208 protein-coding genes and 1 tRNA gene (1 of these 209 cut by a window edge) are annotated in these 230,686 nt (G+C 59.2%); 105 read left to right on the top strand and 104 right to left on the bottom strand.

Annotation, left to right across the window (positions count from 1 at the left end):
- Together DHV10_RS18920 and DHV10_RS18915 are read right to left on the bottom strand one after the other, a co-directional pair.
- On the bottom strand, window positions 1-199 hold the 5' portion of the coding sequence (locus DHV10_RS18920; protein ID WP_162601670.1) for a hypothetical protein. 179 nt of this gene lie to the left of the window's left edge; the window shows 199 of its 378 coding nt (coding positions 1-199); its start codon is at window positions 197-199; the stop codon falls past the left edge of the window.
- 41 nt (window positions 200-240) lie between these two features.
- Window positions 241-615 carry a hypothetical protein gene (locus DHV10_RS18915; RefSeq protein WP_109487956.1) on the bottom strand — a complete coding sequence of 125 codons (375 nt, stop codon included), beginning with the start codon at window positions 613-615 and terminating at the stop codon, window positions 241-243.
- Here DHV10_RS18915 and DHV10_RS27270 point away from each other — a divergent pair.
- The 4 genes from DHV10_RS27270 (at window position 601) to DHV10_RS18895 (ending at window position 3,851) form a co-directional block, all read left to right on the top strand.
- Window positions 601-906 carry a hypothetical protein gene (locus DHV10_RS27270; protein WP_162601669.1) on the top strand — a complete coding sequence of 102 codons (306 nt, stop codon included), beginning with the start codon at window positions 601-603 and terminating at the stop codon, window positions 904-906. The genes DHV10_RS18915 and DHV10_RS27270 overlap by 15 nt on opposite strands.
- Before the next feature lie 606 nt (window positions 907-1,512).
- Entirely contained in the window at window positions 1,513-2,817 is a 1,305-nt protein-coding gene (locus DHV10_RS18905) for a pilus assembly protein TadG-related protein (RefSeq protein WP_162601668.1), read from the top strand.
- A 9-nt stretch (window positions 2,818-2,826) separates the two neighbouring features.
- Entirely contained in the window at window positions 2,827-3,396 is a 570-nt protein-coding gene (locus DHV10_RS18900; RefSeq protein ID WP_109487954.1) for a TadE/TadG family type IV pilus assembly protein, read from the top strand.
- Window positions 3,397-3,407: 11 nt separating this feature from the next.
- Window positions 3,408-3,851 carry a TadE/TadG family type IV pilus assembly protein gene (locus DHV10_RS18895; protein WP_162601667.1) on the top strand — a complete coding sequence of 148 codons (444 nt, stop codon included), beginning with the start codon at window positions 3,408-3,410 and terminating at the stop codon, window positions 3,849-3,851.
- Between the two features lie 33 nt (window positions 3,852-3,884).
- Here DHV10_RS18895 and DHV10_RS18890 read toward each other — a convergent pair whose 3' ends face one another.
- From DHV10_RS18890 to DHV10_RS18855, 8 genes are all read right to left on the bottom strand, one after another.
- Window positions 3,885-4,142, bottom strand: a complete 258-nt coding sequence (locus DHV10_RS18890) for a hypothetical protein (protein WP_109487952.1) — start codon at window positions 4,140-4,142, stop codon at window positions 3,885-3,887.
- Between the two features lie 644 nt (window positions 4,143-4,786).
- Window positions 4,787-4,857 (bottom strand) — tRNA-Glu (locus DHV10_RS27265).
- 21 nt (window positions 4,858-4,878) lie between these two features.
- Window positions 4,879-5,424 carry a peroxiredoxin gene (locus DHV10_RS18880; RefSeq protein WP_239461927.1) on the bottom strand — a complete coding sequence of 182 codons (546 nt, stop codon included), beginning with the start codon at window positions 5,422-5,424 and terminating at the stop codon, window positions 4,879-4,881.
- 180 nt (window positions 5,425-5,604) lie between these two features.
- Window positions 5,605-6,498, bottom strand: a complete 894-nt coding sequence (locus DHV10_RS18875; protein ID WP_109487950.1) for an LpxI family protein — start codon at window positions 6,496-6,498, stop codon at window positions 5,605-5,607.
- Window positions 6,499-7,269, bottom strand: coding sequence for an acyl-ACP--UDP-N-acetylglucosamine O-acyltransferase (gene lpxA, locus DHV10_RS18870; RefSeq protein WP_109487949.1), 771 nt, complete (start codon window positions 7,267-7,269; stop codon window positions 6,499-6,501).
- A complete protein-coding gene (gene fabZ / locus DHV10_RS18865; protein WP_109487948.1) occupies window positions 7,266-7,784 on the bottom strand; it encodes a 3-hydroxyacyl-ACP dehydratase FabZ in 519 nt (172 codons plus the stop codon). The genes lpxA and fabZ overlap by 4 nt, the downstream gene beginning before the upstream one ends.
- Before the next feature lie 243 nt (window positions 7,785-8,027).
- On the bottom strand, window positions 8,028-8,852 hold the full coding sequence (locus tag DHV10_RS18860) for a DUF2059 domain-containing protein (protein WP_109487947.1): 825 nt from the start codon (window positions 8,850-8,852) through the stop codon (window positions 8,028-8,030).
- Window positions 8,853-8,903: 51 nt separating this feature from the next.
- A complete protein-coding gene (locus DHV10_RS18855; protein WP_109487946.1) occupies window positions 8,904-9,704 on the bottom strand; it encodes an SDR family NAD(P)-dependent oxidoreductase in 801 nt (266 codons plus the stop codon).
- A 197-nt stretch (window positions 9,705-9,901) separates the two neighbouring features.
- Between DHV10_RS18855 and DHV10_RS18850 the strand changes: the two genes are divergently transcribed.
- The gene (locus tag DHV10_RS18850; protein ID WP_109487945.1) at window positions 9,902-11,176 is read left to right on the top strand and encodes a GAF domain-containing SpoIIE family protein phosphatase; all 1,275 of its coding nucleotides are present in this window, start codon (window positions 9,902-9,904) and stop codon (window positions 11,174-11,176) included.
- A 19-nt stretch (window positions 11,177-11,195) separates the two neighbouring features.
- Here the strand turns inward: DHV10_RS18850 and DHV10_RS18845 are convergent, their stop codons facing one another.
- Window positions 11,196-12,116: a hypothetical protein gene (locus DHV10_RS18845; protein ID WP_109487944.1), complete on the bottom strand. Its 921-nt coding sequence runs from the start codon at window positions 12,114-12,116 to the stop codon at window positions 11,196-11,198.
- Between the two features lie 607 nt (window positions 12,117-12,723).
- On the opposite strand from DHV10_RS18845, the gene DHV10_RS18835 reads away from it, so the two are divergent.
- The 3 genes from DHV10_RS18835 to DHV10_RS18825 all read left to right on the top strand — a co-directional run bounded on the left by DHV10_RS18835 (window position 12,724) and on the right by DHV10_RS18825 (window position 15,490).
- Window positions 12,724-14,463 (top strand): AAA family ATPase, encoded by a 1,740-nt coding sequence (locus tag DHV10_RS18835; protein ID WP_109487942.1) that lies wholly within the window; start codon window positions 12,724-12,726, stop codon window positions 14,461-14,463.
- Between the two features lie 86 nt (window positions 14,464-14,549).
- Window positions 14,550-14,933: a hypothetical protein gene (locus DHV10_RS18830; protein WP_109487941.1), complete on the top strand. Its 384-nt coding sequence runs from the start codon at window positions 14,550-14,552 to the stop codon at window positions 14,931-14,933.
- An 83-nt stretch (window positions 14,934-15,016) separates the two neighbouring features.
- Complete coding sequence (locus DHV10_RS18825) at window positions 15,017-15,490, top strand: nuclear transport factor 2 family protein (RefSeq protein ID WP_239461926.1); 474 nt, start codon at window positions 15,017-15,019, stop codon at window positions 15,488-15,490.
- 33 nt (window positions 15,491-15,523) lie between these two features.
- Here the strand turns inward: DHV10_RS18825 and DHV10_RS18820 are convergent, their stop codons facing one another.
- Together DHV10_RS18820 and DHV10_RS18815 are read right to left on the bottom strand one after the other, a co-directional pair.
- A complete protein-coding gene (locus DHV10_RS18820) occupies window positions 15,524-16,021 on the bottom strand; it encodes a TolB family protein (protein ID WP_109487940.1) in 498 nt (165 codons plus the stop codon).
- The gene (locus tag DHV10_RS18815; protein ID WP_109487939.1) at window positions 16,014-16,751 is read right to left on the bottom strand and encodes a winged helix-turn-helix domain-containing protein; all 738 of its coding nucleotides are present in this window, start codon (window positions 16,749-16,751) and stop codon (window positions 16,014-16,016) included. The genes DHV10_RS18820 and DHV10_RS18815 overlap by 8 nt, the downstream gene beginning before the upstream one ends.
- A 335-nt stretch (window positions 16,752-17,086) precedes the next feature.
- Here DHV10_RS18815 and DHV10_RS18810 point away from each other — a divergent pair, with 335 nt between their 5' ends.
- A complete protein-coding gene (locus tag DHV10_RS18810) occupies window positions 17,087-18,127 on the top strand; it encodes a ScyD/ScyE family protein (protein WP_204101468.1) in 1,041 nt (346 codons plus the stop codon).
- Window positions 18,128-18,352: 225 nt separating this feature from the next.
- Here the strand turns inward: DHV10_RS18810 and DHV10_RS18805 are convergent, their stop codons facing one another.
- From DHV10_RS18805 to DHV10_RS18795, 3 genes are all read right to left on the bottom strand, one after another.
- A complete protein-coding gene (locus DHV10_RS18805; protein WP_162601666.1) occupies window positions 18,353-18,973 on the bottom strand; it encodes an outer membrane beta-barrel protein in 621 nt (206 codons plus the stop codon).
- A gap of 320 nt (window positions 18,974-19,293) precedes the next feature.
- Complete coding sequence (locus tag DHV10_RS18800) at window positions 19,294-19,485, bottom strand: hypothetical protein (protein ID WP_109487936.1); 192 nt, start codon at window positions 19,483-19,485, stop codon at window positions 19,294-19,296.
- A 56-nt stretch (window positions 19,486-19,541) separates the two neighbouring features.
- Entirely contained in the window at window positions 19,542-19,997 is a 456-nt protein-coding gene (locus DHV10_RS18795) for an MmcQ/YjbR family DNA-binding protein (protein WP_239461924.1), read from the bottom strand.
- A 198-nt stretch (window positions 19,998-20,195) separates the two neighbouring features.
- Here DHV10_RS18795 and DHV10_RS18790 point away from each other — a divergent pair, with 198 nt between their 5' ends.
- Window positions 20,196-20,567 (top strand): PadR family transcriptional regulator, encoded by a 372-nt coding sequence (locus DHV10_RS18790; protein ID WP_109487934.1) that lies wholly within the window; start codon window positions 20,196-20,198, stop codon window positions 20,565-20,567.
- Window positions 20,551-21,609 (top strand): hypothetical protein, encoded by a 1,059-nt coding sequence (locus tag DHV10_RS18785; RefSeq protein ID WP_162601665.1) that lies wholly within the window; start codon window positions 20,551-20,553, stop codon window positions 21,607-21,609. Before DHV10_RS18790 ends, DHV10_RS18785 begins: the two co-directional genes overlap by 17 nt.
- Before the next feature lie 276 nt (window positions 21,610-21,885).
- Here the strand turns inward: DHV10_RS18785 and DHV10_RS18780 are convergent, their stop codons facing one another.
- A complete protein-coding gene (locus DHV10_RS18780) occupies window positions 21,886-22,650 on the bottom strand; it encodes a hypothetical protein (RefSeq protein ID WP_109487932.1) in 765 nt (254 codons plus the stop codon).
- Between the two features lie 243 nt (window positions 22,651-22,893).
- Between DHV10_RS18780 and DHV10_RS18775 the strand changes: the two genes are divergently transcribed.
- From DHV10_RS18775 to mqnC, 3 genes are all read left to right on the top strand, one after another.
- Window positions 22,894-23,475, top strand: a complete 582-nt coding sequence (locus tag DHV10_RS18775) for a c-type cytochrome (RefSeq protein WP_109487931.1) — start codon at window positions 22,894-22,896, stop codon at window positions 23,473-23,475.
- Between the two features lie 365 nt (window positions 23,476-23,840).
- Window positions 23,841-23,990, top strand: coding sequence for a hypothetical protein (locus tag DHV10_RS27260; RefSeq protein WP_162601664.1), 150 nt, complete (start codon window positions 23,841-23,843; stop codon window positions 23,988-23,990).
- A gap of 99 nt (window positions 23,991-24,089) precedes the next feature.
- A complete protein-coding gene (gene mqnC / locus DHV10_RS18770) occupies window positions 24,090-25,136 on the top strand; it encodes a cyclic dehypoxanthinyl futalosine synthase (RefSeq protein ID WP_109487930.1) in 1,047 nt (348 codons plus the stop codon).
- 176 nt (window positions 25,137-25,312) lie between these two features.
- Here mqnC and DHV10_RS18765 read toward each other — a convergent pair whose 3' ends face one another.
- Together DHV10_RS18765 and DHV10_RS18760 are read right to left on the bottom strand one after the other, a co-directional pair.
- Window positions 25,313-26,647, bottom strand: coding sequence for a M56 family metallopeptidase (locus DHV10_RS18765; RefSeq protein WP_109487929.1), 1,335 nt, complete (start codon window positions 26,645-26,647; stop codon window positions 25,313-25,315).
- The gene (locus DHV10_RS18760; RefSeq protein WP_109487928.1) at window positions 26,644-27,030 is read right to left on the bottom strand and encodes a BlaI/MecI/CopY family transcriptional regulator; all 387 of its coding nucleotides are present in this window, start codon (window positions 27,028-27,030) and stop codon (window positions 26,644-26,646) included. The genes DHV10_RS18765 and DHV10_RS18760 overlap by 4 nt, the downstream gene beginning before the upstream one ends.
- Window positions 27,031-27,204: 174 nt before the next feature.
- Between DHV10_RS18760 and DHV10_RS18755 the strand changes: the two genes are divergently transcribed.
- Together DHV10_RS18755 and DHV10_RS18750 are read left to right on the top strand one after the other, a co-directional pair.
- A complete protein-coding gene (locus tag DHV10_RS18755) occupies window positions 27,205-29,184 on the top strand; it encodes an outer membrane protein assembly factor BamB family protein (protein WP_239461922.1) in 1,980 nt (659 codons plus the stop codon).
- Between the two features lie 318 nt (window positions 29,185-29,502).
- A complete protein-coding gene (locus tag DHV10_RS18750; protein WP_109487926.1) occupies window positions 29,503-30,123 on the top strand; it encodes a hypothetical protein in 621 nt (206 codons plus the stop codon).
- Window positions 30,124-30,204: 81 nt separating this feature from the next.
- Here DHV10_RS18750 and DHV10_RS18745 read toward each other — a convergent pair whose 3' ends face one another.
- Window positions 30,205-30,660: a BLUF domain-containing protein gene (locus DHV10_RS18745; RefSeq protein ID WP_109487925.1), complete on the bottom strand. Its 456-nt coding sequence runs from the start codon at window positions 30,658-30,660 to the stop codon at window positions 30,205-30,207.
- A 372-nt stretch (window positions 30,661-31,032) separates the two neighbouring features.
- Here DHV10_RS18745 and DHV10_RS18740 point away from each other — a divergent pair, with 372 nt between their 5' ends.
- Window positions 31,033-31,521, top strand: a complete 489-nt coding sequence (locus DHV10_RS18740; RefSeq protein WP_239461920.1) for a fasciclin domain-containing protein — start codon at window positions 31,033-31,035, stop codon at window positions 31,519-31,521.
- Window positions 31,522-31,646: 125 nt separating this feature from the next.
- Here DHV10_RS18740 and DHV10_RS18735 read toward each other — a convergent pair whose 3' ends face one another.
- Complete coding sequence (locus DHV10_RS18735; RefSeq protein ID WP_109487923.1) at window positions 31,647-32,783, bottom strand: citrate synthase; 1,137 nt, start codon at window positions 32,781-32,783, stop codon at window positions 31,647-31,649.
- 438 nt (window positions 32,784-33,221) lie between these two features.
- Between DHV10_RS18735 and DHV10_RS18730 the strand changes: the two genes are divergently transcribed.
- Window positions 33,222-34,061, top strand: a complete 840-nt coding sequence (locus DHV10_RS18730; protein WP_109487922.1) for a hypothetical protein — start codon at window positions 33,222-33,224, stop codon at window positions 34,059-34,061.
- Here the strand turns inward: DHV10_RS18730 and DHV10_RS18725 are convergent.
- Window positions 34,048-34,653, bottom strand: coding sequence for a hypothetical protein (locus tag DHV10_RS18725; RefSeq protein ID WP_162601663.1), 606 nt, complete (start codon window positions 34,651-34,653; stop codon window positions 34,048-34,050). The two genes, DHV10_RS18730 and DHV10_RS18725, sit on opposite strands and share 14 nt — an antisense overlap.
- Before the next feature lie 138 nt (window positions 34,654-34,791).
- Complete coding sequence (gene polX, locus DHV10_RS18720; protein WP_109487920.1) at window positions 34,792-36,531, bottom strand: DNA polymerase/3'-5' exonuclease PolX; 1,740 nt, start codon at window positions 36,529-36,531, stop codon at window positions 34,792-34,794.
- A gap of 131 nt (window positions 36,532-36,662) precedes the next feature.
- Here polX and DHV10_RS18715 point away from each other — a divergent pair, with 131 nt between their 5' ends.
- On the top strand, window positions 36,663-37,340 hold the full coding sequence (locus tag DHV10_RS18715) for a hypothetical protein (RefSeq protein WP_109487919.1): 678 nt from the start codon (window positions 36,663-36,665) through the stop codon (window positions 37,338-37,340).
- A gap of 200 nt (window positions 37,341-37,540) precedes the next feature.
- Here the strand turns inward: DHV10_RS18715 and DHV10_RS18710 are convergent, their stop codons facing one another.
- Entirely contained in the window at window positions 37,541-37,774 is a 234-nt protein-coding gene (locus DHV10_RS18710; RefSeq protein WP_109487918.1) for a cold shock domain-containing protein, read from the bottom strand.
- Between the two features lie 189 nt (window positions 37,775-37,963).
- On the bottom strand, window positions 37,964-38,617 hold the full coding sequence (locus DHV10_RS18705; RefSeq protein ID WP_109487917.1) for an NUDIX hydrolase: 654 nt from the start codon (window positions 38,615-38,617) through the stop codon (window positions 37,964-37,966).
- Window positions 38,618-39,313: 696 nt separating this feature from the next.
- On the opposite strand from DHV10_RS18705, the gene DHV10_RS18695 reads away from it, so the two are divergent.
- From DHV10_RS18695 to DHV10_RS18685, 3 genes are all read left to right on the top strand, one after another.
- A complete protein-coding gene (locus DHV10_RS18695) occupies window positions 39,314-39,520 on the top strand; it encodes a hypothetical protein (protein ID WP_109487915.1) in 207 nt (68 codons plus the stop codon).
- 245 nt (window positions 39,521-39,765) lie between these two features.
- Window positions 39,766-41,367 (top strand): bacillithiol biosynthesis cysteine-adding enzyme BshC, encoded by a 1,602-nt coding sequence (gene bshC, locus DHV10_RS18690; protein WP_109487914.1) that lies wholly within the window; start codon window positions 39,766-39,768, stop codon window positions 41,365-41,367.
- 20 nt (window positions 41,368-41,387) lie between these two features.
- Window positions 41,388-41,636 carry a hypothetical protein gene (locus DHV10_RS18685; protein ID WP_109487913.1) on the top strand — a complete coding sequence of 83 codons (249 nt, stop codon included), beginning with the start codon at window positions 41,388-41,390 and terminating at the stop codon, window positions 41,634-41,636.
- Window positions 41,637-41,739: 103 nt separating this feature from the next.
- On the opposite strand, the gene DHV10_RS18680 is transcribed toward DHV10_RS18685, so the two are convergent.
- Window positions 41,740-42,093: a hypothetical protein gene (locus DHV10_RS18680; RefSeq protein ID WP_162601662.1), complete on the bottom strand. Its 354-nt coding sequence runs from the start codon at window positions 42,091-42,093 to the stop codon at window positions 41,740-41,742.
- 548 nt (window positions 42,094-42,641) lie between these two features.
- Here DHV10_RS18680 and DHV10_RS18675 point away from each other — a divergent pair.
- The 3 genes from DHV10_RS18675 (at window position 42,642) to DHV10_RS18665 (ending at window position 46,708) form a co-directional block, all read left to right on the top strand.
- Window positions 42,642-43,598, top strand: coding sequence for an alpha/beta hydrolase (locus DHV10_RS18675; RefSeq protein WP_109487911.1), 957 nt, complete (start codon window positions 42,642-42,644; stop codon window positions 43,596-43,598).
- Between the two features lie 438 nt (window positions 43,599-44,036).
- Window positions 44,037-45,149: an AI-2E family transporter gene (locus tag DHV10_RS18670; RefSeq protein WP_109487910.1), complete on the top strand. Its 1,113-nt coding sequence runs from the start codon at window positions 44,037-44,039 to the stop codon at window positions 45,147-45,149.
- Between the two features lie 278 nt (window positions 45,150-45,427).
- Window positions 45,428-46,708 (top strand): acyltransferase family protein, encoded by a 1,281-nt coding sequence (locus tag DHV10_RS18665; RefSeq protein WP_162601660.1) that lies wholly within the window; start codon window positions 45,428-45,430, stop codon window positions 46,706-46,708.
- Between the two features lie 37 nt (window positions 46,709-46,745).
- Here the strand turns inward: DHV10_RS18665 and DHV10_RS18660 are convergent, their stop codons facing one another.
- Window positions 46,746-48,185 (bottom strand): APC family permease, encoded by a 1,440-nt coding sequence (locus DHV10_RS18660; protein ID WP_109487908.1) that lies wholly within the window; start codon window positions 48,183-48,185, stop codon window positions 46,746-46,748.
- Between the two features lie 39 nt (window positions 48,186-48,224).
- Here DHV10_RS18660 and DHV10_RS18655 point away from each other — a divergent pair, with 39 nt between their 5' ends.
- The gene (locus DHV10_RS18655; protein WP_109487907.1) at window positions 48,225-51,107 is read left to right on the top strand and encodes a PIG-L family deacetylase; all 2,883 of its coding nucleotides are present in this window, start codon (window positions 48,225-48,227) and stop codon (window positions 51,105-51,107) included.
- A gap of 371 nt (window positions 51,108-51,478) precedes the next feature.
- Window positions 51,479-53,254, top strand: coding sequence for a hypothetical protein (locus DHV10_RS18650; protein WP_109487906.1), 1,776 nt, complete (start codon window positions 51,479-51,481; stop codon window positions 53,252-53,254).
- Between the two features lie 122 nt (window positions 53,255-53,376).
- Here the strand turns inward: DHV10_RS18650 and DHV10_RS18645 are convergent, their stop codons facing one another.
- From DHV10_RS18645 to DHV10_RS18605, 9 genes are all read right to left on the bottom strand, one after another.
- On the bottom strand, window positions 53,377-55,317 hold the full coding sequence (locus DHV10_RS18645; RefSeq protein ID WP_109487905.1) for an ABC transporter substrate-binding protein: 1,941 nt from the start codon (window positions 55,315-55,317) through the stop codon (window positions 53,377-53,379).
- A gap of 15 nt (window positions 55,318-55,332) precedes the next feature.
- A complete protein-coding gene (locus DHV10_RS18640; protein ID WP_109487904.1) occupies window positions 55,333-55,824 on the bottom strand; it encodes a Rid family hydrolase in 492 nt (163 codons plus the stop codon).
- Between the two features lie 14 nt (window positions 55,825-55,838).
- Window positions 55,839-56,975: a ligand-binding sensor domain-containing protein gene (locus DHV10_RS18635; RefSeq protein WP_109487903.1), complete on the bottom strand. Its 1,137-nt coding sequence runs from the start codon at window positions 56,973-56,975 to the stop codon at window positions 55,839-55,841.
- A complete protein-coding gene (locus DHV10_RS18630; RefSeq protein WP_162601659.1) occupies window positions 56,972-58,879 on the bottom strand; it encodes a YVTN family beta-propeller repeat protein in 1,908 nt (635 codons plus the stop codon). The genes DHV10_RS18635 and DHV10_RS18630 overlap by 4 nt, the downstream gene beginning before the upstream one ends.
- Window positions 58,876-60,546 carry a CRTAC1 family protein gene (locus tag DHV10_RS18625; protein ID WP_109487901.1) on the bottom strand — a complete coding sequence of 557 codons (1,671 nt, stop codon included), beginning with the start codon at window positions 60,544-60,546 and terminating at the stop codon, window positions 58,876-58,878. Before DHV10_RS18625 ends, DHV10_RS18630 begins: the two co-directional genes overlap by 4 nt.
- A gap of 1 nt (window position 60,547) precedes the next feature.
- Window positions 60,548-61,960, bottom strand: a complete 1,413-nt coding sequence (locus DHV10_RS18620) for an HzsA-related protein (protein ID WP_109487900.1) — start codon at window positions 61,958-61,960, stop codon at window positions 60,548-60,550.
- Window positions 61,957-62,838: a 3-deoxy-7-phosphoheptulonate synthase gene (aroF, locus tag DHV10_RS18615; RefSeq protein WP_109487899.1), complete on the bottom strand. Its 882-nt coding sequence runs from the start codon at window positions 62,836-62,838 to the stop codon at window positions 61,957-61,959. Before aroF ends, DHV10_RS18620 begins: the two co-directional genes overlap by 4 nt.
- Window positions 62,839-63,070: 232 nt before the next feature.
- Window positions 63,071-64,537 carry an amidase gene (locus tag DHV10_RS18610; protein ID WP_239461918.1) on the bottom strand — a complete coding sequence of 489 codons (1,467 nt, stop codon included), beginning with the start codon at window positions 64,535-64,537 and terminating at the stop codon, window positions 63,071-63,073.
- Window positions 64,504-67,968, bottom strand: a complete 3,465-nt coding sequence (locus DHV10_RS18605; RefSeq protein ID WP_239461916.1) for a CRTAC1 family protein — start codon at window positions 67,966-67,968, stop codon at window positions 64,504-64,506. Before DHV10_RS18605 ends, DHV10_RS18610 begins: the two co-directional genes overlap by 34 nt.
- Window positions 67,969-68,061: 93 nt before the next feature.
- Between DHV10_RS18605 and DHV10_RS18600 the strand changes: the two genes are divergently transcribed.
- The 9 genes from DHV10_RS18600 to DHV10_RS18560 all read left to right on the top strand — a co-directional run bounded on the left by DHV10_RS18600 (window position 68,062) and on the right by DHV10_RS18560 (window position 79,330).
- Window positions 68,062-69,258 carry a polysaccharide biosynthesis protein gene (locus DHV10_RS18600; RefSeq protein ID WP_109487898.1) on the top strand — a complete coding sequence of 399 codons (1,197 nt, stop codon included), beginning with the start codon at window positions 68,062-68,064 and terminating at the stop codon, window positions 69,256-69,258.
- Window positions 69,251-70,432, top strand: a complete 1,182-nt coding sequence (gene neuC, locus DHV10_RS18595) for a UDP-N-acetylglucosamine 2-epimerase (RefSeq protein ID WP_109487897.1) — start codon at window positions 69,251-69,253, stop codon at window positions 70,430-70,432. Before DHV10_RS18600 ends, neuC begins: the two co-directional genes overlap by 8 nt.
- The gene (locus DHV10_RS18590) at window positions 70,433-71,551 is read left to right on the top strand and encodes a DegT/DnrJ/EryC1/StrS family aminotransferase (RefSeq protein ID WP_109487896.1); all 1,119 of its coding nucleotides are present in this window, start codon (window positions 70,433-70,435) and stop codon (window positions 71,549-71,551) included. It abuts the gene before it with no gap.
- Between the two features lie 291 nt (window positions 71,552-71,842).
- On the top strand, window positions 71,843-72,178 hold the full coding sequence (locus DHV10_RS18585; protein ID WP_109487895.1) for a hypothetical protein: 336 nt from the start codon (window positions 71,843-71,845) through the stop codon (window positions 72,176-72,178).
- Between the two features lie 135 nt (window positions 72,179-72,313).
- Window positions 72,314-73,174, top strand: coding sequence for a 2,3,4,5-tetrahydropyridine-2,6-dicarboxylate N-succinyltransferase (locus tag DHV10_RS18580; RefSeq protein ID WP_109487894.1), 861 nt, complete (start codon window positions 72,314-72,316; stop codon window positions 73,172-73,174).
- Between the two features lie 5 nt (window positions 73,175-73,179).
- Window positions 73,180-74,169 carry a Gfo/Idh/MocA family protein gene (locus DHV10_RS18575; RefSeq protein ID WP_109487893.1) on the top strand — a complete coding sequence of 330 codons (990 nt, stop codon included), beginning with the start codon at window positions 73,180-73,182 and terminating at the stop codon, window positions 74,167-74,169.
- 97 nt (window positions 74,170-74,266) lie between these two features.
- A complete protein-coding gene (locus DHV10_RS18570) occupies window positions 74,267-76,471 on the top strand; it encodes an AsmA family protein (RefSeq protein ID WP_476703843.1) in 2,205 nt (734 codons plus the stop codon).
- Between the two features lie 191 nt (window positions 76,472-76,662).
- The gene (locus tag DHV10_RS18565) at window positions 76,663-78,480 is read left to right on the top strand and encodes a PAS domain-containing sensor histidine kinase (RefSeq protein WP_204101467.1); all 1,818 of its coding nucleotides are present in this window, start codon (window positions 76,663-76,665) and stop codon (window positions 78,478-78,480) included.
- A 181-nt stretch (window positions 78,481-78,661) separates the two neighbouring features.
- Complete coding sequence (locus DHV10_RS18560; RefSeq protein ID WP_109487890.1) at window positions 78,662-79,330, top strand: hypothetical protein; 669 nt, start codon at window positions 78,662-78,664, stop codon at window positions 79,328-79,330.
- Between the two features lie 113 nt (window positions 79,331-79,443).
- Here the strand turns inward: DHV10_RS18560 and DHV10_RS18555 are convergent, their stop codons facing one another.
- From DHV10_RS18555 to DHV10_RS18540, 4 genes are all read right to left on the bottom strand, one after another.
- Window positions 79,444-80,118, bottom strand: coding sequence for a response regulator transcription factor (locus DHV10_RS18555; RefSeq protein WP_239461914.1), 675 nt, complete (start codon window positions 80,116-80,118; stop codon window positions 79,444-79,446).
- 107 nt (window positions 80,119-80,225) lie between these two features.
- Entirely contained in the window at window positions 80,226-80,960 is a 735-nt protein-coding gene (locus DHV10_RS18550) for a response regulator (RefSeq protein WP_109487889.1), read from the bottom strand.
- Window positions 80,961-81,091: 131 nt separating this feature from the next.
- Entirely contained in the window at window positions 81,092-83,710 is a 2,619-nt protein-coding gene (locus DHV10_RS18545; protein ID WP_109487888.1) for a DNA translocase FtsK, read from the bottom strand.
- A 210-nt stretch (window positions 83,711-83,920) separates the two neighbouring features.
- On the bottom strand, window positions 83,921-86,203 hold the full coding sequence (locus DHV10_RS18540; protein WP_109487887.1) for a winged helix-turn-helix domain-containing protein: 2,283 nt from the start codon (window positions 86,201-86,203) through the stop codon (window positions 83,921-83,923).
- Window positions 86,204-86,457: 254 nt separating this feature from the next.
- Between DHV10_RS18540 and DHV10_RS18535 the strand changes: the two genes are divergently transcribed.
- Window positions 86,458-86,727 carry a hypothetical protein gene (locus DHV10_RS18535; RefSeq protein ID WP_109487886.1) on the top strand — a complete coding sequence of 90 codons (270 nt, stop codon included), beginning with the start codon at window positions 86,458-86,460 and terminating at the stop codon, window positions 86,725-86,727.
- A gap of 78 nt (window positions 86,728-86,805) precedes the next feature.
- Window positions 86,806-87,378 (top strand): hypothetical protein, encoded by a 573-nt coding sequence (locus DHV10_RS18530; protein WP_109487885.1) that lies wholly within the window; start codon window positions 86,806-86,808, stop codon window positions 87,376-87,378.
- Window positions 87,379-87,683: 305 nt separating this feature from the next.
- Here the strand turns inward: DHV10_RS18530 and DHV10_RS18525 are convergent, their stop codons facing one another.
- On the bottom strand, window positions 87,684-88,343 hold the full coding sequence (locus DHV10_RS18525) for a phosphatase PAP2 family protein (protein WP_162601658.1): 660 nt from the start codon (window positions 88,341-88,343) through the stop codon (window positions 87,684-87,686).
- Window positions 88,344-88,523: 180 nt separating this feature from the next.
- Between DHV10_RS18525 and pyrH the strand changes: the two genes are divergently transcribed.
- Together pyrH and DHV10_RS18515 are read left to right on the top strand one after the other, a co-directional pair.
- Window positions 88,524-89,228, top strand: coding sequence for a UMP kinase (gene pyrH / locus DHV10_RS18520; protein WP_109487883.1), 705 nt, complete (start codon window positions 88,524-88,526; stop codon window positions 89,226-89,228).
- Window positions 89,229-89,350: 122 nt separating this feature from the next.
- Window positions 89,351-90,445, top strand: a complete 1,095-nt coding sequence (locus DHV10_RS18515; protein ID WP_109488278.1) for an acyltransferase family protein — start codon at window positions 89,351-89,353, stop codon at window positions 90,443-90,445.
- Between the two features lie 63 nt (window positions 90,446-90,508).
- On the opposite strand, the gene DHV10_RS18510 is transcribed toward DHV10_RS18515, so the two are convergent.
- From DHV10_RS18510 to DHV10_RS18495, 4 genes are all read right to left on the bottom strand, one after another.
- Window positions 90,509-91,738 (bottom strand): lactonase family protein, encoded by a 1,230-nt coding sequence (locus DHV10_RS18510; protein WP_109487882.1) that lies wholly within the window; start codon window positions 91,736-91,738, stop codon window positions 90,509-90,511.
- Between the two features lie 98 nt (window positions 91,739-91,836).
- On the bottom strand, window positions 91,837-93,069 hold the full coding sequence (locus DHV10_RS18505) for a lactonase family protein (protein WP_162601657.1): 1,233 nt from the start codon (window positions 93,067-93,069) through the stop codon (window positions 91,837-91,839).
- Window positions 93,070-93,211: 142 nt separating this feature from the next.
- Window positions 93,212-94,531 carry a beta-propeller fold lactonase family protein gene (locus tag DHV10_RS18500; protein WP_109487880.1) on the bottom strand — a complete coding sequence of 440 codons (1,320 nt, stop codon included), beginning with the start codon at window positions 94,529-94,531 and terminating at the stop codon, window positions 93,212-93,214.
- 355 nt (window positions 94,532-94,886) lie between these two features.
- On the bottom strand, window positions 94,887-96,959 hold the full coding sequence (locus DHV10_RS18495) for a M13 family metallopeptidase (protein ID WP_109487879.1): 2,073 nt from the start codon (window positions 96,957-96,959) through the stop codon (window positions 94,887-94,889).
- A 220-nt stretch (window positions 96,960-97,179) separates the two neighbouring features.
- Between DHV10_RS18495 and DHV10_RS18490 the strand changes: the two genes are divergently transcribed.
- Window positions 97,180-98,499, top strand: coding sequence for a metal-dependent hydrolase family protein (locus tag DHV10_RS18490; RefSeq protein WP_109487878.1), 1,320 nt, complete (start codon window positions 97,180-97,182; stop codon window positions 98,497-98,499).
- Between the two features lie 114 nt (window positions 98,500-98,613).
- On the opposite strand, the gene DHV10_RS18485 is transcribed toward DHV10_RS18490, so the two are convergent.
- Together DHV10_RS18485 and DHV10_RS18480 are read right to left on the bottom strand one after the other, a co-directional pair.
- On the bottom strand, window positions 98,614-99,777 hold the full coding sequence (locus DHV10_RS18485) for an alkaline phosphatase family protein (protein ID WP_109487877.1): 1,164 nt from the start codon (window positions 99,775-99,777) through the stop codon (window positions 98,614-98,616).
- 185 nt (window positions 99,778-99,962) lie between these two features.
- Window positions 99,963-101,198: an EAL and HDOD domain-containing protein gene (locus DHV10_RS18480; RefSeq protein WP_109487876.1), complete on the bottom strand. Its 1,236-nt coding sequence runs from the start codon at window positions 101,196-101,198 to the stop codon at window positions 99,963-99,965.
- Between the two features lie 98 nt (window positions 101,199-101,296).
- On the opposite strand from DHV10_RS18480, the gene guaA reads away from it, so the two are divergent.
- Entirely contained in the window at window positions 101,297-102,847 is a 1,551-nt protein-coding gene (gene guaA / locus DHV10_RS18475; protein ID WP_109487875.1) for a glutamine-hydrolyzing GMP synthase, read from the top strand.
- A 251-nt stretch (window positions 102,848-103,098) separates the two neighbouring features.
- On the opposite strand, the gene DHV10_RS18470 is transcribed toward guaA, so the two are convergent.
- Together DHV10_RS18470 and DHV10_RS18465 are read right to left on the bottom strand one after the other, a co-directional pair.
- Window positions 103,099-103,494, bottom strand: coding sequence for a POTRA domain-containing protein (locus tag DHV10_RS18470; protein ID WP_162601656.1), 396 nt, complete (start codon window positions 103,492-103,494; stop codon window positions 103,099-103,101).
- 50 nt (window positions 103,495-103,544) lie between these two features.
- The gene (locus DHV10_RS18465) at window positions 103,545-104,120 is read right to left on the bottom strand and encodes a BamA/TamA family outer membrane protein (RefSeq protein ID WP_162601655.1); all 576 of its coding nucleotides are present in this window, start codon (window positions 104,118-104,120) and stop codon (window positions 103,545-103,547) included.
- A gap of 204 nt (window positions 104,121-104,324) precedes the next feature.
- On the opposite strand from DHV10_RS18465, the gene DHV10_RS18460 reads away from it, so the two are divergent.
- Window positions 104,325-104,912 (top strand): pyrophosphohydrolase domain-containing protein, encoded by a 588-nt coding sequence (locus tag DHV10_RS18460; protein WP_162601654.1) that lies wholly within the window; start codon window positions 104,325-104,327, stop codon window positions 104,910-104,912.
- Window positions 104,913-104,976: 64 nt separating this feature from the next.
- Here DHV10_RS18460 and DHV10_RS18455 read toward each other — a convergent pair whose 3' ends face one another.
- Entirely contained in the window at window positions 104,977-105,546 is a 570-nt protein-coding gene (locus DHV10_RS18455) for a DUF421 domain-containing protein (protein WP_109488276.1), read from the bottom strand.
- Window positions 105,547-105,712: 166 nt separating this feature from the next.
- Here DHV10_RS18455 and DHV10_RS18450 point away from each other — a divergent pair, with 166 nt between their 5' ends.
- The 4 genes from DHV10_RS18450 (at window position 105,713) to DHV10_RS18435 (ending at window position 108,512) form a co-directional block, all read left to right on the top strand.
- Entirely contained in the window at window positions 105,713-106,705 is a 993-nt protein-coding gene (locus tag DHV10_RS18450) for a type I phosphomannose isomerase catalytic subunit (protein ID WP_162601653.1), read from the top strand.
- The gene (locus tag DHV10_RS18445; RefSeq protein ID WP_109487871.1) at window positions 106,702-107,307 is read left to right on the top strand and encodes an HD domain-containing protein; all 606 of its coding nucleotides are present in this window, start codon (window positions 106,702-106,704) and stop codon (window positions 107,305-107,307) included. The genes DHV10_RS18450 and DHV10_RS18445 overlap by 4 nt, the downstream gene beginning before the upstream one ends.
- A gap of 117 nt (window positions 107,308-107,424) precedes the next feature.
- Complete coding sequence (locus DHV10_RS18440) at window positions 107,425-108,030, top strand: outer membrane beta-barrel protein (RefSeq protein ID WP_109487870.1); 606 nt, start codon at window positions 107,425-107,427, stop codon at window positions 108,028-108,030.
- 62 nt (window positions 108,031-108,092) lie between these two features.
- Window positions 108,093-108,512 carry a DoxX family protein gene (locus DHV10_RS18435; protein ID WP_109487869.1) on the top strand — a complete coding sequence of 140 codons (420 nt, stop codon included), beginning with the start codon at window positions 108,093-108,095 and terminating at the stop codon, window positions 108,510-108,512.
- Window positions 108,513-108,522: 10 nt separating this feature from the next.
- Here the strand turns inward: DHV10_RS18435 and DHV10_RS18430 are convergent, their stop codons facing one another.
- Entirely contained in the window at window positions 108,523-110,676 is a 2,154-nt protein-coding gene (locus DHV10_RS18430; protein WP_162601652.1) for a chymotrypsin family serine protease, read from the bottom strand.
- Between the two features lie 416 nt (window positions 110,677-111,092).
- Here DHV10_RS18430 and DHV10_RS18425 point away from each other — a divergent pair, with 416 nt between their 5' ends.
- Both DHV10_RS18425 and DHV10_RS18420 read left to right on the top strand, forming a co-directional pair.
- Window positions 111,093-111,617 carry an O-acetyl-ADP-ribose deacetylase gene (locus tag DHV10_RS18425; protein WP_109487867.1) on the top strand — a complete coding sequence of 175 codons (525 nt, stop codon included), beginning with the start codon at window positions 111,093-111,095 and terminating at the stop codon, window positions 111,615-111,617.
- A 54-nt stretch (window positions 111,618-111,671) separates the two neighbouring features.
- On the top strand, window positions 111,672-112,673 hold the full coding sequence (locus DHV10_RS18420) for an aldo/keto reductase (protein WP_109488275.1): 1,002 nt from the start codon (window positions 111,672-111,674) through the stop codon (window positions 112,671-112,673).
- Between the two features lie 59 nt (window positions 112,674-112,732).
- Here the strand turns inward: DHV10_RS18420 and DHV10_RS18415 are convergent, their stop codons facing one another.
- A complete protein-coding gene (locus tag DHV10_RS18415) occupies window positions 112,733-113,503 on the bottom strand; it encodes a DUF3800 domain-containing protein (protein WP_109487866.1) in 771 nt (256 codons plus the stop codon).
- 47 nt (window positions 113,504-113,550) lie between these two features.
- A complete protein-coding gene (locus tag DHV10_RS18410; RefSeq protein ID WP_109487865.1) occupies window positions 113,551-114,555 on the bottom strand; it encodes a zinc-dependent alcohol dehydrogenase family protein in 1,005 nt (334 codons plus the stop codon).
- A gap of 91 nt (window positions 114,556-114,646) precedes the next feature.
- On the opposite strand from DHV10_RS18410, the gene DHV10_RS18405 reads away from it, so the two are divergent.
- Together DHV10_RS18405 and DHV10_RS18400 are read left to right on the top strand one after the other, a co-directional pair.
- A complete protein-coding gene (locus DHV10_RS18405) occupies window positions 114,647-114,910 on the top strand; it encodes a hypothetical protein (RefSeq protein ID WP_239461911.1) in 264 nt (87 codons plus the stop codon).
- 134 nt (window positions 114,911-115,044) lie between these two features.
- Window positions 115,045-115,977 (top strand): hypothetical protein, encoded by a 933-nt coding sequence (locus DHV10_RS18400; protein WP_109487864.1) that lies wholly within the window; start codon window positions 115,045-115,047, stop codon window positions 115,975-115,977.
- A gap of 6 nt (window positions 115,978-115,983) precedes the next feature.
- On the opposite strand, the gene DHV10_RS18395 is transcribed toward DHV10_RS18400, so the two are convergent.
- Together DHV10_RS18395 and DHV10_RS18390 are read right to left on the bottom strand one after the other, a co-directional pair.
- Window positions 115,984-116,754, bottom strand: a complete 771-nt coding sequence (locus tag DHV10_RS18395; RefSeq protein ID WP_109487863.1) for an SDR family NAD(P)-dependent oxidoreductase — start codon at window positions 116,752-116,754, stop codon at window positions 115,984-115,986.
- A 93-nt stretch (window positions 116,755-116,847) separates the two neighbouring features.
- Window positions 116,848-117,729, bottom strand: a complete 882-nt coding sequence (locus tag DHV10_RS18390; RefSeq protein WP_162601651.1) for an NAD(P)-dependent oxidoreductase — start codon at window positions 117,727-117,729, stop codon at window positions 116,848-116,850.
- Window positions 117,730-117,971: 242 nt separating this feature from the next.
- Here DHV10_RS18390 and DHV10_RS18385 point away from each other — a divergent pair, with 242 nt between their 5' ends.
- The 3 genes from DHV10_RS18385 (at window position 117,972) to DHV10_RS18370 (ending at window position 120,543) form a co-directional block, all read left to right on the top strand.
- Complete coding sequence (locus DHV10_RS18385) at window positions 117,972-118,754, top strand: HipA family kinase (RefSeq protein WP_109487861.1); 783 nt, start codon at window positions 117,972-117,974, stop codon at window positions 118,752-118,754.
- The gene (locus DHV10_RS18380; protein WP_109487860.1) at window positions 118,732-119,118 is read left to right on the top strand and encodes a DUF3037 domain-containing protein; all 387 of its coding nucleotides are present in this window, start codon (window positions 118,732-118,734) and stop codon (window positions 119,116-119,118) included. Before DHV10_RS18385 ends, DHV10_RS18380 begins: the two co-directional genes overlap by 23 nt.
- Window positions 119,119-119,760: 642 nt before the next feature.
- On the top strand, window positions 119,761-120,543 hold the full coding sequence (locus DHV10_RS18370; RefSeq protein ID WP_109487858.1) for a hypothetical protein: 783 nt from the start codon (window positions 119,761-119,763) through the stop codon (window positions 120,541-120,543).
- 124 nt (window positions 120,544-120,667) lie between these two features.
- On the opposite strand, the gene DHV10_RS18365 is transcribed toward DHV10_RS18370, so the two are convergent.
- Window positions 120,668-121,795, bottom strand: a complete 1,128-nt coding sequence (locus DHV10_RS18365; protein ID WP_109487857.1) for a glycoside hydrolase family 18 protein — start codon at window positions 121,793-121,795, stop codon at window positions 120,668-120,670.
- Between the two features lie 133 nt (window positions 121,796-121,928).
- Window positions 121,929-122,351, bottom strand: coding sequence for a VOC family protein (locus DHV10_RS18360; protein ID WP_109487856.1), 423 nt, complete (start codon window positions 122,349-122,351; stop codon window positions 121,929-121,931).
- Window positions 122,352-122,525: 174 nt separating this feature from the next.
- On the opposite strand from DHV10_RS18360, the gene DHV10_RS18355 reads away from it, so the two are divergent.
- From DHV10_RS18355 to DHV10_RS18295, 14 genes are all read left to right on the top strand, one after another.
- Window positions 122,526-124,181: a ribonuclease J gene (locus DHV10_RS18355; RefSeq protein WP_109487855.1), complete on the top strand. Its 1,656-nt coding sequence runs from the start codon at window positions 122,526-122,528 to the stop codon at window positions 124,179-124,181.
- A gap of 52 nt (window positions 124,182-124,233) precedes the next feature.
- Window positions 124,234-124,512, top strand: a complete 279-nt coding sequence (locus tag DHV10_RS18350) for a type II toxin-antitoxin system RelE/ParE family toxin (RefSeq protein ID WP_109487854.1) — start codon at window positions 124,234-124,236, stop codon at window positions 124,510-124,512.
- A 21-nt stretch (window positions 124,513-124,533) separates the two neighbouring features.
- Complete coding sequence (locus DHV10_RS18345) at window positions 124,534-124,860, top strand: HigA family addiction module antitoxin (RefSeq protein ID WP_109487853.1); 327 nt, start codon at window positions 124,534-124,536, stop codon at window positions 124,858-124,860.
- A gap of 2 nt (window positions 124,861-124,862) precedes the next feature.
- Window positions 124,863-125,855: a threonine ammonia-lyase gene (locus DHV10_RS18340; protein WP_109487852.1), complete on the top strand. Its 993-nt coding sequence runs from the start codon at window positions 124,863-124,865 to the stop codon at window positions 125,853-125,855.
- 28 nt (window positions 125,856-125,883) lie between these two features.
- Window positions 125,884-126,900, top strand: a complete 1,017-nt coding sequence (locus tag DHV10_RS18335; RefSeq protein WP_162601650.1) for a tetratricopeptide repeat protein — start codon at window positions 125,884-125,886, stop codon at window positions 126,898-126,900.
- Window positions 126,901-126,957: 57 nt separating this feature from the next.
- Window positions 126,958-127,842, top strand: a complete 885-nt coding sequence (locus DHV10_RS18330) for an undecaprenyl-diphosphate phosphatase (RefSeq protein ID WP_109487850.1) — start codon at window positions 126,958-126,960, stop codon at window positions 127,840-127,842.
- A gap of 175 nt (window positions 127,843-128,017) precedes the next feature.
- Window positions 128,018-128,380, top strand: coding sequence for an ArsR/SmtB family transcription factor (locus tag DHV10_RS18325; protein WP_109487849.1), 363 nt, complete (start codon window positions 128,018-128,020; stop codon window positions 128,378-128,380).
- Between the two features lie 54 nt (window positions 128,381-128,434).
- A complete protein-coding gene (locus DHV10_RS18320; protein WP_204101466.1) occupies window positions 128,435-128,857 on the top strand; it encodes an SRPBCC domain-containing protein in 423 nt (140 codons plus the stop codon).
- A gap of 31 nt (window positions 128,858-128,888) precedes the next feature.
- Window positions 128,889-129,374: a GyrI-like domain-containing protein gene (locus tag DHV10_RS18315; protein ID WP_162601649.1), complete on the top strand. Its 486-nt coding sequence runs from the start codon at window positions 128,889-128,891 to the stop codon at window positions 129,372-129,374.
- Window positions 129,375-129,867: 493 nt separating this feature from the next.
- Window positions 129,868-130,494 carry a hypothetical protein gene (locus DHV10_RS18310; RefSeq protein ID WP_109487847.1) on the top strand — a complete coding sequence of 209 codons (627 nt, stop codon included), beginning with the start codon at window positions 129,868-129,870 and terminating at the stop codon, window positions 130,492-130,494.
- Window positions 130,484-130,876, top strand: a complete 393-nt coding sequence (locus DHV10_RS18305; protein WP_109487846.1) for a transcriptional regulator — start codon at window positions 130,484-130,486, stop codon at window positions 130,874-130,876. The genes DHV10_RS18310 and DHV10_RS18305 overlap by 11 nt, the downstream gene beginning before the upstream one ends.
- Window positions 130,877-130,930: 54 nt before the next feature.
- The gene (gene creD / locus DHV10_RS18300; RefSeq protein ID WP_275425929.1) at window positions 130,931-132,163 is read left to right on the top strand and encodes a cell envelope integrity protein CreD; all 1,233 of its coding nucleotides are present in this window, start codon (window positions 130,931-130,933) and stop codon (window positions 132,161-132,163) included.
- On the top strand, window positions 132,139-132,318 hold the full coding sequence (locus DHV10_RS28035) for an inner membrane CreD family protein (protein WP_275425928.1): 180 nt from the start codon (window positions 132,139-132,141) through the stop codon (window positions 132,316-132,318). Before creD ends, DHV10_RS28035 begins: the two co-directional genes overlap by 25 nt.
- Window positions 132,319-132,343: 25 nt before the next feature.
- Complete coding sequence (locus DHV10_RS18295) at window positions 132,344-133,084, top strand: di-trans,poly-cis-decaprenylcistransferase (protein WP_239461908.1); 741 nt, start codon at window positions 132,344-132,346, stop codon at window positions 133,082-133,084.
- 63 nt (window positions 133,085-133,147) lie between these two features.
- Here the strand turns inward: DHV10_RS18295 and tsf are convergent, their stop codons facing one another.
- The 8 genes from tsf to DHV10_RS18255 all read right to left on the bottom strand — a co-directional run bounded on the left by tsf (window position 133,148) and on the right by DHV10_RS18255 (window position 140,886).
- Entirely contained in the window at window positions 133,148-133,801 is a 654-nt protein-coding gene (tsf, locus tag DHV10_RS18290; RefSeq protein WP_109487845.1) for a translation elongation factor Ts, read from the bottom strand.
- A gap of 140 nt (window positions 133,802-133,941) precedes the next feature.
- Window positions 133,942-134,805, bottom strand: coding sequence for a 30S ribosomal protein S2 (gene rpsB / locus DHV10_RS18285; protein ID WP_109487844.1), 864 nt, complete (start codon window positions 134,803-134,805; stop codon window positions 133,942-133,944).
- Window positions 134,806-134,973: 168 nt separating this feature from the next.
- Window positions 134,974-135,369 (bottom strand): 30S ribosomal protein S9, encoded by a 396-nt coding sequence (gene rpsI / locus DHV10_RS18280; protein ID WP_109487843.1) that lies wholly within the window; start codon window positions 135,367-135,369, stop codon window positions 134,974-134,976.
- A 126-nt stretch (window positions 135,370-135,495) separates the two neighbouring features.
- Complete coding sequence (gene rplM / locus DHV10_RS18275) at window positions 135,496-135,927, bottom strand: 50S ribosomal protein L13 (protein ID WP_109487842.1); 432 nt, start codon at window positions 135,925-135,927, stop codon at window positions 135,496-135,498.
- 395 nt (window positions 135,928-136,322) lie between these two features.
- Window positions 136,323-137,459: a DEAD/DEAH box helicase gene (locus DHV10_RS18270; RefSeq protein WP_239461905.1), complete on the bottom strand. Its 1,137-nt coding sequence runs from the start codon at window positions 137,457-137,459 to the stop codon at window positions 136,323-136,325.
- 402 nt (window positions 137,460-137,861) lie between these two features.
- Window positions 137,862-138,716 carry a class II aldolase/adducin family protein gene (locus DHV10_RS18265; RefSeq protein ID WP_109487841.1) on the bottom strand — a complete coding sequence of 285 codons (855 nt, stop codon included), beginning with the start codon at window positions 138,714-138,716 and terminating at the stop codon, window positions 137,862-137,864.
- 116 nt (window positions 138,717-138,832) lie between these two features.
- Window positions 138,833-140,167, bottom strand: a complete 1,335-nt coding sequence (locus DHV10_RS18260; protein WP_109487840.1) for a sugar porter family MFS transporter — start codon at window positions 140,165-140,167, stop codon at window positions 138,833-138,835.
- Window positions 140,168-140,292: 125 nt separating this feature from the next.
- Window positions 140,293-140,886, bottom strand: a complete 594-nt coding sequence (locus DHV10_RS18255; RefSeq protein ID WP_109487839.1) for a helix-turn-helix domain-containing protein — start codon at window positions 140,884-140,886, stop codon at window positions 140,293-140,295.
- A 165-nt stretch (window positions 140,887-141,051) separates the two neighbouring features.
- Here DHV10_RS18255 and DHV10_RS18250 point away from each other — a divergent pair, with 165 nt between their 5' ends.
- The 5 genes from DHV10_RS18250 (at window position 141,052) to gltA (ending at window position 149,860) form a co-directional block, all read left to right on the top strand.
- Window positions 141,052-142,275, top strand: coding sequence for a DUF481 domain-containing protein (locus DHV10_RS18250; protein ID WP_109487838.1), 1,224 nt, complete (start codon window positions 141,052-141,054; stop codon window positions 142,273-142,275).
- A 446-nt stretch (window positions 142,276-142,721) separates the two neighbouring features.
- On the top strand, window positions 142,722-144,395 hold the full coding sequence (locus DHV10_RS18245; RefSeq protein ID WP_162601648.1) for a winged helix-turn-helix domain-containing protein: 1,674 nt from the start codon (window positions 142,722-142,724) through the stop codon (window positions 144,393-144,395).
- A 165-nt stretch (window positions 144,396-144,560) separates the two neighbouring features.
- Window positions 144,561-147,263 (top strand): glycoside hydrolase family 3 C-terminal domain-containing protein, encoded by a 2,703-nt coding sequence (locus DHV10_RS18240; RefSeq protein ID WP_109487836.1) that lies wholly within the window; start codon window positions 144,561-144,563, stop codon window positions 147,261-147,263.
- A 229-nt stretch (window positions 147,264-147,492) separates the two neighbouring features.
- Window positions 147,493-148,431 (top strand): sulfide/dihydroorotate dehydrogenase-like FAD/NAD-binding protein, encoded by a 939-nt coding sequence (locus tag DHV10_RS18235; RefSeq protein WP_109488271.1) that lies wholly within the window; start codon window positions 147,493-147,495, stop codon window positions 148,429-148,431.
- Window positions 148,424-149,860: an NADPH-dependent glutamate synthase gene (gltA, locus tag DHV10_RS18230; protein WP_162601647.1), complete on the top strand. Its 1,437-nt coding sequence runs from the start codon at window positions 148,424-148,426 to the stop codon at window positions 149,858-149,860. The genes DHV10_RS18235 and gltA overlap by 8 nt, the downstream gene beginning before the upstream one ends.
- A gap of 156 nt (window positions 149,861-150,016) precedes the next feature.
- Here gltA and DHV10_RS18225 read toward each other — a convergent pair whose 3' ends face one another.
- Genes DHV10_RS18225 through DHV10_RS18215 form a run of 3 tightly spaced genes read right to left on the bottom strand, consistent with a single transcriptional unit; the run spans window position 150,017 to window position 151,654 of the window.
- On the bottom strand, window positions 150,017-150,634 hold the full coding sequence (locus DHV10_RS18225) for a Spy/CpxP family protein refolding chaperone (RefSeq protein WP_109487835.1): 618 nt from the start codon (window positions 150,632-150,634) through the stop codon (window positions 150,017-150,019).
- A gap of 43 nt (window positions 150,635-150,677) precedes the next feature.
- Window positions 150,678-151,109 carry a hypothetical protein gene (locus DHV10_RS18220; protein WP_109487834.1) on the bottom strand — a complete coding sequence of 144 codons (432 nt, stop codon included), beginning with the start codon at window positions 151,107-151,109 and terminating at the stop codon, window positions 150,678-150,680.
- Window positions 151,106-151,654, bottom strand: coding sequence for an RNA polymerase sigma factor (locus DHV10_RS18215; RefSeq protein WP_204101464.1), 549 nt, complete (start codon window positions 151,652-151,654; stop codon window positions 151,106-151,108). Before DHV10_RS18215 ends, DHV10_RS18220 begins: the two co-directional genes overlap by 4 nt.
- Before the next feature lie 228 nt (window positions 151,655-151,882).
- On the opposite strand from DHV10_RS18215, the gene araD reads away from it, so the two are divergent.
- The 3 genes from araD (at window position 151,883) to DHV10_RS18200 (ending at window position 157,168) form a co-directional block, all read left to right on the top strand.
- The gene (gene araD / locus DHV10_RS18210) at window positions 151,883-152,587 is read left to right on the top strand and encodes an L-ribulose-5-phosphate 4-epimerase AraD (RefSeq protein WP_109487832.1); all 705 of its coding nucleotides are present in this window, start codon (window positions 151,883-151,885) and stop codon (window positions 152,585-152,587) included.
- Window positions 152,588-152,877: 290 nt separating this feature from the next.
- Window positions 152,878-155,730: an ATP-binding protein gene (locus DHV10_RS18205; RefSeq protein ID WP_109487831.1), complete on the top strand. Its 2,853-nt coding sequence runs from the start codon at window positions 152,878-152,880 to the stop codon at window positions 155,728-155,730.
- Window positions 155,723-157,168, top strand: coding sequence for a sigma-54-dependent transcriptional regulator (locus tag DHV10_RS18200; RefSeq protein ID WP_109487830.1), 1,446 nt, complete (start codon window positions 155,723-155,725; stop codon window positions 157,166-157,168). Before DHV10_RS18205 ends, DHV10_RS18200 begins: the two co-directional genes overlap by 8 nt.
- Window positions 157,169-157,200: 32 nt before the next feature.
- Here DHV10_RS18200 and otsB read toward each other — a convergent pair whose 3' ends face one another.
- Both otsB and DHV10_RS18190 read right to left on the bottom strand, forming a co-directional pair.
- A complete protein-coding gene (otsB, locus tag DHV10_RS18195; protein WP_162601646.1) occupies window positions 157,201-158,103 on the bottom strand; it encodes a trehalose-phosphatase in 903 nt (300 codons plus the stop codon).
- 13 nt (window positions 158,104-158,116) lie between these two features.
- Window positions 158,117-160,531: a trehalose-6-phosphate synthase gene (locus DHV10_RS18190; RefSeq protein WP_109487828.1), complete on the bottom strand. Its 2,415-nt coding sequence runs from the start codon at window positions 160,529-160,531 to the stop codon at window positions 158,117-158,119.
- 202 nt (window positions 160,532-160,733) lie between these two features.
- On the opposite strand from DHV10_RS18190, the gene DHV10_RS18185 reads away from it, so the two are divergent.
- The 6 genes from DHV10_RS18185 to DHV10_RS18160 all read left to right on the top strand — a co-directional run bounded on the left by DHV10_RS18185 (window position 160,734) and on the right by DHV10_RS18160 (window position 168,144).
- Window positions 160,734-161,576 (top strand): MlaE family ABC transporter permease, encoded by an 843-nt coding sequence (locus DHV10_RS18185; protein ID WP_338042628.1) that lies wholly within the window; start codon window positions 160,734-160,736, stop codon window positions 161,574-161,576.
- A complete protein-coding gene (locus DHV10_RS18180; protein WP_109487827.1) occupies window positions 161,576-162,415 on the top strand; it encodes an ABC transporter ATP-binding protein in 840 nt (279 codons plus the stop codon). The genes DHV10_RS18185 and DHV10_RS18180 overlap by 1 nt, the downstream gene beginning before the upstream one ends.
- A 30-nt stretch (window positions 162,416-162,445) precedes the next feature.
- Window positions 162,446-163,834: a zinc dependent phospholipase C family protein gene (locus tag DHV10_RS18175; RefSeq protein WP_109487826.1), complete on the top strand. Its 1,389-nt coding sequence runs from the start codon at window positions 162,446-162,448 to the stop codon at window positions 163,832-163,834.
- Between the two features lie 89 nt (window positions 163,835-163,923).
- Window positions 163,924-164,994 (top strand): DNA topoisomerase IB, encoded by a 1,071-nt coding sequence (locus DHV10_RS18170; protein ID WP_109487825.1) that lies wholly within the window; start codon window positions 163,924-163,926, stop codon window positions 164,992-164,994.
- A 103-nt stretch (window positions 164,995-165,097) separates the two neighbouring features.
- Complete coding sequence (locus DHV10_RS18165; RefSeq protein WP_109487824.1) at window positions 165,098-166,891, top strand: LamG-like jellyroll fold domain-containing protein; 1,794 nt, start codon at window positions 165,098-165,100, stop codon at window positions 166,889-166,891.
- Window positions 166,892-166,965: 74 nt separating this feature from the next.
- Window positions 166,966-168,144 carry an acyl-CoA dehydrogenase family protein gene (locus DHV10_RS18160; protein WP_109487823.1) on the top strand — a complete coding sequence of 393 codons (1,179 nt, stop codon included), beginning with the start codon at window positions 166,966-166,968 and terminating at the stop codon, window positions 168,142-168,144.
- Window positions 168,145-168,170: 26 nt separating this feature from the next.
- Here DHV10_RS18160 and DHV10_RS18155 read toward each other — a convergent pair whose 3' ends face one another.
- Window positions 168,171-168,413, bottom strand: a complete 243-nt coding sequence (locus DHV10_RS18155) for a hypothetical protein (protein ID WP_109487822.1) — start codon at window positions 168,411-168,413, stop codon at window positions 168,171-168,173.
- 124 nt (window positions 168,414-168,537) lie between these two features.
- On the opposite strand from DHV10_RS18155, the gene DHV10_RS18150 reads away from it, so the two are divergent.
- Entirely contained in the window at window positions 168,538-169,815 is a 1,278-nt protein-coding gene (locus DHV10_RS18150; protein WP_109487821.1) for a metal-dependent hydrolase family protein, read from the top strand.
- Here DHV10_RS18150 and DHV10_RS18145 read toward each other — a convergent pair.
- Together DHV10_RS18145 and mqnE are read right to left on the bottom strand one after the other, a co-directional pair.
- Complete coding sequence (locus DHV10_RS18145) at window positions 169,784-170,014, bottom strand: hypothetical protein (protein ID WP_109487820.1); 231 nt, start codon at window positions 170,012-170,014, stop codon at window positions 169,784-169,786. The two genes, DHV10_RS18150 and DHV10_RS18145, sit on opposite strands and share 32 nt — an antisense overlap.
- A gap of 21 nt (window positions 170,015-170,035) precedes the next feature.
- Complete coding sequence (gene mqnE, locus DHV10_RS18140; protein ID WP_109487819.1) at window positions 170,036-171,175, bottom strand: aminofutalosine synthase MqnE; 1,140 nt, start codon at window positions 171,173-171,175, stop codon at window positions 170,036-170,038.
- Window positions 171,176-171,436: 261 nt separating this feature from the next.
- Between mqnE and DHV10_RS18135 the strand changes: the two genes are divergently transcribed.
- A complete protein-coding gene (locus DHV10_RS18135; RefSeq protein ID WP_109487818.1) occupies window positions 171,437-172,438 on the top strand; it encodes an ROK family protein in 1,002 nt (333 codons plus the stop codon).
- A 75-nt stretch (window positions 172,439-172,513) separates the two neighbouring features.
- Here DHV10_RS18135 and DHV10_RS18130 read toward each other — a convergent pair whose 3' ends face one another.
- From DHV10_RS18130 to DHV10_RS18120, 3 genes are all read right to left on the bottom strand, one after another.
- Window positions 172,514-173,413, bottom strand: a complete 900-nt coding sequence (locus tag DHV10_RS18130) for a hypothetical protein (RefSeq protein WP_162601645.1) — start codon at window positions 173,411-173,413, stop codon at window positions 172,514-172,516.
- Window positions 173,414-173,935: 522 nt separating this feature from the next.
- Window positions 173,936-175,750, bottom strand: a complete 1,815-nt coding sequence (locus tag DHV10_RS18125; protein ID WP_109487816.1) for an OmpA family protein — start codon at window positions 175,748-175,750, stop codon at window positions 173,936-173,938.
- A 267-nt stretch (window positions 175,751-176,017) separates the two neighbouring features.
- On the bottom strand, window positions 176,018-176,593 hold the full coding sequence (locus DHV10_RS18120) for an NADH-quinone oxidoreductase subunit B (RefSeq protein WP_109487815.1): 576 nt from the start codon (window positions 176,591-176,593) through the stop codon (window positions 176,018-176,020).
- A 282-nt stretch (window positions 176,594-176,875) separates the two neighbouring features.
- On the opposite strand from DHV10_RS18120, the gene DHV10_RS18115 reads away from it, so the two are divergent.
- The 4 genes from DHV10_RS18115 to DHV10_RS18100 all read left to right on the top strand — a co-directional run bounded on the left by DHV10_RS18115 (window position 176,876) and on the right by DHV10_RS18100 (window position 180,329).
- Complete coding sequence (locus DHV10_RS18115) at window positions 176,876-178,258, top strand: ammonium transporter (RefSeq protein ID WP_109487814.1); 1,383 nt, start codon at window positions 176,876-176,878, stop codon at window positions 178,256-178,258.
- A 76-nt stretch (window positions 178,259-178,334) separates the two neighbouring features.
- Entirely contained in the window at window positions 178,335-178,673 is a 339-nt protein-coding gene (locus DHV10_RS18110; RefSeq protein ID WP_109487813.1) for a P-II family nitrogen regulator, read from the top strand.
- 205 nt (window positions 178,674-178,878) lie between these two features.
- Window positions 178,879-179,607, top strand: coding sequence for a cytochrome b/b6 domain-containing protein (locus DHV10_RS18105; protein ID WP_109487812.1), 729 nt, complete (start codon window positions 178,879-178,881; stop codon window positions 179,605-179,607).
- Window positions 179,604-180,329, top strand: coding sequence for a molybdopterin-dependent oxidoreductase (locus tag DHV10_RS18100; RefSeq protein WP_109487811.1), 726 nt, complete (start codon window positions 179,604-179,606; stop codon window positions 180,327-180,329). The genes DHV10_RS18105 and DHV10_RS18100 overlap by 4 nt, the downstream gene beginning before the upstream one ends.
- A 225-nt stretch (window positions 180,330-180,554) precedes the next feature.
- Here the strand turns inward: DHV10_RS18100 and DHV10_RS18095 are convergent, their stop codons facing one another.
- Window positions 180,555-181,712, bottom strand: coding sequence for a Gfo/Idh/MocA family protein (locus DHV10_RS18095; protein ID WP_338042627.1), 1,158 nt, complete (start codon window positions 181,710-181,712; stop codon window positions 180,555-180,557).
- Window positions 181,663-181,881 (bottom strand): hypothetical protein, encoded by a 219-nt coding sequence (locus DHV10_RS18090; protein ID WP_109487810.1) that lies wholly within the window; start codon window positions 181,879-181,881, stop codon window positions 181,663-181,665. The genes DHV10_RS18095 and DHV10_RS18090 overlap by 50 nt, the downstream gene beginning before the upstream one ends.
- A gap of 137 nt (window positions 181,882-182,018) precedes the next feature.
- On the opposite strand from DHV10_RS18090, the gene DHV10_RS18085 reads away from it, so the two are divergent.
- From DHV10_RS18085 to tgt, 4 genes are read left to right on the top strand one after another with little or no spacing between them, the layout of a single operon-like run.
- Window positions 182,019-183,605 (top strand): hypothetical protein, encoded by a 1,587-nt coding sequence (locus tag DHV10_RS18085; protein ID WP_109488265.1) that lies wholly within the window; start codon window positions 182,019-182,021, stop codon window positions 183,603-183,605.
- A gap of 27 nt (window positions 183,606-183,632) precedes the next feature.
- Entirely contained in the window at window positions 183,633-184,181 is a 549-nt protein-coding gene (gene folK / locus DHV10_RS18080) for a 2-amino-4-hydroxy-6-hydroxymethyldihydropteridine diphosphokinase (RefSeq protein WP_239461902.1), read from the top strand.
- A complete protein-coding gene (locus DHV10_RS18075; protein ID WP_162601644.1) occupies window positions 184,165-186,426 on the top strand; it encodes a TonB-dependent receptor plug domain-containing protein in 2,262 nt (753 codons plus the stop codon). The genes folK and DHV10_RS18075 overlap by 17 nt, the downstream gene beginning before the upstream one ends.
- 27 nt (window positions 186,427-186,453) lie before the next feature.
- Entirely contained in the window at window positions 186,454-187,554 is a 1,101-nt protein-coding gene (gene tgt, locus DHV10_RS18070; RefSeq protein ID WP_109487808.1) for a tRNA guanosine(34) transglycosylase Tgt, read from the top strand.
- A 57-nt stretch (window positions 187,555-187,611) separates the two neighbouring features.
- On the opposite strand, the gene DHV10_RS18065 is transcribed toward tgt, so the two are convergent.
- Complete coding sequence (locus DHV10_RS18065; RefSeq protein ID WP_109487807.1) at window positions 187,612-188,694, bottom strand: alpha/beta hydrolase; 1,083 nt, start codon at window positions 188,692-188,694, stop codon at window positions 187,612-187,614.
- 163 nt (window positions 188,695-188,857) lie between these two features.
- On the opposite strand from DHV10_RS18065, the gene DHV10_RS18060 reads away from it, so the two are divergent.
- Window positions 188,858-189,184: an antibiotic biosynthesis monooxygenase gene (locus tag DHV10_RS18060; protein WP_109487806.1), complete on the top strand. Its 327-nt coding sequence runs from the start codon at window positions 188,858-188,860 to the stop codon at window positions 189,182-189,184.
- Between the two features lie 64 nt (window positions 189,185-189,248).
- Here DHV10_RS18060 and DHV10_RS18055 read toward each other — a convergent pair whose 3' ends face one another.
- Entirely contained in the window at window positions 189,249-189,731 is a 483-nt protein-coding gene (locus tag DHV10_RS18055) for a sigma factor-like helix-turn-helix DNA-binding protein (RefSeq protein WP_109487805.1), read from the bottom strand.
- 876 nt (window positions 189,732-190,607) lie between these two features.
- On the opposite strand from DHV10_RS18055, the gene DHV10_RS18050 reads away from it, so the two are divergent.
- Window positions 190,608-191,138, top strand: coding sequence for a hypothetical protein (locus DHV10_RS18050; RefSeq protein ID WP_162601643.1), 531 nt, complete (start codon window positions 190,608-190,610; stop codon window positions 191,136-191,138).
- Between the two features lie 17 nt (window positions 191,139-191,155).
- Here the strand turns inward: DHV10_RS18050 and dnaB are convergent, their stop codons facing one another.
- The 16 genes from dnaB to DHV10_RS17970 form a co-directional block, all read right to left on the bottom strand.
- Window positions 191,156-192,544, bottom strand: coding sequence for a replicative DNA helicase (gene dnaB / locus DHV10_RS18045; protein WP_109487803.1), 1,389 nt, complete (start codon window positions 192,542-192,544; stop codon window positions 191,156-191,158).
- A 235-nt stretch (window positions 192,545-192,779) separates the two neighbouring features.
- Window positions 192,780-193,298, bottom strand: coding sequence for a TadE/TadG family type IV pilus assembly protein (locus DHV10_RS18040; RefSeq protein ID WP_109487802.1), 519 nt, complete (start codon window positions 193,296-193,298; stop codon window positions 192,780-192,782).
- 8 nt (window positions 193,299-193,306) lie between these two features.
- A complete protein-coding gene (locus DHV10_RS18035; protein ID WP_109487801.1) occupies window positions 193,307-193,810 on the bottom strand; it encodes a TadE/TadG family type IV pilus assembly protein in 504 nt (167 codons plus the stop codon).
- A gap of 9 nt (window positions 193,811-193,819) precedes the next feature.
- Window positions 193,820-195,205: a pilus assembly protein TadG-related protein gene (locus tag DHV10_RS18030; RefSeq protein WP_109487800.1), complete on the bottom strand. Its 1,386-nt coding sequence runs from the start codon at window positions 195,203-195,205 to the stop codon at window positions 193,820-193,822.
- Window positions 195,206-195,588: 383 nt separating this feature from the next.
- Window positions 195,589-196,011 carry a TadE family protein gene (locus DHV10_RS18025; RefSeq protein WP_109487799.1) on the bottom strand — a complete coding sequence of 141 codons (423 nt, stop codon included), beginning with the start codon at window positions 196,009-196,011 and terminating at the stop codon, window positions 195,589-195,591.
- The gene (locus DHV10_RS18020; protein WP_109487798.1) at window positions 196,008-196,481 is read right to left on the bottom strand and encodes a TadE/TadG family type IV pilus assembly protein; all 474 of its coding nucleotides are present in this window, start codon (window positions 196,479-196,481) and stop codon (window positions 196,008-196,010) included. Before DHV10_RS18020 ends, DHV10_RS18025 begins: the two co-directional genes overlap by 4 nt.
- A 13-nt stretch (window positions 196,482-196,494) precedes the next feature.
- On the bottom strand, window positions 196,495-197,754 hold the full coding sequence (locus DHV10_RS18015; RefSeq protein WP_109487797.1) for a TadE/TadG family type IV pilus assembly protein: 1,260 nt from the start codon (window positions 197,752-197,754) through the stop codon (window positions 196,495-196,497).
- A 432-nt stretch (window positions 197,755-198,186) separates the two neighbouring features.
- The gene (locus tag DHV10_RS18010; RefSeq protein ID WP_109487796.1) at window positions 198,187-198,630 is read right to left on the bottom strand and encodes a TadE/TadG family type IV pilus assembly protein; all 444 of its coding nucleotides are present in this window, start codon (window positions 198,628-198,630) and stop codon (window positions 198,187-198,189) included.
- On the bottom strand, window positions 198,627-199,175 hold the full coding sequence (locus DHV10_RS18005) for a TadE family protein (protein ID WP_109487795.1): 549 nt from the start codon (window positions 199,173-199,175) through the stop codon (window positions 198,627-198,629). The genes DHV10_RS18010 and DHV10_RS18005 overlap by 4 nt, the downstream gene beginning before the upstream one ends.
- Before the next feature lie 8 nt (window positions 199,176-199,183).
- The gene (locus tag DHV10_RS18000) at window positions 199,184-200,557 is read right to left on the bottom strand and encodes a pilus assembly protein TadG-related protein (protein ID WP_109487794.1); all 1,374 of its coding nucleotides are present in this window, start codon (window positions 200,555-200,557) and stop codon (window positions 199,184-199,186) included.
- A gap of 372 nt (window positions 200,558-200,929) precedes the next feature.
- Window positions 200,930-202,444 (bottom strand): aminomethyl-transferring glycine dehydrogenase subunit GcvPB, encoded by a 1,515-nt coding sequence (gene gcvPB, locus DHV10_RS17995; protein WP_109487793.1) that lies wholly within the window; start codon window positions 202,442-202,444, stop codon window positions 200,930-200,932.
- 2 nt (window positions 202,445-202,446) lie between these two features.
- Complete coding sequence (gcvPA, locus tag DHV10_RS17990) at window positions 202,447-203,796, bottom strand: aminomethyl-transferring glycine dehydrogenase subunit GcvPA (protein WP_109487792.1); 1,350 nt, start codon at window positions 203,794-203,796, stop codon at window positions 202,447-202,449.
- 121 nt (window positions 203,797-203,917) lie between these two features.
- Window positions 203,918-204,307: a glycine cleavage system protein GcvH gene (gene gcvH / locus DHV10_RS17985; RefSeq protein WP_109487791.1), complete on the bottom strand. Its 390-nt coding sequence runs from the start codon at window positions 204,305-204,307 to the stop codon at window positions 203,918-203,920.
- Window positions 204,308-204,422: 115 nt separating this feature from the next.
- Window positions 204,423-204,716 carry a muconolactone Delta-isomerase family protein gene (locus DHV10_RS17980; RefSeq protein ID WP_109487790.1) on the bottom strand — a complete coding sequence of 98 codons (294 nt, stop codon included), beginning with the start codon at window positions 204,714-204,716 and terminating at the stop codon, window positions 204,423-204,425.
- A gap of 31 nt (window positions 204,717-204,747) precedes the next feature.
- Window positions 204,748-205,257 carry a CcdC family protein gene (locus DHV10_RS17975; RefSeq protein WP_109487789.1) on the bottom strand — a complete coding sequence of 170 codons (510 nt, stop codon included), beginning with the start codon at window positions 205,255-205,257 and terminating at the stop codon, window positions 204,748-204,750.
- An 88-nt stretch (window positions 205,258-205,345) separates the two neighbouring features.
- Entirely contained in the window at window positions 205,346-206,734 is a 1,389-nt protein-coding gene (locus DHV10_RS17970; RefSeq protein ID WP_162601641.1) for a M48 family metallopeptidase, read from the bottom strand.
- 48 nt (window positions 206,735-206,782) lie between these two features.
- On the opposite strand from DHV10_RS17970, the gene DHV10_RS17965 reads away from it, so the two are divergent.
- The 3 genes from DHV10_RS17965 (at window position 206,783) to DHV10_RS17955 (ending at window position 210,808) form a co-directional block, all read left to right on the top strand.
- Window positions 206,783-208,615, top strand: a complete 1,833-nt coding sequence (locus DHV10_RS17965) for a TldD/PmbA family protein (protein ID WP_109487787.1) — start codon at window positions 206,783-206,785, stop codon at window positions 208,613-208,615.
- Entirely contained in the window at window positions 208,612-210,279 is a 1,668-nt protein-coding gene (locus DHV10_RS17960) for a metallopeptidase TldD-related protein (protein WP_109487786.1), read from the top strand. The genes DHV10_RS17965 and DHV10_RS17960 overlap by 4 nt, the downstream gene beginning before the upstream one ends.
- Window positions 210,280-210,625: 346 nt before the next feature.
- Entirely contained in the window at window positions 210,626-210,808 is a 183-nt protein-coding gene (locus DHV10_RS17955) for a hypothetical protein (protein WP_162601640.1), read from the top strand.
- A gap of 61 nt (window positions 210,809-210,869) precedes the next feature.
- Here the strand turns inward: DHV10_RS17955 and DHV10_RS17950 are convergent, their stop codons facing one another.
- Both DHV10_RS17950 and DHV10_RS17945 read right to left on the bottom strand, forming a co-directional pair.
- Entirely contained in the window at window positions 210,870-211,673 is an 804-nt protein-coding gene (locus DHV10_RS17950) for a septal ring lytic transglycosylase RlpA family protein (protein ID WP_109487784.1), read from the bottom strand.
- Entirely contained in the window at window positions 211,673-211,900 is a 228-nt protein-coding gene (locus tag DHV10_RS17945) for a hypothetical protein (RefSeq protein ID WP_109487783.1), read from the bottom strand. Before DHV10_RS17945 ends, DHV10_RS17950 begins: the two co-directional genes overlap by 1 nt.
- Before the next feature lie 472 nt (window positions 211,901-212,372).
- Between DHV10_RS17945 and DHV10_RS17940 the strand changes: the two genes are divergently transcribed.
- Both DHV10_RS17940 and DHV10_RS17935 read left to right on the top strand, forming a co-directional pair.
- Window positions 212,373-213,140 (top strand): hypothetical protein, encoded by a 768-nt coding sequence (locus tag DHV10_RS17940; protein ID WP_162601639.1) that lies wholly within the window; start codon window positions 212,373-212,375, stop codon window positions 213,138-213,140.
- A 233-nt stretch (window positions 213,141-213,373) separates the two neighbouring features.
- On the top strand, window positions 213,374-215,512 hold the full coding sequence (locus DHV10_RS17935; protein ID WP_109487781.1) for a radical SAM protein: 2,139 nt from the start codon (window positions 213,374-213,376) through the stop codon (window positions 215,510-215,512).
- A gap of 156 nt (window positions 215,513-215,668) precedes the next feature.
- Here DHV10_RS17935 and DHV10_RS17930 read toward each other — a convergent pair whose 3' ends face one another.
- Window positions 215,669-216,385, bottom strand: coding sequence for a hypothetical protein (locus DHV10_RS17930; RefSeq protein ID WP_109487780.1), 717 nt, complete (start codon window positions 216,383-216,385; stop codon window positions 215,669-215,671).
- A gap of 278 nt (window positions 216,386-216,663) precedes the next feature.
- Between DHV10_RS17930 and DHV10_RS17925 the strand changes: the two genes are divergently transcribed.
- Complete coding sequence (locus DHV10_RS17925) at window positions 216,664-216,828, top strand: FmdB family zinc ribbon protein (RefSeq protein ID WP_109487779.1); 165 nt, start codon at window positions 216,664-216,666, stop codon at window positions 216,826-216,828.
- 87 nt (window positions 216,829-216,915) lie between these two features.
- Here DHV10_RS17925 and DHV10_RS17920 read toward each other — a convergent pair whose 3' ends face one another.
- Both DHV10_RS17920 and DHV10_RS17915 read right to left on the bottom strand, forming a co-directional pair.
- Window positions 216,916-220,167 (bottom strand): alpha-mannosidase, encoded by a 3,252-nt coding sequence (locus tag DHV10_RS17920; RefSeq protein ID WP_239461897.1) that lies wholly within the window; start codon window positions 220,165-220,167, stop codon window positions 216,916-216,918.
- A 171-nt stretch (window positions 220,168-220,338) separates the two neighbouring features.
- On the bottom strand, window positions 220,339-222,279 hold the full coding sequence (locus tag DHV10_RS17915) for an MGH1-like glycoside hydrolase domain-containing protein (protein ID WP_109487778.1): 1,941 nt from the start codon (window positions 222,277-222,279) through the stop codon (window positions 220,339-220,341).
- A 230-nt stretch (window positions 222,280-222,509) separates the two neighbouring features.
- Here DHV10_RS17915 and DHV10_RS17910 point away from each other — a divergent pair, with 230 nt between their 5' ends.
- Window positions 222,510-222,872: a hypothetical protein gene (locus DHV10_RS17910; RefSeq protein WP_109487777.1), complete on the top strand. Its 363-nt coding sequence runs from the start codon at window positions 222,510-222,512 to the stop codon at window positions 222,870-222,872.
- On the opposite strand, the gene DHV10_RS17905 is transcribed toward DHV10_RS17910, so the two are convergent.
- Both DHV10_RS17905 and DHV10_RS17900 read right to left on the bottom strand, forming a co-directional pair.
- Window positions 222,847-223,446, bottom strand: coding sequence for an LOG family protein (locus tag DHV10_RS17905; protein WP_239461894.1), 600 nt, complete (start codon window positions 223,444-223,446; stop codon window positions 222,847-222,849). The genes DHV10_RS17910 and DHV10_RS17905 overlap by 26 nt on opposite strands.
- A 64-nt stretch (window positions 223,447-223,510) precedes the next feature.
- Window positions 223,511-224,497, bottom strand: coding sequence for a hypothetical protein (locus DHV10_RS17900; protein WP_109487776.1), 987 nt, complete (start codon window positions 224,495-224,497; stop codon window positions 223,511-223,513).
- Window positions 224,498-224,785: 288 nt separating this feature from the next.
- Here DHV10_RS17900 and DHV10_RS17895 point away from each other — a divergent pair, with 288 nt between their 5' ends.
- The 3 genes from DHV10_RS17895 to DHV10_RS17885 all read left to right on the top strand — a co-directional run bounded on the left by DHV10_RS17895 (window position 224,786) and on the right by DHV10_RS17885 (window position 229,003).
- Window positions 224,786-227,629, top strand: coding sequence for an ATP-dependent helicase (locus DHV10_RS17895; RefSeq protein ID WP_109487775.1), 2,844 nt, complete (start codon window positions 224,786-224,788; stop codon window positions 227,627-227,629).
- 70 nt (window positions 227,630-227,699) lie between these two features.
- Entirely contained in the window at window positions 227,700-228,398 is a 699-nt protein-coding gene (locus DHV10_RS17890) for a dienelactone hydrolase family protein (protein WP_109487774.1), read from the top strand.
- A 182-nt stretch (window positions 228,399-228,580) separates the two neighbouring features.
- Window positions 228,581-229,003 (top strand): DUF1440 domain-containing protein, encoded by a 423-nt coding sequence (locus DHV10_RS17885; RefSeq protein WP_239461891.1) that lies wholly within the window; start codon window positions 228,581-228,583, stop codon window positions 229,001-229,003.
- 37 nt (window positions 229,004-229,040) lie between these two features.
- Here DHV10_RS17885 and buk read toward each other — a convergent pair whose 3' ends face one another.
- Window positions 229,041-230,189, bottom strand: coding sequence for a butyrate kinase (buk, locus tag DHV10_RS17880; protein ID WP_109487772.1), 1,149 nt, complete (start codon window positions 230,187-230,189; stop codon window positions 229,041-229,043).
- A 121-nt stretch (window positions 230,190-230,310) separates the two neighbouring features.
- Here buk and DHV10_RS17875 point away from each other — a divergent pair, with 121 nt between their 5' ends.
- A complete protein-coding gene (locus DHV10_RS17875; protein WP_109487771.1) occupies window positions 230,311-230,511 on the top strand; it encodes a cold-shock protein in 201 nt (66 codons plus the stop codon).
- The last annotated feature ends 175 nt before the right edge of the window (window positions 230,512-230,686 follow it).

Below are 230,686 nucleotides of genomic sequence, written 5' to 3'. Positions count from 1 at the left end.
TTACATGCGAGAACAGCACCTCAACGGCTTTCCTGATCATGGAGAGGTCGTAGAGCTTGGGAACAGTGGTGGCTTTCTCACTCATGCCAGCTAATACGCCTGGGCCGCGAAAGCCCATCCTTATGTCGCCAAGAAATTTCGCCCACAACGAGCAACGCCCGGCATCGCAGCCGAGCGTCGTCGAGATAGACGGGATCACTTCCCTCTTAGCAGGTTTTAGGTTTGACCGTACTCCAGGGGTTACCCAATCTTGTTCTCCCGGTAACCCATGGTGAAGTCGAAGTCGATTTCCGACTCACCTTCCACGAGCAGTTCGCGGATGTCCTTGAAGTTGTCACGGGAGAGCTTCAACCAGCCGAGTTCCCACTTCGGTGGTGCGACCTGCTGACCCTCTGCGGGCTTCGGGTACTTGCCCTCGGCGGGATCGGCGTCCGTATACCGGACAGCGAGAGTCGCGAAGACAAGCTGCGCCTTCTGGTTCTCGTCGTTGTTCAGCTTCTTGCAGCACTCGGCAAGCTCGCCCACTGGGAGATGCTTGCGGTCGCGGACGGTCTGGCAGCGGTAGACGACTTTCTTGTCTTCGCCTGGCTTCTGGATAAAGTGCACCCAGCCCATCTTGGTCTTAACCACCTGCGTCAGGACGGCGCAGCGGACCTTGGAGTTCTTGTCGGCGGGCTGGGTACGATCCAGACCGTTCCAGTATGCGTTACGTCGAGATCGCTAAAGCCGGCGTCATCGGCGGCGTTGTTGGCGGTGGTTGCGGTTGTGACGGCGGCAGACGACTGGGACCTCAACTATTTCTTCGTCCTCGAATTGATTCACGATACCCATCGTTGTTGCCAGAGCAGCCTCGGATTTGATGACCTCACCTGCAACTACGCACGGGATGCCGAATCCCGTCCTTAACGCAGCAGATTTCTTCGGAGTCAACCTATAACCGCGTTGGTTGGTATGATCCCGCCGGACTCGTTGTCCGCCCAATCCCTAGAATTCGGGTCAGTGTCGCCTTCGCGATGTTAGCTGCTTCAGCTTCTCGATCAACAACTCTCTTTCCATTCTGTTGCGACGGGTAGTACAACTCGCCGTTGTACTCTCCACTTCCGGTCGGCGATGTAGCTGACGTCCAAGGCATGTGCTCAACGCTGAAGCGAGCATTACATTTTCTTTAGCAGGAACTTTTATAGGTTCAAACGAGAGACATCGAGTGTTTCCATCGAGCTACATTTAGAAAAACCGATTACCTAGCAATTACTAAAAGCAAGACTTAGACATGACTAGAAACAAGTTGACAGGCACCCATCTAGTCTTAAACTTGCCATCAACCACGGGCCACCCCGGAGCCTCGTTTCGAAGCTCTCTTTCCCTCCTGAAGACTCGGGCCACTTTCGCAGCTTGCCTGCATGGCGGAGCTGTGTTCGGGAAGGTGCCATGCGAACACTTGGCTGTGAGCTGAATTTCGCCCCGTACTCCATTTCCATCCACCCGCTGCCAAATGCCCCGCCAGAGAGGTGTATGAAGATTCGAGAGAGAGAGGGCGGCCAGGTGCTAGTCCTTACAGCTTTGTGCGCGGTGATCCTCATGGGGTTCCTCGCCCTGGCCATCGACGTAGGCCTGCTGTTCCGGGCCAAACGCAACGTGCAGATCGCTGCCGACGCCGCAGCCACATCCGCTGCGCTGGACTATTACTACAACGCGTCCACGTCCCGCAGCAGCATCGACACAGCAGCCGCATCGGCGGCTTCAGCGGTGGGCAGGACAGCCGCGCTGACGGACGGAATGGCGGCAACCGACACGATCACGGTCGACACGGCCTGGGACGGCGCATTCGCCGGGCGGGATGGGTATTTCGAAGCCATCATCCGGAAGCCTGTGCATGCCATGTTCATGGGCATCTTCACCGGCAACTTCGTGACGGTCGCGGCTCGCGCCGTGGCTGGTACGCCCTACGCCTCCAACTACTGCGTGTACGCACTGAAGTCTCAGGGCGACGTCGGTAACGGAGGCAATGGCAATGGCATTGGGAAGGGCACCTCAGGCTTCTACCTCTTCGGTTCGAGCACGGTCATCACGCCCCACTGCGGGATCGTCATCAATGGAAGGTCCTCTGACGCCCTGAACCTGCAGGACACCAAGGACAGGATCACGGCGGGAAGCATTGCGGTCACCGGGGGTTGCGATAGCAACAAGAGTACGAACTGCACCTCACTTCCGCTCACCACCGGCGTGGCCCCCGTTGAGGACCCATTGCAGGGTGTGGGCCAGCCAACAAAGCCGACCACACAGTGCACAGGCAGCGTCTGGAGCAACTGTTACATCGACAGCGGCAGCGATCCGAAGAAGCCGCTATCGGTGAAGGACAAGACCATGAGCGGCACGCTGTTTGTGACGGGAACGGGAGGCATTAGTCTCGGTGGCACCATTACGAGCGGCACCACCGGTGCGACGATCTACCTGCAGAGCGGAGGCATGACCGAAACCAGCGGGACGACTTTCGCCGGTAGTTCAACGACCGGAAACGGGATTGCCGGTTTTTCTGCTCCGGGCTCAGGCCCCTTGTCGGGCATCGCTTTGATGGCTCCGCCTTCGAACTCCAGCATCCTTGAATTCGCCTTCGGTAACTGTCAGGGGAGCTTCAACGGGATCGTCTACGCGCCGAATGCCGCTCTCTACCTGCACGACAGCGCGGGCAGCCTCACCGTGAACGCCGACCTGGTTGTCGGTGAGATCGATGATCAGGCCGCGACGCTCACCGTCAACAGCTACAGTGCTGCGAACCCCACCACGACTCCGCTCAAAGCGGTGGCCCTGGTCGAGTAGGAGATCACGATGAAAAATGAAGACGGACAATCCCTGGTCGAGTTGGCGTTGACGCTCCCACTCCTGCTCGTTCTGCTCCTGGGTGTGGCGGAACTCGGCCACATCGCTTACGCCTCCATCAATGTGTCGAACGCGGCCAAGGCCGCCGGACAGTATGCCGCCCAGAACACGAGCACGGCGGTTCAGACGGGAAGCATCCTGGCTGCGGCGCAGAATGAGGTGGCCACTGTCCCTGGGCTGGTTGGGTCATTGAGCCTCGATCAGCCCACGTCGATGCCCGATGGTTCGCCGCTGCCCACGGGAACGGTGTGCAATGCGTCGGGGAGTTCCTACTCCTGCTCGTATTGCTCGTGCTCGTCGCCGGACATCGATCCGCCGGGCACCGATCCCGCGAAGATGAAGTACCCGCCGTTCGCCTGCGGAGCCGGTGATGCGCTCACCAGGTGTGTAGGCAATTCCCACCTGGAGCAGAACATCATCATCGAGACCCGCATCGCCGTGAGCCCCGTTGTCACCGTGCCGGGAATGGATGGACCGATGAACATGTACGGCCACGCTGTTGTGAAGAGACTGCAGTAGGAGGAACGATCGTGAAATTTGGGAATGAAGAGGGTGGAAGCCTGGTGGAGTTCGCGATCGCGAGTCTCCTGCTTATCATGATGCTGTTCGGGATCATCGAGTTCTCGTTCGCCTTCTACGGCTATCACTTCACGGCGGAGGCGGCCAAGGAAGCGGCGCGGTACGCATCGGTGCGCGGCAGCAATGCCTGCACCACGGCCAACCCGAACCTGGCCGACTACTGCCTCACGGGCGCGGGGGACAACACGCGCATCACCGCGCTGGTGGCTGGCTTGGGATACCCCGGGATTAACAGCGCGAACACCACCGCGCAACTATCCCTGCCGGACGGGGACAACGCGGTTGGGCACAACGTGAAGGTGGACGTCTACTACACGTTTCCGATCGCGGTTCCGTACTGGAAGGCGACGCGGCTGCAAATGCACAGTACCGCACAGATGGTGATCTCGAATTAGCGTTCACGTGCGTTGCCGATCGCACATCCGGAATCAGGTGCTAATCCAACGACGTGCCGAGGTGATCCGATCTACCCGGCGCTTGTCTTGCGCGAATGAGCTGATCGCAACCACATCCTCAATGTAGAACCCCACGCTGCCCCAGGGTGGGTCCATACGCCGAGTCGCGGTCTCTAGCTGCATGCGTATTGCTGACTGCATGAACCGTTCGGCCTGCCTGCTCCGGTACGAGAAGAAGAGCACGCCAGCGATGAGCAGGGCTAAGCTGACGTTCATCACTGCGCGGGTCATCAGCAGTCCTCCTTCACATCCCTTGAAATTGGGCATGTGCACCGCACCTGATCCTGAGGACACCCACCGCAGACCACGTAGGGGTCGAGCCCAGAAAGCGTCGCCGCTCCGGCTTCGCGCCGGGGTTGTGTCTGTCGATCACCACAACCATGACAACATTCTTGTGCACATCGATTCCAGCGAGCTTGTAGGACACCATCCTCCGGCGTGGATACGGCAGGAAGCGTGCGCGAAGATAATCAGACACCGTCACGTGCTACCAGCAACCCGGAGGTTGGAGGCGCGACACAGATTGGTCCAAACACGCAACCCAGGCCAAACTCGGAAACGGCTTCAACTGATCCAGAGTAGCCACGACCTTCGCCGTCCACGCCGCCTCGATATCACACGCACTGCGCTGAACCGATTTTCATCCATATGGGTGGATCGAAGATCCATGCGTAACTCGGAACTATGCCGAATCTTCGCCTAAATTGCCTCGCCAAGCAGCCAGTATTTTCACATCGACGGTTACCGTCTCACCGTCGACTGTGCCACCGGATGTGCCACAGATTTCGCGCTCTGTGCCACAAACACGCGTTAGAACGTCTTCGTGGCAAAGGAAAAGCCCGCTGATTTAGCGGGCCTTAGCGTCAGATATCTCGTAGCGCTACCGGGAATCGAACCCGGGTTTTAAGATTGAGAATCTCAGGTCGTAATCCTAGACTATAACGCTACGTCTGCAGGTGGCAGCCTATCACCCCTTTTTCGACTGCTGAAGTGCTGTCAGCACCTCTTCGGAGTGGACCCGAGGATCAACTTTCGTCCAGACCTTCACGATCTTACCGCTCGGATCGATCAGAAATGTGTTCCGGTTTGCAATCGTCATCTCTCCGAAGTGGCCCAGCGAACCATACTCATCCACTACCTTGTGATCGGGATCAGCCAGCAGGTGGAACGTCAATCCATCCTTGGTGCAGAACTGCTTGTGACTGTCGACCGTATCCACGCTCACGCCCAGGATGACGGCACCTTCCGCCTCGAACTTCGTCAGATCTCTTTGGAAGTTATGCGCCTCCACCGTACACCCAGGTGTCATGTCCTTTGGATAGAAGTACAGCACCACCCACTTGCCGTGAAAGCTGTCCAGAGAAATCGGCTTACCCTCCTGCGATGGAAGAGTAAACGTGGGAGCCTTTTGCCCGGCAGTCGGCATCGCCGCATCATCGGCCGCATGCACCGTCAACTGCGGCGCCAGAAGAGACAGAGCGGCCACCGCAACACACAGAATGGACTTCTTCACCTCGAACCTCCTCATTTTTGGAAAACGGGGAACCTTTGCTTCGCCTCCGGGCCAAAACACCGGCGTTCATACAGACGGATCTCGACAGGGAGGAGACTCCGCCAGCCCAGTATAGTTCCCGACACCGGATCTATTGTCACCGCGCCGGTCTCAGACTTAGAGCATGCGTTCCCCTGGTACCTAATCCCCAGTTCCGCTTCCCTGTCTCTCCGCCGCCACAATCGCAATTCCCGCCTTCTCCGCTCGCCTCAGCAGTGTCTCGCGATCGAACAGCAGGGTCCGACCCGCTTCGACCGACAGGCAGCTCGCTCCTGCAGCGATCATCGTCTCGATCGTCTTGATCCCGATCACAGGTACGTCAAACCGCATGTCCTGATTCGGCTTCGCGACCTTTACGACAGTCAGCTTCCTTTCGAGCGTCGAGGCCGGCGACGCTCCGTCCTCCTCCAGCGACTTCATCAGCAGCCCTGCCCGCTCAATCGTCGCGTCCGTTCCCTCCATGGCCTCCACCGCCACGCACGCCTGCGCCGCCACCACGACTGTCTGTCCGATGTCGAAGCCCGCGACTGCCCGCGCAACGCCCAGCCCGTACTCGATGTTCTTCCGCTCATCTTCAGTCGGGCCTCGCCCGCCCATAGCCTCCGTCAGCCCTCCCTTCTGTGCCAGCAGCGGCTCCAGAAATTGCGTCGAGCTCATCAGTTCGATCCCCTCATCACTCAGCACCTTCGCTACGGCGCCGAGAAGCATGTCTGTATTGCGCGTCCGCAGGTTCAGCAGCAGCTTCGCCAATCGCCAGTCCGGCCGAATGCTCGAGAAAATCTGCTTATGCTTCACCTGGCCGGCCATTACCGCCGACTCTACTTCCTCTTTGTGGAAGATCTCAATAAGACGAGAAAGCTCCCCCAGCGAGAGCCAATGCACTGTAATCTTGTCGTCGTACGCAGCACGATCATTGATCTCGGGATCAGTCTCTTCGCGGATCGCGGCAACGGTAACGGCAAAGCCCTGCGCGCGCGCAGCATCAAGCAGCAGAAACGGAAACCGCCCATTGCCCGCGATCAATCCGAGCTTCATCTACTTGATAATTCCCCGCTGGCTCTTCTCGATAAATTCCGCCAGCAGCTTCGCATCCTCGCCTTCCATCCCGCGAATCTGCTCGAGCGCCTGCGTCGTATTCATCTTCGACGAGGTCAGGTAGCGGAACGCCTTCTGCAGTGTCTTCAGCCGGTCTTCAGAGAATCCACGCCGCGCCAGTCCGATCTTGTTGATGCCGAAGGCGCGGTTCTCGCGCTTCGCTGAAGTCAGGGAGAAAGGCAGCACGTCTTGCGTGACGATTGTGCCGCCGCCGATGAAGGCGTACTTCCCCACTGTGCAGAACTGATGCACCGGACTGAACGCGCCCACGGTCGCAAAGTCCTCGATGTTGACGTGTCCCGCCAAAGTTGCCGCATTCGCCAGAATGCACCCGCTACCCACCCGGCAGTCATGGCCGATATGCACATAGGCCATCAGCAGGTTTTTCGAACCCACCCGCGTAATCCCACCGCCCTTCACCGTTCCGCGGCTGATCGTCACGCACTCGCGAATCGTATTGTCATCGCCGATCTCCGTCTGCGTAGGTTCGCCGCCATACTTCAGATCCTGCGGTGCGATCCCAACCGAGCAGAACGGATAGAACACGTTCTTGTTCCCGATTCGCGTATGCCCATCCAGCACCACATGCGAAATCAGCCGGCAGTCTTCGCCAAGCACCACATCCGGCCCAATCGTCGAAAACGGACCCACCTCACAGGAGTCGGGAACCACCGCTCCCTCCGCGATCACGGCACTAGGATGGATGCTCACTCGTTCACCGTCGCGCTTACAGATGCTGCCTCCGCTTGTGCCTCTGCTACCGAACCCTCTCCATGCGCCTTGCGCTCCCGCTCCCGCGTCACCACAGCGCAGGTCAGTGTCGCCTCACAAGCCAGCTTGCCATCTACCGTTGCCCGGCCCTGAATCTTTCCCGCCCGCGTCCGGAACGACAGCACATCCACCTCGATCCGCAGCTGGTCTCCCGGCGTCACCGGTCGGCGAAACTTCGCGCGCTCGATCCCCGTAAACACCACCAGCTTCGAATGCCGATCTTCCAGCTCGTGCATCATGATGATGCCGCCCGCCTGCGCCATCGCCTCCACCACCAGAACGCCCGGCATGATGGGATACCCGGGAAAATGTCCCTGAAAAAAAGGCTCATTGATGGTCACATTTTTCAGCGCGACGAGCCGCTTCTGCGGCTCAAATTCGGTGATCCTGTCGATCAGCAGAAACGGGTAGCGGTGAGGAAGAAACTCCAGGATCTCCTGGATATCGAACGTCATTCTCTAGCTCCAGAAAGCGCGCAAACACGGCTCCCCGCGCTCCCTGTGGATTATAACGAAGCGTACTGAGAACCCAGCGCAGCCTTTCGAAGCTACGGCTGCTTCTGCTTCTGAAGCCATTTCGCGAAATCAGCCACTCGCGGTCAGCAGCATCGATGGCATAGCCTCGGCCGATCGCCATCAAGTACAAGTTTGATCTTTGACCAGGTCGACTCAAGGCTGAATGCTGAGAACAGAGAGGTGTTACTTCTTCACCCTCTTCGCAATCCCAGCTACATCCCAGTAGTCCGCCGGCAGATCCACGTTGTAGTGCACCTTATCGATATACATCTGCCGCACCGTCTCATCGTTGTGCATGCGCGTAATCGAGTACGCCGTAGGCAGGCCCTGCACATCGTGATAGTCCGCGTATTCCTCCAGCTCGGTGTTCTTGTCCTTGTACTCGGGATCGCGCCACTGGAAGCTGCGGCTCAGCGGCAGATGTGTCTGCACGTCGGCCTGAATCGTGATCGATTCATTCTCCGCCGAGATCAGCGTCACCTGGTCCGCCATGTGCCGCTCCGCCATCCGTTGGCCTTCGTACACGAGGATTGTCTTCGGATCCTTCAGCCAGACCTTCACCGCCATCTCGATGGAGTGATCGCGCCGCCGAAGGAAATCATCCAGCTGATCCTTCGGCAACTCCTTCGCGCCGCGATACGTCACCTCAGTTCCTTTGCGCCCGATATAGAACTGGTAGACGTCCTTGTGTTTCCCGTACTCGTATCTGTCGTGATCGGGCCACATGTGGCAGTCATAAAAGAGCAGTGTCCCTGGATCTGGATCGCCATGATGGAATGCCGCCAGATGCCCTTCGCGAACCGTATTCTTCAAATTGAGCCACGCGTCTCCGCCCAGCGCCTTCACCATTGCATCCAGCACCGCGCGCGCCTTCGCAGCATTCTTGCCCGCCGCCGGATCCACCGCCTGCTGCGCGTCCGCCGGCTTGCCATCGCTCTCCTGCGCCCTCAAGCCCAGCGGCACCGCCAGCCAGATTGCCACCAACGCTGCCGCGATAGTTTTCCTCATCCACATCTCCACGAACCCGCTCTTGTTAATCCCAGTTCCCTAATCCTGCCTTTACCCAACCAGCACCGCTCCTCCATTCACGTTCAGCACCTCGCCCGAGATGAACCCGGCCATCGGCGTGCACAGAAAGAGCACCGGCCCAGCGATCTCTTTAACAGAAGCAACGCGTCCGACCGGAATCCCCGCCCTGATCTTCGCACCCAGAAGCGGGTCGCCCAGCGTTCCAGCTGACATATCCGTCGCCACCCATCCCGGAGCCACACAATTCACGAGAATTCCGCGCGGGGCAAGCTCGCTCGACAGGCTCTTCGTAAGACTGATCAGCGCGCCTTTCGTCACGGCGTAGTCCGCATGCAGAGCCTCGCCCCGCTGCCCCGCCGTGGAGCTGATCAGCACGATATGCCCCTTCGGCCCGTCCTCAACTGTCGGTGGCGGACCTTGCAGCTGCATCTGCACCACCGCCGCCTGCACCAGCCCGAACACCGAGTCCAGATTGATCGCAATCGTGCTGCGCCATTGCTCCTCCGTCATGATCTCGATCGGAGCATCGTCGCTCGGCCAAACTCCATGGTTTACCACCAGCGCGTCCAGCCGCCCGAAAGCCTTGATCGCCGCTCCCACCAGCGCTCGTCCATCTGCGGGAGAACTCAAGTCCTGCTCGATCGGCACGCACCGGCTCGGCCCCCCGCACTCATCCATCAGCGTCAGCGCCAGCTCCTTCGCCTGCTTGTAGCTGAAGACCACCCGCGCGCCGGCGGCCGAAAACAGCCGCACCGTCTCGGCGCCAATCCCGCGCGATCCGCCCGTGACCAGCGCCACCTTCCCATCCATCGCTAAAGAAACACCAGCCATAAGCCCAACCTAAAACCTCACCGTCCCAGCTGTCCATTCGATGTATCCCTTGCCCCCGATCGGGCTCTTTAGCGCTGACAAACCCAAAAAGCCGCAAGCTCAGCCAACAGCTAGAAGCTGGAAGCTCGAACATTCTGCATCTCCCTTTCTCCCTCCCCATCCAATACCCAGCCCACCCCTGGGCAGAGGGAGCCTTTATGGCCACACTCCCAGCAACCGTCCAGGCCACGCACGCCTTTCCTCCTCGTGTGCAGTCTTCCTGCGAGTTCTCGCAAGTTCTCATGAAGCTGCAGCGCGCCACATACCTCGTCGCCTCCACACTCGATCTCGATTGCCTCCTGGACCGCGTCGTCAACGACCTCGCTACCTCGATCGGCAATGTCGAAGTCGACGTTTGGCTCCGTGATCGAAATTCGAACGAGCTCGTCCTGTCCGGCGTCCGTGGCTGCACCAAGAACAAGCTCGGCTCCCGCCTCAAAATCGGTAAGGAAGGCATGGTCGGACACGTCGCCGCAACCGGCAAAATGCGTTACGCGCCCGACGTCTCCAAAGACCCCTACTACATTCCCTGCGAACCTGAGACACGTTCGTCGGTCAGCATTCCCCTGAAAGCCGACGGCGAACTCATCGGTGCCCTCTGCATCGAACACTGCGAAATTGACGCCTTCTCTGATGACCAGCTCCAGATCCTTGAAGCCCTCGCCGGCCACATCGCCATCTCAGTCCAGAACGCGCGTCTTTTCAAAAACGAGCGCGTCGAACGCGAACGTCTCGAGCGCGAACACGCAGAAGCGCGAGCCATGCAGCGTGCCCTCTTCCTCAAACCTCAACCTCTCGTGCCCGGCTTCGCATTCGAAACCGCATGGCATCCCGCTGGAGCCGTCGCTGGCGACTGGTTTGATTTCATCGACCTCGGCAATCAGCGCTACGGCATCGCGCTCGCCGATGTCTCCGGCAAAGGCATGCCCGCCGCGTTGCTGATGTCCGCAACGCGTGCCCTGCTCCGCTCCATCGCTCCGCTTTACACATCGCCTGCTCAGACCCTCGAGCACTTGAACCGGTCGCTCACAGAAGACTTCCCTACTGGCAAGTTCGTCACCATGGTATACGGAATCCTCGACGCCTCGACGCGCCAGATCACCGTATCCAGCGCTGCGCACCTGCCGCCTCTTGTCATCAACGGCCATTGCGCCTTTCTCGATCTAGACACTGGCCTGCCCCTCGGCCTCGGTGCATCATCCTATCCCGAGACCACCATCACCCTCGGCCCCGGTACTCGGCTCCTCTTCTACACCGACGGCATCACCGAAGCCATGAACGCCACCAACGAAGAGTATGGCCCCGCCCGCCTCATTGAACACTTCGTTCAACCCGAAGCATGCGTCGACAGCCTCATCGCCGAAGTACAGAAATTTGGTCACGGTTCGCAGCACACGGACGACGCCACTGCACTGCTGATCCGCAGCCGTTGATCTGAACGCTTTCACTGCATCAGCGGCCCGGCAGCATCGGATCTGGCGGAGCACTCTCCCGGATCCATTCTTCATAGCGGCCGCGCGAAACCTTCACAATGATGTGAGAGCTCTGGCCTGCACTCGGCAGAAATGAGAAGGAGTGGCTGGCCGCCGCTCTCTCCCTTAACTCCATCTCTTCCGGAGCATCGCGAAACGGCGTCGTTCTCACGGCGATCTCGATCTTTCGCCCGAACTTGATCCCCCAGCTCAACATGCCCGGGCCGTACTCCACTGCGCCGAGCCTTTCGTCCAGCTTTCGCAAGGCGCCCTCTGCAACCCGCCGCCGATCCCACGCCAGCAGCAGACACCACGAATCATCCATCCCTTCGAGCCCGCGAAGCTGATCAGCAATCAGCGAGTCCGGAGTACTCTTTTCTACCCACCTGTCGACTTCGGCGCGCACACTCTCCGCCGATCCAAACACTGCTACCTCCTCATCGAGAATGGCCAGCCAACGTGTTTCCACGAACGACTCGCGTTCTCGCGCGAAGGGCGGCACCACCAGCACCGCAACACCTCGATAGCTCACCCGCTTCGCACCCGCATCGTCAAATCTGAAGATCGCCTTCTGATCGAAGTGACCACTCACCAGCAGGCTGTGCTCATTTTCTCCAGATTCGCCACGAGCACCCGACACAAACACCATCCCGCTCAACCGGCGTGACGCGTCCCCGCCCGTCAGGGCATAAAAATCTTTCAAATCAATCTTGTTCTCGGCCGTGAGCACCATAAAACTGCCGGTCGTGCCCTGTCCAGCCGCGCGCGAGGTCCCCGCCACCAGCCGGCTCTGCGGAGGAACAAGCTGCAGCAGCCGCGGATCGCTTCGCACTCCGACGGCAGCTTCAGCGCAAAACAGCAGAACAACGAGAACGCAATTGATGGCGCGTCGACCAGACATGATTCTCCTCCAGACGATCAATGCAGCAGCCACTACGTTACAATTCGTAACGTTACGCTTTGTAACGTTTGATTGCAGAACTGTTCTGACCCGTAAAGATGTTTCGAAAAAATTCGGATCGGGATCGCCTCTCGTGCGGCGATCAGGCTTGAAGCGGGTCAAGGAACTGCAAATCATCTTCCTTGCTCTTACAACGAAGATGACGTAACGCGGTTAACCCCGTTTGAGGAATCTTTGTGAAATGTGACGAGATTGCAGTAGCCTCACTCACGTTCTTATCCGCAGATCGTCGCAACTTCGGTTGCATTTGTTCCGCCGTTTCCGCTTCGCGGAACTTAAAGCGACCTTATCGATCAGCTCTCATCCAACATGCACTGCTTCATTCGATGTTGAGATCTGATCTTGGCGTCGAAGATATCCGTCACCATGAACTGTTCGTGTGAGGACACCAGTGTTCGGAAATGAACGCCGTAGGCACTTATTCTCCGTCTGCGGTGTCATCATTCACAGCAGTCAGGAGTAGTAGCGACTTCAGGGCCCGTTTCCAATTGGAAAGTCAATTGCTATTCGAAGTGTTGGAATTCACCTTCCCCGGGGTTTCCTGCTAATGAAGCGATTCGAACCGTTCGCGCTGGACACGGCTAACGAGTGCCTCTGGCACCAGGGCCGGCAGATTCCACTCGCCAGCAAGCCCTTCGCAGTCTTGCGCTACCTGGTCGAAAATCCTAACCGCCTCATCACGCATGACGAACTGCTCGATGCGCTCTGGCCTGAGACCTACGTGCAGCCACAGGTACTGCGGACCTACGTTCTCGAACTCAGAAAAATTCTGGACGACGACGCGAGACAGCCGAGATTCATCCAGACCGTCCCGAAACGCGGTTACAGCTTTATCGCAGCGGTGAACGACGGCCCAGCTCCATCCCCGTCTCCTGGCACGATTTCTACTGCTGCAGTTGATCTCTTCGGTCGTGACGACGAATTGCGCCGGCTCCTGACCACTGCTCGGAACGCTTCAGCCGGACAGCGGCAAGTTGTGTTCATCACCGGAGAAGCTGGCATCGGCAAAACCGCGATAGTCCAGAACTTTCGTAGCTTGTCTCCCATGTGCATGGTTGCCGGCCACTGTGTCGAGGGCGTCAGCGAAAAGGAACCGTACTACGCCATCATCGAAGCAATTGGGCAATCCATGCTGTTGCCCGATCACGAGGGCATATCGTCGCCTGACTCTACGCGTCCGCGTACATTTCACGACCGTCCGGGTGAGCTCTGCGAGGCTCTGGAAGAGTTCGCTCGCGATAAACTCTTCGTGCTCGTCATCGAAGACCTTCAGTGGGCGCATGAAGCTACCCTTCACTTGATCTCTGCTCTTGCCAGGCGCAGCGCTCCAGCAAAGCTGGTGGTTCTGGCGACCTATCGCCCTCAACACTCGTCAACGACATTCGCATTGAGGTCCGTAAAGCAGGATCTGCTCATCAGACAACTGTGCACCGAGATCGCGCTCGAACCACTTTCCAAAGATGCAGCCAGGCGCCTCCTCAGTCGTAAACTCGGTGAGTTGGATCCGCCTCCATATTTCAGCGATTTCGTCTATCAGCGCTCCGGCGGCAATCCGCTCTTCCTCAACGCTCTCCTCGACCACATGATCGCGGAGCGATGGATAGTACAGAGCGGCGACGGACGCGAAGTAAAGTGGCATAAGACAGGCTCCGTTTCCCATCTCGAAATCAGCTTTCCTCAGAACCTGGCGCAACTCATCGAATTAGAGATCGACCGGCTCAGCCCCCAGGAGCAGAGGGTTCTCGAAGCCGCCAGTCTGATGAGCGTCGCCTTCCCGGTGTGGTCCGTTGCTACAGCCCTCGAAGAAGATCCTGAAACCGTCAACGACATCTGTGACACCATCGAGCGTCGCACCGGTCTCGTGCGGCGCGCTGGTCACGACGATCTTCCCGACGGCACGCGCTCCGACTTCTATACTTTCGCGCACGAGCTCTATCGTGAAGTGCTCTATGCTCGGCAAACCACAAGCCGCCGCGCCAAGGGTCACACGCGCATCGCCGAGCGACTGAAGGCGCTCTTCGCGGGACGCGAAGGTGTCGTTGCAACCGAACTGGCAATGCACTTCGAGGCTGCCGGAAACTGGCAGAGAACCGTCTGCGCACTCCGCTTGGGCGCACTGCACGCGCAACAGAGATGTGCGTATCAGGAATCAACGCAGTTGTTGCATCACGCTCTGGGCCTCGCCGAAAATCTCCCAGAGCCCGATCGCGCCGCCGTGGTTAACGAAGTCAAAAACGAATTGCGTTCCCTCAGCGAGAGCGCGGCGACGCAGCAAAAAGCTGGCTGAAGATTTGACGTTATCTGGACGAAAGCTTGACGACTAAATTCTCTAGCATCGCTAACGTGTGAATACGGCAAGGAGGTTCACACATCATGCGATCGATTTTCCGAAAAGTTATCCTGGCATCGGCAGCTGGCGTCGCGGTGGCGCTCGCAGGCAACTGCGCCATGGCAGCGACAAGAATTAACGTGCCCTTCAATTTCAGCGTTGCCGGGAAGATGCTCCCCGCCGGCAGCTATCATCTCGTTCACGAGTCGAGCAGCGGCTTCGTCACCCTGAGTAGCCTCGATTCGAACCAGAGCTACACATGGCTTCTGACTCCCGGCCCTTCCGAATACGACAGGAAGATTGCGTTGAAGTTCGACGACCGTAACGGCACCCATGTGCTTCAGTCTGTCCAGTACGGATCGAAGATCACGCCCCGCATCGACCAGCAACGGTCCATCGATATGGAGCGCGAATCCGGCGGACAGTAGCTTCTGCCCTCCCCCGAGGCAGTGCAAACCGAACGGGCGGCTTCCGCTATTGGAGCCGCCCGTTCGCGCTGTATCATTCGCCCATGCGAAAGATGCATCTTGTTTCCGTCCTCGTGACGATCGCCGCTGCGCTCCAGTCCACCTTTGGCTTCGCCCAGCAAAGCCACTGGGCCTCGCCAGACGACAAAACCGCTCAGTACATGATCGATATGGAACGCAAATGGGCCGAAGGGGTCTGCGTGGACAACGGCGTCGTATCAGACCTCCTTGCCGATGATTTTCAGGGCACATCCACGACTGGCGCCCGCTTCACCAAGTCCGACGAACTCCGCGATGAAAAAGCACCCCGCTCAGCCCGCAATTGCGGACTCGACAAGACAACAGTGCGCTTCTTTTCCAACACGCTCGCCATCGTCTACGGCAGCGAGCACGCCACCGGTAAAGACAAAACTCGCCCCGACGCGAAGGTCTGCCAGATCTGGACCGATACATGGCTCAAACGCAATGACAAATGGCAGATCATCGCGTCGCAGGACAATCGCGTCAAATGCAATTAGTCATCGCACAGAAATGCCGCACATCCCACACCGTCATTGCGGGTCCCAGAACAAAGCGTAGATCTCTGTCTCAAGGGCGGTCTGTTGTCGGATCAGCGGCTCATCTCGCGGAGTAACAAATAGCGGTACGCCGACGGTATCGGAAATCTGCACCTCTTTAAGGCTCGCTACCTCCTGCTCTTTTTTGCCCGCTAGGGACAGGCGGAGTATGGCGGGGGTTGGCTTTTCTCTAATCACATACATGCTCCGGCTGTCATGCGACCAAGCGAGCCCGTTGACGTCATTTCTAACCTTGTTCCATGTGCTGCTCTTCCCATCAAACAACTTCAGCTCGCCATCAACGCTCAGAGCAGCCAAATGCTTCCCATCCGGAGACCACCGCGCCAACCATGAGCCCTCCGATCCTGGAACCACTGATGCTTGGCGAGTTTCGATATTGAATATCTCAAGGTGCGGGAGCGCCGGAGCTAGATCTGAAGTGAATAAGACCGATTTACCATCGGGAGACCAGCTTGCGTTGTAATCATTCATCAGATCTGTCCGGCGAAATACTCAACAGTTGCGCATCGGCAAATGGAAGCGGAAGAGCGACCGGTTCTCCGCCGGCCACCGGAACAGCCGACAATGCCCAATGCCCGTTCACCACCTCGGCGAAGTACACCCGCACTCCGTCGGTGGCCACCATGGGGAATTTCTCGCGCCCATCGCTCGTGAGCTGAAGACTGTGGGTAATCCGCATGGGTGTGAAGTCAGTCCGGTGCAGCCGGCCCGCAAACAGTGCGCCGAAGACAGACAGCAGTCCCATCGCCGAAATCCACCCCCAACGAGCCGACGGCTTCGGCACTGAAACCGGAGCAGCCGCCGGCTTCGGCACTAGGGCCTCTGGCGACGAGTTGGCATGTGCGATCGGCTCCGTCTGCTCTGACCGATGGGCAGTTTGTACTTCGCAATCTGACTCCACCGGCGCGATAAAACGGTACCCCATCCGCGTCACGGTCTGAATGTAGACAGGAATGTCCGCATCGTCCTTCAGCAGTTGCCGTAGCTTCCTCACCGCCGTGTTGATTCCGTGATCGGTATCCACAAACACGTCTTTCGGCCACAGCTTCTCGGCGATCTCTGCCCGCGTCACAAGCTGCGCCCGGCGTGTCACCAGCAGCATCAGCAATTCCATCGGTTTTCGCTCGATGCGCAGCGCGCGTCCTTTGCGCGAAAGCTGAAATCTCGCGCAGTCCAGTTCGAAGTCACCGAATTGAAACACGGGTCCCGGCACAAAACTCACTTGTTAGAAGTCGTCGAAGGGGAAAACCTAACCAACGGTGTACCACGGATCTGTAGGCTTTGAAAGGATTTCCGGGTTCACCCCTCCTTTATCTCCGCTTCACCTGTCCTCCATTGCCATCTCCGCCATGCTGCGCTTAGCTTCGCGCCATCTCCTTGCTTCTCAGGACGTTCAAACGAGCAGCCGAGTCTGCAATCTCGACCCAGCCCGTAAACTTCACCACCCGGTCCTCGGTGAGCAACAAATTCTTGTCAAAACGAGAGGTCGAGATGAGTCGGTTCTGTCGATTGAAAACATGTGCAGGTTTTGCCTTAATGGCGCTCGTGTGTGCGGTTCTCGCCGTTGCCCAGGGCCCTTCCCCCAACGTTAGCGTCTATGCCACAGGCTTAAACAACCCACGCGGCCTCACATTCGGCTCCGACGGTCTCCTCTACGTAGCCGAAGGCGGCGCTGCCGGGAAAACTTCCACGGTCGGCACCTGTGAACAGGTCCCGGATCCCATCGGACCTTACACGGGAGGCTACACCTCTCGGATCTCAAAGATCGACTCACACGGAAGTCGCATGACCGTGATCGACGGACTCCCCTCCAGCCAGACCAATCAGGGCAACCTGGTGAGCGGCGTAGCAGACATCAAGTTCATCGGGAACACTCTCTACGCAGTTACAGGCGGATCCGGCTGCTCTCACGCCCTCGAAGGCACAACCAACGGCATCTTCAAAATCAACTCGAACAACACCTGGACCATGGTTGCCGACCTCTCGGCTTTCCAGAAGGCTAACCCCGTTGCCGTCCCCGACCCCGACGACTTTGAACCCGATGGCACTTGGTACAGCATGGTCGCCGTCCGCGGCGCGCTCTATGCCGTTGAAGCCAACCACGGCGAAATTGACAAGATCTCGCTCGACGGAACGATTACGCGAATCGCCGACATCTCCGCTACGCAGGGCCACATCGTCCCCGCGGCAGTCGCTTATCACGGCAACTTCTATGTCGGGAATCTCAACCCGTTCCCCATCCAGGAAGGATCATCGAAGATTCTCAAGATCACGCCCAGCGGCCAGGTTGAGACAGTTGTCACCGGCCTCACCACCGTGCTCGGCGTCGCTTTCGATCACGACGGCTATATGTACATCCTGGAAAACACAACCGGCAATCTCTTCCCCACGCCCGGCACCGGCAAGGTTCTCAGAGTGGTTGACGGCAATCTGCAAGAGATCGCGACCGGCCTCTTCCTGCCCACCGGGATGACCTTTGGACCAGACGGCGCTCTCTATGTCTCGAACGTCGGCTTCGGCCCTCCCCCGATCGGCCTCGGCCAGATCGTCAGAATCACGGTGCCGCCCGTCGACTAGTCGACGACTTGACAGTCCTCCAAACCATGACGCGCTCTGCCCCAGAACGCACGAGCGCGTCATGGATTTTTTCGCTCGCGGCCTTCACCACGCCTCCACCGGGCCCTTTAACACCGCACAGCATCCTTGAACCCATGGTGGACGCGTGCACGTCACGTCGTACGGGAGAAAATGTTCACCGGTTGATTTCCCGAGAGCTGAAAGCTGAAGGCTGAGAGCTAGCCTCTAAAAGCGGAAATACGCCCCAATCATCGGCTGCGCCGTGTGCGTAAATCGATCGGTCGACGTATACAGCTTGGTCAGATCCGGCGCCTTGTAGAGATTTCCACGGTATTGAAACCGCAGTCCCAAATGCGGGAACACTCCCCAGTCCAACCCCGCGCCGTAAACGAACACGCCCTTCGTCGAGGTACTCGTGTTCGTCTGGCTGCTGTCCGGCTGATTCAACAGCAACCCTGCGCCGCCCAGAACAAAGGGCCGCAGATTCGCGACGTGCACCGAGACCAGCCAGTCCGCCGTGATCTCGTGCGCATTCGCCCTCACCGTTTCCGGCGTGCATGGCACTCCAATCGCGCACGTAGCCGTGCCTGCCGGACGTGAATACGTCTGGTTGGCGCGGTTATAGGAGTAGGTCGCCTCATACCCCACCAGCGGATTCGAGATGTGCCGCAGCTCGATGATGCCGCCTGCCGAGTTCGCCGGGCTCTCAACCGTTCCGTTCCCGGTCGTGCGTCCGCTGAACGCCCCGTACAGGCTCAGCCCCAAGTCCGTCTGCGCAGACCCCGAAAGGCTCATCATGCACAACCCGACAAGAAGCAGGAATGCTCGAAGAAAGAATGTCCGCATTTTCATCTCCTCTTGGATGCTTTTCTCGCGATCATGCGCGGAATAGGGGAGCGCTCGCGAGGGCCCGAATACGTGCCCGGATTGTCCAGAAACGTACCTAATCCGTATCCGGTCACGTGCCTTAACCCTCTATGGACGCAGAAGTCGTCCCAAGGTGGCCTGCAGAGGTTTAGTTGAGTGATTACCGACGTCCAATCTCAACCATCTGCGTCATGCCGGGCTGCCAGATTAGCGCGTGGCTGTGCCCAATTGACGGCCGATACTCTGCGCGTTCATCGCGCGGCCTCACCGCGCGATGAGTGGGCGTTTCAATATATGCCCTAGATCGCCCGCAGCATCCGCACCGGCAGGAAGATGATCGCGCTCACCAACTCCAGCACTCCGCCGACCGCGATCCCCACGATCCGAAACGGGATGAGCAGCAGCCACACGATCGGGTATGCAATCAGAGCCAGCAGCGCCAGGGGCCAGCACATTACCAGCAGAATGCACCACAACAGAAACTTGATCATAGCGTCCCCCAAACTCGGTCAACCACACATACGTCGAGTGGCGCCGTACAGTTCCGTTACTTCTTCACCGTTGCAGTCTTCTTGCGGCCGGCGGCCGCTCCTGACTTTGCCGGCTTCTCTCCAGTTCCCGCTCGCGCCGCCCTATGGTCCCGGATCACCCTCTTCCGCTCCGTTTCCACCAACTCAAGTAACGTCCTGGTCCGCTGCGGCAGCTTCTCAAGCGTCAGTGCATGAGCCCGCCTCAACTCCGCCTCGATCTCGCGCGGTCTCAGTGCATCCCACCGCTCCAGCATCACCCAGTGCGCTCTCGCCAGGTGAGGAGCCGGCACGACCCCATCGCTCTCCAGCAACTCGTGATACCGCTCCGCCCCGCAGTGAAACATCAGCACTCCCGCGCCCGTTCCATCAAGGTCCGTCATCGCGAACATCTTCCCCCCGATCTCCCGGTCTGCGGCCCAGTACACCAGGTAGTGCCCCCAGTTCAGCGTCTCCGCCACATGCGGCAGGCCCATGCAGATTTCTCTAACCCGCTCGTTATCCATGCCCGAGAGTGTAGCCCCGAACTGATGTCCGTCTTATGTTTGCTGCTCCCTTTTCTTGCTCCCTGCCCGATCTGAATCTGACCCTTATCTCTGATCCTTAATCATTCCACTTGACATCACACACTATGCGACATACAGTATGTGAAGTACAGTACGAGGGCGCAATTAATGTCCGCAGCCGAAAACACCTTTGAGAACCTCCGGCTCGAGCTCCGGCGCGGATGCCTTACCCTCGCCGTCCTCGCTCAGCTCCGGCAGGAACACTACGGCTACACACTCCGCAAAGACCTTGCCGAGCGGGGACTTGAAATCGACGAAAGCACTCTTTACCCCCTCCTCCGCCGTCTCGAAACCCAAGGGCTGTTGGTCAGCCAATGGCGCGAAGAAGACAAGCGCAACAAACGCTTTTACCGCCTCTCACCCGATAGCGAACAGATTCTCGCTCGCCTCCTGGACGAGTGGAACGCGATAAACGCCTCGATTTCCCGCATCCTCGACGCCGCTCAAGAAAAGGTCGCTCCCCATGCCGACAACCAGTAAGGACACCACTATGGAACTCCTCGATCGCTACCTGCAGGCCGTCAGAAAATACCTGCCGTTCCGCCGTCAGGACGACATCATCGCCGAACTCCGCGCCAACATGGAGTCGCAGATCGAAGACCGCGAGTCCGAACTCAACCGTCCCCTCACCCAGGGCGAGTTCGATGACTTCCTGCGCAAGATGGGTCACCCCCTCGTCGTCGCCTCGCGCTACCAACCCCAGCAATACCTGATCGGCCCGACGCTCTTCCCCATGTACTTCTACGTGCTGCGCCTCGCATTGCTCTGGGCCTTCATCGTCTGCATGATCGTTGCAGCCGTTGTCACGCCGCTCACGCAGTCTGGTGGGCAGGCTGTTATCGATGCGCTCTTCCGCACTCCCGGCATTCTCATTCAGACCGCCGCATGGATCACGCTCGTATTTGCCGCGTTCGACTTCGCCCGCAGCCGCTACCCAGAAACCTGCGCGCAGATCCCCGGCGTAAACCGCAACTGGAATCCCAGTTCTCTCCCCCCGCTCGAGAAAGCACCTCACTCCGGCAAGCCGCGATCATTCACGCAGATCGTCATCGAGATTGTGATGGGAGTTCTCTTCCTGGGCTGGCTGCTGATCATTCCCCATCATCCGTTCCTGCTCATGGGACCCGGCGCTGCCTACCTTGAGGCCGGACCGTTCCTGCTCGCGCCCGAATGGTGGACATTCTATTGGCTCCTCATCGCCGTCAACATCATGCAGATCGCATGGAAGTGCGTTGAGCTCGGCCGCGGCACCTGGCAATGGCCCTCGCGCTTCCTCGGCATAGTCAGCAAGGCTGTCGGGCTCATCCCCATCGTCTTTCTACTTTCGGTTACTGACCATCGCTACGTTCTACTCAAAAACCCTGTAACCGACCAGCTGCACTACGGTCAGAATCTGCACCAGGTCAACTACGGCCTGTACTTGGCCTTTTCCGTAGTGTGCGCAATCGTCGCCCTGCAGTTGGCCTTCGACATCGGCCGATGGGCAGTGGAGATCTATCGCAGACCTGAAGTGCGCCCCTGACCTGGCTCAGAAACTACCAGTCAAGAACCGAATCTTATTCGCAAACCTCACCTCACAGGAGGAACCATGCGCGCTCGAATCGTCCGCTACGTAGATGCACTCTTCCTTGGCATGATCCTTGGACTCGTTTTCGTATCGCTCGTACACGCATCCTAGTCACCCCCCACCAGACCAGCCCTTCTTCAGCTACATCAACTGGCACCCATGACAAAAGCGGCGCGCCCAGTGGGTGCGCCGCTTAACTGATCACCGAGAACTGATCGCTGACGACTGCTCTTACTGTTTCCCGAACCGATAAACCAGCCCGAACGTCGCTCCAAGATTGCGTTGGAACGAGCCAAATCCCGTTCCCATCGCCTCTGGGGCCAGCCGCAATGAGATGCTCGGCGTCAAGTTCGCTTCACCGATAATCGCAGCGGAAAACGCATAGGTCGTGCTGTCTGGATACAGCCGGCATTGCTGTCCTGGCGGGCAGATCCTTCCAAAACCGTTTGTATCCGCTTCAAAATTGCCCATCCCCGCGCCACCGAGCACCCGCCCCGCTATGGAGTACTTCGGCCGTAGCTTGAAGCGGTACACCGGGCCCGCCATGAAGTCGTAGGTGCTGATCGCCGGACGCGTGATGGAGCTGAAGTTCAGCCCTACAAAGGCCGTCCCGTAATTGCCTCGTCCGTCAATCGTGATCCCCAGCCGATCGTTGTACCACCGCGTCAGCCCGAGATCGAACGCGTACATCGTCGCGTTCTGCAGTGCGGGACCGGGCTTGAAACGCTGGTATCCAGATCCGATGAAGAGCTCGTATCGCTGCGAGTAGGTGTCGCGAATCGCCTGCACTCGCCGGGCTTCTCTGCGCGCGCGAATGCGCCCTTGCACGCTTACCGGGCCCGGCTTCTGACCTTCGCCCTGCGCAGCCGGCGCCTGCGGGGCCGGGGTCTGCTCCTGTGTCGGTTGACTGGTGCTGGAATCCTGGCCAAACGCTGCGACGCCAGAAACAAGCGAGATAAACGCCAGAGTTGCTACAGCACGGCGAAACGAAAACATCGAACTTTCCTTACCTCCAACACGGATGCCCTCGGATACTCATCCGTGGGGTAATACGCTGACCGCTCGAGCGAAAAACCCGAGCAAATTCTCGCGCGCGATTTTCCTGCCTTAATTATCGCAAACCGAACCCAAACCAACCTTTACCGCGACTGACTTCTTTTGGACGCACACCGGTGCTTTTTGCAGCCAACTCCGCCGTCATGCTCTACGATGAAATTCTGAGGAGGCGTTAACAAACGCATGCGCTTCATTCTTGGACTGATCATCGGGCTCGTTCTCATCCCCCTTGCCGTGCTGGTGTACTTGATGTATGGCAAGGTGCCGGTGGCCGTCGATGACCCGGCCTTCCCGCATGAGCGCCAACTTGTTCATATTCCCCTCGACGCCCGTGTCCAGCGCGAAATGGCTGGCACCCACATGGAGCCGGACGCACAGAACCTCACCGCCGGTTCCCGCGTCTACGTTGAACGATGCTCCGTATGCCACGGCCTTCACAACCATCCATCCGCGCTCGGCGCTCACATGTACCCCGACGCACCTCAGCTGCTCGAGCCGCATCGCAACAAGCCCGAAATCGTCGGCGTAAGCGATGACCCTGTTGGCGAAACCTACTGGAAGGTCGAGAACGGAATCCGCCTCACGGGCATGCCCTCCTTTAAAACCCAGCTCAGCGATCCCGAGATGTGGCAGGTCAGCCTTTTCCTCGCCAATGCCAGCAAACCCATGCCGCAGCCCGCTCTCGACATCCTGAACCGCGCCCCTTCTCCACCCAGCGAAGCGCCTACCCACCCCGGCACCGCCGAACCAGCCCACCAGGACTAGCGCTGGCTGCCCCATAGCCCGCCCTGAGCGTAGCCGAAGGGTCTCCCTCTTTTGAGACATGGGAAGCGAAGTGGAGAACCGGAGGGGACAGTGGCATTCATGCTACTCGGACAAACCAGTAGAAAAGGACATGCGGGCTTCAGCCTTAGATTTCTACACTCTGCGATACTCTTAATGAAGAACTCCCATGTCCCTTCTCGACTCATTCCGCAAAGGCTTCCGTTTCTTTCTCATGAGCTTCGGCATCTCCAGCTCAAAGAAGCCGGCCTCGAGTTCAAAACCCAATCCTCGCCCGTGACCACTAGCCGCAGAGCTGCACCCTTCCTCGTCCCACTGAATCTAATAGTTTGAAGAGACAGGATTGAATGGCTATTGAACCCAAATCCCGCTGGCGCGCATTCTGGGACTGGTTCGTCCTCTTCAGCGGCATCTCCACCGCCTCCAACCTCTCCCGCACCCGTCGCGACCCCGTTCGCCGCCGAGGCCTCTTCCTCTTTCGCAGCAATTCCAAGTAGTTTGCACGCGAGGGTCTCTACTCACGACTCACTAAGCTCTTCGGAATACCCGCATCCCCTCGACTGACAACTGAGAACTGACGACTGTAAACTGTCTCTATGTCGATCACGCGCGCCCAGGCCCTCGATTACTTCAACTCCCCTGACCTGATCGGCCTGGGGTTCGAGGCTGATGCCGTGCGGCGCCGCCTGCATCCCGAGGGCGTCGTCAGCTACATTATCGATCGCAACATCAACTACACCAACTTTTGCACCGAGTACTGCACCTTCTGCGCCTTCTATCGCCCCCTTAAGGGGCCTCGCGCTGACGAAGGCTACATCCTCGAGTTCGAAAAGATCTACGAGAAGATCGCCGAGACCCAGGAGATGGGCGGCACCGGCGTGCTGATGCAGGGCGGCATCCACCCCGACCTCAAGATCGACTGGTTCGAACGCCTCTTTACCGGCATCAAGCAGCGCTTCCCCAAGATCTGGCTCCACTGCCTCTCGGCATCCGAAGTCCTCGCCATCGCCGAGTACTCCGAGCTCGATCTGCGTACCACCATCGCGCGTCTTCGCGATGCCGGCCTCGATTCCATCCCCGGAGGCGGCGCTGAGATCCTCGACGACGACGTCCGCAAGCGCATCGCCCGCCTCAAGTGCCGCACCGAAGACTGGCTCAGCGTGCACCGGACAGCCCACCAGCTCGGTATGCGCACCACCGCCACCATGATGTTCGGCGTCGGCGAGACCTTCGATCAACGCATCAATCACTTCGAGGTCGTGCGCCGACTGCAGGAAGAGACCGGCGGATTCACCGCCTTCATCCCGTGGAGCTTCCAGCCCAAGTACACCGCTCTTGGCGGCCGCGGGTGGGACGAAGCTACCTCAGTCGAGTACCTCAAGGTCCTCGCCATCTCCCGCCTTTATCTCGACAACATCGAGAACGTGCAGGCCTCGTGGGTCACGCAGGGCCTCAAGGTCCTCGAGCTTGGCCTCCACTTCGGCGGCAACGACGTAGGCTCCGTCATGCTCGAAGAGAACGTCGTCAAGGCAGCGGGCACATCCAACTGCACAACGGAAGAAGAACTCCGGCGCATCATCCGCGACGCCGGCTTCAAGCCGGTCCAGCGCGACACCCTCTATCGCACCATGTTCCTCAACTAGCTAGAAAAAGCTCGGCCTACATCAGATCTGTCATCCTGAGTGCACGGGGCCCACGCGTTTTCTTCAGCGTGGGGGTGGTAAGCGAAGGATCTGCTTTTTCGGTTGCGGGTACTCTATCCTGACGGGTGCCCCAGGTCTCGCTTCTGAGACCTGGGAAAGACTCCGCTCGTGCACCCTCACTTCGCCAGCGAATAAATCACGTTGATATCCGTCGTCACCTCCACCGGATTCCCATTGACCGTGTACGGCTTATAAACCCACTGCCGCACCGCATCCAGCGACGACTGCTGCAGCTCCTTCGGCCCTGAGACCACCTTCAGGTTCTCGACATGCCCGTCCACGCCTATAACCGCGTTCAGCACGACCTTGCCCTGAATCCTCGCTGCCTTCGCCTCCGGCGGATATACCGGCGGGACCTTCGTGATCAGATTGTTCTGCATCTTCTGCGCCGGAACCGAAGTGGGAATGCTCTTGGAAGCCGTCTTCTCTCCCGAGCCCTTCTGATCCACGCCAACCCGCAACGCCACCGCCGAAGTTGCCGCCGCAACTCCGAGTACAACGCATGCGCCGAGTGCCATAACGCGGCGCGCGTGTCCGATCTCCATTTTCATCTCTGTCAGCTTCATAAGTCTCCTCTCCAGCGTGCTTGAATCGAACACTCCAATTGCATACGGAACTCGAACCGTCTTGCCCTGCAGCAGCAGCTCCGCCAGCCGCAGCAGTGATTGCGCGTACACTTTGCTTCCTGAAATCTCAGCCGCCATCGCGTCACAAATCATCTCGCGTGTCTCGGTCAGCCTCTGTTTCGTGAACCACACGGCGGGGTGGTAACTGACTGCAAGCGAGATGAGCTCATACGCAACATTCTTCGCGAAATCCATGCGCTTTACATGCGCCAGCTCATGGCCGATCACCGTTTCCATCTCGCCGTCCGCCAGGTCCGCAATCATCTCCGCCGGCAGCAGCACGCATCTCTTCGCAATCCCCATCGTCAGCGGCGCAAAGATATGTCGCGACGAGGCCAGTTCCACGGACGCCGCACCAATCCGCTGCACTCCGCGCTCCCAGGCGATCCCCGCAACACCGCTCAGCGAAACAGCCTGCGCGCTCTGTTGCAGGTCAGCAAGCCGCATCCATCGCCAGGCAAACCGCGCCGCAACATACAGCATTCCCGTCGCATACAGCCCGGTCACAGCAGCAACCAGCACAGAAGGAATCGCCATCCCACCCGACGCGGTGCCGCCGCCCACCTGCACCATCACGCTGCCTTGCTCCGCCTGCTGCGCATGGAGATGCCACGGCCACGCCACCTCCATGCTCTCCCAGGGCAGCAGCGAAATCGCCGGCACCATTGCCTCGCCCAGAAGCGCCGCAACCCACACGCGATGCTCCGCTCCCGGCCCCAGCGGCCGCACAACCCGCGCCGCCATCCACGCCGCCAGCATTATCAGCGGAACCTGCCAGAGCGAGTTCACAACATACGCCATCACAATGGATTCCGCTCCGTTCATTTCTCCTCCTCCGCGCCCCTGCTGAACTTCTCCGTCAGCTTAGCCAGCCGCTTCGCATCGATCTGCCGGCTCTTCAGCAGGCTCATCACCAGCTCCTCACTGGACCCGCCAAACATCCGGTCGATCATGTCGCGCAGGCTCTGCCCCACTGCCTTCTCCTCGCTCACCTTGGCGCGATACACATAAGCCCGCCCCTGCAGCTCGCGCTCGAGCTTCCCTTTCCGCTCCAGGATGTTCAGCATGGTCTGTACCGTCGTGTACGCCAGTGCCGGCTCCAACTCCTCTTGCACATCGGTCACCGTGCTGGCGCCGCGCCGCCATATCACCTGCATGATCTTCAATTCCAGTCTCGTCAGCCCGTTCTTTGCCGGCCTTCCGCCCATGCCGACCTCCTATAGTCTTAGGACATTACTCCCATTCCAACGCCGCGTCAACTAAGTTTTTAGGACCTTTCTCGAAATGAAGACGCCCCGGCCAACCCGCCAGCCGTCTGCCCCATTCCAAGTTCGTTGGATTACAAGGTTGAAGATACCTACTTAGTGATGAGGTCTCCTGGCGTGACGTCTCCCTTAAAGTTCTGCTCCCTCGCATCTCTGCTGTGCTGTGTCGTCTTCCTCACGTCGTGCGGGAGCTCCAAATCCGGCAGTTCCAACACCGGCGCGCCTTCCTCATCCTCCTCGCCTGACTTTTCACTGGCCGTCTCGCCGACCTCTGTAACGCTGCAAGCCGGGGGCTCCGGCGCTGACATTACAGTCTCGGCAAACGCCATTAACTCCTTCAGTGGATCGGTCTCCGTCGCAATCACCGGGCTGCCGCCAGGCGTAAGCGCATCTCCAAGCACAGTGAGCGTCACGCCCGCAGCGTCGCAGAAGGTCACTCTCACCGCTGCTTCCACTGCCTCCAGTGCAACCGCCAACATCACATTCACCGGTACATCGCCCGGCCTTTCACACTCTGCGACCGTCGCTACAACCGTTCAGTCAGCATCGCAGCCTCCGACAACAAATCCCGCGCCGGACATCACCACCTACCACGACAACAACATGCGCGACGGCCTCAACGCGCAGGAAACCACGCTCACTCTCGCCAACGTGAACTCCACCCAGTTTGGCAAAGTCGGCTTCGACACCGTTGATGGCCTCGTGGACGCGGAGCCGCTCTTCCTGTCTGGCGTCAACGCAGGCGGGTCCACGCGCAACGTCCTCTATGTCGCCACAGAACACGACAGCGTGTACGCCTTCGACGCCGACACCGGCACGCAGATCTGGAAAACCTCCGTCCTAGGCTCCGGAGAAACCACCAGCGACGACCGCGGATGCGGCCAGGTAGGCCCCGAAATCGGCATCACCGCCACTCCCGTCATCGACCGCAAACAGGGCCCGAATGGAACCATCTACGTCGTCGCCATGACCAAAGACTCAACCGGCAACTACCACCATCGTCTCCACGCGCTCGACATCACCACCGGCGCCGAGATCTCCGGCAGCCCCACAGAAGTCAATGCAACCTACCCCGGCAACGGCGACGGCTCAGCAAACGGCACTCTCACCTTCGATCCCAAAATGTACAAGGACCGTGCCGCCTTGCTGCTCAGCGGAGGCAACATCTACATGGGCTGGTCCTCGCACTGCGACTTCTCGCCGTACACCGGGTGGGTCATGGCCTACAGCGAGTCCACCCTGAAACAGACCGCCGTTCTCAACCTCACGCCCAACGGCGGCGACGGCTCCATCTGGATGAGCGGCGACGGCATCGCAGCTGACTCCGGCGGCAACCTCTTCCTGCTCGATGCCAACGGCAAATTCGATACTGCGCTCGACGCCAACGGATTCCCCTCGAAGGGCGACTTCGGCAACTCGATACTCAAGCTCAGCGCCGCAACCGGCAAAATCTCCGTCGCCGATTACTTCGCGCAGTACAACACCGTCTCGGCCTCCGGTGCAGATCAGGACCTCGGCTCAGGCGGCATCGTCCTCCTGCCCGACGTTACCGACTCCACCGGCGCCGCGCGCCATCTCCTCGTCGGCGGAGGCAAGGATCAAAACCTCTACATCGCTGACCGCGACAATCTCGGCAAATTCAACGCCGGCGGCACCGACAACCACAATCTCTACCAGGAACTCCCCGGCGTAGGTTCCATTTTCTCCACCCCAGCCTTCTACAACGGAGTCCTCTACCTCGGCACCGTCGGCAACCCCTTGCGCGCTTTCCCCGTCACCGGCGGCAAGTTCGCGACATCGCCGTCGAGTCAGACCGCGATCTCATTCGCCTACCCGGGAACCTCGCCCGCCGTCTCCTCCAACGGCACACAGAATGGAATCGTCTGGGCCCTCGAGTCCCACACCGGCTCGCCCGCCGTCCTCCATGCCTATGACGCATCCGATCTCACCAGAGAGCTCTACAACAGCAACCAGGCCACCGGCGGTCGCGACACTTTCGGTAATGGCAACAAGTTCATCACTCCGCTCATCGTCAACGGCACGGTCTACGTCGGAACTCCGAAAGGCGTGGCTGTCTTCGGCCTCCTAAGCAAGTGAAGAAAGGCGGAGCTGTGCCCGTCCATCGCAAAGCGATAAGCGGGATTGCACCGCTGTCGCTTCAGTGAAGCCGTTCGCCCCACGTCCCCCTTTGGAGACGTGCAATGCGGTAAGGCTCGCTTCATTGGCGTCCTTCCGAGAATCGTTGCTTCCCGGTGCGTTTCATGCCGTCCACAAAAAGCCTCAATCCTGCTCTCTCATGACCTTTCGGACGTTCTTTCTCTCCGCACTCAATCAATCTGCTTCTAACCAATGAGCTCACCCGCCGGACGCGAACATCGGCCGATGCAGCCAATCGAACCCAGGGAGAAGTCCGCTATGCGCATCGCCACCCGCCTGTTCCTCGCCGCTCCCGTTGCAGCTCTCGCTATGCTCGTCTCCGCGCACATCGCATCGGCACAAAACACGGAGACCGTCGAAGCCGGCCACACCATCGTCACGTTCAGCAGCGACTTCATCTCCGCACTTGGAGCACTCGACGTCGCCCCAGGAACAGTCACACCGACTCGTTGGCATGACGGAGTTGTCAGCTTCCCTATCAACTCAGGAGCCCTCGACCTCGATACCGCCGCGGGCCAATTGCTTCACTCAGGCGGCCTCACCCTCTCATCCAACGCCGATCAGACGAAAGTGACGCTGCAGAGTTTCATCCTCACCACCACCGGAACACCCGTCATCACTGCGCTGGTATCTGTGAATGAAAGACTTATCGGCCGCATGCCCCTGTTCCGTCTCACTCTGCCCGCCGGACTCACTCTCCCGCTTGCGCCATCCAGCGGCCGCATCATCCTCAACGGTGTTGGCCTCTCGCTCGAAAGCGGCGCTGCAACCACGCTCAACAGCGTCTTTCACGTTTCTGCATTCCAGGGCGGACTGCCGATCGGCACGGCTAAGGTCGTCATTCATCTTGCGGACGACAGCGACACAGACCACGAGTAGGCACTCCCCTCGAGTCCTATATCCCGCATAGAAAGGCCCTGCTTCCGGCCGAAAGAAGCAGAGCCTTCCACGTTTCCGATCTCATGTTCCGCTCGATATCGTCTCGCTCCCGGTGATCAACATCTGCAGAACGCTGAGGACTTCACTCCCTGCATCGTCGCAATCGATACAGGACGCATTTTCAAGTATCCCGTTGATTCTCTCCGATACCGTACCGTCCCGATCAGGCTCTGCATAGGCCATCGACCAGTCTGCAAAATTGCGCTTCGCGATAGGTCTGCAACTCAGCACGGAGATCTCTGTATGACGCGGGTCGCTACGAATCTTTTCAAGCGTCGACTGCACTGAGGTCAGCGACCCTTCGAGAACCTGTGCGAAGAACCCTCTCGAAAACAGAAGAGCTCCGGTCACTTCATATTCCGGGTTCTTTTTCCGCGCGCTGTCCAGGATGCTGCGTATTTCTGCATCAACCTTGCGAGGCTCAACCGTACTTCGGCTGAAGTAAACCAGTGAAAACAGTTCGGAATCTGTCCCCATCCAGAACCTCCGTCCTGGGTACGTGCCTCGAATTCTAGCCTGCTCCCACAGATCCGGTGAAGCGCCAGTCCCCTCAACAGTCTGCCAAGGCCCACCTCTCCTCGGCCGCAATTAGTTGCTGTCCTTACCGTCTTCCACCGCAATTTCACGCAATCGACAAAACCGATCAATTCTCCTTTCTCATCACGAGTGCAGTTTTCTTTTCGATTCCGTTGAAACTCGGTTGCCTCTAATCAACAGTGCTCATGCCGCTCCGCTGCTTAACCGACCTGCACGAGCACAACAGACCCTGTGAGGGCGCAGGCTGCACCTTCACGCGATCGCAACCAATCCATGACAGCAAAGCCGCTGATTCATGAACGGAGAACTCTAGTGAAACGAATCTGCATGATGATTTGTACTGCCGTGCTGCTCACGCTGACCTTCAGCAGCAGCGCCTTCGCCGCCGACGCCAAGGACATTGTCGACACCGCTGTCGCCGCAGGGAACTTCAAAACCCTTGCTGCCGCGCTGCAGGCAGCCGGCCTGGTCGATACGCTCAAGGGCGCAGGGCCGTTTACGGTCTTCGCACCGACCGACGAAGCATTCGCCAAGCTGCCTGCGGGTACCGTGGAAGATCTGCTCAAGCCGGAAAACAAGCAGAAGCTCGTCTCCATCCTCACCTACCACGTCGTTCCCGGGCAGGTGATGGCCAGCGATGTTGTGAAGCTGCATGAAGCCAAGACGGTGAATGGTCAGGAAGTGAAGATCATGGCCGAAGATGGCAAAGTGATGGTAGGCGATGCGAATGTCACCAAGGCTGACATCCAGTGCAGCAACGGAGTGATCCATGTGATCGACACCGTGCTATTGCCCCAGTAGAAAGACGCGGAGCCTTGCTGGTGGGTGCCCCCGGTCCCTCGCAGTTGGGGACCGGGGCTACCCTTCAACGCTCGCAGAAATGAAAACGGGAGCCGCAGCCCCAGCTTCCCAAACTGACTCAGCTTCTACCGTCTCTCGCTCATATCCACATACTTCGACGGATAGACCGGCCCGATATAATCCGCCCTTGGCCGGATCAGACGGTTGTCATCCAGTTGCTCGATCACGTGAGCAGCCCACCCCGCAATGCGGCTCACCGCGAAGATCGGCGTATACAGGTCGATATCAATTCCCAGCGTCGCATACGTAGACGCCGAGTAGAAATCGACATTCGCGTTCAGTTTCTTGTCCTTGTTAATATAGAGCTCGATCGCCCGCGACATCTCATACCACTTCGGCTGACCGGCATCCTTCCCCAGCTTCTCGCTCATGCGCCGCAGATGCGTCGCCCGCGGATCCTCTGTCTTGTACACGCGATGCCCGAAGCCGGAGATCTTCTGCTTCGCCGCCAGCATGTTCTTCACGTAGTCCACCGGGTCGGCGCCGGCTTTATCGATCGTCAGCAGAAGCTTCATTACGCCTTCGTTGGCGCCTCCATGCAGCGGCCCCTTCAGCGCGCCGATGGCCCCCGTGATCGCTGAGTGAATATCCGAAAGCGTCGCCGCGATCACACGGGCCGCAAACGTCGAAGCATTCAGCTCGTGGTCCGCATGCAAGATGAGCGCAATATCCAGAGTGCGGGTAGCCGTCTCTGACGGCTTTACTCCATTCAGCATCCAGAGAAAATTGCCTGCATGGGAGAGAGTGCGGTCGGGGGGAACAATGTCGAGCTTCTTGCGGATCCGGTCGTAGATCGCCACGAGCATCGCGATCTGGGCTGTCAGGTTGTAGGCCTTCCGGACATTCGCATCATGGCTGTTGTCCTTCTCGTCGGCGTCATAAAAGCTCAGTGCAGACACCGCGGTTCGCAGCACCTCCATCGGAGTAGCCGAAGTCGGAAAGGTCTTCAGCATCTCCACAATGCGCTGGTCCACTTCGCGCGCCAGCGCTAGCTGCGACGAAAACTCCCGCAGCTCCAGCTCGCTCGGCAATCGCCCATTCCACAAAAGGTATGTCGTTTCTTCGAAGTTCGACCGCTCAGCCAGCTCGTGGATGTCGATCCCGCGATACGCAAGCACGCCCGCGTCGCCATCAATGAAACAAATCCCGGAATTGGCGGCAACAATTCCTTCAAGTCCCTTGCCAGCGACAGCGGTAGACATAGGCCTCTTAAAACTCCCCTCTTTGGGTGGTTGGATGCGATCTTGATTCAGCATTCGCGCAGGCTCAAAGCGGGGCCAGGCGAAGAAGGGGGTGAACCCTCGATAAGTGCCTTTATAAATGGTCGAATCTAGGGTTGTCACTTGCCCACCCGGGCCCATGCCGCATCGCGCTATGACGGCCAGACGCTCGAACCCGTATTGCCGGTGCGTCGCGAACTTCTGCTCGACCTGAGAACTCCAGGCTGAAAGCTCAGAGCTGACAGCTGCCGTATTACCTCCATGGCTCCCGCTGCGCAGCAATTCCTCCTCTTTTCGGGACCTCTCCTCTATAGTCTCAGTAGCCTTCCACAAGCCTTCTGAGTTGTCGCGAATCTGGCCGGACTGCGTTCCGCCGATCGCGGCCGATACTCACCCCGCTGTTTAGAGGAGACTCGAACGATGAGCGACGACAGAACCACAGTCATTGAATCCACTCCGGCCTACAGCGGCGCGTTGCTTGCCGCAATCGCCGTCGCGGTCCTTGCCGCCATCGGCGGCCTCATCTGGACCTATACCCTGAGCGGCCGCATCGCTCATCAAGAAACCGCCCTGGCGGAAGCCAATCAGCAGAACGCCAAACTCGGGGCCGAACTCCGCGAAACCAACGCGCGCCTCCGCGTCGCTACCGATGAGCTCGGCCGCAGCGTCGGACTCACCCAGAAGCAGCTGGACGAACGCGCCCACGAGATCATTGCCCGCCAGGCAGCCGACGCTCGACGCCTCGAAGCCGAGCAGAAACAGACCGCTCAGCAGGTCAGCGCCGTCCAGTCCGACGTCTCCGGCGTCAAGACTGACGTTGGCGGCGTCAAAACCGACCTGACCAAAACCCAGACCGACCTCGCCACGGCCGTAAACCAGCTTCAATCCATGAAGGGCGACCTCGACAGCCACTCAAGCCTCATCGCCCGCAATCGCGACGAGCTAGAGGTCCTCAAGCACAAAGGTGATCGAAACTATTATGAATTCACCTTGGCCAAGGGCCAAAAGAAGCCGGTTGGCACCGTCAGCCTTGAGCTAAAGAAGGCCGATCAGAAGAAGAGCCGGTTCACCCTCTCTGTCTTCGCCGATGACAAGCAGTACGACAAGAAGGACCGGTACGTGAATGAACCGCTCCAGTTCTACGCCGGCAAAGACCCTGCACTCTACGAGATCGTCGTGAACTCGGTCACGTCGAAGAACGCGATCTCCGGCTATCTCTCTACGCCAAAGGGCGCACCGATACCGCCTAACGTTCAGTAACCGCGCCCTTCCAGTCGACGGTCAGCGCCGGCAGATACTGGAAGTTGAACGTGTAGCTCAGCGTTTTGTGCGTCTCCCAATCCGCTTTCGTCATGCGGTACGAACACACAAAGGTTCCTTCCTTCGTTTCGCCCGGCTGAATCGTCAGGTCGGGCGAAATCGGTGGCGTATGCCATTGCTGCAAAGCGGGGTAGGCCTTGAACAGGCGCTCATAATCGGACGGCGTTGCAGCGTAGCTCGAGTGGATTCCGTCTGGCAGCGTCAAATTCGCCAGCACCTGGTGCAGAAAGATCGGCTGCTTGCCCTGATTGTGCAGCTTCACATGCGTAAACAGCAGCACCTGATCGATCGACTCCTTGGGGATCTCCGCCCCGTTCGCGTCCCACCCAGAGGTCTCGGTATGCATCGGATGCGCCCACACTTCCGCAATCTCGCCGGTCGCAGCAGGCGGTTTCTCCCCGGAGATCACGTAAATCGTGACAGCCGCCGACACCAGCACCACCGCAATCACCGTGGCCATAATCACGTGGCTCGTACCCTTTGTGTACGACTCCCCCGCAGCCTCTCGCGATTCCTGTTGAAGCAGACTCATAGCGCCCCTATCTTAGCCCCACCGCTTGTGAACAATCCACCACTGCCATCGCCCACAGCGGTGCGGGTGCCCCAGAGCCTGCCCTGAGCGTAGTCGAAGGGTCTCGATTCTGAAACCTGGGATACAAGTAACTCAGCCCTACCTTTTCCGCAACGCCCCCAGAAACTCCCCCGCCCCATGCGTATTCAACACATCCTCCTTCGTCAGCCACGCCCGCCTCAACTGCCGAATCCCATACTTCCACTCCCCTACCACCCGCGTCAGATGTGCGTCGCTATTGATGACGATTTTGCAGCCGCACTCTTTCGCCAGCCGCAGATCCTTGTCGCTCAGATCCAGCCGCTCCGGAGCGGCATTGTGCTCGACGGCGACACCCAGTTCCGCACACCGCCGGATCACCGCCCCTGTATCCATCGCATACGGCTCCCGCCGCAGAATCTGTCTCCCTGTCGGATGCCCCAGGATCCGTACATTTTTGTTCTCGACGGCCCGCAGCACCCGCCCCGTCATCTCCTCCCGCGGCAGCCCGAAGTGACTGTGCACGCTCGCAATCACGACATCCAACTGTGCGAGCACCTCGTCATCCATGTCGAGGCTGCCGTCGGCAAGAATGTCCACCTCAAGGCCCGGCAAGATTCGGATCCGCCCCTCCATCTGCGCATCCACTTCGCGAATCCGCTTCATGTGCTCCAGCGCCCGCTTCTCGTCCAAGCCATTTGTCATCGCCAGATTCTTTGTATGCTCCGTGATCGCGATGTACTCGAGCCCGCGCGCAATTCCCGCCTCTGCCATATCCAGAATCGAATTCCGGCCGTCTGTCTCCGTCGTGTGCATGTGCACGTCGCCCTTGATGTCCCCCGCCTCGATCAGCCTCGGCACCGCACGTTTCGCCGCCGCTTCAATCTCCCCCAAGTTCTCCCGCATCTCCGGAGGCATCCAGTCCATCTCGAGCGCCGCGTAGATCTCCTCCTCCGTCGCCGACGCTACCACGCTCTCGTCATCAAGTCTCGATAACGACCACTCGTTCAGTGTGTACCCCATCTTCAGCGCCCGTTGCCGCAGCACCACGTTATGCGCCTTGGATCCAGTGAAATACTGCAGCGCCGCCCCGTAGCAGCTCGAAGGCAGCAGCCGCACATCTACCTGCAGTCTGTTCGCGAGATGGAAGCTCACCTTGTTCTCACCCTTCGCAATCATGTCGTGGATTCCCGGATACGCCGCCACATACTCCACCGCCGCATCCGTACACCCCTGCGCGCACGCCGGCCCTGTGACCAGCAGATCCAGATCACCCGCCGTCTCCCGTCCACGCCGCAACGATCCCGCCGGAGTCACTCGCTCCACTCCGCTCATCGCCATCAGGTACGAGGTCAACCGCTCCGCCGCATCCTCCGCCTCATCAATCCGGAACCGACCCACCTGTCGCCGATAGTCCTCGATTCCCTTCTTGATCTTCTCGATCTGCTTCTCGCCCATCCGCGGCAGGCCCTTCAACCGCCCCGCCTCGATCGCCTCCGCAAGCTCATCGATGTTCTTGATCTTCCCTGCATCCCAGAGCAGCGCCACCGTTTTCGGACCCATCCCCGGCAGCTTCAGCAGCTCCAGCAATGCTGCCCCATACTTCGTCAGCAACTCATCCCGCACCGGCAGCGATCCCGTCGCCACAATCGCCTGGATATTTGCCGCCATCGTTTTTCCGATCCCCGGAATCGCTAGCAGCTGCGCCACATCCCCCGACACTGGCGCCAGGTCCACCGTAGTCTGCTCCACCGCATCCGCCGCATTGCGATAGCTGCGCACGCGAAAGCCATCGGCCCCATCGATTTCCATCAGATTGGCTGTCTCATTCAGAAGACCAGCCATCCTCGCGTTATCCATCGAAAGACTCTCCGCGATCAGTATCTTTCATCGACCCACTTCACGAATCTTTACAAGTCTTGATCGACCTTTACGTACTGCGCCGTCTCTCGTTGGTCTACTGAAGCAATCCCATACCACCTGAGGCATCGATGATAGGCGACACCGTGACGATCTCAACCTCTCGATCCGCGAAGACTCTGTTCACATTGACAGCTCTTCACTTTCTTTTCTTCTTCGCGAGCCTCGTCGCCATTCCCATCCTCGCTCCCGGCTCAAGGATTCCCAACCCATTCGCCAACGACGCAAACACGCGCACATTCTTCTTCACCGCCGCTTCCGCCATTCGAGTCAGCGACTTCCTTCAGCTCGCGTCCGCGATATGTCTAGGTTTTGCCGCCGCTCTCTTCAGCAGCGCACTACCCCCAGTTCATATTCGGGATACATCGAAGTGGCTAACCGCCGTGGGAGGCGCAGGCGCAGCCATCATGCTGGCTCTCTCCTCTCTTTTCTCATGGGCTATCGTTGCGCCGGGAGCGGCCGATCTCGGGCCTGCTCTCCACGCTTTTCAGTTCATCCCATTTCTGCTTGGCGGACCCGGATGGGCCGGCTTCTTCACCGTCTTCCTTACCGGAATCACGATCGGGAGTCGCGACCTTCTGCCCCGCTGGCTACTTGTAGCCGGCTACTTCCTGACCTTCGTCTCGGCGGCGGCGACACCGGTGCTGCTCAGCATCGCCTTCTCGCCCTGCTTGCCGATCGCCCGCTTTCTGGGCTTTCTATGGCTCATCGCAGTCTCGATCTATGTCATTCGAGGTCCGAAGGTATAGGCGAGTAAGCTCTAGGCGCCCCGAAAAGGGAAAGGGCCGGGAAGGTACACCCTCCCTGGCCCTGTGAGTCCAGAATGAAAGCACGTGGAGAACCGAGCTTCGTGAGTTTAGTTCAGTTGAGCGAAAGCTGGGCCCGGAGCAACGTGCTCCCGCACCGCCAGTAAGCGGCTGGGGAAGAACGCCCCAGAGTCCCCGTACTGCTAGGCAGCGTTGTGGGTGGCCGCGTCTCTCTGACGTATAACCGCATCCGCCTGAGGACCTTTTTGCCCCTGGACGATGTCGAACTCCACATCATCGCCCTCTTTCAGAGTCTTGTAACCATCCAGTTGAATTGCCGAGTAGTGGACGAAAACATCTGGCCCGTCATCACGTCCGATGAATCCGTAGCCCTTGGCGTTGTTGAACCACTTGACTTTGCCTTTGTACTGAGCCACAGGGTTTGCCTTTCTTGCCTCTTAGGGGGTTGGTGAGCAAACAATGGGGAAGCCAGCCCACCCTATCGACTATGACGCTCAATCTTTGTCAAAGGTTTATTGACTCATCCACAAGTTTGACAAAATGATCGGGCCGGCGAATCTCGCCGGCCCCGTCCAAACCCCCTGACCAAAGGTACTTACCTTAGCTCACTTCTTGCGTTTTTTCTCGAGCTTCCTGGCGTACAGCAGCACGCTGCAAAGCGTCTTGCCGTCCTTGATCGCGCCCTTCTCGATCATCTTCACGATCTCGGAGAGCTTCACCAGCCGGAACTCGATCTCTTCGTCCTCCTCCGGGTGCGCGTCTCCCGCGATCAGACCCTCAGCCTGGAAAACCTTCATCGACTCACCCAGAAAACCGGGGCTCCCGTAGTACTCCACAAGCGGCTTCCACTTCTTCGCGCGATACCCGGTCTCCTCCTCGAGTTCCCGCTGAGCGCCCACCAGCGGCTCTTCCCCAGCATCCAGCTTTCCCGCCGGCAACTCCCAAAGATATTGCTTCGCCGCATGGCGGTACTGCCGCTCCATCACAATCCAGGGATCCTTCTTGCTCTTCGACTTGTCGATCGCCAGAATCACTACGCTTCCGTTGTGCCGGATCACATCGCGCTCGCTCTTCTTACCGCCCGGCTCTATCAGCCTGTCGTGCAGAACCCGGAACAGCTTTCCCTGGTACACCACCTCCGAGCTCAACAATTCCTCGGTCTCGGCTCCCTGCTTGCTCGCCTTCTCTTTCGCCGGAGGCGTGTGTGGTTTCTCCTTCGGTGCCTTCGACTTCTTCATCTTCGCGGACTTTTTCGCCATCGCAGGAAAGCTCTCCTTCTCCACTCATTCAAAGTATATGCAACACGATGGGCGGAGTTATGCAGACCGAACCGGGTGCCCTCTGTCGCTCGCACTTTGGCACCGGCGGTCCCTCAATCTATGTACCGGGCGACGAGCTCAATCGATAGAAAAGTTGTGCCCCATTCATCGCGCAGCTTCATCGTGCCATGAGTGGGAACGTCTCTCGAAGGAGAACCCAACATGATCGCACTGCGACAAATCACTTCCTATGCGCCGCAGACCAGGGCTCATGATGGTGCTTAATCCAGCTCGTACGCGGAAACACCCGCGCGGCAAGGACAAACACCAGAATCATCGCCGACAAAATCAGAATCACGAATGTACGACACGCCATCTCGATGGAACTCGATCTCTACTTTTTAGCCTTTATGACAAACCGTTCTTCTCGTCTAGATCGCAATCTTTTCGGTCGTCGGACGGACCTTGCGACGTCGCCTGATAGCCCTTCCGTCCATATCCACTGTGATGGTGAATCTCATAGAAAGGAATCCACACTCTTCTGGGCCTATCCCCTGCCCAAACAGCTCGTCAGGACACGAACCTGCCTCCTGTGCCCTCTCCAACTCGTTCATTCCCCGTTCGATACCAGCAAATCCCACTTCTGTGGAAAATCGAGCGAAGAAAACCGATTGACCGCCCAGCTACAATGGACTCATGTCGATCAGCGCACCGAAGCCGGAACTCGCCAACGAACTCCGCTACGCACTTGATGTCATGGAAGAGAATTCCCACCTCGGTCTCGACGACGAGGCCGCCAATAGGCTCCGCAATATCCTCCTCCGGCGCATCAAGCAGGCTGAACTGACCTCCCGCCCCGCCGAACCCGTCCGCCTCCCCGTTTCCGAAAAAGCCTACGCCTGAGCGCGAGTCTCTCTCTTCCAGCGTCTGCCGCGGGCAAGAGTTGGTTATTGCCTATTCCCTACCCCTGTTACCCGATCCCCTTCCCGCTTGTCACCTCGTCACCTAGTCCCCGTCTTCGTGCATCGAATCCCCCCTTCATGGCATCCTTAACCCAGCCGCCTTGCGCAGCAATGTAGCCGTCTCGCGAAGCCGGACCGGATCTGTCCCCAAGGGTCAGCCAGACGAATCCACTCAGAAGGTACGCGTTGCCGAGTTCCGACTGTTTCCCCATCGATGTCGTTCCCGGACAGAGTCGTCTCTTCCTCGACTACTGCGCCGCGGCACCCGCCGTTCGGCCCTTCTACCCATCTCTCCCTCGCGAAACCGGATGGCAGCAGCGATGTCCGCGTCCTGACCACTGGAGCGAAATCGTAGACATCCTCGCCACGCAGAATCCCTCCGCATCCGCCCCGATCGCTGCCCTCCGTGCCGGAGCCGCCACCGTACTCACCGGACAGCAGGTCGGCCTCTTCGGCGGGCCTCTCTACACGCCCTTCAAAGCCGCAACTGCTCTCGCCCGTGCCCGCCAGGCCACCAATGCCGGACAACCGCACGCAGCCATTTTCTGGCTCGCGACGGAAGACCACGACTTCGCCGAAATCAACCACGTCGTCTTTCCGTCTCGCAAAGAACTCCGCAAGCTCGTCTACTCCAAATCTCCCGCCGCTCCCGTCCCCGCCGGTGGCGTCGTCATCGATGAAGCCATCGAGCCCCTCGTCGATCAGGCATGGGAGCTCCTCGGCGCCTCTGACGCCATGGACGCGCTCGTCGCTGCGTACAAGCCGGGCCGCACCTTCGGTCAGGCCTTCGCCGACTTCTACTCCAGAGCCTTCGCCGACCAGGGACTTCTCATACTCGATGCCTCCAGCGCCGAGATTCACCGTCTGGGCTCGCCCGTCCTCAAGGCCGCCATCGAACGTGGCGACGAATTGCACGCGGCGCTCCTTGACCGGAACAAGGCTCTCGAAGCGGCCGGCTACCACGTCCAGGTCGCCGTCACATCCGAATCAAGCCTCCTGTTCCTGCTCGACGAGCGTACCGGCGCGCGCCTTTCGCTAAAGCGCACCTCATCCAGCACCGCCGAGCCACAGGGCCTATGGCAGGCTGGCCGCGATCGCTTCACCACCGCCGACCTCCTCGGCATCTTGGCCGCAGAGCCCCACCGCATCTCTCCCGCCGCACTCCTGCGCCCCATCTTCCAGGACTACCTCCTCGGCACCTCGCTCATCATCGGAGGCCCCGCCGAGATCGCCTACTTCGCCCAATCCGCGGTGCTCTACGAGCGTATCCTCGGCCGCACCACCGCAGCCGAGCCTCGCCTCTCAGCTACGCTGATCGAGCCGGCCATCGCAGAGCTCCTCCACAAGCATGACCTCGGCATCGACCGCATCTTCCGCGAGTCAGCCGACTCTCTTGCGCAGATCCTGGCCGCTCGCGCCATGCCCGTCGAAGGCAAGCAGAAGCTCTCCTCCGCCGGCAACGCTCTCGATGCCGAACTTCAGCCTCTTCTCGACTACATGCGCGCCATGGATCCCGGACTAGGCCGCTCCGCCGAAACCGCTGCCAGCAAAATGCGCTATCAGATGAACCGCCTCCGCCGCCTCGCCGCCAACTTCGAAATGCAGCGTGAAGGCTCGCTTCGCCGCCACGCCGATGCCATTGAGCGCGCGCTCAATCCCGGCGGAGTACTACAGGAACGCGTGCACGGTGCCGCCTACTACCTCGCGCGCTACGGGTTCGAACTCAACGAAACCCTCACCGGACTCGCATCTGATCCCTGTCCCGGTCACAAAGCCGTCTGGCTTTAAGCCTCTGATCTTCGCCTCTATTGACGGTCAGCGCGAATCTGGCTCTAATCGTGCGCATGGATTACCGGCGGAAAAGCAGGATCGCCGCCCTCAAAGCGCGGTTGGAGATCTGCGAAGAGGAGAGACGCAAGCTCCTCTCGATCCTAACGACCACCGGAGCAAATCTCGGAAAGATCTCCTGGCGTGCCGAGGAGCTCGAAAAGGAATACCGCCGCCTCACCAATGAGCTGAAGATTCTCGATATCGCAGATCCCGAAGACGAAAGCTGACCGAAGACGAGTTGCTCCTAAGTTGGGTCCCATTCATCCGCAGTCTCATCGCGGATGAGCGGGAGCGTCGGTGCTTCAACTCCGAAGCACTCTGTGACCGAACTTAAGTCGAGCTGGCCGCCTCTTCCAACGCGGCCAGCTTGACAGGAGGTCCCGTCAATCCCCACCCCGCATGGCCCCGATAGGTATCGGCAAAGAGCTGGAACTTCCTGCCGCACGTCGCGCACTCCAAGTTGTGCTCAACGATATCGGCGGGCCACTCTTCTTTAAATAGATCCTGCAGAGTGCACGTGCTCTCCAGCAGCTCCAGCGTTCCCGCCTCCGCCACCCTCAGCACTCTCAATGCAAACTCAAGGTACTCCCGCGGCTTCTCGAAACTCAGCCCGTCCAGGAACTCCTCGCATTGAGCGCACGGCAACACCCCACAAGTGTTGCACTGTCGTACATAGAACGTCACTCATGCCAAAGGTTCATAGGTAACGTTGACCAAAAGTCGTGACCCCGCCCGCAAAAGTAACGTCCCCTCCGATCAGCTTCCCTGATCCCCTCATCCCCTTGTCCCCTCGTCACCTCGCCCTGTGCCTCCCATCACCTTTTCCGTTGCAGTCAATTTCCACCCAGAAGCGCATACTTGGATCAAAGCTCGACGCAGCTCAATTCGCGGGCTCCGGATACAAGGAGGAACGATCGCACGAGGAACAAAACCTCTTACCTTAGAGACACTTACAGCTAAGTCCAATCCCTGGACACACTTGGAGCGCACGCTCTTGTGCAGGTAGAAGAAAACAGGACACTTGTTTACAAGCTGTATGGGAGGGGGCGGGGGCACACCAACCCAATTGAATGTCTGCTTCTGATCTCTGACCACTGATCTCTAATCCCTAATTCCTAATCCCTCGTCCCCTCGTCCCCTTGTCCCTTTGCTCTCTCGTCCCCTTGTCCCTTTGCTCCCTTGTCCCCCTGTTCCCTGCCTCTATAATTTCCGCCATACCGGAGTTCTCATCCATGAAGCTCTTGATTGCATTGCTGTTCTCCAGCGCCCTCCTCGCCCAGGCCCAGAAGCAGAACGCCCCCTGCGCAACTCCCGGCGAAAACAACCCCTTCCTCGGCGTGCAGACCATCCGCCTCTGGACCGGGGCCGCCCGGCAGTCGAAAGGCACCGCCTGCGAAGACGTCCCCACCCTCACCATCTTTGATCCCCAGCCCGGACACGAAAACGGCTCGGCCGTCGTCATCTTCCCCGGCGGGGCCTACGCCCATCTCGCCACCAACCTCGAGGGCCGCCAAATAGCCAATTGGTTCAACGCCCGCGGATTCCGCGCCTTCGTCCTCCGCTATCGACTCAGTTCCGATGGCTACATCCTCCCCGTCCCCCTACTCGACGCTCGCCGCGCCATCCAGACCGTCCGTGCCCGCGCACTCGACTATCACGTCGATCCCAACCGCATCGCCCTTATCGGCTTCTCCGCCGGCGGACACCTCGCCGCCCTCGCAGCCACCCAACCCGTCGATGGCTCTCCGGACTCAACCGACCCCATCGAGCGCGTCTCATCCCGCCCGGACTTCCTCATCCTCGGCTATCCCTGGATCGGCGCCATCTCGTCCGACACCTCCCACCTCAGCTACTGCAAGCTCTTTAACGTGATGGACCGCTGCGAAGACCTCCGCAAAGCCTACTCGCCGGATCTCTTCGTCACCGCCAAGACCCCACCCACCTTCTGGTTCCACACCGAGAACGACCAGACCGTCCCCATCGAACAGGGCCTCCGCTTCTACGAGGCCGAACTCAAAGCCGGAGTCCAGGCCGAAGCCCACGTCTTCGAAAGCGGCCCCCACGGCGTAGGCCTGGGCAAAGGCGATCAGGCCCTCGACCAATGGCCCATCCTCCTCGAAACCTGGCTCCGCGTGCACGGTCTCCTCACCGTCGAAAAGCTCCCGTCGACCACCGGCACAAGCCGCTAGCAATCTCGGCAACGTGAGAGGAAATCGCTGCCGGGCATCAATATCGCTCGCATTGTGGACGGCAAACTGGTGGAAGGATGGAATACCTGGGAACAAACTAAAGCAATCGGGAAGCTGAATCCCTCACTACTAAGCGCCCGAAGCCGAAGCCGGGTGCCCCACGTCTCGCTTTTGAGACGTGGGAACGAGTGTCCCAGAGCCTGGCTGAGCCTTGTCGAAGGGTCCCCTGCTTTTCGAGACCTGGATACAAGACAGCTCCGCCCCGTGGAGACCTGCGGTTCAACCGACTGTCTCTCCCGCACAACCCCCAGCCCGTCACAACCCTCCAACCCAAGACGATCCCGACCCGCAGCAGTCCATCATGTCCTGCAAGGAGAACCGGTGCCGCCCAGTCCCAAACCAGATGCTCAGTTAATCGCGCGGCGACGCGAACCCATCATGCAGGATGCTCGCCCCCCTTTCCCTCTCCGCCTCTGGCACTGGACCACCGCCCGCGTCCTCTATACCTCGGCAATCATCATCCTCATCCTCTACCTCGTCCGTGCCGCTCGCGAAACATTCACTCTCTTCCTCTTCGCCATCCTCTTCGCGTACTTCCTCGCTCCCCTGGTCAACCGCCTGGAAAAGCCGCTTCGCAGCCGCATCGCCGCGATCGGCGCCGTCTATCTCCTGCTCGCCGGAGTAATTACGGGCCTCATCTTCCTCCTCGCCCCCACGCTCTCTGAACAGACACGCGACCTCGCCGTCAAACTCCCCGAACTTCTCAATCGCGCATCATCGGGAGAACTCCTCCAGGCCTTCGCGCAGAAACACCACTGGCCTGCAGACCGCGTCAACGCAATCCAGTCGATTCTCCAGAACCACAGCGACGCGCTCTCGACTATCGGCGCCGACATCGGCCGCTCCCTCGCCAAACCTGCCACCCACATCTGGTGGCTCCTCCTCATCCCCATCCTTGCAATCTTTTTTCTCAAGGACGGCGAAAAGATTGCAGCCAACATCGGCGGCATCGCCTCCGACCCGGAAGACCGCATCCTCATCAATGGCCTCACTGCCGACGTCAACGTCATGCTCGGCTCTTACATCCGCTCGCAGATGATTCTCGCCCTGCTCACCCTCGTCGCCTACAGCCTCGTGCTCTCCGTCCTGCGCGTCCCATACGCCCTGATCCTCGGCCCACTCGCCGGCTTCCTCGAATTCATCCCCGTCGTCGGTCCAGCGATAGCCGCTCTCTGTGCCCTGCTCATCCCGGCACTCGCCGGCTACTCCCATATGCTGCTTCTCCTCGCCTTCATCGCAATCTGGCGACTTCTCCAGGACTATGTCAACGCCCCGCGGATCATGGGCAAGTCCCTCGAGATCAATCCGCTCCTGCAAATCTTCGCCGTACTCGCCGGAGGCGAAATCGCCGGCGTCGTCGGCGCGCTCGTCTCCGTTCCCGTCGCCGCCATCCTCCGCATCATCTGGCGGCGCATGCACCAGAACTCGAGAGATCAATCTTCGACTTCCTACCGCCAATCCTCGATCGCTCAACCGGCCGCATCAGACTGATCCTCACCAGCAATCAACTGAGACGTGCTGCCCATTTGAATCAAATCCGGCTCGCCTGCTAATGGATATCCCGTAACACCTTCGTGTGACCCAATACGACCACTTGGCTAGTTCATCGCGCCCGCGTTGAAGCTAAAGTGAGCAATGACGTTGATCCACGGCGATCATCTGCGGTTTTTCGTGTAAACGATCGCGATTCCATTGGCTGTTCATGTTCAGGAGTCGAGGGAACGCCTATCCGACGCTGCTTGACGGCGCTGTGCTGCACCGCGGACGGAATGGGTTTCAACACATCTATGCGCCAGGACCAGACGATCGATCCCAAAAGAAGATATCTCCCGTGCCTCGAAGGCATTCGCGGATACGGTTTTCTTCTGGTGTTCTGCGGACACTATCTGTCGCCGGTCAAAGAGCTGCGCCCCGACACCTTCCTCTTCAGGTTCTGCACAGCAATCCGATCCATAAGCGTCTTCGCCGTCCCGGCCTTCTTCGTGTTGTCGGGATATCTGATCGGCGGCATCCTGTATCACACACGCAATCGCGAAGGCTTCTTCAAGGTTTTCTATTTTCGAAGGATTCTGCGTGTCTTCCCCGTCTATTACCTCACCCTGACTGCAATCCTCTTGTTCTTCGTCATCCATCGCATGCAAGTCGATGGCTACTTCTGGCTCCACTATCTCTACGTACAGAATCTGTTTCCCGGCTACGAAGCGCGGATGAACGGTTCCGTCGGAATGACCCATTTCTGGTCGCTCGCCGTCGAGGAGCAGTTCTACCTTCTCTGGCCGCTGATTGTCTGGCGCTTCCGTGACAGAACCAAGCTCATCTGGATTTGCAGTGGATTGATCGCAACCTGCTGCGTCTTGCGGCTTGCGTCCCCGCTTCTCCCGATTTCCGTCGGCGATATGAGCTTTGTCACGTTCAATCGCGTCGATGCAGTGCTCCTCGGAGTGCTGCTGAACCTGGTGAGCGGCACAAATTGGATGCAGAAGTGCACTCCCCTCGCGAAGTGGGTTGTCATCGGCGGCGCCATCTTGACCGCCTCACTCGGCTTCATCAAGGGCGAGAGCTGGGCAATGTCGACCTATGCCGGCAAGGAAACCTGGATTACATTGGCCAACTTCACTGCGCTAGCCGTCGTGGTGGCCGTCCTCGAAGAGGGCAGTCTGCTGAACAGGATGTGCAGTCAAAAGTGGATCTGCATGGTCGGCGCACTGAGTTACAGCCTCTATGTCTTCCACCTGACATACGTAGACTTCTTTTTCATCAAGGTGAAAAGTGAACTGGCCGTCTACATGAGTCGACCGCTCGCGGCTCTGGCATCTGCGGGCATGGCCCTCTGCACGACCTTCGTGCTCTCGTATCTGACCTACCTATGCATCGAACGTCCCCTGATGAGCCTGAAAGGCCGCCTCAAGTACGGCGCCGACCGCACCCCCCAGCACCTCCCGAACCCGGAGCGAGCCGTCGCCTTCCATCAACACCTACCCGCCCCAATCCCCAGCCCGTACATCAAGAACCTCAACCTTGAAATCGCTCGCCGTCCTTCCAAGGATTAGCTCACCGCATCCCTCTGTCTCTCTGTCCCTTCGTCTCCTACTCCCGAAACCCTGCTTTAAACGGCCACTGCCCTATCCGGCGCGCCCGCACAAAGTAGATCAGCGTTCCGCTCACCGCGATCCCCGCCGCAACCGCCAGTCCCGTCAGGGCTTCGCTCCGGTTCACAAGAACAAACACAAATCCCGCCATCGCCAGCAGCGGAGGCAACGGATACAGCGGAATCCGAAATGGCCTTTCCATCTCCGGTCGCTTCACGCGCAAGATCATCACGCCCACATGCTGCAGAAAGAACTGGAGCAGAATGCGCGTGATCACCAGCATCGTAATCACCTGCTGCAGGCTGAAGAAGCAGAACACCGACGCCACGAGTCCCAGCGCCACCAGCGATCGGTGCGGAATCCCATGCTTGGGATGAACCGCGGCTAGGAACCGAAAATAGTTCCCGCTCTGCGCCGCCGCAAACGGCACGCGCGAGTAGCCCAGCAACAGCGAAAACACGGAAGCGAATGCCGTCCACATCACCAGCGCCGCCACCGTATACCCTGCCCACTGCCCAAAAGCCGACCGCGCTATCTCCGCCACTAACTGCAACCGTAGGATTGCGCTTTCCTTCACATGCACCGCTGCATCATGCATCGAAGGTAGCGCCGACAGATTCATCACTACGTACAGAGTCGCCACGAACAACACCGAAAGCAGAATCGCCCGCGGAATCGTCTTCTCCGGCTGCCGCACCTCGCTGCCCAGAAAGGTGATGTTGTAGTAGCCCCAGTAGTCGTACGTAGCAATCAGCGTCGCCTGCGCCAGACCACCTACAGCAGCCCCCGCCGCCATTGCTGGTGAAGGCGGCATGTGCCATCCGCCGCTAGCCGCTGCATGCGCAAATCCTGAAACGATCACGCCCGTCATCGCAGCCATCACGCCCACAAACAGCACCCACGCCGTTCCCGTCACCACACTCAGCCTGCGATACAGAAGCGCAGTCACCAGCAGGCACGCAGTCGCGGCCGCAAAGTTCGCATAATGCAATCCAGGTAGCCCCGCAATCGGCGCACCATTAATCCCCGGCCAGAACCACCCCAGAAAGCTCGACAGCCCAATGCACCCTGACGCAATCGACAACGGCGCCGAGAAACTTAGTTGCCATACATAAAGGAAGCTCAGCCAGCTTCCCGCACGGTCCGGCCCGTAGATCTCCCGCAGAAACGCATACGATCCGCCCGCTCGCGGAAATGCCGCGCCCAGTTCGGCCCACACCAGCCCATCGGCCACCGCAATCACTGCGCCCAGAATCCACGCCCACACCGAGAGCCTGTATCCGGCAGCCGCAATGATGAGAGGCAGCGTGATGAACGGCCCCACGCCGATCATCTCCAGCATGTTAAAGAGCACTGCCGATCGCAGCCCGATCCGCCGTTCTAGATTTCCGGATTGCTTCTGGGCTGATTCGCTGGAGGTCGACACAGGTGGGTTCATGAACCGCGGTGCTGCACGGATTGTACACTGACCACAACCATGTTCTTCGCCCCGGGAGTCTCTCGCGCCTCGGCCAAATACGCAGCTGCAGCATCGATTCTGGCCGCTCTGTTCGCTAGCCTGTTGCCGCCCCTTCCAGCGCAGCAACCCGCCCCCGCTCCGCAACTGCCCTCTTCAGAGCCGCAGCTCGTCGCGCTCCCCCTGCCCGAAGACCGCGGCGAAGCAAAGCTCGAGCAAACTCTCAAGCGGCTCGGAACTACCGCAAGCATGATGTTCATCGTCGCTCATCCCGACGATGAAGACGGATCTCTGCTCACGTATCTCTCGCGCGGCCTCGGAGTGCGCGTCACCTCCTTCACCCTCACCCGCGGCGAAGGCGGACAGAACGCCATGTCCGCCGATACCTACGACGCACTCGGCATCATCCGTACGAATGAGCTCCTCCGAGCCGACGAGTTCTACGGCGCCAAACAGCTCTGGGGAACCGAAGTCGACTTCGGCTTTTCCAAAACACAGGAAGAAGCATTTCAGAAGTGGGGCCACGATCGCGTCCTCTACGACGCAGTCCTCGCCGTGCGCCGCGAGCGCCCACAGGTCATCGTCTCTACCTTCGTCGGCGGCATCACCGATGGTCACGGCCAGCATCAGGTCTCCGGCGAGATCGCGCAGGAAGTCTTCAAAGCCGCGCCAGACCCCAACGTCTTCCCCGATCAGCTCAAGCCCGTCTCCGAGGGCGGACTCGGTCTGCAACCCTGGCAGCCGCTCGCCGTCTACTCCCGCACCCCCTTCGCGCCCGTAACCAGCAAAGGCATGTTCGACTACGCAACGGGCAAGTGGTCGCCCGCGAAATTCCGCAACTACATCACTGGCGAGTCCTCTTCCACCTCCCCCTCAAGCGATGCACAGCTTCCCGTCGGCTCATTCGACTTTACCCTTGGGCGCACGTACGGCCAGATAGCCCACGAAGGCTGGGGTGAGCAGAAATCTCAATATGGCGGAGCCGCCCCCCTGCTTAGCAGTCCCGCAACAGGCAACTACCATCTCTGGGCAGTCGCTTCAGGCGCGCAAACCGCGAACACATCACAGACCGCGACAAACAGCAGCCTTTACGCAAACTCCCGAGTTCACATCGACACTTCGATCTCCGGAATCGCCAGCTCCCTGAAAGAGCCGCCGCAGTGGCTCACGAGCAGCCTCAAGTCCATCGAAAACGACGTTCACCAGCTCGCATCCGGCTGCCCGTGCAACTCCGGACCTAAGACCGCCCAACAACTCGCCCCGATCTACCGCCAGACACTGGCCCTTCGGGAGAAGGTGAATGGAAGCGCTCTCGAGGCGCACAGCAAGGCCGGCCTCCTCTTCGAACTCGACACCAAGATCAACGAGTTCCAATCCGCCCTAGCCGATGCGCTCGGCCTCGACATGATCGCCTTCCGCAACAACAAGCCGAGCGCGCAGGGCGCTTCGGTCTTCAGGGGTGCCTCCGCCGATGAGAGCGCCACCAGCGTCTCTCCGGGGCAGGACCTTTACATCGAAGTTCACGCCTATCAGGCCACAACACAAACAAAGCTCGACAAGGTCTGGCTTGAAAGCCGCACCGGGGACACCTGGAAGAGCAGCATCACCGGAGGGTCCGTCAATCCTGCAGCTCCAACCTCCGACCCCGTCTTTACCGTCCACGTTGCCGACAACGCGGAACCGACCAAGCCCTATTTCACCCGCCCCGACATCGAGCAGCCCTACTACGACGTCTCCAATCCGCAGTGGCGCGGCCGCTCCTTCGCACCGTACCCGCTGGATGCCTGGGCGGAGTTTTCTTTCGACGGTCTTCCCATCCGCATCGGCAAAGTCGTCCAGGCCCTTCAGCACATCGCCGGGCAGGGCAGCTTCTACGAGCCGCTCGTCGTAACTCCCGCTATCGGTGTGAGCGTCGATCCTTCAGAACGAATTCTCCCTCTCGACGGAAGAACACTCCCCGTACGTGTCTCCATCCACACACAAGGCGCTGCGGATGGCACTGTCTCTTTGAATCTCCCGCAAGGATGGCGCTCCGAACCCGCGACTGCCGACTTCCACCGCAAAGCTGCCGGCGACTCCGACCCCATCGTCTTCTCCGTCACGCCCGCGGCCGCGCAGACGGGCGCGTACGCCATCAAGGCAGTCGCTCGATCTGCAGGACGCTCCTACGAATCCGGCTGGCGCAGCATCGGATACCCTGGCCTTCGCCCCTACAACCAGTACTCGCCGGCACAGCTCAAAACCAGAAAGGTCGACGTGAAGCTCGCGCCTGGTCTTCGCGTTGGATACGTGATGGGCCCGGGCGATCTCGTCCCAGAGGCCATGGTAGGCATGGGCCTCACGCCTCAGATTCTCTCAAAAGCCGACCTCATCTCCGGAGATCTCAGCAATTACAACGTGATCGTCGTGGGCATACGCGCCTACTCTGTCCGCCCTGAACTCACCACAGCTCAGCCGCGTCTCGACGAATTCGTTCGCAATGGCGGCACGGTCATTGTCCAGTATCAGAGCGGCGACTTCCCCGCCCCGCTGCCTCTCTCCATGAACGGCCGCATGCCCGAGCGCGTCGTCGACGAAGATTCTCCTGTGAAGCTGCTCGATCCCTCAAACCCGATCCTGACGACGCCCAACACGATCACATCCGCTGACTTCAGCGACTGGGTAGAAGAACGCGGACACGGCTTCCTTGACTCATGGGACCCCGGCTACACAGCCCTCACCGAAACCGCCGACCCCGGTCAGGACCCGCAGCGTGGCGGGCTCCTTGTCACGCGCCAGGGGAAAGGCACCTATATTTACGTCGCTTACGCCCTCTATCGTCAGCTCCCTGAACTAGTCCCCGGAGCCTACCGCATTTTCGCGAACTTGCTGAGCGCCGGCACGAGCGGAACACAAGCTCACTGACTTCCCTCACAGTAACTGAACAGCTCCTCGACACGGCGGCACGGCAGAAGAAGTCCTTTCTCTGCCGCGCCGAAAATGACGCGCATGTAAATTTACACCGCTTTAACATGCGCCGCTGCTGCCTCTCCAGTGCTGTTAAAAGTACGTGAATTCGTCAAATATTCATCAATATCTGCGAGGGTGAACTCAGAAGCACGAGGAACAGACCACACCTGTGTTGTCTTGCTCTTCTCAGAGAGCCTGACTCGTCGCTAGCAGTTCGTACCCGGATTACTGCTTCATCTTCATGTTGTTTGAACCCAGTTCAAAGGCGCGATGGATGCAAATGCGCCTGCACGTATCAACCAGTATTCGAGAGGAAACGACGCCCAATGAAATACCAAATGAAAGTGGTTGCCGCGGCAGTTCTGGCAGCCAGTCTCGTTGGCACTCAAGCTTACGCCGGTGATCCCCCCGCGGCTGCGAAGAAACATGCAGCAGCTAAGAAGCCGCCCAAGCCGACTGTCGAAGACCAGATCAATGCTCTTCGCCAGGAGATGCAAACCCAGATCGACGGCCTCAAGTCCGATCTGGCGGCCAAGGACGCGCAACTGAAGCAGGCGCAGCAGACCGCCGCTGACGCACAGACCGCCGCGCAAAAGGCCCAGGCCGACGCCACCGCGCAGCAGCAGGCAGTCACCGACAATGCGTCAGCCGTCTCTACCCTTCAGAGCACGGTGAATGACATCAAGGCAACAGACGTCTCGATCGTGAACAACATCTCCGACGAAACCTCTGCCATCAAGAAGAGCCTCAACAATCCAGATGCGCTCCACTACAAGGGCATCACCATCTCGCCAGCCGGCAGCTTCCTGGCTGCGGAAACAGTGTGGCGTCAGGGTGCGGTTGGCGGCGACATCAACACGCCCTTCACGTCCGTACCGTTGAACTCCGCCGACGCGCACAACCTAAGCGAGTTTTACGGCTCCGGCCGTCAGTCGCGTCTCGCCCTCAAGGCTGTCGGCAAACTCGAGAAGGTCACGCTGACCGGCTACTACGAGTTGGACTGGCTCAGCGCCGGCGTAACCTCCAACAACAATCAGTCCAACAGCTACACCATGCGCCAGCGGCAACTCTGGGCCGATGCGAAATTCACCAACGGATGGGACTTCTCCGGCGGTCAGGGATGGTCACTCGCCACCGAAACCACCGCGGGCCTCACGCGCGGAACCGAGATCCTGCCGCAGACCATCGATGCGCAATACACAGCCGGCTTCGTCTGGGGACGGCAGTACAGCTTCCGCGCGAGCAAGGATTTCGGCAAGAAGTTCTTTGCCGGCATCTCGGTTGAGAATGCTGAAGCCCTCTTCCCCTCAGGCTCCGGACTGCCCACGAATTTGCTGATCGGTTCGCCCGGAACGGGCGGAGGTCTGTACAACCTGAACGCGAACTACTCCTTCAACGCCACGCCAGACTTCGTCGCCAAGATCGCAGCTGAACCCGGCTGGGGACACTGGGAACTCTTCGGCATCGGCCGGAGCTTCCGTGACCGTATCTACCCGACCACCGGCTCACCCTACAACGACACCAAGTGGGGCGGCGGCGTTGGCGGCGGCTTCCGCGTTCCAATGGCTAAGAAGAAGCTTTCGGTCGGGCTCAAGGGTCTCTATGGCGAGGGCGTAGGTCGCTACGGCTCGTCCACCATCGCGGACATCACGCTCCGTCCCGATGCGACCATCCGCCCGCTGCACGGCTTCTCGGCTCTCAGCACTCTCGAGGTCAACCCGAATCCGCGCCTCTCCATCTACGCAAACTACGGCGGCGACTACATCGGTCGTGACTACGCGATTGTTGGCAACTCCGAAGTCGGCTACGGAACCTACACCACCAACATGAGCGGCTGCCGTGTCGAAGTGAAGGCCGGTGGATCTACCAGCCCCAGCAACCCGGCCAACTGCGGCGGCAATAACAAAGACGTCCAGGAGTTCACCGCAGGCTACTGGTACAACATGTACAACGGCCCCAAGGGACGTCTGCGCTACGGCCTGCAGTACGCATGGTTTGAGCGCGATCTCTGGTCCGGACAGGGCGGCACCGCCAACCCCGGCGGCCGTGCAAACGGAACAGACAACATGTTCTTCACCTCGCTCCGCTACTACCTCCCGTAAACACAAGCCACGGGCAGAACACGAAGGGGCGATCCACACGGATCGCCCCTTCCCTTTTAGGACATCCTGAGGGGCGACCGATGCGTCGCAGTACCCCTCAATCTATATCGCCTCTACTCTTCTCACTTCGGCTCACCGGTTGTGACGAACGCAACCCCCTCGATTTCACGGCCCGAAGCAAGCACCTCGCGAAGCCGATCTGCGCTGAGCACACCCTCGCCCGAAGCGGACCTGATCAGTCGCACTGCCTCTACCGGAGTTGCCGATCCCGGCAGGCGGAAAATCCAGGGAACATTGGTCGACGTGAGTCTCTTGTCATCGCTGATCGCGATCACTGGAACGAGTGCCTTCAACGCGAGTTGCTCGGCGAGATGAGCGGCATCGCGATCCAGCGCAACGATCGCCAGCGCATGCTCGTCATAGAGGTCGCGGACCAACTCCGTCGAAGCTGCGCCCCAGTTCTGATTGCTCGCAACCGGCAACAACTGGCAGCGGTTTCCCGCCGGAAGTGCCTTGCGCATCTCCTCCGATTCCACAACCGCTCTCGCCTGCTTGCCGAACACGATGATCTTCACACCCGCCAATCCCGTTCCAAGCCGGCGCGGACCGTTGTATTCCACCCCGTCTTCTCCGACGCGAGCATAAGGCATTTGATCCGGCCTTTGCTGCCCGGCTTCCGACGGGCGGCTCTCATCAACAGGGTGAACCTTCTCCATCGTGGCAGGCTTGTACGTGATCGCTCCATCATGAACCGTTCCCAGAAACATGTGTTCCACATTCTTCTGGTTTGGATCGAAGACCATATGCCCGGTAACGCCGTCGTACTCCTCAACGTCCGCAAGCGCGTCGTGAATGCGCGCGCGATTCAGCCCTGCCCTGCAAATTGATTCGAGCAGCGCGTTCATCGCGTCATACGCGAGCGACGCGAACTGCTCCGGCTTCTCCTGGAATCGAGATTCAAACCGCTGGTTAAACTCGAGCCACTTTGCATCTTTTCGCGTCGGGTCGTACGGAAACACAGCTTCAAACCCTTCTGCCGCCGGGCCCGCTTCTGCCAGAAGCTCCGGACCGAGCGCACGGTACGCACCGAATACGCGTTGCTTCATGCCCAGCGCCTTCATCTGCTTCAGGATGTTGGCAGCCGGAATCTCGTCGGCCCACAGCACAATCGCATCGGCGCGCGAAGATTGAATGATTTTCAAAGAACGCGTGAAATCACTATCTCCGGGCAGGAACTTCTGCTCGATCACCACCGGGTGCCCAAGGCGCCGCGAAGCATCGCGAAACTTGATCACACCGAAGCGTCCGTACCGGCTGTTCACGCGCAGCAGAGCCACCCGCTTAAATCCAAGCTCTGTATAGATATGCCGCGCTAGCGTCAGCCCCTGCACCCGATCATCCTGCAGAACCGTGAAGTACCAGGGAATATACGTCTCGGGAATCGTCGGATCTGTGGACGCAGAGTTCACGATCGGAATCTCCGCTTTCAGCGCAACGCGCAAAGCGATGTGCGTTGACTCCGAGCTGATCGATCCGAAAATCGCCCAGTCCTGGTCGTCGTACACCATCTTTACTGTCTCGTCGGACGCAGACCCCCAGATCGCAGCATCCGTCGGACGATCGGCGCCGGAGACCGTCATCGCCTGCCAGTTGTCGTAGTCATTGTGGATCATCAACTTGAACGGCTTGCCGCCATAACCGCCGCGCGCGTTCACCTCTTCCAGTGCCAGCTCCACCCCGTGCAGCATGCGCACTCCGAAGAGCTTCTCAGGGCTATGCTCCGCCGGTGCAAAGAATCCGATGCGGACCTCCGTCAAATCTTTCGGCTCCGGGATATCTCGTCCCGCACCGACATAGATATTGCGCTTCACGTAGTTCAGGTCGTAGGGCTGCGCAAACTTCTCATAGGGGCTCAGATCCGTCGGTTCGCCCGCGTAAGGCTTCACCACACGGTCTCGCGGGGGATCCGGTGGATTCTTCCCGCACTCGCAAGTCCTCGTCTGCTGAGCAGATGCGGTGCTCATCGCGGCAGCGACTAAGCCGATCAACAACTGTCTGCGCATGGCGCTGCTCCTTCGCTACTTCGCTGTCTTCTCCGTTCGGAACATCGCGATCGCTTCAATCTCGATCAGGAGTTCGGGACGGCAAAGATGGGCTTGAATCCCTGTCGAGGCTGGCAGAGGATCAAGGCCCTGCTCGGCAAAGAACTTTGTGCGCTCTTCGTTGAAAGCTTCGTAGTCGCGATCGATATCGCGCAGATAGCAGGTCGTCCGCACGATGTCATGCCAGGTGCAGCCTTCGCTTGCCAACAGGCCCGTAATGTTGTCGTACGTTCGGCGAAGCTGCGCGCGGAAGTCGCCGATGTGCACGCTTTGCCCATGCTCATCAATCGAAGCGGTCCCTGAAATCAGAAGAATGGTGAGGCCGTTCAGGTCGATGCGCATGCCGCGCGAAAACGAGCTCGGCTTCGCGTATGCGTACGCCTCGTTCAGTACTCCGTGGTTGGTCATGGCGCGCTTCTTGACTGGCGCCTTGGCGATGGTTTCCAGAACTTCTGCAAGATCGATCATGGCGTTATAGCTCCTTATGGTTGACGTATCCCGTGGCTTAAACCCTTGGCGGTAGCGACCCATATGTCGCTCCCCTGGAAATCAATTCCCAGAATGTAGTTGTGTGCGGGCGCGGTGCTCACCTCTACCGGCGTAACCTGCGCGTCTCTGTCTCGGACCGTCATCTCTGGCTTGCCGCTAGTGAGAGACGGCCGGTAAACGACCCAGTTCACGCCGTCGTAGTACGCAAGCCCCTTGTCGGTCCCGAACCATGCGTGATTCGCGTCCACTCCCTTCACCACGTTGGTGAAGTTCGAAGGCAGTCCGCTGTCCTTCGTCAGGAAGTTGTGCCAGTTGCGGCCGTCGTAACGGCTGTCGCCAAAGTAGGTGGCCACCCATACAATCTTGTCCTTTTCCAGATAGCTCACCGACGTCGTGATCTCGTGTATGAGGCCCTGATCTCTAAAGAGGACCATCTCCGTTTCGCCATCCGGATCGTCGTACTTGTCCCACGTCTTCTTCTGCTGGTCGTACTCCAGCAGTCCGCTGCCCCACACGGCGAAATACACCTTGCTCGGAGTCGCAGAAACTCCGTATACCCAGATCTCCGCCATCGGCGTATTGCGCTCGTTGAAGAGCGACCATGCATGGGTGCGGAGATCGAACATACAAGCGCCGGCAGCCGTTGCCACCCACACGTGCTCGCCCTCTACCGACACGCCGTACACAACATCGTTGCTGAGGCCAGAATTCAGTTGGTTGAAACTGTCAATGCGGCCGCCCGAGATGCGGCTCAGCCCCCCCATGGTGCCGGCCCACACGTCGCCTGTCCGCTTGTCGAGCGCCAGCGACAAAACAGCGCGATGCGCGAGCCCATCCTTCGTGGTGTACGTCTTCCACTTCCCGTTTTCATAGAGCCCGAGGCCGTTCTCAGTCGCAGCCCAGATGCGATCCCCATCCACCAGCACATTGAACACGTGATCGTCCGGCAGCCCATTCGCTGTCGTGAAGTTCTCAAACCGGAACCGCGGCATTGCCTGAACCTGCGGCTTGAGATCCGATGCCGCAGCCTTTTTGATCCGCGGAGCTCCAATATGCGCCTGCGCCTGAACAGCGATGGCTGTGGGCGCCAGCAGCAATAGGAACGTTGCGACTTTAACGAAAGCTTTCATCGCGTCCTCAGGTATTCGATCAGGTCGTTAAGTTCGTCTTTAGTCAGGTCGTTTGTACGGCCATGCTTGTCCTCAGGATTGAAAACGGTCCAGATCTGTTCCAGCGTCTGCGCCGATCCATCGTGAAGATACGGGCCAGTGATGGCGATGTTGATAAGTTGCGGCGTATCGAGAAGACCAGTGTTATCGCTGGCCCTTTTCGTCCCAACATCGAAGGATTTCTGATTTGTACCCTTAGCCCCGCTGTGACAATAACCGCAGCGATTTCCCTCGGCGATCGGGTTGTGAAATTTGTCTGTCGTGCGATTGAACAGGGCTCTCCCGCGCTCCTGAGCCGCAGAAAACTCGCCGTTAGCCGGCCTCGATCGGTTCGGACGTGGCGGAAGGCTTCGTACGTAGACCACGAGATCGGTCAACGTCAGATCGTCATAGTTCTCCGCGCGCCAGAAGAACTTCTCCGTACGCGGCCCGCACTCCGTGGGCAGGTTCGGATTGCCACCGTTCCACTTGTACGGCTCGGTATCCTTCACCGCCTCGATCGGCCGGTTGTCGACGATGTCGCGTCCGAACCCGTCAGGCTCGAGATCCCACTGCAGCCCATCGAAGGTGGAATCGATATGGCAGTTTGCGCACCCGATCTGCCCCTGAAACGAGTAGCGCGCCGTATAGAACGTCTGCTCGCCATTGCGGAGAACGGAATTCTCTCTCGGCCCTGCAAGAGGGACAGTCGACGTGACTCTGTTCGTGCGCGTATCGATCACGCTCATCGTATCGTCGAGCCGGTTGGCGACCAGCAGCTTCGTACCGCCGCGCGCGAGCAGAGCGCCCCGTGGATCATGTCCGACCTTCACTCGGGCGACAACATAGTTAGCGCTGGCCGAAAGATCCGTGGCGTGCGACCCAGGATGCGCGTGAACGTAACGGAGCATCCGCGGCACATCGATGACCGTGACCTCTTCCGAGCCGCCGCATGTGACAAAGAGGCGCGACTTATCCGGCGTGATCGCGACACCAAACGGGCGAACCGAATAGCGCTCCAGTTCGTCCAGGGGCAGCTCGACAGGCTGGCCCACATCAGACCCGAACACGGTGATGCTGTCGGCAAAGGCACCGCCATGTTCCAGATGTGCCAGCGGCGGAAGGTTCTTCGGGTGCAGCCCTGCTGCTGCGCCAAGATTTCCATCAGCAGAAAACGTGACATGAAAGCCGTGCGCAATGTAGGGAAGAGCGATTCGCTCCGCAACCACAGCGCGCCGTACATCGATCACCGTTATTTCAGACTCGGGTGCGGTGCGGAGCGGCGTGAGATTGGGATAGACGTGCGTGACGTACAGCTTGCTCGCGTCCGGCGAGGCCGTGATGTAGCTTGCTCCTCGTCCTGCAGCCAGCCGCTTCTCTTCCATTCCAGTTCGGGCGTCAAGCACGGCAACATCGTTCGAAATCCGGTTCGCTACGTAGATGTATCTTCCTGTACGGTCGGCGACCACACTCGATGGCTCCGCGGAAACCGGCCAGGTTGCACTCACAGACAGGTTCTTCGTGTCGATTACGGAGATCGTGTCATCCCAGGAGTTTGCAACGTAGAGCAGCTCGCCATTGGCCGAAAGAGAGAGTCCGCGCGGCGAACGACCCACTTGGATCCGTTTCCTCTCCGCATATGTTGTGGCGTCCAGGACGCGAACCTCGCCGGTTCCTTGGCACAGCACGTACAGCTGTCGTCCGCTAAGAGAGAAAAGCATTTCCACGGGAGACGCATACTCGAGCACTTCGCCTGTCTGCGCTCTCGAGGTCGCGGCGCTCACAACAGTGCCGCTATCCTTCCATACGGCAATCGCCCAGCTACATACCAGCACCACCGCAGTCACGGCGGCAGCACGGGCGGAGCCTGAGCGAAGCAAACTCACTTCGGCTCCTCGATCGTCAGTACTCGATCAGCTTGCTGCTTCTCCAGAGTCTGCTCGCGGCCGCTCGGCCATTTGACCACGATCCTGTCAATCGTTGCCGCCTCTCCGAGCCCGAAGTGCAGCCGCGCCTCGTTCTGAGATAGGTAGCCCGACCCTGCCACGCGCTCCTGCAGTTCATGCTTCGGCCCTGCAAAAACCTCAACCTTAGCCCCAATGCCCTCGCGATTGCTTTTTGTGCCGACGAGTTTGATGGCCACCCAATGCCCGGTATTCGTTGAGACGTTGCGCACCAGCTTGCCTTTCGCGCCTAGGTTCACGAGAAACGCATCAACCTTGCCGTCGTTGTCGTAATCCGCAAAGCATGCTCCGCGCGCCACGGTGCGCTCGTTGATCACACTCCCCGCGGCTTCAGAAACATCGGCGAACTTCGCGTTGCCTAGCCCTTTAAAGACCGTATGCTCCTGCGGTATCAGATGGATCAGCCCGCCGTGAAAGATCAGCAGATCGAGCGCGCCATCATTGTCGAAGTCGTAAAGGCTGGTTCCCCAACTCACGTATTGCGCGTTGGCTTGCGACACTCCGTTGCTCGCCCCGATGTCTTCGAACGCCAGCTTGCCGGTGTTGCGAAGCATCCGGTTATAGTGGCCGTCGGAAACCCACAGGTCCAGCACACCCCGCCCCTCAATATCGGCGAACACCGGTCCCATCGATGAAGTAGACTCTCCGTTCTGTCCGTACGCAGTTCCCGAATCGTTCCCGATCTCCTCAAACGTCCCATCGTGCTTGTTGTGGAACAGGAAGTTTTCCGTGCGGTCGTTCGCGACATAGATGTCGTCCCATCCATCGCCATCTAAGTCGGCGGCAGTCACGCCCATTGTGCGGCCGATAAAGTTGCTGATCCCCGACTTTTCGCTCACATCCGTGAACGTCCCATTGCAATTGTTGTGGTAGAGCTTGTTGGTTTCGCCTTCGTAGTCGAGCGGACCCGGATAGTTATCAGCCGCATAGTAGGCGCGGTATTTCGGGTCAAATTTGACGTAGCGCCCCACGAACAGATCGAGGCAACCGTCTCTGTCATAGTCAAACCATGTGGAACTGATGGCCCAACCTTCCAACTCGATCCCAGCCTTGGCACTCACATCCGTGAAGTGGCCGTTCCCATCGTTGTGATACAGAATCGCCTTGCCGTACGCCGTCACCAGCAGATCGACCGAACCGTCGTTATCGTAGTCAGCGGCGGCAACTGCGATCGAGTACACATCCGGATTAAGGCCGGCCTTGTCCGTCACATCCGTGAAGTGTCCGGTTCCGTCGTTGTGGTACAGGTGATTGTGCGGAGCCGGAATAGGCTTCTGCTTCAGCGGATACGGATGCATCGAATCTTCGAGCGGCCGGCCATTTGCGATGTAGAGATCCGGCAGACCATCATTGTCGTAGTCAAACCAAACACAGCCCGCACCAGTTCCCTCGAGCAAAGACCCAAGCTTCGCCGAACCAAAGCTGTGCGTGAAATTGATCCCCGCCTTTTCGCTCGCGTCTTCAAACCGGATGAAGGCTTTGCCGGTCGCCGTCTCCGGACCGCCCGCCACATTTCCAGCAGTGGGCGGGCTCTGTGCTGCACTCATCACCGAGAAGAGGAAGCAGACCAACACCGTGCGCCAAAGCATCCTAGTTCCCTCCCCTTTGCGGCTGCTGCGAAGCCGTGCCCGTAAGATCCACCGGCATTGTCGTTCGCGTCAGAACAGCCGGCACGCGATTCTCCGGCGCATGCTCAGGGCCAGCGTGACAACCTACGCAATACCTCTGCTCGCCGCGGCGACTCCAGAACCAGCCGTGCTCCTGGCGGATAATTTCTCCTCTCGCGTCAAGAAGCGCGAACCGAATCGGTCGATCCGCCGGAGCCTTGACGAAGAAGGATCCATCCGCCTCGACCGGAGCAGTGCCCATCGTAACGGCGCGTCCGGAATCGTCTCGTGTCTCGAGCCGCACGCTCGCCGGAGCCGCAGTAAGCGGACCGTCGCGAGAAATTCGAGTGTCGAGCGCCAGAAGATTGGCGTAATCCCAGTCGTGCAAAGCAGAGGGATGTCGGCGCGGTCTGTTGCGTGCAGCCACGAGGACCGGATCAATCAGATTCGACCCGGTCTGCGCGAAGAAGGATCGCAAGCCCGGCGAGCCGGGCCTCCAGAGTTTCAGCGCAAAGCTGTCGGTCACAGATTTTCGCACGCTGAAGAGCCAGTCACCTGATCCGGCTTCGGCGATACGTCCCGCATAGTCAGCTGGCGGAGCGGGGATACCTTCTTCCTGAGCCATCGGTGAGCTGAATCGCGCGAGACGCGCGCCGTGTGTGAAAACCACATCACCCGAGGTAAGTTGATGGCCGCCATAACGAGCGTCCAATTCCTTCGTGGGGTGATCACACCGGTAAGACTCAACGCCCGACCCATCGGAGTACGCAAGGTATAGCTCGGGAGTTCCTCCTTCCCCCAGCGGGAACCCCGACTCGAAAAGAATGCGTCCGTCGGCCATAACATCCGAAGGAATGGCACTCACCGCCGCAAAGGAGATCGGAAAAGCCGTCGGCACTCCCTTGCCTTCAATCTCCTGTATCGCCTCGGTGTCAGCGAGACGCGCCGAGATCATCTGAAAATGAGCGCCGCTCTTCTGCGCATATACGAGCCGCCAGCCCGGCAAATACAGCGGGCGAATGGCATCGCTCGTCGACTCGCTGATGCGCCGTACCTTGCGATCAGACAGAGTAAGCTCGTAGATCTGCCACGCATCTCCCGCATCTTTCCTGCCGGAGAACAACACGGCCGAGCCATCAAACGAAACGCTCGCATCAGCGCTGCCTGCAAATCCGGGCAGCAGCGGCGTCGCCGTGCCGTTGTGGATGAGCAGTAGCCTCGCGCCGTGCGGGAATCGTTCGCCGCCGTGCACAGCAGCGAGTTCCTCGTAAATGGGAGCCGCCGTGACAATCACGTCTGCGCCAATCGATTGTGACGGAGGAGGCGCGAACCCACACGAAAAGCTCAGAATGCCAAGGCAGCCGACAGCATAATGCACTTTGAACCCGAGCTTCATCCAACTCTCCCCACAAGTGTGCGGTTCGCTGCTCCGCGAAGAGCGATGTAGGGCTCGAGCATTGCCATCATCCCGTCGAACTCGTCAAAGCTGAGCGACTGCTCCCCATCGCTCCACGCCTTTTCCGGTTGCGGATGCACTTCAACGATCATGCCGTCGGCTCCGGCCGCAACTCCAATGCGGGCCAGTGCGGGAACCAGTTCACGGTGTCCGCACGCATGACTGGGATCCGCGATGACCGGAAGATGCGAAATCTGCTTCAGCAGCGCAATAGCCGCCGGGTCATAGGTGTTGCGCAGAGCATTATCGAAGGTGCGGATCCCGCGCTCGCACAGAATTACGTTCGGATTCCCGGCGCCGATCGCCAGTTGCGCAGATCGCATTAGGTCTTCAACCGTGGCCATCATGCCGCGCTTCAGCAGGATCGGCTTACCTGATCTCGCCGCCGCCTCGATCAGTGTGTAGTTCTCCATGCTGCGCGAGCCGATCTGCAAAATGTCTGCATATTCGGCGACAAGCGGAACATCATCCTCGCTCATCACTTCCGTGACGATGGCAAGACCTGTCTCAGAACGCGCTTTCGCGAGCAGTTTCAGGCCCGCAAGGCCGAGTCCTTGAAACGCATAGGGAGAACTGCGCGGTTTAAACGCCCCGCCGCGGAGAACCCGGGCGCCCTGCTTGCGCACGTGGGCAGCGATGGAGAGAATCTGCTGCTCGGTTTCTACCGAGCAGGGACCGGCCATGGTGATGAAGTCGCTGCCACCGATCTCAAGATCCAACACCCGCACAACTGTCTGCTGGCGTTGTGAACTCTTCAGAACATCACTGGCCTCGGCAAAACGTTCCTGCCAACTTGCGCGCACCCGTATGCGCTCCATTCCGGGGAAGGCTCAGAGTAGCGCCGGCAGCGCTGGCCTGCCTCCATCCAAAGGTTGAGGAGCAGAATCAACAACTTGCCGCACCTCACACTCTGGTTCTAGACCCCTCTCTTATCACCTGTCTGTGATGGATAAACATGACGGGATCGTAGTCTGGAGCCTCGTTCAGTTGACCTGATCGAAACAGACGTCCGAACGTTTGTGACAGCGAATTCGCCTGCTTTTGATGAAATCACCCGATATCGCGCCGGAATTCCTGCCCGCGCGCTAGCGGCGGAGCGGAAAAGCCGAATTCCCGATCAAGAACTGCCGCGACCCCCACAGCTACTTCATCTTCAAAGGGTCGCGCGGCGATCTGGACTCCGATGGGCAACCCCTCGCCCCAGCGCCCTACTGGAACCACCGCCGCCGGCGCACCCAGCACATTAAACCACTGGGTGTAGCGAACAGAATCGAGATAACGAACGCGCTGCCCACCGATCATCCATTCGCGCTCGCCATGCTTCCAGGCCGGAACACTCGCCACTGGACAAAGCACAACCGGATAGTTGCGCATCTCTTCCAGCGTCTTCGCTCGAATCAGATCCATTTCGGCCCATGCATTGAGCAGTTCTCCAGCCGTAAGCGGACCAGACTCATCTGCGATGTCAAGAAACTCCCGGAAGATCGGGCTCAACCGCTCCCGCCTGCCGCGTACCTCCGGCTCGTAGAACATGGCTCCGCACTGAACAAAAAACGTCCACCAAAGCTTTCGCAACTGCTCAAGCGTACTCGGTCGGAACCGCTCCACTCGGAATCCAGCCTTTCGCAGCGCATCCGCCGCTGCGGTCACCGCCGCACGCGTTTCCTGCGTCACCGGCATCATGCCGTCATCTTCGAAAAATCCGACGCATTGAGTACGAAGATCATCTAGCGTCGGCCCGCGCCTTTGCACCGGAGGGCTCGATGGATCGGCATCGTCCTGCCCTCCGAGCGCCTCGAACATCAGTTGAACATCTTCCATGGTCCGTGCCATCGGCCCAATCGCACCCAATGTCGAAAAGGGCCCTACGCAAGGCGGCAGGTGACCCCGCCCCGGGAACCGTCCCGGCGTCGGCTTCAGCGAACAAATGCCCGTGAAGTGCGCCGGCACGCGAACCGATCCGCCGCTGTCAGAGCCCAATCCCGCGGCCGACATCCCCACCGCAATCGCCGCCGACTCTCCGCCGCTCGACCCGCCCGGCGTTCGCTCTAGATCCCAAGGATTCTTTGTCCGCCCATGTAGATCATTGGCCGTCTCATACGCCATCAGAAACTCCGGGCAATTCGTGGTGCCCAGAATCAACGCTCCCGCTGCGCGCAGCCGCGCCACAACGACCGCGTCCTCCCGCGGAATCTCACCCTCGTGATTGTGGCTCCCGATCTCGCATTTGTACCCCGCTGTCGCAATCGAAGACTTCACCGTGACAGGGATTCCGTGCAGTGGCCCGCGTGTCGCCTTCGGCTGCTCCTCGAGCCTGCGAGCCTGCTCGCGCACGCGTTCAGGGTCGAAATCCGCAAAAGCATTGAGCGCCGGATTCAGCCGCTCAATCCGCCGGATATGGGCTTCGGAGAGCTCCGCAATCGAGACCTCGCCAGCCGCGAGCATCCGCAACTGAGCAGTTGCAGGTTGCAGAACCAGATCGGTCATGGTTTCGTTCGCGCCGAGGCAGACGGACACGCCGGACTCGCAGGCCCGCAATTCGTGTCGTCCGCTGGAGTCGACGGCATCAGCTTGTAATCGAACCGGTACGAGCGCACCGGCTCTCCCGAGTCAAACCGGTCGTTGTAGTCCAGCTGGTAGTCGATCGCGGATGCGCCGTCCGGAAACTTCTCCGTCGCGGGATACGGATACTTACTCATCTCGTGGAACGGTAGCTGCGACACCGTAAATGGCATGGCGTCCCACCAGTCCATATCCTTCACATACCCGTTTGCATAGAAGAAGTAATCGCGCTTCCAGTCCGGCTTCAACGATGGCAGCTTCGACGAATCAAACTCGACGGCAATCTCTTCCCCGCTGCCGAAGATGGCGTAGCGATCGTCAATCCCCTTCACCAGTGCGGTCACGTCCCCGAGCCGCGTGTAGTTGCCGCGTTGATGCTGGAATGGCCCGGTGAGGCTCACGCGATCGTAATCGTAATCGAGATCGCCCGGGCTCTTCCCGTCGATCTGCGTCGGATAACCACGGAAGCGCTCCGTCGCCAGCGCCAAAGGCACATCCGTCGCGCGCGTTTCACCCTCAGGATTGTTATCGATCAGAACCTGATCCCAGAAGATCTCCAGATTCGAAACCAGCCGGATCTTCCGCGTTCCAGCCGCCAGCTTATCCGTCAAATCAACCACGATCGTGCGCTGCAGGCCGGCCGGGAATCCCGCCTCACCGGGAACTCTCTGCCACGACCCGTCCGCTCGCTGCGCTTCAACGTAGGGCGAGATAGGCTTGATGCCCGCCTGCCATGCCCCGTACAGCGAGCTTGCGCTGAAGTAATTCACATACCCGGTCATCAGCAGCCTGAGCGGCGCCTGAGTGTCTACCTCACCGAGATCTAGCGTCAGAGAGTGCGTGTTCGCAAATCCGTCGTACGGAGTAGCCGTGAATCCGCTCGCAAACCTGTGATCGCGGCGGCTCAGAATCTGCGTGACTTCATTCCCGATCCCATCCCATGCTGCAGCCGGCAGCCTTGCCGAGCGAGATGCCACCACCCGGCCCGAAGCAAACGGCGGGTCATCGAGGAACCTCTCGTCCGGGTTCACCTCCACATCCGCCGGATGATCCACCGCAACAAGCCGCAGCTCGTCGATGTAGTTCACCTCTTCCATCGGCTCAATGAAACGCATGCTAAGCTTTCCGTCAACCGGCGCAACCCGATCGCCGTCCACCTTGATCCACTCACCCGAATTTGGAATATTGCGGCGCGTCGGCGTGAACCAGTGCCCTACCACCGCCGCCCCGATAACATCCGTCACCAGCTTGTACTTGTGGCCATCCCATGCAAACAGAACCGGACACGAGCTTCCGCGGCGATCCGCCTCCTTCATCGCGATCACGGATGTGTGCGGCAGATCGATTTCATCCTGGAGGATGCCCGTGGGCCACAGAATGCGCAGCAGGTCAATGTGGTCCGCTGTGCCCAGGCCCGCAAGAATCTGAGGCGGGGCCTGCGTCGCCAGCCCCGATGCGCCGGCCAGTTCCCACTTCTGCCACTGCCCGTTGGCAAAGATCTCCACTTTGGACCCGAGCGCAGTCTTGTTGTCTGCATATCCGCCCAGGTCAAGCCGCACAAAGTGGTTCTTGTTCGCTCCCTGATTGCGCAGAAGAATCGGAGCAGCGTCCACCTGCGTCACCATCAAATCCGAAGCGCCATCGCCATCCACATCCGCCGCGATCAATCCGCGCGGAGCTTTCAACACCAGGCTGTCCAGCCCCAGCGCACGGCTAACATCCTCAAACGAGCCATCCCCTCTGTTGCGGAAGACCTTCGCGCGCGGCCCCGCGCCCGTCTGCACGATCGCGGCAAGGTCGATCCACCCGTCGTTATCGATATCAACTGCCGTCAGGCCCCACCCGCCTGTTGCACCCGCCAGCGGCAGCGCGACGCGCTCAAATCTACGCCCCCCATTCTGAGGATCCGCGACGTTGCGCCACAGCGTTACACCTGGCGCGCCGGCATGGGTAACCGCGATATCCATCCACCCGTCTTTGTCAAAATCGAGAACCGCGATGCCCTCCGTAGCGGAGAGTTTCTCGTTATACAGCGGCTGCTGCGGATACTTCCCCTCGCGCGGATTCACGAAGAGCACGGGCGCGGGCCCTTCACCCGTCACAGCAATGTCCACCGCCCGGTCGTTGTTGAAGTCCGTGAGTATCGATGATGCTGTCTTTCCCGCGCCACCCAGACCTGCAGGTTCCGTCCATTCAGTGAATGTCTTGTTGCCGTTGTTGCGCCACAGCACGTTCGACTCGTCGCCGTCTTTCAGAGCCGATCCCGTGATGAACAGATCGAGATCGCCATCGTGGTCGAAGTCGATGAAGGTGATCCCCGTTGAGTGGTTCCGTTGTCCGAGGCCCGCCTCCGCGGTCACATCCTCAAACTTCCCTTTTCCGAGGTTGCGAAAAAGGTGCACTCCCTCATCCGTCGCAACCGCGAGATCATTCAGATTGTCTGAGTCATAGTCGCCCACCGCGCATGCCACCGCGCGCCCCGAGAGCCCAAGCCCCGCAGCCGTCGTTTCGACATCTTCGAATGCTCCCCCTTTCGTCCGATGCAAAACGCGTATCGCCTTCGGGCCCGCTTGCGTCAGCACTAAGTCCATCTGCCCCGAGCCGGTCACATCCAGCATGCAGGCTCCGCCCGTCGCGGCGGTCGTTCCTCTCGGGCCCATGGTCTCCGCCGCCAGCTTCACCGGAATCATCGCTCGTTGCTTTTCCTGCGGCTCCTCTACTGGAGTCACGGTCGAGTAGTGCCCCTGCTCTCCATACGCCAGCCCGATCGCCGCCGAGATCTTCGTGCTCGTCATGTGCTGAAAGAGCTTGAAGTGCTCCTTGGCCCCTTCCTTGTCTCCAGTCGCCTGCAACGCTCGCGCCAGCGCGAACTCCGAAGAAGCATGCAGTGGCTGGATTGATAAGGCTTTCTTCAGCGCTTCAATCGCCTTGTCGAACTGTTTCAGCTCTCGATAGCACACCCCTTCAAAGTAGTAGGAATCCACATCATGCGGATCGAGCTTCACTGCCTGTTGAAAGCTCTTCAGAGCATCGTCAAGCTCATTGTCCGCGTGTTGCGCAAGCCCCAGGTTGTACCAGGCCTGAGGATTGTTGGGATCGAGCGCAATGGCCTGCTTCAACACTTTCTTGGCCTCATCGACCTTCTGCAGCGTCATCAACGCAATGCCCTCGTTGATCGCGGCCTGCGCAAGCTTGGGATCTTTCTGGAACGACTCCGCGAACGACTGCTCTGCCTTCTCCGTAAACTGCTGCCCCATCAGCGCGACACCGCGATTATTCAAACGCACCGCGTCGAGGTTGAAGTGCGCCTGCGCCTCGGCCGTAAGGGCGACAGCCAGGATGGAAAGTGTGAACTGCAGGGTCCGTCGCATAGAGTCGTTTGCCAAGTCTTACTCCCGAGCAGCCGGCCACTGACAGACTGCATATTGCGGAACATCTCAGTGTATGCGAGTTGAGGGTTACGTCAGAAGCCGCAGCAAATGAGCGGCTTCCATACCGCCAAAGCTATAAGCAGGCGTTTCCATGGGGCTCAACTCGGCCGCTCCAGCGGCAATCGCGCCATCCGCCGTCAATTTATACTTCGCTCAGTGATCCCTTCGTCCGGCATGCTTGATTGGTACGCCTTCCTGCAGCGTCAGCCGCTGCCGGCAGCGTCCATGGAAAATCTCGCCGAGCTTAGGCAAAGACCCGTTCTGGTCACCGGTGCCGCAGGATCCATTGGCTCAGGGGTTGTCTCCCGGCTGGCGCACGCTGGCGTCGAACTCATTCTCCTCGATTCCTCCGAGGCCGGCCTCTACGAGCTTCAACCTTCGCTTCCATCATGGGGCAGCCACACCTCCTACCTCGGCAACGTCGCCGATCGTGAACTCCTCGCAGAGATCTTCGCAAGACACAGACCGGCCACGGTCATTCACACAGCGGCCTTCAAACACGTGCCCATGCTGGAAGAGCAGCCCCTCTCCGCGATCGCCAACAACGTCGTCGGAACAGCGGCGCTAGCCGATGCCGCAGTCGAGCACGGCGCTCGCATCCTGCTGCTCTCCACCGACAAAGCCGTCGCTCCACGCTCCGTCATGGGCGCGACAAAACATGTCGCGGAGAAGATCGTCCTCGCTTCCAACGGAGTTGTGGTTCGGCTTGCGAACGTGCTCGGCTCTCGCGGGAGCGTCAGCGAAGTCTTCGCGCAACAGATCGCTGCCGGCCGGCCTCTCACCGTAACAGACAGCGCCGCAGAACGCTATTTCCTCACGCTTGCGGAAGCCGTGGAGTTGCTTGTCTCTGCGGCATCGTCGCCGGACCGAGCCTCCATCATCATCCCTCTGCTCACCAGGGCCCATCGCATCGCAGACCTCGCCTCCTTTATGGCAAAGGCCCTCGCGCCGGAACGCAACATCGCTATCGAGTTCACCGGCCTTCGCATCGGCGAAAAGATGTCAGAGCAGCTTTGGGCCGATGACGAAATCGCGAATGGCGACCCTGCTTCCGGAATCGTTCGTATCGCGGCGGCAACCACTGCGCGTCGCTCAATACATCACCAGTTGCAATCTGTTAAGGACAGCCTGAAGACACGCGACGTCAAAGCGGCTCTGCACTCACTGACCGAGCTGGTCCCCGCTTACGAGCCCAGCCCAGCCGTGCTTGCCCTGGCAAACACTTCGGCGGTTCTTCATGGGTAAGCAAGCCGATGGCCGCAGAAGAATCGCCGTCGTCACCACCTCGCGCGCCGACTTCAGCCATCTCTACTGGCCCTTGCGCGAACTTCAAGAGCATCCATCCATTGACCTCGGGGTCTTCGCCCTCGGACCGCATCTTGCCCCGCAGTACGGCAACACCATTGCCGAGATCGAGCGCAACGGATTCCCCATCAAAGCCGGCATTGAGTGCCTCCTCAATTCGGACACGGACACCGGCATGGCAAAGACGATCGGAATCGCCATCCAGTCTTTGTCCGACGCATTGACTGCCTGGCGTCCAGACCTCCTCCTCCTCATCGCCGACCGCTACGAAATGCTGGCCCCCGCAAGCGTAGCCGTCGCCATGCGCATCCCAATCGCGCACATCGAAGGCGGCGAGGTAAGCCAGGGCGCCATCGACGACCAGGTCCGCAACGCAATCACGAAGCTGGCCCACGTCCACTTCACTTCGACCAATACCGCTCGCCGCCGCGTGATCGCCATGTGCGAGGAACCATGGCGCGTGCATCACGCCGGCGCTCCCTCTCTTGATCATTTGAAGAGATCGAAGCTCCTTCGCCGCGCCGATCTGCAGTCCAAGCTGCGTCTGAAGTTGGCCAAACCAAGCATCCTGGTCGCCTGGCACCCAGTCACCATTCTCAAGAACACGAATGCTGAAGCCGACGCCCTCTTTACGGCACTGGAAAAAGCACCAGGCCAGCTGATCTTCGTCTATCCCAACACGGACGCAGGCAGCCACGCGCTCATCGATCGCACGCGAGCGCTGGTCTCATCCCGCGCTGACGCACATCTCTTCGTCAACCTCGATGCTGTGACCTACTGGAGCCTCCTCGGTCAGGTCGATGCGATGATCGGCAACTCCTCCAGCGGCATCATGGAAGCCGCGTCATTCGCGCTCCCTGTAGTCAACGTCGGCATGCGCCAGCAGGGCCGCGAGCGCGGCCGCAACGTCATCGACTCGCGCGCCGACACGAGCGAGATTCTCAGCTCTCTCAAAAAAGCGATGAACCTGTCGTTTCGAGCAGGGCTCCGCGGAATGCAGAACCCTTACGGCAGCGGCACGGCCTCGAAAACCATCGTCAGGGTGCTCGCCTCTGTTCCGCTCCGCAAGTTGCTGGTAAAAGCGCCCGCGCCGATACCGAGGTCCATTCGCTAGATGATTCCCCTCTCCAGTCCCGACATCACAGAAGCTGAGATCGCCGCAGTCACAGCCGTGCTCCGAACCCCGCAGCTCTGCATGGGCCCCGAACTTGACGCGTTTGAGAAGGCCATGGCTGAATACCACTCCGTCCCGCACGCCGTTGCTGTCAGCAGCGGAACGGCCGGCTTGCAGATGGCCCTCCTCACGCTCGCCATCGGCGCAGGCCATGAAGTCATCGTGCCCTCCTTCGCTTTTATTGCCGTTGCGAACGCAGTTGCGCAGGTTGGCGCCACCCCGGTTTTCGCCGATGTCGACGAGCTGACTCTCAACCTGACTCCCGAAAGCGTCAAAAAGGTGATCACGCCACGCACCCGCGCGATCATCGCCGTCCACACGTTTGGAATTCCGGCCGACATGATCGGTCTGCGCGAGCTGGCGTCGGCGCACAACCTGGTCATTATTGAGGACGCCTGCGAGGCCATCGGAGCGAAGATCGGAGACAAGCGCGCCGGAGCCTTCGGGGACCTCTCGATCTTCGGCTTCTACCCCAACAAGCAGATCACCACTGGCGAGGGAGGAGCCGTCCTGGCGCACTCTCAAATCCATGCCCAGCGCCTTGAGCAACTGCGCAATCAGGGACGAGCACGCCAGCCCCACCCTGCAAACTCTCCAGACCTTCCCGGCACTTGGGACATCGGATTCAATTACCGCCTCTCCGACATTGCATGTGCACTGGGCAGAGTGCAATTGCAGCGCATCGACGAGATCCTCTCCAAGCGCCGCCAGGCTGCGGAACGCTACCATCGCCTGCTCGAAGGCATCAATGCGATTGAACTGCCGCCCATCGCCTTGCCCGGAATCGAGATCAGCTGGTTTGTGTACGTCATTCGCCTCGGAGTCGGAGTCGATAGGACCCGCTTGAGAGAATGTCTTGCGGCCGATGGAGTAGCGACCGCAACCTACTTTGAGCCGATTCATCAGCAGCCGGCATGGAGCCGGTTCAATCGTCAACCGATGCCCGTCGCAGAGTCCGTGGGGCCGCGCACCCTGGCTCTGCCTTTCTTCACCAGGATCACCGAGGAAGAGCAGCAGGAAGTGGCAACCAGCCTGCGTCAGGCTCTCCTCCAGAGGTAACTTCCACCCCACCCTCTCCCGCCGGGGTCTACAACCTTATTCACAATTTTTCAAACCTGAAACAACCTTCTCATCCGTCGCAGGCATCCTTGTTCTGTGTGGGCATGTGCCAATGGGCGCAGGCCGCCTCCTCACAAAAGACTTTCACGCGCCCAGCATTCTCCTTTCAGCCCAGACTCTTGCCTCACCGGACCTTCAACGCAGTTGAGGCATCCCTTTCGGCTTATTTCCTCGCTGTTCTCGGTTCCTCTCGTTTGTTCAACTCTCAACCGACATGAAGAGCAGGTTCCTATGGTGGTCAAAACGCAAAGCAAAGGTCACGGAGTGACCGGGTTGCACGTCGGCTCCGGCAACGTGCGCCGATACTTCCCGAAGGGTACGAAGAACATTGAACTCCAGCTTGGGCATCTCCGCATTCAGTGCGGACTCAAGCCCGATTTCTGGCAGGGCCAGCCGGAAATCTACGACCCAAGGCTCTGCGCCTGGCTGGAATCGAAAAATCATGGAACGGCAAATCGCACCGTGCCCATGGCAATGATTCCCTCCGGCGAGAATTCATTTCAGCTGCAGCCGGTTTCGGCACTCCCCCGCCCCCGCGGCAAGGTGTCTCCGGTTTCAGCTGCGTAGTTCCGGGCCCTATTCTCCTCGCACACGGCGCCAATCAGCACTTGGCGCCGTTCTTGTTTTAGACGTGGAATCGTTGCCACTCTCCTCAGCTTGAACCTTCGTGAGTCCACTGCCTCCGATAAACTCGATGCAGACATGGAAACCCTTCAGCTTGAACAGGCTATTGAGGCTCACTTTGCCGCGGGAGCAGCCGCCAGCTCCGACCCGGCTGCAATGGCGGCCTTCCTTGAACTCCGCGACGCTCTCGAGCAAGGCGTCGTGCGTTCCGCCTCTCCCGACCCTCAATCCCCCACCGGCTGGCGTGTCAACGCCTGGGTGAAAAAAGGGATCCTGTTGGGCTTCCGGCTCGGCGCCTTACACGACCTCACCGGGGCCGGCCTCTCCTTCGTCGACAAGCACACCTACCCCGTCCGGCTGTTTACCGCAGAAGATGGCGTACGCGTTGTCCCCGGTGGCTCCTCCATCAGAGCCGGAGCTTACGTCGCCCGAGGCGTCGTCTGCATGCCTCCCATGTACATTAACGCCGGCGCATGGGTAGACGAAGGAACAATGGTCGACTCGCACGCCCTGGTCGGCTCTTGCGCGCAGATCGGCAGGCGTGTGCACCTCAGCGCGGCAGCCCAAATCGGCGGCGTACTCGAGCCCATCAACGCCAGCCCCGTCATCATCGAGGACGACGCCATGGTGGGCGGCAACTGCGGCGTCTATGAAGGAACCATCGTGCGCTCTGGCGCAGTCCTCGCCCCCGGCACGATCCTGACCCGTGGCACGCCCGTCTTCGACCTCGTCAAAGGCAAGACGCTCCGCGCTACACCAGAATCCCCGCTCATCATCCCCGAGAAGGCAGTCGTCGTTCCTGGTTCCCGCGCCATCGGCTCTGGAAAGGGCCATCCAAACGCGCAGAGCTGGGGCCTCTCGCTCTACGCTCCGGTCATCGTCAAGTACCGCGACGAGAAGACTGACCTGAGCACCACGCTCGAAGATCTGCTCCGGTAAACCGGATGGTTTCGCATCCTTCCAAGGTCATCCGCTTCGGCGTAATCGGCCCTGGCCGTGCCGCCGCGCGGTTTGCCCAGGGCATGACAGCAGTTCAGCACGCGGAGATCGCGGCGGTGTGGGGCCGCAACGCCGAACGCGCCGCGAACTATGCCGAACGCTTTCTCGTTCCAACAGTAGCCCCGACGCTCGCTGCCCTGCTCTCGTCTGAGCTCGACGCCATCTACGTCGCAACCCATCCCGACACCCACGCGGATCTCTGCATCGCCGCGCTCCAGGCTGGCAAGCACGTCCTCTGCGAAAAGCCGGCAGCGCTGAACGTCGCACAGGTTCAGCACGTCATCGCCGCCGCCCGACGGCACAACCGGCTCTTCATGGAAGCGATGAAGCCGCCCTTCTTCCCGCTTTATCGCCGGCTGCGCGAGCACCTCGACACAGACCCCATTGGCCCAGTCGGTTTCGTCCGTGCCGGACACTGCGACTCCTCCATCGGGCCGGACTACCCCCTACATTTCCCCGAACTCGGCGGCGGCGGCATTCTCGGCATCGGTCCCTACGAAGCCTTCCTCGCCCTCGACTGGCTCGGACCGCTCAAGCGCCTCCAAACCATGGGTCGCGTCAGTACGGCAGGAGTCGACACTTTCGCCATCTTCCAATCCGAACATGAGCGCGGAATGGCCCAGCTCCACACCGGCATCGACTTGCTCAGCCACGGAGATGCACTCCTATCCGCTCCCCGCGGCTACGTCATCCTGCACGCCAACTGGTGGAATCCCGCACGCGCTACGGTGCACTACGTCGACGGCCGCATGGTCGAACTCGAAGAGTCCTACACTGCAGGCGGCTTCAACTACGAGACCGAACACTTCTGCGACCTCCTGCGCCAGGGCCACATGGAAAGCCACGTCATCCCGCACTCCATGTCCCTCGGAATGGCCCATCTCCTTCAACAAGCCCGCCGAGCCCTCGGCGTCCGCTTCCCCGCCGAGGAATGATTCCGCACCGCATCCAGCCTCCACAGCCGCTCACGCTCACTACTCACCATCCCTGTCCCTCGTCCCCTCGTCCCCTTGTTCCCTTATTCCCTAGTCCCTGTCCTTCCAGGCATACCCCCCACCCCAGCTATCATCTAAACGAACTCGCGGACGGGAAAGGACATACGCCATGCGCAAAGTTCTCATCGCCATCGCCGTTATCGTGGTTGTCATCATTGCCGGAGCAGCCATCTTCGTTGCCACATTCGATGTCAATCGATATCGCGGCACGATCCAGGCCCAGCTTCAGCAGCATCTCGGCCGCCCCGTTCAACTCGGCGACATGCATCTTAAGCTCTTCCCGCCCAGCATCACCGTGCAGAACCTCGCCATCGCCGACGATCCGCGCTTCAGCACTGACGCGCCGTTCGTTAAAGCCAGCGAACTCGACGTGGCCGTCAAGCTCCTGCCGTTACTGCATAAAGACGTCGAGATTCAATCCCTCAATCTCCAGCAGCCCACCGTCAATCTCATCAAAAACAAAGCCGGCCAGTGGAACTTCGCCTCCATCGGCTCTGGATCCAAGTCATCATCTTCGCAGTCGTCGAATCAACAGTTCTCCCTCGGCGATCTCGTCATTAAAGACGGTGAAATCTCCCTCCTCGACCAGACCCAGAGCAGCACGCCCACTCTCTACAACCACATCGACGTCAAGCTCTCCGACTTCTCGCCCAGCACTCCCTTCAACGTCGACGCAACCGTTCACATGGCCGGAGCGGGCGAACAGGCCATTACCCTTCAGGGCAAGGGCGGCCCCATCAACGCGCAAGACGCGACTCTCACGCCCTTCCACGGCACCCTCCAGCTCAAGAACGTCGGCGTCAGCGACTTCACTAAGTTCCTCAACTCGCCGGCAACAGCCGGCACCGACGGCGTACTCACCGGCGAAACCAAAATCGATAGCGAAGGCGGGAAAGTCACCGCCAACGGCCAGACCAGCATCGACAAGGCCAAAGTCCGCGGTATGGAACTCGGCTTCCCCGTCTCGGCCCAATACGATCTCACCGACGACATGCCAAACGGCGCGATCACCATACGCAACCTCACCACTAAGCTGGGCTCCACTCCCATCGATCTCAACGGAACCGCGCAGACCAAATCCACGCCAGCCCACATCGACATAAACCTTCGCGCCAACAACGTCTCCGTCGCCGAAGCCGCCAAGTACGCAGCCGCCGCGGGCATGGCCCTCACCCCAGGCACCACCGTCACCGGCACCGTCAATGCCAACATCCACGCCGTCGGATCAGCAGACAAGCCTGCTCTCAGCGGGACCGTTTCCGCAGCCAACCTCCAGGCGAGCGGCAAGGACCTGCCCCAGCCCGTCCAGATCCAGTCCATCAACCTGAATCTCACGCCGTCGCAGATCCAGTCGAACCCATTCACCATCATCTCCGGCCAGACCAGCGCCAACGCGCAGCTCACCATGCGCAACTACACCGCGCCCTCCGCTACCGTCGACGCCACGCTCAAAGCCGCCAACGCTCAGCTCCCCGCCATTCTCGCCATGGCCAAGGCCTACGGCGTCAAATCGCTCGACAAGGTCACCGGCCAGGGAACACTGAATCTGGACATGCATGCTTCCGGCGCCGTGAAGTCCCTTACCGCTGAAGAAATCGAGCGCACCCTCAACGGCACCGTCAACGTAAACTTCAACAACGTGAAATACTCCGGCGCCAACATGAGCAGCGAGCTCAGCAAGATCGCCGGCTTCCTGCGACCCGGCTCTTCGCAGAACACCTCCGGCATGACCACCATCTCCAAGATGACCGGCAACATCAACGTCCGTGACGGCATCGCCGAAACCAAGGACCTTCAGGCCACGCTCGACATCGGCAACGTTGGCCTCGCCGGAACCGCCAACCTCGCGACCGAAGCCCTCAACATGCGTGCCACTGCCGTCATCGCACAGAACGTCAGCCAGCAGGTGGGCGGTCAGCAAATCGGCGGATTCATGAAGACGGCCCTCGCCAACAACCAGGGTGAGCTCGTCATTCCCGCCATCATCACCGGCACCTTCTCCAACCCGCACTTCCAGCCCGACGTCCAGCAGCTGGCGCAGATGCGGCTCAAGGGCCTGATCCCCAACATGAACAACCCCACTTCCATCACGGGCGCACTGGGCGGCTTGTTGGGCGGCAAAGTTCCCGGCCAGACAACAACCCAGCAGCCGTCTCAGCAGCAATCTCCTGCCGGCGCTGCCCAGCAGATCCTCGGCGGCCTCTTCGGTAAGAAAAAGCAGACCACGCCACCCAAGCCGTAGACGCAGAAGAGGGATGCGATCACTTCAGTTCGCTGCGATCACCTAACTGGGTCCTGTCCTGGGCAACTCTCTCCCACGAGGGCGCATCTGTTGCATTAAGCACAAAGTGTAAGCCAGTGACCACCCCAGTAATCAGCCCTTCCCTTGTTCCTCCGCAAGCCCCGCTTCCGATTGATGACGATCGCACGCGCATGCTCCAGATCGCGAAGGTGGCGCTTTCCTGCGCCAAGATGTGCGCCTGGGACTGGGACATCCAGCAGAACAAAACCATCTACTTCGGAGATCCAATCGCGATTTTCGGCGGCGAACCGGATGCCGAATACGTCACTGGCTTCCGATCTCACGTCCACCCCGCTGACATAGACAGCGTGGAAACGAAAATTCAGGCTCTCTGCCTCAGCAAAACAGTCGAGTACGAGGACGAGTTCCGCGTCCTTCATGCTGATGGCTCAACGCGCTGGATCTACGCGCGCGGCAAATTCTCCTACGACCCTGCCGGAACGCCCATCAATCTCCTCGGCGTTAACGTAGACATCTCGGAGCACAAAGCCCGCGATCAGAAGCTGGATGAGGCTCGCTCCGCAATACTCGCCCAGCACACCATGCTCGACACCATCATCAACAACATCCCGGTGATGATCTGCTACATGCGCGAGCCCGGCAAAGTGCAGTGGGTCAACCGCGCGTGGACCAGCACGATCGGCTGGTCCCCGGAAGAGAACAACGGTGACACCGCGGCCCTTCTGTATCCGGATCCGGAAGAACTCGCCAAGGTGCGCTCACTGATCGCTGAAGCGGACGGCGAAGCCCGCGATTTCAAAACCCGAACCAAGTCCGGCGACATCATCGACACCAAGTGGCTCAATGTAGCCCTACCCGATGGCACCAACATCGGCATCGGCCGCGATGTCACAGCCGAGAACAAGGCCGCCAGGGAACTCCGGGACGTCGAACTCCGCTTCCAGGCCCTGAGCGAAAACATCCCGCAGATGGTCTGGATTACCGACCCCGCGGGCGCAACGCTCTATCAGAATGGTCGCTGGTACGCGTATACCGGGCAGACCCCGGAACACGGGTTGGGCTTTAACTGGCGCGAATTCATCCACCCCGACGACTTCGAACCCAACCAACGTCTCTGGGAACAGGCCAACCAGAACGGCGTCGACTACGAGAATGAACTCCGGATCCGCGGCCGAGACGGCGAGTATCGCTGGTTCCTCGTCCGGGGAACGCCTATCCGCGGCGAAGACGGTGCGATTCAATACTGGTTCGGCACCAACACCGACATCACCGAAAAGAAACTCGCTCAGGAAGCTTTGCTTCGCGCCGAAAAGCTCGCCGTAGCAGGTCGCTTCGCAGCCACCGTCGCCCACGAGGTCAACAACCCGCTCACAGCCGTCACCAACATCCACTACGTGCTGTCGCTCACCGAAAACCTCCCCGAAAACGTCCGAGAACTCCTCCACACCGCCGACAACGAACTCCGGCGCGTCTCGCACATCCTTCGCCAGACCCTCGCCTTTTATCGCGAGAACTCCCCCAAGGAACACGTCCGGCTCCTGCCCCTCATGGACGAAGTCCTCGCCATCTTCGGTCGCCGCCTCGAGAGCCGCTCCATCCGGCTCGAACTCGACATCCCCGCCGGCATTCAGTTCCTCGGGTCTTCAGGTGAGATCAGGCAGGTGCTTTGTAATCTCGTCGGCAACGCGCTTGACGCCTCCAGCCACGGCGATCGCATCGTAGTCCGCGCGCGCAGAATCTCCACGGACGACTCCCGATCGCGCATCAACATCTCCGTCGCCGACAGCGGCTCCGGCATCGCGCGCGAAAACCTCAAAAAGATCTTCGAGCCCTTCTTCACTTCGAAGGTGGGCGTAGGCACAGGCCTCGGGCTCTGGGTCAGCAAGCAACTTGTCGAACGCAACGCCGGCACTATCCGCGTACGCTCCCGGGTCGGCCAGGGTACCGTCTTCCGCCTCTCCTTCCCGCAAGGCGAGAGTTCCTTGTAACAAGGGCACGGCCTCAGCGAGGCTAATTGGGCCTCAGCCTCTGTGTCGCACGCAAAAATCTTCAATCCCATGACAGTTTCTCCCTCCCAATTGCGCCTTGAGGGTAGATGCCCGGCTCAGCGTGCGCGAACCTGCCTCCCTTGCCGGTATCCCCCAATCGCAACCGGGAGGAGATCACTTCATGAAGAAACATCTCAGCATCAAGTTTGCTCTAGCCTCTGCCGTCGCAGTCGCCATTGCCATTGCAGCATCCACAGCCCCGTCGGAAGTCGCCAACGCGCAATCCGGGCGCGACTCACGTGTCGAAATCGGCCTCGCCGCTGCGCCCGTTCCGCTCAATATGGCCAACAAGAACCCCGCCCTCGTGGGTCTCGGCAGCTACTTCGTCAACGTAGTCGGCGACTGCAATGGCTGCCACTCCGCCGGCCCGCCCACCCAGTACGCCAAGGGCGGCAATCCCTACATGAACCAGCCCAAACAGGTGAACCCCAAAACCTATCTGGGCGGCGGCAGAGACTTCGGCGCACTCATACCCAACTCAGCGCACATCATCTCCCGCAACCTCACACCCGACGCGAGCGGCCTTCCGATCGGCGGCGACACCTTCGACCATTTCGTCGAGGTGATCCGCACCGGCATGGACCCCGACCATCTTCATCCGCCCTGCACCGGTGCGCCGAATGCAAACTGCATTCCCGCACCCTTCGACGGCAACCTGCTCCAGGTCATGCCCTGGCCCAACCTGAAAGACCTCTCGGAACACGACCTGCGCGCCATCTACGAATACCTCAGCGCCGTTCCCTGCGTTCAGGGCAACTACCCCAACGAACCCGCCAACCGCTGCAACTAATCCTGACTCTTGGCATTTAGCGACTCGCACCAACGTAAAGAGGCGCCCGTCTATCGGCGCCTCTTTGCTTACGTCTTTGCTACTGGCTACCGACTACAAGCTACCGGCTCTCGTTACGTCTGCTGCCCCTGCGGCGCCACCAGCTGGTGCGCAATCGCAAACAGCGCCAGCTCCAGTCTTGTCGAAACCCCTGTCTTATCGAAGATATTCGACAAGTGCCGCTTCACCGTCTCCTCGCTCAGCGAGAACTGCTTGGCGATATCGCGGTTGCTGCAGCCTTCCACGATGCAGCCCACCACATCCAGTTCGCGCGGCGTCAGCCCGTACGTCTTCCGCTGCGGAGGCTGGGCCTGCCGCATCAGGTCGTGAAGAGCCGAAACCAGGTTCACCACGCGCTTGCCGCCGATCCAGTAGTCGCCGGCATATACCGTCCGGATCGCCGTGTGCAGCGCACCCGCCAGCGCATCCTTCAGCACGATGCCGCGCGCCCCGATGTGCAGCGCCTCGATAATCTGCTGCGTCGTAATCGTCGAGGTAAGCAGGATGATCTTCACCGTCGGCGAGCCGTTCATGATCGCCCGCATGGCCTCGAGGCCCGGCAGGCGCGGCATTTGCACGTCGAGAAGAAGAATGTCCGGAGTCTGCTCCAGAGTCTGGGTGATGGCCTCATCGCCATCATCGGCTTCGCCCACTACTTCGAAGCCGTCGCGCTCCGTCAGCATGTTGCGGACGCCGATGCGAACTACAGGATGATCGTCGGCCAGTACGATGCGGATTGGCTGTTCCACGAGAGCGCTAAACCTCCGATAGGCCCAAAACTAACAAGCAGGCAACCGAAGTGGCCCGCATACATATATCTCACGCTCCTGCGCAAACACCAAACACCTCTCGTAACCTACGCAGGAAATTCCTTTTCAAGCATACGCTCCAGTCTTTGCGTAGCCATGTATAACTGGTCAACCGCCGTTGCACAGTTATCCAGTTGGTCACTCTTCGACTCCAGCGTTGCACCTATACGCGCCGCCTGCATCGCCCCTGCCATGCCGCAGCCCCCCTTGATAGCATGCCCCAGCCGCCTTACTTCCTCAGAGTTACCCTCAGTAATCGCCTTTTCCAGAACACCTTGTCTCTTATGTAAGTCGCTCACCACCGCCGCATAAATCTCCCGAATCGTTGCCTCCGTCATCAGCTGGCGGAACTGCGCCAGCGTTTCAGGATTGATCACAGGATCGGCATCCTCCACGATCTGTGGGTGCTTCGGCTTGTGCTCCCCGATAACTCGCGCCAGATCCTCCGGCCCGAAAGGTTTCAGCAGAAACCCGTCTGCTTCCTTAACGAGTTCATCGGCAGGCTGGCTCCCGCTGATGAGGATGATCTCCGCATCGCAGCCCTCGCGAAGCTTCCTGATCAATTCGGTTCCCTTGATTCCGGGCAGTTGCGCATCCATCAGCACCACACCCGGCTCCACCACTCCTGCCCCCAGCAACTCCAGCGCGCTGTCGCCCGTCTCAGCCGTGTGCACCAGGTGCCCGTGCAGCGTCAGGACCGTGGCGATTACTTCACGGCTGATGAGATCATCATCAATCAGAAAAACCGTAGCTAATTCGTGCTTCTCGCCAATCCCGAGCATAACTTCTTGCCTGCTATATCCCGGGCCACCTTTGATCGCGGGTGCCCCATCCTAAACGCGCCTTTTGCGTTTAGGGTGGGATTCAAGGAAGCCCAACTGCCCACCCCCGTGCCTATTCATTACGGGTGGGTTTACTCCTCAGCCACCGAAATCTCGTGCAACCAACCCGGTGCCTTCAACAACTCCCGCGGCCTCGATCCATCCGCAGGACCAACCAGACCATCCCGCTCCATCAGATCGATCAGGTGCGCCGCCCGGCCATAGCCGATCCGCAGCCTTCTCTGCAGCAAAGAAGTCGACGCCTTTCCAAACTCAAACACCAGCCGGACAGCGTCGTCGAACATCGGATCATTGTCGTCCTCGTTGTCGCTGCTGCTCTCCAGACTGTTCTGGCGCTCTTCCTTCGGCGACTCCAGGAAGCCCTCAACGTACTCGGCCTGCCCTTGTTCCTTCCAGAATGCCACCACTGCGGCCGTTTCCTTCTCGCTGACATACGGCGCATGCAACCGAAGTAACCGGCTCGTCCCCGGCGGCAGGAAGAGCATGTCGCCCCGTCCCAGCAGCGCCTCCGCCCCGTTCGTATCTAGAATCGTCCGCGAGTCCACTTTCGTGGCCAGCCTGAAGCTGATCCGCGTCGGCACGTTCGCCTTGATCAGACCCGTGATGACGTCCACCGATGGCCTCTGCGTCGCCAGCACCAGGTGGATGCCGACCGCTCGCGCCATCTGCGCCAGCCGCGTAATCGACTCTTCCACGTTGGCCCGGTCCAGCATCATCAAGTCCGCCAGCTCATCGATGATGATCACGATGTAGGGCAGCGGCTGCTCTTCGGTCCCATCGTCAAACAGCGAAGGCATCGCGCTCTCAAAGAGCTTGTTGTACTGGTCGATGTTTCGCACGCTGCGGCTCGCCAGCAGCTTCAGCCGCCGCTCCATCTCACGGACAGCATTTCTCAGCGCATTTGCTGCCAGCTTCGGCTCCGTAATGATCGGCGTGAACAGGTGCGGGATCCCCTCGTACATGCCTAGTTCCACCCGCTTCGGGTCCACCAGAATTAGCCTCACCTGCGCCGGAGTCGTCCGGTACAGCAGGCTCATGATCATCGCGTTGATCGCCACCGACTTGCCCGATCCCGTCGAGCCTGCAATCAGCACGTGCGGCATCGACGCCAGATCCGCCGTCACAATCCGCCCGTTGATGTCCTTGCCCATGGCCAGCGTCAGCCGCGACTTCGCCTTCGCAAACGTCTCCGACTCCAGCACGTCCCGCAGATGAATCGTCTCGCGCTCATGGTTCGGCACTTGGATGCCCACCGTGCTCTTGCCCGCCATGCGCTCGATGAGGATGCTCTCGGCCCGCATCGCCAGGCACAGATCCTCAGCCAGCCCCGTCACGCGCGAGTACTTCACGCCCGCCTCAGGCTTGAACTCGTACGTCGTCACCATCGGCCCTGGATTGATCTGCACCACCTGCCCCATCACATCGAACTCGGCGCACTTCTCCACCAGCACCTTGGCCTCATCGCGCAGCTCATCCTCGCGGACCACATGCGGCCCATCGCCCGAGTTCAGCAGCGTGCTCGGCGGCAGCTTGTACCCGCTTACATGCTTCGGCGCAACCGTCACCTGCTTCTCATCCACATCCGCCCGCTCGTGGATGGCGATGCTTCCATTCCCTCCACTTGCCGCGATCGGATGACTCGAAGCGGCCGCTGCTGCCGGAGCAGGCGCAACCGGGGCAACCGGAGCCACAGCAGCCGGAACCGCGGCTTGCGCCGGAACGGCCTGCGGCCTCATCTCAATCACGCTCCGCCCACCCGCAGCCTCCGCCGCTTTCCCGCTGACCGCCGGTCCCGCAGGCTCCCAGATACTCGACCTCCGCGGCGCAATCGGCTCCTCGGCCGCCTTCCCCGTACGCTGGAACGCCGGAATCTCCTCCACCGGATCGCGCTCATCCACCGCCGCTGCCCGCTTCTTTGCAAACAGCGCCGCCAGTTTACTCGTCAGTGTCTGTGGCGGAGCGACATCCTCAGGCATCGCCTCCTGCGCATCCCCAATCGCCCCGGAGAACAGCCGCTGCGCCGGCCCCGGCTGTGTCTCCATGCACCGCTCTTCGAGTTCGCGCTTCCGCTCCGCACGATCCTCTTTCCAGTTGCGATAGCGGTCGTGCCAGGCCACCATGTTCAGCCAGCGATCTTCAATCTGTGTCTTGATCGTTTTCAGGCTGATATCCGACCCGAAGTAGATCCCCACCCCGGCCAGTACCAGCGCTACCAGCCACGCCCCCTGAATATTGAGGTACGCCACCAGCAGCCCCGAAATCACACGCCCCATTACGCCTTCGACCGGAACCGCGTGCATCCACCGCCAGTGCCAGGGCAGCAGCCCGAACAGCGCCGGCGTAAAGATCACCGCCAGAGCCACGCCCATCCAGCGCAGAATCGCCGTCCCCGCGTCGCGCGACCGGATCCAGTTCCATCCCAGCACGCCCATCCACACCGGGAACAGAAACACCGTCAGCCCGAATGCCTGCAGCAGCACGTCGCTCAGATACGATCCCAGCAGCCCGATCCAGTTGTGAACCGCATTTCCCGGCTCCGGCCCCGTAGCCGTGTTCATCGAGGGATCAGAAGGGTGATAGGTCGCCAGCGCAAGGAACAAAAGAATCGACGACAGCGTCAGCACTGCGCCCAGAAACACGTTCAGCGCCCGGCTGCGTGTCGGCGACAAACTGATCGGAATCGGCTTCATCGAAGGGATGCCTCCGCGCCCCGGACCGCCCCGCATTCGACGCGCGATCAACAGGAACCGATGCGATCAGGCAGCCAGGCGCTGACAATCCCAGAGCAGCCTTCATTATCCCCGTTGCCAACTACGATCTACGCCCAAATCCCTCCACAGGAACCACCGAATCCACCCCCAAAAGGGGTTGCCCAGTAGTGCTACCTGCGTCCCATCCAACTAGTTCAGGCGCGCATATTCTTCTCTGGCCTTCGCCAGAACCGGGATATTACGATCGGAGTTTATCCATAGTGCGAAGAAGTCATCGTATGCGTCTCTGGCTTTGGCTCGATCGCCGACGCTCGCATAGGCCCGCGCCATCCCCAGATAGGAAAGAACGTAATATTGTCCCCAGTTCGGGAGGTCCCATGTGGCTCCCCAACTCGCACCTTTGTGATCGACGACCTTCTGAAATTCCTTTGCGGCTTCCGTAACCTTGTGCAATTTCAGCAGCGCCAGTCCCCGAATGTAGATTGCATCCGGGTAGGCTCTCTCATAGGGAGTGGCCGACATCATCATCTCAACGGCGGTTGCAGGATCGCCTCGCTCCATTGCAGTTATGGCGCTAATCTCCGGCAGCTGAACCGCATTCCAGATGGTGTTGTTCGATTCCTGTTTCGAGAACTCCGCCGCGAGTTTCTGTGCTCGAGCGCCGTCGCCGCACAGAGCTAGAGCCAACGCCGGACGCCCTAACTTCCGCGCCGGCCGGCAATCACCCGCCAGGGCAGCCGCGCGCGCGTCTGCCTCTTCGAAACCATCCGCAATGTAAGGAAAGCCCTCTTTTCGCGCCTGGTCCGCAGCCCTCTTGTATAAAGCGTGAGCCTCCCTCAGTTGTCCCTGCACATTGAGCATTGCCGCTTGCAATCCGGAGCTGAGATATTCATCCGGCCTGCCCCTAAACCACTCGATCTCGCGATTCAGGCCCTCCTTGTCGTTCTCCAAATACGCCAGTTCCAGGAAACGTTGGTGAATCCTCATCCCGTCGATTCCGTGTGCCCGAACCTGCTTGACTGTCTCGTCGGCTTCCTTCAAAAGCTCCAGGCACATGTATGCATCGAGCACCCGCCGATACGGGGGTTCCACATCGGGCCGCAGCCGAAGCGCCTCCTGCCCCTCGTGCAACCCTTCTTCGAACCTGCCCATATCGTTGTAAATAACCGCCAACTGGTTATGAAAACTCCACGGGCGCGGGTGATTCTCTCTTAGCGCCTGCTGATAGGCATCGATCTCCTTATCAAGCTCTCCCGTGATTCGATAGTGGTATGCAGTCAATTCTGTCCGCTCGGCGCTGGATACACGCTCCACCAGGCTGAAGGCGCGGGCGGCATTCTCGGCGCACTTCTGCACGTCTCCTGCTTGCTCCCAGGCAATCGCCAGCATGTAGTAGGCCATCGCAAACTTCGCGTCGGTAGCGATCGCGCGTTCGAAAAGCGGAATAGCCGCTCTAAACTGCCCTCGGCTCATCACAGCCATACCGTCGCTGTAAGCCTGCAGGGCCTCCAGTGAGGGCGTGGACGCCTGCTCGAGAGGCAGGTTTACCTGCTGTATGGTCGTCAGAGACTCGCCCAATTTGCCGCGCAGCCCGGTCGCGGCCTTGTCCAGGGCGCTCAGCACGTGCTCTTTGTCCGGCGCCTCCACCTGCTCGCGAGCCAGTGTTTCACCCTTCTGGCATGTTGTGGACTGCAGGGTGATCACATAGATCTTCCCGAGGCTCGCGATCGCGCCGTCGATGGTTGCCGATGCTCCCTCGCGTACGCAGATGTCGTGCGCCATCGCATTCGTGACGTGGGTTCCGGATGCAACATTCATTAGCCGAAGAGATCGCTGCACGTCGGCGTCGTCCATGATCTTCAAAAACGGCGACTGCTCCAGTTGCACCGCCAGCCCTTGTCTCAGCGTCCCGTCGAAGACCGGGTCACCGGTTGAATTCACAAAATCGGCGAGCACAACCGTATCCTTCTGTCCGAGCTTCGGCTCGCGATGTCCGAAGAAGCGAAGCCCTGCTGCCGTCCCTACCAGAACCAGAACAACCGTCACCACAACCCATGGCCAACGCGAGCTCTCCTTTACCTCCATGCGGATCTTGGTGTGGCTCGCGGAGACGATCTTTACGTCGTGTTCCGGCACCAGGCGAACATCCTCGGCGAACCTGTACCCTCGGCCCGGCACTGTGAGGATGTATTGGTGATCCTGCGGAGTCTCTCCAAGGGCTTTTCGCAGGAGAAAGATATTACGGCTAAGGTTGGCCTCTTCGACGAAGGTGTCTGGCCACACTGCCTTCATCAACTCATCCTTGGTGACAAGCTCCTTCTTGCGGCGTACGAGCACCAGCAGAATCTGGAACGTTTTGGGCGTGAGCGGAACAGACTCGTGCCCGCGAAGCAGAAGCTCCTTCTCCGTGTCGACGCGGAAGGGACCGAACTCGTATAGCTGTCTCGTTCCCTGCTCTATGTCTGCGGCCATTCAGTCGTCCTTTTTGGGCCATGAGTCGGGGCAGCGAAGGGATTCTAGCACGAAGAGTCTATCGTCGTGACCCTCTAATCCCCGTTCTACCCTACTCCCAATTGCTTTGTTTTGTGGGATATGGCGTACTGCGAGAACTTATCAGAACTTTTCATCTGCTTTGCAAGGACGTTTTCCGGGCATTTCGGACAAGCTGCGTCCAGTTTCGTTGGCGGGCATGCCTCACCGGTTGCGCCAGCGCGAAAGAGAACTCAGTGGCAAAGCAAACGAACATCACAATCGAAACCGACACCCTTCTGGTTCTTCACGCTGGACAGTCGCTCAAGGCCTGGTGCGTCAGGTGCGGCGCGCAGGTCCAGATGATCCCATTGCAGGGCCTCGGCCTCGTCTCCAATCTGCTTCCCGCCGAAGTAGAAGCCTGGATCCAGTCCGAACAACTGCACCGTTCCTTCACCCCGGAAGGTGCGCCGCTCCTCTGTCTCAAATCCATGATCGGGCGCATTCGCAGCCCGGAAACCGGCTAGTAAACGATTCATCCGATGCAAGTCGGGGCACCTGCTTCCCTGCTAAACAACCGCACAGATCAAACTCAAGGAGAGCTTATGAAAACCCTGCTCAAAGGCATTGCCGCATCCGTAGTTGTCCTTCTTCTCGGCGCTGTAAATCTGTCAGCGCAGACGGCTGTGAAGATGACATTCTCCGGAACCTCTGAAAACACCGCCAACGATCTTCTCCAGCCCAACGCAAGCAACGATGAAGACCACTTCACCGGAATCAGTACGCTCGGCTCCTTCAACTTGGGCGAAGTGCGCGCCATCTCCAACAATCCATCACCGTCCGCAAGTTGCTCGGGAATAAATCAACTCCACTTCTCGGAACCGGCTGGCGGAGGCATATTCCGCTTCGGCGATGGCAGCCTGCTGTACGTTCAAATGACTCAAGGAGACGATTGCATCGACTTCTCCGTGAATAGCGCGCATTGCGTGCTTCAGTTCCAGGTCACGGGTGGAACCGGCAGACTCGCGAATGCATCCGGCACACTCACACTCACCGAGAAAGTTGTGCCCGTGCTCACCGACGCACTTGGAAATCCTGTCTACCTCGCGGCAACCGGGCAAATCACCGGCCAGCTGTGGGGAGTGACAAATCCGCTCGGAGCATCCGGCGCTCAGTAGCACTAACGCCCGCTCAATCAACCTGACGGAGGACAGATGAAGGGCCCAGGCGAACCCCTGGGCCTCGTTTTCACATAGAACATCTGCTTGCAGCGTCTTTGCCTTTGTCGCAAGGGCGGGAACAGAGGACTCCCTAAGCCGAGAAGAAGGCTGTGGCCCATGTATGACAGCCTTGTTCGCCGATGTAGGCGAACTCTACATTGTTCCAAGAAGTCGGGTGCCTGTCTCCTGGTGTTGGAGATATGGGATCCTCCACACTCCGAACATGGAACTGTGCCCACTCATCGCGCAGCGATGAGTGAGAGTCATCTCCTTTGCGCTCGAATCCACTGATCCGACCCGATCACCGCCGCCAGCCACACCGCCCCCACAAAATACCCTCCCGCCACATCGCTCGGAAAGTGCGCCCCCAGATAAACGCGGCTGAATCCGATCCCCGCCACCATCAACGCCGCCCCAGCCACCAGCGCCGCCCTGGCCCACAGGCTGCGCAACTTATCCTGTGTCTTATACACAATCACGCCATACATCACGATCGCCAGCACCGAGTGCCCGCTCGGAAACGAAAAGCTGTGCTCATGCACAAAGGCCCACGGCACGTCCGGTCTCAGCCGCTTGAAGTGCCATTTCATCACCTCATCCAGCGCAACCCCTCCCAGCGCCGCCGCCGCCACCACGGTTGCATTGTCCCTGCGCCCGAGCCGCCACATCAGCGCTACGGCCACCGTGATAATCGGGACCAGCGCAATCGGCGAACCGATCCAGCTCAGCCCTTCCATCGCCTCGGTCAGCATCGGATTCGTAAAGCCGTGAGCCCAGCTCTCGACCGCCACATCGCGCCGTTCAAACGAGGCGTTCAGAATCTCATCATGCAGCAGTACCAGCCCCGAGGTCGTCACCAGCGCCACCGCAAACCCCACCAGCAGCAACGCCCCAAACAGCTTCCGCTTGCGCAGAGTACGCATCAGCCGCAAGGTATCACAGCATGTCTGCCCGTCAGCCATACCGCGCGCCGACCAAACTCCCTCCTACCCCACCAAATACCGTCAACATGTCCATTCCCGCGGGGACGCTCGGCCTCGGACCGGACTCGTGCTCAGCAGCGGATTTAGGGTGTGTCAGGCGTATGCGATACTCGAAATGGAATGTACAAGCGTATTGTTCTCAAGCTTTCAGGAGAAGCGCTGGCAGGGCAGAATAAGTTCGGCCTCGACGCTGCCAAAGTCGCTGCCATTACCGACGAAATCGCTGATGTTCATAGCCTTGGCGTGGAGATCGGGATCGTCGTAGGAGGAGGCAATTTCTTCCGCGGGGTGGCCGAACAGGCCAGGGAAATGGACCGTGTGGCCGCCGATAACATGGGCATGCTCTCCACGGTGATCAATGCCATTGCTCTTCAGGATTCGCTGGAGCAGCGGGACGTGCAGTGCCGGGTGATGAGCGCCGTCTTTATGAACCAGGTGGCCGAGCCCTATCTCCGCCGCCGGGCAGTCCGACATCTGGAAAAAGGCCGCGTCGTCATCTTCGCTGCAGGGATCGGAAATCCGTTCTTCTCGACCGACACCGCCGCCAGCCTTCGCGCGATGGAGATCAAGGCGGACGTTCTCCTCAAGGGAACCAAGGTTGAAGGCGTCTACAGCGCCGATCCCGTCCTGGTGAAGGATGCGGTGAAGTACGACGAGATCACGTACATGGAGATCCTGAGGCAAGGTCTCAAGGTGATGGATCTGACCGCGGTCAGTCTGTGCAAAGACAACAACCTTCCGATGATCATCTTCAACATGAACCATCCCGGCAACATTCGCCGCGTCGTGCAGGGCGAGAAGGTCGGTTCGCTGGTAACAGCTTAGGGCTCTCCAAAACACAGCACATTCAAAGCTGCTTGGGCTGGGGCGGATTGGTTATGAAGCTTTCAATTCGACCGGCCGCAGCGTCGCGCGAAGGCAAAACAACGTCTAACGAGCCAGTGGAAATGCAGAAGCCAGCGCGGCTCGATGCTCTCACCGGCCTGCGCAGCTTCGCCGCAGTGAACATCGTTCTCTTCCACTTTTCCAATCCTGACTGGTTTGGTCCGCTGGCTCCGGTGGTGAATGCGGGCTACGCTTCGGTGAGTTTCTTCATCCTTCTTTCCGGCTTCGTTCTTGGTTACAACTACAACGCACGGGCGCGCGCGGGCAAGCTCGAGACAATGCGCTTCTACGAGGCCCGTTTCACGCGCCTGTATCCGGTTTATCTCCTCAGCCTGATCCTCGCTTTCAAGCTGATTCCGATTGAGTGGGAAGCACACACGCACGGGATGTTCTGGGCGGGTATCGTGCTTTCGCCACTTTTGTTGCAGGGGTGGATACCGGAGATTGCGACGTTCCTGAACACGCCGGCATGGACGATGTCCGCGGAGTCTTTCTACTATGTGCTTTTCCCGTGGATGGCGCGATGGAAAAAGCCGGAACGGATCGGCCGACATGTCGCGAAGATGGGGCTCGTGTGGCTGATCGGTCTTGTGCCGGGAACGCTTTATGTGATTTACAACCCCGACGGGCTGGCGCATGTGGACCGCTTCAGCTATGGCAAGTGGCTGCAGGCGCTGAAGTACACTCCGCTGCCGCATCTGGCAAGTTTTGTCTTCGGAGTGCTGCTTGCCGAGTTCGATGAAGTAGTTCCGCGGATGGGCAAGCGCCGTCTCGTGATGGGCCTGTTCGGATTCGCGGCAACGTTCTTTGTTCTCACGCAGGCCTCACACCTTCCCTATCCTCTGCTCCACGACGGCTTCTTCATGCCACTGTTTGGTTGCATTGTTCTGGGACTTGCCGGCATCAATCCGCTATCGAAGCTGTTCGGCCTCGCGCCTCTGGTCTTTGTCGGAGAGGCAAGCTATTGCCTGTACCTGCTGCACTTCAATCTGTGGAATATGATCCATGACTCGCATGTGCTCGACCACTTCGGGCTGGCGCGCTTCGATCCGTGGATAAGCTACGTGCTCCTTGTTGGTCTCGCGCTGATGGCGCTGCACTTTGTGGAGAAGCCCGCTCAGCGCATTCTGCGCAACTGGTTGCACGTCTGGCGGTAGGATTCGCCTGGAAACACGAAAGCCCAGCCGGCTGGCTGGGCTTCGTCTTGCTGATGGATCGAGTTACGGTGTTACCACCTGCGTGGAGTGGTTGCCGTGCGGTGCAAGTGCGACTGCCGAGGGGTGAACGCCTGTCGGATAGGGTGTGGCCTGCGTTTGCTTCAGCGTACCGGCAGTGGGATCGAGGCGGAAGCCGGAGATCGAATTGCCCAGGTAGTTCGCCGTGTAAACGAACCGGCCCAGCGCAGGGTCCACGGCGATCGCAACAGGTTGCGTATCTGTACTGTTGGTCTGCGATCCGGTAGTGTTGACCGCGGAGGAGGGAGTGCCTGTCTGAAGATCGATGACGTACGCGCCAACGCTGGAGTCGAGTGAGTTCGAGATATAGAGGAAGCGCCCGCGTGGATCGACGGCAACTGCTGTCGGCTGGCCTCCGCTTCTGTAGGGACCGTTAAGCAGGAAGTTGACGGAGAAACCGCTGTACACTCCGTAACCGATCAGCTGATTCGACGCAAAGTCGGTGACATACAGGTAGCTGTTCAAGGGATCGGCAGCGACTCCGGTCGGCTTGACGCCGGCTGTATAGGGGCTTCCGGGTGTTGGCGTCAGCGCGCCGCCTGAACCCACTACGAATCCGTAAAGCCAGCCAGGGTTTGCGGAACTGGTGATCGATCCACCTGGATTGTAGGACGACTTGTCGTAGGCGGTTGCATAGACAGCCTTGCCGCTTGGCAGAACGGCTATCGCAGTCGGGACAACGAGATCTCCTGCGTTTCCGGGAATCGTCAGACTGGTTTGCGACTGCGGTGCGCTGCTGAGAGCTCCGGATGACAGGCCGAATACGGAGAGCGTTGCCGTAGAGGTTCCTGAAAGCACATAGAGGCTGTTGCCGTCGGGGCTGACGGTCATGGCAGTCACGGGATCGTTGAGTGTCGCCGTATCTTTCTTGGTCAGAACTCCGGTCGTCGCGAGCGAAAAGTGAACGATGTTCTTGTCGACCTGGTTGGCGACGTAGAGGTTCTGGTAGCCCGGAGAGATCGCGAGCACCGTCGGCGTCGTTCCACCGGAGCAGACTGCAGGAGCGCCATTGCGGATCGCGCCTGATTGCGAATCGATCGCGTACGTCTCAATCTCGCCGCCGGGGCAGGTCGTGCTGCTTCCCGAGACTGTGCTCGCTGACGTAGCCACGAACAGATAGTCGATCGTCACAAGCTGACAACCAGAGAAGAGCGTAGCCACGCCGAGGCCGATTCCGGAGACAACCGCGAGCTGTCTCAATTTCTTGAACTTCATGCGCTTCCTTCATCACAGGCCGTCAACAATCGGCCCGAAGAATCCTGTTTGAATGCCTTTCAGTCATTCTAAAACCCTGAAAGGATGCTGCTACCGAGCTACTTCTTGTTGCCGTTATGCGTAATCGCCGCAACCGCCGTTGGGTTGGGATTGGAGGCCGACGGCGAAAACTGCGAGTTCAATAGCGAACCGTCGCTCAAGTTCAGCTGGAAGCCGGATACGGTATTGCCCAGGAAGTTGGCGGTGTAGACGTACTGGTTGAGCGAGGGGTCGATTCCAATCGCGACGGGCTGCGTGCCGGTGGTGTAGGTGCCGAGCTTGCTCAAGCTTCCGGAGTTGACCGAGTACACTGTCACGTTCGAGTCCTGCGTGTTTGCGACGATCGCGTACTTTGCCGATGCATCCAGCACGATTGCTGCGGGCTGCGCACCCGTGACGTACGGGCTGCCGCTGAGCGGTGTCAGGGCGCCGCTTGATATCCGGAAGCCATAGGCTGCGTTCTGCGCCGAGTCGGTGACATACAGATAGCTGCCCGAACTGTCGCTGGTGATTCCCGAGGGATGCGCGCCGACCTGGACTGGAAAGCCGGGAAGAGCTGAAAGCGCTCCGTCGGATCCAGGTGCGAAACCGAAAACATATCCGGCGTTAGTGTTCGCGTCATATCCGGCCACGTAAAGATAGGATCCGGATGCGGCAACGTTAATGGCCGCTGGTACGAATGTGTCCGCAGCCGCCGCACCAGGCAGTGTAAGGGGCCAGTAGCTTGCGCTGATGGATGTGTTCACGACCGCCGGCCCAAGCGTGTTCGCGGGTTGCGCCGGCTTCAACGCTCCCGCCTGCGCTGCGGTGAGTATTGGAAAGACCGCGACGGAGCCCGAGCACGGGGATGCCGGGGAGCAAGTCGGCAGAGGCGCGTAGGTGTCCGCGACAAACAAAAATCCTTTGGCGGCCGATACGGCCACGGGGAAGATGCCCGGCGTATTTACGGTGTTTTGGGGATAAAGCTTTCCGTCGGAACCGATCTGGAATTGAACGATGGTGTTGTCGTCGCGGTTCACCACGTATAGGGAGCCCTGGTCCGGCGCGACGGCTTCGGCTACCGGGTTACGTCCGCCGGAGAAGAAGGGCGAAGTCGGAATCTGGCGCATGCGGCCCGACTGCGAGTTGATCTCGTAGACGTTCACCTCGCCGTAGTTGTTCGGGCCGGCAGCCTTCGCGCAGGTCACGTAGACGAAATCCACGGTGAGGGTGGCGCAGGCAGACAGGAACGCGGCTGCCGCGATGCTTGCCGCGGAGATCGCCAGCAACTGGATCGGTTTGTTCAACTTCATGCGCATCTTTCGTATTGAGCCGACATCCACACCTTCAGAACCGGCCTGAATCGAGCTGCCTGCATTGAAATTCAGCGGCGAATCGGAATCGATTCACAGGTAAATTGCGCTGGCCGCCCATGCAGCGGGCGGCCAACAGTCACTAACTCGTGCGTCCGGTGGCGATGCACCACGTGGCCGGTCCCGGCAATGGATAGCTGCCCTTGGCGTGAGTCGCAGTGCTGAGAGCTCTCAGATTGCCCTGGTTCTCGTCGATCGAGAGTCCGGTCACCGTCGAATCATTGAAGTTCGCCGTGTAGATGAACTGGTTCGATGGATCCTCAAGGATGCACTGCGGTCCGGCGCCTGTGCCTGCCGTCTGACCGCCATTTGGAATCGGAACGAGTTTGTACGGCTGGTTAATGATGAAAGCCGCGATTCCACTCTGCGCGTTGTTCGTGTTGGTGTTGTCGCCCTGGTTCAGAACATAGAGCCACTTGCCGTTATTGGCCGCGAGCACAAGATTCGGATTGCTCATCGTCGGATCGTCAGGGTAGTAGCCGTCCGCCTCGGCCTGCAGTGCGCCGTTCGAACCCGAGGAGTAGGCGAAGATCTGACCGTGGGTGCCGTTCGTGTTCACGCCGTTGTCGAGCACGTACACCACGCTGCTGGCCACTTGCAGGGCCGTCGCGTTATGCATGCCGAGAGGCTGGGAGCTGTTCTGGTTGACCGAGAGCTGCCCGCTGGCTCCGTTGTACGCGTAGGGGAAGACGGAGTCGCCGGTGGCCGGGGTTCCGCTCAGGGTGAGAACGGTATTTGAGGAGAACGCGAAGTCGATGGGGTTACCTGGAACCGGGAAGTAGGTCAGGGGCGAGCCGCTTGCCGCGGTCACCTGCGAGTTGAGCACGTAGCTCAGGCGCCCGGTCGACGAGTCGATCTGGAAAACGGTCACGTCGCCGCAACCGGATGCTCCGCTTCCGAAGACAAGCTGGCAGCCGACGTTGTCTGGAGCGTCATGGTCAAGCACGAAGAGGTGCGTTCCGGATGCGTCCGCAAGGATGCGGAAGGGGTTGTGTCCCTGGGTGTAGAAGGTCTGCTGGCTGGAGAGGACGCCGTTTCCGCCGATGGCAAACTGAACGATGTTAGCGTTCGAGCAGACATTTGTCGCGCTGCAGGGGGCGCCGTTTGCGGCACTACCCTGGTTGAGCACATAAAGGAAACGCCCTCCGGAGAGCAGGACGGAGCGCCCCGGATTGGATCCGCCGGAACTGACCGGCAGGCCGGCGATCGGCTTCAGATTGCCGGTATTGTGATCGATCTTGTATCCGCTGATCACCCCGGCGCCGCTCGTCGATGCCGTCTGGGTGCCGACCACATAGAGGAAGCCGACCGAATAGCTTTGCACGCAAGACGTAACTCCGAAGACTGCGCCTGCAGAGAGGGCGGTCATCAGAAGTGCCTTGCCGAATTTCCTGAACTTCATGCGATTCCTTCATCCTGGTCCGGCGTGCGCCGCCAAGTGTGCTGTTCCGCAGCAGAGCTGGGTTGGGATGGGTCCCTGATGCATTGTAAAAGGCTAGGGCATGTTGTGCATAATTTCGCGGTAACCTTCTCCGAAACAAGATCTTTCAGGTCGAAAATCGAGCCTGAATTCCTCCTCCGGAGAGGGGCGTGTCACCCCTGATTTCACTTCCATTGCCGATGGCAATTGGACGGGGAACTTACCCGAAGGTCACTTCCGAAACTGAGCGGCGGCGAGGTCGGGCGCCTCAAGCGGAAAATGAAAAGCCCGGAGCCGCCGATTGGAGTTGTCGCGGCTCCGGGCTTGTCTCAATTCGTTACCAGACCCGGCAGGAATTCTCCGGATACATGGGCTGGCCTTTATGGCAGCCGAAGGCCTTGCTGAACTCGTCGAAGTTCTGCACGCTTCCGTTGGTGCGCCACTTGCCCGGAGAGTGCGGATCGATCAGCGCCAGTTGCCGCGCGGACTGCTCAGTCTGGTTCGAACACCACACCTGCGCGAAGCCGATGAAGAAACGCTGCGCCTCGGTGTAGCCGCCGATCTTTTCGTCCATCGTCTTATGCTCGCTGGCCAGCGTATCCAGCAGGGCCATGTAAGCGATACGCAGGCCGCCGTTATCCGCCGTGTTTTCGCCCAGGGTGAGCTTGCCGTTGAGGTTTTGCGCCGGAATTCCGTCATGTGCGGGCGCCGTCTCAAAGCCGCCATACTCCTTGACTTCGCAGTCGGTGCGCTCTTCGAACTTCTTCCGGTCATCGGCGGTCTGCCATTCGCGCAGATTGCCCTTGCCGTCGTATTTCGATCCCTGGTCGTCGAAGCCGTGCGTCATTTCATGGCCGATGACGACGCCGATGCCACCGAAATTTACCGCCGGGTCGATATCTGGATCGAAGAACGGCGGCTGCAGGATGCCGGCCGGGAAGTTGATGTCGTTGTTTGACGGGCTGTAATACGCATTGACGGTCGGGGGAGTCATGCCCCACTCTTTTTCGTCGACCGGCTTGCCCAGCTTGTTCAGGTTGTAGTTCCGCTGGAAAACCGCGCTGCGATGCCCGTTCCCCAGGGCGTCGTCCCGGTTGACGCTCAGAGAAGAATAGTCCCGCCACTTTTCCGGATAGCCGATCTTGTTCCGGTAGAGTGCGAGCTTCGCTTCGGCAGCCTTTTTGGTTTCGTCGCTCATCCAGGGCAGCGTCTTGATGTCGTCGCCGAGCGCTTTGTCCAGCGCGGCGACAAGCTGATCCATGCTGGCCTTCGACTTCGGCGGGAAGTGAGCTTTCACCCAGTCCTGGCCCACGGCTTCTCCCAAAGCGCGGTCGGTATCGGCGGTGCACTCCTTCCAGCGAGGAGTGGGTTCTGCCTGGCCGCTCAGCGTTTTGTCGAAGAATGCGAAATCCTCGTCCCGGAACGCTTTCGGCAGATCGCCCGCGGAACCGTGGATCACATGCCACCGCATGTACGACTTCCAGGCGTCCACCGGCTGTGAAGCGATCAGTTCGTTCAGGCCTCTGAAGAAGTCCGGCGTTCCGACGTTCAGCGTATCGAAGGGCCTTACGTTTACGTCTTTGAAGAAGACCGAGTAGTCAAAATCCGGTGTCAGCTTCCGGAGGTCGGCCACTGTATAGATGTGGTACCGCTTGGCTGGATCGCGCAGTTCAACGCGCGGTGTCGAAACCTTGGCGAGCGCCGTTTCGATCGTCATGACCGCTTCGGCTTCCTTGGCCGCCTGCTCCGGGGTGTCACCAGCGAGCGTGAACATCTTGGTCAGGTGCTCGTGATATTGCTGCCGGATGGTGGTGTAGCGCTTGTTGTCCACCAGGTAGAAATCGCGATCGGGCAGGGAGAGCCCTGCCTGGAAGAGGCTCGCAATCTGGCGGCTTGAGTCTTTCTCATCCTGCTGAACGCCGAATCGGAACAACGGCGCCGGATCGCCCTTCTGTGCGAGTTCGCCTACCAGGGATGCCAGGCGCTTCGTGTCCTGAAGGCCGGCTATCTCATCCAACGCAGGCTTGATCGGCTCGGTACCTTTTTTGTCGATGAGATCCGTGTTCATACACGCGGAGTAGTAATCGCCATACTTCTTCTGCAGCGGGGTCTTCGGATCCTTCGCTGCGGCATCGAGCTCCTCCCAAAGCAGGTAGCGATTGCGCTCGGCAAGAATCGAGAATGTTCCCCACCGTACTTGATCATTCGGAATGGGATTGTTCTTCACCCAATTCCCGCAAGCGTACTGATAGAAATCGGTACAGGGATCGGCGCTCTTATCGATTGCCGATTCATCAAAACTCTTCGGCGCCACTGGAGGCGCCGGCTTTGCATCTTCTTTCGATTGGCACTGACCAAAAGTGATTCCTGCGGCGAGCAGGACAGGGACGACAACCCGGGATACGTGCATTGCGTTCTCCTTGGGATGAGACGGAAATTGGCTACGCCTCGTGGCATCAACGTGCGATCGCCAGAAGTAGGCCATGCATGGCGGCTTAGAGGCCTTTGAGACGACTACGCCACCGCATTCCGCATTATAGGGCTACGCAAGAGACTGAGATTTGGCTGGACGCACAAGAGCGGCGCTTTGCTAAACTCCGTCAACAGCCTCAGACGGAGAAAGAAAATCCATGCTCTTGAAGTTGAAGCTCACTCTTTGTTCGTGCGTTGTATTGTACGCATTTGCCGCCTCGACCTCCTCACCTGCTCAGCAGGACGCCAAATCGGGGAAGCGAACCCTCATTCGCGCCGGGCACCTGCTCGATGTCAAAACCGGCAAGCTCTCTGACGCTCAGACCATCGTTGTCGTGGGCGAGTCCATCCAGTCCATCGGCGCTACCGCTTCCGTGTCGCAGCAGCCCGGCGACGAGGTGATTGACCTCGGCGGCGCGACGGTTCTCCCCGGCTTGATGGACGTGCACACCCACCTGACCATGAACCCCGACTTCGATCCCTTCCGCGAAGTCACTTCGACTAGCGCGAAAGAAGCGATCAATGGAGTCGTCAACGCCCGCAAGACGCTAATGTCGGGTTTCACCACGGTCCGAAACGTGGGAGCCGGCGGTTTTACGGATGTCGATCTTCGCGACGCGGTGAATGCCGGCCAGGTGGCTGGTCCGCACATGCTGGTTAGCGGACCCGCCATGGGCATCACCGGGGGCCACTGCGATGACAACCTGTTGCCCGCGCAATACCACTCTGTCGGGGATGGCGTGGCAGACGGCATCGCACAGGTGCAACACAAAGTTCGCGAGAACATCAAGTACGGAGCAGACGTAATCAAGATCTGCGCTACAGGCGGAGTCCTCTCGAAAGGCGACGACCCTCAGGCTTCGCAATACACGTTGGAAGAAATGCAGGCCATTGTGGCGGACGCTCATCGCCTGGGCCGCAAAGTCGCGGCGCACGCACATGGAGCGCAGGGCATTCTGTGGGCAAGTGAGGCAGGAGTCGATTCCATCGAGCATGGCAGCTACATTGATGATGCCGCGATCGCCATGATGAAGAAGCACGGGACCTATCTGGTGCCTACCCTCTACCTCGAGGACTGGCAGATCGAGAAGGGCCAGCTCCCTGCGTTCTATCACAAGAAAATGGTCGACGTAAGCTCGGTCGCCAAGCAGAACATCAAGCATGCAATGCAGTCCGGCGTGAAGATTGCTCTCGGAACCGATGCTGCTGTCTATCCGCATGGCCTGAACGCACATGAGGTTGACGTCTACGTGAATCAACTCGGAATGACGCCGCTTGCGGCGCTGCAAACGGCGACGATCAACGCCGCCGACCTCCTCGGCCTGACGGCAAAGACGGGAACGCTCGAACCCGGCAAGTGGGCGGATATCATCGCTGTCGATAAGAACCCGATAGACGACGTGCGGACTTTGCAGGACGTGAAGTTCGTGATGAAGGCCGGCGTGGTCTACAAGCAGAACGGCGCCGAGATTAGATAAGTCAAGTCGCCGATAAGCGACGCCATCGTAAAGAGCGCGACGAACGGCGCACAGCCTGTAAAGCCAAAGCGCCGGCCAGCTTTCCGCTGACCGGCGCTTTCTACGTTTGCAGCTTTACTTCTGTCCGGTGAACAGGTCGCCCATCAGCTTCACATCCTGATCTGCAGCGTGGTTCAGATACGGCAGCCCGAAGCCCGCTTCCAGCGTCTTCAGCAGGGAGAAGTGGTTATAGCGAACGTTGCTCTGGATTCCCGTGGGGGCATAGTTCGTGTCGACGATCGTGACAACCTGATTGGGCAGGCTGCTGTAGTCGTTCTCGTCCCACACCACTACGATTACGTTGTTGCCGTGCTTCCAGGCCCTCGAATTCTTGATGCCGTCAATGATGGTGTGCAAACCCGCATCGCCTTGCGCGATCGCGTTCTGGTCGACAGAGCATCCGGTGCCCACTTCACTCGTTCCACGTCCGTGTTGATCGTGGCACTGATTCGGAGCAATGAACGCCAGATCCGGTACGTCGCCCCTCTCAAGGTCCGCCCAGAGCCGATCAAAGCCAACGATCTGCTTCAGGCTCAGCTTGCGATCCTCTCCAGACTGAACGCTGGCAAAGTAGGCAAACGGATCGTGCTTGACCGCGTAGAGCTTGGGCATACCCGGCTCTTTCTCGGTGACGTCGGAAACGAGTCCGTCGCTGTTGTTCACGCCGTCTGCACCGTAGGGCGGCAGGTTCTCCTGGTATGACTTCCAGCTCTTGCCGGCTTCCACCAGCTGATCCGCAATGCTGATGCCGCGCGTGAACGCAGGCGACAGCGGGAAGTTATAGACCGGCTCCTGCGGGGTGCCTTCGTTGGTTGTGTCAACGGCGGGCGTCGCCGCGTCCCAGCCAGCTCCCTTGATGGGGCACGTATTGGTGGTTGCCGTTTCGTCGGCCGGGATGCCGCTCACGATGTTCGGCGTGCACGAGGTGTTGTGCCAATCGGGCGAATCATCGTTAATGATGCCGAAGTTCGAACCGCCCACGATCTCCAGGTAATTGGTCAAGCTCGGATGGCCGACGGCGTAGTAGTTGGTCGCGAGGTTTGCAGACTTGCCATAGCTGTTGATGAAAGGAGCGTTGGTGTTTCCGAGAATCTGGCTATAGGCATGGTTCTCCATCAAAATCACGAACGCATGATCGATCCGCGGTACAGCGCGGTCATGCTCGGGTTTCTCAGCGGCGAGAAAGGTGCTGGACAGCGCAAAGGGGAGAAGCGCTAGAGCGGCTTGCTTCATTTTCATCTGGATAGACCTCTTCAGGGTGGAAGGATTTCGAGACAGTGCCGGGGACAGGATGTGATTCCGGCGATTTGGATCGCGGAATTTTCCTTCGTCCGCATCGTTTATATGAATTGCGTTTTAAGAGCCGATGAAAGGACAGCACTGCCGCTGTTACGGATCTGTGAAGATTCGTTGAATCAGTACGTCTAGCTGAGGGCCGCGAGGGACTGGGCCCACTGCATGGCCTCTCCGTAGCAAGAGGCGGCGAAATCCTCTGCCATCCCAACTTCGCGGCACCAGCGGACCACGAGCTCCCACATTCCTGCCTCTACGGCAGAGATGAGTTCGAACATGGGCGCCAGATCTCCATCGTGCTCCAGCAGCAGTTGTCGCGCGCGCTGATCGAGGGGCAGTCCCTCAATGACTGCGCTCATGGGAATCTCGAGGATTGCATCCATCATCGACAGTACCCCGAGCAAGAACAGGTCCGCGCCGCTGTTCTGGATGCGCGGGCCGAGCAATTCGGCGAATCTGGCTCGGACCAGGGCTGAGAGCAGGAGCTCTCCCGGCCTCCCCTTCGACATTTCGAACATTCCTGCCAGCTTGCACCAGCGGCGCAATTCGTCTTCGCCCATGAGCGTGAATGCCTGCCGGACGGTGCGCACTTCGCCGCGGATGCCGAAAAGTGGAGAATTCAGGAATCGAAGCAGCCGGTAGTAGAGAGTCGGGTCGCTTTTGATCAGTTCTTCGACGCGATCCCAATCGAGCTCCTGCTGCATCACGGCCTGCAGCAAGCGGAGGTAAACAAATCGATTCGTAGGCGCTGTTCGCGTCCGGAGTGATTCCGGCTTGCGGAAGAAGTAGCCTTGAAACAGCTGAAAGCCCTCTTTGCGGGCCAGATCGAAGTCTTCACGCGAATCTACGTTTGCCGCAAGAAGGACCGCGTTCTTCCAGTTGTCGGGTCCTACCAACTCCGGAATGTCCCTCCATCCCTGAGCTTTCAAATCGACCTTCAAATAATCCGCGAGATGCACGATGGACTGCCTCCGGTCGTCGGCGGTGAAATCGTCGAGGGCAATCCGATAGCCGGCATTCTTAAGTGCGCAGCAGGCCTCAAGCACCGCATCGTCTACCTCGATACCACGCTCGATTTCAGCGACTACCCGATTGGCAGGGAGGAATGCGAGTCCCTGCTCCAGCAGGGTTTCGCGGCCACATCCGATGAAGGCGAGACGGTGATCGCAGAGGACGTCCAGACCGAGAAGCGTCGACATATCGATCGTCCGCCGAGCCGCATCCGGTTCCCGCTGAGAAGAGAAATGAATCATGACGTCAGTGCGAAACAAAAGCTTATATCCGATTACGGTCTCGTCAGCAGCGAGAATGGGCTGTCTGGTCGCAAAGCGCACCGGCCGCGGATCGTCTATCAGCGAGTTTTCCATTGTGCAGGGTCCTTCAGTGCGTATATCGGCAGAAATCGGGAATCTTTGAGTCCAGGAACTTTCTTTACAGCCCGTCGCGCCCCCTGCCACACTGAAAGGTGGACACCCAAACCATCGTTATCCTCGACTTCGGATCGCAGTACACGCAGCTGATCGCGCGCCGCATCCGCGAACTCAACGTCTTCTCGGTCGTGCTTCCCTGCACGGTACCGGTCTCTGAAGTCCAGTCTTACAAGCCCCTTGGGATCATCCTGTCGGGCGGCCCGTCTTCGGTTTATGACGCCGACGCGCCGAAGGCCGACCCGGCCCTTCTGCAGCTCAACCTGCCAACTCTCGGCATCTGCTACGGACTCCACTTCATCGTTCACCACCTCGGCGGGAAGGTCAGGACCGCCCCCAAACGCGAGTACGGCCATGCCGAAGTCGCCCTCGAAGACACATCCATCAAGCTCTTCCAGGGGTTGCCGGAAGCGATCCAGGTTTGGATGAGCCATGGCGATGAAGCCCTGGAACTGCCTGCAGGGTTCAAGCGCGCGGCGGTTACTTCGAACGCGCTGGCAGCCATCGCCAATGAAGAGCGCCGGATCTGGGCCGTGCAATTCCACCCGGAAGTTCACCACACGCCCCTCGGTCCGCAGCTCATCAAGAACTTCGTCTTCAATATCTGTGGCGCGCGCGGCGACTGGACGCCTGCCCACTTCATCGAGTCCACCGTCGCCTCCATCCGCGAAAAGGTCGGCTCCGGTCACGTCATCTGCGGGCTATCCGGTGGTGTCGACTCCTCCGTCGCCGCCGTCCTCGTCCACAAAGCCATCGGCAACCAGCTCACCTGCGTCTTCGTCAACAACGGCGTCCTGCGCAAAAACGAATTTGAAAACGTCCAGAAGAATCTGCGCGACAAACTCGGCCTGAACCTCGTCGCCGTCGACGCCAGCGATCGCTTTCTCAAGCAGCTCGCCGGAGTCACCGATCCCGAAACCAAGCGCAAACGCATCGGCGCAGAGTTCATCGCCGTCTTCGACGACGAGGCCCACCGCATCGCCGCAGAAACCGGAGGTGTCGACTGGCTCGTCCAGGGCACGCTCTATCCCGACGTCATCGAGTCATCCTCCGTCAAAGGCCCCAGCCAGACCATCAAGAGCCACCACAACGTGGGCGGTCTGCCGGAGACCATGAAGCTCAAGCTCATCGAGCCTCTCCGCGACCTCTTTAAAGACGAAGTGCGCCGTATCGGCCGCGACATGGGCATGCCCGAAGACATTCTCGGCCGCCAGCCGTTCCCTGGCCCAGGACTCGCCGTGCGCATCCTCGGTGAGGTGACGGCAGATCGCGTCGCGCTGCTTCAGGAGGCCGACGATATCGTCGTCAGCGAAATCAAGGCCGCGGGTCTCTACAACCGCATCTGGCAGAGCTTTGCCGTTCTGCTTCCGGTGATGAGCGTCGGCGTCATGGGCGATCAGCGTACGTACGCCTACACCTGCGCGATCCGCGCCGTGCACTCTGAAGACGGCATGACTGCGGACTGGACCTTCCTGCCGCATGAGGTTTTGAAAAGAATCTCAAGCCGGATCGTAAACGAAGTTCGCGGGATCAATCGTGTGGTTTACGACATCACCTCAAAGCCGCCCGGAACCATTGAGTGGGAGTAGTGCGAGCTTTCTGGATCTCCTGGCCTCGTCCACAGGGAAAAGGATGCCTCTTCCCTCCAATTACTAGAAATCTACTTCTTTCGATCCAGGCGTAAAGTCACGTCAACCGTTCGTTTCTCGTCGTTCAAATGCAGCGTGTAGCTACAGCTGGTTGCTGCAAATATTCGATTAAGCTTCGGATTGACTGTCCCATCGATCGCGAAGAAGCTCCGGATTGCCCCTTCATTAAAGGTTGCGCCTGCCGGCATTTTTCAAGCTGCCATCATTTGAGCCCGGAGGTCGTCACTCACGTTCTCAATCGAAAGTGCGCCTATCGCGTAAATCGGACCCGGATCTGCCATCACGTCGTAGCTTACGGTCCCTTTTACTCGATCGAACGTCGGGGTGGGATGCACGCTGGCCTTCATGTATCCATGATTGTGGTACTGACGGCTTATATACTCCCAGTTCTCTGTCACATGCTGGCCGTCGGCAATATCTCCGGAATGTAGATGAGCCTGTTTATCGAAGTCGGCTTGGCTAACGACGATTTCTGGCGCCAGCCGTACTGCGGCAAGTCGATATTGACTGCCCGGCTCCACCGAAACCCTAAATGGCACGCGAATGGAGCCATCGGCGAGCGCTGCTTTTTGTGGCTTGGCCTCCACCAAGGCTTCTAGGTAGCCTTTGTCATGATAGTAATTGCCGAGATACGTGATTATCTGGCTCGCACTGCCCAGGACGTCATCTTTGAGACGATGTCAAATGCTCCCTGATCAAGAGGCTTGGAATTGGCTGTCGGTTGAATCGACCCAACGAACACGGGAGGCGCAGAAATTGAGAAGTGAACAGTGCTCCCTTGTCCCGCTACCGTGCCAGGAATAGCCGTGACGGTTGCTTGGAAGCCCTGCTCCGCAAGAATCTTTTCAAGAGCCCCGCGGACCGCTTCTGTGATTCCACCCTCCGAAGGGAGCTTCCCGTAGTAGAGCGGAACGAGATTGTGAATCTTGGCATCCAGCTCCGCACCCTGGTCCAGAGGCAAATTGTCCAGATGGATGGGATAGAGATTGGTAGCGGGGGTAAGGGTAAAGATCAGATTTTGACCATCGAACTTGAAAGCTAGCGTCGAAAACAGGCCGGTATCCAGCAGCTGCTTCGTGCGATCGTTCATCTCGGCATAATCCATGACCACGCCTTTTTTCAGCCCGGCTGCGGAGATGAGGTCCTCATCCGAATATCCCTCTGCTCCTTTGAATTGAATGGATTTGGGCTGAAACTTTTGCGCTGCAGCCAACTGCGACAGACTCGTGGCCACAACTGCCGTGAGCAGAAAAAAAGACCCTAGCTTGTGCGACATGTCAGGGGGAGATTATCACGCAATTGGCGGCCAATCCAGATTTACTGATCTCTGCTGATTCAATCACCTACGGCAATTTCGTACCTCTCTTTGCACAGGCCAACCCTGCTGTTTCTCCGCTACAGTTCTCCTGAGGACCTCATGAACAAGCCCTACCAGCCGCAGCACGACATCGTCACCCTAATGAAGCAATTCGAGCAGGAAGTGAAGGAGTCTCCGGAACTGCCTGACGCCGCCACACGTCTTCTCCGCGCACGTCTGGTCTTTGAAGAGGCTCTCGAATTTGTGCGGGCATGCGGGTGCACGGTCAAGTCTGGCGCGGGTGCTTCAGTGATTGACGAAATCGCAGTGGAGCTCGATGCGGACGGTGCGCCTGACCTGGTTGAGTATGTGGACGGCTGCATCGACCAGCTTGTTGTCACCTACGGCGCGCTGAACGCCGCCGGCATCGAGGCTCAGAGCGCCTGGGACGAAGTCCAGCGCAGCAACATGAGCAAAGCATGGCCGCACTGCAGTGTCTGTGACGCTGTCCTCGAGCGTGGATCCGGCTCCGATTTGGTCCATCCCGGCGACTCGTATGCCCACGGCGGCTCATGGCAGACGATCCTGAAAGTTCACAAGCGGGAGGACGGCAAGTTTATCAAGGCACCCACCTACTCGCCGGCTAACATCAGGCAGGTCATTGAAGAGCAGCTTGAAGCTACACGCCCGCTCATCGCTGCGCGCTGAATCGGGCTCATCCCGGGAAGTACCAGTGATATCAGAAGTGAAACCCTGAATTCGGCCTGGCAGATTAGGCTGCTCCTGTCCCGCGCATTGCATTTACCTGCTGCACCAGGCTCTCGATCTTCGCCAGCAATTCCTCGTGCCGCTTATCTGCGATCGATGGATCGCGCGCCTCGATGTAGAACGTGCCGTTCGGTTCCAGTTCGCAGCGGTGCACGTCGTGGATGTGCTCGAATCCCTGCCTGTGGACCACTTCGACCAGTTCCTCGCGTGTGAGCGCCTCGCGTTCGAGCGCTTTGCGGTCGATGTGCCCTTCCCGGATCAGGACCGCGGCCTTGCCCTCGAGCGCGCGGTTGAGCCGCGGCGACCGGAAGAGCATCCGCACCACAAGCCAGTTGATTGCCAGCAGGCTGAACGCTCCGACAACTCCGCCGGTGACGGAGTTGTCGTCGCCGATGATCGCGTTCTGCACCGTGTTTGAGAGCGACAGCAGCACCACGAGATCGAATGGATTTAATTGCGCCAGTTCGCGCTTTCCAAACAACCTGAGCAGCAGCACGAGGACGAGATACACGATGACCGGGCGCACTACCTTCTCTAGAAGCGTAAGCTGCAGGTGGAACATGCTGTCAAGCATGGGGACGAGGATCATGCTGCGAGCGTATACCTGCTTCCGGCGCAAACCGATGAATTCAGCTCGACCCGTACCGAGATAGAAAACGAGGCGCTCTGCGGTAGAATCCGCTCAAGCATTTGCTCATCGGCTGGTGAAAACGCCAGTTGTTCTCGGAGGTCTTACCCGCGTGTCTGTTGCTTCCGATCCACTCTTCATCGAAATCACGCCTTTTCGCATCGAGCCTCAATTCGTGGGCCGAGTATGGGGATGGAAGGACCTTCGACCCTGGTACGATCGCATCGCGGAGCAGGAGCCCATCGGCGAGGTCTGGCTCACGGGCGATGAATGCAAGATCGCCACCGGATCGCATCGCGGCAAGACTCTGGGAGCCATTTTCGATGAGCAACCGCGCGCGCTGCTAGGCCCGGACTTCGCATCCTCTGGATCGCCCCTCCTGATCAAAGTCATCTTTGCTCGCGAAAAATTGAGCGTGCAGGTTCACCCAGACGACCGGCTCGCACAGAGATACGGTCAGCCCCGAGGAAAAACGGAGTGCTGGTACGCGCTCGCCGCTGAACCCGATGCGCGAGTTGCCGTGGGGCTGAAAACCGGAGTGACGCTGGATGAAGTGAAATCGAAGATCGATGCAGGGACGCTCGAAGACAGCCTGAATCTGCTGCCCGTGCACAAGGACGATCTCATCTTCGTTGATGCGGGCACCGTTCATGCGATCTGGCCCGGATCTGTTCTTCTGGAAACGCAGCAGAACTCGGACATCACGTACCGCATGTACGACTATGGGCGCGGCCGCGAACTGCACATTGAGAGATCGATCGAATCCACGCGACTCACGACAAAGGCGGGCAAGGTGGAAGCGCGTGCTCTGGCGGACAGGACCGTGCTTGTGGATAGCACCTATTTTTGTGTCGAGAGGATTCCTGTAGACGTGAGCCGTTCGAGCACCACGCTTGAGCGTACGAACGAAACCTCTCCCCATCTGTCTTATCTTTTTGCCGCGGCCGGAAGCGCGCGTCTCACCAGCCCGAGCTTCGAACCGCTCGAACTTCCGGAGCGCGGAATTGTGGCGATTCCCGCGTCCTCGCCCGTCTTCGCCATTCAAGATCTGGGTGGGCTCGACCTGATTCGCATCTCCGCGCGCATGCCCGGAAGCGTGCAATGAGCCCGACCTGGCGCGCACGCGTTGTCGACTACATTCGAGCCGAAGCCACACCGGCGGATAAATACGGCCACCAGCCACGGGTGTACTCGCTTGCCACTGAGATCGGCCGGGGAATGGCCTACGATGACGACATCCTCTTCGCGGCAGCCTGGATGCATGACCTTGGTGTGTTTCTCGGGCACCGCCCTCAGGATCCCGAGCAACTTTCCCGCTGGGACCACGTCGGATACACCATCCAGCGAAGCAGGGACCTTCTGTCCGGATGGGGGTTTCCTCGAGAGAAAATGGAGGGCGTGGCTGAAGCCATCTTGCACCATCAGTCGAAGGACGAACCGCTGAGCGTGGAAGCAACTTTGCTGAGAGATGCGGATATTCTCGAACAGCTGGGTGCGATCGCCGTTATGCGAGCGGCGGCCAAGGTCGGCCGCGATACCCGGTACCCCTCATTCAGTTCGATTCTTCCCGTGCTCAGGTCTGCTGCTGAAGAGCTGCCCGGAAAAATGCGCCTAACACAAACTAAGGTCATCGCTCAATCGAGAGTAGAGATGCTACGCTCGTTCTTAGACGCCATCAAGAACGAGGCCGGAGATCAGCTCTACTAGTCGATTCTGACTTGGCACCAGCTCTGCGTCACTGCTTCATTGCCCCTCAGACTTATTCGTTGCGAACAGACGCAGTCTCTGCTTTTCCAGTCCGTTGTTTTTGGGAGGATATGCACCATGGTTCGTAAGCCGGTCTTGATACCGACTCTGTTTCTGATCCTGCTGGGCTGTGCTGCGCATCTGGGGGCCCAGGTCACGTATTCGGCTCGCGAGGGCAGAACGCCTCTGAGTGTGGGCTTCGGCGTTGCAGATTTCAGTGACGACTGGGGTGTCCAGAATCCTCGCCAGATCGGCCTGACGTTGTGGATCGACTGGCGTCTGCCACATATGCCTCGCCAATTGCAGGGACTGGGTCTGGACATTGAAGGCCGCGATGTAAACTACGCGACGCCTTCCTATATTGCGGGTCATCGGATGACAACGGGACTGGGCGGGCCAATGTACCAGTGGCGTCGTGACCGCTTGATTCGGCCTTATGCGAAGTACCTGATCGGATTCGGCAACATCGACTTCCCGGGGCCCCCGGGCAGCTGCTGCTATCAGCAGGACACCCGAGTTATCTTCGCGCCGGCAGCCGGAGCCGACGTCCGCCTCGTAGGGCGGCTCTCCGCACGCGGCGAATATGAATATCAGTTCTGGCATCAGATTTTCGGCCCTCACGATCTCAACCCGAACGGCTTTACGTTCGGCGTCGTTTACGATCTTGGGCGAATCCAGCAGTAGATAAAGAAGGGCGCTTCGGCGCCCTTTATCTCGAGCGCTCGATGAGTATCTTGTGATATCAGATGACCGATGCTATCCAGGAACTGCCTGAACCCGCTCCCAAGCCAGACGAAGCTCCGCGCCGGTTGCGGTTTCCGAACTCTGCAGCTGATTGGGCGATTCGTGCCCTGTTTTTTGTGATCTTCCTCTACTTCGGAACAGCCAAGTTCAAGAGCGACCCTGGCGCGCCCTGGGTGATTCTTTTTGAGAAGATCGGGCTGGGGCAGTGGCTGCGGTACTTCACCGGCGCGCTTGAGGCAGTCGGAGCTTTCCTGGTTCTGATTCCCTCGGCTGTTGAGGCTGGTCTGGCGATCCTTATTCTGATCGCGTTTGCAGCCACGATCTGCACCCTCTTCGTCTTGCGTGAGTTCTCGGGAGCTTTCGTTCCGTTTTCACTGCTTTGCGGGATGATTGCGCTCTGGCTGCACCGCCGACGGGTTTGATCGGGGTAGATCAGGGCAAATCGATACCCTGCGGGATCCACAAACGATCTGCCGCTTGATTCCCGGTCTCGTGCGGAACGCAATGGTGCGCCGCGGGGAAGGCCTGCGCATACGAGCGGGTCACGTGCAATCTATCCATGACGATGTAGCGCGTCCGCATACCGGCGAGGGTTGCGGGCAATTCCGAGGGCATGCGATTGCGGTCGACATATACAACCAGCGCTGCCTGACGGGGGTCATCCAGGCTCTGTCCGACGCCGATGCCGAAGAAGGCGGGATTCTGCTGCATCAATGCGCGTGAAACTCTGCGCTTGGAGGCGATTGCCGTTGCGAGCGCAGATGGGGACAGCTGAGGAGTAGTCCCAGCAGCTGCGATCATTGGTGCTGAACCAAGCGTTGCGGCACGTAAGTCGGCCGGCACTACGATGGTCCGGACTCCACCGATTGAGCTAGGTACATTTGGTGAGGATGCCGGATCAATGTAGACCACCACGGCTGGGGCGCCCGGCTGGTCTGTGCTCTTTCCCGGAGCGATGCCGAGGATACCCGCGGACTGGTTGACCAGACCACGCGCGAGCGCCATGGCCTGCTGCTGCTTTGCGATCTCCGAGCCGCTTAGAGTTTTCGACTGCGCCGCAGAGGAAGAACTGTCGCCATAGCTAAGACAGCTGACTTCATGGTCCTGCGTGCCTACGAACGAAAGCTCTGATCCGCCGGGAATCTGACCGGACAGCTCGTTCAGAACATCTGCCGCGGAATTCGCGATTGCGTGACTGACTCCATCTGCATCGATTCCGCCGGCGAAGAACAGTCCCACCGGCTCGGCATTGACGGAATCGACAACCAGAGCACCTGAATCGCCTGCATCACTGAAGCGATCGCCGCTCACGGCAAATTGCCCCCTGAAAGTCTTGGTGAGGTAGGGCTTTGTTTCCGCGCAGTCGCGGTAGTAGTCGACGGCGACATCCAGATCCAAGGCCGTGACGCGCCCGCAGGTAAGGCCTGTAGTGCGTCCGCTCTTAGCAACACGCAACTGAAGGGTTGCGCTCTCGCCCTTGCCTTGACTCGATGAAGTTCCGGGCGGCGCAGAGGCAAGGGTGCCGTCAGCAAGTCGCGAACCAAGCTCCAGAATGCTGCCGGAGGGGTCAATCGTATGCGACGCAACCTGCGCGATAGCGGCGTCGGCATTAGTCTGGGGCGAGTGGAGAGGCAGCCACGCGGTCAGCGCGCCGACTGGTACTGTACCCGGGCCATCGCCGTTGGGCGTGCAATTGTTATCAATCAGGCCCGGCTGCACAATCGTGTCTCCGACCGAGGCCTGATCGCTACGCGCCAGGACGTGGTTGTTGCTGAGCAGGTATTCGCGCCCGGTGTCATCCTTCACCAGCGCTCCAAGCGTTCCGCTGCAGCAGTCGACGATCGTGTTGCCTTTCTCGTCGAAATCGTTGTTGTTGCCGCCCGAACTGCCCAGCAGCGTCGGGAACGCGAGCGCGTTCTGGTGCGTTGCCGGATTGCTGGCAACCCCGGGCGCGTTCAACAGGATGGCGGTTTCTGTTCGCGCCGCAGACCCGGGCGCCGATCCCACTACGTACGTCACCCCGGTCGAAGCCACTGCCGGAGGCGCGGTGTACACGACCGAGCAGGAAGTGAACGCGCGGTGCGTCCTCTGGCAATTCACCGGGCCCAGCGAACCCTCTCCTCCGCTGTCACCAATCGGGGTGTTCGAAAGCGCGAAATGAATTTCGTTCGACCCGCCCGCTTCGGCAAGATAGCCGGCGATGGTGACGCTCCCGCCGGGCCCGAGAGCGGCGTTCTCCGGAGTCAGCGGCTGCAGGAAACCGGGGGTCAGAGTCAGCACGGAATCGGCACGAACACCTGGATTGGATTTCAATGCCGCCGTCACAACCACGTCTACCCGATCGCGGCTCAGGTAGTTGGGCGGCGTGTATTGTCCGGTTGCGCTGATGTTGCCGGCACCCGCAGCCGGGTCGCCGCCGCTTACAGACCAGGTGACTGCCGCCGCTTCTCCGCCCGGCACCGTCGCCGAAAACCTGTGTACAGGAGTGCCGTGGGAGTTTTTCCCGTTGCAACCGGAGCAGTTTGTGTCGATTACGCTCGCCCCAGGCGAGATCGAAAGCATGGAATTGGTTGAATGCGCCGTCACTGGTGCGGCTCCGCAGCCCGCAAGGATCGTCGCCACGGGCCCGAGAGCGAGAATCGCACCCCGTAGTAGCATCCTCTGCAGACCCGATTTGGAGTGCTGCGGGAGGCTATGTGCTTCTTTCGACGGGTTTTGCCTGTGGGAAATCAAAGGATGAATCGCCTGCGGGTTAAGGAGTCCAGCGGCTCAGCTTTCAGGTTAGCTCATTTAGTTCTACAGGTTCAGACAGCCCTGTCGTTGCCCTGGAGCAAAAGTACCGGCCGTTGACATGCCGCGTTTGAGTTCACGGACCGAGGGGGTCTCCCTGAAAACGCCTATTTAAGAGACTCAATCCAGCACAGATCGTCTCAGAATGAGATGAATCCGGTTCGGTGAGCCGGACGCGCAGTGTGGTGTATTGTCGAAACCGGAGATGCGAAATGGCTGAACTCGTCGCCCTGCAGGGAGACATCACCAGACAGCCGGTCGATGCGATCGTGAACGCGGCAAACACCTCGCTTCTTGGCGGCGGCGGAGTGGATGGCGCCATCCACCGTGCCGCAGGCCCGGAACTCCTGGCTGCGTGCCGTAAGCTCCACGGGTGCTCAACCGGAGACGCGAAGGCTACTCCGGGATTTCAGCTTCCAGCGAAGTGGGTCTTCCACGCTGTGGGGCCGGTCTGGTACGGAGGCGATCGCGATGAAGACGGCCTGCTCGCAAGCTGCTACCGCCGGTGCCTTGAGTTGGCCCGCGAACATGAGGTCCGCTCCCTAGCGTTCCCCGCCATCAGCACCGGGGTCTACTCGTTTCCGCCGGATCGAGCAGCCCGCATCGCCGTCGACACGGTCCGTAAGCACGTCGACCACAGCGGTGTGGAGACAGTGAACTTCGTCTGCTTCGATCGCAGAACTTTCGACATTTACAACAAACTCCTCGCCGCGCCTGCACATCCAGCAGAAGTCTGAAACAGTTCAATGCGGCCGATCCGGCCTCCCAATCCCATCTCCACAGGAGCAATGATGGAATACGTCAATCTCGGCCGCACCGGCCTGAAAGTCTCCCGCATCTGCCTTGGCTGCATGACCTACGGCCGACCGCCCGCGCCCGACGAGCCCAAAGCCGGGCGCCATCTCTGGGCGATGAACGAGCAGGAGAGCCAGCCCTTCCTGCGTCAGGCTCTCGACCTGGGCATCAACTTCTGGGACACGGCGAACGTCTACTCCAGCGGCGACAGCGAGCGCGTGGTCGGGAGATTTTTGAAGGCCAACGCCCGCCGCGAAGCCATCGTCCTCGCCACTAAAGTCCAGGGCGTTATGCGCGACGAGCCCAACGGCAGCGGCCTCTCGCGCAAAGCCATCACGTTTGAACTGGACCAGAGCCTTCGACGACTCGAGACCGACTACGTCGACCTGTATCAAATTCACCGCTGGGATTACGGCACTCCGATCGAGGAGACGCTCGAAGCGCTGCACGATGCGGTGAAAGCCGGCAAGGTTCGCTACATCGGCGCGTCTTCCATGTACTCGTGGCAGTTCGCGAAGGCGCTTTACCTGGCTGACCTGCATGGCTGGACGCGCTTTGTCTCCATGCAGAACCATCTAAACCTGCTCTATCGCGAAGAGGAGCGCGAGATGCTGCCGCTCTGCAAGGACCAGGGCATCGGCGTAATCCCCTGGAGCCCGCTCGCCCGCGGCCGCCTGACCCGCCCGTGGCAATCCGAACAGACGAAGCGTTCGGAGACGGACCGCTTCGGCAACACGATGTACTCTCGCACCGAGGAAGATGACAAGCGCGTCGTCGACCGCCTCGGCGAAATCGCAAAGCAGCGCGGAGTTCCCCAGGCCCAGATCGCCGTAGCCTGGCTCCTTAATAAGCCGGAGGTGACAGCACCGATTGTCGGGGCGACCAAACCCAACCATCTTGAAGATGCAGTAACGGCCGTCTCTCTGAAGTTAACTCCCGAAGAGATCGCCGCCTTAGAGGAGCCCTACGCCCCGCACCCCGTCCTCGGCTTCAGCTAAGGCCGGCGTTGCGGCAGAGACTCGGTTTGGCTGCATCCGTCGATACCCCACCCGTTTGATTAGGAGGTGATGGCTTCCCATAGCTGACTTACGTTATGGTCTGTTAAGTCGACTCGAACCCCTTTTCGCGTTGCAATCATTTTGTATCTTCGGATGTTTTTATCGTCCAAGTTTTTCTCGCGGAACCGCTGCGAATACCAGCACAAAACATCTGCCGCTTGCAGCGGAGCGCGTTCTTTTCCGCCTGGGGTTATCTCCCCGAGGAGTCGCACGAGGTGTTCAGCGCCGATTGACGAGAGCGATTTCGGCATGGTCTCGTAAAACTCTTGAATGTGATTGGTTATTTCTCCGCTTTTTTCAACTAGGAAGTCAACTTTCTCTGCTTCTGGCCGCGCCCTGCTACAGAACTCCAAAACCAAATACACGTATGCTATGAAGGCAAGGTAATCAGGCAGGAATTTCTTCTTACCTCCGCTTCTGACATGAATTCGTTGCGTAAATGTATCGAGCATATGTCCAGCGTTAAGCTCGGTGGCAATAGGGGTGAGGCTAGAGGTTTCTGCGATCAACTCAAAGGCCGCCCTTACACGACGCTCCCCTTCCGCCCGCGTAATGCCGTTCCCCTGCTTTTCTCTCCATTCCGGCCTTCGTATATCCGACATGTGAAGGTACGGAATAGGAGGCGGCCCCGATAATACGTTTTTGTCCCATGACTGTGCGAAATCCCCGGTCCAGTCATCGTATGGCGCGAGAAATCCGCCATAGAGAAAATGCCCTCTGGAATTTCCGCGAGAATAGCTTTCATCAGATGCAGCGACGAAGAGGGCCATACACTTTCCAGAGACATCGTATGCAATTCAGAGTTGGCGCTTTAACTTCAACCCACCTTCAACACCAGTTTCCCGAAGTGCGTCGCGCCTTCCATTTCCTCGAAAGCCTTCTGCGCCTCGGTCCATGTGTGGCTTTCATACACAGGCTTCAAGTTCGCAGCCGAGATAGCCGCGTTCATCTCCTCGAAGTTCTCCCGCGAACCCACGTAGATCCCGCGAATATGCACCTGCTTGTGCAGGATCATCGGCACCGGAATCTGCTCCGCAGGGCCGCTCAGCACTCCGATCTGCGCAATCGTCCCGCCCATCTTCACGGCACGCAGCGAACGCGGCAGCGTTCCCACTCCGCCCACTTCGACCACCACATCCACGCCCGCGCCGCCCGTCTTCTCCACCACCCACTTGTCCCACTCTGAGGTTTCGCCGTAATCGAGCGCCTCATCCAGCCCGAGCGAGCAGGCGCGCTGCAGCTTCGCGTCGCTGGATGAGATGCCCAGTACGCGCGCACTCTTCAGCTTTGCAAACTGGAGCGCGAAGATCGAGACGCCCCCGGTCCCCTGCATCAACACCGTGGTTCCCTGGCGAACATCACCGGCCATGAGCGCGTTCCATGCTGTCACCCCGGCGCAGGGCAGTGTGGCGGCCTCTTCGAAGCCCAGGTGCTCGGGAATGCGCACCAGCCCGGTTTCTTTCAGGACAACGTACTCGGCCAGCATGCCGTCGATATCCCCGCCGAGCGCGCCCTTGATCTTCTCGGGCGTCGGCGGCCCCTCGATCCAGTTCTGCATGAAGATTCCGCACACGCGGTCGCCGCGCTTCCACTGCGTCACGCCCTGACCGACAGCTTCCACCTCTCCGGCGCCATCGGAGCAGGGGACGCGCGGCAGCTTCATTTTGGGGTTGTAGAACCCCTTAACCATCATCAGGTCGCGATAGTTCAGCGAGACCGCATGGACCTTGACCAGCACCTCGCCCGGTCCGGGCTGCGGCGTCGGCCGCTCAACAAGCTCAAGAGAATCAATACCGAAACTCGAAATCTGCCACACGCGCATATCTGGTTCTCCGTTCAAAGCAATATTAAAAGTGGTTCGATGCCGTCTCTCGAGTGGTACGCCGTTTTGACTTCACTCGTAGAATGAACATATGGCGCGCGGTTGGGAAAGTAAATCGGTGGAAGAGCAGATCGCTAATGCCACCGAGAAGCCCGTGCGCGCCGGAGAGGCCTCAATGAGCGAACAAGAACGGCGTATCGCCGCTGAAAAACGTGCCGCCACCGAACGCCGCAAACAAGCCCTCACCCTCCAGCGCGAAAACATCCTTTCGCAGCGCACCTCCAACCCCGGCCGCCGCGCCGCCCTGGAGTCAGCTCTGTCCGAAATCGAGTCGCAGCTCGCCGCACTCGACTAATTCCGGTCCCACCGGATGACGAAATCCCACCCTCTCTCCGCCGGCAAGATCAAGCCTCTGCCGCTTGAAGCCTTGCGCGGTTTCACAGAGCGCAGTGGCGCTTCTCATTTCGCACGCCGTTGTACGATGTCCGCATGCGCTTCATCCACGCGCTCTGGCTGCTGTTGATATCGGCCATTGCTGTCTCTGCTCAGAAGCCCGCGGCATTCGATTCGCAGAACCTGCAGACCGCCTACTGCCCGCAGACGCATGATCTCGAAGTCGAGCCCTCCCAGAAGTTCTTCCTTGAGGGCACCATCGGCAAGCGTCCCGTTCGCATGTATCTCGATCGCGGCGGGTCCGGTGTCGTGGGCCTCTTCTTCGACATCGGAGCAGACTGGCAGACAACGCTGCTCGGCGGAACGTGGAGTCATGACTCGATCGACGCGTCGGATGCCGCCAATGATCATCCCGCGACGGCTCACCTTTCCGCCTCCCTTCGCGAAAACCACTTGAAGGGAATCTGGACGCAATCCGGCACCAGTCAACCCGAGCGGGTCGATCTCACTGTTATTCCCGAACCGCGCTGCGATGGCAAAGGACCTTGGAAGCGTTTCGAAGATCCAGACTGGCCCGTGACATTTTCCTACCCTGCGTCCTGGCATCTGGATAAGTCCAACGGTGATGACTCCATCACCCTCACATGTCCCAATCCGTCAGAGATCGCATTCGACCAGCACATTTTGATCCACCGCGGGACCGGCGCACCAGAGGGCCCTACGAAAATGGTCCAGTGCGGCGACTCATGGATTTATGGCTTTCAGTGCCGCTGCGGTGAGCAGGATTCCAGCCGTTGCCCAACAGCGAAGGCCAGCCGTATGAAGTCTGTGACTGTTCTCGACGTCAGCGAACAGGAGCATCGTATCTACTGCCTGCATGGTGGCTACGCGGCAGCAGGCGAGGGCGAGGATCGCGTCGTGATGCTCCGCGATCAGTGGCTCGAAATCGACGCGCCGCTCGACACCTCAGGGATCATGAAGCGCCTGATCGAATCGATAACCATGCGCAAGCATATCCAGCCTGAGTAGTAGCGCCTACTCGTCCCGATGAAACAGCAGCGAGTTCGCCTGCTGCACCGGCGTCATCAGCACGCGCGCGATGTTCACGTGCGCAGGCCGCATCGCCGCCCACACAATCACGTCAGCCACGTCTTCCGGCCTGAGCGCCTTGACGCCCTTGTAGACCTTTGACGCTCGTTCGGTGTCACCATGGAAGCGAACCAGGCTGAAGTCGGTCTCGACCATGCCCGGATCCACGCTCGTGACGCGAACCGGCGTTCCCAGTACGTCCTGCCGCAGTCCGTCATTGATCGACCGCTCCGCCGCCTTGCTCGCGCAATACACCGCGCCATTGGGATACGTAAGCTCTCCCGCCGTAGATCCGAGATTGATCACGTGCCCGCGGCTGCGCACCACCATGCCCGGCACCACCGCGCGCGTCACATACAGCAGACCCTTCACGTTGGTGTCGATCATCTCTTCCCAGTCTTCGATTTTGCCCATGTAGAGCTTGTCGAGTCCGCGGCTCAATCCTGCGTTGTTTACCAGGATGTCGATCTCGGCCCATTCCGCGGGCAAGCTGTCGATCGCGTTCTGCACCGCGCGCCGGTCACGCACATCGAGATCAATCGAGTGCACCGCCGGTGCGCCGCGCTCTTTGGCTTTTGATGCCACTTCAGCGAGCCGTCCTGCGCGCCGCGCTGCCAGCAGGAGCTTCGCTCCCTGATCTGCAAATGCGAGTGCCGTGGCCGCGCCAATTCCCGCGCTGGCTCCCGTAACGAAAACGATCTTACCCTTCAGGCTCATGTCACCATCCTAACGAACTCGAGCTCCAAAAAACGTGATGCAAGCTACTGGCTACTGGCTAATAGCTGACAACTGAAAGCTACAAGCTACCGGCTACAAGCTCCCAGCTCTCTTCTTCGCCACCCTATACTGCCCCACCGCCCAGTCCTCATTGGCCCAGCCCGCCTTCTTTGCTTCTTCAAAGACCACGGCGAGGCTATCGGCCATGCTTAGCCGCGCGCCTCGTGCTGCCGCAGCCTCACGCAGCAGGCGCGTATCTTTCGCACCCAGGTCGATCGTCGCTCCGGGCTGCTCCGGCGGATGCAGCATCACGTTTGCATACGAAGCATAGAAGGGCGACTGAAAAAGCGCGCTGTTTACTGCCTCAAGAAATACGCCTGGATCGATGCCCTGCGACTCTGCGTACACAAACGCCTCGCTGAGCGACTGAATCATGGTGCTGATCAGGAAGTTGCCGCCTACTTTAAGCGCATGCGCCTGCCACGGCTCTGTGCCAACGACCGACATGCCTCGGGACATCGGCTCCAGAATCGGTCGAGCGCGCTCCACGTTTTCAGTTGTGCCTGCGGCCACAATCCAGAGTTTTCCCACCTCTGCCACGCTGGGCCGCCCGAACACCGGCGCAGCCACAAAGGGAATCCCGCGCTTCGCATGTTCCTGCGTCAGACGCTCCGAAAGCTTCACGCTGATCGTGCTGCATGCGATGTGAAGCGTCGAGGGTGTCAGCGCTTCCATCAGCCCGTTCGAGCCGAACAGGACCTCTTCATGCGCGTGATCGTCGAAGAGCATGGTGATTACCGCATCGGCGCCCAATTCAGCCTCGGCAGGTGTCCCCGCCACGATCGCGCCTTCGCGCGCCAGAGGCTCGGTTCTTCCTTCCGTCCGATTCCACACTGCCAGCTCATGTCCGGCGAGAATCAACCGGTGCGCCATGGCTGCGCCCATCTTGCCTAATCCAAGAAAACCGATTCTCATCAATAACCTCTCTTCTCTTTCGACTGCAAATTTCATCCTCGCGGCTGTCATCCTGAACGGAGCGGCGTTCTTCAGCGGAGTGAAGGATCTGCTTCTTACGTTGTGGGTTCCCCAAGCCTGCACTGAGCGAAGTCGGAGTGTCGCTCGCACCTGGGAACCTGGGGAACTACAGTGCCGGAGCGTCACGTTCGAGTAACAGAAGGGGTTGCCGCCGGAGCCCGTCCCGCTAAACTGAATCTTCGATGCTGAGAACTGTGCGAGCGACGCGTTATGTCGTGCCCCTGCGCGAAGGCGGCTCTCTGCCTGCGATTGTAGAAGCCGACGACCTCGGCCTCTACGTTGTCAAATTCCGCGGAGCTGGCCAGGGGATCCTTGCGCTGATCGCCGAGCTGCTGGCCGGCGAGATTGGCCGCACATTGGGTCTGCGCGTACCGGAGATCGTCTTCATGGAGATTGACCCGGCACTCGGCCGCAACGATCCTGATTACGAGATCCGCCAGCTCCTCAAGGCCAGCCCCGGCCTGAACCTCGCACTGGACTACCTCCCCGGCTCCACCATGTTTGATCCTGCTGCGCGCGACACCGCACCCGTCGACGAAGCCTCCATTCTCGTCTGGTTTGACGCCTTCACGCAGAACATCGATCGCACGCCGCGCAATGCGAACCTGCTGGTGTGGCACCGCAAGCTGTATCCGATCGATCACGGGGCGACCCTGTTTTTCCATCACGACTGGCCCACCATGCAGCAGAAGATCGCTTCGCCCTTCTCTCAGATTAAGGACCATGTCCTCCTGCCCTGGGCGAAAGATATTCGCGGTGCGGCTACCGTCGCACATGAGCGACTCACGGGACCCGTCCTCGCCGGCATTGTGAATCTGATTCCTGAGGAATGGCTGTCAGCGATCCCGGACGGCGTCTCTCCTGCCGACCGCCGCGCCGGGTACATGCAATTCTTCACCAAGAGGCTCGCAGCCTCAGCCGCATTCGAAGAGGAGGCCATCCGTGCCCAGTCCGGCCTCGTTTGATTACGCCATTCTGCGGGTCGTCCCCCGCGTTGAGCGGCAGGAGTTCATCAACGCCGGTGTCGTCGTGTTCTGCCTGGAAAAGCGCTATCTCGCCGCACACATCCACCTTGATGAAGATCGCCTCCGCGCACTCTGGCCCGAGGCAGACGTCGACCTGGCACGAGAACACCTTGAAGCTGTCCGACGCATCTGCGAAGGCGACCCCGCTGCGGGGCCCATCGCAAAGCTATCGCAGCGCGAGCGCTTCCACTGGATCACCGCGCCGCGCAGCACCATTATCCAGCCCTCACCGATCCACACCGGCGTCTGCGACGAAACAGGCGGCGTCCTCGACCGCTTGGCAACTCAGTTTCTCTATAGCTAGAACGGTCGGGGATGAACGAGCACCCAGTTGAGCAGAACACCGCAAAAGACAACACTGCCGCACAATCCTGCAGCAATAGCAACCACAGTCAACCTGTTAGTGAGCTGCCTCTGCCCCGAGTACATCGACGAGGCGCACCAAAGCCTCTCGGTTGAAGAACAACTGAATAGACGAACGCCGACTAGTGCAAAGATGCTGCCGAGGATCCCGCAGACTGGAGCCGAAAAGATTAGAGCTAATGGGGCCTGCCCATCTTGAACTCGATCTGGATACAGCAAGTGGTCCGAGTAACAGGCAACGAAGAGAGATAAGAAGGAAAGGATCACTCCAGCGAAGCTGCCCGACCAGCCGGCCAGGATCAGCCTGCGCAAAGGCATTCGCATTTCCGGTCTTCCATCATGCGCCGGAATCTTCCAGGCAAAGTCACCGGATCGGGTCACGATTATCGACGCCAATCCAGCGGGGATCGCAATGATTAAGCTCATTGCCAGGAACACTCCGATTGTGCGGAATACCCACAAGTGCCTGCTGCCTCGCGATCAATGCTGATTTTAAGGATCGACACGATCCGCTTCACAACAAATGTCTGAGTACTCCAAGTTGAGAGATTAGGATCGGGTAACTCCGCATCAGAGGTGATCCATGAAACTCGCATCCTGGCTCTTCGGCATCGCCTCAGCACTCGCCGGCCTCTTCGACCTCATCTGGGGTGAATTCGAACCCGCACACCAACCGATCCAGGCTTGGAGCGATCACATCCCGGGCGTCTCCATCCTCGCCCGCATCGCCGCGATCTGGCTTATTTGCGCAGGAGTCGCTCTTTTCATACGCCCCGCCGCACGCATAGGCGCCGCTGCCTTGGCCATCCTCTACGGCATCTTCTGCTTCTTTCCCCTGCCGCGCCTCGTCTCCGCACCGCACTATCTCGGCCACCACCCAGCCGTCTACATCGGAGTCCTCGTCAGCGTCGCGCAACAACTCATCCTCTTCATTGCCGCCCTGCTTCTCTGGCTTCACCTGACGAACCCTGGCAGCTTTCCTCGAAGCGTCACCCTCCTCGCGCGAATCCTCTTCGGCCTCTGCTGCATCGACTTCGCCTTCGGCCACTTCACAGGAATTCCAGCCACCGCCGCCATGATTCCTCACTGGATTCCATTCGGCGGGACCTTCTGGACCATCCTCACAGGCATCGCATTTCTGCTCGCCGGCCTAGCCTTCATCACTGGAATCCTCAACGTTCTCGCCGCCCGTCTTCTCAGCCTTATGTTGCTGCTATTTACCATCATCGTTCTAGCCCCGCGAGCCTTCGCCTCTCCGCACAATCACGTGCCGTGGGGCAGCAACGCCTACAACCTCACCGCCGTAGCCGCCGCCTGGATCCTCTCCGCCTGGCTCAGTTACTCGCGAGAACAAGCGCCGGCATAGTCACTTCAGTCGCGCACGGGAAAAGACATGCGCTATGCGCGAGGTTCTCATCGCAATCGCCGTAACGACCTTCGTCAGGCGGGTCGGTGGGACGGAATTTGCCAGACGCTACCGCTCCTGAGCTTCAGGGTTTGCGCAGTTCAGTGTTGATGGTCTGAAGCAGCGTGCCATTGGAGTCGCCGAAGTACTCCCAGAACATGATGCCGGCCAGCTTCTGCGCGCGGATGTACTGACACTTGAGCTTGAGGGATTCTGAGTCTTCGTAGGAAACGAAGATCTTCTGCTGCGGGTTATAGAGATAAGGGACCTTCGCAGCTTCATCCCAGTAGCGCGCGAAGCCGTGGCCGAACATGGTGGACTCGATGGCGTTGAAGGACGCGTCTGCGCCGGGTACGGGTTTGCCCACCTGGAAGAGCCCATGGTTCTGGTCTTTGACCTGGCCCCACTCGTGGCCATAAAAGGGTACGCCGAGCAGGATCTTTTCAGCGGGAACGCCCGCTTTCTCAAAGGCGCGGACGGTCTCGGCTGAAGACGCGGCTTTGGGGTCTGCGGGATCGGGGAAGAGTGGCGCATGATTGCCGGTGATGGATTCCGAGCCGGGCTCGTAGTAGTCGTAGGTCATCAGGTTGACGGTGTCGACGTAGCGCTGAACCTTCTGCATCTCGGTGTTGGCGATGACTTCATCGGACGCGCCCATGGCGATGGTCAGATACAGTCGGCGTCCGCGGCGGGCTGAGGCATCGAAGCGTTCGCGGAGCTCGCGCAGAAGTGAAGTAAAGTTCTGCTTGTCTTCCGAGCGGAAGGGGTGGCCCGAGCCGGGCATGCCCGGGTATTCCCAGTCGATGTCGAGTCCATCGAGATCGTAGCGGGTGAGGAACTGCATGACGCTGTCTTCGAAGACGGCGCGGCTCTCGCGGGTGAGCGCCACATCAGAGAAGTTCGTAGACCAGAGCCAGCCGCCGACGGAGACGAGGAGAGTGAGATTGGGGTTTGTATTGCGAAGAGATCGAAGCAAGGCGAAATTTTGTGCGTCGGTTGGATAGCCGGGCACCATGCGGCCGCTCTGGATGTTGGCGAAGGCGTAGTTGATGCGCGTGAGTTTGGAGGCGTCCACCTGGCCGGGAGTGAGCGCGGCACCGCGAGGAAAGACGTAGCCGGTGATGATGAACGGGCGCGTTGGCGGAGATTGCGCGACGCAAGAGACGGCGGTAAGGAGCGCGAGGGCGAGGAGAAGGTTTGGGAGGCGGAGCATGGTTAGTTCTGATTCAAGCTAACATTCCTGCTTCCCTGCTCGAACCGCAAAACGACGGATTGATCGGAGTTGTCGGTATCCCAGGTCCGAAAACACGGACCTGGGCACCAGGATTACTCATTCGAGACTCGTCTTAGGGACGATTGCCCATCGGACGCTCGTGCATGATCATCCAGGAGGTGCCGAAGCGGTCGCGGAGGATGGCGTAGCGCGAAGCGAAGAAGGTCTCCTGCATGGGCATGTAGATCTCGCCACCTTCCGCGAGGAGCTTGAAGATGCGTTCCGCCTCCGCGTCGCTCTCGACGTTGAGGGCTAGGTAAGCGGAGCGCATGGGCTTGAAGCGATCGGCGGGCACGTCGCTGGCCATGATGACACTGTCGCCGATAGTGATCTGGGCGTGGAGAACGGCGTCTTTCATATCGGGGAGGACCTTGCTGGGATCGGGCATGTCGCCGTGCTTCATCATCATGCCGATCCGGGCGCCGAGGTGTTCGGCGTAGAAGCGGAATGCTTCAGCGCAGTTCCCGCCGTAGTTCAGATAGGTATTCAGTCTCATCGATAGCTCCGGAGCGGGATATTTGCCGCGTCAACAGCATAGTCCTTGTTGCCCGGCAGTGCGCAAAGGGTTTGGTCGGCGTGGGCGGGCGTTTTCCGCGTGTTTTCGAGCAACTTGGGCGCTGTGGACGGCGCATCCAAGCACAAACGCGGGTGTTAGCATCAAAGCTGAAAGATGCAAACTAAAAAACTGAAAATCATCCCACTTGGCGGCCTGGGCGAATTCGGAATGAACTGCCTGGCAATTCGCTGGGAAGACGACATCATCGTCATCGATGCCGGATTGATGTTCCCGGAAACGGAACTGCTCGGTGTGGACGTAGTTGTCCCCGACATCACATACCTGATCGAGAACAAGGAGCACGTTCGCGCGATCATCCTAACCCACGGACACGAGGATCACATTGGCGGGCTGCCGTGGATCCTGAGCGAGTTGAAGGTTCCCGTCTATGCCACCGAGTTCACCCTTGCCTACGTAGAAGGCAAGCTCGAAGAACATGAACTGCTGGACGAGACGACCCTGATCGAGATCACTCCGAAGGAGAAGTTTTCGATCGGGCCATTCACGATCGAGCCGATTCGGGTGACGCACTCGCTGGTCGATTGCGTGGCGCTCGCCGTGGAGACGCCGGTGGGCGTGATCATCCATACCGGCGACTTCAAGATCGACCTGGCGCCGCTGGATGACAAGGCGTTCGATCTGCATACGTTCGCGGAGTACGGAAAGCGCGGAGTGCTGGCGCTGCTGCAGGACTCGACCAACGTCGAGCGGTCGGGATATACGCCCAGCGAGCGGGCCGTGATCCCGCGCCTGCACGAGATCTTTTCGCAGACGAAGAAGAAGCTGTTCTTCGCCTGCTTTTCGTCGTCGATCTATCGCATTCGGATCGCGTTTGAGCTGGCGCGCAAGCATGGGCGCAAGGCCGTGGTGCTGGGCCGGTCCATGATGGAGAGCACGGAGATCGCGCAGGACCTCGGATACATCGAGGCACCCCCGGGACTGATCATCAATCCGGGGCAGATGCGCGATTACGCGCCTGAGCAGTTGCTGGTGCTGATTAGCGGGACGCAGGGCGAGCCGATGAGCGCCCTGAGCCGCGCGGCGGTAGATACGCACAAGCACGCAAAAATCGATGCCGGCGATACGGTGGTGCTGAGTTCGCGCATAATTCCCGGGAACGAGAAGAGCATCTATCGCGTGATCGACCACCTGAGCCGTCGCGAAGCGAACGTAATTTTCGATGACGGCGGTCATGGATTGATCCACGTGAGCGGTCACGGATCGCAGGAGGAATTGCGGTTGCTCATTAACCTGGTGCGGCCAAAGTTCTTTGTTCCAGTTCATGGCGATTACCGTAATCTTCGGCGTCACGCGCAGCTGGCAATGGAGACGGGCGCTGTCGAACATGCCATGGTGATTGAGGACGGCGATGTTCTGGAACTCGATGCGACTGACGCGCGCAAGAAGGACAAGGTAACGGTTGGGCGTGTGCTGATCGACTCGGGCTCTACGGCGGATATCGTTGAGGACCTCGTAGTTCGCGACCGGCGAATTCTGTCAGAGGACGGAATTGTGCTGGCGATCCTGGCGATCAATAAGCGCATGGGTAAGGTGGAGCGCGAGCCGGAGATTGTGATGCGCGGTTTTGGTGGCGCAGACATTACGGAGCAGGCGCGCGAGGTGGTGCTGCGGACGCTCGACGGGCTGAGCGGCGAACAGCGAACCGACTACGGCATGGTGAAGGAAAAGGTCAGGGTGGAGCTGAAGCGTCTGATCCAGAAATCGACAGGCAAGCGGCCGATGATCATTCCCGTGATTTTGGAGATTTGAGTCGGCGTCATTAACCTTCTACATATAACGTCTTCCGTTATATACTCTTCGTGTGATCCAAAGCTTCGGGGACCGAGAGACTCAGAGGTTATTTGAGACTCGAAAGAGCCGTAGGTGGTCGTCAATTGTGGCTCCAGCTTTGCGGCGGCTAGATCAGATCGAGGCAAGCGCCAGCCTGAAGGATCTCCAGGTTCCTCCGGGGAACAAGCTGGAACCTTTGAAAGGTAATCGGGCTGGCCAGCACAGTGTCAGAATCAACGATCAATATCGAATCTGCTTTATCTGGAAGAAGGATGGAGCGCACGAAGTCGAGATCACTGACTACCACTGAAGTTAAGGGAAATTGGCTCACATGACGATCAAGAGGCCGGTTGCCGGCTGGAACATTCGGGGGACTACAACGCATCCGGGCGAGATGCTGCGAGAGGAGTTTCTCGTGCCGCTTGGGCTCTCACAGAATGCGCTAGCGCTGAAGATTCGTGTACCCGCGACACGGATTGGGGACATCATTCATGGTCGACGGGGAATTACTCCCGACACTGCTTTGCGACTGGCGCGGTTTTTTGGGAACAGTCCAGAGTTCTGGCTGAATCTGCAGCAAATGCATGATCTCTCGAAGGCAAGGCTTGAGCTGAGCGACGCTATTGAACGCGAGGTTCAGGCCTACACGGCTGCGTAATCATGCGTGGCACCTCTAATGAATCATTTGTAACTCTCGAAGCGATTCGCGCAGCTGCGGAGCGCATCGCCGGCGTTACGGTAAAGACGCCGCTGGTTCGCGCATACTTGCCCGACGTTCCGGGGCAGATTTGGCTCAAGGCGGAGAGCCTGCAGCCGATCGGGAGCTTCAAGCTGCGCGGCGCGGCGAACAAGATCCTTCAGCTCTCAAAGGACGAGATAAAGCGTGGCGTCATCACATACTCGAGTGGGAACCATGCGCAGGGTGTTGCCTATGCGGCGCGCGAGGTGGGCGCGAAGGCCGTGATCGTAATGCCGTCCAACGCTCCGGCGATCAAGCGAGCAGCGACGCTGGCATTGGGAGCCGAAGTCGTGGATGTCGGCGTGGCTTCGAGTGAGCGCCTTGCCAAGGCAGAAGAGCTGGTCGGCGAGCATGGGTATGTGGTGATTCCGCCCTACGACGATGAGCAGATCATCGCCGGACAGGCGACCTGCGGGCTTGAGATCATCGAGTCTTTGCCCGATGTCGACCTGGTGCTCGCGCCCGTCTCTGGCGGTGGGCTGCTGAGCGGCATCGCGACTGCGGTGAAGAGTATCAGCCCGCAGACGAAGGTGTTTGGCGTCGAGCCCGAGCTGGCAGCCGACGCGGCGGAGAGCTACCGAACGGGCAAGCTCACGACTTGGCCAGCCGAAAAAACCTCGCGGACGATCGCCGACGGGTTGCGGACGCAGAGCCTCGGCGAGAGAAACTTCGCTCACATCCGGCAGTTCGTGGACGGCATCATCACGGTGACGGAAGCGGAAATCCGGTCGGCAATGCGGGCGATCGTTGGATCTGCGCGCATTGTGCCCGAACCGAGCGGCGCTGTGACTTCGGCTGCCATGCTGTTCCATCGGACGGAGCTGCCGGCGTTTCGGACCGCTGTTGCGGTAGTCAGCGGCGGCAACGTCGACCCGAAGGTGCTGGCCGAGGTGCTTACGGAGTCCGGCACTTAACGTCCCTTGAACTATGATCTTGAGTGAGATGAAGACTCCTTTCCGCAGTGCACGGCTGCTTGGGACGTTTCTGTTGTTGTGTGCGCTTCCGCTTTGTGCCCAGAAGAAAAAGGATCAGATCCAGAAGCCGATCGCGGGGCCTCGAGCCACAGCGCTGAGGGTTACGTGGCTCTATGTTTCGGCGAGCACCGAGGCGCAGAAGGTGGATCGTGTTCAGCCGGGACGCGAGCTTGTGGTTGCCGAAAAGAGCGGTGAGTGGCTGCGGGTTTACGCGAATACGGATGTCGAAGAAGAGCACAGGGCAGATCAGCCGATTTTCGATACCAGCGATGTTCCGCCTCCGATCTCTGGATGGATGCAGGCAAGAGGCGTCGTGATCGAGACGACTGCGAATGGCGACCAGGTGTTGATGGGAGCGGGCGCCGATGCGGAGGCGCAGGCCAACGATCCGCGCGGAGCCGCGAATGCCGCGCAGACGGCGCACCTGATCTATCGCCGACTTGCGGAGATCTTCCCTAGCTCGCCGCTGGCTGCAGAGGCAGCGTGGCGGGCCGCCGATATCTCGTGGCAAATCCAGAAGGCGGATGCTTCGTCGCGCCCATCTGCCAAGGAGAGAGACGCGTATCTGCGGCAGCAGATCGATGAGGATGCGATGAAGCACGTGATCAAGGACTATCCGCATACGAAGCAGGCCGACTACGCAGCGTTCGAGCTTCTCGACAACAAACTCTGCGGCGACTGGCAAGGTCAGCCGAAGTGCCCGGAGAAGGAGTCTGAAATCTACGAGAAGTTCGCGTCGGAACATCCGGATGGCCCACGAACCGCGCAGGCCCTGTATCTCGCGGTCTATCGCCAGGCGGTGTTGAAGGATATGTACGGGGGCGAGGACAACGAAAAGAAGAGCGAAGCGGCGCGCGGGCATGCCCGCGATCTGGCTGCGAGGTTGAAGGATAAGTTTCCTCAGTCCGATTACACGGCGCGCGCGGCAATGCTGGTGTTTAAGCTGGATCAGGGCATTCCGGTGTACGGAATCGAGAAGGAATAGACCGTACTTTGATACAGGCTGCGCCGGCTAGCCCGTACGATATTGAGCGGAGGCTCTTTGAACGTCTACATTCAGTCGCTCCTTCTGGGCATCGTCGAGGGCCTAACGGAATTTCTGCCGGTGAGTTCTACGGCGCATCTGCGGATCGTGGAAGCAGCGATGCGGATTCCTCTGGACGATGCGTACTGGAAGATGTACACGATCGTGATCCAGGCAGGTGCGATTCTTGCGCTGGTGCTGCTCTATCTCGGGCGCATCGTTGCGTTCATCAAGAGCTTTCCGCACGGCGAGAGCGGCGACAAAACATGGAAGGATCATCCGATTTCGCTGACGCTGATCGCGTTTGTCTGCACGTCAGTGATTGCTCTGCCGCTGCACAAGATCACAGAAAAGCATCTGCAGAGCATCGCGGTCATGGCGTGGACGCTGCTGATCGGCGGCATCGTCATGTGGGTGATCGACGCGCGGTCCTCGCGATTTGAGCCGACGACAATTCACGTGGAAGAGATGAGCCTGCTCCAGGCGATTTGGATCGGCATCTGCCAGTCGCTCTCGGCGGTGTTTCCGGGCACTTCGCGATCGATGTCCACCATTGCGGCCGGACAGCTTGTCGGGATGGACCGGCCCTCGGCGCTTGAGTTCAGCTTTCTGCTTTCGATTCCGACGATGATTGCGGCAACGGCATGGGATCTGTTGAAGTCCATACACCCCGGCAAGACGGCTCTTGCCGCGGGCGCGGTGCCCATGGCCGAGGTAAACATGAACAGCCAGCGATGGGTCGTGCTGGCAATCGGATTCGTGGTTTCGTTCATCGTGGCCCTTGGCGTCGTGGAGTGGTTCCTGGCGTGGGTGCGGCGGCACGGGTTTACGCCATTCGCGGTGTACCGGATTGTTCTCGGCATCGTGCTGCTCGTGCTCGGGAGCAGGCTGCTCGGATCGTGAAACAGTGATACGGGCTTGGTTGCCGCCTGAGAAGACCGACCCGGACCAAGTCTATGAATTGTAGGACTTAGCACGCAAGTCATTCCCCAAAAATAAGCATCAGCCTGCATGAGTTCTCCTCATACATGTTCCTGTGCTTGCATAAATAACGTCTTAGTTATATAACTTAGAAATTATGGAACTGCTGGATGCCAGTTTTGGTGCGCTTGCTGACCCCACAAGGCGCGCGATCTTAGCCCGTCTGGCTCTGGGGGAGGCGACGGTCCTCGAACTTGCTAAACCTTTCCAGATGACCCAGCCGGCCATCTCGCGTCACCTCAAGGTGCTCGAGACGGCGGGCCTGATCGAACAGCGCGTAGACGGCACTCGTCGTCCTCGCCGCTTGGCCAAGCCCGCTCTCGACAACATCGATCAGTATCTCGATACCTTGCGCCGGGCTCTTGCGGCGAACTACGACCGGCTCGACCAGGTACTCGCTGCGATGGACCGAAATCCTGACTCAACCCCCAACCAGAGAAAAACCGGAGGTTCAAAATGAAGAGCACTGCGAACAAACTGTCACTCCGCACGGAAGGCGACACACACAATTGTCGTGACTCGACGGTTCAATGCGTCGCCTGAGACCGTCTACCGGGCCCACACCGATCCCGCGATCATCCAGCGGTGGCTCCTTGGGCCGGAAGGCTGGACCATGCCGGTTTGCGTGTGTGAAGCGCGGCCCGGAGGTCATTTCCGGTATGAATGGGCTCACGAGTCCAAGCCAGGCTTCTACATCACCGGCGAGTTCCACGCGCTCGAGCCCGGCCGTCGCATCGTCCACGTTGAGCGCATGTTTCTTCCCTTCCAGACTCCGGACAACCACGTTGAAACCACATTCGATTCTGACGGCGACGGCACGCTGATGACGATGCGTATGACATTGCCCGACGCCGAGACTCGCAAGCAGATGCTCTCGTCCGGCATGGAGACTGGGATGGAAGCGAGCTATGTCCGCCTGGAATCGCAACTCGCATAGCGCAGGTCGAAACCCTGCAAGGAGCAGAACCGTGAGCGAAATTATGTCGAATCGATCCATTGAGAAGCCCGTCGTTGTCACCACCGAGCAGGTGCATATCGCGAAACTCTACGCAAAGATCCCCACCCGCGAGATTCAATCAGAGATGGGCCGTTTGTTGCAGGAGCTTTCGGCTGAACTCGAGAAGCAGCAGATTGCGCCGGCAGGGCCGTGGTTTACCCACCATCTAAAGAGACCGGCGGAATACTTCGACTTCGAAGTTTGTTTTCCCGTCGCAACTCCAATCAGGGCTAACGGCAGAGTCGAGCCGGGTGAATGGCCTGCCATAAAGATGGTGCGCACCGTTTATCACGGCTCGTACGCAGGGCTTGCACAGGGATGGGGCGAGTTCATGTCGGAGATCGAACGCATGGGGCTGCGTGTATCGCCGGAGATCTGGGAAGTCTATAGAACGGGACCAGACGCCGAGAGCAATCCTGAAAACTGGCGGACGGAACTGAGCCGAGAGATCGTGTGACTCGTTTGTTTGGCGTGCTTCGGGCGGCCGCTCGGACCAGCTCCGCAGCTGTTCACTCTAAAGAAGGTCAAGGGCCCTCCGCCAGCCGCCTTCCCTAACGTACTGATTTCAGAAGGCAAAGATCCCACATCCGCTTTGCAGTCTAATTCACTGCTTTCGTTCATACTTGAACCGTATGGATCAGTGCCCGACAACTCATCAGCACCGGCCGAATCGTGGAACTAGCAAGACGGCCCACTCTAAGTCGAGCAGGGAGATACACTTACAGGTAAATCCAATTACAAGATACAGTTAGCGACACCAGTCTTCTACAAGCCGTTGAAACCAGGACACTTGTTTACAAGTAGTAGGGGGAGGGGGCGGGGGTAGGTGCGGAATAGCCGCGTCCCCGCACACATTACGTCCAGGTTGGCACTACAGCTGCCGAGAACCAGAGCCGTAACTTGACAGCTATAGCAGCCTTGCGTTACTTTGCATCGTAAAGTGAGGCACGATGAGTTTCCCCGTTCACCCTCTCGACAAGGCTCTCGGAGACATCAGCAGCATCCGCCGTCAGGTCGCGCGCAGCACCGAGTTTCGCGGCTACGGTGCAGCGACGCTCGCGTCGACCGGTCTCTTCGCAGGACTCGCCGCCCTGGCGCAATCGTTCCTGCTGCCTGATCCCGCCAGCCACATCGGCACGTATCTCCGCATCTGGGTGACGACCGCGATCGTGTCGGCAGTGCTGATCGGAGTGCAGACGCTGACCCGTTCGCGACGCATGCACTCGGGTCTTGCGGATGAGATGATCCTCATGGCAGTTGAGCAGTTTCTGCCCTCGCTTGGCGCCGGAGCGCTCATCTCGATCGTGCTGCTTAGGCTGGTTCCCGCGAACGTCTGGATGTTGCCGGCAATGTGGCAGATCACGTACAGCCTCGGCGTCTTTGCCTCCTGCCGCTTCCTGCCGAAGCCGATGGCCGCCGCCGGAGCCTGGTATCTGCTTACCGGCCTGATCTGCATCGGACTGGGAGACGCCCGCGCGCTTTCGCCGTGGACCATGGGCCTGGCGTATGGAGTTGGTCAGTTAATCGTCGCAGCCGTGCTGCTCTGGGGATCAAAGAAAGATCGTGATGAAATCTAAGGCGGGAAATTCAGAAGGACGATTTGCATACGAAGGCCTGGATCGCGTCATCCACGAACGCGCACGCCTTAGCGTACTCACTTCCCTGATTACGAATCCGAAGGGGCTGAGCTTTAACGACCTGAAGCAGCTATGCGCGCTTACCGATGGCAACCTGAGCCGGCACTTGAGCGTGCTGGAAGAAGCCAAGATGGTAGAGATCATTCGCGGACACGATCGCAACCGGCCCCAGACGATCTGCCGCATCACGCCCTCCGGCCGCAAGCGGTACCTGGAGTACCTCGAAACGCTGGAACAGGTCGTCCGCGACGCTGCTGGAGTTGAAACGTCCGATGCAACGGCTTCAGACCTTCTGAAGGGCCTCGAACCCTCAGGTGCCTGAAAAATTTTGCCCTTTAACTTTACATTACAAAGTAACTGCCTCTGGAGGACCACATTGAACGACGCTCCGACATTCCAACCGCTGCTGCAGGCGCGGACCAGATCGCGGTCGATGGGATTGAAACTCTTCATCGTTTGCGGACTTGCGCTGGTCATGACAATCCCGGCCTTTTTCGTTGACGACCTGGTCGATGAACGGACGCACCGCGAAAACGACGTGGTGAAAGAGATCAGCAATCATGTTGGCGGACAGCAAACCTTTCTCGGGCCGACTCTGGCGATTCCCTACACGATTCCTGCACTTTCAGCCGATGGTCAGACTCGGCACGGCGTCTACCTTGTCTTCCCGGCGCAAGGTTCGGCCACGGTGAAGACGCAGACTGAAGAGAGACGGCGTTCGCTCTTCAAAGTGCCTGTCTTTCAGGCTGATCTGAATTTCAGCGCGTCGTTCGATCTGAGCGGTGTTCCATCCGCGGCTGGGGCCAACGTTGAATTCGATTGGAGCCGTGCGGAGTTCATTGTCGGCGTAAGCGATGCGCGCGGAGCCTTGACCGATGGAACAATGACTTTCGGCGGAAAGACAATGACACTCGCTCCTGCCGACATCCTTCAGGGCCTCTCCCTCGGCACCGATCTCACCAGACAGACAAAGCTGACCCTGTTTGGCACACGAGGTGTTGAGATCAAGCCGAACACGCAATTCAACGCAACCGCAGCGTTGCGCTTTTCCGGAGCGCAGCGAATTGCATTGCTTGCCAACGGAAAGAGCACGCGAGTGTCGCTTCAAGGTGACTGGGCCAATCCCAGTTTCGATGGAGGATTTCTACCCATGAACAGGAATATCACCAAGTCAGGGTTCAACGCTGACTGGAGCGTGCCCTTCATCGCGCGAGGAGTGCGCGCTGAAGGAACGATCGATAGCCTCACGGGTCTCGATGCGACGGCCTTGGGAGTCTCGTTCATCGAAGTTGCCGATCCCTACCAGTCCGTCACGCGCTCCCTCAAGTTCATCCTGCTCTTCAATGGCCTGATCTTTCTGTCCTATTTCGTCTTCGAAGTGACAACCGGGAAGCGTGTGCACCCGGCACAATATGCGCTTGTTGGAGTTGCGCAGATCATCTTTTACCTTCTGCTGCTTTCGCTCGCGGAACGGATCGGATTCGATCTCGGATTTCTCATCGCAGGCGCTGCCACTGTACTGCTGCTGTCGACAAATGCTGGGTGGATCTTCGCAGCCAGCTTCAGGCCGTCCGCGCTCTGGCCGTGTTCAGCGTTCTCTATTCGCTGATCTACATGCTGCTGCGGCTTGAAGACAACGCGCTTCTCGTCGGTGCAGTTGCAAGCTTCGTTGCGGTTGCCGTTGCGATGTACCTGACCCGTTCGATCGACTGGTATGGTTCGCTGCCCGATGCAACCGCACCGAACCAACAACCTGCTGCTTGATGAATCAGCCCTCCCCGAAAGGTAGATGATTATGCAAATTAGAGAAGGATCTGGAATACACGTCGGCATCATTATGGACGGAAACGGGCGCTGGGCGACGCGCCAGGGATTGTCGCGAGTGGCCGGTCACCGCGCCGGTGTAGCCGCTGTGCGGCGAACCGTTGAGAGCGCGCCCGAGCTTGGCGTCCGCGTTTTGACGGTCTATGCGTTTTCGGAAGACAACTGGGCGCGGCCGTCGCAGGAGGTGGAGAGCATCTTCTGGATTATCCGCGCTTTTCTGCGGCTCGAGGGCGAACGGCTGCGCAAGGCCGGCGTGCGGCTGGAAGTGATCGGACGGCGCGACCGGATTCCCCGAGCGCTGCTGCGCGAGATTCAACACGCGGAAGAGGCGACAGCAATGGAGCGCACACTGCACCTGCGGATCGCAATCGATTACTCAGCGCGAAGCTCCATCGCAGACGCCGCGACTGCCGCCCTTCAACATGCTGAAGGATTCACCGCGGAGCGGATGCGCGCCATCATCACCCAGACGCTAACCGCACAGTCCGGTGATGTAGATCTGCTGATTCGCACCGGTGGCGAGAAGCGACTCTCCGACTATTTGTTGTGGGAATCAGCATACGCGGAGCTGTTCTTTACTGATCGCATGTGGCCGGAGTTTGACAGGTCAGACCTGGCTGCCGCGGTGAATGAGTTCCGCCGTCGCGAACGCCGGTTTGGAGCCGTTCCGGCACCGGTCCCTTCGCAATTGCCCGTCGCTATTTGAGCAGAAAAGCAAGAGCCCGGAGCACTCGGCTCCGGGCTTTCACTACATCCCCACCGTGGAGAGTTACTCAGCGGCTGTTTCAGTCGCCTTGGTCGTCGCCACTGTCCAGTCAGGAGCGCCGACCTTGAAGCGGGCGAAGCGGCGGACGGTAATGTTCTCGCCGAGCTTGCCGACTTTCTGAGCGATCAGCTCCTTGATGCTGATGGCCTGGTCCTTGATGAAGGGCTGCTCGAGCAGGCAGACCTCCTCGTAAAACTTTGCCATCTTGCCCTCAAGCATCTTCTCGATGATGTTCGCGGGCTTGCCGGTCGCGGCAGCCTGGGCGCGGTAGATTTCCTTCTCGCGCTCCATGTCTTCTGGGCTGACGTCCTCGGGCTTCACGTAGCGAGGATCGCTGGCTGCGATGTGCATGGCGATGTCCTTCAGAAGGTCCTGGAAATCCTCAGTGCGCGCGACGAAGTCGCTCTCGCAGTTGACTTCAACCATGACGCCGATCTTTCCGCCGGCATGGATGTACGTTCCCACAGCACCTTCGTTCGTGGTGCGGGCGGCCTTCTTCTGAGCGGAGGCCATGCCGCGCTTGCGGAGAACAACAAACGCGTCTTCGATGTTGCCCTTCGTCTCCTGCAGAGCCTTGAGGCAGTCGCCCATGGGGGCGCCAGACTTCTCGCGGAGATCCTTCACCAACTTTGCATCAATCTTTTCTGCCACAGTCATCACGCTTCCTTCTGTTAGAACAGGTCTCCTGTTCTCGTTATCTTTATTGCGCCGAAGGCGCACTCAGCCGCGCTGCAGGTGTCAAAGAAAAAGCGTGGCTACGTTCAATCGGCCACGCTTCTCCAAATTCAACTAAGAACTTAAAGGGCGCGTTCGGCCACTTCCTCTTCGTCGATCGCCGCTTCCGCTGCCGGAGCTTTGCGGACGCCGCTGACCTGCGCTTCGAAATCGACATCCTCGGTTGAGGCTGCCTCTGCCGGCGCTTCGCCTTCGCCCTCGGCTGCGGGAACTTCTTCGGCCGCTGCGAATGCCTTGTCGCCTACGAGGTTGACACCTTCGGCTGCCGAGTCCGCGATCTTCGAGGTGAACAGGCGGATCGCACGCAGTGCATCGTCGTTCCCCGGAATCACGTAGTCAACGACGGTCGGATCGCAGTTGGTGTCGACCACGGCGACGACCGGAATGCCCAGCTTGCGAGCTTCCTTAACGGCAATAGCTTCGTTGTTCGAGTCAATCACGAAGAGCGCGTCGGGGAGCCGCTTCATGTTCTTGATGCCGGCGAGATTGGCCTGAAGGTGCTTGCGCTCGCGCTCGAGCCGAATCACTTCCTTCTTGGTCAGCAGCTCGTAGCGGCCGTCAACAGCCATCTCATCCAGTTCCTGAAGGCGCTTCACCGACTTCTGCACGGTCACCCAATTGGTGAGCAGGCCGCCCAGCCAACGCTGGTTGATGTACGGCATGCTGGCGCGGCCCGCCTCTTCGGCAACCGCATCCTGGGCCTGGCGCTTGGTGCCGACGAAGAGAATCGTCTTGCCGCTGGCGCACAGGTCTGTGACAAACTTGGACGCGTCCTTAAAAAGCTTCAGCGTCTTCTGCAGGTCGATGATGTAAATTCCGTTGCGCTCGCCGAAGATGTATTCCTTCATCTTGGGGTTCCAGCGCTTCGTCTGATGCCCGAAGTGAACACCTGCTTCGAGCAGCTCCTTCATGGTGATCGTGGCCATTGGCCTCCTTCGTGGATTGCATCCGGGCTAACCTTCGTCTGGCCCGGATTGAACCCGCTTGCGCGGGGATTTAACTACCATGCTCTTAGCTATTAGCCCTCAGCTTTCGATTTGGCTCGTCTCGCCTCAACAAAGCTAAAAGCTAATGGCTAAGAGCTTGCAAACGCGCTAGCGCTTGCTGAACTGGAACCGCTTGCGCGCGCCCTTCTGACCGTACTTCTTACGCTCCTTAACGCGAGCGTCGCGGGTCAGCAGGCCTTCAGCCTTGAGCGCCTTCCTCAACTCCGGATTGAACTGGATCAGTGCGCGGGCCACGCCCATCTTCACTGCGTCGGCCTGCGATGCGACTCCCCCGCTGCTGACAGTGGTGACCACGTCGAAGCTGGATGCGAGGTCAGCGACCTGCAGCGTTTTCTTTGCGGAGACACGCTGCTGCTCGGTGACGAAGTATTCGTCGAAGGCCTTGCCGTTGACTTTCCACTCGCCGGTGCCCGGACGCAGGAAAACGCGGGCAATCGCCGACTTGCGGCGGCCCGTCCCGTAATACTGAACCAAATCTGCCATTCAATCCTCTTAAGCTTGGAGCTAGTAGCCAATAGCCAGTAGCTCGCAAATTCGAACTTCAATCTTCTTTCGCCAGAATCTGTCTCCACTTCGATTCAGCTACTGGCTACCGGCTACTGGCTACCTTTAGGCGACGTTCAACGCCACCGGCTGCTGAGCCTGGTGAGGGTGCTTGTCACCGCGATAAACCTTCAGCTTTGTACCCATGGCGCGGCCGATCTTTGACTTCGGCAGCATGCCCTTGATTGCCTCTTCCAGGATCTTCTCGGGGCGGCGTGCGAGGAGGCGTGAGAACTCCTCTTCGCGCAGTCCGCCCGGAAAGCCGGTGTAGCGGCGATAGACCTTGCTCTGGCTTTTCAGACCGGTAAGGCGAACCTTCTCGGCGTTGATGACGATGACGTGATCGCCCATGTCGATGTACGGCACGTACTTGGGATTCAGCTTGCCGCTCAGCACGTCGGCCGCCTTGGTTGCCAGCCGTCCAAGGGTCTGGCCGCTGGCGTCAACCACATACCATTTGCGGTCAATATCCTTGCCGCTCGGAACGAAGGTGCTCATCTCTCTCCTGCCCTCTAAACAAAAACTGCGACGCAAAGCGCCTTGGCCCATGGCATCCGCGCATGGGAACAAATTTCACCCACTTCCAAACAATCCTGTTCGGGTGAGGACTGCGGGGTTTGCCCTCTCAGGGCTCCTGACTCTGTGGAACGAACCTGCGGTTCCGCAGAAGGCGCCTGTACCGGTCAGAATCAGAACTTCAGGATCCGATCGGCTGGGTCTGGGCTAACTTACTTCATTCTCAAAGAGTTGAATCAGACTTTGAGTGCCCGTCTCAAGACCCCAGACGTAACTCCGCACAAGGACTTTAGGATACCCGAACCACCCTGTAGAGTCAACGAAATGTGCGTCAAAGAGGCGTCCGGAGCTTTGGGTTCCGCACGCCTCTGCACTATTTACGCGGCACTTCCTTCGAGCGAGCGGACCCGGAAGCGCTTCATCTGGATCGAGAGTGTCTTCTCGATCTTCTTGAGCTCTCCGCGTTCGTTGGGGCCGGCAAACGTCGATGCGACTCCCTTTGCCGAGGCACGACCCGTACGGCCTACACGGTGCACGAAGTCTTCCGCCATCTTAGGCAGGTCGTAGTTCACGACGTGCGCCACATGGGCGACATCGATTCCGCGGGCGGCCACATCAGTGGCGACGAGGACGCGATGACGGCCTTCTGAGAAGCTCCGCAGAGCGGAGTTCCGCTGAGACTGCGAGCGGTCGCCGTGAATCTGCGTAGCCGACCAGCCGGAACGAGCCAGACGGCTGGCAACACGATCTGCGCCGTGCTTCGTACGAACGAAGACGAGGAAGCTGCCCTCCTCGGCATCGAGAAGGTGCTGAAGGAGTTCGAGCTTGTCGCTCTGTTCGACTTCAAAGGTGCGAAGTTCGACATTCTCGGCCGGCTTAAGAACCGATCCAATCTCAACGCGCACGGGGCTCTTCAGGTATTTCGCTGCAACCTGCTTTACCGCGCCCTCAAGGGTGGCGGAATAGCAGAGGGTCTGGCGGTTTTCGGGGATCATAGTCGCGATGCGCGCGATGGCAGGCTGAAAGCCCATGTCGAGCATGCGGTCCACTTCATCGAGGACGAGCATCCTGATCTGGTCCATACGCACGAGCTTGCGCTTGAGGAAGTCCTCAAGACGTCCCGGGGTGGCGACGATAAGGCGCGCGCCGCGGCGGATCGCGTCGAGCTGAGGACGTTCCTGCATACCGCCGACTACGAGGGCGACGGTCTGCTCTGGACTGGTCCGGATAGCTTTGAACGCGGTCTCAACCTGCATGGCGAGTTCGCGCGTGGGCAGCAGGATGAGCGCCTGTGCGGCGTTCCGGTCCTGTACCTTCTGCAGCATCTCCACGATTGGGATCAGGAAGCTAAGCGTCTTGCCGGTGCCGGTCTGCGCGGTAGCAAGGACATCGCGGCCGTCGAGAGCCGGAGGAATGGCCTGCGCCTGTACGGGAGTCGGAGTAATGAATTTATTGGAATTCATCCGCGACATAAGCGTGGATGAGAGGTTGAACTGCGAAAATTCGATGTTCAAAAAAATCTGTCTTTTCCTGGCTCCGGAGCCTGTCTTCCCTGCGGCTTGCAGTCGGAACCGAATCATGAGGCTCCACGATGGGCCTCTTCACGTTTTATGCGTAGGGTTGAACCTTTTGGGGTTCTTTCGGCCCGGTGCTCGCTGAGTCAGCAATCAGAACGGCCCGAATCTGCCACACGCCGCCATAGGTACGCCTGCGGGCTTCAGCGCCGGCAGACTCCACACTCCAGCCCTGGTCTCAAAACCGGGCCGCAATCGAGGTGGTTACGCTAAGGGGGCTTGGGGGAAACTGTGCCAGGCGTTCGCCGTTGAGGCTGACCGCCGCTCACGACCAAATCACTGAGCGCAAGCTAAGTATAACATGGTTCGAGATTTCTCGATTCGCGGGGTGGGCGGGGCCGGTTAGAGCCGGGAAACGACCTCGCGAAAGTGGCGGTCCACCTCGGCACTAGAAACGTCCGGCGATACATCCGAAGAGGAACTGCTCATGCGGGCATCGGGGAACCCGAGGTGGCGTTTGAGGTCAAGGATCTCTTTGAGTTTGGGTTCGGGTATGGGAATGAGGGGCTTCCCGATCTGGCCGGCGATGACGCAGGTCTTGCAGTAAGACTCGAGAATTTCGACCAGCCACTCGGCATGGGTGATGGTGTCGGACCAGCAGACGACTCCGTGATTGGCAAGCAGGATCGTGTTGTGATCCTGAACGAAGGGGAGAACGGTCTCGGCGAAGGCCTGGGTACCGGGTGTTTCGAAGCGAGCGAGAGCGGCGGGGCCGATGAAGATCTCGTACTCGGAGATCAAACCGCAGGGTGGAGGGGTGCCGGTCAGCGAGAAGGCTGTCGCGTAAGGCGGATGACAGTGAACAATTGCTCTGGCACGCGGATTGGCTCGGTAGATCTCGAGGTGCAGGAGGAGTTCGCTGGTGCGGTGAGGGTTGCCGGCGACGATGTTTCCGCTCATGTCTGAAAGGCAGATGTCGGCCGGGGCGATGTCGCCCTTGCTGATCATCGTCGGGGTGCAGAGGACGTACTCGCCGCCGATCCGGCAGCTGATGTTGCCCCCGTTGCCGTCCACGTACTGCCGTTCCCATAGCTTGCGACCGGTCCGGATGATCTCCTCGCGGAGCGCTTCAGCCTCAAAGGAGCGGAAGACCGCCGATGGGGTGCCTTCTTCCGGTTTGGGGACGCGGAGGGCGTCGACGACGGCCTCGAAGACTTCCTTGACCTTGTCCGTTACCGGGTTGGCGACCTGTGACATTACGACCTCAGGGCATGCACTCGGCCCCTGTCTTTAGATATAGGTCCGATCGAGTCTGGCCGGAGGTGACACGGGTCACCCGTCAGGATCCGAAAGGTGACGTCGGGCCGGGCAGTTCAATCCGCCGCGACCAGCTTCCGCTGCAGAGCCTCTAGCGTCTGCCCCTTCGTCTCCGGATACGTCAACAGCACTGTGAAGAACTGAACCGCCGTCATGATCGAAAAGAAGACGAACGGGGTTGCCGTGCTCATCGAGTGAACGACAATCGGGAACGTTTCTGCGATCGCCGCGTTCATGAACCAGTGGCTTGCGGAGCCCACTCCCTGGCCCTTGGAGCGGACTGAAGTCGGGAAGACTTCGCCGATGTAGACCCAGATGACCGCGCCTTGCGACAGCGCGAAGAAGCCGATGTAGGTGACGAGGATCCAGACCAGCATGGATTGATGCGTGTTCGACGAGAATATCCACGCCACAATTGCCAGGCAGGTCGCGGTTCCGGCGGCGCCAATCAGTAGGAGCGTCTTTCGCCCAAGCTTATCGATGACGCTCATGCCCACCATGGTGAAGAGAAGGTTGGTCGCGCCGATCGCGATTGCCTTCTGATCGCCCGAGAGCTGGCTGTACCCCGCCGCGCCGAAAATGTCGTTGATGTAGTAGAGAATCGCGTTGATTCCCGCCAGCTGATTGAATGCGCCAATCGAAATCGCCAGAAAGAGCGGATAGCGGTACTTCCACTTGAAGACGCGCTCGTGAGCCGAGGCGTGCTCTTGCTTGAGGGCTTCGCGAATGTCGGCCAGTTCGGCTTCAGGATCGGGATCACCCATCAGCTTCAACACTTCCAGCGCCTCATCGATTCGCTCGCGCGATGCCGACCAACGCGGGCTGCGCGGGATGCCGAAGAGCATGATCAGGAACGCGACCGCAGGGATGCCGGCGATCCCCACCTGCCAACGCCACTCCGTTGCCCCAAGGTGCATGGTGCGGATCACATAGTTGGACAGATAGGCCAGCATGATGCCGAAGACAACGTTGAACTGAAAGAGAGCGACAAAGCGTCCGCGCCATTTGGCTGGCGAAAGCTCGGCGATGTAGACCGGACCGAGAACCGACGACGCGCCGATACCGAGACCTCCGATGAAGCGGAAGACCAGAAACGAACTCCAGCCCCATGCGAAGGCGCACCCGGCGGCGGAGATGACATAAAGGACCGCGGTCAGCCGAAGCGTCTCGCGGCTGCCCAGTCGCTGGCCGATCTGACCGGCGCCAAGAGCTCCAATGACCGTGCCGACCAGGCCAATGGCGACGGTCAGACCCTCCTTATGCGGATCAAGGTCGTAGAGCTTAACGAGCGCGCCAATGGCACCGGCAATAACAACAGTGTCGAAGCCGAAAAGCAGGCCTCCAAGGGCGCCGGTGAGGGTCGCCTTCATCAGATTCAGGTTCGGTCGCATGGAAATGGCTGTCCTCGGTGTGACCAAGACATCCTACAGAGACAAACCTGCCTGGGTAAACCGGGAATGGCATTGGCTTCGGAAGAGAAGCGGCCGAGACCTAAGGAAGTTCCGGCCGCCTTGGATTACTGAGATTCGCGGGAGGCGGGGGTGACCATCAAAACGCGGCAGCGTTCAGTGCCCGCGGCGCTCCAGCCGATCGCCATCTCCGTATCAAGGAAGATGCAATCACCCGCCTCGAGTGACTCGTGCATACCGCCCGCATCGAGTTGGAGCTTTCCTTCCAGAACGTAGACGACAGCGCAAAGAGCCCGGCCCGCCTCGCTCATCATTCCGGAGACACCTGCAGGTAGTTCGACCATGCGGGCGAAGAGCTTGTCGCCAGCCGTGACCGCGTGCAACGAAACATGCTTGATCGATTCCTGTCCACGGCCATTGCCTCCCAAATGCGCCTTGCGGGTGATGGCCAGCGTGTGCCTGGTTGCCTCGTTAAAGAAGTAGCTCAACCCCACCCCGTAGACGCGACATATGTTCGAAAGGGTGGGCAGAGTTGGAATCATGCGATCGGTTTCAAGCTTTGAAAGAAGAGCGGTAGACAAGCCGGTCTCGACAGCGAGACGGGAAAGGGTAAGATGCTTTTGCGTTCGCAGCGTGCGAAGTTTCATGCCGATGCTATACGGCTCGAGTGACCAGCGTGCATAAGACGGTCCATTTGCCATCGGTTTTACCTCAGGCGCAGTGTTTCGCAATTTCTATTTCAGAGTTTTGAAGCTTTCCTGAAAGTCACGGGATGCGTTTCCGGATCGGCAGTTTTAGCATGAAAGAGTCCTGAGAACCTGATACACCTGGGCTCCTAACAAGTCCACTCGAAAGGATGTCCCCCCATGCCTTCCGTTTTCTCCTATGTGCTCAGCCACATTCTGTCTTCATTTGCGCGCGCAAGGCGCACCTTCGCACTTCTATCGGCGCTCCTGCTTTCGATGTTGTTCTCGGCAATCGCACATGCCGGAACTGATCCAGACGTCCTGGTGCTGAACAATGGCGACACGCTGCACGGCAAGCTGGTGAACTCTTCTGGTGGGAGCATTACGTTTCACTCGGACGCCCTCGGTGATCTCTCCGTCGGCTGGGACAAGATCAAGGAGCTTCGCACGACGGGCAGCTACGCGGTAATAGACAAAACGGTCAGAATTCACAGCAAGAAGAATGCGGGGTCGATTCCGGAGGGACAGCTGGAGGTTGCGGACAAATCCATCACCGTTCATTCAGAGAAAGGGGCCGCACCGGCTCCGATTCCGGTGGCGAATGCGCAGTACATTATGGATGCCGGAACGCTGGACAAGCAGCTCTACCATCAGCCCGGGTTCTTCACAGGATGGAACGGAGCGGCAACGGCCGGAGCCGCCATCGTCACCGCAACAGAAAACCAGTACACCTTCTCAGGAGGTATCGGACTGGTCCGTCTTGTGCCCACCGTGAGTTGGCTCACGACTCGAGATCGCACGTCTATTGACTTCCTCGGCTCGTTTGGAAAAATCACGCAGCCGTCCTACACCGATCCCGTATCGGGAATCGTAGTGCCGGCCGTGGTGACGAAGTCGGCAATCTACCACGCGGACGCAGAGCGCGATCAGTACTTCTCGCCCAGATTCTTCGCGCTTGCACAGACTGCATTCGACCATAACTACGGACAGGATCTGGAGCTGCAGCAGATCTATGGCGGCGGATTCGGCTGGACTTTCCTGAAGACTCCCAAACAGGAAGCGGATCTGAAGGCCACGATTCAATATGAGAAGCAGCAGTTCATATCCAGCGGATCGGCGAATGAGAACCTGATCGGCTCGACGATCTCGCTGACGTACATCCTGCACCACAAGTTTGTAACGTACACGCAAGGACTGGCGTACATTCCGGCGTTCAACAACCCTCACGCTTACTCGGCCAACGAGACGAACACGCTTGCGTTTCCGGCGTACAAAAACTTCAGCTTCTCGCTCGGTACGCTGGACAGCTATCTAAACAATCCGCCTGCTTCGCTTCCTCCTACGAAACGCAATTCCTTCCAGTTCACCATGGGGATGACGTACGCGATCAAGTCAAAGTACTGATCTGGAAATTGCGAAACAAAGGTGACAAGGCAAGCAAAGTTCATTCAGCTTAACGCTGCCAGAGTTGCTTTTCCCGATGCGAAACTCATCTGGTAACTCTCCTAGAAAGTTACTAATTCGCCTGATAAAAACGATTGAACATCACACGTCTTTATTGCAGCTTGGATACATAATGAGGCCGCGTCCGTTAACTGCCAGTACCAAGAGCAGCAGCGAACGACGGCGGATGCACTTCGGATCTTCCCCGTGGTCTCAATGGCCACACTTAAATTCATTGGAGGTCTGCTGTCTCTGGAACCGAGGGACTCCGGAGGCAGGTGTCCGGTTCACCGAGGAAGACGATGGTGCAGTATTTGGAAGTAAAACCCACAGTTCTTTCTGATCGCGATTTTCTATTTGGTGGATTACGACTCGATGCTCAGGGTGTTCTCACCCGTGGAGATGAGGTGATTCACCTCCCTCCAAAGGAACTTGCCGCACTTCGTCTCCTGCTCGCACATGCCGGTCAGATCGTCACGGTGCAGCAACTGAAACAGGCTCTCTGGGGTGACGTTCACGTTACAGATGATAGCGTTCCGAAGTGTGTCTCCTCATTGCGCGAGCTACTGTTGCCTACGGACTGCATCCAGACCGTGTATAAGCGCGGTTATCGCTTCTCCATAGCCGTGAGGCCCCAGTCAGAGGAAAGTCGGGAGACTCCTGCCAGACTTGCGATCATGCCGTTCGCAGTTGATCCCTCGATTGCGGCATATCTCGGACCCGCCATCGCCGAAGAAACAATCTCGCTCTTAACGGCGGATCGTATGGCCCCCGCACATGTTCTGGCGCGGGACTCCGCCTTTTCACTGGCCGCGAGAGGTTTGACGGCCCATCAGGTAGGCGAAGCTTTACAGGCAGACCTTGTGCTGACGGGAACGCTCCGCATGCTTCCCGCCCAGTTCAGGCTTCGTGCAGAGATGATTCGAGTTTCGGATTGCACGCAGATCTGGGTGGAAGACATGCTCGTACCGCAGGCAAGATCAGCCGACCTTGAGTCAGAATTGGCGAACCGCCTTTTCATTCGGCTGAGCGCAACGGATTGGTACAACCCTCGTGAGAAGCATCAAAGCCCCGCCGGCCGGAACGGCCGCCTCCATCGCGAAGCATGGGAATTATTCCTGCGTGGACATCACGAGTGGCAGACGATGCAAAGGCATCGCATGCAGGAAGGAATTCAACACCTGATTCGCGCAGTCGAACTCGACCCCACTCTCTATGCCGCTCACGTAGATCTGGCAAATGCAGCGGTGACGCAGGAATTCGCCGGTTTCATTTCGCCGCAGCAGGCAGCCCAGCAGGTGCGAATAGCCGCGGACGCGGTTCCCACCTCAGTCGAGGGTGCTGAAGCGCTGCTTCCGGCACTCGGATGGATTCGCTTTCACGTAGACCACGACCTGCCCGGTGCTTTGCGAGCCTTCTCTACAAGTTCTCATCTGCGGCACGAGACGTCCGTGACGCGGGCTCGCTCCATGTTTGCGCTTAGTCGCCGGCGCTTTAAGGAAGCAATCGAATTGATTCTGGAAGCGCTGCGCACGGATCCCTACTCTCCGTGGCTCAACTCCCGGCTGGCATGGGCCTATCACCTGTCAGGAGAGCGCGACAAGAGCGTTGCGCAGGCAGAGCACGCTCTGGAACTTTTCCCAGAGCATGAAAGCACGAATGCTTACGCGTCGATCATCATGGCTTTCAATGGAAACGCCGAGAAAGCCGTTGCTGTGGCTGAGAGCCTGGTGCGCAGGTCCCCGTATCTCGACATCGGTTCAGCCCTGTACGCATATGCGCTGGCCCAGGCAGGTCGCGAACAGGAAGCGCGATCGATGCTGGAGCGTCTGCAATGGCTTAGCCGCGAACGCTTCGTACTAACGTCCTTTACAGCCGCCGTTTGCGTCGCACTCGGAGAATTGGATTCCGCCGTGGCCGAACTGGAGTCTGCTGCGGACGCGCGCTGTCCATGGCTCTTCCAGATGCTGGCTGACCCGAGGATTGAGCCGGTTCGCGAACGGCCAGAGGTCGTGAAGATCGAGAGGTCACTGGAACGCATGGAAGCTGCTGGCGGACGAAAGGCCGCCCACGATCAGTAGTAAAGCGATAAAGCTAGTCAAGATTCGGCCGGACCTAGTACAGTTTTCCAGGCTGCGATTTCTCTCTGAAACGGCGGCGCGACCAGCCTTAACTTCCGTCGTGTTCCGTTTTCCCGCGCCAAGTTGAATGAGCCGCGCAGAGATGCAGCTTTGGGAGGAACGATCATGCAGATTCAGCGCCTTCTTGCAACGACTGCTCTTATTATTGCCAACCTTGTGCCGATCGCACGAGCTCAGCAGCAACCTGCATACCTCGACACCAAGCTGTCACCCCAGGAGCGGGCTCATGACCTGGTCGGGCGCATGTCGCTTGAAGAGAAAGCATCGCAGCTTGAGGACTGGGCGACGGCAATTCCGCGGCTGGGAGTTCCTGAGTATCAGACATGGAATGAAGCGCTGCACGGCGTGGCGCGCGCCGGCTATGCGACTGTTTTCCCGCAGGCGATCGGCATGGCGGCAACCTGGGACAAGAACATGCTGCACAACATGGGAGATGTGGTTTCGACGGAGGCTCGCGCCAAGTACAACCAGGCGCAGCGCGAGGGAAACCACCGCATCTTTTATGGGTTGACCTTCTGGTCGCCGAACATCAATATCTTCCGCGATCCTCGGTGGGGACGAGGGCAAGAGACATACGGCGAAGATCCATTCCTGACCGGGCGGATGGGGATTGCTTTTATCGGCGGCGTGCAGGGTACCGACCCGGAGCATCCGCGTGCGATAGCGACGAGCAAACACTTTGCGGTCCACAGCGGACCCGAGTCGCTGCGGCATGGTTTCAACGTCGATCCCAGCGCCCGCGATCTCGAAGAGACCTACCTTCCCGCCTTCCGAGCAACGGTTACGGAAGGGCATGTGCAATCGGTGATGTGCGCCTACAACTCCATCGATGGGTTCCCAGCATGCACGAACAAGATGCTGTTGCAAGAGCACCTGCGGAATGCATGGGGCTTCAGGGGCTTTGTCGTTTCGGACTGCGGAGCTATCGTTGACGTCTACCAGGGACACAAGAAGACGAGCGACATCGAGCACGCATCCGCGATGTCGCTGGAAGCGGGCACCGACCTCTCCTGCAGCATCTGGACGCCTGGATTCAACTCGCTGGCGAAAGCAGTGCATGACGGGCTAGTGCCTGAAGATCTGGTGACGAAAGCGGCAGAACGGCTATACACTGCACGATTCCAGCTCGGACTTTTCGATCCACAGGGGTCTTCGCTCGATCGCGTCGCCTTCTCCGAAGTCGCATCCGACGCGCATCGGCAGATCGCGCGCAAGGCAGCGGAGGAAAGCATCGTCCTGCTGAAGAACAAGGGCGTTCTCCCCCTGAAGTCGCCCGGCAAGATCGCAGTGGTTGGGCCAACAGCAGATTCTCTTCCGTCGATCCTGGGCAACTATGAAGGAACGCCATTGCACCCGGTTACCCCGCTCGACGGAATGTTGAATCACTTCAAAGGCTCGACGATCCTCTACGCGCAAGGTTCCACACTCGCAGAAGGGGTCGGAATTCCAGTTCCGCGCACAGCATTCGGGAAAGGGCTGAAGACTGAGTTCTTTGCAACGCCGGATTGGACCGGTCGTCCCGTCGCTACAGAGACGCAGCCGATCATCCAGTCTGACTGGAGAAATGCACAGCCAGCGCCGCAAGTAGAAACCAAAAACTACTCGGTACGCTGGAGCGGCACGATTCAGGCTCCGGCACCGGGACACTACATCTTTACGCTCGAAGTCGCGGACAGCTTCCCCTATTCCCCTTCGGAGAGTTTCCGGTTCACCATCGACGGAAAGGTGCTGGGCGAAGGGAATATTCGCACGGGACATGACATGTCAGTGATGGGCAGCTTCAAAGCCGCTCCGGGGGCCTCGCCGACTGCTCCACCGGTAGAAACCTTTGCGAAAACTCCGAAGGTCGAGTTCGATTTCGGCGATACGAAGCCGCACGACATCCAGGTCGAATACTCGCACTCTTCCGATCAGGCCGGAGGAGGCGCGACGCTGAAGTGGGAAGCGCCGGCGCAGGCTCAGCTTGATGAGGCAGTAGCGAAAGCCAAGGAAGCCTCTGTAGTGGTCGCGTTCGTCGGGCTCTCGCCGCAACTTGAGGGTGAAGAGATGCCGATCAAGATTCCCGGCTTCAACGGAGGTGATCGCACCAGCCTCGACCTGCCTGCGCCTCAGCAGAAGTTGCTGGAAGCTCTCGGCGCGACGGGCAAGCCGCTGGTTGTGGTGCTGCAGAGTGGAAGCGCTGTTGCTTTGAACTGGGCAAACGAACACGCCGGCGCGGTGCTGGAGGCTTGGTATCCAGGAGTTGATGGCGGAACAGCAATCGCACGCACCCTGGCCGGGTTGAACAATCCTGCCGGACGTCTGCCGGTGACGTTCTACTCTTCGCTCGATGGGCTACCCGAGTTCACGAACTACTCGTTCAAGAACCGCACCTATCGCTACTTCAGTGGCAAACCGCTGTGGGGTTTTGGATACGGCCTGAGCTACTCCACCTTCAGGTTCGGCCCGGTGAAGCTATCGGCGGCGTCTCTGAAGGCTGGAGATCCGATCACGGCGACTGTGACGGTCAGCAACAGCAGCAGCATGGCCGGCGATGAAGTGGTGGAGGCGTACCTGAAGACTCCGCAGGAGGGTGGACCGATTCACTCGCTGGTGGGCTTCGAGCGGGTTAACATCCAGGCGGGCGGCAGCAAGGAAGTGACGATCAAGATCGATCCGCGTTCGCTCTCGAGCGTGGACGATCAGGGCAACCGCTCAATTCTTGCCGGCAAGTACACGCTGACGCTCGGCGGAGCGCAACCGGAAGAGACGCAAGCCAAGGCAGAAGCCGGGTTCACGGTCGAGGGAACGAAAGCTCTTCCGAAGTAAGTCTCTCAACCAGCACAACGCGCGGGCGGATTGAAGATCTGCCCGCGTTTTTGTTTCTGCTCCGGGCTTTGCTTGCGTCCCGATCACTTTCGTTCTCCGCCGGGTGACCCGTGTCACATGCTGGCGGCCTTGCATTGCTGAATCATTTCTATGTGCGTCGCCTTAGGCCGCGGCGAGGACTTCGTCCGTCAGCGCCGCCGAGTTGGCCGCGCATCGGATTGCGGGAGCCATGTACAGAATCGTTAAAGCTCAACCGGTAGGGCTGAACATCAAGCAGTTTGTGATCGAAGCTCCGCGCATAGCCCGCAAACAAAGGCCAGGGCAGTTCGTGATCCTGCGCCTTCGCGAAAAGGGCGAACGCATCCCGCTCACCATCAAGGCAGCCGACCCCGAAGCAGGCACCGTAACCATCGTCGTGCAGGGCGTGGGAAAGACGACCAGCCTGCTGAACTGCCTGAGCGCGGGCGACTCCGTCATGGACATCGTTGGCCCGCTGGGTAAGCCATCGGAGATCGAGAAGTTCGGAACGGTGCTGATTCTCGCTGGAAGCGTAGGTACGGCGATGGCGCTGCCGACAGCGAAAGCGCTCAAGGCCGCAGACAATCATGTCATCTTCATCGAGGGCGCGCGCAGTCGCGAAATGGTGGTCTTCGAAGACGAGGTCCGAGATGCATCGAACGAGCACTACACGATGACGGACGACGGCACGTACGGCGAGAAGGGCCTGGTGACCGCGAAGTTGAATGAGTTGCTTGCGGCCGGACGGAAGATTGATTTTGTGCTGGCAGTGGGGCCGGTTCCGATGATGCGGGCAGTCTCGCAGATCACCTGCCCACTGGGAATCAGAACTATTGTCAGCCTGAACTCAATCATGGTGGACGGCACAGGGATGTGCGGTGGCTGCCGCGTGCTGCTGGGCGACAAGAGCAAGTTCGCCTGCGTGGACGGGCCGGAGTTCGATGCATCGCTGGTGAATTTTGAGGTGCTCATGCAGCGCAATTCGATGTACCGCGATAAGGAGTGCGAGTCACTGAGGGACTTCGAGGAGCACAAGCAGGAAGAGCTTAAGCAGTTGCGCGAAGAGCTGGCCGCAAAAGAAGCGGAGCTCGAAGATCTGCGGGCTGATATCGCTGAGCTGAGTTCACCTGTTGAGGCGCACCATGCCTGAGAAAAACACGCTCTCGCTCAAGGAGAGGATGACGATTTCGCGTGTACAGATGCCGGAGCTTGAGGCCGGCGAGCGCAGCCGGAACTTCGAAGAGGTGAACTGCGGATTGGAGCCGGCGGATGCAATGCTTGAGGCGACTCGCTGTATCGAATGCGCGAAGCCTGGATGTGTAGAGCAGTGTCCAGTTGGCGTGAATGTGAAGCAGGTTGTGGCGCTGATCTACGCGGGAGACCACCTGGGCGCCGCCGCAAAGCTGCGCGAAGACAATGCGCTGCCGGCGATCACGGGGCGCGTGTGTCCGCAGGAGAACCAGTGCGAGGGAGGATGCGTGCTGGGCCGGAAAGCCACGCCTCTGGCAATCGGGCATCTCGAGCGCTTCGTCGCAGATTACGAGCGCGAGAGCGGAAGGCTCGGTCTGCCTCAGATCGCGCCGCCGACGGGAAAATCTGTCGCGATCGTTGGCAGCGGGCCCGCGGGGCTTTCAGCAGCGGGCGACCTGGTGCAGAAGGGTCATCGCGTTCACGTCTTCGAGGCTCTGCACGAGCTCGGCGGAGTGCTGGTCTACGGGATCCCGGAGTTCCGCCTGCCGAAGACCATCGTGCGCGAAGAGATCGAAAATTTGCGGCGCATGGGCGTGGGGTTCGAGACCAACGTCGTGGTCGGCAAGAGCGTAACCATCGACGAGTTGATGAAAGACGAGAAATACGATGCCGTTTTCGTAGCAACCGGTGCGGGGCTGCCGCGTTTTCTGGGAATTCCCGGCGAGCACCTGAATGGCGTTTACTCCGCGAATGAGTTTCTTACCCGTGTGAACCTGATGCGTGCCTACCGCTCGCTGGAGTACGACGAGCCCGTCTACGACTGTCACGGACGCGATGTGATGGTGGTGGGCGGCGGCAACACGGCAATGGACGCGGTGCGCACTGCGCGCCGGCTCGGTGCGCGAACGGCGACGCTCGTCTATCGCAGATCTGAGAAGGAGATGCCGGCGCGGGCGGAAGAGGTGAAGCACGCGCGTGAAGAAGGCATCGAGTTCCGGATGCTCACCGACCCCGTCGTCTTCGTCGGGGACGAGCGCGGATGGCTCGAGGGTGCTCGTTGCATGCAGATGGAGTTGGGAGCGCCGGACGCGAGCGGCAGGCGGTCTCCGGTGCCGATCAAGGGCTCGGAATTTATTCTGCCGGTCGATGTGGCGATCATAGGCGTGGGCACAACCGCGAATCCGCTGATTCAAAGCACAACACCCGACCTGGCCACGAACTCACGGAACTATATCGTTGCCGACCCGCAGACCTTGCGCACATCCAAGCGCGGCGTCTTCGCCGGAGGCGACATCGTCACCGGCGCAGCAACCGTCATCCTCGCCATGGGCGCTGGAAGAAAGGCCGCCGCCTCAATTCACGACTTCTTAACAGAGAACAGGTTTTAGGATTAGTCCCTACGTCGCTCTGTCCCTAAGTCCCTACGTCGCTAGTCCCTGTCTCTCAAATAAATCGGCGGCAGAAGGCTTGCCCTCTGCCGCCACCGGTATTGACTACAACCGCATTTGCTCTCTGCTTACACTCCCCTTGACGGGTTTTCTCGTTCACTGGTTTACAGCAGAAGAAGAATTTTCTTCGGCTGGGCCGTCACCCAGCATGCCCTGCGGTCCGGGAGGCGGCGGCGTCATCTTCTCGTCATGATCGCCGGGGCCGCGTCCATCGCGACGCCAATCACGGCGCATTCCTTCGTGGTTCTGCCGGAACTCCTGCACCTGCTTCCACTGATCCGGCGTGAGTTTGGCGCGTAGAGCGAAGAGGAAGCGGGCGTTAGCCTTCTCCAGTTCGGCGCGCGCCTGGGCGACCTTATCGATCTGGCTTATCACGGCGGATTCGTTCGGCTGGTCGGCCTTGACGAGCGGCTCCATCTCGATCTCAGCCTTTTCCACATTTGCGCGAAGGTCTACGAGTTTCTCGCGATGCTTGAGGAAGATGTCGTCCATCGCCTTGCGCTGATCGTCGGTGAGCTTGAGCTTCTCGACGAGCTTAGGATTGTTCCACCAGCGTCCAAACTCGCCGTGCGAGCGCATGGCCCGCTCCATCGGGGGCCGATGCATGCCAAAGCCTGGTCCGCCGGGACCGCCTGGCCCTTGCGCACTTGCAATCGCGGCGGCAAAAGTAGCGGCGATCATCATTCCAAATCGAACTGCAAAACGTGCTTTCATCCTCGTTCTCCTTTTGCTGAATTTCCTCGAATCAGCATCTACATCAATTTCCTGTTCCCTGGTTCTCGTCCATCAGGGATGCCAGCGGCTCAAGCGCACTGGGAACCTCGCGCGAAATATCGTTGTCTACACGAGCCATCAGATCGGCTTCCTCCTTGGCGCGTTGCGCAATCATCTCTTGCTGCTGCTGGGCGATGCGAGCCGTTTCAGCCTTGGCGAAGTCCTGCTGCCTGTGATTCTCGTAAACCGCGCCGGAGACGGTAGCCATAAACACCAGAGACCCAAGCGCCCACTTCGTCATCCATGCGCGATCGCTGCGGGCCGGTGCAGTTGCCTCTCGCGGGCGGCTCAGCGCGGCATCGCTCCAGGCCTCAACACTGGACTTGAAGTTGCCAATCGCTTCGCGCAACTCGGGTTCCATCTCGAGCCCGTCTTCTCCTCGATCCAGCTTCAAATTCGCATCAGCGCGATTCATTTCTTTTCTCCCAGCTCTTTACGAACTCTGGCCAGCGCGCGCGAAAGATGCGCCTTCACTGTGCCTTCTCCCATCCCAGTTACATCAGCAATCTCTTTCAAATCCAGTTCCTCCACGTAGCGGAGGAGAAACACGGTCCGCTGGCGTTCGCTCAGGTTCTCCACGGCAACCCACATTTGGGCCACCTGCTCTTTGGCCAGCATGCGCTGCTCGGCGGTTCGTTCGCCGCTTGGCAGCCAGTCGCTGGCTTCGTCCAGGTCAACCGCATTGGTCCGCGTCTGGCGCCAGAACTGCAGGCGGCGATTGCGCCAATGATCCTTGTGCAAGTTGATGGCGATCCGCATCAGCCAGGTCAGCACGCTGGATTCGCCGCGGAAGCTCGCCCAGTTGCGATGCGCCTTGAGAAAACAATCCTGCGTCAGCGTCTCCGCGAGATCCACGTCGCGCGTGGATGCGAGGAGAAACCTGAAGATTTGCGCACGATGCAGCGCAACGACGCTGTCAAACTCCTGCGCTGCGCTGGCTTCTGCCGTGGCGTTGATCATTGGCTCCAGTGTTGTGCAGGCTGCCATCACTCTGGTAGACGGCAGCTCTGATTCCGGGATTACAGACCTGCGGATTTATGGTGTGCTTCGATGGACCTATTCGCTACAGACGAAAATCAGCGCGTATTTGTCGCTGTTCCGGGTTAACCGTCCGAGAGGGCCCGCTTAAAAGCTTTGCAAGCGCGACCTGATAGACTCGCCACGTAAACGCTTTCCGGGAGATGAGAAATGCTGCTTGAGTCGCTCCGCAAACAGGTTCTGGCTGCCAACCAGGAGATAGCCCGGCGCGGGCTGGCGCCGCACACCTTTGGCAACGCCAGCGGGGTAGATCGCACCGGAGACAAACCCCTCGTCGTAATCAAGCCGAGCGGAGTGGATTACGCGACGCTGAAGCCAGAGGACCTGGTGGTTACGGATCTGGACGGAAAGATTGTTGATGGCCGGCTGCGTCCGTCGAGCGATCTCGACACGCATACGCTGCTCTATCGGGAGTTTCCGCAGATCGGGGGAGTGGTGCATACGCACTCGGAGTTTGCCACCTCCTGGGCCCAGGCGGGCCGGTCGATTCCCTGCTTCGGAACGACCCATGCGGACTATTTTCATGGATCGGTTCCGGTCACCGAGCCCTTGACCGCTGAAGAAGTCTCGGCCGGGTATGTTCGGAATACCGGAGCTGTGATCGTGCGGAGGTTCCGGGCTGAGAGCCTGGATCCGGTGGCGGTCCCCGGAGTGCTCGTCGCAGGGCATGCGCCGTTCGCCTGGGGCAAAGATGCGATGGACGCGGTTGAGCATGCGGACGTGCTGGAGTACATCGCCCGGCTGGCGTTCCGGACGGTGACGCTAAACGGGTCGGCTTGCGCGATTCCGACCTACGTGAGCGAGCACCACTACCAGCGGAAGCATGGCCCCAAAGCAACCTACGGCCAGCGATAGGAAACAGCCAGGATTTCCTCTGCATTTCTCCAAAGTCGACTCTCTTTAACTAAGTAGCAGAATTCGGGTGCGATACTGAATTCCGTAGCCCATACCTTTGCGCGTATGGAGCCTATTGTTTTCTGCATTCTGAGAATATCTGCGCCTGTGAATCGTTGACATCTAACTCCAGGCACCGTCTCTAAATTACGGATGTGTATTAAGTTGCACGAACGGAAGCTGTGACTCAGATGCTGAGAGGTCATGGCAATCTACGTGCATGATTCCAAGTAAAGCGAGAGTTCGGCTATATGGAAACGAGCCTGTTCAACCGGTTGCAAGCGACGCTGCTGGCCCTGGCGACTGCCGGGCTGGTTCTCCTTGCCGTGTTGAATTTCAGGCAGGAGAGGCAATTCCAGCAGCCTGATGACGGCGTGTGGTGGGCCGAGACTCGCGGCGGCCTTCTGGCTACAAAGGTCCTTCCCGACAGCCCCGGCCAGCTCGCCGGAATCCAAAAAGGCGACCTGCTGACGGGAGTCAATGACATTCCTGTAACTCGCCTGCCAGAGTTCGAGCGGGCGCTCTATCGAACTGGTGTCTACGTAAAGGCAAACTACTCGATCGTCCGGGCGGGCATCCCGCTGGACTCCCCAGTCGTGGTCATTCCGGAGCCTCCGGACCGCAGCAGCTACGTGGGACTACGGCTGATTGGCCTCATTTATCTCGGAATCGGCCTCTACGTCCTATTCCGCCGCTGGACGGCACCACGCGCGACCCACTTCTATCTGTTCTGCCTTGTCTCTTTCGCGCTAAACGCTCTGAAGTACACGGGCGAATGGAACTTCGTCGACAAGACGGTTTTCTGGGCCAACGTTGTGGCTAGCGCCCTCCAACCAGCGCTGTTCCTGCACTTTGCCATCAGCTTTCCAGAGGAGCGTCTGAAGGGAGCTGGCCGCCGATGGCTCCTTCCATTCATCTACGGGCCAGGACTTGCGGTTGTCGGACTCTGGATTACGGCCTTCACCCAGTGGCAGGCGACGGGAATCCTCAAGCATAGGCTGGAGCAGCTCAATTTCGGGTACATCGCAGCTTTCTATGTACTCGCGGCGGTTCTCTTCATCTTCAGTTACAACCGGGCCAGCACCCCGCTTCTGCGTCAGCAGCTGAAGTGGCTCATGCGCGGAACGCTGGTTGCCGTCCTGCCGTTCACGCTGCTTTACGCAATCCCATTCGTTCTCGATTTTCGCGTCTGGTCGATATTCACCAAGCTGGCTGCGTTGTCGCTGGTCTTCCTCCCGCTGACCTTCTGCTGGGCCATCATCCGTTACCGGCTGATGGACACAGACCTTATCTTCAAGAGAGGCGTCGCCTACACGCTTGCAACAGGCCTGATTCTGGGCGCGTACTTCGGCGTCATTGCCCTCATTGCCGAGATTGTGCACCAGAGGTCAGGCGAAGCCATTCGTGAGTGGGCGCTGATTGCAGCGATTCTCGGTACCGCGGCTGTCTTCGATCCTCTCAAGCGACGAATCCAGGGTTGGGTCGATAAGACTTTCGACCGCCAGAAGTACGACTACCGCAAGGCACTCATTGAGTTTGGCCGTAGCCTGAGCTCGGAAACCAATCTCGATGCCCTGCTCAACTCGATTGTTGAGCGCCTGCCGCGAACCCTGCTGGTTTCGCGGGTCGCAGTCTTCCTGGCCCAACCCACCGGCGGTCTTCGCCTTGCGGCATCGCATGGGCTGCTCTCGGCCGCGACAGAGCGCAAGCTGTCTCTCGGGTTCCTTGACTTCGATCGCGCGGCGCTGGACCACTCGCACATCTTCCTTGAGAATGCGCAGCAAGCCCTGCACCTTCCGCCCGATCAACAACTCACTGCAGCGCTGCTCGACCTGAATTACTACCTTCCCTGCCGGGTACAGGACGGCGCGACAGCTCGCACCATTGCAGTGATCGGCCTTGGCCGCACGGTTGGCGGAGACTTTCTCTCCAGCGAAGACGTGGAATTGCTCGAGTCGCTGGCCAGCTATATCGGCATCGCACTTCAGAACGCAAGCCTCTATTCACGCCTGCAGGACAAAATCTCAGAGTTCGAACGACTGAAAGAATTTAACGAAAACATCGTCGAGTCCATCAATGTGGGCATCTTGGCGCTCGATCTCGAAGGCCGTATCGAGAGCTGGAACGCCCAGATGGAGGCGATGTGCGCCGTGAGCCGCGGAGAGGCAATCGGCGAGAAGCTCAGTTCAGTTTTCCCGGACGAGTTTGTTTCGGCTATTGAAGGATTCCAGAACGAGCCGGGCATTCACAATCTCTACAAGTTCCCGCTCACGACGAAAGCCGGGGAGCAGCGGACCGTCAACGTTGCCATCGCGCCGCTGCTGTCGCGCGATTTCGTCATCGTTGGCCGCATCATCCTCGTTGACGACATCACGGAGCGCGTGTCGCTCGAAACGCAACTCGCGCAAGCTGACAAGCTAAGTTCCATTGGCCTATTGGCGGCCGGCGTCGCCCATGAGATCAACACGCCGCTAGCGGTGATCTCGTCGTACGCGCAGATGCTGCAGAAGCAGATGCGGACAGATCCACGGCTCGGACCGGTCCTCGAGAAGATCACGCAGCAAAGCTTCAGGGCTTCCGAAATCGCCAACGGCCTGCTGAACTTCTCCCGCACATCGACGACGGAGATGCGAGAGACCAATCTGAACCAGGTAATTCGCGATACGCTTTCGCTGCTCGAGCACCAATTCAAGACGGCCCAGGTGATTGTGGATACACAACTAGCCGACGACCTGCCGGGCATTCACGGCAACCCGGGCAAACTGCAGCAGGTGTTCCTCAACCTGCTGTTGAACGCGAAGGAATCGATGCCCGGAGGTGGACGCTTGCGAATCTGCACTCTGGCGAATGGGCATGTTGAAGCCGTAGTATCCGACTCTGGCTCCGGCATTGCGCCGGAGCATCTGAAACGCATTTATGATCCGTTCTTCACCACAAAGACTACGCCTCGCCCCGGCGAAAGGCGTGGCACAGGTCTGGGCCTTTCGGTTTCCTACGGGATCATTCAGGAGCACGCAGGCAAAATCCACGTCGAGAGCGCCGTCGGTGCCGGCACAACCTTCCACCTTGAATTCCCGCTTTTAAGGAAGTCGGTACATGTCTGATGTTGATCAGTCTTTGAACCTGTCTGGCGCAGGTTCTGTCTTCTCCACCAGTTCTGCAAGCGGAAGCATTCTCGTTATCGACGACGAAGCAGGTATTCGCGAGTCGCTCGAGGTTTTGTTGTCGCTCGAAGGCTACTCCGTTAAGACGGCGAATGATGGCGAGCAGGGTCTTCGAACCTTGGAGATGGAGAACTTCGATCTCGTTCTGCTCGATCTCGCCCTGCCGGGCCAGAGCGGACTCGACCTTCTGCCGCAGATCAAAGAGCGAGCGCCGGAAACGCCGGTCATTATGATCACGGCCTACGGCACCGTGGAAAATGTCGTTGAAGCGATTCGCGCCGGAGCCGAGAACTTCGTCCAGAAGCCATGGGACAACGAAAAGCTTCTCGCCGATATCCGGTCTGCAGTCGCGCGCTACAAAGCCGAGGAAGAAAATCTTCAGCTCAAGCGCACGATGAAGCAGCGGTACAACTTCGCGAACATCGTGGGTAAGAGCGAGATCATGCTTCGCGTGTTCGATTTGGTCGCCCAGGTGGCGCCAAGCCGCTCTACGGTCCTTATCCAGGGAGAGAGCGGAACCGGAAAAGAACTCATCGCCAAAGCGATCCACTCGAATTCTCCGCGGCGCGACAAGCCCTTCGTTCCCATCAACACCGGCGCCATGCCTACCGAACTTCTGGAATCCACGCTCTTTGGCCACGTCAAAGGCGCATTCACGTCGGCAGTCGCATCCAAGAAAGGTCTCTTTGAAGTCGCTAACGGCGGCACTCTCTTCCTTGACGAGATCGCGACGATGGGAATGGACACGCAGGCTAAAATCCTCCGTGTCCTACAGGACCGGCGTTTCATGCACCTCGGCGGCATCCAGGAGATTCAGGTCGACGTGCGCATCATCGCCGCCACAAATATCGATCTCCGGCAGGCGGTCCGCGAAGGCAAGTTCCGCGAGGATCTTTTCTACCGCTTAAACGTGATCACGATCGACCTGCCGCCGCTGCGCTCCCGGCGTGAAGACATTCCGCTGCTCGCGAATCATTTTTTGGAGTTCTATGCAAATGAGAACGGGCTTGCACCGCGCCGCCTCTCTGCCGACGCACTGCGGGCCCTGATTGATTACGAGTGGCCGGGAAATGTGCGTGAGCTTGAAAACTCCATCGAGCGTGGAGTAGTGCTTTCCTCAGGCCCCATCATCGGCTCGGAGCTGCTGCCGGGACACATTACGGGACGAAGCTTTCAGGACGCGCTTCTGGAACACAATCCAAACGCATCTCTTTTCGACATCCTCGAGGATATAGAACGCCGGATCATTATCGAGAAGTTGGAGCGCTGCAACTGGAACCAGACAGATGCCGCCGAGCAGTTCCATATTCCGCTCTCGACTCTGAATCAGAAAATCAAGCGGCTCAACATCGAGATTCGCAAACGAAACCGCGAATAGCGGGATTAGGCTCTCAGTTCAGTGTTCGCATCTCACAGGTGATCAGCCCGGTCATGAAGAAGTGAGTGCGAATCAAGTTCGGACGACCTGCTGGCATCATCGCTCACGTGCGAGTCGTGGCGAGAATGCAAATGTTCGACCGGTCTCCCCTGCAGGCAGTTGATCCATTGCCGTAGAAACCACCGCAGTTCCTCAGGCGGTTTAAACCAGACCTGGGCATTGGTGTCCCGCAACCCGCGACGCACCAAAATGCTGAGATGTGGCGCGCTCATCCGATTGATGGCGCGGAAGCCTGGCTCATCCGTCAGATCGTCGCCAAGAAAGGCCACAGGATTGCCCGCACCGATCTGGTCAACGATCGCTCGTACGGCGCCGCCCTTATCTCGGCCGGCGCGCAGTTCAATGCCCGACTCGAACGGCAGCAGCGCAAGTCCCTTCACCTGTGCCGCGGGCTCAAAGAGTGCTCGCGTCTTCTGTTCAATCACCTTCGCGCGTTGAGGTGAATGTCCGCGCCAGTGCATGACAGCGGCATTCGGTTTGTCCTCGAACAGGCCCCCGAACGCATCCGCGCGCAACAGAACCCGAAGCTCATCCAGTTTGCGGAGCGCTTCAGGCGCAATTGACTGCATTTCTCGGCGGCCATCAGTGAACAAACGTTCAGCGCCATGAAGTCCCCACACCTCTACCGGTGACGGAAGCTGCAGGAGTTGATTGATTTCAATCGCAGGGCGTCCGGTGATGATGCGGATCTGAGTTCGTCCGTCGTTCTGAATTTGTGTAAGGAGTTCTCTGACCCCTGACCAGGGCCGAGCCGTGAAGCGGTCGACGCGGAAGTCGGCCAGCGTGCCATCGTAGTCCAGTAGCAGTAGTGGCGCTTGAACACTTCGCAGGGTAGTGAAGAAGTTGTCGAGCTGCTCTGCTTCGGTCGGGTTCAATACTCCTCGCTTTCTATGCCATTTTCCGGTAAGGGTCGATGGGAATTGGCTCAGGCAGCGACCCGGAATAGCTGTCAGAGTCGTAGAGTTCCAGTCTTACGTCGCGTAGATCTCCGAGCACCATCGCGGCCCAGCGGTAGATGTTGTGCTCCATCACCTGCTTGCGCATCTGCTGCATGCGCACCCGGCGTTCTTCGCGCGGCATGTCGAGTGCGCGATGGATCGCCTCTGCCACTTCAGCGATGTCATACGGGTTAACAATCAGAGCATCACGTAATTCGACAGCAGCGCCGGTGAATTTGCTCAAAACCAGCGCGCCATCTTCATCGTCACGTGCGGCTGCGAATTCCTTGGCAACAAGGTTCATGCCGTCGTGGAGCGATGTAACAAGACAGACATCGGCGATGCGATACCACCGGTTCACCTCTTCGTGATTGCACTGACGCTCGATAAGGATGATCGGCTTCCAACGTGAGGTCTGGAAGCGGTGATTGATCCGGCGAACTTCCTCGTCGACACGGCGATGCAAATCCGCATAGCTAGGAATTCGGGTCCGACTCGGCGCGGCAATCTGCACCATCGTCAAGCGCTCCTTGTGCCACGGGTGCTCGACGAGCAGCTCTTCGACGGCTAGGAGCCGCTCGACGATACCTTTGGTGTAGTCAAGGCGATCCACGCCGACTGCGATCGTCTCAGCATGCACACCAAATTCCGAGAGGAGAGCGCGCCGCTCTGCGACGCGATCTTCCTCAACCTCTGTGACGATGGACCGCAGAGCGCTGGGAATGCCGCCACTGAAAGCAACGCTGACCGGATAGGGCTTCACCGCCGTTGTGTGGCCGCTTCGCCGGACGGTCATGTGCTCGCGGTCGGTGCGCGACTCGAGTGCGCGATCGACCGTTTCGAGGAAGTTGTTGCAGTGGAGCGGAATGTGGAAGCCGATGAGATCCGCGCCGAGCAGCCCGTCGAGCAACTCCGCTTGCCACGGGCAGATTCCGAATGCCTCGGCATTCGGCCAGGGAATGTGCCAGAAAATCGCGACGCGCGCGTCCGGTCGAGCTGTCTTGATCAGCCGGGGCAGCAGGGCGAAGTGATAGTCCTGCACGAAGACGAGCGGCTCTTTGCTGCCCTTCATCTCGTCCAGCAGGGCTGCCGCGAACTTCTCGTTCACGCACTGATAGGCCTCCCAGTCGGCTGAGCGGAATGTAGGCCTCGTGTGAGCGATGTGGCAGAGCGGCCATAGGCCCTCGTTCGCAAAGCCGTCGTAATAGCGAGTCTCTTCCTCCGGCGTCAGCCACACACGGCGCAGCGTGTACTTGGGATCATCGGGCGGAACGCGAAGTCTGTCGGACGCGTCGACATTCTCCCGATCAGCACTGCCGTTTCCCGTAGCGACCCACACGCCGTCACAGGCCTGCAGCACCGGCTCGATCGCAGTGACGAGGCCGCTGGGTGGAACCACGCAGACCGTCTTGCGTCCGTCGCGTACGTGCATGTAGGGCTCACGATTCGAGACCGCGAAGATGCGCCCGCTTGCCTTGTTCCTCATATGGACGGCGAGCCTCTCCGGTGTCCAGAAATGCTCTCCTGCGTCGCGTAACCGTGCCTCTGCGGCTGCTGCTGCACGAGCCGCTATCAGGCTTTCAGCCATCGTCTCCACTTCGCGCGCAAGCGGGCTGAACATGCTCAGTTCGTTCGTTCCTCCACTGAGGCCCTTTTCAAAGTGGCCCATACGCAACCTTCGCAGCCGGTCGGCAACCCGCATCAGCGGACGCATGAGGAACCAGCGCACCATCGCGAAGGTGACCGCAACGATGAGCAGAACGGTCGCGACAATCCACCAGAAGCTGCGGCGCCAGAGGTCGTAGCTCTGATCTCGAATGTAGCCCGAGTCAATGAGGACCACCAGCGCGCCAAGAAGTTTGTTGCCGTCGTGGAGCGGGAATACCTCTTCCAGCCACTGCACGTCACCGGTGCGGCCGAAGGCGTTGACCTGGGCCCCCTTTTGCAGCGCCTGAGCGACCCGTGTGCGCGAAAGCGACTGTACGCCGGTCTTGGCCAGCGACTCAAAAGGCGCGTGCTCCAGCGCACGGAAAACTTCCGGCGCGCCGGCCTCAGTGATCAGATGGCCCTGCGGGTCGTAGATTCCTATGCCCAGCGCGCCAGTCTGGTTCTTTGCGTCCGCCACCAGGGCCTGAAGACTCGCCAGGGACACCAAGCCAGCTTGATCTCCCTGCGACTGAGCACCCTGAATCAGGGCATGGCGCATCTGTGGCTTCAGGCTGGTGCCGATCCAGGTCGAACGCCATTCCAGTTCCTGGCGAAGGATGTGTTTATGCTCAAGGACTTCGAAGTAGGTTGAGGCGAGAGACACAATGGTTACGCCTGCAATCAAAGCAAGGATCAATCGCAAGCGAAACGAATGCATTCAGCCTCCCCGTAGGATTCTTTGTCGGGCACTCTTGCTTAGATGCCAAACTTCTACTCTGCGTCGTGCAGTGCTGGACCAAGCCCTTGTTCGATGAGGAACTTACGCGCTCACAAGCAGTCCCGGCGGATCACTTTCAGCGTCAGTTGCGGTTCAGTAATGCACGGGTTTGGTGATTCTCTAGACCGAGCCGTGCAGGGGCATGCGCTATTCTGTGCAGGACGGGAGCAAGAACCCCACATTCCGCAACTTACACTGCGGCAACCAGATGGCCTTCCAATCGATCGAGAATACCGCCAAGAACATCGTGGGCACGGTGCAGGATTATTCCCTGTTCGCCTGGCGAGGTGCGACCAACCTCTTTCGCCCGCCCATCTACTGGCCCGATTTCCTGATCCAGGCCGACATCATCGGCGTGGGTTCAGCCTCCATTGTACTGCTTTCTGGGTTCTTTACCGGCGGCGTCCTTGCGTTACAGTCGGCCGCTACGCTCTCGCAATTTGGTGCGACTTCTGTAACCGGGCGGTTCGTGAGCACCTCCATGATCCGCGAGCTGGGCCCGGTGCTGACCGGAATCATGGTGTCCGGCCGAAACGCTTCCTCCATGGCCAGCGAACTTGGCTCAATGGTCGTCACCGAGCAGATCGACGCCATGCGCGCTCTCGGCGTGGATCCGATGCGCAAGCTGGTGACTCCGCGCATCTTCGCCTGCGTCACCATGCTGTTCTTCCTCACCATCGTGGCGAACTTCTTCGGCATCCTAGGCGGAGCCGCCGTTACGGTGTTCATGAATCATCAGAACGGCACGCAGTACTTCTCCATGGCGTATGAGTACCTGCGGCTCGGCGACATCATGCAGGGGCTCATCAAGCCCATCTTCTCCGGATTCATCATCGCCAGCATCGGGTGCTTCTACGGCCTCAGAACCACCGGCGGCACTGAGGGCGTTGGCCGGTCGACCATCAAGGCCGTCGTCGTCTCGTCCGTGCTGATCATCTTCGTCGACTTTCTGCTCACGCAGATCATGCTGACGGTGGTTCCCTAATGACCGCGTCAGCGATCTCGGCTGATCCGAACAGGAGTCCGGCAGCCGGCCCGGAGCCGATCGTTGAGTTCCGCAACGTCTCCATTTCTTTTCCCGGCAACTCCGTCCTCGATGACGTAAGCTTCAAGGTCGGTCCCAATGAGTCGCGCGTTCTACTGGGACCTGCGGGTGTTGGCAAAAGCGTACTGCTGAAGCTGGCGAACGGTCTGCTGTGCCCCGACAGTGGTGCAATCCACCTCTTCGGCCATGAGATCTCTCAGATGCCGGAGAAGGAGCTCTTCTCTCTGCGCACTCGCACGGGTTTTGTGTTTCAGGAAGGCGCTCTCTTCGATTCGCTGACGGTCCGCGACAACATTGCTTACCAGCTGATACAGGAAGAAGTTGCCGACGACGAGATTGATGTTCGCGTGCGAGAGTCCCTCCGATTCGTGGGCCTGGAACAAACCTTTAGCCTATACCCCGGCAGTCTCTCCGGGGGCATGCGGCGCCGCGTTGCCATCGCCCGAGCCTTGATTCATACGCCTGACCTGCTTCTTTACGACTCCCCAACCGGCGGCCTCGATCCGGTGACCTCGACGACCATCATCGAACTGATCGTGAAGCAGCGCGACGTCTATCGAACCCCTTCCATCCTGGTGACACACCGCCTGCAGGACGCGTTCACCATGTGCAGCCATCGCTTCGAGCCGGCGGAGGACCGCATGGTTCCGCTGCCGAAGGGCCAGTACGACGTCAACACGACCTTTTTGATGCTGTCGGAAGGACGGCTGATCTTCGACGGAACTCTTCATGAATTGGTAAACAGCGACAATCCCCTCGTTCGCGAGTTCATCGAATAGCTCGTACTGAGACTTCTATATTGGAGATAAATGAAGCGCACACGATCGGCAATATTTGCAGCACTCGTGCTGGTCTTGGTGCTGATCTGCCCGCGATCGGTTGACGCGTACTCTCTTTTGACCCACGAGCAGCTGATCGACCTTACGTGGCAGGACTCGATCGTTCCCTTGCTTCTGAGCCGCTATCCAAATCTCACCAAAGCTGATCTCGACCGCGCTCGCGCGTACGCTTATGGCGGCTGCGTAATCCAGGACATCGGCTACTATCCATTCGGCGATGAATCATTCTCAAATTTGACCCACTACGTGCGCTCGGGCGACTTCGTCGTGAATCTCTTTCGCAACGCGCATGATGCCGATGAGCTTGCGTTTGCCGTTGGGGCACTTTCGCACTACATCGGCGATTCCGTCGGCCATGCGGAAGCGACTAACCTTGCGGTGTCGATCGAGTTCCCGAAGCTTGGAGCCAGATACGGCAAGTCGGTCAGCTATGCAGAAGGCAAACACCAGCACGTCCAGACCGAATTCGCCTTCGACATCAACGAGATCACCCATCATCGCGTGGCGCCCTTGCGCTATATGCGCCGAATCGGATTCCGCGTCTCGATGCGGCAACTCGCGCAGGCCTTCTACCAGACCTACGGATTGACGGAAAACTTCAGAGGGCGCCGAAGGATCAACGTGCGTGACTACCGCTTCGCGGCGCGAACCTTTATTCCGCGAATCGCCTACGCAGTCACTCTGCTGCACCGCAGCCACGAACCGGCTGACCCGACGACCCCGGAGGTCCTTGAACTCCAGAAGGAGTCGGCCGCCGTAGCGAAAGAAGAAGACTGGGATGCTTACAGGCGGAAGGCTGGCATCGAAACTCACCTGCTGGCGGCGCTGCTCTTTATCCTTCCGAAGGTCGGCCCGCTTGCATTGGTCAACGTGAAGGGCCCGACGGAGCAGACCGAGGCCGACTACGCGCACAGCGTAGCTGTCTCAATCACGTCCATGCGCCGGATTCTGACGCGGTATACGCCCGAAGCTTCGCGCTTCAAGGGGCCGATTCCTCCTCTGGCCAGTCTTACCCGGCCGTACTCGAGCGAACCGACGCGGCGCGATCCGAATCATCCGTTGCCGAATCGCGATCTTGATACTGGGAAAGTGGTTCGAGCCGGCGGCTATCCCTTAACCGACGCGACCTATGCTGAACTTCTGCATCGACTCGTCCAGAACCCGTCGCAGCCCATTCCGCCGGGAATCAAGGAAGACATTCAGAAGTACTACGCCAATCTCGAACTTCCCATTACAACCAAGAAGGACCCTGAGCGCTGGAAACAGGTCCTTGCTGATCTGAATACCATCGCGACAATGCCGACGAGTACTCGCCCCGCGGTCATCCCCGACCTCGAAACGGAAGATGGCGACGAGTAGATGCTTGCGGGCGTGATCGTACCAATGTGGAAGTTGAGGCATCCAACCCTGTCAGGAACGAAGAAGGTAAGTTCCTCCAGTTCAGGGCCATGTCTACAACTACCGAAATCGTTCTAGATCCCGTTGAAGCTTCTAAGCTAGCCGGCTTACGTTACGTCACCGATTCCGCTCCCGGCATCACGCGGCGGCGCAGAGGCAAGAGCTTCCAATACTTCGACCCCGAAGGGAAGCCGGTTCGGGACAAGGACACTCTGGCCCGCATCAAGTCTCTAGTCGTTCCCCCGGCATGGACCGACGTCTGGATCTGCACACGCGCCAACGGCCACCTCCAGGCAACCGGACGCGACGCGCGTGGCCGCAAGCAGAGCAGGTACCATCCACGATGGCGCGAGGTGCGCGACGAGACCAAGTACGAGCGCATGAAGCTCTTCGGCGAGACCCTGCCAATCATCCGCGAACGTGTCGAGCAGGATCTCGCCCTACCCGGCCTGCCGAAGGAAAAGGTGCTGGCGACCATCGTTCGCCTGCTGGAGACGACCTTCATCCGCATCGGGAACGAGGAGTACGCGAAAGAAAACAAGTCCTACGGCCTGACGACGCTGCGCAATAAGCACGTCGACGTCGAAGGTGCGACGGTCCGGTTCAAGTTCAAGGGGAAGAGTGGCAAGCAGCATGTCATTGACCTGAGCGATCGGCGGCTGGCGCGCATTGTGAAGAGGTGCCTCGACCTGCCGGGCTATGAACTCTTCCAGTACATCGACGAGGACGGCTCGCTGCACACGGTCGACTCCTCCGACGTAAACGAGTACTTGCGGACCATCACTGAGCAGCCGTTTACCGCGAAAGACTTCCGAACCTGGGCGGGCACCGTGCTCGCCTGCCTCGCGCTGCGCGAGTGCGAGGCGTGCGAGACACAGACGCAGGCCAAGAAGAATGTAGTTGAGGCAATCAAAAAGGTCGCCGAACGACTCGGCAACACGCCCGCCGTGTGCCGCAAGTGCTACGTTCATCCCACCGTTCTAGAAAGCTACATGACAGGCGAGCTGATCAAGACCCTGGAAACTGCGGAGAAGAAGATGAGAGCCAATCAGCACTCGCTGCGTGACGAAGAGGTGCAGCTCATGTTCTTGCTGGAAGGGCGCTTGAAGGCAGCGGCCTGAATCGATCGCCGAGAAGATCGGGGACCGCGCACCTCACATTCGAAATCACAGGCGGCATTCTATACTTCCTGCTTCGATCAATTAGGTCGAACGGGAGCGTCTGATGATCTCACTTCCTCGCGGCTTCTTTGTGCTTGCGACCACCACGTTATTGTTCTGCTCTGCCTCGATCGCACTTGCGCAGGACTCCGCCGTAACACTAGGCAAGCGCGAAAGCGTTCAATCGAAAATCCTCGGCGAGAAGCGCGAGATTCTCGTTTCGGTTCCGAAGCAGACAAAGCCGAACATGCCGCTGTTGATCGTGCTCGACGGTGAGTGGACCTTCAGCAACGTCGCCGTCGTGGTGAACCACCTCACCGGCAACGGCAGGCTTCCACCCATGGTCGTCGCAGGCGTGGTGAATACCAACCGCGGACGCGACCTGATGCCGACTTTTGAAGGCGCCGAATTTGCAAACGGTCCTTCCGACAAGTTCCTCTCGTTTCTCGCCGACGAGTTGATCCCTCAGCTCACCTCGGAGTATTCGCTCGGGAACTACCACATCCTTCTCGGCCATTCCAACGCAGGGATGTTCTCGCTGTACGCCTTCATCCGCCGGCCCGAGGTCTTCCAGGCGAATCTCGCCATCAGCCCCAGTTACGGGCTTGATGATAGGTTCGTTGCGCTTCTGAGCGAAGCGATCGCAAAGCCGGCGGCGAGGTCGCGCTTCGTATTCATCGGCGCAGGCGGCGATGAAGAAGCCGACATCTCCGTCGGGGCACTGCGGTTCGCGAAGACATTTGAAAGCAGTCCGAATGCCGATGTTGAGTATCACTACGAGGTCTTCCCCGGCGAAACACACGGTACCGTCGGCCTTCGGGCGTTCTACCGAGGGCTCGAATTGCTTGCCGAGCCGGACCCGCACGTCTCCCATGGTCCCGCGCGCTACCTCACCGAGGCGCAGAGGCGGCGTCATGCATGGGTGAGGCGCTTCGGGTCCGCTTACGCCGATGACAAGCTTCCACAGTACTCAGCTGCTCGGCCGATGCTGGATGAATTGAGCGCGGGCAACACGGATCTGACAGCCTTCTGGAATGGATTGAAGGCTGAGTACGGCGATGACTTCCGGTTCGATCCGTCGGAAGGTGAGAACCTGATCGCTTCTCTCTCTGCAGCAGGACGACAACAGGATGTGGCACGGCTTAAGGAAATTCCTGGATTTACCGCCGAAGCAGGCGTGACCAACAACTACGGTTCCGCAGTCGACCTGAAGTCCGGACTCGTTGCCCTCCTTCCGCTGAATGGTTCTGCTGTAGACGTCTGCCATCCCGAAAGCAAATCGATAATCCACGGCGCAACCCTCACCGCCGATCGGCACGGCCGTGCGAATATGGCGTACGCATTCAACGGCTCCGGAGCTTACATCGAGTTCCCGAAGAACGCTGATTACGACAATGCGGGATCAATCACTGTGACAGCGTGGGTGAAGCCGCATAAGCCCGCCGCGTACACAGCCTGGGTGTCGCAAGTAGGACCGCGATGGGGCTCGCAGTGGCGCCTCGGCTTCGGACCGAATCCAGCCGCCCAATGGGGCGCGACCACCTTCGGCACGCGATGGACTGATTACTGGGTCAACGGCGATGGCTTCCCGATCGGGATCTGGGTTCACACCGCCGCAGTCTTCGATCAGACGCTTGGCAAGCTTCGCCTCTATATCAACGGACGCGAGGTGCAGACGCGCGAAGACCTTGGCCCCTGGGGTTCGAGCAAGGGCCCGATCCTCATCGGCGCTCAGCGCGACGATGGTCTCTTCTTCTCGGGCGACGTCGGCTCCGTGCGGGTCTATCGGCGCGCGCTCAACTCCTCGGAGGTTGAGGCAATCAACAAACTCGAGAAGGAACCAGAGTCCTGCAAATAGCCGCTCTGGAACCAACTGAGGCCCGTCTGTTAGCCTTCGAGGTTTGAGCACGACAGAAATGGCAAGGTGTAATCATGGCTTTCAAATTCCAAGGTGTTGACTTTCTCCACCTCGACGCAAGCTTCAGCGAAGATGAACTGCTGGTGAGGCGCACTGCTCGAGACTTCATTGAAGACAACGTCATACCGATCGTTGAAGAGTGCTACCGGACGGAGCGGTTCCCGCGCGAACTCGTTCCGCTGATGGGTGAGCTGGGCTTCTTCGGCGCCACCATCGACGGCTATGGCTGCGCGGGCATGTCCAACGTCGAGTACGGCCTGGTGATGCAGGAGATGGAGCGCGGCGACTCAGGCCTGCGCAGCTTCGTAAGCGTGCAATCGGCGCTCTGCATGTATCCCATCTACACCTTCGGATCCGACGAGCAGAAGAATACCTGGCTGCCCGCAATGGCCAGGGGCGAGAAGCTTGGCTGCTTCGGATTGACGGAGCCGGGGGTTGGATCGAACCCGGGCGGAATGACCACGGTCGCGCATAAATCCGGCGATGGGTACATCCTGAACGGCGAGAAGATGTGGATCACCTCCGGCAACATTGCCGACGTCGCCATCATCTGGGCCAAGGTCGAAGATGAAGACAATCGCGTACGCGGCTTTCTTGTCGAGACGAATCGGCCCGGCTTCCGCGCGTACAAAGTCCACGGTAAGTGGTCGCTGCGCGCATCCGTCACCAGCGGCCTGTCGCTGCAGGATGTACACGTGCCGGCGTCGAATCTCCTGCCGGGCACCGGCGGGCTGAAGAGCCCGCTCATGTGCCTCAACCAGGCGCGCTACGGAATCAGCTGGGGAGCGATCGGCGCAGCCATGTCGTGTTACGACACGGCGCTGCAATACGCCAAGGCTCGCAAGCAATTCCACAACCAGCCAATCGCAAGCCATCAACTCGTGCAGGACAAGCTGGTCTGGATGGTCACTGAGATTTCAAAAGCGCAGTTGCTCTCGCTCCAGGTCGGACGCCTGAAGGACGCGGGAACCGTCGGCCACCAGCACATCTCCATGGCCAAGCGGAACAACGTGTGGATGGCGCTCGAGTGCGCGCGCATCTCGCGCGACATCCTCGGCGCGAACGGCATCACGGAGGACTACCCCATCATGCGCCACATGATGAACCTTGAATCCGTGAAGACGTACGAAGGCACGCACGACATCCACTCGCTCATCCTCGGTCAGCACATCACCGGAGTCTCAGCGTACTAATCTTCAGGTGAGTGGGACGGTGAGACTCAGCCGTGGTGATGCTCGTGTGAACCGTTCTGTTCGTGGTGCCCGTCTCCATGTACTTCGACGGCAGCCTGTTCTGGGAGTAGTTCCTTCAGAATCTCGACCAGCTTTTCAAGCTTTGCGTCGCGGGCGAGAAGTTTTTCGATCTGGGCACGAAGTTCCGCACGTTCCCTGCCGGCCTGCTCGTGCGCAAGTACATAAGAGTCGTTCTGCATGATGTTTTTGGAATCCTTTGCCGGGATCATACCATCCGTCCGCTGATTGCCAGCTAAGGACTGAATGAATGTTTGTGAAAAGCGAATGAGTGCAATTTCTTGATCCGTTTCGCTGCGTTCGCAGTTGTATATTCATATCCGTATCGGAGACAACATGCGTTCTTGTTCATGGATTCTTGGAGTGTGCCTGGCGTTCGCGCCGTGTCTATTGAGTGCACAGCAATCTCAAACACCGGTCGTACTGCACGCGGCGCGTTTGCTTCAGGTTGACAGCGGAACGGTGATTCAGCCCGGCGAGGTGCTGGTCGAGGGCAACCGCATCAAGGCAGTGGGCAAGAGTGTCGAGCATCCCGCGGGCGCCAAGGTCATCGACCTCGGCGGCGCGACGCTGATGCCGGGACTGATCGACGCGCACATCCACCTCTTCCTCCATCCCGGCGCAGAGGACCTGCAGACCGTTGAGGAGTCCGTGCCCTGGCGCGTGATCCTGGCCGAGCAGGCCGCCAAAGACGACGTGATGGCCGGCTACACCGCCGAACGCGATATGGGAACCGAAGGCGCAGGATCGGCGGACACAGCCATTCGCGACGCCATCAACAAGGGCATCATTCCCGGTCCGCGGTTGCGCCTCAGCGGCAATGCCATCGACATCCTCGGCGGTCATGAAGACGCGAACAAGTACAACCCTGCACAGCATGTTCTCTCCAACGCTGACTACGCCAACTCCGCCGAACAACTCGTTGAAGTAATGCGCGAGCAGCACAAAGAAGGGTCTGATTTTGCCAAAATCTACGAGACCGGCAAAGACCGGATGATCGATGGCGTGCTGCATACACCTTTTCAGTACACAGCGGCGCAGTTGGCCGCGGCGGTTGAAGAGGCGCGGCGCATGGGAACGAACGTTGGCGTTCACGCCATGGGTGAGCCCGGAACCCTATATGCCGCGCAAGCTGGAGTGGCTTCGATTGATCATGCTACCCAGCTAAGTGATGAGACAGTGCGGCTGATGAAGGAGAAGGGCATCTTTGCCGTACCGACGTTTGCGATCTTTGAGTACTTCGCAAAGAACCGCGACTCGCAGGATCAGGCCGCCACGCAGGCAGAGATGCTCGATTACAAAATTAAGGAGTTCAAGAAGCAGGTTGCCGCGGGCGTGCCGTTCGCCGTCGGATCCGACGTCGGCCCATTTCCTCATGGAACGCAGGCCCGCGAGATGACGCTGATGGTGCAATACGGAATGAAGCCGGCAGACGTGCTGCGGGCCGACCTCATCAATGGCGCAAAGCTGCTGGGCTGGGGCGGCCAGATCGGCGAACTGAAGCCCGCCTACTTGGCAGACATCGTAGCCGTCCCCGCGAATCCGCTCGAAGACATCTCAACCTGCGAGCACGTGAGCTTCGTCATGAAGGACGGGAAGGTGTTGCGGCAGTAGCGGCTTGCCTTGCCCTTCGCAACTCGATTCTCTTCAGTGCAGTCAGGAAGCGCTGCGACTTCTGCGTAGCGAGCGAGTCCTCTACAGCTTTGCGGTAGCCGCCGAGATAGATGGAGTAGAGAATCGCGAGCGAGCAGCCGATACCCCACATGAAGCCTACGCACAGGCCAACCACCGCGTAGAGGCTTAGCTCACCCATACTTGCGCTTTCCTTTGCCGCCTACACGGCGACGGTGAAGGTGTCCTCGTTCCTGGTTACCGCGTGATAGAGAGTGTCGCGCTCCACCGGAACGCGGCCCGCTTCGGTGATGAGCCGGCAGAGTTCCTTCCGTGTCATGCCCTGCGGCGTCGTTGCGCCGGCATCGTGATAAATCTTCTCCTCCACCACGGTTCCGTCGAGGTCGTCGGCCCCGAAGCGCAGAGCGATCTGCGCAATCTTTGGCGTCATCATCTGCCAGTACGCCTTGATATGCGGGAAGTTGTCGAGCAGCAACCTGCTCACGGCGATCTGCCGTATATCTGTCAGCCCCGTCGTCACGGGCAAATGATCGAGAGGCGTGTTCTCCGGATGGAACGCCAGCGGAATGAAAGTTTGAAATCCGCCGGTCTCGTCCTGAACCTCACGAAGCTTCAGCAGATGGTCCACGCGGTCTTCATCGTTCTCGATATGCCCGTAGAGCATCGTCGCGTTCGATTTAAACCCAAGCTTGTGAGCCAGCCGCGCTGTATCGAGCCACTCGGTACCGTCGATCTTGTGGTCGCAGATAATCGAACGCACACGCGACGAGAAGATTTCTGCGCCACCGCCGGGCATCGAGTCCACGCCGGCTTGGCGCATCTTGATGAGTGTGTCCTCGATCGAGAGCTTCGCACGCCGCGCGAGGTAAGCCACCTCCACCATCGTGAAAGCCTTGATGTGGACCTTCGGAAAGCGCTGCTTAAGCCCGCGTACCAAGTCAAGAAAATACTCGAGCGGCAGATCGGGATGCAGCCCGCCGACAATATGGAACTCCGTCACAGCCTCGCTGTAGCCGGAAGCTGCGGTCTGCCAGGCTTCTTCCAGGGCCATCGTGTATCCCGCCGGATCGCCCTTCTTGCGGCCGAAAGCGCAGAGCTTGCAAGCGGCAACGCACACGTTCGTCGGGTTGATGTGCCGGTTCACGTTGAAATAGGTGACATCTCCATGCATCCGCTCGCGCACGTAGTTCGCCAGCCACCCAACGGCCAGGACATCCTTTGACCGATACAGAGCAAGGCCGTCCGCCGCTTCCAGGCGTGTGCCCGCCTTGACCTTGATGGCAATCTCCTCAACGTGTGGATCATAGCTGCGAAAACCCGAGAGTGCTGCGACAGGCTGCATAGCTCGATGATACCGAATATCCAGCATGATGGCGGGCGCGTTAGAAGGCGCCGAGCCCGGATGTCCGGCACGAAGAACGCCAGCATAACCCTGACTCCAATTCAAGCTCTTGCACTTGTAAATTCAACAATGATAGAGGTTTAAGCGATCAGGTCATTTCTGGGAGGGCATACGTAAGCTCTTTTCCTGCACATCCACCCTCTCTGCCGGAATCACGCGGTAAATTTATATGTGTCAACAGAAAAGGGGAAGAAGAACAGCATGCGCTATGTGATGGGTATCGATCTGGGCGGAACCGCCATCAACTACACGGTCATGGACGAAAAGCAAAACATTCTGGTCGGCGGATTGTGCGAACATCCGGCCCGGTCGGTCGAAGGCCCAAAGATCTGCATCAGCCAAATCGCGGATGGCGCTGCGCCCGCCCTGGCGCGCGCAGGTATCTCGATGGAAGATGTTGCGGCCGTTGGACTCGACACCCCCGGTCCCGCCAGCGCGAAAGGTGTACTCAGCGCCAAAGGATCCACAAACTTCGTGCACAACGACTGGGCAAGCTTCGATATACGTGGTGCGCTCGAGAAAGAGTTCGGAAAGCCGGTTGTTTATCTCAACGATGCGAATGCCGCGGCTCTGTGGGGTCACTTCGCCCTCTTCGGCTCCAACAGCGGCAAGACGTCCATTTCAATCATTGTGGGGACCGGAAACGGCGGTGGCGTGATTGTCAACGACAAGGTGATCGAAGGTAAGAACGGCTTCGGCGGCGAGTTGGGGCATGTCCTGGTGCCTTACTCGGAGATCCCGGAGATTGCCGGCTTGAAGCCGATTTGCAACTGCGGACGCATCGGCGATCTCGAGTCGCTCTGTTCGCTTACGTCAATCCGGATGAACGTTCTTCCCTTCTTGCTCAAACAGCATCCCGAACATGAGCTCGCTCAAATGGACATCGCGAAAGCTGCGTACGCGGCACGCGGGTTGGCGGCAAAAGGCGACCCGCTCTGTCGCACCATCTTCAAAGTGCAGGCACACGCGCTCGGATTGTTTTTCGACGAGATGATCAACACCTTCGACCCCGACGCCCTCATCATCGGTGGCGGCGTGCTCGAGGCCACTGACGAATTCCGCCAATGGTTCATCGAGCAGATTCGTGCAGGCATGCCGGCCCAGCGTGCGGAACAGGCCGGCATTCCGATACATGTGATTCCAAACGGAGATTGTGCCGGCGCATTGGGAGCGGCGATCGGGGCACTGCAGTTGCTGAACTAATCAAGCGTCTTGTCTCCGAGGTCCCCCAAAATTGGGGTGCCTGTGGCAGCTGCGCTTGGAAGGCGTGATGAGGCCTCACCATTCCGTCAGCGTAACCTTGTCCACCCATTCATGAAGCGGAGTTCCCGAGGGATCCTCGTCGAGCTGGAATTGAATTCCTAGCTGATCCTGCCAATCAGTAGGGTTGGTGTTCCAGGTTTGGTTGAGGGGATAGGCTGTACCGTCCAGGACCAGCGTATCGTAGCGATACTGCGTGGCATTATTGACGAGTTCGTCGTACTCCTGGACGTGGTGCCAGCCCGGTGTCCAGTGCGGGCAAGGGATTCCATCCAGAAGCCATCGGTTGCCGTTGCTGTCCCAGGTCGCCCAGTAGCCGTCTCCATAGTCGCACTGAGTGCCGGCCATGAACTCTTTGCCTCCCAGAACCACGTAGAAATCGAGCTCTGAAGACCAGAACTTCGATTCGACAGCGGGATCGTGGTAAACCCAGAAATCCCATAAGAAATGAGTACTCTTCGTAGTGCCCAGGATTATGTCCTTGAAGAGGACGTTGCTCCATAGCGGCCCGCCAGCGTACATCTCCAGGCTGCTGCCGCTTAGCGAGGGCTGGCTCTGGTCGAACGTCATCGTGTATTTGTCGGTAATGTTTGTCCCGGCGGCGCAGGCACTGCAGATGCTCCAGTTTGCCTTATCATTCTGCATCTGCGACAGCACCGTTGCTCCCGCTGGCGGAGTGGGGATAGGAACGGTGGTGGGCGGTGGCGTTCCCACCTGGATCAATCTGAGCTCAGATCTGTCGGTAGCGGCCTTGGCGTCTGTAACGCTCGCCCACAAAAGATGCTGGCCGTTTGGAACCGTGATGGCTTGGGAAATAGAGGTTGCAGAGTTGTTCGCCTGGTATACAGCTTGACCGTCGAGGCAAACCGTCCACTGCGTAATCGCATCGCTGGCGTATGCCGTTGCATTCACAGTCACATTGCCCGGATTCACACCGGGTGACGGGCTTTGTATCCAGATGCCGCTTATAGAACCATTTTGGTTGTTATATCCGGACTCCGCCCCGCCACATCCCGGACTACTCTTGCTCGGGTCGCCCCCGAACACTGCACTGCCGGGACTCCCCGATCCGCCGCCGGAACCCTGTGAGCTTGTTTTTGAGGGTGATCCACCACAGCCCGCCAGAACCATGATTAAAAACCCAATTGCGAACGAACAAAAGAAGGAAAGAGAAGAACGAAAAGGACGATACATCCAGTACTCCCGGTAACTTCGGCTGAGATGCAGGAAGGCCCGCTAGTTCTGCTTCAGAACGACCGAAAGGGTCTAGATCGGATGATCGGGGCAGAAAGGAGTAGGGAGTGAAACTTTGATGGGTTAGAGGATGAGGTGCTACGTAGCGTCGCAATCTTAAAGAAAACAAAAGAGGCTGACCTTGCGGGTCAGCCTCTTTGAGTCATGCGGAGCGGACATTCAAGCCCGCTCCCGGTGGGGTTGATCTTACTTCTTCTTCGGGGCCGCCTTCTTCGCACCGCCCTTGCCGCCGGTAGCCGGCTTGCTGACAGAAAGAAGAGTGGAGGCGTCCTTCGCGTTGAACGGATAGAGCTGCACCGACTGCTGACCCGTGTTGGTCAGAGTGAGGTCGACGCGGCGGTTCTGGGCCAGGTAGATCACGTTGAGGCGACGGAGGGTGTTCTTCTTTTCCTTGTCCGTCAGCTCGGTGTTCTGGTCAACGAGAGCCTTCACTTCATCCTTGGAGAGGACCTGGCTCTTGCCGACTGCGTTGGCTGCAATTGCACTTTCCGGAATGCCCTGCTGCACCAGGTACTGCTTGACGGCATCAACGCGGCGCTGAGTCAGCGCTTGGTTGAACTCATCGGAACCACGTGGATCGGCGTGCCCGGTGAGTGTAATGTGCGCGTCAGGCTTGATCTGGAGGTAGGACTTGAGGTCCGTTGCCAATGTCTGCAACGTGGCCTGCTGGCTCTCGACCAATCCCCGCTCCGGATGCTTCTCCGTCGGCAGAGCCGTCGGGAAGAACACGCTGTGCAGCGCAAGGCGGGCTTCGAGACGCAGCTGCTCAGGAGACGGTCCCGGCGGCGGGGGTGGGGCCTGCACGTTGACGCTGGTGTTTGCGGACGCGGTGTGACCCTTGTCGTCAGCAACATTGCCGGTAATCTGAACGGGCCCTGTCGGCGCGCCCTGCGATGAGAACTGAGCTGTCGGTCCGCTTCCAGTTACCGTACCCGCCGAAGCTTGGTAGGTGTAGAAAAGAGGACGGTTCTGCGGGCTCACGCCTTGGCAGGTGACCGTGGAGGTTTCACCCGGCTTCAGGTCCGTAGGATTCGCTGAGCAACTGATGGTCGGCGGCTCATATTCCTTGACTGTGAAGTTCGCCGTACCGCTCGCGCTCTCCCAAGGCTTCAGTCCCTCTTTCCCGGGCTTTCCTTCCTTCACGCCGCAGTTCACCGTGTAGTTGCCGGGCGCCAGGTTCGTCGTATCCACCTTGGCCGTAGTGTCCGTCCCGGTTACGCCCTGACCGGACCAGTTGTAAACAACGTGATCCTTCGGAAGAAGCTGTCCGGCGGTAGCAGTGACTGTGACCGGCTCGCCGGGAAAGACCGACGTAGGCTGCGCCGCGCAGGAGATGGTGACCGTCGCTGGAGGCGCGATCGTGCCCATATGCAGCACGAGACCGGTGCTCAGCCGCGCCATATTGAAGTTCGCGCGAGCCACGGGATAGAAGTTTTCGTGTGTGTACTGGTAGTCCGCTTGGAACACGCGGATCGCCAGGTGGTGGTCGAGCCACGGGGTCTCGTAGTCGATTCCACCGCCGGCAGTGAGAACAACACCCCACTGATTGCTCGGATAGTAGGTACTCGAAACGCTTTCACCACCCACAAGGGCATGCACGAACGGGGTAATGTCCTCAGTCGGGAAACGGGCGATCAATCCGCCCGAACCTCCGCTGAACTGGTTGTGCACAATCGCCCCGTAATTGCCACCGTTCTTATGGAAATCACCCTCTGCCTGGACGCCAAGGAACTTGTTGAAGTACCGGGCAACGCTGAAGTCCACGCAGCAGGAAATCGCCTTCGCTGAGTCCTGCTGAGCGCCCTTGACCAAGGCGCCGTGTGGCGCGAGATAGCTGAATCCGGCGAAGATGTCCCAACGTGAGGGAGCATCAGCTGAGGGCCCCGAAGTGGCAGGCGCCGCCGGCTTGGGAGCATCCTGGGCAGACAGGGCAACAGGAACCAAGCCGGAACATGCCAGTGCCAACGCCAAGCGGGCAATTTTTGAAACTCGCGAGTGCATGCGTTTCTCCTCCGCAATCGAAACTGGAAAACAGGTTGGAAACGGCTCCTCATGAGGACCGTTTTCCGGTTAAAGTGACTGGCTCCTTGACAGCTGACCTTCCGCGAAACCGGAGCTCACCACCAATAAACGTAACATAGGAAGTTGGGGCTAGAGGTTACTTTCTGAAGGGGTTTACCACTTGGTATCCATCGCAATTAGCATCCCCCGGCACGACCGACCAACCTGTTCAACGACGGACAGGGAGGCACTGGCGGCGGAGCCGACTTACTCTACATTCAGGGTCTTGAGCAAACTACGTGGCTCACGTTGAATCTTTTCCTGAAGCAATGTGATGGCGTACAGGAGTTGCTCCGGCCGGGGCGGACATCCTGGGACGTACACGTCCACCGGGATGACCTGATTGACACCCTGGACGATCGCGTAATTCTGGAAAACACCGCCCGAAGTTGCGCAAGCGCCCATCGAGATAACCCATTTAGGCTCCGGCATCTGGTCATAGAGGCGGCGGATCACCGGAGCCATCTTCTGCGCTACGCGGCCAGCAATTATCATGAGATCGGATTGCCGAGGCGAGGGACGGAACACTTCCGCGCCAAAACGCGCTATGTCAAACCTCGATGCCCCCATAGACATCATCTCGATCGCGCAACAGGCGAGGCCAAATGTTACCGGCCACACCGAGCTTTTGCGAACCCAGTTGACGGCGAAATCAAGCGTCGTGAGAAACACGCCCTCGGGCTGCTCAAAGCCATAGTTCACTTCCTGCAGCTTGGCGCGATTTTTTGCGCTGCTATCGAGCGCACCAAAGAGATAACGATCGCGTTCTTGAATTTCCGCCATGAATCTGATTTTAACCTCTTCGCACTTGTTGACGCGCGTTGATGGATGGCAGGACGTCTGCAGGGGTGGCCTTCCCGCCGTTTTCGTGTGCCATTTCGGTCGCCGACTTGAACTCCAAACGCATAAGGATGAAATGAGTTTCTTTATGCCATCCTTATAGGTTCTTGCGCTTCACTGAGATATCCTTCGAGGGTTCACGTTACAGATTGCGCACCAGTTGCGGGCCAGTAAGGACCGTGTCTTGCACGCGCGTGAACCGTGGCTCACCTTTTCGGAGTAGATATGTTCAGTACTCGCCTCCGGGCTCTTCTTGCCGGGTTTCTTTTGCTCTGCCCTTGTCTCGCAATCGCGCAATCCTCTCCCGCAACGCAGGCGGACATCAAAGCACTCCAGGACGCCGTTCGTTCCGCCCAGATGAATGCAGATAACGCATGGATGCTGGTCTCGTCTGCACTGGTTCTGCTGATGACCGGACCGGGGTTGGCCCTCTTCTACGGCGGGCTGGTCCGGCGGAAAAACATCCTGGGTACGATGATGCAGAGCTTCGCAATGATGGGGCTCGTCACCATTCTGTGGGCCGTCTTGGGCTATTCTCTGGCATTCGCGCACGGGACAGCCTTCATTGGCGGTTTTGAACACCTCTTCCTTCGCGGCGTGGGCCTGGCGCCAAACCCCGACTACGCCGCCACCATTCCTGAGCAGACCTATATGGTCTATCAACTCATGTTCGCCATCATTACGCCGGCTCTGATCACGGGCGCCTTCGCGGAGAGGATGAAATTCAGCGGCATGGCAGTGTTCCTTTCCCTCTGGTCTCTTGTTGTTTACAGCCCCATGGCGCATATGGTGTGGGGCGTAGGCGGCCTGTTGAACGCAACCGGCAACCACATTCCAAGCCTCGATTTCGCGGGTGGCACCGTCGTCCACGTCACGTCAGGCGTAGCAGCCCTCGTGACGGCGCTGTACCTTGGGAAGCGAATCGGCTATCCACATACCGCGATGCCTCCCCACTCCATGGTGTTGAGCTTTATCGGGGCATGTCTACTCTGGGTGGGTTGGTTTGGATTTAACGCCGGAAGCGCGCTCGCCTCCGGTCCGCTGGCCACGAGCGCGTTCATCAACACGCATTTTGCCGCTGCCTCCGCCGCAGTCGGCTGGACCATCTACGAGTGGTTCCACAGCGGCAAGCCTACGGCACTCGGAGCAATCTCGGGCGCAGTCGCGGGACTGGTGGCGATCACTCCAGCGTCTGGCTATGTGCAGCCCTTCCCTGCGCTGCTGATCGGTTTGATTGCTGGGCTGTTCTGCTCGCTGATGGTCTTCAAGGTAAAGGCGTGGTTCCGGTACGATGACTCCCTCGATGCCTTTGGCGTTCACGGTGCCGGGGGCACACTCGGAGCGATTCTGACTGGACTCTTTGCGACGAAGCTGATCAATCCCGCCTTCGGCGCCAACATAAGCACGGGTGCCATGGATGGGCACTGGGGCCAGATACTGAATCAAACTGCCGGCGTCGCCGTCGCATGGGTGCTGTCAGCAATCGGCACCCTGGTGCTCTTGTTTCTGGTCGACAAAACCATCGGACTGCGGGTCTCGGCCGAAGCTGAAATGGAAGGCCTGGACCTGTCGCAGCACGGCGAAGAAGGTTACGACCTGAATTCCTGAGACAGAATTCGAATTGAGGTTGGCTGTCCACCCGGAGCATCCGGCCTGTTACGCTACCAGACGAGGCAAAGAAGCAATGCTGAAGATCGAAGCGATTATTCAACCATCAAAACTGGATGCAGTGAAGGATGCCCTGCTCGAAGCGGGAATCGAAGGAATGACCATTCTCGAGGCCCGCGGACACGGCCGTCAGAAGGGACACACGGAGTTCTACCGTGGCCGCGAATACACGGTCGACCTCCTGCCGAAGGTCAAAATTGAAATGGTGGTACTGGATGAAATGAAGGACAAGGCGATTGCCGCGATCGGCTCGGCAGCCCGCACGGGACGCATTGGCGACGGCAAAATCTTCGTGAGCCGTATTGAAGATGCAATCCGCATCCGCAACGACGAACGCGGAGAGACTGCTCTTTAAAACTTCACCGCTTGATGAATCTCAGAGAGCCGCTCCTTGCTGAGCGGCTCTTTTGTCGATTCAGTGATCTTGCCTGCCGGATAGAAGCCGCTTCGGAAGATGTCCGCATCTCTCGCTTTGCTGCCCGTCCAGAACATTCGCCTTCACGAGCGTTTGCGCGCTGTGCTACCCTCCGGCAAGGTTCCCCTGGCTCTCGAGAAAATACATGGAGACTCCAAGGCATTCTGCACTGGTACGGGTGACGCATTGGTTGACCGTCATCAGCTTCGTCGCGCTGCTTGTGACCGGGCTTGAGATCGTCATTTCGCATCCGCGGTTCTACTGGGGCGAAACCGGAAATGTGAACATGAAGCCCCTGTTCACAATTCCGATTCCATCGTCGCGCGACACCGTCCCCACCGGATATGGGTACGTGATGCCGGACCAGAACGGGTGGAGCCGCTATCTACACTTCGAGTCGGCCTGGGTGCTCGTTCTAACGGGTCTCGTATACGGATTCGCGAGCCTTCTCAACGGACATCTCAGACGCGACCTGATTCCTGAACGCGGAAATCGATCGCTCACTGCGCACTTGCAACGCATGAGGCAGTATCTGCAGCGCAGGCCTCCCGGGGCGGACGAGACAAGTTCATACAATGTACTGCAGAGATCAACATACCTGCTGGTGATCTTCGTGCTGTTTCCCCTGGTGATTCTGACCGGGCTTGCGCTTTCGCCCTCCTTCAACGCGGCGGTCCCATTCGTGGTCAACTCCTTCGGCGGACGCCAGACAGCGCGGACCCTGCACTTCTTCCTGACCTGGGCTCTCGTGCTGTTCTTGGTCGTACATGTGGTGATGGTTGCGGTCTCAGGTTTCTGGGCCAGAATGCGCGCTATGACGATCGGAACCGCCTCTACAACCGAAACGGCGGTCGCAGAAAAGGAGGTTGCATGAAGCCCATATCTCGACGGGCTCTGATTACGTCAGGTCTTGCTGCGGCAGGTGTTGCTGGACTCGCCGCCGCTGATCGCATCGCGCGGCGGCATGGCCTAGTTCCTCCCGATTGCCGCGGAGTCTATGGCCCCGGAGAAACACTGACCTACGCAGCCCATCGATTGCTCACGCGCGATGCAATGGCACGCGAATTCCCCCGAAGCATGATCTCGAAAACGCCGTTTGCGAATGAAGTTGCTCCGCCCAGCAACGAATTCAAGAAGCTGCAGGCGGATGGATTCAGTGATTGGCGCCTTTCGATTGATGGCATGGTGGCGCATCCCATGACGCTATCGCTTGCCGACCTACGCAGCATGCCGACCCACAGCCAGATCACGGAAGTGGTTTGCGAAGAGGGTTGGTCGTACGTGGCAGAGTGGATCGGGACGCCTCTTTCCGGAGTCCTGCGGGAAGCGGGACTGCTCCCTCAGGCGCGCTACCTGAAGTACTTCTCCATTCAGCCTGAGTGGTCCGACAGCATCGACATCGCCGACGCGCACCATCCACAGACTTTCCTTACGCTGGGGATGAATGACGGCGAACTGCCAGTCGGCTTCGGCGGCCCCCTTCGCCTCCGCGTCCCTCGACAGCTTGGTTACAAGAGCGTGAAATACATCACGCGCATCACCGCCACAGACTCCCTCAAGTATCAAGGCGACTACGCCTGGTTCGCGGGAATCTGATCAGGCCGTTTAGTCGAGACTAGAATCTGCGCGAGCCAAGGAGGCGAATCCTTTTGGCCGACTAAGAACCAAGACCCGAAAGTCTGGACAGCCGCCCACGTTGAAGCCGAGGTTTGAATCAGCATTTCAGAGTGGATCCTCGACTTTGAATGGCTCAGCCACTTGTCCAGTCCGGCCCAGAGCTGAAGACTTTATAGACATCAGTGCTCTGAATAACGTTCACGCTTACGCCGACGCGAAGAAATCGCCCAGGCCCGCTCGATGCGCATGCGCGGCCATAGCCGTCTGTATCTCCAGCGCAAGCGCCAGTGCATCCCTTCCCTGCCCCGCCGTAACGAGCGGCTGCCGACGGCTCCGCACGGAACCTAGGAACGATTCGATCTCGAGGCGAAGAGGCTCGCCGGGCGTGACGGGGGGCTTCAGGAAAGATAGCCCGGGATTTGGGCTCGCGCCAAGTTCCGCCGTCCCTGCCGTGTTTGCAGCCGCGATCTTCGCCATCACAGCGGGATCAACTTGCCCGCCCGCAATGGCTGCCGCGATCTCAGGTGTGATGTCTGCATCCAGTCGGATCACGAGCAAATCCTGCCGCGCATAGTCGATCGAGACGTAGCTGCGCGGCTGGAAGAACCGCAGCTTCCTCACGCGCTCAGTGGAAACACGCGAAGCAGTGAAGTTGGCCACGCAGCCCGATTCAAACTCGACGCGCACGTTTGCGATGTCGACCTTCGGCGAAAGGATCGGCAGCCCGACCGCACGCACCTCGCGGATCGGTGACTTGACGAAGTTCAAAACGATGTCGAGATCATGAATCATTAGATCAAGTACGACATCCACATCGAGGGAACGGGGCGTGAAGATGGATAGCCGATGCGCCTCGAAGAACATGGGACGCTTCAACTCCGGTACGACCGCCAATACGGCGGGGTTGAAGCGCTCAAGATGACCGACCTGCAGGATGCGCCCATTCTTCTCGGCGAGTGCAATGAGTTCGTCGGCCTGTGCAGTGGTTGAAGCGAGAGGTTTTTCGACGAGCACATCGATGCCAGCCGCAAGCAGCGCTGACGCTACAGCATGGTGTTGGACCGTGGGTACTGCGACCGACGCCGCATTGATTTCGAGGTCCGCCCGGAGTAATTCCTCGACCGAGCCGAAAACGGGAATGGCAAATCTGGCGGAGGTCTCGGCAGCACGGGCGCCGTCCGGCTCCACGGCTGCAACGAGCGCAGTTCCTTTGCCGGCGATCTCCAACTCCCGGTAGACACGAAGATGGTTGCGGCCGAACGCGCCAGCGCCGACAGCGGCTACCCGCAGCTTGCCCTGACTTGCGATCTTACTATGCCCCTTTGCCTTCGACCGCTTTGAGGCAGCGGCCGTACAGTTCAAGCAGGTGGTTTACATGCTCCTCAGGCTTCGGGGCAGATGCGCCACTAAAACCGGTAGCGCCGGCCGCCTGACGACCTACACCAGTAGTGCCCGCAACAAATTTGAGCAGATCTAGCGCGATGTCTTCATTGCGGCGGGCGCCGAGACCCGCATTATTGATACCGTCCATAGCCAAGTAGTCTCCGAAAAATGATGCTACCAGATGGAGCGCGCAGTGGTTTGCGCGGAGCTGACCGGAGGTTTACAGCCGATTAACATTGAGATGAGCGGACATAGGTTCGCCCGTACGATCAATCAATCGTGCTCATGACGGTGCGCGCCATCTCAACATTTCGAAACCCGGTCTTCCTCCTTGCGGTCGCGGCAGCGCTCATCGCCTTTGTGGTGCAGTCGGGTGAACTGGGGACGTCCGATACGACGCACCGGCTGCAGTCAGCGCACTCGTTCTGGACCTCAGAGCCGCCCGTCTTTCCCGGTGAGTACCCGGAGTTTGGCGTCCACGGGCGAAATCACTCAATTCAAAGCTGGTTTGGTATCGGGCAATCTATTCTTTTGCTGCCCTTCGACATTGTGGGGACCGGCATCGAGAAGCTGCCGATCTTCGCTCGCTACGGCGATACAGACCCCACTGTCCGCGATATCGTGGTTGTCTATTCCACCCAAATTCTGATCACGATTCTCACCGCGCTGGTCTGCTTCAAGCTGCTTCGGGGGTTCGGATTTTCCTGCAACCATTCGGTTGCGGGAGTATTGGCGCTACTGGTGGCCACATCTCACTTGCACTACACCCAGAATATGCAGGAGAACAACTACATCTGCCTGCTTACGCTTACGGGTTTCGCGTTCGAGCATGAGTGGCTGAAGACGGGAAGCCGGCGCGCTTTGCTCATCGGCACCGGCGCTTTCGGGTTAAACCTGCTCACGCGTATTACCACCGGAATGGACCTGCTCGCCGGGGTGCTTTTTGTGCCCTTACTACTGTACTTCGATGGCGCGCGTGGGCCGGCCCTTTGGAAGCAGGTACAACGGTATGCGGCAACCGCTATTCCGGTCTTCTGCGTTTTTGGCTTCCTCGATCGCGCCTATCAGTGCTACCGATTCGGTTCATGGACGAATACCTATGCAGGCCTCGTGGCCAGGGAAACAATCGCGCGCGATCCGAGCCTGCCGCGAAACTGGCCCTGGACAACTCCATGGCACGAAGGAATTCTTGGAGCCCTGTTCGCGCCTGAGAAGTCGATCTTCCTCTTCGATCCGCTCATCGTTCTCGTTCTTGTGCTGCTGGTCCTCCACTGGCGGCGCTTAGCCCCAGCAGTTCGCGCATATGCGCTGGCTTCAGGGCTGATGCTCGCCGACTATCTCAGCTTTTACGCGCGCTACTTCGCATGGGCCGGCGATTTCGCGTGGGGCGATCGGTACGTCTCGACAGCGGTCCAACTTCTCGCGCTTCTTGCGGTTCCGCTGCTGCTCCGCTACCGGCGCGAGACAAGCAGGTTCGTCTGGAAGGGGGGCCTGTTCATACTGTTTGCGAGCGTCGCAATCCAGATTGAATCACTCATGTTCTGGTTGCCGCTCGAGATCTACCAGGAGGAGACCTTGGGCCATCCAACCTGGGTCCTGGCCCTCCGCGCCAAAAACATCGCCGCCTTTACCCTCAACAAGATGCAGGCTTGGGGCCTGAACAACGCGCCCATGACCCAGGATCCCTGGGACTACGTTCACATCACCACCTGGAATTTCCTGCCATTTCTGCTGCGCCGCGTAGGCCAAGCTCCTGCCTGGGCTGTGGCAATGGCGTTTGCAGCCTGGATCACCGGACTCGTCGCTCTGATAGCTACCCTCCTGCGAATCCGGGCTTTATACGTCAGCGGCGAATGGGAATCCAATGCTTAGGCCTCCGGGAGCCGCTGAGATACCCTGATGCCCATGCACACCGCCTACGTCGCACTCGGAGCCAACCTACCCAGCCCCGCCGGCCCCCCAGCCGCGACCCTTGCCGCCGCTGTGCTGCGTCTCAGATTGCTGGGCAACGTCCGGGAACAATCCTCGCTCTATACCACTGAGCCCGTCGGTTATGCCGATCAGCCCCGCTTCCTCAACGCCGTCGTGGCTCTCGAAACCGCTCTCGAGGCCCGGCGACTGCTCAACGAGTTACTCGATATTGAAAGAGAATTCGGCCGGGATCGTAGTGCGGGAATTCCCAATGGGCCGCGCACCCTTGATTTGGATATCCTGTTATGGAACGGGCTTGAAGTGAGCGAGCCCGGACTCGAGCTTCCCCACCCGCGCATGGCTGAACGGGCTTTTGTGCTGGTGCCCCTGGCCGAGATTGCGCCACACCTGCTGATTCCAGGCTCCGCGAAAAACATCGCCGAGCTGCTTCAGAAACTCCAAACCACTCGCAAAGGTGACGTCGATGCCGTTGTGCCAATCGCGAACGAGATGTGGCGGATTGCGGCTCGCATTTAGCCTTCTTCTGCTGCTCGTCTCAATTGACGGGTCCGTAACTCTCCGGGCCGAAAAGCCGGTCTCGCTGACCGTCAGGGTCGTCGACAGATCGGGTGCGTCAATCGCGGGCGCCGACATTCAGGAGGCGAGTGGCCAATTGCTCGGCCGCACCGACACCAGCGGCCAGGTCACGGTAAGTTGCAGCACACCCTGCCGCCTGCGTATCGCCGCCAAGGGCTTCGGCGACAAGTTCGTCGAGGCAAGCGCCAACATCACGGTTCAGCTCGACCCCGCCGCCGCCAGCCAGCAGGTCACCGTCACCGCCTATCGTGCGCCCCTCGCATCGCTGGAGAGCCCCGTAACCACTCGCACCTTGTCGCAGCCCACGCTGAGCACGACTGCCGGGTTCACAGTGGATGCCCAGGTTAGACAGCTTCCCGGAGTCGAGCTTTTCCGGCGCTCCAGTTCCCTCGTTGCCAACCCCACTTCGCAGGGCGTTAGTCTTCGCGGGCTGGGGTCCACCTCCGCGAGCCGTACCCTGGTCACCGAAGACGACGTTCCACTGAACGATGCAGTGGGCGGGTGGATCCATTGGAATGAAATGCCCGAGCTTGCCATCGATCGCATCGAGGTGCTCCGCGGCGGCGCGAGCGACCTTTACGGCTCGAGCGCGATTGGAGGCGTCCTCAATGTTGTCCCCGCCCGTTCCTCAGCATCCACGGGCGAAGTGCGATCAAGCTACGGCAGGCTCGGCACCTATGACACCAGCGCTCTGCTCGAAGCGGCTTCCGGAAAGCTGGGAATTCTCGCATCGGGTGGAGCGCTCGGCACAGACGGCTTCATCCAGATCGCACCTGGTCAGCGCGGCCCCGTGGACACTCCGTCAAACATGCATGGCCAGAACGGGCTGGTTGACCTCGACTACGGCAGCAATCCGCTGCGGTTCTTCGTACGCGGCAGCGGCTTCAACGAGGCTCGTGATAACGGAACTCCGTATCAGAAGAACGGCACCCGTCTGTGGCGTTATGTAGCGGGAAGTGACTGGCAGGCTCCGCACAACGCGAGCGCTGCACTGCGCCTTTATGGTTCCACCGAGCACTACCGGCAGACATTCTCGAGCATCCAAAGCTCCTCTCTTGCGAACTCGGCCTGCACTTTCCGCTGCGGCGAAAGCCCCACACGCTTCACACGCGTTCCCGACAACGAGCTGGGCGCGGCTGCCCACTGGAACCAGCCGATCGGGCCGGAGTTTCTTATCGTCACTGGCGCAGACGTTCACGATGTGCGTGTCTGGGACCGCGAACAGACTTTCAGCGGCGCCGGCACGCTCAGTAACCTCAATGATCGCCAGCGCGACTCTGCCGCGTACGCCGAAGCCATGTGGACTCACCAGGCGTGGACGGCGACCGCCTCCGGCCGCCTCGACTGGTTCCGGAATTTCGATGCGCACCAAGTCAACTGGAACGGATTCGCATGGGTGCCCGCTGCAACACAACCGCCCGCGATGAGCGAAAACATCTTCGATCCAAGGCTGGGCATTTCGCGCAAGCTCGGAGTGCACTTCGCCATCTCCGGCTCCGCATTCCGCGCCTTTCGCGCGCCCACCCCGAGCGAGCTTTATCGTTCCACCCAGGTCGGCAGCAAACTTACGCTGCCCAACCCCACGCTTCAAAGTGAACGAGCAACGGGATGGGAGTTTGGCGTGGCCAGCGAAGGCCGCTGGGGCATCATCCGCACCAGCTACTTCGACACTCAGGTAAATCGGCCCATCGTTGCCGTAACACTAGATCCGGCGAATCCGCTCCTGTTGAAACGCCAGAACCTCGGCCAGATCGAGAGCCGCGGTCTCAGCGTTGACTTCGAAGTCACGCCGCAGCACTGGCTGGCGCTCGAGGGCGGGTACCAATACGCGCACGCCATCGTATCGCGCGGTTCGCAGGACCTCAGCAACTGGATCCCGGAGGTCGCACGCAACATGGGGACGCTGAATCTCCGCGCCTTTAAGCCGCGACTCGGCACGCTTAGCCTGCAAAGCCGCATCAGCGGACGCCAGTACGATGACGACGCGAACCTCTTTCCATTGCATGGATACTTCAGACTCGATGCATACGCCTCCCACGATCTCGGCGCGCATCTCACCCTGTTCGCTTCAGGAGAGAACCTGTTCGACCGCGCCATCGAAGTCTCCAAAACACCCAATACCACGCTTGCAACGCCGCGCCTCGCTCGGGCAGGGCTTCAGCTCCTGTTCGGCGGAGCCAGGTAGGATATGACCGATCGATAAAATAGCCAAGTGAGCCTCCAGTTCAACCTGCTCCACACGACCGACTCCGGCGGACGCCGTGCGCGAATCGACCTCCCGCATCAGACCGTCGAGACTCCCGTTTTCATGCCGGTGGGAACCGCCGGCAGCGTCAAAGCAGTACCGCAGGACATCCTCGAATCACTCGGCGCGCAGATCATTCTTGGCAACACCTATCACCTGTATCTCAGACCGGGCCACGAAGCGATCCGCCGCATGGGCGGCCTTCATCGCTTCATCAGCTGGAATCGCGCGATGCTCACGGACTCCGGCGGATTTCAGGTCTACAGCCTTGCGCAGTTGCGCAAAGTCACAGACGAAGGAGTCCGCTTTCGTTCGCACCTGGACGGCTCCAGCCATTTCTTCACGCCTGAGCACTCCATGGACGTGCAGATCGCGCTCGGCGCCGACATCTGCATGGCGTTTGACGAATGCACCGAGTATCCGGCCGATCGCGCTCGCGCAGAGGAGAGCCTCCGCCTCACAATGGCATGGGCCCGCCGCTCGCTCGATCACTTTCGCGCGCATCAGAGCGAAGTCTCCTGGTTCAACGATTTCCAGGGCCGCTCGCAAAGCCTCTTCGGCATTGTCCAGGGCGGCATGTACCACGACCTGCGCCGCGAATCCGCCGAGCGCCTCGTCGAGATGAACTTCGACGGCTATGCCATCGGCGGCCTCAGCGTGGGCGAACCGCGCGAGCTCACCATGCAAGTCATCAGCGAAGTTCTGCCGCTCCTGCCAAAGGACAAGCCCCGCTACGTCATGGGCGTCGGATACCCGGATGAAATTGAGCAGTACGCGCGCATGGGCGTCGACATGATGGATTGCGTGCTACCCACACGCGCCGCCCGGCACGCGCTGCTCTTCACCAGCGAGGGACGCCTGAATATCAAAAACAAACAATACGCCGAAGACCAGGGACCACCAGATCCGAATTGCGACTGCATGGTCTGTCGGCGCTACTCCCGTGCCTATCTGCGCCACCTGGTGCAGTGCGCCGAACCGCTCGCTGCAACGCTGAACTCAATCCACAATCTCTCCTACTACCTTGGCATCATGCAGCGCGTGCGGGCAGATTCCGTCAGCCAGTGACTTCGCTGAACGCGGTCCGCTACGTTCATCGCAGCCAGCCGTCGACCACGCGGACTGCTATCTAGCGAGTTGTTGAACGAAGAAGTCAGCCATCACGTGGTTCGCTTCGATGGCTTCCGGCAGCTTCGGGTCATACCAGAACGCATGCGTCAGCGCGTCATACACCACAAGCCGCGCGTCCACTCCCGCCAGCAGATACGCACGATGCAGATTCACCGTCCCGCTGAGAAGCAGGTCGCGGCCGCTGGTCACAAAAAGCGTTGGCGGCAGGCCGTGCAGATCGCCATAGATCGGCGAGAGCACCGGATCCTTCGGGTCAGTGCTGGCCACGTAATAGGGATCGTGCGCACCCGGCTCCGGCGGATCAAGATGGCCTGCGAGCCCACGCAGCGCGTACATCGCGATGGAGTCGCCATTCCGCGCGAAGTCGCCCATGCCGCTAAAAATTCCAAGCGCGGCCGGCATCGGCAACCCAAGCTGCTTGATCTTCGCCGCAACCTCCGCAGTAAGAATCGCGCCCGCTGACGTTCCATAGATGACGATGTGCTTCGGCTGATACGTCTTCAGCAGCTCTTTGTACACCGCGATCGAGTCATCCACCGCGGCCGGAAACTTTACCTCCGGCGAGAGCCGATAAAGAACAGCGACCACTTTGATCTTAGTGTAGCCGGCGATCGGAATTGATTCCGTGTACGAGCCCGAGTCTGAATTGAACCCGCCGCCGTGCAGATTGAGAAGTACTTTATCGTCGTTGCTGCCGGGCATCCCCTCCGGCGTAACGATGCGCACCGGCACTCCGGCCATCTTCTGTTCCACGATCGTGTTGGGACAAATCTTCGTCCACTCTATGCGAGCGCTTGCGGTATAGGCGTCCGTCATCTTACGGCGTTGCTCGAGCGGCTGCGGTGGCCCCTGGTCCGGCTCCCGGCGGCCAAGCGACTTCTGCGCCTCCGGGCTGATCGTCTGCGGCACTGGAACCACGCGCGTGACATGAGCCGTGCCGTTCGCGTCAATGTAGCTGGTGTCGCGGTTTGGAGCTTCCGCAGCTGTCGTAGGTTTCGGCGTTGGTTGCTGCGCCGCCAGAATGGGCGCGAGGGCGATTGCGAAGCACGTGATTCGGCGAACATGTCGAGCAATCATGAGGTACCTCTACGTAACTCCCGGCGAGCGATTCACTTGAACTGTTCACCATAGCAGAAGAAGGTGCGGCAGTGACGGCCTCCACACTACCCTTCGGCGAAGCAACCGCATTCTGTGCCATAGTCATGAGTTGACGAATTAGCTGAATCTGGAGGAGGTCTGAATGATCGCTCGAATCTGGCGCGGCTCCACGAGGCCCGAAGACGCTGATGCATACGCGTCCATGCTCAAACCTGAGTTACTGCCGGGCATAAGCAAGGCTCCTGGATACCGCGGCAGCTATCTAATGCGGCGGAATCTGGATGGAGAGGTCGAATTCATCACCATCCTGATATGGGAATCGATTGAAGCACTCAAGGCTGTCACCGGCGCAAACTACACGGCATCGATCATTCCGGAAGAACGGCTCAAGTACTTGTTGCGACACGACAGCCACGCCTCTCATTACGAAATCGAATCCATGCACGGCTTGGTAGGACTGACCTGCTGACGCACTCTGTTTCTGATAGCAATGGGAGGCGCTCGCAACGCTTCCCATTGCCCCGTCGAACCGTTCAATGCTTCGGAAGGAACAGCAGCCCCGCTTTCAGCAACAACGCAGTAAGGCGATCCAGCGCCAACGGGTATCTGTAGAACACAGCTCTCACACTGCACGCGAGGAGTTCAGCAGCCTCTGCATAGGTGTACTCCTGCAGTGCAATTCGGCTGAGCAGGTCGCGATCCAGCTTATCCAGTCGGCTGATGCAGCGCTCCACATCCAGCACGAAGATCACCGCATCTTCAAAAGTCCGTACCGGACGACTCGATGCCCACCCTCGTGAAATTGGCTCGCCCAGCATTGCGGGAGCTCGCCCTACCAGCATCGAAGCGTAGAGGTATCTCTGAAGCGTCTTTTCGGTGTGCTTGCGGTAGAAAGCCAGACTGGTATCACCACCGCTGTCATGTCGGACCGATGCGGTTTGATCAAGAGTGGAACTTGGCTCTTGCTGAAGCTTCTCCGAAGCCCAGATCTGTGGCAACTGCAGGGCTGCGCTCACAGTGCGCCTCCCTCGGCGGCAGCGACGGCCCACACCCTAGGTAGATTCTTCGTGCGCGGACGACCCCGTCTCTTGCGGGTCAGCGGATCTGGGAACTTTTCGAATTTGTCCCGACAGTCAAGGCAATAAGCAGAAGTATGTTGCGAGGGGCGGCACCACAAACAGCCGCAGCCTTCGCAGATCTTTAAACCCAGAGTTATTTCTTGCATAACGTTTCGATTTATAAGCTTTCTCCCGCCACCCCAGTTGCTCCTCGACTGCCTGGCAGGTTGAAAGGAGCGCGGCCTCTGCACGCAGCGTTCTGCTGCCCTGCTGTGCAATTGCTGACGCTGCTCGAAGGAATGCGTTTGACACGATAAGCTCGCGAAATCTGGAAACAGCTCAGACAGCCGGCAGCACAGATCAATGATGGTGCGCCTCGACCACCCCGAAAACGGCTCGACCGCAGGTCTTTTCTAACACCCCAGTCTCATTGCCCAACCGCTTTGCATCTCGGAGAATGTCTCAAACTGCCCGAGTTCTAAGTGAGTCCACTCTAGGATGGCGCACCTTCTGCGTCAATCGCATCGGGCAGCAATTCTGCAGTCAATCCCCAATCTCAAACAAGCGAGCACGAGAAATGAAAGGAAAACACCTCAAATTAGTCGCCTCACAAGCGACAGCCATTGATTCTGCTGTCGCCTGCCACTGGAAGTGGGACAAATGAAGACGGTTCTAGATCTGGCGGAAACGCTACGAACGGTATTGAAAAGCAGAATGAAACGCGGCGCCCTGAGCGTTGAAATGCTTGCAAAAGACAGCTCTTTGGGGAAGTCTCACGTTTACAAATTTCTGCAAGCAAAAGCTACTGTTTCTGTCCCAGCGATGGACCGGATCATGCGCGCCCAGAAACTTGACTTGAAGTTTCTGGTCGATCAGGGTTCCAAGCCTTCGTCTCGCACCGAGATCACGCAGTTCATCCCACTCGTCTCGCACAGATCAGCGCTGCTGGAAGCCTCGTTCGGCGCGAGTGCGATCGAGAAGTGGCTGCCACTTTCGCTTGAGATTCTCGACCAGTTCCAACGCCGCGGGGTTCGGAGCAGAGAGTCCTGGAGAAGATTTGTTGCCGTACGCCTCAATCGGGAGGAGGCGAGCACCATGGACAGACTTGCCAATGAGGGAGCAGTGCTTGTCATCGACCGACACTACGGCACAATTCGTCCAAGCCACTCAGAGCAACAGAGCCTGTTCGGTGCCGTCATGGGCAGAGAACTGGTACTTGGATACGGTGATGCCATCGGAACGAACCTGGTAATTCATCCGCCCACAGCCGGGCTGCGACCGAGGGTGATCTATCTCGAGCCAAACACCGATCCCGGCAGGTACATCGTCGGGCGCATCGTGATGATCCTGAATGTCTTCCAATGATTGCCGGATGAATTGAATTACATCTCCGCCGTCATATCGGCGTTTTCAAAGCGCGTGTACCGCGAAATGAAGTTCAGATGGACCGTGCCCGTCGGACCATTGCGCTGCTTCGCGATGATGATCTCGGACTTCGCCCGGTCAGACTCGCTCATCTCTTCATCCCGATTGTAGTAGGCCTCGCGATGGATAAACATCACCACGTCGGCATCCTGCTCAATAGATCCCGACTCGCGCAGGTCGCTCAGCATCGGGCGCTTATCATCTCCGCGTCGCTCGCTTGCACGAGAGAGCTGCGACAACGCCACTACCGGCACATCCAGTTCCTTCGCCAGTGCCTTCAGCCCGCGAGAAATGGCCGACACTTCCTGCGTACGGTTCTCATATCGCTTGCCGCCCGCCGTGGGCAGCGTGGCGCTCATCAACTGCAGGTAGTCGACGACAACAAGATCGAGCCCGCCCAGCGTCTGGCGCATACGCCTGGCCTTGGCCCGCATCTCAGCCAGCGAAATACCGGCAGTGTCGTCAATGAATAGGCGGGATTCAACCAGCTGTTCAAGTCCGCGCACCAGCTTGTCGTGATCTTCGCGGCGAATGAATCCTGTCTGCAAAGCGCGCTGATCAACCCATGCCTGCGACGCGAGCATGCGTCGCAAAAGCGACTCTTTGCTCATTTCTAGGCTGAACACAGCAACGATGGCGTTGTGATTCACCGCTGCGTTCTGCGCGATGTTGATCGCGAATGCAGTCTTGCCCATCGAAGGACGCGCCGCGATGATGATCAGCTCACCCTTCTGCAGCCCGCTTGTGTTCTCGTCCAGCTTGGTGAAATCCGTCTCAAGGCCAGTGACTGCGCGGCTATTGTTGTAAAGATTGTCAATCGACCCGAAGGAGTCGGCGACAATCCGGTCCAGCGCCACCAGGCCGCCCGAAACGCCCTTCTCACTGACCTCCAGAAGCGCAGTCTCTGCTGCGCCGATCACCTCGAGTGCCGTCTCGCTCTGGTCAGCCGCGCGGGCGATCGCCGCCGAGCAGATCAGCATCAGCCTCCGCAGAAGGCTCTTATCCTTCACAATGCGGACGTAATCTTCAATGACAGGGCGAAGCGGCAGTCCCTCCGTCAGCGACGCCAGATAGGCGACCCCGCCGACGGACTCGACTTCCTTGTACCGCGAGAGTTCGTGCGACAGCGTAACGATGTCCACCGCCCGCTGCTCGTTCATCAAGTCGCTCATGCGCTGGAAGATGCGCTTGTGCGAATCGAGCGAGAAGTCGTCAGCCTCCAGCCTCTCGGCAGCCTCCGAGTGGAAAGCGTTGTCCAGCAGAATCGCGCCGAGAATCGTCTTCTCCGCGTCGATATTCGCCGGCAAACCGGCATCAAGGGATGTCAGATCAGGCAGGGTGGCCATAGCTCAAGTCGGCCGGATGGCCTTACCTGAGTTTAGGGCCAAAGGTGGGGCATTCGCCCATGTGGATTGCAAGGCGTTGTTGTGAGAAACACGCCCCGATTCGCCGGTCGGCGGGGTGGCTCATCATCGCAAGAAACGAGAAGGCCCCAACTCAACGAGAAGGGGCCAACCTGCAGCGTTAGAACGACGGCGCGGGCACCGAACACTCAGTCTCCCGCCAGCCGTCTTGCTGAGCTTATTGAACGATCGTCATACTCGCTACGCTTCCCATGTTCAGAGGGTTATCGGTCTTCATGAACGGGACAATGAACGGGTAGGAATACGTGACTGTAACCTGAACCTGATTGCCAATACTGTTGCTTCGCGACGTGGAGCAATTGATCCAGGTCGAACCGCTCTTCGTGCACCACTTCACGCTCGTGGTGGCGGTCGCCGAGTAAGGGTATCCGAGGGTTTTTACGTACTGTGCGATGTCATTGCCCGTCGCACCGTACGCATCTCCGTCGGTCGGAGAGCAATAGGCGCTGTTCTTCAAAAACTTCGCACAGTTTGCACCCCTGACAATCGCGAAGCGAGTGGCTTCTCTCGCCGCGTCGGCAGCGTAGTGGTAGCAGTAGAGCGCGAACGTCATCTGAATGATTCCGAACAACACAGGAATCAGGATAAGGCAAGATAAGGCCATCTCCACCAGTGAACTGCCCTCCTCGCTGCGCTCACGCCAACTCCGGAATTTGCTTCTTACTTTCAACACCATAGAATTCCTCAGTTATTCGACACAATCTCGGATGATTTACCTTGCAGCGTAACCGTCGGGCTGAAACCGGGAACGGTGACCATGGGAGAGAACGTTGTTTGGGTCTTGACCGTCACCGTCGTAATCATTGCAGCGTTGTGACTGAGACAGGTGCTGTTGTCAGAGCAGCTGGTCGGCGTGTAATTCGTGTTGGAACACGTGCAAGTGTAGGTGAGTGGGGTGACAACCGAAATTGCGTTGCTTCCGGTCAGGTTCGGCGAATCGCTGTTAGCAGCATTAGTGATTCCGGTAGTGTCGGCGGCCGAGGCTGCGCTGGAGCCTGCATAGACCGCTGCAGAGTGTGCCGCATTGGTCACCTCGATCGCTGCATACGCAATGCGAGCAAACTCAGCCGCGCCCAGAAGCATCAGGCACAGCATCGGTAGTGATAGCCCGAGTTCAACCAAGGCCGAGCCGTCCTCATCGGTATTCAATCGCGACTGCCTGCCATTCCTGAATAGTCTGCCAATCATTTCATTCTCCTACTGCACAAGAGTGATCAAATCGAACGGCGAAGTGGTGGGATGGGCGGTTGTGTAACTCGGGATATTGAGAACGGCGCTTCCTTTCGTATAAAGTCCCTGCGAGACCACGCCAGTCGCCTCAGCTCCGCCGCCCGCATCTTGCAATTCGATGTATGCATTCGGCGCATACACGATTCCATCGAAGGTCGAATTCGATGAACCACGCTGAATCAGCATGCAGGGTGTCACCGGCGAGGCCGGGCAGCTTCCGCTCCATGTCGTGTTCGTGGTGGGTACCATCAGTCCAATCGAATTGTACGTACCGGATGTCGGGGCAAAGACGCTCAAATCGGAGTTGCCCTGGTTCAGCTTCCCCCCGGCAAGAACGAGGGTGGCGCTTTGCTCGCCGCTGAAGGACGTGCAGGTGTAGATGCATCCAGACGGGCTTGCTGTACCAGTTCCGAAGCTCACAGATCCGCTTAAAGTGACGCCGTTCTGGAAGACATAGAGCACTCCATTCCCAGCAACACCAGACAACGTCACTCCACTATCAATCGTGACGGCATTCGAGAAACAGACAACATTGTTCGACGACGAACCGCTCGCAGCGCTTTGAGTGACCTTCCCGCTGCCGGTGGTTGAAACTGTGATTTCAGTAGCCGTGATCGTGCTTGTGCACCCTGATGACGGCATCGCGGGAATATTCAGTGGTATGGGTGGCGATTGAACCGGGGCGTTATACGATGTCACGGTTGGCCCGGGAAGCCCCGAGTTGTCGTTGCCAACGATCGCGAGACTCGGAGTAGTCAGGGTTGCGTTGCCGTTATAGTCCACAGCGTCACTTTTGTTGGAGTTCACGTAGACGCCGCAGCCCGGCGCGTTGATTGACGAGCCGCCATGCATAGTCAATTCACTAGAGAGCGCGGCTCCTGTCAGGTAAATACAGTTGTTGCTCGTACCTGGCCACCCTGCCACGGCCATCGCAGAGACGTTGATCCCGTTCCATTGATTGCTCTTGAACATCCATTGGCTCATGGTCGCCATGAAGATGGTTGGGCTCGATTTCGAGAGCTGCACTTCCACGCACGACGTACAGACCACGCTACCGGGCTGAAGGGTAGGGCTGACGGTGACCATGACAACATTTCCAGTTACGCTGTTGTCCACCCCGTTTGCCGCTGCTGCGGCGTAGGCTCGCGGCTTGATGTTGGCCGAAGAGGTCCCGTTGTAATACGCCTCTGTAGCCGCCGCCATGGCGGCCGCGTCCGCCGCAGCCTGCATTTGCCTACGGGCATTGAAGAGCACACCCACATCCACCGCAAGGCCTAGACAACCCAGCAGGCAGGCCATGCAGAAGGCTGTCATCACAAGCACTTGTCCTTTTTCCTCGCGAAGAATTCTCATGCGCTTCCTTCACACAAACGACGAAATTGAACTCAAGACCTTCCGCACCCACGCGAAATCTGCGCCTAAGTGCAGCGCGAATCGCGCGTTTCCCAAGGGGAGCCCAAAAGCGGAACGTGTGTGAATTCTAGGAAGTAAGTAGAGGAAGGAACAAGATGTTTTGAGTACCTTTTGATTACCTAAGTGCCGCCTTAACGAGGGTAATGTAAAGCCTGCGGTAACGTAACGTCACCTACGGTGACCGCATCCAAGCAGTCCCTCACTCTTTCTGCTCGACTTGCCGGCTCCGCAAACCATCCGCACGCCCCCTGCCCGCCGGATGGTACTAGACAAGCGTCACGCTTCTTCAAGGCCGCAAATCGAAGCCCGGGGGAGGGCCTGGATCACTGCGAAATCGCCATCTGTGAGGTGCTGCTCAGCTGCATGGCCCTTCCCGTCTTCGGCCAGAATGGGATGTTCAGCGCCATGTTGTAGGTCACAGTCACGGAAACCACGCTCCCCGGGGAATTGTCCGGCGTGAAGCTGGCCGTTGCTGACAAATTCCCCTTGTTGATGCCGGGGTAGCTCAGCCCCTGCACATAGGTATTCAACTGCGCTTGGGTGATTTTGCAGTCGGAGAACCCTGTGCACTTATTGCCCCGCACGATCGCGTACCGGCTGGCTTCGCGCGCAGCCTCCGCAACAAACAGATACGAGTACAGTGCCGTGCATACCGCCATCAGCCCGAACAGCGTCATGAACAGGACCACCGAGCTGAGCGCAAACTCGACCAGCGCCGACCCTTCTTCATTGCGAATTGGCTTCATTGCAGCACCTTCTGTTTCGCAGTCCCCGTGATCGTAAACGGACCCGGCATCCCTGGTACGTTGAAGAGCGGACTGAAGCTGGTCTGCGTCTGAACGGTGATCGTCACTTCCATCACCGATCCTGGGCAGGCCGGAGAGGTAACGCTGTTGTTCGAGCACACAGCGGCCGACCCCGTGTCAGCACAGGTGCAGGACGTGCCCGTCGTAGAAGTAGGCGAAATCAGTTGTAGCGTCGAACCGCCAAAGTATTCGCTCTGCGCCGCGCTCGTCATTCCGGAGATGTCGGCGGCAGTGGCCCGGCTTTGCGCGCCGTACTGAGCGGCCGCTTTCGCCGCGCTGTTCACCTGAATCGCCGCATAGGCCAGCCGGCCGAACTCCACAGCGCCGAGCAGCAGCACGATCAGAAGCGTCATCGAGAGCGCAGTCTCTACCAGCGCTCCGCCCTCCTCACGCGCGAATTTCCTCAACATAGGCAGCACCTGATTACTCAACAAGGGTCACGACCTTCAGTGCGGAGGTGGACGGCGTGTAGCCGGCCACGTTGATGGGGGAGGGACCGCTCGAAATGCTGTCGACAACGAGGCCGCCCACCGTCGTGCTGCCGCCATTGTCCTGAACGGAAACCTGTGATTTCGGAGCATAGATAAAGCCGGTCAGCGTCATCGTCGAACGGCCAGCCTGCAGGCTCAGGCCGTGGCTGTTGCTGGGTGGTTGATAGATCACAACTCCGCCGATGCCGGTCCCGTTCGTCCCGTCTCCGCTGCCAGGAGCCGTCAGACTCAGTGTGCCGTTGCCCGGATCCATGGTGAAGCTGCCGCTGTCGATATCCAGCGTCACGCCGTTCCCGGTCACGTTGCTGTTCTTGATCGAGACGTTCCCTGTAAAGACGTAAAGCCCCGGCTGCATCACCACGTCCTGAATAGCGACGTTGCCGCTGTAGCACCCTGGAGAGACATTTCCCGTAAGAACGCCTCCCGAAGGAGCCTTGCACCCGGTCGGAGTTGGTTTGGTAATCCAGCTAAACGGGATCGTAGACGGCGTCACACCGCCCACTACCTGTGTGTTCGTGGCGAAATTGACTGTGTACCCGCTCGTCGAGCCGACGGCGGCGACCTTGGTCACGTCGACCAGGCCCGAATTGCCCTTGCCCGTCATCGCGGAGGAACTCTTCGAGTTCACGTAAATGCCGCACGTAGAGGCGTTGATCCGGTACTTCCCGTTCGCGTCGTAGGCCGACCCAGTCTCGTTCGTCAGATAGATGCAGAAGTCACTTGCGTTCGGGGTCCCCGCAACAGCCCTGGCCTTCACCGTAAAGGGCGATGCAGACTGTCCCTGCCAGAGGCTGAAGAACGTGCCGTAGAACGTGGTTGGATTCGTCTCGGTGGCGATCGCCTCAAAATAGCAGTTCGTGGCCACGCATCCCCGATGCGCCGACGGCGATCCTGCATTTGTGTTCACGGAGACAGCGAAGGTAGCTTCGGGTGCATTGAGTTGGCCTGCGTCCTGCCCGGCCTGGTTTGCAGTGGTGATCTCCGTCGACTGATTCGCATTGTTCGCGTCGTACAGGCTCAGGTAGCGCAGCGCGGCAGCGGTGGCGGCAGCATCCGCGGCAGTTTGCAGCTTACGCCGAGCATTAAAAAGCAGACCAACGTCGATGGCCAGCGCCATAAACCCCATAAAGCAGGTCATGCACAGCGCGGTGAGAATCAGCGTCTGTCCGCTCTCTTCACGGAACCATTTCATCGACCACCTCCAGTGCACCCCTGAATCTCTGCTTGCGACTCGCGCACTGTGGATTCCAATCCGCAATTCCTCGCCGATCGGGAGTTCCGCAGCTGTCCAGTTTTCGTCGGGGTTACCTAGGTCCAGTGGAGATGCGGCCCAGTCTCGACGAGAACTTCCCCTACAAAGACGAGAATGCTCCCGCGCCACAGAGAGGGCAATGCCACTAATGAGCTAATTACTCATGCAGTTACACGAGGTTACGTTCTGTAAATAGATTCACCAGGATAGCCGTTACGCCCGGCACGTTACTGCGCCTGGGCACGCGCCTCTGAAGGTCCTGGCGGACCCTACAGGCTACCGGCAATGAACGTGTGCGACGAGTGATGCTTCAGCGAACGTCCCGGCTAAAAAGGCAGGTTAACCCGCCTCCCGACGACACCAAGATCTTGGTTAGTTCGAAATGATCATCGCCGAAGAACTACTGAACTGCATCGTTATCGGCTTCATGAATGGAACGTTCAAGGTAAACGGATACGTCGCCGTGACCGTCACCAGATCTCCCGGCGCATTGCAATTAGCATTCTGCAAACTCGGGTCGGGAATCGCCTCGCATGTGAAATTCGTGGTGGTGGTAATAGAATTCGAGATCCCTGGATAGCCCTCGTTGTTGATGAAGGCCTGCACTTCCGTATTCTTCGCCCCGCAGTTGTTCAGAACGGTACAGTTCGACCCGCGCACCATGGCGTAGCGAGCCGCGTCCTTGGTCGCATACGCCAGGAAGTTATATGCGTACAGCCCCATCGAAAACTCGATCATCCCGAACAGAACCATGAACAAGATCGAGGCGGAGATTGCAAACTCAACCAGCGTTGCGCCTTCCTCTGACCTTTTCATTGCAGCCTCTTCTCTGTCGCGTTGCCATACATGTCAAAGCTCACCGGCAAACCGGGGATGGCAGCGACGGGTCTCATGTTGATATGCGTACTGACCACAATCACCTGCTCGAGTTGCGACGTGGAATTCACCCCGCAGGCAGTATTCGGGTCTGCTGTACTGCAGGCAAAAGGAGCTACCGAGGCATTGGGAGAAGAGCATTGACAGTACGAGCACGAGTACGACTTCGGGCTAGTGCCTGTAGACACGCAGGAAGCAACCGACGGCAGGCCGAGGGGCTTTGGCATGTCCAAAGTCCCGGTCTGGCCGATGGTGTTTCCGATGTCGGCCTTCGCGACCGAAAGCATCGTTGCTGTATCGACAGCCGTGCCGCTGTCCTGCGCCGCATACTGCACCGCAGCCTTCGCCGCATTCGAAACGTTGATCGCGCCCATGGCGAGTTGGCCGAGACCAATCGCCCCGAGCAGGATCGCCGTTAGGAGGGGCATCGCCAATGCCAGTTCAACGAGCGGCCCACCGCTCTCATCCCATATCAGACGCTTCATAGTGTCCTCTATTCGACCAGCGCCACTGCTAGTAACGGTGTGGCCGTGGGATTGCTCGTGCTGTAGCTGTTGATCGTCAGAGAAGCCGTGACATCGTCGATTTGGCCAACGATCAGGTCAGTATTTAGGGTCAATCCGCCGCTGTGATCGCCGCCGCTGTCATGCAGGAACAAGGTGCCGCTCGGAAGATAGAAAATCCCATTCACCGTGCCGGTCAGGTCTCCGTTCGAGTGTCCGAAATCGAATTCTGCCGCGCCATAATTGTTCGTCGGCGCCATCAAAACTACGCCTTGGTAGGGCGATGTACTCGCTGTCGGCGCACTCAGGTTGAAGACCGTACCCGAATTCTCAGTCATCACGACTTTTGAGTAATCGGTTTGCGGATACGCGAGATCTATGGTCGACCCGTTGGTTGCATCGCTCGTGACGTTCCCGCCGAATGTCAGCGTCCCTTTGCCGTTGAAGATGAACGTGCCATTCAGTTTTACGTTGCTCAGAGTCAAATTCCCATTCGAGTCGCCGGTATAGCAGACCGACCCTCCATTGCCTACTACCGTCGGGTTACTCGCTGTACCCGCAGCAGGACCGCCCGATGAACATGTGGGCATCGGACAGCTGCTGTCATTCGGGTTGCCGGTGTACGGCACGCAGAGTTTCTTCAGTGGGTTAGTAACTGGGGCGACCCCTGACGTATAAGCTGGCGGGTTGCATCCGCTGCACCCACCTACGACGGCAATCGACCCGGCCGAGAGTGTGCCGCCATTGCCATTGAGATCGAGCGCATTACTTGCTGTGCCGTTATCGACAATGCCACACTTGTTGGCTTTCACCGTGAAGGAACCCTGCAGCCACATGGAAGAAGTGCCACCTGTGCCAGGCCCGTTTCCACCGCCAGCTTTCAGGTTTCCATTCGGGTTCAGGACGTAAATGCAGTAGCTGGACACATACGGAGTCCCGGCCACAGCTCGCGCAGCCACGTTCGTCGACCCGATTCCCGTGATCATGCCCATGACGAACGTCGGGTTCGGCTGCGAAAGCACAGCCTCGAAGTACCCGTTGCACGTGCTGGACTTATAAGCACCGTTCACGACCGGACAATGGACATCGACTGTCGTGCCGTTCCCAGCTGTCACTCCGTTGAGCGTAGCTGCTGCTGCACCGACACCGTTTGCCGCTGCGACAGCACCAGTGTTCATCGAGTTGTAGTAGTAGTCCAGCGCTGCGGCCGTCGCTGCGCCGTCCGCTGCGATTTGCAGATTGCGCCGGGCTCGAAAGAGCATTCCCACATCAACTGCGAGGGCCAGGAAGCCGAGTAGAGCAGTCGTGCACAGCGCAATGAAAACCAGAGTCTGTCCTTCTTCTTCCCGAAACAGCTTCATCATCTGTAGACCTCCCTGTCGCGTTCGTCGCTTGACAGGCTTCTCATCGAATCTTTTCTGAACTTGCCCCGAGAATCACACCGATCAGCGAAACACTACACGCTGGGCCTCGCGCAACGTTCACCGCCAGAAACGGCCTCAATCGCCGCGCTTAAATACATCCACCTGAGAGCCTGATTATCCGATTGCGCGAGTCTGAAAAGCAATGAAAATGTGCAGGATAGCCCGTGTTTACAAGGCTCTCCGAGTAACTCGACGAGGAAAGAAAGTCACATCTCCGGAGTTACCTTCCGCGGCAACTCCGGCGCACAAGATAGCACTCCGAGGCGCTATCCGCAGAGAAGGTTCAACTTAGCTCTCACCCGTCGGTGACAACTATTTGTTCTCGTGCCGCCAGCGCAGAACGGGCTTGCGCGCCGCCTGGACCTCATCTAGCCGCGAAACACGGGTCGAGTGAGGAGCCGACTTCACCAGATCGGGCGATTCCTCCACCTCTTTTGCGATCGACCGCATCGCCTCGATGAACAAATCGAGTTCCTCCAGAGACTCGCTCTCCGTCGGCTCGATCATCAGCGCGCCGTGCACGATGAGCGGGAAGCTGACCGTGTACGGATGGAAGCCATAGTCGATGAGGCGCTTGGCGATGTCGCCGGTCTTCACGCCCTTGGCAGCCTGCCGCTTGTCGCTGAAGACCACCTCATGCATCGACGGTGTCTTGTACGGTAGCTCGTACAGATCTTCGAGGTTCTTGCGAATGTAATTCGCGTTCAGCACCGCGTCTTCGGTCGTCTGCCGCAATCCGTCGGGCCCGTTCGCAAGAATGTAGGCCAGCGCGCGAATGAACATGCCGGTATTTCCGTAGAAGGCGCGCACGCGGCCTACCGTTTGCGGCCGGTTGTACTCCCAATGGAGTTCGCCGTCCTTCTTCACCAATACAGGGGTGGGCAGGAACGGCTCCAAAAACTTCTTGCACGCCACCGGGCCCGATCCCGGCCCCCCGCCGCCATGCGGAGTCGAAAAGGTCTTGTGCAAATTGAGGTGCATTACGTCCACGCCGAAGTCGCCTGGTCGCACCTTGCCCACCAGCGCGTTCATGTTCGCCCCGTCCATGTAGAGCAGCGCGCCCTTTGCATGCAGAATGTCCGCGATCTTGTGGATCTCGTTCTCGAAAACACCCAGTGTCGAAGGATTCGTCAGCATCAGCGCCGCAGTGTCTTCATCCACCTGCCGCTCCAGCGCTTCCAGATCGATGCCGCCCTGCGCATTCGACTTGAGGTTCTCAACCTGGTACCCGCAAATTGCCGCGGTCGCGGGATTCGTACCATGTGCCGAGTCAGGAATGATGATCTTGCGCCGCGCGTTTCCCCGCGACTCATGCCATGCGCGCACCAGCAGAATGCCCGTGAACTCGCCATGCGCGCCCGCCGCCGGCTGTAGCGTAATCGTGTCCATACCGGTGATTTCGATAAGGCAGCGCTGCAGCAGATCGATCACTTCAAGGACCCCTTGCGCCAGCGACTCCGGCCTGTAAGGATGCGCGTCGGCCAGCCCCTCGATACGTGCCACGTACTCATTGACGCGCGGGTTGTACTTCATCGTGCACGAGCCAAGCGGATACATGCCCAGATCTATCGCGTAGTTCCACGTCGAAAGCCGCGTAAAGTGCCGAATGATCTCAATCTCGCTCAGTTCCGGCAGTCCCGCCTTCTCCACGCGATACGCCGGCCCTAGCGCGGCCTTCGCGTCGACCTCAGGCACGTCGAGCGGAGGCAGCTTGTAGCCGCGCTTCCCAGCCGCCGACTTCTCGAACACCAATCCTTCGTTCTGCGTCTGATGCGGCCGAACCTTCCCCAACGTCTTACGCTCAATCTGCTCCACTGTCGCCGCCATCTCTACGCCTCCACCGGCGCTGCCGCCAAAACCTTCGCAGCGTGGTCGATTGTTTCTCTTGCAATCACTTCTGTGGCACACCAGAGCGTCGCATTTTTCAGCTCTGGATACCAGCGGCCCAGGCCCAGCCCGCCGACGATCTTCTCGTCGAGCAACCGCTGCGTCCATTGCTCCGCGGGCTCCTGCGTCTGCAGTACGAACTCATGAAATCGCGGCGAGTCTTTGAAGAGCAGCTTAGCCCCAGGCTGTGCGCTCAGCGCCTTCGCCGTGTATGCCGCCTTTGCGAGGTTGTGCTCCGCCAGCTCCCGCACGCCTTCCTTTCCGTAGACGGTAAGGAAGATCGTCGCCATCAACGCAACCAGAGCCTGATTCGTGCAGATGTTCGACGTCGCTTTCTCGCGCCTGATGTGCTGCTCGCGTGTCGAAAGCGTCAGCACAAATCCGCGATTCCCGTCTCCATCCACCGTCTGCCCCGCAAGCCGCCCCGGCATCTGCCGCAGGTACTGCTCCTTCGCCGCGATCACTCCGCAGAACGGCCCGCCGTAGCTCAGCGCAACTCCAAACGACTGCGCCTCCATGCTCACGATGTCCGCCTCTACGGGAGGCCGCACGATGCCCAGCGAAATCGCTTCGGCGATCGATACGATGAGCAGCGCGCCCTTCTTATGCGCGATCTCCGCGATGGCCGGAATGTCTTCGATCACGCCGAAGAAGTTCGGGCTCTGCACCAGCACAGCTGCCGTCTCCTCCGTCACCGCAGCGGCAAGCGCCTCAAGATCCACGCGGCCCGTGTCAGCAACATATCCAATCTCAGCGGTCGGCAGATCGCGATACCGTAGGTACGTCGCCAGCACCTCGCGATATTCCGGGTGCACTGTCGACGCCACCACAGCCTTCTGCCGTCCCGTCACGCGCATGGCCATCAGCATCGCTTCCGCCGCGCCCGTCGATCCGTCGTACATGCTGGCGTTGGCCACGTCCATGCCGGTCAGCTCGGCGATCATGGTCTGGAATTCAAAGATCGCCTGCAGCGTCCCCTGCGTGATCTCCGCCTGATACGGCGTATAGCTCGTCAGGAACTCGCCCCGCTGCACAAGCGAATCGATCACCACCGGCCGATAGTGTCGATAGCAGCCCGCGCCAAGGAAGCTGGCGTAGTCGGTCGCGTTCTTCTGGCCTGCGGCTTTGAAGTAGGAGACGATTTCGCTCTCGCCCTGCTGGCGCGGAACGTCCAGATCGCGCGTGAGCCTGTACTCGGCAGGAATGATGGCGAACAGATCGTCAATTGCCTGCGCGCCAATAGCCTTCAACATCTGCTCGCGCTCAGCGGGAGATTTGGGTAGATAACGCATTGAGCTTTCAGCTCCTGGCTTTTAGCTATAAGCCGTCAGCTTTTAGCAAAAGCTCGATACAAAGTTGGATTTACTTGCATGTCAGCTAAGAGCTAAAAGCTAATAGCCATGAGCACTGTCGCTACGCGCCTGTTTCTTCCGACACAAATTTCTCGTACGCCGCCGCATCCAGCAGCTTCTCAAAGTCAGCCGTGTCCGCCAGTTCCACCTTAATGATCCAGGTCTCGTGCGGAGCCTCGTTGATCTTGTCCGGCGAAGTCTTCAGTTCCTCGTTCACCGCGCTGACGGTTCCGCTCACCGGCGAGAACAGATCGCTGACTGCCTTCACGCTTTCCACCGAGCCAAACGAGTTATTCGCGGTCACGGAGTCGCCGACCTTGGGCACGTCCACATAGACGATGTCGCCCAGCGAGTTCTGCGCGTAATCCGTGATGCCGATGGTCCCGATCTTTCCGTCCAGCGAGATCCACTCATGTTCTTTGGTGTAGCGGTAGTTCGCGGGATAAGCCATAAAGAGAAAAGCTCCTTTCGAGCGGAAAACAACGAAGCTACAGTGTACGACCTGCTGAGGCTCGCCGTTCGATGAGGAAAAGGCGGCGCTTTGTGATGCGGTCTGGCGGCCGGTCTTATTTTGATGGGCCAAAGCCTGCGTAGGGTTCAAGCGGCAGAATCGCGCTGAGCTCCAGCATTCCAGCCTTGGCGAGAGGTAGAGTTGCCACAGCACAGCGGACATCCGCCTCACTCGCGGCTTCCCAGACGATCACAGCGCCCGGCATGTCGCCACGCTTCCAGATCTGGCGCAGCTGGCCGGCAGCATACATCTCCTTTACGCGATTCGCTTCCTGCGCGATGAGCTCGGGAGTGAAGGCCTCTGCCGGAAACGCATCGGTGCGCCGGCGCGAAAGGGTCAGGAATTGCATACGTAAGTGCTCCAGGTGCTCGCGAGGAAGTTCAAGCCGCGCTGGCCTCTAGACCCGACGTAAGCCGCCGGTAATCCACCAGCATCTTCGCCCGCCAGATCAGGATCATGCCGAAGGCAAGAATAAAGAAGATTCCCGCCGTCTGTTGCGCCGTCAGGATGTGATCGAAATAGCCGCGCGCAAAAAATCGGATCGCGGCCAGTACCAGAATTACCGCCAGAAAAGCGCTCGACCGCTTCATGCGGACGGTCTCGCCCTGGCGCTCGAGGCGGGTAGTCAACAGCAGTGGCCAGGCAAGAATCAGCGCTCCGGTCAGAAACGCGCTCAATGCCCACGTCCACGGGACGCGGAAGGCGGAGTCAAGGAACATGGAAAACCCCGTCGCCATGCCCAGCGGCGGAATAATGATCTTTCGCAGCGAGACGGCGCTGCGCGTCTCCCGCAGCCGCCAGATAACGACGGCAACGGCCCCCGCTCCGGCGACGAGCACAGAGCCCGCAGCCTTGGCGAAGATGGGTGGAATGAGGGAAGCCGCGACCATGCCTGCCTCTATTCTAGGGGATTCGCAGTTCTCGCGCGACGAAGGCCTTATCGCCTTTCGCCTCTGTCCACCTGACACAGCTGCTTTCCTATTTCGTGAAAAACTCTCCGACTCGTCCGTTCGCCCACGGATCATAATGCTCCGCGAAATCGGCCCGCTGCTGAACGGAGGGGTGGCTGTCCATCCAGAACTCCACAAATGCGTTTGGCGCAGGGTCCTCCAGCCAAGCCTCCCCCATATGGTTGAACGCCGAAACCGCCGTCTTTCGCGGGTCGGCCACTAGGCCATGAATAGCCTCCTGCCCGTAAACATCGGCCTCGTGCTCAAAATTCCGGCTCACCTTGTTGGCAATCGGGGTCGCTACAAAATTGCCAATCGAAAACGCAAAGAACAGCACCACAAATCCCGTCCGGCTCCCCACAGCACTCACCCTCCAACTCTCCCCGAATCGGCGCACCATCCATTCCGCAATATGCGCGCAGGCCCAGAACAGGAACAGCAGCCCCACCATCATGAAAGCCAGCCCCTTGGGAATGTGGTTCAGCACATAGTGGCCGCTCTCGTGGCCGAAGATGAACATAATCTCGTCGTCCGGCATCCGGTCCATCGTCGTATCCCACATCACAAACCGCTTGCTGGATCCAATCCCGGTCACGTAGGCGTTGATTCCGTTGCTCTTCTCGCTCGCCTTCATTAGGAACATGCGCTCCGGGGGAATGCGCGTCCCGGTCCGCGCCACCACTTCTTCGAGCTTCGCGGCGAGCGCCGGATGCGAGGCCTCGAGCGGCGAGAACTTGTTGAAGATTGGATCGAGCACCAGAGGCGCCAAAAACACCGACACCAGGATCAGCGGCAGCGAGATCAACCAGGTCCACATCCAGTAGCCCCGAGGCGATCGCCGCACCACCCAGTTCAGCAACAACGCCACCGGCACCCCGATCGCCAGCGACACCCCCAACTCTTTCGCGTAGTCCACAAACCACGCACCCCACGGTTGAACGCTCACGTGATACTTGAGGCTTGCCGTGTGCGCGACGATGCCCAGCGGCAGATCCGCCACTGCCAGAATCACCAGCACCAGCCCGAAGAAGCCCACCCCCTGCACCCATCGCGACCTGAGCGTTTCCCTCGTCCACACGTCTAACCGCGTAGCAGAACCCGTCACCAGCAAAACCCAGAGCACCACGAGATCCCACACCGAACCTGCAATTGCCACCCACACCCGAATCCGGTTCAGCGCCTTCGCCTGGACAAGTTTGTCGGGCGGCAGCGAGTATGCCTGGTCAGAGCGCGGACCCTTGTTGACTTCGGATGTCTGCTTTGCACCGGCTGCCGGGGCGGGATTCGTCTGGCTCGGCTTTGCCATCTTCGCCGGCGTCTCTTGCGCCCCAGCCTGCGATGCCAAGCCGGGCGCTCCGGCTAAGGCGAGTAATGCGGCGAGAGTACCTGCGGCCAAGATGCGGCGAAGGAGCAACACCAGTTTTCCCTCGGGAGAATCAGGAATTTGAGACAATCAAGTTTACCGATGTTCATCGCTGAGAAGTTTTGCTCCCCATCCAGGAGCCCTCGTCGTAGTTCCGTACTCGGTCGCGGATTCCTTGCGACGCTCGCTGCGTTCGCCGCTTCGCTGCTATGCACCGGCCTTTCGTCTCCGGCACAACGGGCAGGCAAAGTTCATGCAGCGGCGAAAGACGCCGTTTCCGGCTCGCCCGTCCTGCTCGACACCATGACCGGCGAATTGCAACGCGCCTTCACCTCCCTCAGCAAGCCCGGGCAGAACCAGAAGGACGCGGACAGAGTTCTACCGCCGTATTTCCTCAGCTACTCCATAAGCGACAACAGCTCCGTCAGCATTCGCGCGCAGTACGGCGCGCTGGCCGACAGCAACACCAGCCACGTCCGCGTCGCGGATGTCCAGGTCCGCATCGGCGATCCCAAGCTCGACAACACCCACGGCAATCACCGCGCCTCGGCCGTCAACAGCCTGCAGATGCCCCTCGGAGACGATCGCGCCGCTCTCTCGCGCACCCTCTGGCAGGCCACAAACGCCGGCTACGCCACTGCTCTCGACAACTACCTCCGCGTAAAAACCGAGGCACAGGTCCGCGCAAAGGAAGAAGACTCATCCCCCGACTTCAGCAAAGAGCCTCCGCAAGTCTCCGTCTCCGCACCTGCGCCTTCCATCGCACTCGATCGCGCCGCCTGGGAACAGCGCATCAAGTCATTGAGTCTGGTCTTCCGCGAGTTCCCCAGTGTTTACCAGAACATCGCCATGCTCACGGTCCAGAACCAGACCGACTACTACGCATCCTCTGAAGGCTCGCGCATCGTCGCACCCCATCAGCAGGCACGTGTGGTCGTCTTCGCCGTCACGCGCGCTGAAGACGGAATGGACCTGTTCCGGGCCAGGACCTTCGAAGCCGAAACTGCCGATGGTCTCCCCTCGCAATCGCAAATGGAAGCCGGCGTTCGCGAGTTGGGCAAAAGCCTCGAAGCCCTGCGCAAAGCTCCCGTTACCGAACCATTCAACGGGCCTGCAATCCTCTCTGGACGCGCCTCCGCAGTGTTCTTCCACGAAGTTCTCGGCCACCGTCTCGAAGGCCAGCGCCAGCGGGGCGACGAAGAAGGCCAGACCTTCACCAAGGAGTTGAACAAGGAAGTTCTTCCGCCGTTTCTCTCCGTCTCGGACGACCCGACCATAAGCACCTTCAACAACACCTGGCTCAGCGGCACCTACGCCTTCGACGACGAAGGCCAGAAGGCCCGCCGCGTCGATCTCATCCAGAACGGCGTGCTCAAAACCTTCCTCATGTCGCGCCTTCCCATCGCAAGCTTCGCCGATTCCAACGGCCACGGCCGCGCCCAGACCGGCCGCATGCCCACTGGCCGCCAGGGCAACCTCATTGTGACTTCCACAAATTCAGTCCAAGAGGTGGAACTCCGGAGGAGATTGATCGAAGAAGCGAGAAAACAAGGCAAACCCTACGGTCTCTACTTCGAAGACATCTCCTCCGGATTCGCAGTCACCACGCGCAGCGCTCCGCAGGCCTTCCAGGTCATCCCGCTCGTAGTCTGGCGCGTCTACGTCGACGGCCGTCCCGATGAACTCGTCCGCGGCGTCAGCATCGTTGGCACTCCGCTCGCCGCTATGAAGCGCATCCTTGCCACCAGCGACAAGAGCGAAGTCTTCAACGGCGAATGTGGCGCCGAGTCGGGCACCGTGCCCGTCAGCGCCGTTGCTCCTGCCATGCTCGTCAGCGAAATCGAAACGCAGCGCCAGCAGCAGGGCACGCAACGCCCGCCGATCCTTCCCATCCCCGGCGCGGCAGCAACCCCAGCAACGAAGGAGGGCCAATGAAGTTCGCTCGCCACATCTCAGCACTGTTCGCGGCGGGACTCCTCTCATTCGCTGCCATTGCTCCGAACTCTGCCTCCGCTCAAGCCACACGCGCCGATGCTGAAAAGGACCCCGTCCTCAAAGCTATGCTCGAAGAACTCGATCGCAGCATGACGCACCTCCAACTCCCCGGCTTCGAGAAACCCTACTTCATCGAATACCGGATCGAGGACGTACAGGACTTCGAAACCCGCGCCGCATTCGGCTCAACTGAAGGCTCGCACCGGGGCCACGCGCGCATCGCCCGCATCAGCGTTCGTGTAGGCGACTACAAGACCGACAACTCCGGACCCCGCGGCGACGGAGCCATTCAGCTCGCCGCCATCGATGACGACCCCGTAGCGCTCCGCTCCGCTCTCTGGGCCGGCACCGACCAGGCTTATAAAGCCGCGCTCGCCGCCTACGCACAAAAGCAGGCCGAACTCAAGCAGGTGCAGACTCCCCCGCAGGCCGACGACTTCAGCAAAACCAAACCCATAGTCTCCCTCGCCGATCCCCTCAAGCTCTCCGTCGACGAAAACGCCTGGTCCGATCGCGTCGCGAATGCCAGTGGCATCTACCGCACCGACCCCGCCGTGAACGCGACGCAACAGCAGATCCAGTACTCTAATGCCATCTTCCACGCTCGCGTCACCACCACCTGGATCGCTTCGAGCGAGGGCGCAATCGTGCGCAAGTCCTCCAGCAGCTACTCGGAATCCCTCGGAGTCGGCACACAGGCCGACGACGGCATGCACCTCGACCGCTCCTACGGAACCAGCGGCGTCTCTCTCACCGACCTCGACAGCTCCGAAAAGTTTCATGAACACGCCGTCACGCTCATCTCGTCGCTCAGCGATCTCCGCAAAGCTCCATTGGTCGAAGAGGAGTATCACGGCCCAGTGCTTCTCTCCGCCGATGCCAGCGCCGACACGCTCCACAATCTTCTCGCTTCCGGAGTAATTGCGACGCGGCCGAAGCTCGGCACCGAGGCTCGCACGAATGGTCCTTTTGCTTCCAGCTACAAAGCGCGCATCATGCCCGACTTCCTCTCCGTCGTCGACGACCCCGCGCTCAAGACATGGGAAGGCAAAGACCTCGTCGGCTCCTACTCCGTCGACGACGAAGCCGTACCCGCGAAGACCGTCCAGCTCGTCTCCGACGGCCACCTGCAGAATTACCTCATCGGTCGCACGCCCGTGCGCGACTTCCCCGAATCCAACGGCCACGCGCGCGCCGGCCTCACCGGCCCCCCGCATCCCGTCATCGGCGTACTCAAAATCACCGCGGAGCAGGGCCTCTCCAACGACGAACTAAACGCAAAGCTGGTCCAGATAGCAAAAGACCGCGGCCTTAATTCTGTCTACTACGTCGAGACCCTCGGCGCCGAAAGCACCCCGCGCCTTCTCTATCGCATAGACCTTGACGGCAAGCGCACCCTCGTCCGCGGAGCCGTTCTCGACTATCTCGATCAGCGCGCCCTCCGTTCTGGAGTTGTCGCCGCGGGCAAAAACCTTTGGGTCGCCAACTACGCCACCGAAGTCCCCGAAACCGTTCTCGCCCCCGCCCTCCTCTTCGACGACGTTACCGTTAAGCGCGCCAACGAAACCAACGACAAGCTGCCCTACTACCCCGCGCCGGAGTGAGCAGCACGGAACCAATGACAAGGCGGCCTTGCTCATTCAGATCAGGCCCTTACCTGCCCGGGTCCGCCGCCAATTCGCGCTAATGGCCCCATAACGGGCAACAAAGAATTGGCTTCTTCCTGCCCCCGGCTACCTAGCTGGCTCCTCTTGCATCAAAGCATATGTAGGGCTTCGAAGGTGCTTCCCTCCCCCAGCCTGAAGCGGGTTCGCCGCTCGTTGATCGATCCCAGACAAACATCCGTTTCACAACAACGGGCCCGAGATTACAAATCCAGAGCCGGAAAAGACATCTGTGCCAATACTTACGAAGCCATGCGAAGGAAAACTCAGCGAAGAGACACAGGAGATGCTCAAGAATAGCCGCAGCCGTGCGGGTTGGGGCATCTATCCCTGTGAGACTTGCGGCCAGAAGGTAGGAGTAGAAGACACCAGCGGTAAGTGGACTCCTGAGAAGCACTGGCCCACCATCGTGTACCCACCGCGCAAAGCCGTTCCGAATCGTTACCAGGCCAAGCGTTACAGCGAGTAGTTCGCGAAGCTCTCCCTGAGAAGCCGCTCATAGGGAGCGGCTTCGTATTTTTATGTCGAACTCAATCCAGTCGAGTCAGATAAGCGACGCCCTCCTCGGGGCGAAGTCTTCGCGCCATCTCCTCAGCCTGCTCCCGATCGTCACCCGCGGGCCTGATCCGGACCCAGTAGCTGCGCTCGCCGGGAAACTCGATCACCTTCGAACCGGCATACTCGTCAATGAGTTTCTCCTTAAAGCGAATCGCCTTGTGCTCGCTGGTGAACGGGCCAATCTGCACGCACCAGCGGCCTCCAATATCCATGGGCTTCGGTGTCTCGTAGACGTCGATCCGCACCTGGGCCGATCCGGGCCAGATCCCGATTGATTGCGCAGAAGCTTTTGTCAGGTCCAGGATTGCCGTGGTCACAAATGGTCCGCGATCGCTGATACGCATCGCTGAAGCCTGTCGCGTTTTCAGATTTGTAACCACGATCAGCGATCCCATCGGCAGCGTTCGGTGCGCAGCCGTCAGCGCCTCGTCGCTGAAGAGCTGCCCGTTGGCGGCTTTCCGGCCCCGTGCTGCCGTATACCAGGTAGCCTTGCCTTCTTCGCTGTAGATCGGCCGGTGCGAAAGGATGAACTCCTTGTCTTCAGCGCTGATGCCGCCTTCAGGCACGCGAGTCACAGGAATCGAACCGCGCGCAGGTGGCTCCGGAACGGGTCTTCTCGTTGGCGTGGAAGGTGGCGGCACGTAGACAGGGGGTGCAGTAGCGCGGGGAGTCGCGCGCGTCTTCTTGTGACCGCATCCTGCAGCGAAAATCGCCACCACCAGCAGCCCAGTCAGAAATCGAAATCGCGACGTGCTCGGGGGAATGAGCAGTCGCATCAGCCGCGCGGGCCTCTTTGCTGCTGGTCCATCTTGTCTGCCAGATTTTTCAGCTTCTCTGAAAGTTTGCGCATTGCTGATATCGATTCACCGCGCACCTGCGGCACTACAGCATCGTTGACATACGCGATTGCGTGCCGCAGTTCCATCTCAATCAGCTCGATTGCTTCGTCGATGCGACTTCCGACAGTATGGCCGGAAGGTGGTGGAGGAGGATAAGAGCTCATGACCGTAAGCCTCGCTTTCTAGTCTCGACTGCGCGCCATCGACCGTCAATGCCTCAACTGCTGCACCGAGCCTCCAGGGACAACATGAGCTCACTCGACCCATTTCGTCACCGATTCTCTCTGCTCGAAGTACCCTTTTCTGAATATCTTGCGTCCCAGTAAGTGAGTGTCTGCGTTGAGGTGCAACAGGCGGCCCTGGCTCCTTCACCCATGTACGACGCGGTACAGGAAAAGTTCCATCTCAGCGAGGAACCCTTCTTTGCACGAGGCCGCAAGCTGCCAGCCGCAGAACGCCACCAGAATCTCGGTCCGACTTCTCACCTCGGCTCTCCTCCGGTTAATTTCCTCGTTCTTTCTTGTCGCTACTGCTTACCCGCAAGCGCCGGCTGCCCGTGAGCCGATCAACCCTGCGGCGCCGATCCCTGCCGCTCCCCTGCCCATCATCAAGAATCAAAAGCAGGGTCCTTGCCGCGTGATTCCGAAGAGCGAATCCGCTGGAAGAACGCTCACGAAATTCGGGGCGTTCTACATCGCGACCCTCCCTGGGCTCCCGGAACCAGGAGGTCCAACTCCGTCAAATCAAAACGATGTTCAGAATCTTCCCGCATGCCTGCCGCCCCCGCTCATCAACTTCTACCAGCGCTTTATTAACGGCCCCGAGATCAAGCCTCTGACGCCCAAAGAGAAGGCAAGGCTGGCTGCACGCAACGTGCTCGATCCCTTCAACGCAATCACGATTGCCGGAAACGCTGCAATCGCCATCGGCTCCGACTCGCACTCAGCCTATGGACCCGGAATTCCGGGCTTCTGGCGCTACACCGGCGTCAGCTACACCGAAGACATGACCAGCGAGTTCTTTGGCACATTCCTCATCCCATCGATCTTTCACCAGGATCCCCACTACCACCGTATGCCGCATGCGCCCATTCCCCGAAGGATCTTGAACTCCATCATGCAGGTGGGGTGGACCCGGAGCGACTCCGGCAAGGGCATGCCGAACTACTCCACCCTGATCGCCTCTCCCATCGACGCGGAAATCGCCGACCTCTACGTCCCTGGCATCCACAGCAACCTGCCCTCCACCGCCGCACGCGTCGTCACGGGCTGGGCCCTGGCCCCGACCGACAACTTCGTCACCGAATTCCTCCCCGACGTCGCCCGCCGCGTCCACGTCCAGATCGTCTTCGTGCAGCAGATCATCAACCAGATTTCCAGCCCAGGTTCGCCCAGCATCTTCTAACCCGGACTCAAATTCGTAAACTCCTGTAAGATCAGTGCTTTGTCTCAGTCCTGAATGCCTCCGTTCACCCGCCGCGAATCCCCATTCACACCCCTTTTTCCCCGTTCGCTGCACCCCGGTTGGATTGACTGGGGTACGTGGTTACTCTTGGAATGAGTTTCTTTGCCCTGGCAAGATATTGTCTGAGGCTCCGCGGCGACGCAGCGCATTCTTTCTTAAGGAGATCGCACCACATGTCTAAAGCAGTGAAATATGCCGAGAAGGTAGCCGTTTACGCGGCCAAGGGAGCGTGGAGCGTGTACGAGCGGCTGAATCGCATCAGCCCGAACCCCTCGTTTACCCCGAAGTGGAGCGATAAACCCCTCCTGAAGAGCTGGCAGAAGGAAAAGCCCCCGTTGGGCTGGCCTCGTACCACCGACTCGCTCTGCCCCAAGTGCGTCCCTGAGATCCGCAAGCAGATCCTCGACGGCAAGCTTCCCCACGAAGTCCTTCTCAACGAAAAGGTCGGCGAAATCAAGGCTCAGATCATCGAGCGCGACGGCAAGATCCTCATGGTGAAGGACTGCCCCAAGCACGGCCACTTCGAAGACGTGATGTCGATCGATCCGGCGTTCTTTAAGCATCTTGAAGAGAGTTTCCCCGGCCGCGACATCCGCGCCCACGGTGAGACTGAAGGCAAGCTCCACAACCACGGCACGTCTACCGTCACCCACGGCCGCGGCTCGGTGCTCACCATCGACCTGACCAACAGGTGCAACATGATGTGCGATCCGTGCTTCATGGATGCGAACCAGGTCGGATTCGTGCACGAACTGACGTGGGACGAGATCAAGACCATGCTCGACAACGCGATCACCATCAAGCCGCGTCGTCAGATGAGCGTTCAGTTCTCCGGCGGTGAGCCCACGCTCTCCCCTTACTTCCTCGATGCAGTTGCCTACTCGCGCAAGGTTGGTTACAACTCCGTGCAGGCCGCATCGAACGGCATCGAATTCGCCAAGTCGAAGGAACTCTGCCGCGCCGCCGCAGAAGCGGGCCTTCGCTACGTCTACCTCCAGTTTGACGGTATCGGCAACGCTGCCAACTCGCACCGCAAGGTCGGCAACCTCTTCGACGTGAAGCTCCAGGCCATCAACAACCTGCATGAAGCCGGCGTCGAGATAGTCCCCGTTACGACGATCATCAACGGCATCAACAACGAGCAGGTTGGCCGCATCATCGAGTTCGCTCTCGACAACCCCAAGAAGATCAGCTTCCTCTCATTCCAGCCGGTTTCGTTCACCGGACGCGACGAGGACATCAGCGAAGAGCGCCGTCTCGCTCAGCGCTACACCCTCTCGCACATGGCGCATGACGTCAAGAATCAGGTCGGTATCGGCGTCCCCGAGCGCGACTGGTTCCCCATCAGCTTCATGAGCACCTTCTCCGACTGGGCCGATCTCGTACACGGACCCTCAGCCGAATGGGGTCAGCTCTCCTGCGGATGCCACCCGAACTGCGGTATCGGCATGGCGCTGATGATCGATAAGGAAACCAAGGAAGCCGCGCCTGTCACTGCCTTCCTTCACATGGACCAGGTCGCCAAGGACCTCGCCAAGGTCAATGACGCCGCCCGTGGCAAGTGGATGTCAGTCATCGGATTCGGACTTGCGCTGCTCCGCAACTACGACCCGTTCCAGGCTCCGACACACTTCAAGATCTCGGACATGCTCAAGAAGATGGACAAGACCTTCAACGCGACCGGCAAGAACTACGGCAGCGTGAAAGGCGACCGCACCATGGAAGATATCCAGAAGCGCCGTCAGGACCGCTGGAACTTCCTCTTCATCGCCGGCATGTGGTTCCAGGATCTCTTCAACTACGACTTCCGCCGCACCGAGCAGTGCATCATCCCCTACGCCACGCAGGAAGGCGAGATCAGCTTCTGCGCATACAACACGGGCGTAGGCTGGCGCAACATTATCGAGAAGATGCACATGACTGCCACGCTGACCAAGTGGTACGAAGAGCACGGCCGTCACGAGATCTTCGCCGGTGGCAAGAAGGTCGGCATGACCTACGTGGGACACGAGCTCAAGCTCAATATGGAGCACGTGAACTCCGAAGCCAATCACACCCTCGACGAACTCGGCATCGCCAAGAACGCCCGCGAAGAAAAACTTCGCGCTCGCAATGCGCAGGCCTCGACGGTGGACAAGGCGAAGCAGGAAGCCGAAAACGCCCGCATGGCCAAGCTCTATCGCGAACACGTACTTGGCGAGAAGCCGGTCGAAGGCCTCGTGAGCCTCGACAGCATCCGCCCCGCAACCAACAACGCCGCATCACCGGTCAATCGCCACCGCGAAGAAGCCGAGCCCGTCGCCGGCGACTAATTAGTTCCTGGGAGAGTGGGGTTCCAACTCTCCACTCCTTGGTTCTCTTCATCAACAAGGCCGTCCCGCTCGGGACGGCCTTGTTGCGTTTGGGTCGACTTGGGACGGAATCGGTTCTCGCAAGATCGCTGAGGATGAGAGTCGAGTCTTGCTGGGCTATGGCCTCAGTATCACTCCTGCCAGATTTGACCAAACGGCGGTATCCGCCAGCGTTGAAGCAACGACCGTCGCGAAGAGCAGCGCGGCGAAGCTCAAGGCAAATTCGCGTTCAAGTTTGCGGGTAAGCGCCCAATGCAGCAGCAGCAGAACGGCCCCAATACCGACGACTGGCCCGAAGATTCCCATCCAGTGGTGCTCTCCGAAAATCGAACTCACCAGGGGTATCCGTCCGGTGGCACCACTGATAAGACTCAGGCTAGCCATGAGCATCATCGGACGGTGAACCCGTGGTCTCTTGCGGTTCAGCACCCCGATGAACACGAATGCGACATAGAGTGCGATCTCCGCATACATGACCAGCAGGAAACGCGGCCCAGGCCAGTCGAAGACAACCTGCTGTGGCACGAGACGTACCGAGTGAGTGGCGACAATCGGTCCCGTCACTGCGATTGCTGTAGCGATAACGAGCACGCTCCAGCCGAGTTTCTGATGGATGCGACGATTTTTCGTCGCAATCAAGAGCGACTGCAGAAAGAACAACAAGAACCAGGCAAAGATGGCCGTGCTATGCGCTACCACGATGACGAGCATCGTGGGGTCGATGGGAGAGCCGTCGAAGTGTTTGCCTCCGAAGATGTAGTGCTGAAAACCTACGACCGTCAGGACCAGGAAGATGGCGCCAGCAGAGGTATAGAGAAGGCGGTCGGCTTTCATCCGCGTTTTCCTTCCAATTTCTGTGAGGTGGGGGGTCGACCGCAGTCTAGTTCAATCGCCTGCAATGGATCAAACGGAACATCGCGCCTGTGCCCGCTTGCGAATGGCGGTAAAATGCCGTCTTGACCGCCGTTGCAGCGTTTGATCTGTCGGGTCTCCGGCCCCTCCAAGAGGGCGATCACTCGCCTGGGGCAACTGCCAACTTTCCACCCTTCTTCCCCAAAATGCACAGCCGCTCTGGACGGACGGCGCTATGATGTTGGCCTCGGAGAACCGCCATGTCTCAATACGCTTATCATTGCGCCGACTGCAACAAGGAATTTACCCAGCAACACCACATCTCCGACGTCGAGAAAGCCGAGATCAAGTGCCCCAACTGCGGCGGCAAGAATGTGCACCAACTTGTATCTGCATTCTCCGCCGTTACCTCAAAGAAGAGCTAACGGACTCCTCCGGAGCCCCACGAAGCATTCCGCGCAAACAAAACGGCGCGACCGAAGCCGCGCCGCAAGGGAGAATACTTCGGTCTTCTACTGACCGTTTCCAGATGCCTGTTCGTTCTTGTTGTAATCGACACGAACCGTCAGGATCTCGTACGGGTGTATGGGCGCCTTCACCACATCGCCTGAAACCGTGAGAGCGTTGCCCCCCGGCTTCTCCTGCATGTTGGTGACCGTAGCGCTTGCAGCACCCGGCGGAACATGGAACTCCACCGTCGATTCCTTCCCCGCCCACTCGTAGACCCGGAAAATCAACCCATTTGCGTCTTCGGCCTTCTTCACCGCCGTCAGCACCACGTTCTCAGGCGTGACGGAAACAAACGAGTGCGTCGCCGGCAGAGATCCGGCATGAGCCGTCGTTACCTCACCCGAAAGCGGGTAGTTGTACTCATATCCATGCCGTACTGTCATGGCGTCTTTCCAAGTTCCGGCGTGCGGATAAATTGCGTAATCGAAGTTCTGCTGTCCCATGTCAGCGTCGGGATCAGGCCACTTGGGCGACCGCAGCAGCGTAAGCCGCAGCATGTTGCCCACCGCATCGTATCCATACTTTGTGTTGTTGATGACGGAGAGGCCATGCTTGCCGTCCCCAAGATCGGCCCATCGCATGGCGGGAACCTCAAACTGCGCCTTCTCCCAGGAGTTATTACGCGTGGTCGGCCGGTCGATCGAGCCATAAGGAATCTCGTAGGTCGCAAACGGCCCCGACGCAGCCACAGGGAACGCAGCCTTCAGCAGAATGTGCGATTCCTGCCAGTCAAACCGGTTGCGAACATTGACCTCATCGCCTTCCGCCGACAAGCCAATCGTCTGCTCGAACTTCGACTTGCCGTAGTGGCTCGTGATCTTGATGCTGGGCTCTGCCGTTTTCAGCAACGCGACCGAATCCGCCTTCTCAATCGTCTCTGGTTTTGCATCCAGCGTGCCCGGATCGATATTCCACGCATCGTAATCCTTCGGCGTGTCCTTGAAGAACTGCAGCTGATTGCCGCAGGCACCCGAAGCCAGGGTTTCAAAGTTGGTCTTCTTGTCGAACAGGCTCGTGATGCATCCGGTCTGCTTGCTCACTGCAACGCGCAGCTTCGCGTTCTCCAGCGTGATCGTGTCGCCCGAGTCCTTTGCGATGACGGCCTTCTCGGCCGGCTCAGCGGTGCCCTTGCCGCTCCCGAGCCACACCACCTTGTAGCCCATCGCGGGCACATTCAGCACGTGCAGCTTCACATCTGCAAAGCCAGTGTTCTGCTCAGGCTTCACCTCGACCACCTGCGCACCGCTTGCCGTCACACCGGCTTTGGCCTGCAGATGAACCGTGACTTCTCCTGAGCGCTGCCACCCGAGTGGATTAAAGACCACCACCGGTGTTCCCTGCCCTGCCGTGTTCACACGCTCGCTGACGGTCGCCAGTGCATGCCGCGAGATCTCGTTGGTCGAGAACTTCACGACGTCGTAGTCCTTCTGCGCGTCCTTGTAGATGATGCCGATCCCCGACCCTGCCGCAAGATCGTGGAATTGGTTGAAGAGCACCTTCTTCCAATCCTCGGTCAGCTCGTCTCCCGGATATTGCCGCCCATCTAGCCAAGCCAGCGAAGCCCACTTCTCCGCATCCAGAACCTGCACCTCGGAGTCGCGCATGTTCTTCTTATGCGTTGCCTGGGTAGTCATCACACCGCGGTGGTACTCAAAATACAGTTCGCTCTTCCATGTCGGAATTGCGACCTTACCCTCCACAGCTGCCGGAGGCGTATAGCCCTTTGCGATTGACTGGTAGTCCCACTCCTTACTCTCGGGCGCGACCTCCTTCTCCACTTTCGAGAAATAGGGCTGCGCGAGACCGAATTCGATCTTCGGCATCACCTTTGCCGGAGTGGACGGGGTAGCCCAGTGGAAACCTTCATCAAGAATCGCGCGTGTAGGACCGCCGCCGTGATCGCCGATGCCGTAGAGGTCCATCAGGTCGCTCAGGCCAGTCGCACGTTCGCGGGCTTGCACCGTGTCATGCGCAAGACGCAGCGGGCTGAGGTTGCCGTTCGCATAATCGTGCGGGAAGTACGTCAGCACCTTCGAGCCATCGGGCGACTCCCACCAGAAGAGCTTAAACGGAAGCTGATTCGTATCGTTCCATGTCATCTTCTGCGTGACGAAGTAATCGACACCGCTCTTTTTGTAGATCTGCGGAAGCTGCCAAGTATATCCAAATGAATCCGGATTCCAGCCGATCCGAACATCAACGCCGTAGTTCTTCTGGTACCAGCGCTTGCCCACCAGCAACTGCCGCACCAGAGACTCCCCATCCGGCATATTCAGATCCGGTTCAACCCACATACCCCCGACGACTTCCCAGCGCCCTTCCTTGATGCGCTTCTTGATCTCGTCGTTCATGTCGGGATACTTCTCTTGCATCCACTCGTTGTAGGCGGCCGCGCTCTGCGTATAGGTGTACTGCGGATATTCGTACATCAACTGCAGCGCCGTTCCGAACGTCCGCTTCACCACATCGACAGTCTCGGTCCATGGCCACAGCCACGCTGCATCGATGTGTGAGTTGCCGGTAAGGTGCCACGTCATCGTCTGCATCAGCGGAAGCAGCGCTTCCAGCTTCTGATGTGCAGCCTTGAGGCTCGCGTCAAACTTCGCCTGATCATGCGCATCCAGCGCCTTCTGATCCACTGTCGAGATTGCGCCATTCAGAGTTGACATCTGCTGCGTATCACCCGCCGGAGCGAGCGATGGAACCATGACGGCAGCAGCCAGGAATTCTTCGCGAAGATCCTCGGGATTCGGCCGGTTCTCCGGGAAGTCGATCTTCAGCGTTGCGCCGCCAATGTTCTTCTTATCCACCGTGTGCAGAAGCTTCACCGCTACCGTGACCTTTTCGCCGGGTTTAGCGCTGTCGAAAAGCACGACGGGCTCGAGGTCATCTCCGAGGGCAACGCGCCGGCCATTGAAGTAAAGAATCTCCGGCATCGGTCCGTTCGCGTAAGCATGAAACTCAAACCAGATCCGCGCCCCGGTCAGATCGTAGCCCTGGAGCGTCTCGGGAACCGTGTACGTCTGCCGAAACCACACCGCATCGTTGGGAGCCTCGCCCGGGACCTTTTGATCCTGCCAGCTTGATTCGTCGACGTCCGTTGCCTCGCCATGCGCCACATCGCCGGAGTGCGTCTTCCACGTTCCGTCGGGAAGTTCGCGCATCAGCGTCAGACGCGTAATCACGCTTCGCGACTCAGGCGGAAGGTTGTGGGCAACGCGGTCGATCTCCGCCGCCACTTTCTTCGCTTCCACCTCTGTTTGCGCGGAAACTTGACGGTTCGGCAGAAGTGCGGCTCCAAGCAGTGCAACGCAAGCAGAGGAAAACAAAAAGGCGTGTCCGTTTCATGGCGAATCGCTCCCCGAAGAATCTTACGGTATCCGACCGCAGAAATGGTAACGATTCCACTCCACTGCCCGCAAGCCCTATTTACCCGGAGAAGCCTCGCTCTGCTCCAGATATTCCACGTAGCCCAGCAGCGCCCCCCAGTGATAAAACCGGTCGCTCGACGACACGTCGTCTCCGGTCCCGCTGATCGCGTTGTAGTTCTCGTGCACGTGCCCCTTCTCGCGCCACTCCTTCACAAAGAGCGAGTAAGACCTCTCCGCAAACTCCTTCCGCACGGCCGCAACGTCGTACTTCAGCAGTCCCAGATAGACCAGATAATTCATCGGGCCCCAGATGCGGCCGCGCCAGTACTCCTGATCCTTGAACGCTGCATCGTCGCGCTCGATCGACGGAATCACGTACTCACCCCAGAACTCGTCAGGATTCGTGAGGTGCTTCTCGATCATCGTCTTCGCCTGGTCCGGAGTCGCAGCCTTCGCCAGCAGCGGATAGAAATTCGTCGGCGATAGCCGTGGGCTCTTCTCCCCCGTGTGCAAATTCAGATTGAGAAAGATGCCGCTCTTTTCATCCCACAACATCTGCAACTTCGCCCGATACTCCTCCGCACGCTCCCGAAGCTCCTTCGCCTCCGCTTGCTTGCCCAGCGCACTCGCAATCTCCGCCAGCGCCTTGCAGTCAGCGATATACAGGCTCGTCATGCCCACATCCGCGTATTCCAGCAGATGCGTCTGCTTGTTGTAGAAGGTCCCGTCATACATCGGACTGTTATCCAGCCCCGACTCGTACACCGCGCCCTGCCACGTCCCATTCGACGCATCATCCACGTTGACCGGCTCATTCTGCGGATCGCTTCCGAGCACGATAAAGCCCTGCATCTGCCGGTGCTCATTCCACCACCGGTTCCAGCTCAGCAGCGGCGCGAACGCATCCTCGATGAACCACCGTTCATGAAACTTCCTGTAGAGCCCCAGCACCGTGATCGCCCCCACCGGCGGCTCCGAGCGATCCGTACTCTTCCAGTTCCCAGCCCGCGCATAGTTCGGCACAAAGCCCTGCGGAGTCTCCTCGCGCAGCGTCTCCAGCGCATTCGCATACGCCAGGTCCTTGTCCCCGATCGAAGCCATCGTCGCCGCGAAGAACGTGTCCCAATCAAACAGCACGTACCCGCCCCATCCCACTGACCAGACCCGCGACACCGGCGAAATCACCCGCCCCTTCTCCGGCTCATAGATCGTGTCCCACCCCAGCGTCGTCTCAATCGCATCGAGAATCGGCCCTTTGGCGCCCGCTGCGAGAATCGACCTCTTGTAAGCCTTCCGTTGTCGCTCTATCACGATTCGGATTTCCTCGATTGTCAGCGGCTTTTTCGACTCGACGTCCATTCCTAGATGACGCGTACTCACGCCGACCGAGCGCGCCAGATCTGCGGCGAAGTACGGAGATGGGACCGGAACAGCAATTGGCCTGAATGGGCTCGCATTGTCGCAGGTGCAATGGAATTCGATCGCAGCATCATCACCGGTCGTCACTACAATTCCATGGCCGCCGAATCCGGCTGAACCCGCGTGCCGGTTCCAGATCGACGCAACGCTAAACACCACCGTGGGCAGCAACCCGTTCTTGTTTCCTAGCAGAGTCACCAGCATCACCAGATCATCGCCATCATGCGCGCTCTCTACCCGCCACTTGTGCCCCTTCCACTCGTAGTCAGCCCTTGTATACGATCCATCCCACGCGTGCGGCCCCGGCGTCACCTTCTCTGCACCCTTATCCAGCCTCCCGATCAGTGCATCCCCCAGCCATGCATCCCCATTCAGTGAAGAGTTATGCTTCATCCCCACATGAATCGCCAGCCCCTCCGGCAGCAGCACCTGGGTCGCCACGCTGTGCACATCCCATGTGTTCCATCCGCGCGCTAGCCGCGACTGTGCCTCGCGATACTCAGGAGAGATTGGCTGTGTTTGCGCACAAAGAAAAGTAGGAACCGCAACAAGGAACAACAGACCGCGCAAAAGCATCGGGTTCGGACTCCTCAAAATGAAGGCGAATCATAGCAGGCGCGGCGACGATGCGTTTCGCGATCAGGAGATGTGCGTCGCTCACCAGGTTTGCGTCGCTACAAAACATCCCATCCAAACAAACACCGATTTCGATGACGTCGAAACTCCGAAGAGCGACGGACCGCTTTCTGTCTGCCCATGATAGAACGCCCTTAGGCTCTGAAATCGGCTCCTTATGCGGAGGCAGGATGCGCAAGTTTATCTGGATTTCTCTGCTTATCAACATCTTCGTTCTGATACCTGTCTGCTTCGGACTGATCTCGAACGCATCCTGGGCGCAGCAGGCCTACGGCCAGGCTTCTCCGGCCAGAGGAATCCTGCTCTCGATCTACATGGCGATCTGCGCGGTATCCGTGTTCCTGCTGTTCCGACCTGACCCATTGCTGGTTGCGCCGCTGCTGCTGGTGCAGGTGGTCTACAAGGTGACCACGCCGTTCACCGTGGGCACGATCTCCAATCCGGTCGTCATCAGCAATCTGGTCATCGCTGCCGTGCACACAGTCACTCTGCTGCTTATCCTGCGAACTATCGATTCTCCCGCCCATCTATAATCCTCGACGGCCTCAGCCGCTCGACCGCCTCTTCCGCCGTCCCCACCATTTCCAGCAGTTCCCGATTCTCCGCCTTCAGAAATCCCGCCTCCACCGCTCCATCCAGAAACGACATCAGCCCATCCCAGTAGCGCAACGTATTGATCAGGATGCACGGCTTCGCATGCAGCCGAAGCTGCTTCCACGTCACGATCTCCATCATCTCGTCCAGCGTGCCGTAGCCGCCTGGAAGCATCAGGAACGCGTCCGCTAGCTTCACCATGCGCGCCTTCCGCTCATGCATCGTGGCCACCGTCTCGAGCCTGGTCAGCCCTCGATGCGCGATATCGCTGCCCGACAGAATCTTCGGCAATACGCCGATCACCTCGGCTCCTCCGGCCAGCGCTGCATCCGCCACCGCGCCCATCAACCCCACACTCGCGCCGCCGTATACGAGCCCCAGCCCCGCCTCGGCGATCGCCGCGCCAAGCCTCTTCGCCTCGGCGAGAAAAGCATCATCGTTGCCATTCGCCGATCCGCAGTAAACGGCCACTCGTTTCACTGTCATCGTGAAGTCAGGATACCGCTCGCGCATCGGTGAAGATCGCCTGGCCTGATGGCGGCGACGATCGGGACATGCACTTCGCGGCGACTACGCCCTACTGCCCGGCAGCGATCTGCCGCTCGGGAACTGCGGGTGGGTGGCCGAAGTTGTTGGTCCACTCGCTCCACGCATCGAACTGTTTGCGCGAGAGCTGTATCGAGCCCTGCACCCGGTCCGGACCAAACTCCACACCTGCCATCCGCGGTGGCCGCGAAATGCCGGTTCGTTCCCGAGCAAACACCTCTGCAAACGATATAGCTTTCTGCGCAAAGAATTCCGCGCCTCGATTCTCATTGGCGTGCAGCGCAAAGTGCACCCGGATTTTCCCGCCAAAACGCACCCCGACCATCACTACGTTTGCACCGGCCAGGACTCTGGCCCATGGATCAGACGCTCGCGACGCGACGTATTGTGTGGGAGCCTTCGCCAGCGAGCTCAGCACATTCCACGAACTCACATCAACCGGTAACTGTGTCAGACGTTCCCGCAACACAGCATCGACATCCGCGTGTTGTGCGTAGCGGTTCATCGCGGCGATCACGCTCGGCGGTGTTCCGAATAGCGCAATCGAATCGTCGAGAATCACCAGCCAGCGCGTCCCCTTCATGATCCCACGCTCGCGCGTGAATGGCTCGAGCAGGACCACCGTGTGCCCCTGATACTGCGTCTCCTTCGCACCGCGACCCCGCAGAGACCGAAAGATGGCCTCTCGATCGAACTTTCCCGCCACGAGCAGCAGGTGTTCCGTCAGTTCGCCGCCCTGCGCAGACGACGCAACCTCGATCACCTCCTGATACGAACATCGAAGATCCACGCCTGCAATCGACTGCCAGTCGGCCAGGTCCAGCCGGTTGTTGCGCGTGGTGAGCAACAGTTGGCCGTGATGATGTTCATCCTTGTAGTTCTCGAATCCGGCAACAATCTGGGCGCCAGGCGGCACAAGCCACAGCAGCTTACTGTTGGATGGAGAGGCGAAGCAGGGCAGCAGCGCAAAAGAAAAGAAAACCAGTCGGAACCAGACAGCGTGAGAACGAGAGCCCATGACGCACTCCCCCTGCACCGGGGTGTTCGCTCAGGGGTCTCGTGGGCTACATCTGGCGCAAGGTCAACGGATAGCTGAACTACATGCCGCAGAGTAGCTCCGGTATGTAGAGCGGGCTATGTCAAGGGTCACAGCACTGTGTTCATCGAGCACATCTGTTTTGGACCGGCGTGGCTCTTGGCCCTCTCGCTTGCGCCAGAGATGGAGAGTGCCGGCGCCGCGGCCCGCGCACGAGGGTCTCCGAAAAGGTAAACTAGACAAGGAATCTTTCCCTCCGGACGCCTCACTTTGTCGCAGTCGCTCATCGAAAAACTCAATCCAGAACAGCGCGCAGCCGTTGAGACGACGGAAGGCCCCCTGCTGATCCTCGCCGGTGCCGGCTCGGGCAAAACGCGCGTCATCACAAGCCGCATCGCGTGGCTCATCCAGGAGAAGGGCGTCGCACCGGATTCCATTCTCGCGGTTACGTTTACAAATAAAGCCGCTGCTGAAATGGCCGAACGCGTCGAAAAGCACCTCGGTCACTCCTCGCTCAGCAAGCCTCTCCTCGCCACCTTCCACTCGCTTTGCGTGCGCATGCTTCGCCGCGACATCGAAGCCCTACGCGTCAACAACCAGGGCCTGACCAGATCCTTCGCCATCTTCGACGAAACCGACCAGCAGAACATCGTCAAGCAGGTCATGCGCCGCATGGGCCTCGACACCAAGCAGCTCACGCCCCGCACCGTTCTCAGCCGCATCTCCTGGGCCAAAAACCACATGGTCGACCCGCAGGAGTATTACCTCGGCTCCAAGGATCCGGACAGCGAGCGCATCGCTCACATCTATAAGAGCTACAAAGACGAGCTCCGCAAGAACAACGCGATGGACTTCGATGACCTGCTTCTCGAAGCCGTCCGCCTGCTCAAGGTTTCCGCGCCTACCCGGGAGTACTACCAGCGCAAATACCGATATGTTCTCGTCGACGAATACCAGGACACCAACCGCCCCCAGTACGAGTTAATGAAACTCCTCGCAGGCGAGCACAAGAACGTCTGCGCCGTCGGCGACGAAGACCAGAGCATCTACTCCTGGCGCGGCGCTGACATCCGCAACATCCTCGAGTTCGAGCATGACTTTCCGAACGCCAAGATCGTCCGGCTCGAGCAAAACTACCGCTCTACGCAAGTCATCCTCGAAGCCGCCGGCGCTGTCGTCTCCAATAATCTCCGCCGCAAGGGTAAAAAACTCTGGACCGACCGCCAGGGCGGATCGCTGATCGGCTACTACGAAGCACCCGACGGCGAGAACGAAGCCCTCTTCATCGCCGACCGCATTCAGAAGTTCCTCCGCGAGTCCACAGAATCGGGTGACGAAGCACAGTGCGCAGTACTCTACCGCACCAACTCGCAGTCCCGTCTGGTTGAAGAAGCCCTGCGCCGCTATGGCGTCAGCTACTCCATGGTTGGCGGATTCAGCTTTTACGAGCGCGCCGAAATCAAAGACCTCCTCAGCTACCTCCGCCTCGTTCGCAATCCGCACGACTCAATGGCGCTCAACCGAGTCATCAACACGCCCGCGCGCGGCATCGGCGCCACCACTCTTGCCACCCTCGAACGGCTCGCCCTCGAAACGGGCCAGTCGACCTGGGACGCGATGAAAGCCGCCATCGAGCAGAATCTGATCTCCAGCCGCGCAGGCATGGCGCTCAGCTCGTTTCGCCAGCTCATCCTCGATGCCCAGGCCATGATGGATCCCGATTTCGCCGGCAAGCTCTCAGCCGACATCGGCTCCGAAGATGCGGATACCGACTTCAGCTTCGGCGCAGCCGAGCCCAGCACCGAAGAGAAGCAGGAAGTGGCCGACGCGCTCGATGCAGCCGCGGAGTTCAGCTTCGGCAACAACGAAGGCCAGATTCCGCTGCTCGACCCAAGTCACTTTTCGCCTTTCGCCGAAAAGCCCGTCAAGCCATTCTTGAAAATGCCGAAAGAAAGTCCGTCCGCAGCAGCATCGACACGGACACCCCAGATATCGCCTTTCTCGAAAGATCGCGCAAATCGGTTAGAGCGGACCTCAAGCTTCTCCAGCACGCGGGGCACCTCGGCATCGCAGGAACTGGGCGGCAGAGAATTCTCAGACATCGATGGCCCGCCTTCTGACAATGAGAATCCGTTCCGCAAACCAGGCGACCCCGCCACCCTTCCTGAACTCATTCGCTTCATCATCGACCGCTACGGCTACATCAAGGCGCTTGAGTCCGAAGCATCCCCCGAGTCCTTCAGCCGCATTGAAAACTTGAAAGAACTCGCCAACGCCGCCCATGACGCCGAAGTACGCGGCGAAACACTCGCCGACTTTCTCGATCACGCAGCCCTCGCTTCTGACACAGACCAGTTCGATCCCAACGCCCGTGTCACGCTCATGACCCTGCACGCAGCCAAGGGGCTTGAGTTCCCGCTGGTCTTCCTCGCCGGCCTCGAAGAAGGCCTCTTCCCTCACTCGCGCACCCTCAACAATCCCGAGGAACTCGAAGAAGAGCGGCGTCTCTGCTACGTCGGCATGACACGCGCCATGAACACGCTCATCCTCACCCGCGCCCACTACCGCCGCCGCTACGGCAACGATGCGCCCGAGCAAAGCGTGCCTTCGCGCTTCCTCGAAGAAGTGCCCAGCCAGCTTGTCGAAAATCTCGGCGGCCGCTCTCCCGCCTGGTCAGTTCCCTCCTTTGGCAACGCCCGCGGCTATGGCGCAAACCGCCGCCAAGGCCAGTACAACGAGTTCGAAAGCCGACACTTTAACTACGAAGACGAAAACCAGGACTCATCGCGCTTCTCGTATAGTCAGGCTTCAAAGGCCAAGCCGTCCCAGACATCAGAAGAGGGCGGATCAATCGACAACATCGCCCGCTTCTTCGGCGGCCGCGGCGTAAAGCCCGGCTCCTTCGCTCGTCCGTCGCGCCCTAAGATGGACATCCCCGAAGCCTCCGGCGCAGCGGGTCTGAAGAAAGGCCAGCGCGTGCGCCACAGCAAATACGGCGAAGGCACTGTGGTCATGCGCGAAGGCGAAGGCGATGAAGCCAAGCTCACCGTACTCTTCCCGCAACACGGCATGAAAAAGCTGATGGAGAAATTCGCCAACCTTCAAAAGGTATAGCGCGATCCGATCTGGGGTTCAGGTCAGCAGTACAATCATCGCTGTTCAGCTTAGTCTCCGGTGATTGCGAATGAAGCTCTGCCAGACCTTTGTTGCGGCCGCTTTGATGGTCCCGACTGTTTCGGTTCTTGCCGCTACTCCACAGACCGCACACTTCACAAGCGGTGAACGCCAGATCGCGTACGACGTCTACGGATCGCAATCCTCCGGCCCGCTCATCATTATGCTCCACGGAGTGGGCGGACCCGACGCACCTCTCTACCGGCAACTCGCCGATGACTTGTCAACAAAGAACAACTACACCGTCCTCTTCCTTCACTACTTCGACGCAACCGACACCTTTCGCGCCTCGCCGCAAAATCATGCGGCGTGGGAGAAAGTCGTAGCGGACCTCGTCGACGAATGCAGAAGAAGCCCTCAGTGGTCGAATCGCAAAATCGGAATCCTCGGCTTCTCCCTCGGTGCCTCGGTAGCGCTCGCCGCCGGATCGCAGATGTTGCCCGTTAGCGCCGTCGCCGAGTGGTATGGAAGCCTTCCGGATGCATTTTTCTATCAGATCAAGGGCATGCCTCCGCTGCTCATCCTGCACGGGCAACACGATGACAACATCCCCGTCTCCAATGCACAGCAACTCGTCCAGCTATGTCGGATGAAGAACTTCACATGCGAGAGCCACATCTATCCCAACCAGGGCCACGGCTTTTTGCCGCCTGACTTCGACGACGCTGTGAAGCGGACACTGGACTTCTTCTCGCGGAATCTCAAATAAGCGGAATCTCCGCATGGCAGGCGGCTCGAGCCTCTCTGCCCGGCGGCATATCCGTTCTGCGCCAAAGACATTGTTACCGAGCGGGATCCCGTAGACGATCAGAGCAGAAGTCAGCACGTCTTCCCCCGAGGTCGCCGATGACAACAACTTCTGTTGCGATGCCCGTGTCGCAGCAACCACTCATGCTTCCAATCTTGGTTGGTGGCTTCATCGCCGGCCTGCTCGACATGACTTCAGCCTACGTGACATTCGGCCGCTACATGCCGATCGGAATCGCCGGCGGCCTCGTCGGTCCGGCTGCACGTCACATCTCCCCCGGGCTGTACATACTCGGACTTGCCATCCACTACCTGATCGCATTCTCCGCAGCAGCCGCCTACTGCCTCGCGAGCAAAAAGCTCACGTTCCTGCGTGAACACTTCCTGGTCTGCGGTCTGGTCTTCGGAATCGTGTTCTTCTTGTTCATGAACCTGGTCGTTCTCCCGCTCAGCGCCTATCACGCCATGGGTCCATACACCTATCGAGGCCTGGTACAGGTCCTGGTCGCGCACATGTTCCTCATCGGCCTTCCCATCTCGACGAGTTTGCGCATGTTTTCACGCTGAGAGCCGCACTTCGCGACAAACGCCCTACTCCAATTTCCTACTCCAGTCCGATGACCAGAGCGTCTCGCCGCTGCTCCTCCGTCAGGTGCGTCTCAAGTCTCTTCGCCTGCTCCTCCCCACGCAGCACACGAAAGACGCCATCCGCAATCGACCGCAACTCATCTTCGCCGGGGTACACGGTCACCGGCGCGATCCAATCGATGTACTTGCGAAGCTTGCCGATCAGCCTCTCGGAGTGAGCCATGCCGCCCGTGAGCAGCACAGCGTCCACGCGACCTTCCAGCACAGCCGCCATCGCTCCGGTCTCTTTCGCCACCTGGTAGATCATGGCTTCGTACACAGCCGCAGCTCTGGCATCTCCGCCATCGATCCGTCTCTCCGCTTCCTGCAGATCGCGGGTGCCCAGGTAAGCAAACAGCCCGCCCTCCCCGAAGACCATCCGGTCGAGCTGCCGTTCCGTGTGTTCGCCGGTCATGCAGAGTTTGATCAGTTCGCGAACCGGCAGAGACCCTGTGCGATCCGGCCCGAACGGACCTTCCTCAGGAGTGTTGTTGTCGATCATCCGACCATCACGATGCGCTGAAACCGTGATCCCGCTTCCCATATGCACGACAATCAACCGCAGGTCGGGATACGCACGCGCAGACTCCCCCGCAAACCGCCTCGCGACTGCCTTGATATTCAGCGCGTGCCCCACGCACCACCGTTCGATCGAAGGGGTGCCTGAGAGCCGCGCGCAGTCCTGCCACTCGTCCACCGTGACCGGATCAACGACGTACGCGTTGACACCGGCGGCCTCCGCAAACCGCAGCGCCAGTACCGCTCCCAGGTTGCTCGCATGTTCGCCTCGCCGCGCTGCCCGCAGCTCCTCGATGATCGCATCGTCAACCAGGTAGGTCCCGCACGCCATAGGCGGAAGAAATCCGCCGCGTCCGCCTACCGCGGCGAACTGTTTTGCATCGTACTCGGCCTCCACCAGAGCCTTCTCGATCACCCCAGCCCGGTACCCCGTCCGCGCCAGCATGGAACAGCCTCGAAAGCGCTCCAGCTCCTCGTCCCCATGGTGAACAGTCGCAACCCACTCCGGCCCATTGCCTGTAAATACACCGAATTTGGTAGATGTCGATCCGGGGTTGATGACAAGGACGCGGTTACTCTCGTGCTCCACGGCTTTCTCCCCACCCATGCTACACTCATTCCAATCCCAGAATTCGATTCAGAAGTACTTGCCTGTTCCGAGTTACCGCTCCACAGCAACACTTCCAATTGCAATTCGGCGGTAAATCAGAAATAGGAGTTTCCCTCTCATGGAACAGGGCACAGTGAAGTGGTTTAACGACGCAAAAGGTTTTGGATTCATCACCCGTCAGAACGGCGAGGACGTATTCGTCCACCACACCGCCATTCAGGCGCAGGGCTTCCGCTCACTGCAGGAAGGCCAGGCCGTTCAGTTCAACGTGGTCAAGGGACCCAAGGGCTGGCAGGCAGAGAACGTTCAGCCTCTCTAATCCAGAGCTGAAAAGTTTCCGAAACACCAAAGGGGCGGCCAATCAGCCGTCCCTCTTGCTTTTGGCCTCTCGAGTGCGAATCGGGCATTCGCCTGACGTCCTGATTTCCTAATCGACGCCTGCCCGAGAGCTACCCTCTCCTACACCTTCCGCCCGCAAATAAGTGTGTCATTCC

This window comes from Occallatibacter savannae (assembly GCF_003131205.1).
Taxonomy (GTDB): domain Bacteria; phylum Acidobacteriota; class Terriglobia; order Terriglobales; family Acidobacteriaceae; genus Telmatobacter; species Telmatobacter savannae.
Note: the sequence above shows the minus strand (reverse complement) of the source record. Positions and strands in the feature narration are given on the sequence as shown.

What these genes read in the sequence shown, in the direction of transcription:
- DHV10_RS18495 (WP_109487879.1), bottom strand. Translation starts at nt 96,959, where the DNA reads ATGCACGTATCCCGGGTTGTCGTCCCTGTCCTGCTCGCCGCAGGAATC.
- gltA (WP_162601647.1), top strand. Translation starts at nt 148,424, where the DNA reads ATGCCTGAGAAAAACACGCTCTCGCTCAAGGAGAGGATGACGATTTCG.
- DHV10_RS18855 (WP_109487946.1), bottom strand. Translation starts at nt 9,704, where the DNA reads ATGGCTGGTGTTTCTTTAGCGATGGATGGGAAGGTGGCGCTGGTCACG.
- DHV10_RS17955 (WP_162601640.1), top strand. Translation starts at nt 210,626, where the DNA reads ATGCTCAAGAATAGCCGCAGCCGTGCGGGTTGGGGCATCTATCCCTGT.
- DHV10_RS17885 (WP_239461891.1), top strand. Translation starts at nt 228,581, where the DNA reads ATGCTTCCAATCTTGGTTGGTGGCTTCATCGCCGGCCTGCTCGACATG.
- DHV10_RS18305 (WP_109487846.1), top strand. Translation starts at nt 130,484, where the DNA reads ATGAAATCTAAGGCGGGAAATTCAGAAGGACGATTTGCATACGAAGGC.
- DHV10_RS18435 (WP_109487869.1), top strand. Translation starts at nt 108,093, where the DNA reads ATGACCGATGCTATCCAGGAACTGCCTGAACCCGCTCCCAAGCCAGAC.
- rpsI (WP_109487843.1), bottom strand. Translation starts at nt 135,369, where the DNA reads ATGGCAGATTTGGTTCAGTATTACGGGACGGGCCGCCGCAAGTCGGCG.
- DHV10_RS17925 (WP_109487779.1), top strand. Translation starts at nt 216,664, where the DNA reads ATGTCTCAATACGCTTATCATTGCGCCGACTGCAACAAGGAATTTACC.
- DHV10_RS17915 (WP_109487778.1), bottom strand. Translation starts at nt 222,279, where the DNA reads ATGCTTTTGCGCGGTCTGTTGTTCCTTGTTGCGGTTCCTACTTTTCTT.
- DHV10_RS18580 (WP_109487894.1), top strand. Translation starts at nt 72,314, where the DNA reads ATGGAAACCCTTCAGCTTGAACAGGCTATTGAGGCTCACTTTGCCGCG.
- DHV10_RS18090 (WP_109487810.1), bottom strand. Translation starts at nt 181,881, where the DNA reads ATGGACGGTATCAATAATGCGGGTCTCGGCGCCCGCCGCAATGAAGAC.
- DHV10_RS18440 (WP_109487870.1), top strand. Translation starts at nt 107,425, where the DNA reads ATGGTTCGTAAGCCGGTCTTGATACCGACTCTGTTTCTGATCCTGCTG.
- DHV10_RS18480 (WP_109487876.1), bottom strand. Translation starts at nt 101,198, where the DNA reads ATGGAAAACTCGCTGATAGACGATCCGCGGCCGGTGCGCTTTGCGACC.
- DHV10_RS18390 (WP_162601651.1), bottom strand. Translation starts at nt 117,729, where the DNA reads ATGAGAATCGGTTTTCTTGGATTAGGCAAGATGGGCGCAGCCATGGCG.
- DHV10_RS18750 (WP_109487926.1), top strand. Translation starts at nt 29,503, where the DNA reads ATGCGCATCGCCACCCGCCTGTTCCTCGCCGCTCCCGTTGCAGCTCTC.
- DHV10_RS17875 (WP_109487771.1), top strand. Translation starts at nt 230,311, where the DNA reads ATGGAACAGGGCACAGTGAAGTGGTTTAACGACGCAAAAGGTTTTGGA.
- rplM (WP_109487842.1), bottom strand. Translation starts at nt 135,927, where the DNA reads ATGAGCACCTTCGTTCCGAGCGGCAAGGATATTGACCGCAAATGGTAT.
- DHV10_RS18310 (WP_109487847.1), top strand. Translation starts at nt 129,868, where the DNA reads ATGAGTTTCCCCGTTCACCCTCTCGACAAGGCTCTCGGAGACATCAGC.
- DHV10_RS18455 (WP_109488276.1), bottom strand. Translation starts at nt 105,546, where the DNA reads ATGCTTGACAGCATGTTCCACCTGCAGCTTACGCTTCTAGAGAAGGTA.
- DHV10_RS18235 (WP_109488271.1), top strand. Translation starts at nt 147,493, where the DNA reads ATGTACAGAATCGTTAAAGCTCAACCGGTAGGGCTGAACATCAAGCAG.
- DHV10_RS18725 (WP_162601663.1), bottom strand. Translation starts at nt 34,653, where the DNA reads ATGAGTCTGCTTCAACAGGAATCGCGAGAGGCTGCGGGGGAGTCGTAC.
- DHV10_RS17965 (WP_109487787.1), top strand. Translation starts at nt 206,783, where the DNA reads ATGTTCATCGCTGAGAAGTTTTGCTCCCCATCCAGGAGCCCTCGTCGT.
- DHV10_RS17975 (WP_109487789.1), bottom strand. Translation starts at nt 205,257, where the DNA reads ATGGTCGCGGCTTCCCTCATTCCACCCATCTTCGCCAAGGCTGCGGGC.
- DHV10_RS18760 (WP_109487928.1), bottom strand. Translation starts at nt 27,030, where the DNA reads ATGGGCGGAAGGCCGGCAAAGAACGGGCTGACGAGACTGGAATTGAAG.
- DHV10_RS27260 (WP_162601664.1), top strand. Translation starts at nt 23,841, where the DNA reads ATGGCTATTGAACCCAAATCCCGCTGGCGCGCATTCTGGGACTGGTTC.
- DHV10_RS18665 (WP_162601660.1), top strand. Translation starts at nt 45,428, where the DNA reads ATGGGTTTCAACACATCTATGCGCCAGGACCAGACGATCGATCCCAAA.
- DHV10_RS18565 (WP_204101467.1), top strand. Translation starts at nt 76,663, where the DNA reads ATGCTCCAGATCGCGAAGGTGGCGCTTTCCTGCGCCAAGATGTGCGCC.
- DHV10_RS17910 (WP_109487777.1), top strand. Translation starts at nt 222,510, where the DNA reads ATGCGCAAGTTTATCTGGATTTCTCTGCTTATCAACATCTTCGTTCTG.
- DHV10_RS18145 (WP_109487820.1), bottom strand. Translation starts at nt 170,014, where the DNA reads ATGGGTGAGCTAAGCCTCTACGCGGTGGTTGGCCTGTGCGTAGGCTTC.
- DHV10_RS18695 (WP_109487915.1), top strand. Translation starts at nt 39,314, where the DNA reads ATGTCGATCAGCGCACCGAAGCCGGAACTCGCCAACGAACTCCGCTAC.
- DHV10_RS18115 (WP_109487814.1), top strand. Translation starts at nt 176,876, where the DNA reads ATGTTCAGTACTCGCCTCCGGGCTCTTCTTGCCGGGTTTCTTTTGCTC.
- DHV10_RS18515 (WP_109488278.1), top strand. Translation starts at nt 89,351, where the DNA reads ATGCAGAAGCCAGCGCGGCTCGATGCTCTCACCGGCCTGCGCAGCTTC.
- DHV10_RS18775 (WP_109487931.1), top strand. Translation starts at nt 22,894, where the DNA reads ATGCGCTTCATTCTTGGACTGATCATCGGGCTCGTTCTCATCCCCCTT.
- DHV10_RS18360 (WP_109487856.1), bottom strand. Translation starts at nt 122,351, where the DNA reads ATGAGACTGAATACCTATCTGAACTACGGCGGGAACTGCGCTGAAGCA.
- DHV10_RS18155 (WP_109487822.1), bottom strand. Translation starts at nt 168,413, where the DNA reads ATGATCCCGGCAAAGGATTCCAAAAACATCATGCAGAACGACTCTTAT.
- araD (WP_109487832.1), top strand. Translation starts at nt 151,883, where the DNA reads ATGCTGCTTGAGTCGCTCCGCAAACAGGTTCTGGCTGCCAACCAGGAG.
- DHV10_RS18915 (WP_109487956.1), bottom strand. Translation starts at nt 615, where the DNA reads ATGGGCTGGGTGCACTTTATCCAGAAGCCAGGCGAAGACAAGAAAGTC.
- DHV10_RS18215 (WP_204101464.1), bottom strand. Translation starts at nt 151,654, where the DNA reads ATGATCAACGCCACGGCAGAAGCCAGCGCAGCGCAGGAGTTTGACAGC.
- DHV10_RS18530 (WP_109487885.1), top strand. Translation starts at nt 86,806, where the DNA reads ATGAAAACCCTGCTCAAAGGCATTGCCGCATCCGTAGTTGTCCTTCTT.
- DHV10_RS18790 (WP_109487934.1), top strand. Translation starts at nt 20,196, where the DNA reads ATGTCCGCAGCCGAAAACACCTTTGAGAACCTCCGGCTCGAGCTCCGG.
- rpsB (WP_109487844.1), bottom strand. Translation starts at nt 134,805, where the DNA reads ATGGCCACGATCACCATGAAGGAGCTGCTCGAAGCAGGTGTTCACTTC.
- DHV10_RS18415 (WP_109487866.1), bottom strand. Translation starts at nt 113,503, where the DNA reads ATGGCCCTCTTCGTCGCTGCATCTGATGAAAGCTATTCTCGCGGAAAT.
- DHV10_RS18780 (WP_109487932.1), bottom strand. Translation starts at nt 22,650, where the DNA reads ATGTTTTCGTTTCGCCGTGCTGTAGCAACTCTGGCGTTTATCTCGCTT.
- DHV10_RS18705 (WP_109487917.1), bottom strand. Translation starts at nt 38,617, where the DNA reads ATGGCGAAAAAGTCCGCGAAGATGAAGAAGTCGAAGGCACCGAAGGAG.
- DHV10_RS18675 (WP_109487911.1), top strand. Translation starts at nt 42,642, where the DNA reads ATGAAGCTCTTGATTGCATTGCTGTTCTCCAGCGCCCTCCTCGCCCAG.
- DHV10_RS18135 (WP_109487818.1), top strand. Translation starts at nt 171,437, where the DNA reads ATGCGCTATGTGATGGGTATCGATCTGGGCGGAACCGCCATCAACTAC.
- DHV10_RS18860 (WP_109487947.1), bottom strand. Translation starts at nt 8,852, where the DNA reads ATGAGGAAAACTATCGCGGCAGCGTTGGTGGCAATCTGGCTGGCGGTG.
- DHV10_RS18395 (WP_109487863.1), bottom strand. Translation starts at nt 116,754, where the DNA reads ATGAGCCTGAAGGGTAAGATCGTTTTCGTTACGGGAGCCAGCGCGGGA.
- DHV10_RS18420 (WP_109488275.1), top strand. Translation starts at nt 111,672, where the DNA reads ATGGAATACGTCAATCTCGGCCGCACCGGCCTGAAAGTCTCCCGCATC.
- DHV10_RS18490 (WP_109487878.1), top strand. Translation starts at nt 97,180, where the DNA reads ATGCTCTTGAAGTTGAAGCTCACTCTTTGTTCGTGCGTTGTATTGTAC.
- polX (WP_109487920.1), bottom strand. Translation starts at nt 36,531, where the DNA reads ATGGATAACGCGAGGATGGCTGGTCTTCTGAATGAGACAGCCAATCTG.
- DHV10_RS18590 (WP_109487896.1), top strand. Translation starts at nt 70,433, where the DNA reads ATGATTCCCCTCTCCAGTCCCGACATCACAGAAGCTGAGATCGCCGCA.
- DHV10_RS18150 (WP_109487821.1), top strand. Translation starts at nt 168,538, where the DNA reads ATGCGTTCTTGTTCATGGATTCTTGGAGTGTGCCTGGCGTTCGCGCCG.
- DHV10_RS18735 (WP_109487923.1), bottom strand. Translation starts at nt 32,783, where the DNA reads ATGTCTACCGCTGTCGCTGGCAAGGGACTTGAAGGAATTGTTGCCGCC.
- DHV10_RS18820 (WP_109487940.1), bottom strand. Translation starts at nt 16,021, where the DNA reads ATGAATGATTACAACGCAAGCTGGTCTCCCGATGGTAAATCGGTCTTA.
- DHV10_RS18550 (WP_109487889.1), bottom strand. Translation starts at nt 80,960, where the DNA reads ATGCTCGGGATTGGCGAGAAGCACGAATTAGCTACGGTTTTTCTGATT.
- DHV10_RS18715 (WP_109487919.1), top strand. Translation starts at nt 36,663, where the DNA reads ATGATAGGCGACACCGTGACGATCTCAACCTCTCGATCCGCGAAGACT.
- DHV10_RS18025 (WP_109487799.1), bottom strand. Translation starts at nt 196,011, where the DNA reads ATGAAGCCAATTCGCAATGAAGAAGGGTCGGCGCTGGTCGAGTTTGCG.
- DHV10_RS18485 (WP_109487877.1), bottom strand. Translation starts at nt 99,777, where the DNA reads ATGAAAATGAAGCAAGCCGCTCTAGCGCTTCTCCCCTTTGCGCTGTCC.
- DHV10_RS18190 (WP_109487828.1), bottom strand. Translation starts at nt 160,531, where the DNA reads ATGCATTCGTTTCGCTTGCGATTGATCCTTGCTTTGATTGCAGGCGTA.
- aroF (WP_109487899.1), bottom strand. Translation starts at nt 62,838, where the DNA reads ATGGAGCGCATACGGGTGCGCGCAAGTTGGCAGGAACGTTTTGCCGAG.
- DHV10_RS18825 (WP_239461926.1), top strand. Translation starts at nt 15,017, where the DNA reads ATGCGAAAGATGCATCTTGTTTCCGTCCTCGTGACGATCGCCGCTGCG.
- fabZ (WP_109487948.1), bottom strand. Translation starts at nt 7,784, where the DNA reads ATGACGTTCGATATCCAGGAGATCCTGGAGTTTCTTCCTCACCGCTAC.
- DHV10_RS18575 (WP_109487893.1), top strand. Translation starts at nt 73,180, where the DNA reads ATGGTTTCGCATCCTTCCAAGGTCATCCGCTTCGGCGTAATCGGCCCT.
- DHV10_RS18010 (WP_109487796.1), bottom strand. Translation starts at nt 198,630, where the DNA reads ATGAAAAGGTCAGAGGAAGGCGCAACGCTGGTTGAGTTTGCAATCTCC.
- DHV10_RS18890 (WP_109487952.1), bottom strand. Translation starts at nt 4,142, where the DNA reads ATGACCCGCGCAGTGATGAACGTCAGCTTAGCCCTGCTCATCGCTGGC.
- DHV10_RS18585 (WP_109487895.1), top strand. Translation starts at nt 71,843, where the DNA reads ATGGTGGTCAAAACGCAAAGCAAAGGTCACGGAGTGACCGGGTTGCAC.
- DHV10_RS18365 (WP_109487857.1), bottom strand. Translation starts at nt 121,795, where the DNA reads ATGCTCCGCCTCCCAAACCTTCTCCTCGCCCTCGCGCTCCTTACCGCC.
- DHV10_RS18325 (WP_109487849.1), top strand. Translation starts at nt 128,018, where the DNA reads ATGGAACTGCTGGATGCCAGTTTTGGTGCGCTTGCTGACCCCACAAGG.
- DHV10_RS17890 (WP_109487774.1), top strand. Translation starts at nt 227,700, where the DNA reads ATGAAGCTCTGCCAGACCTTTGTTGCGGCCGCTTTGATGGTCCCGACT.
- gcvPB (WP_109487793.1), bottom strand. Translation starts at nt 202,444, where the DNA reads ATGGCGGCGACAGTGGAGCAGATTGAGCGTAAGACGTTGGGGAAGGTT.
- DHV10_RS18340 (WP_109487852.1), top strand. Translation starts at nt 124,863, where the DNA reads ATGCGTGGCACCTCTAATGAATCATTTGTAACTCTCGAAGCGATTCGC.
- DHV10_RS18560 (WP_109487890.1), top strand. Translation starts at nt 78,662, where the DNA reads ATGAAGAAACATCTCAGCATCAAGTTTGCTCTAGCCTCTGCCGTCGCA.
- DHV10_RS18795 (WP_239461924.1), bottom strand. Translation starts at nt 19,997, where the DNA reads ATGGGCCTGCCGCATGTGGCGGAGACGCTGAACTGGGGGCACTACCTG.
- DHV10_RS18120 (WP_109487815.1), bottom strand. Translation starts at nt 176,593, where the DNA reads ATGGCGGAAATTCAAGAACGCGATCGTTATCTCTTTGGTGCGCTCGAT.
- DHV10_RS18295 (WP_239461908.1), top strand. Translation starts at nt 132,344, where the DNA reads ATGATTATGCAAATTAGAGAAGGATCTGGAATACACGTCGGCATCATT.
- DHV10_RS18510 (WP_109487882.1), bottom strand. Translation starts at nt 91,738, where the DNA reads ATGAAGTTCAAGAAATTGAGACAGCTCGCGGTTGTCTCCGGAATCGGC.
- DHV10_RS18500 (WP_109487880.1), bottom strand. Translation starts at nt 94,531, where the DNA reads ATGAAGTTCAGGAAATTCGGCAAGGCACTTCTGATGACCGCCCTCTCT.
- gcvPA (WP_109487792.1), bottom strand. Translation starts at nt 203,796, where the DNA reads ATGCGTTATCTACCCAAATCTCCCGCTGAGCGCGAGCAGATGTTGAAG.
- DHV10_RS18000 (WP_109487794.1), bottom strand. Translation starts at nt 200,557, where the DNA reads ATGATGAAGCTGTTTCGGGAAGAAGAAGGACAGACTCTGGTTTTCATT.
- DHV10_RS18165 (WP_109487824.1), top strand. Translation starts at nt 165,098, where the DNA reads ATGATCTCACTTCCTCGCGGCTTCTTTGTGCTTGCGACCACCACGTTA.
- DHV10_RS18620 (WP_109487900.1), bottom strand. Translation starts at nt 61,960, where the DNA reads ATGAAGCTCGGGTTCAAAGTGCATTATGCTGTCGGCTGCCTTGGCATT.
- DHV10_RS18265 (WP_109487841.1), bottom strand. Translation starts at nt 138,716, where the DNA reads ATGTCACAGGTCGCCAACCCGGTAACGGACAAGGTCAAGGAAGTCTTC.
- DHV10_RS18105 (WP_109487812.1), top strand. Translation starts at nt 178,879, where the DNA reads ATGGAGACTCCAAGGCATTCTGCACTGGTACGGGTGACGCATTGGTTG.
- DHV10_RS18645 (WP_109487905.1), bottom strand. Translation starts at nt 55,317, where the DNA reads ATGCGCAGACAGTTGTTGATCGGCTTAGTCGCTGCCGCGATGAGCACC.
- DHV10_RS18600 (WP_109487898.1), top strand. Translation starts at nt 68,062, where the DNA reads ATGAGCGGCTTCCATACCGCCAAAGCTATAAGCAGGCGTTTCCATGGG.
- DHV10_RS18035 (WP_109487801.1), bottom strand. Translation starts at nt 193,810, where the DNA reads ATGATTGGCAGACTATTCAGGAATGGCAGGCAGTCGCGATTGAATACC.
- DHV10_RS18845 (WP_109487944.1), bottom strand. Translation starts at nt 12,116, where the DNA reads ATGTCTGGTCGACGCGCCATCAATTGCGTTCTCGTTGTTCTGCTGTTT.
- DHV10_RS18410 (WP_109487865.1), bottom strand. Translation starts at nt 114,555, where the DNA reads ATGCGCGTGTGGCAGATTTCGAGTTTCGGTATTGATTCTCTTGAGCTT.
- DHV10_RS18800 (WP_109487936.1), bottom strand. Translation starts at nt 19,485, where the DNA reads ATGATCAAGTTTCTGTTGTGGTGCATTCTGCTGGTAATGTGCTGGCCC.
- gcvH (WP_109487791.1), bottom strand. Translation starts at nt 204,307, where the DNA reads ATGGCTTATCCCGCGAACTACCGCTACACCAAAGAACATGAGTGGATC.
- DHV10_RS18170 (WP_109487825.1), top strand. Translation starts at nt 163,924, where the DNA reads ATGTCTACAACTACCGAAATCGTTCTAGATCCCGTTGAAGCTTCTAAG.
- DHV10_RS18040 (WP_109487802.1), bottom strand. Translation starts at nt 193,298, where the DNA reads ATGGTGTTGAAAGTAAGAAGCAAATTCCGGAGTTGGCGTGAGCGCAGC.
- DHV10_RS18835 (WP_109487942.1), top strand. Translation starts at nt 12,724, where the DNA reads ATGAAGCGATTCGAACCGTTCGCGCTGGACACGGCTAACGAGTGCCTC.
- DHV10_RS18205 (WP_109487831.1), top strand. Translation starts at nt 152,878, where the DNA reads ATGGAAACGAGCCTGTTCAACCGGTTGCAAGCGACGCTGCTGGCCCTG.
- DHV10_RS18635 (WP_109487903.1), bottom strand. Translation starts at nt 56,975, where the DNA reads ATGAAAGCTTTCGTTAAAGTCGCAACGTTCCTATTGCTGCTGGCGCCC.
- DHV10_RS18905 (WP_162601668.1), top strand. Translation starts at nt 1,513, where the DNA reads ATGAAGATTCGAGAGAGAGAGGGCGGCCAGGTGCTAGTCCTTACAGCT.
- DHV10_RS18030 (WP_109487800.1), bottom strand. Translation starts at nt 195,205, where the DNA reads ATGAGAATTCTTCGCGAGGAAAAAGGACAAGTGCTTGTGATGACAGCC.
- DHV10_RS18335 (WP_162601650.1), top strand. Translation starts at nt 125,884, where the DNA reads ATGAAGACTCCTTTCCGCAGTGCACGGCTGCTTGGGACGTTTCTGTTG.
- DHV10_RS18545 (WP_109487888.1), bottom strand. Translation starts at nt 83,710, where the DNA reads ATGAAGCCGATTCCGATCAGTTTGTCGCCGACACGCAGCCGGGCGCTG.
- DHV10_RS18255 (WP_109487839.1), bottom strand. Translation starts at nt 140,886, where the DNA reads ATGGCAAATGGACCGTCTTATGCACGCTGGTCACTCGAGCCGTATAGC.
- DHV10_RS18370 (WP_109487858.1), top strand. Translation starts at nt 119,761, where the DNA reads ATGAAACTCGCATCCTGGCTCTTCGGCATCGCCTCAGCACTCGCCGGC.
- DHV10_RS18200 (WP_109487830.1), top strand. Translation starts at nt 155,723, where the DNA reads ATGTCTGATGTTGATCAGTCTTTGAACCTGTCTGGCGCAGGTTCTGTC.
- DHV10_RS18650 (WP_109487906.1), top strand. Translation starts at nt 51,479, where the DNA reads ATGAAATACCAAATGAAAGTGGTTGCCGCGGCAGTTCTGGCAGCCAGT.
- DHV10_RS18020 (WP_109487798.1), bottom strand. Translation starts at nt 196,481, where the DNA reads ATGTTGAGGAAATTCGCGCGTGAGGAGGGCGGAGCGCTGGTAGAGACT.
- DHV10_RS18385 (WP_109487861.1), top strand. Translation starts at nt 117,972, where the DNA reads ATGCTGAGAACTGTGCGAGCGACGCGTTATGTCGTGCCCCTGCGCGAA.
- DHV10_RS18730 (WP_109487922.1), top strand. Translation starts at nt 33,222, where the DNA reads ATGAGCGACGACAGAACCACAGTCATTGAATCCACTCCGGCCTACAGC.
- DHV10_RS18445 (WP_109487871.1), top strand. Translation starts at nt 106,702, where the DNA reads ATGAGCCCGACCTGGCGCGCACGCGTTGTCGACTACATTCGAGCCGAA.
- DHV10_RS18505 (WP_162601657.1), bottom strand. Translation starts at nt 93,069, where the DNA reads ATGAAGTTGAACAAACCGATCCAGTTGCTGGCGATCTCCGCGGCAAGC.
- DHV10_RS18655 (WP_109487907.1), top strand. Translation starts at nt 48,225, where the DNA reads ATGTTCTTCGCCCCGGGAGTCTCTCGCGCCTCGGCCAAATACGCAGCT.
- buk (WP_109487772.1), bottom strand. Translation starts at nt 230,189, where the DNA reads ATGGGTGGGGAGAAAGCCGTGGAGCACGAGAGTAACCGCGTCCTTGTC.
- DHV10_RS18180 (WP_109487827.1), top strand. Translation starts at nt 161,576, where the DNA reads ATGACCGCGTCAGCGATCTCGGCTGATCCGAACAGGAGTCCGGCAGCC.
- DHV10_RS18810 (WP_204101468.1), top strand. Translation starts at nt 17,087, where the DNA reads ATGGCGCTCGTGTGTGCGGTTCTCGCCGTTGCCCAGGGCCCTTCCCCC.
- DHV10_RS17950 (WP_109487784.1), bottom strand. Translation starts at nt 211,673, where the DNA reads ATGCGACTGCTCATTCCCCCGAGCACGTCGCGATTTCGATTTCTGACT.
- DHV10_RS18785 (WP_162601665.1), top strand. Translation starts at nt 20,551, where the DNA reads ATGCCGACAACCAGTAAGGACACCACTATGGAACTCCTCGATCGCTAC.
- DHV10_RS18425 (WP_109487867.1), top strand. Translation starts at nt 111,093, where the DNA reads ATGGCTGAACTCGTCGCCCTGCAGGGAGACATCACCAGACAGCCGGTC.
- DHV10_RS18260 (WP_109487840.1), bottom strand. Translation starts at nt 140,167, where the DNA reads ATGCGACCGAACCTGAATCTGATGAAGGCGACCCTCACCGGCGCCCTT.
- DHV10_RS18625 (WP_109487901.1), bottom strand. Translation starts at nt 60,546, where the DNA reads ATGCTTTGGCGCACGGTGTTGGTCTGCTTCCTCTTCTCGGTGATGAGT.
- tsf (WP_109487845.1), bottom strand. Translation starts at nt 133,801, where the DNA reads ATGACTGTGGCAGAAAAGATTGATGCAAAGTTGGTGAAGGATCTCCGC.
- DHV10_RS18830 (WP_109487941.1), top strand. Translation starts at nt 14,550, where the DNA reads ATGCGATCGATTTTCCGAAAAGTTATCCTGGCATCGGCAGCTGGCGTC.
- DHV10_RS18060 (WP_109487806.1), top strand. Translation starts at nt 188,858, where the DNA reads ATGATCGCTCGAATCTGGCGCGGCTCCACGAGGCCCGAAGACGCTGAT.
- DHV10_RS18355 (WP_109487855.1), top strand. Translation starts at nt 122,526, where the DNA reads ATGCAAACTAAAAAACTGAAAATCATCCCACTTGGCGGCCTGGGCGAA.
- DHV10_RS18805 (WP_162601666.1), bottom strand. Translation starts at nt 18,973, where the DNA reads ATGCGGACATTCTTTCTTCGAGCATTCCTGCTTCTTGTCGGGTTGTGC.
- DHV10_RS18100 (WP_109487811.1), top strand. Translation starts at nt 179,604, where the DNA reads ATGAAGCCCATATCTCGACGGGCTCTGATTACGTCAGGTCTTGCTGCG.
- DHV10_RS18225 (WP_109487835.1), bottom strand. Translation starts at nt 150,634, where the DNA reads ATGAAAGCACGTTTTGCAGTTCGATTTGGAATGATGATCGCCGCTACT.
- folK (WP_239461902.1), top strand. Translation starts at nt 183,633, where the DNA reads ATGCCCATGCACACCGCCTACGTCGCACTCGGAGCCAACCTACCCAGC.
- DHV10_RS18745 (WP_109487925.1), bottom strand. Translation starts at nt 30,660, where the DNA reads ATGGGGACAGATTCCGAACTGTTTTCACTGGTTTACTTCAGCCGAAGT.
- DHV10_RS18525 (WP_162601658.1), bottom strand. Translation starts at nt 88,343, where the DNA reads ATGCGTACTCTGCGCAAGCGGAAGCTGTTTGGGGCGTTGCTGCTGGTG.
- neuC (WP_109487897.1), top strand. Translation starts at nt 69,251, where the DNA reads ATGGGTAAGCAAGCCGATGGCCGCAGAAGAATCGCCGTCGTCACCACC.
- DHV10_RS18660 (WP_109487908.1), bottom strand. Translation starts at nt 48,185, where the DNA reads ATGAACCCACCTGTGTCGACCTCCAGCGAATCAGCCCAGAAGCAATCC.
- DHV10_RS18345 (WP_109487853.1), top strand. Translation starts at nt 124,534, where the DNA reads ATGACGATCAAGAGGCCGGTTGCCGGCTGGAACATTCGGGGGACTACA.
- DHV10_RS17900 (WP_109487776.1), bottom strand. Translation starts at nt 224,497, where the DNA reads ATGGGCTCTCGTTCTCACGCTGTCTGGTTCCGACTGGTTTTCTTTTCT.
- DHV10_RS17980 (WP_109487790.1), bottom strand. Translation starts at nt 204,716, where the DNA reads ATGCAATTCCTGACCCTTTCGCGCCGGCGCACCGATGCGTTTCCGGCA.
- DHV10_RS17930 (WP_109487780.1), bottom strand. Translation starts at nt 216,385, where the DNA reads ATGAAAGCCGACCGCCTTCTCTATACCTCTGCTGGCGCCATCTTCCTG.
- DHV10_RS17905 (WP_239461894.1), bottom strand. Translation starts at nt 223,446, where the DNA reads ATGCGCGAGCGGTATCCTGACTTCACGATGACAGTGAAACGAGTGGCC.
- DHV10_RS18850 (WP_109487945.1), top strand. Translation starts at nt 9,902, where the DNA reads ATGGCCACACTCCCAGCAACCGTCCAGGCCACGCACGCCTTTCCTCCT.
- DHV10_RS18460 (WP_162601654.1), top strand. Translation starts at nt 104,325, where the DNA reads ATGAACAAGCCCTACCAGCCGCAGCACGACATCGTCACCCTAATGAAG.
- DHV10_RS18240 (WP_109487836.1), top strand. Translation starts at nt 144,561, where the DNA reads ATGCAGATTCAGCGCCTTCTTGCAACGACTGCTCTTATTATTGCCAAC.
- DHV10_RS18110 (WP_109487813.1), top strand. Translation starts at nt 178,335, where the DNA reads ATGCTGAAGATCGAAGCGATTATTCAACCATCAAAACTGGATGCAGTG.
- DHV10_RS18765 (WP_109487929.1), bottom strand. Translation starts at nt 26,647, where the DNA reads ATGAACGGAGCGGAATCCATTGTGATGGCGTATGTTGTGAACTCGCTC.
- DHV10_RS18540 (WP_109487887.1), bottom strand. Translation starts at nt 86,203, where the DNA reads ATGGCCGCAGACATAGAGCAGGGAACGAGACAGCTATACGAGTTCGGT.
- DHV10_RS18250 (WP_109487838.1), top strand. Translation starts at nt 141,052, where the DNA reads ATGCCTTCCGTTTTCTCCTATGTGCTCAGCCACATTCTGTCTTCATTT.
- DHV10_RS18065 (WP_109487807.1), bottom strand. Translation starts at nt 188,694, where the DNA reads ATGATTGCTCGACATGTTCGCCGAATCACGTGCTTCGCAATCGCCCTC.
- DHV10_RS18640 (WP_109487904.1), bottom strand. Translation starts at nt 55,824, where the DNA reads ATGATCGATCTTGCAGAAGTTCTGGAAACCATCGCCAAGGCGCCAGTC.
- DHV10_RS17935 (WP_109487781.1), top strand. Translation starts at nt 213,374, where the DNA reads ATGTCTAAAGCAGTGAAATATGCCGAGAAGGTAGCCGTTTACGCGGCC.
- DHV10_RS18175 (WP_109487826.1), top strand. Translation starts at nt 162,446, where the DNA reads ATGAAGCGCACACGATCGGCAATATTTGCAGCACTCGTGCTGGTCTTG.
- DHV10_RS18005 (WP_109487795.1), bottom strand. Translation starts at nt 199,175, where the DNA reads ATGAAGCGTCTGATATGGGATGAGAGCGGTGGGCCGCTCGTTGAACTG.
- mqnE (WP_109487819.1), bottom strand. Translation starts at nt 171,175, where the DNA reads ATGCAGCCTGTCGCAGCACTCTCGGGTTTTCGCAGCTATGATCCACAC.
- DHV10_RS18050 (WP_162601643.1), top strand. Translation starts at nt 190,608, where the DNA reads ATGCGCGCCCAGAAACTTGACTTGAAGTTTCTGGTCGATCAGGGTTCC.
- DHV10_RS18160 (WP_109487823.1), top strand. Translation starts at nt 166,966, where the DNA reads ATGGCTTTCAAATTCCAAGGTGTTGACTTTCTCCACCTCGACGCAAGC.
- DHV10_RS18900 (WP_109487954.1), top strand. Translation starts at nt 2,827, where the DNA reads ATGAAAAATGAAGACGGACAATCCCTGGTCGAGTTGGCGTTGACGCTC.
- DHV10_RS17945 (WP_109487783.1), bottom strand. Translation starts at nt 211,900, where the DNA reads ATGAGCTCTTATCCTCCTCCACCACCTTCCGGCCATACTGTCGGAAGT.
- DHV10_RS18670 (WP_109487910.1), top strand. Translation starts at nt 44,037, where the DNA reads ATGCAGGATGCTCGCCCCCCTTTCCCTCTCCGCCTCTGGCACTGGACC.
- DHV10_RS18125 (WP_109487816.1), bottom strand. Translation starts at nt 175,750, where the DNA reads ATGCACTCGCGAGTTTCAAAAATTGCCCGCTTGGCGTTGGCACTGGCA.
- mqnC (WP_109487930.1), top strand. Translation starts at nt 24,090, where the DNA reads ATGTCGATCACGCGCGCCCAGGCCCTCGATTACTTCAACTCCCCTGAC.
- DHV10_RS18185 (WP_338042628.1), top strand. Translation starts at nt 160,734, where the DNA reads ATGCGCTATTCTGTGCAGGACGGGAGCAAGAACCCCACATTCCGCAAC.
- DHV10_RS18400 (WP_109487864.1), top strand. Translation starts at nt 115,045, where the DNA reads ATGCGCTTCATCCACGCGCTCTGGCTGCTGTTGATATCGGCCATTGCT.
- pyrH (WP_109487883.1), top strand. Translation starts at nt 88,524, where the DNA reads ATGTACAAGCGTATTGTTCTCAAGCTTTCAGGAGAAGCGCTGGCAGGG.
- DHV10_RS18875 (WP_109487950.1), bottom strand. Translation starts at nt 6,498, where the DNA reads ATGAAGCTCGGATTGATCGCGGGCAATGGGCGGTTTCCGTTTCTGCTG.
- DHV10_RS18085 (WP_109488265.1), top strand. Translation starts at nt 182,019, where the DNA reads ATGACGGTGCGCGCCATCTCAACATTTCGAAACCCGGTCTTCCTCCTT.
- DHV10_RS18220 (WP_109487834.1), bottom strand. Translation starts at nt 151,109, where the DNA reads ATGAATCGCGCTGATGCGAATTTGAAGCTGGATCGAGGAGAAGACGGG.
- DHV10_RS18015 (WP_109487797.1), bottom strand. Translation starts at nt 197,754, where the DNA reads ATGAAATGGTTCCGTGAAGAGAGCGGACAGACGCTGATTCTCACCGCG.
- dnaB (WP_109487803.1), bottom strand. Translation starts at nt 192,544, where the DNA reads ATGGCCACCCTGCCTGATCTGACATCCCTTGATGCCGGTTTGCCGGCG.
- DHV10_RS18405 (WP_239461911.1), top strand. Translation starts at nt 114,647, where the DNA reads ATGGCGCGCGGTTGGGAAAGTAAATCGGTGGAAGAGCAGATCGCTAAT.
- DHV10_RS17960 (WP_109487786.1), top strand. Translation starts at nt 208,612, where the DNA reads ATGAAGTTCGCTCGCCACATCTCAGCACTGTTCGCGGCGGGACTCCTC.